230 protein-coding genes, 4 tRNA genes and 1 other annotated feature (1 of these 235 cut by a window edge) are annotated in these 228384 nt (G+C 60.1%); of the genes, 103 read left to right on the top strand and 131 right to left on the bottom strand.

The window, feature by feature from the left end:
• Positions 1 to 1245: the 3' portion of a pyruvate dehydrogenase complex dihydrolipoamide acetyltransferase gene (locus tag ACTIE1_RS02565; RefSeq protein ID WP_439559951.1), read on the top strand. The gene continues 75 nt to the left of window position 1, outside the view; 1245 of the gene's 1320 nt are visible here — the last part of the coding sequence; its start codon lies beyond the left edge, outside the window; it ends in the stop codon at positions 1243 to 1245.
• A gap of 106 nt (positions 1246 to 1351) precedes the next feature.
• On the opposite strand, the gene mltG is transcribed toward ACTIE1_RS02565, so the two are convergent.
• The 4 genes from mltG to fabG all read right to left on the bottom strand — a co-directional run bounded on the left by mltG (position 1352) and on the right by fabG (position 5144).
• Complete coding sequence (gene mltG / locus ACTIE1_RS02560; protein WP_439559952.1) at positions 1352 to 2515, bottom strand: endolytic transglycosylase MltG; 1164 nt, start codon at positions 2513 to 2515, stop codon at positions 1352 to 1354.
• Positions 2515 to 3777, bottom strand: a complete 1263-nt coding sequence (gene fabF / locus ACTIE1_RS02555) for a beta-ketoacyl-ACP synthase II (RefSeq protein WP_439559953.1) — start codon at positions 3775 to 3777, stop codon at positions 2515 to 2517. The genes mltG and fabF overlap by 1 nt, the downstream gene beginning before the upstream one ends.
• 193 nt (positions 3778 to 3970) lie before the next feature.
• A complete protein-coding gene (locus ACTIE1_RS02550) occupies positions 3971 to 4204 on the bottom strand; it encodes an acyl carrier protein (RefSeq protein ID WP_274353283.1) in 234 nt (77 codons plus the stop codon).
• A gap of 202 nt (positions 4205 to 4406) precedes the next feature.
• On the bottom strand, positions 4407 to 5144 hold the full coding sequence (gene fabG, locus ACTIE1_RS02545; protein WP_439559954.1) for a 3-oxoacyl-[acyl-carrier-protein] reductase: 738 nt from the start codon (positions 5142 to 5144) through the stop codon (positions 4407 to 4409).
• Between the two features lie 138 nt (positions 5145 to 5282).
• On the opposite strand from fabG, the gene ACTIE1_RS02540 reads away from it, so the two are divergent.
• The 9 genes from ACTIE1_RS02540 to ACTIE1_RS02500 all read left to right on the top strand — a co-directional run bounded on the left by ACTIE1_RS02540 (position 5283) and on the right by ACTIE1_RS02500 (position 14339).
• Positions 5283 to 6533, top strand: coding sequence for a glycerate kinase type-2 family protein (locus ACTIE1_RS02540; protein WP_439563241.1), 1251 nt, complete (start codon positions 5283 to 5285; stop codon positions 6531 to 6533).
• 52 nt (positions 6534 to 6585) lie between these two features.
• Positions 6586 to 8148 carry a glutamine-hydrolyzing GMP synthase gene (guaA, locus tag ACTIE1_RS02535; RefSeq protein WP_439559956.1) on the top strand — a complete coding sequence of 521 codons (1563 nt, stop codon included), beginning with the start codon at positions 6586 to 6588 and terminating at the stop codon, positions 8146 to 8148.
• Entirely contained in the window at positions 8148 to 8423 is a 276-nt protein-coding gene (locus ACTIE1_RS02530; protein ID WP_439559957.1) for a putative quinol monooxygenase, read from the top strand. Before guaA ends, ACTIE1_RS02530 begins: the two co-directional genes overlap by 1 nt.
• A 145-nt stretch (positions 8424 to 8568) precedes the next feature.
• Positions 8569 to 9750, top strand: coding sequence for an ABC transporter substrate-binding protein (locus ACTIE1_RS02525; RefSeq protein ID WP_439563240.1), 1182 nt, complete (start codon positions 8569 to 8571; stop codon positions 9748 to 9750).
• A 107-nt stretch (positions 9751 to 9857) separates the two neighbouring features.
• Positions 9858 to 10649 carry an ABC transporter ATP-binding protein gene (locus tag ACTIE1_RS02520; RefSeq protein ID WP_439560548.1) on the top strand — a complete coding sequence of 264 codons (792 nt, stop codon included), beginning with the start codon at positions 9858 to 9860 and terminating at the stop codon, positions 10647 to 10649.
• Positions 10650 to 10712: 63 nt separating this feature from the next.
• Positions 10713 to 11423 (top strand): ABC transporter ATP-binding protein, encoded by a 711-nt coding sequence (locus ACTIE1_RS02515; protein WP_439559959.1) that lies wholly within the window; start codon positions 10713 to 10715, stop codon positions 11421 to 11423.
• Between the two features lie 5 nt (positions 11424 to 11428).
• On the top strand, positions 11429 to 12439 hold the full coding sequence (locus ACTIE1_RS02510; protein ID WP_439559960.1) for a branched-chain amino acid ABC transporter permease: 1011 nt from the start codon (positions 11429 to 11431) through the stop codon (positions 12437 to 12439).
• Complete coding sequence (locus tag ACTIE1_RS02505) at positions 12436 to 13740, top strand: branched-chain amino acid ABC transporter permease (RefSeq protein WP_439559961.1); 1305 nt, start codon at positions 12436 to 12438, stop codon at positions 13738 to 13740. The genes ACTIE1_RS02510 and ACTIE1_RS02505 overlap by 4 nt, the downstream gene beginning before the upstream one ends.
• A complete protein-coding gene (locus tag ACTIE1_RS02500) occupies positions 13740 to 14339 on the top strand; it encodes a nucleotidyltransferase family protein (RefSeq protein WP_439559962.1) in 600 nt (199 codons plus the stop codon). The genes ACTIE1_RS02505 and ACTIE1_RS02500 overlap by 1 nt, the downstream gene beginning before the upstream one ends.
• A gap of 14 nt (positions 14340 to 14353) precedes the next feature.
• On the opposite strand, the gene ACTIE1_RS02495 is transcribed toward ACTIE1_RS02500, so the two are convergent.
• From ACTIE1_RS02495 to ACTIE1_RS02470, 6 genes are all read right to left on the bottom strand, one after another.
• The gene (locus ACTIE1_RS02495; protein ID WP_439559963.1) at positions 14354 to 15472 is read right to left on the bottom strand and encodes a gamma-glutamylcyclotransferase; all 1119 of its coding nucleotides are present in this window, start codon (positions 15470 to 15472) and stop codon (positions 14354 to 14356) included.
• A complete protein-coding gene (locus tag ACTIE1_RS02490; protein WP_439559964.1) occupies positions 15469 to 15927 on the bottom strand; it encodes a TrgA family protein in 459 nt (152 codons plus the stop codon). Before ACTIE1_RS02490 ends, ACTIE1_RS02495 begins: the two co-directional genes overlap by 4 nt.
• Before the next feature lie 78 nt (positions 15928 to 16005).
• Complete coding sequence (locus ACTIE1_RS02485; RefSeq protein ID WP_439559965.1) at positions 16006 to 17259, bottom strand: class I SAM-dependent methyltransferase; 1254 nt, start codon at positions 17257 to 17259, stop codon at positions 16006 to 16008.
• Positions 17260 to 17290: 31 nt separating this feature from the next.
• Positions 17291 to 18709 (bottom strand): cryptochrome/photolyase family protein, encoded by a 1419-nt coding sequence (locus ACTIE1_RS02480; RefSeq protein WP_439559966.1) that lies wholly within the window; start codon positions 18707 to 18709, stop codon positions 17291 to 17293.
• Positions 18710 to 18784: 75 nt separating this feature from the next.
• The gene (locus tag ACTIE1_RS02475) at positions 18785 to 20023 is read right to left on the bottom strand and encodes an aminotransferase class V-fold PLP-dependent enzyme (protein WP_439559967.1); all 1239 of its coding nucleotides are present in this window, start codon (positions 20021 to 20023) and stop codon (positions 18785 to 18787) included.
• Positions 20024 to 20090: 67 nt separating this feature from the next.
• Positions 20091 to 20708 (bottom strand): lytic transglycosylase domain-containing protein, encoded by a 618-nt coding sequence (locus ACTIE1_RS02470; protein WP_439559968.1) that lies wholly within the window; start codon positions 20706 to 20708, stop codon positions 20091 to 20093.
• Positions 20709 to 20895: 187 nt separating this feature from the next.
• Between ACTIE1_RS02470 and ssb the strand changes: the two genes are divergently transcribed.
• From ssb to ACTIE1_RS02445, 5 genes are all read left to right on the top strand, one after another.
• Positions 20896 to 21393, top strand: coding sequence for a single-stranded DNA-binding protein (ssb, locus tag ACTIE1_RS02465; protein ID WP_439559969.1), 498 nt, complete (start codon positions 20896 to 20898; stop codon positions 21391 to 21393).
• A gap of 45 nt (positions 21394 to 21438) precedes the next feature.
• Positions 21439 to 21512 (top strand) — tRNA-Gly (locus ACTIE1_RS02460).
• A 43-nt stretch (positions 21513 to 21555) separates the two neighbouring features.
• Positions 21556 to 22203: a pyrimidine 5'-nucleotidase gene (locus tag ACTIE1_RS02455; protein ID WP_439559970.1), complete on the top strand. Its 648-nt coding sequence runs from the start codon at positions 21556 to 21558 to the stop codon at positions 22201 to 22203.
• A gap of 74 nt (positions 22204 to 22277) precedes the next feature.
• Positions 22278 to 22478, top strand: coding sequence for a hypothetical protein (locus ACTIE1_RS02450; RefSeq protein WP_439559971.1), 201 nt, complete (start codon positions 22278 to 22280; stop codon positions 22476 to 22478).
• Between the two features lie 100 nt (positions 22479 to 22578).
• On the top strand, positions 22579 to 23769 hold the full coding sequence (locus tag ACTIE1_RS02445; protein WP_439559972.1) for a UbiH/UbiF family hydroxylase: 1191 nt from the start codon (positions 22579 to 22581) through the stop codon (positions 23767 to 23769).
• A gap of 261 nt (positions 23770 to 24030) precedes the next feature.
• On the opposite strand, the gene ACTIE1_RS02440 is transcribed toward ACTIE1_RS02445, so the two are convergent.
• Entirely contained in the window at positions 24031 to 24336 is a 306-nt protein-coding gene (locus ACTIE1_RS02440) for a hypothetical protein (protein ID WP_439559973.1), read from the bottom strand.
• A 166-nt stretch (positions 24337 to 24502) separates the two neighbouring features.
• On the opposite strand from ACTIE1_RS02440, the gene ACTIE1_RS02435 reads away from it, so the two are divergent.
• The 3 genes from ACTIE1_RS02435 to ACTIE1_RS02425 are packed head-to-tail and all read left to right on the top strand — an operon-like array spanning position 24503 to position 26618.
• A complete protein-coding gene (locus ACTIE1_RS02435; RefSeq protein ID WP_439559974.1) occupies positions 24503 to 24871 on the top strand; it encodes a YigZ family protein in 369 nt (122 codons plus the stop codon).
• A 35-nt stretch (positions 24872 to 24906) separates the two neighbouring features.
• Positions 24907 to 26046, top strand: a complete 1140-nt coding sequence (locus tag ACTIE1_RS02430) for an aminodeoxychorismate synthase component I (protein ID WP_439559975.1) — start codon at positions 24907 to 24909, stop codon at positions 26044 to 26046.
• Positions 26004 to 26618: an aminotransferase class IV family protein gene (locus tag ACTIE1_RS02425; RefSeq protein WP_439559976.1), complete on the top strand. Its 615-nt coding sequence runs from the start codon at positions 26004 to 26006 to the stop codon at positions 26616 to 26618. Before ACTIE1_RS02430 ends, ACTIE1_RS02425 begins: the two co-directional genes overlap by 43 nt.
• Positions 26619 to 26693: 75 nt before the next feature.
• On the opposite strand, the gene ACTIE1_RS02420 is transcribed toward ACTIE1_RS02425, so the two are convergent.
• From ACTIE1_RS02420 to pdxH, 4 genes are all read right to left on the bottom strand, one after another.
• Positions 26694 to 26770 (bottom strand) — tRNA-Pro (locus ACTIE1_RS02420).
• A gap of 81 nt (positions 26771 to 26851) precedes the next feature.
• The gene (locus ACTIE1_RS02415) at positions 26852 to 27334 is read right to left on the bottom strand and encodes a DUF192 domain-containing protein (RefSeq protein ID WP_439559977.1); all 483 of its coding nucleotides are present in this window, start codon (positions 27332 to 27334) and stop codon (positions 26852 to 26854) included.
• Positions 27334 to 27891, bottom strand: coding sequence for a cold-shock protein (locus ACTIE1_RS02410; RefSeq protein WP_439559978.1), 558 nt, complete (start codon positions 27889 to 27891; stop codon positions 27334 to 27336). Before ACTIE1_RS02410 ends, ACTIE1_RS02415 begins: the two co-directional genes overlap by 1 nt.
• A gap of 98 nt (positions 27892 to 27989) precedes the next feature.
• Positions 27990 to 28610 (bottom strand): pyridoxamine 5'-phosphate oxidase, encoded by a 621-nt coding sequence (gene pdxH / locus ACTIE1_RS02405; RefSeq protein WP_439563239.1) that lies wholly within the window; start codon positions 28608 to 28610, stop codon positions 27990 to 27992.
• A 252-nt stretch (positions 28611 to 28862) separates the two neighbouring features.
• Here pdxH and fabI point away from each other — a divergent pair, with 252 nt between their 5' ends.
• On the top strand, positions 28863 to 29684 hold the full coding sequence (gene fabI, locus ACTIE1_RS02400) for an enoyl-ACP reductase FabI (protein WP_439559980.1): 822 nt from the start codon (positions 28863 to 28865) through the stop codon (positions 29682 to 29684).
• Position 29685: 1 nt separating this feature from the next.
• On the top strand, positions 29686 to 30186 hold the full coding sequence (gpt, locus tag ACTIE1_RS02395) for a xanthine phosphoribosyltransferase (protein WP_439559981.1): 501 nt from the start codon (positions 29686 to 29688) through the stop codon (positions 30184 to 30186).
• Between the two features lie 176 nt (positions 30187 to 30362).
• Here the strand turns inward: gpt and scpB are convergent, their stop codons facing one another.
• From scpB to ACTIE1_RS02380, 3 genes are read right to left on the bottom strand one after another with little or no spacing between them, the layout of a single operon-like run.
• On the bottom strand, positions 30363 to 31022 hold the full coding sequence (gene scpB, locus ACTIE1_RS02390) for an SMC-Scp complex subunit ScpB (RefSeq protein WP_439559982.1): 660 nt from the start codon (positions 31020 to 31022) through the stop codon (positions 30363 to 30365).
• 9 nt (positions 31023 to 31031) lie between these two features.
• Positions 31032 to 31811, bottom strand: coding sequence for a segregation and condensation protein A (locus tag ACTIE1_RS02385; RefSeq protein WP_439559983.1), 780 nt, complete (start codon positions 31809 to 31811; stop codon positions 31032 to 31034).
• Positions 31812 to 31820: 9 nt separating this feature from the next.
• The gene (locus ACTIE1_RS02380; protein WP_439559984.1) at positions 31821 to 32435 is read right to left on the bottom strand and encodes a riboflavin synthase; all 615 of its coding nucleotides are present in this window, start codon (positions 32433 to 32435) and stop codon (positions 31821 to 31823) included.
• Between the two features lie 188 nt (positions 32436 to 32623).
• Here ACTIE1_RS02380 and ACTIE1_RS02375 point away from each other — a divergent pair, with 188 nt between their 5' ends.
• The 9 genes from ACTIE1_RS02375 (at position 32624) to ACTIE1_RS02335 (ending at position 43676) form a co-directional block, all read left to right on the top strand.
• The gene (locus ACTIE1_RS02375) at positions 32624 to 33913 is read left to right on the top strand and encodes a capsule biosynthesis protein (RefSeq protein ID WP_439559985.1); all 1290 of its coding nucleotides are present in this window, start codon (positions 32624 to 32626) and stop codon (positions 33911 to 33913) included.
• Positions 33914 to 34105: 192 nt separating this feature from the next.
• Entirely contained in the window at positions 34106 to 35146 is a 1041-nt protein-coding gene (locus ACTIE1_RS02370) for a polysaccharide biosynthesis/export family protein (protein ID WP_439563238.1), read from the top strand.
• Between the two features lie 4 nt (positions 35147 to 35150).
• Entirely contained in the window at positions 35151 to 37154 is a 2004-nt protein-coding gene (locus ACTIE1_RS02365; protein ID WP_439559986.1) for a capsular polysaccharide biosynthesis protein, read from the top strand.
• Positions 37126 to 38124: a DMT family transporter gene (locus tag ACTIE1_RS02360; RefSeq protein ID WP_439559987.1), complete on the top strand. Its 999-nt coding sequence runs from the start codon at positions 37126 to 37128 to the stop codon at positions 38122 to 38124. Before ACTIE1_RS02365 ends, ACTIE1_RS02360 begins: the two co-directional genes overlap by 29 nt.
• Positions 38125 to 38292: 168 nt before the next feature.
• Positions 38293 to 39402, top strand: a complete 1110-nt coding sequence (locus ACTIE1_RS02355) for a TRAP transporter substrate-binding protein (protein ID WP_439559988.1) — start codon at positions 38293 to 38295, stop codon at positions 39400 to 39402.
• 98 nt (positions 39403 to 39500) lie between these two features.
• Entirely contained in the window at positions 39501 to 40058 is a 558-nt protein-coding gene (locus tag ACTIE1_RS02350) for a TRAP transporter small permease subunit (RefSeq protein ID WP_439559989.1), read from the top strand.
• A gap of 1 nt (position 40059) precedes the next feature.
• Positions 40060 to 41448, top strand: coding sequence for a TRAP transporter large permease (locus tag ACTIE1_RS02345; RefSeq protein ID WP_439559990.1), 1389 nt, complete (start codon positions 40060 to 40062; stop codon positions 41446 to 41448).
• Between the two features lie 114 nt (positions 41449 to 41562).
• Positions 41563 to 42867, top strand: a complete 1305-nt coding sequence (locus ACTIE1_RS02340) for a 3-deoxy-D-manno-octulosonic acid transferase (protein WP_439559991.1) — start codon at positions 41563 to 41565, stop codon at positions 42865 to 42867.
• Between the two features lie 107 nt (positions 42868 to 42974).
• Complete coding sequence (locus ACTIE1_RS02335; RefSeq protein ID WP_439559992.1) at positions 42975 to 43676, top strand: hypothetical protein; 702 nt, start codon at positions 42975 to 42977, stop codon at positions 43674 to 43676.
• A 60-nt stretch (positions 43677 to 43736) separates the two neighbouring features.
• On the opposite strand, the gene ACTIE1_RS02330 is transcribed toward ACTIE1_RS02335, so the two are convergent.
• The 5 genes from ACTIE1_RS02330 to ACTIE1_RS02310 all read right to left on the bottom strand — a co-directional run bounded on the left by ACTIE1_RS02330 (position 43737) and on the right by ACTIE1_RS02310 (position 48080).
• Positions 43737 to 44105 (bottom strand): hypothetical protein, encoded by a 369-nt coding sequence (locus ACTIE1_RS02330; protein ID WP_439559993.1) that lies wholly within the window; start codon positions 44103 to 44105, stop codon positions 43737 to 43739.
• A gap of 177 nt (positions 44106 to 44282) precedes the next feature.
• Complete coding sequence (gene ggpS / locus ACTIE1_RS02325) at positions 44283 to 45809, bottom strand: glucosylglycerol-phosphate synthase (protein ID WP_439559994.1); 1527 nt, start codon at positions 45807 to 45809, stop codon at positions 44283 to 44285.
• Positions 45806 to 46543, bottom strand: coding sequence for an HAD family hydrolase (locus ACTIE1_RS02320; RefSeq protein WP_439559995.1), 738 nt, complete (start codon positions 46541 to 46543; stop codon positions 45806 to 45808). The genes ggpS and ACTIE1_RS02320 overlap by 4 nt, the downstream gene beginning before the upstream one ends.
• Before the next feature lie 184 nt (positions 46544 to 46727).
• Positions 46728 to 46934 carry a cold-shock protein gene (locus ACTIE1_RS02315; RefSeq protein ID WP_277803547.1) on the bottom strand — a complete coding sequence of 69 codons (207 nt, stop codon included), beginning with the start codon at positions 46932 to 46934 and terminating at the stop codon, positions 46728 to 46730.
• 165 nt (positions 46935 to 47099) lie between these two features.
• Entirely contained in the window at positions 47100 to 48080 is a 981-nt protein-coding gene (locus ACTIE1_RS02310) for a type I glyceraldehyde-3-phosphate dehydrogenase (protein WP_439559996.1), read from the bottom strand.
• 217 nt (positions 48081 to 48297) lie between these two features.
• On the opposite strand from ACTIE1_RS02310, the gene hemP reads away from it, so the two are divergent.
• Positions 48298 to 48459 carry a hemin uptake protein HemP gene (gene hemP, locus ACTIE1_RS02305; RefSeq protein WP_439559997.1) on the top strand — a complete coding sequence of 54 codons (162 nt, stop codon included), beginning with the start codon at positions 48298 to 48300 and terminating at the stop codon, positions 48457 to 48459.
• 44 nt (positions 48460 to 48503) lie between these two features.
• On the opposite strand, the gene ACTIE1_RS02300 is transcribed toward hemP, so the two are convergent.
• The 8 genes from ACTIE1_RS02300 to sciP all read right to left on the bottom strand — a co-directional run bounded on the left by ACTIE1_RS02300 (position 48504) and on the right by sciP (position 59129).
• Positions 48504 to 49307 carry an amino acid ABC transporter ATP-binding protein gene (locus ACTIE1_RS02300; RefSeq protein WP_439559998.1) on the bottom strand — a complete coding sequence of 268 codons (804 nt, stop codon included), beginning with the start codon at positions 49305 to 49307 and terminating at the stop codon, positions 48504 to 48506.
• 12 nt (positions 49308 to 49319) lie between these two features.
• Positions 49320 to 50618 carry an amino acid ABC transporter permease gene (locus ACTIE1_RS02295; RefSeq protein ID WP_439559999.1) on the bottom strand — a complete coding sequence of 433 codons (1299 nt, stop codon included), beginning with the start codon at positions 50616 to 50618 and terminating at the stop codon, positions 49320 to 49322.
• Positions 50619 to 50620: 2 nt separating this feature from the next.
• On the bottom strand, positions 50621 to 51874 hold the full coding sequence (locus ACTIE1_RS02290; RefSeq protein WP_439560550.1) for an amino acid ABC transporter permease: 1254 nt from the start codon (positions 51872 to 51874) through the stop codon (positions 50621 to 50623).
• Positions 51875 to 52005: 131 nt separating this feature from the next.
• A complete protein-coding gene (locus ACTIE1_RS02285; protein WP_439560000.1) occupies positions 52006 to 53025 on the bottom strand; it encodes an amino acid ABC transporter substrate-binding protein in 1020 nt (339 codons plus the stop codon).
• Between the two features lie 694 nt (positions 53026 to 53719).
• Complete coding sequence (gene recG / locus ACTIE1_RS02280) at positions 53720 to 55810, bottom strand: ATP-dependent DNA helicase RecG (protein ID WP_439560551.1); 2091 nt, start codon at positions 55808 to 55810, stop codon at positions 53720 to 53722.
• 1 nt (position 55811) lies between these two features.
• The gene (gene ligA, locus ACTIE1_RS02275) at positions 55812 to 57932 is read right to left on the bottom strand and encodes an NAD-dependent DNA ligase LigA (RefSeq protein ID WP_439560552.1); all 2121 of its coding nucleotides are present in this window, start codon (positions 57930 to 57932) and stop codon (positions 55812 to 55814) included.
• A gap of 115 nt (positions 57933 to 58047) precedes the next feature.
• Positions 58048 to 58764: a response regulator transcription factor CtrA gene (ctrA, locus tag ACTIE1_RS02270; RefSeq protein WP_439560001.1), complete on the bottom strand. Its 717-nt coding sequence runs from the start codon at positions 58762 to 58764 to the stop codon at positions 58048 to 58050.
• Between the two features lie 86 nt (positions 58765 to 58850).
• Positions 58851 to 59129 carry a CtrA inhibitor SciP gene (gene sciP, locus ACTIE1_RS02265; RefSeq protein WP_439560002.1) on the bottom strand — a complete coding sequence of 93 codons (279 nt, stop codon included), beginning with the start codon at positions 59127 to 59129 and terminating at the stop codon, positions 58851 to 58853.
• 139 nt (positions 59130 to 59268) lie between these two features.
• On the opposite strand from sciP, the gene mnmA reads away from it, so the two are divergent.
• From mnmA to rsmA, 3 genes are all read left to right on the top strand, one after another.
• Complete coding sequence (gene mnmA / locus ACTIE1_RS02260) at positions 59269 to 60408, top strand: tRNA 2-thiouridine(34) synthase MnmA (protein WP_439560003.1); 1140 nt, start codon at positions 59269 to 59271, stop codon at positions 60406 to 60408.
• Positions 60409 to 60491: 83 nt separating this feature from the next.
• Positions 60492 to 61457 (top strand): 4-hydroxythreonine-4-phosphate dehydrogenase PdxA, encoded by a 966-nt coding sequence (pdxA, locus tag ACTIE1_RS02255; protein WP_439560004.1) that lies wholly within the window; start codon positions 60492 to 60494, stop codon positions 61455 to 61457.
• Positions 61454 to 62302: a 16S rRNA (adenine(1518)-N(6)/adenine(1519)-N(6))-dimethyltransferase RsmA gene (rsmA, locus tag ACTIE1_RS02250; RefSeq protein ID WP_439560005.1), complete on the top strand. Its 849-nt coding sequence runs from the start codon at positions 61454 to 61456 to the stop codon at positions 62300 to 62302. Before pdxA ends, rsmA begins: the two co-directional genes overlap by 4 nt.
• A gap of 41 nt (positions 62303 to 62343) precedes the next feature.
• Here rsmA and ACTIE1_RS02245 read toward each other — a convergent pair whose 3' ends face one another.
• Positions 62344 to 63366, bottom strand: coding sequence for a hypothetical protein (locus tag ACTIE1_RS02245; RefSeq protein WP_439560006.1), 1023 nt, complete (start codon positions 63364 to 63366; stop codon positions 62344 to 62346).
• 472 nt (positions 63367 to 63838) lie between these two features.
• On the opposite strand from ACTIE1_RS02245, the gene ACTIE1_RS02240 reads away from it, so the two are divergent.
• From ACTIE1_RS02240 to ftsH, 12 genes are all read left to right on the top strand, one after another.
• On the top strand, positions 63839 to 64843 hold the full coding sequence (locus ACTIE1_RS02240) for a phosphoadenosine phosphosulfate reductase (protein WP_439560007.1): 1005 nt from the start codon (positions 63839 to 63841) through the stop codon (positions 64841 to 64843).
• A gap of 94 nt (positions 64844 to 64937) precedes the next feature.
• Positions 64938 to 65987, top strand: coding sequence for a dihydroorotase (gene pyrC, locus ACTIE1_RS02235; protein WP_439560008.1), 1050 nt, complete (start codon positions 64938 to 64940; stop codon positions 65985 to 65987).
• A gap of 75 nt (positions 65988 to 66062) precedes the next feature.
• A complete protein-coding gene (locus ACTIE1_RS02230; protein WP_439560009.1) occupies positions 66063 to 66731 on the top strand; it encodes an orotate phosphoribosyltransferase in 669 nt (222 codons plus the stop codon).
• Between the two features lie 17 nt (positions 66732 to 66748).
• Positions 66749 to 67153 (top strand): tol-pal system-associated acyl-CoA thioesterase, encoded by a 405-nt coding sequence (gene ybgC / locus ACTIE1_RS02225; RefSeq protein ID WP_439560010.1) that lies wholly within the window; start codon positions 66749 to 66751, stop codon positions 67151 to 67153.
• 103 nt (positions 67154 to 67256) lie between these two features.
• Positions 67257 to 67955: a protein TolQ gene (gene tolQ, locus ACTIE1_RS02220; RefSeq protein ID WP_439560011.1), complete on the top strand. Its 699-nt coding sequence runs from the start codon at positions 67257 to 67259 to the stop codon at positions 67953 to 67955.
• A gap of 3 nt (positions 67956 to 67958) precedes the next feature.
• Positions 67959 to 68429 carry a protein TolR gene (tolR, locus tag ACTIE1_RS02215; protein WP_439560012.1) on the top strand — a complete coding sequence of 157 codons (471 nt, stop codon included), beginning with the start codon at positions 67959 to 67961 and terminating at the stop codon, positions 68427 to 68429.
• A 22-nt stretch (positions 68430 to 68451) separates the two neighbouring features.
• The gene (locus ACTIE1_RS02210) at positions 68452 to 69648 is read left to right on the top strand and encodes a cell envelope biogenesis protein TolA (protein ID WP_439560013.1); all 1197 of its coding nucleotides are present in this window, start codon (positions 68452 to 68454) and stop codon (positions 69646 to 69648) included.
• Positions 69645 to 70970, top strand: a complete 1326-nt coding sequence (gene tolB, locus ACTIE1_RS02205) for a Tol-Pal system beta propeller repeat protein TolB (protein ID WP_439560014.1) — start codon at positions 69645 to 69647, stop codon at positions 70968 to 70970. Before ACTIE1_RS02210 ends, tolB begins: the two co-directional genes overlap by 4 nt.
• A gap of 51 nt (positions 70971 to 71021) precedes the next feature.
• Entirely contained in the window at positions 71022 to 71561 is a 540-nt protein-coding gene (gene pal / locus ACTIE1_RS02200) for a peptidoglycan-associated lipoprotein Pal (RefSeq protein WP_439560015.1), read from the top strand.
• Positions 71562 to 71565: 4 nt separating this feature from the next.
• A complete protein-coding gene (locus tag ACTIE1_RS02195; protein WP_439560016.1) occupies positions 71566 to 72411 on the top strand; it encodes a tetratricopeptide repeat protein in 846 nt (281 codons plus the stop codon).
• Positions 72402 to 73676: a tRNA lysidine(34) synthetase TilS gene (gene tilS / locus ACTIE1_RS02190; protein ID WP_439560017.1), complete on the top strand. Its 1275-nt coding sequence runs from the start codon at positions 72402 to 72404 to the stop codon at positions 73674 to 73676. Before ACTIE1_RS02195 ends, tilS begins: the two co-directional genes overlap by 10 nt.
• A gap of 151 nt (positions 73677 to 73827) precedes the next feature.
• Positions 73828 to 75750 (top strand): ATP-dependent zinc metalloprotease FtsH, encoded by a 1923-nt coding sequence (gene ftsH, locus ACTIE1_RS02185; RefSeq protein WP_439560018.1) that lies wholly within the window; start codon positions 73828 to 73830, stop codon positions 75748 to 75750.
• A gap of 182 nt (positions 75751 to 75932) precedes the next feature.
• On the opposite strand, the gene ACTIE1_RS02180 is transcribed toward ftsH, so the two are convergent.
• Entirely contained in the window at positions 75933 to 76598 is a 666-nt protein-coding gene (locus ACTIE1_RS02180; RefSeq protein ID WP_439560019.1) for a GntR family transcriptional regulator, read from the bottom strand.
• A gap of 154 nt (positions 76599 to 76752) precedes the next feature.
• On the opposite strand from ACTIE1_RS02180, the gene ACTIE1_RS02175 reads away from it, so the two are divergent.
• From ACTIE1_RS02175 to ACTIE1_RS02150, 6 genes are all read left to right on the top strand, one after another.
• The gene (locus ACTIE1_RS02175) at positions 76753 to 77286 is read left to right on the top strand and encodes a CoxG family protein (protein ID WP_439563237.1); all 534 of its coding nucleotides are present in this window, start codon (positions 76753 to 76755) and stop codon (positions 77284 to 77286) included.
• 77 nt (positions 77287 to 77363) lie between these two features.
• A complete protein-coding gene (locus ACTIE1_RS02170; protein WP_439560021.1) occupies positions 77364 to 78533 on the top strand; it encodes an alpha-hydroxy acid oxidase in 1170 nt (389 codons plus the stop codon).
• Between the two features lie 159 nt (positions 78534 to 78692).
• A complete protein-coding gene (locus ACTIE1_RS02165; protein ID WP_439560022.1) occupies positions 78693 to 79316 on the top strand; it encodes a 50S ribosomal protein L25/general stress protein Ctc in 624 nt (207 codons plus the stop codon).
• A gap of 214 nt (positions 79317 to 79530) precedes the next feature.
• Positions 79531 to 80253 (top strand): aminoacyl-tRNA hydrolase, encoded by a 723-nt coding sequence (pth, locus tag ACTIE1_RS02160; RefSeq protein ID WP_439560023.1) that lies wholly within the window; start codon positions 79531 to 79533, stop codon positions 80251 to 80253.
• Positions 80250 to 81293 (top strand): DUF2332 domain-containing protein, encoded by a 1044-nt coding sequence (locus ACTIE1_RS02155; RefSeq protein ID WP_439560024.1) that lies wholly within the window; start codon positions 80250 to 80252, stop codon positions 81291 to 81293. The genes pth and ACTIE1_RS02155 overlap by 4 nt, the downstream gene beginning before the upstream one ends.
• Before the next feature lie 69 nt (positions 81294 to 81362).
• Positions 81363 to 81746, top strand: a complete 384-nt coding sequence (locus ACTIE1_RS02150; protein ID WP_439560025.1) for a DUF2237 family protein — start codon at positions 81363 to 81365, stop codon at positions 81744 to 81746.
• Between the two features lie 21 nt (positions 81747 to 81767).
• Here ACTIE1_RS02150 and recR read toward each other — a convergent pair whose 3' ends face one another.
• The 11 genes from recR to ACTIE1_RS02095 form a co-directional block, all read right to left on the bottom strand.
• Positions 81768 to 82370, bottom strand: a complete 603-nt coding sequence (recR, locus tag ACTIE1_RS02145; RefSeq protein ID WP_439560026.1) for a recombination mediator RecR — start codon at positions 82368 to 82370, stop codon at positions 81768 to 81770.
• Positions 82371 to 82382: 12 nt separating this feature from the next.
• Positions 82383 to 82727, bottom strand: a complete 345-nt coding sequence (locus ACTIE1_RS02140; protein ID WP_439560027.1) for a YbaB/EbfC family nucleoid-associated protein — start codon at positions 82725 to 82727, stop codon at positions 82383 to 82385.
• A gap of 15 nt (positions 82728 to 82742) precedes the next feature.
• Positions 82743 to 84509 carry a DNA polymerase III subunit gamma/tau gene (locus tag ACTIE1_RS02135; protein WP_439560028.1) on the bottom strand — a complete coding sequence of 589 codons (1767 nt, stop codon included), beginning with the start codon at positions 84507 to 84509 and terminating at the stop codon, positions 82743 to 82745.
• Between the two features lie 127 nt (positions 84510 to 84636).
• Positions 84637 to 85431 (bottom strand): 3-oxoadipate enol-lactonase, encoded by a 795-nt coding sequence (gene pcaD / locus ACTIE1_RS02130; protein WP_439560029.1) that lies wholly within the window; start codon positions 85429 to 85431, stop codon positions 84637 to 84639.
• Positions 85428 to 86381, bottom strand: a complete 954-nt coding sequence (locus ACTIE1_RS02125) for a threonine ammonia-lyase (protein ID WP_439560553.1) — start codon at positions 86379 to 86381, stop codon at positions 85428 to 85430. The genes pcaD and ACTIE1_RS02125 overlap by 4 nt, the downstream gene beginning before the upstream one ends.
• A 23-nt stretch (positions 86382 to 86404) precedes the next feature.
• Positions 86405 to 87226: an alpha/beta fold hydrolase gene (locus ACTIE1_RS02120; protein WP_439560030.1), complete on the bottom strand. Its 822-nt coding sequence runs from the start codon at positions 87224 to 87226 to the stop codon at positions 86405 to 86407.
• Entirely contained in the window at positions 87227 to 87913 is a 687-nt protein-coding gene (locus tag ACTIE1_RS02115) for a haloacid dehalogenase type II (RefSeq protein WP_439560031.1), read from the bottom strand.
• 108 nt (positions 87914 to 88021) lie between these two features.
• Entirely contained in the window at positions 88022 to 89323 is a 1302-nt protein-coding gene (gene hisD, locus ACTIE1_RS02110; RefSeq protein WP_439560032.1) for a histidinol dehydrogenase, read from the bottom strand.
• Entirely contained in the window at positions 89323 to 89808 is a 486-nt protein-coding gene (locus ACTIE1_RS02105) for a DUF2948 family protein (protein WP_439560033.1), read from the bottom strand. Before ACTIE1_RS02105 ends, hisD begins: the two co-directional genes overlap by 1 nt.
• Positions 89805 to 91073 (bottom strand): UDP-N-acetylglucosamine 1-carboxyvinyltransferase, encoded by a 1269-nt coding sequence (murA, locus tag ACTIE1_RS02100; RefSeq protein ID WP_439560034.1) that lies wholly within the window; start codon positions 91071 to 91073, stop codon positions 89805 to 89807. The genes ACTIE1_RS02105 and murA overlap by 4 nt, the downstream gene beginning before the upstream one ends.
• 11 nt (positions 91074 to 91084) lie before the next feature.
• On the bottom strand, positions 91085 to 91267 hold the full coding sequence (locus ACTIE1_RS02095) for a hypothetical protein (RefSeq protein ID WP_439560035.1): 183 nt from the start codon (positions 91265 to 91267) through the stop codon (positions 91085 to 91087).
• 96 nt (positions 91268 to 91363) lie between these two features.
• Here ACTIE1_RS02095 and ACTIE1_RS02090 point away from each other — a divergent pair.
• Together ACTIE1_RS02090 and alr are read left to right on the top strand one after the other, a co-directional pair.
• Positions 91364 to 91438 (top strand) — tRNA-Thr (locus ACTIE1_RS02090).
• A 60-nt stretch (positions 91439 to 91498) separates the two neighbouring features.
• Positions 91499 to 92536, top strand: a complete 1038-nt coding sequence (gene alr, locus ACTIE1_RS02085) for an alanine racemase (RefSeq protein WP_439560036.1) — start codon at positions 91499 to 91501, stop codon at positions 92534 to 92536.
• 23 nt (positions 92537 to 92559) lie between these two features.
• On the opposite strand, the gene ACTIE1_RS02080 is transcribed toward alr, so the two are convergent.
• The 5 genes from ACTIE1_RS02080 to ACTIE1_RS02060 form a co-directional block, all read right to left on the bottom strand.
• The gene (locus ACTIE1_RS02080; RefSeq protein WP_439560037.1) at positions 92560 to 93204 is read right to left on the bottom strand and encodes a 5'-methylthioadenosine/S-adenosylhomocysteine nucleosidase; all 645 of its coding nucleotides are present in this window, start codon (positions 93202 to 93204) and stop codon (positions 92560 to 92562) included.
• The gene (locus tag ACTIE1_RS02075; protein ID WP_439560038.1) at positions 93201 to 93614 is read right to left on the bottom strand and encodes a universal stress protein; all 414 of its coding nucleotides are present in this window, start codon (positions 93612 to 93614) and stop codon (positions 93201 to 93203) included. Before ACTIE1_RS02075 ends, ACTIE1_RS02080 begins: the two co-directional genes overlap by 4 nt.
• Before the next feature lie 115 nt (positions 93615 to 93729).
• Complete coding sequence (rpsI, locus tag ACTIE1_RS02070; RefSeq protein ID WP_439560039.1) at positions 93730 to 94209, bottom strand: 30S ribosomal protein S9; 480 nt, start codon at positions 94207 to 94209, stop codon at positions 93730 to 93732.
• A gap of 2 nt (positions 94210 to 94211) precedes the next feature.
• The gene (gene rplM / locus ACTIE1_RS02065) at positions 94212 to 94673 is read right to left on the bottom strand and encodes a 50S ribosomal protein L13 (protein ID WP_439560040.1); all 462 of its coding nucleotides are present in this window, start codon (positions 94671 to 94673) and stop codon (positions 94212 to 94214) included.
• 166 nt (positions 94674 to 94839) lie between these two features.
• Positions 94840 to 95628, bottom strand: a complete 789-nt coding sequence (locus ACTIE1_RS02060) for an SseB family protein (protein ID WP_439560041.1) — start codon at positions 95626 to 95628, stop codon at positions 94840 to 94842.
• A 397-nt stretch (positions 95629 to 96025) separates the two neighbouring features.
• Here ACTIE1_RS02060 and ACTIE1_RS02055 point away from each other — a divergent pair, with 397 nt between their 5' ends.
• From ACTIE1_RS02055 to ACTIE1_RS02040, 4 genes are all read left to right on the top strand, one after another.
• Complete coding sequence (locus ACTIE1_RS02055) at positions 96026 to 96958, top strand: sulfurtransferase (RefSeq protein WP_439560042.1); 933 nt, start codon at positions 96026 to 96028, stop codon at positions 96956 to 96958.
• A gap of 84 nt (positions 96959 to 97042) precedes the next feature.
• Positions 97043 to 98152 carry a YeeE/YedE thiosulfate transporter family protein gene (locus tag ACTIE1_RS02050; protein ID WP_439560554.1) on the top strand — a complete coding sequence of 370 codons (1110 nt, stop codon included), beginning with the start codon at positions 97043 to 97045 and terminating at the stop codon, positions 98150 to 98152.
• Positions 98149 to 98328, top strand: a complete 180-nt coding sequence (locus ACTIE1_RS02045; protein ID WP_439560043.1) for a hypothetical protein — start codon at positions 98149 to 98151, stop codon at positions 98326 to 98328. Before ACTIE1_RS02050 ends, ACTIE1_RS02045 begins: the two co-directional genes overlap by 4 nt.
• A 141-nt stretch (positions 98329 to 98469) precedes the next feature.
• Positions 98470 to 99048, top strand: a complete 579-nt coding sequence (locus tag ACTIE1_RS02040) for a hypothetical protein (protein WP_439560044.1) — start codon at positions 98470 to 98472, stop codon at positions 99046 to 99048.
• A 164-nt stretch (positions 99049 to 99212) separates the two neighbouring features.
• Here ACTIE1_RS02040 and pgi read toward each other — a convergent pair whose 3' ends face one another.
• From pgi to ACTIE1_RS02010, 6 genes are all read right to left on the bottom strand, one after another.
• Entirely contained in the window at positions 99213 to 100832 is a 1620-nt protein-coding gene (gene pgi / locus ACTIE1_RS02035) for a glucose-6-phosphate isomerase (protein WP_439560045.1), read from the bottom strand.
• A gap of 89 nt (positions 100833 to 100921) precedes the next feature.
• Entirely contained in the window at positions 100922 to 101593 is a 672-nt protein-coding gene (gene pgl / locus ACTIE1_RS02030) for a 6-phosphogluconolactonase (protein WP_439560046.1), read from the bottom strand.
• Entirely contained in the window at positions 101594 to 103039 is a 1446-nt protein-coding gene (zwf, locus tag ACTIE1_RS02025; RefSeq protein WP_439560047.1) for a glucose-6-phosphate dehydrogenase, read from the bottom strand.
• 587 nt (positions 103040 to 103626) lie between these two features.
• A complete protein-coding gene (locus ACTIE1_RS02020; protein WP_439560555.1) occupies positions 103627 to 104136 on the bottom strand; it encodes a MarR family winged helix-turn-helix transcriptional regulator in 510 nt (169 codons plus the stop codon).
• Between the two features lie 62 nt (positions 104137 to 104198).
• A complete protein-coding gene (locus ACTIE1_RS02015) occupies positions 104199 to 104471 on the bottom strand; it encodes a succinate dehydrogenase assembly factor 2 (protein WP_439560048.1) in 273 nt (90 codons plus the stop codon).
• A complete protein-coding gene (locus ACTIE1_RS02010; protein WP_439560049.1) occupies positions 104472 to 104873 on the bottom strand; it encodes a helix-turn-helix domain-containing protein in 402 nt (133 codons plus the stop codon). It abuts the gene before it with no gap.
• Positions 104874 to 104987: 114 nt separating this feature from the next.
• On the opposite strand from ACTIE1_RS02010, the gene ACTIE1_RS02005 reads away from it, so the two are divergent.
• On the top strand, positions 104988 to 106190 hold the full coding sequence (locus tag ACTIE1_RS02005) for a pyridoxal phosphate-dependent aminotransferase (protein WP_439560050.1): 1203 nt from the start codon (positions 104988 to 104990) through the stop codon (positions 106188 to 106190).
• A 1-nt stretch (position 106191) separates the two neighbouring features.
• Positions 106192 to 106575 carry a hypothetical protein gene (locus ACTIE1_RS02000; protein ID WP_439560051.1) on the top strand — a complete coding sequence of 128 codons (384 nt, stop codon included), beginning with the start codon at positions 106192 to 106194 and terminating at the stop codon, positions 106573 to 106575.
• Between the two features lie 212 nt (positions 106576 to 106787).
• On the opposite strand, the gene ACTIE1_RS01995 is transcribed toward ACTIE1_RS02000, so the two are convergent.
• Entirely contained in the window at positions 106788 to 107699 is a 912-nt protein-coding gene (locus tag ACTIE1_RS01995) for a LysR family transcriptional regulator (RefSeq protein WP_439560556.1), read from the bottom strand.
• A gap of 127 nt (positions 107700 to 107826) precedes the next feature.
• Between ACTIE1_RS01995 and ACTIE1_RS01990 the strand changes: the two genes are divergently transcribed.
• From ACTIE1_RS01990 to ACTIE1_RS01960, 7 genes are all read left to right on the top strand, one after another.
• Entirely contained in the window at positions 107827 to 109326 is a 1500-nt protein-coding gene (locus tag ACTIE1_RS01990; RefSeq protein WP_439563236.1) for a CoA-acylating methylmalonate-semialdehyde dehydrogenase, read from the top strand.
• Between the two features lie 138 nt (positions 109327 to 109464).
• Positions 109465 to 110607, top strand: a complete 1143-nt coding sequence (locus tag ACTIE1_RS01985; RefSeq protein ID WP_439560053.1) for an acyl-CoA dehydrogenase family protein — start codon at positions 109465 to 109467, stop codon at positions 110605 to 110607.
• Positions 110607 to 111653, top strand: a complete 1047-nt coding sequence (locus ACTIE1_RS01980) for an enoyl-CoA hydratase/isomerase family protein (protein ID WP_439560054.1) — start codon at positions 110607 to 110609, stop codon at positions 111651 to 111653. The genes ACTIE1_RS01985 and ACTIE1_RS01980 overlap by 1 nt, the downstream gene beginning before the upstream one ends.
• Positions 111654 to 111655: 2 nt before the next feature.
• Entirely contained in the window at positions 111656 to 112528 is an 873-nt protein-coding gene (mmsB, locus tag ACTIE1_RS01975; protein WP_439560055.1) for a 3-hydroxyisobutyrate dehydrogenase, read from the top strand.
• Positions 112525 to 113166: a Crp/Fnr family transcriptional regulator gene (locus ACTIE1_RS01970; RefSeq protein ID WP_439560056.1), complete on the top strand. Its 642-nt coding sequence runs from the start codon at positions 112525 to 112527 to the stop codon at positions 113164 to 113166. The genes mmsB and ACTIE1_RS01970 overlap by 4 nt, the downstream gene beginning before the upstream one ends.
• An 87-nt stretch (positions 113167 to 113253) precedes the next feature.
• The gene (locus ACTIE1_RS01965) at positions 113254 to 113457 is read left to right on the top strand and encodes a YgaP family membrane protein (protein ID WP_439560057.1); all 204 of its coding nucleotides are present in this window, start codon (positions 113254 to 113256) and stop codon (positions 113455 to 113457) included.
• 113 nt (positions 113458 to 113570) lie between these two features.
• A tRNA-Gln gene (locus ACTIE1_RS01960) sits at positions 113571 to 113645 on the top strand.
• A 111-nt stretch (positions 113646 to 113756) separates the two neighbouring features.
• On the opposite strand, the gene ACTIE1_RS01955 is transcribed toward ACTIE1_RS01960, so the two are convergent.
• The 3 genes from ACTIE1_RS01955 to ACTIE1_RS01945 form a co-directional block, all read right to left on the bottom strand.
• Entirely contained in the window at positions 113757 to 114896 is a 1140-nt protein-coding gene (locus tag ACTIE1_RS01955; protein ID WP_439560058.1) for an alkane 1-monooxygenase, read from the bottom strand.
• Between the two features lie 106 nt (positions 114897 to 115002).
• Positions 115003 to 115503, bottom strand: a complete 501-nt coding sequence (gloA, locus tag ACTIE1_RS01950; RefSeq protein WP_439560059.1) for a lactoylglutathione lyase — start codon at positions 115501 to 115503, stop codon at positions 115003 to 115005.
• A gap of 16 nt (positions 115504 to 115519) precedes the next feature.
• Entirely contained in the window at positions 115520 to 116566 is a 1047-nt protein-coding gene (locus ACTIE1_RS01945) for an A/G-specific adenine glycosylase (protein ID WP_439560060.1), read from the bottom strand.
• A gap of 99 nt (positions 116567 to 116665) precedes the next feature.
• On the opposite strand from ACTIE1_RS01945, the gene ACTIE1_RS01940 reads away from it, so the two are divergent.
• Genes ACTIE1_RS01940 through ACTIE1_RS01930 form a run of 3 tightly spaced genes read left to right on the top strand, consistent with a single transcriptional unit; the run spans position 116666 to position 118999 of the window.
• On the top strand, positions 116666 to 117220 hold the full coding sequence (locus ACTIE1_RS01940; RefSeq protein ID WP_439560061.1) for a DUF721 domain-containing protein: 555 nt from the start codon (positions 116666 to 116668) through the stop codon (positions 117218 to 117220).
• Positions 117220 to 117876, top strand: coding sequence for a DsbA family protein (locus tag ACTIE1_RS01935; RefSeq protein ID WP_439560062.1), 657 nt, complete (start codon positions 117220 to 117222; stop codon positions 117874 to 117876). Before ACTIE1_RS01940 ends, ACTIE1_RS01935 begins: the two co-directional genes overlap by 1 nt.
• Positions 117877 to 117880: 4 nt before the next feature.
• On the top strand, positions 117881 to 118999 hold the full coding sequence (locus ACTIE1_RS01930; RefSeq protein WP_439560063.1) for a CaiB/BaiF CoA transferase family protein: 1119 nt from the start codon (positions 117881 to 117883) through the stop codon (positions 118997 to 118999).
• Positions 119000 to 119107: 108 nt separating this feature from the next.
• Here the strand turns inward: ACTIE1_RS01930 and ACTIE1_RS01925 are convergent, their stop codons facing one another.
• The 9 genes from ACTIE1_RS01925 to fliF all read right to left on the bottom strand — a co-directional run bounded on the left by ACTIE1_RS01925 (position 119108) and on the right by fliF (position 130336).
• Positions 119108 to 121321: a TRAP transporter permease gene (locus tag ACTIE1_RS01925; RefSeq protein ID WP_439560064.1), complete on the bottom strand. Its 2214-nt coding sequence runs from the start codon at positions 121319 to 121321 to the stop codon at positions 119108 to 119110.
• 155 nt (positions 121322 to 121476) lie between these two features.
• Positions 121477 to 122451, bottom strand: a complete 975-nt coding sequence (locus ACTIE1_RS01920; protein ID WP_439560065.1) for a TAXI family TRAP transporter solute-binding subunit — start codon at positions 122449 to 122451, stop codon at positions 121477 to 121479.
• Between the two features lie 195 nt (positions 122452 to 122646).
• Positions 122647 to 124023, bottom strand: coding sequence for a sigma-54-dependent transcriptional regulator (locus ACTIE1_RS01915; RefSeq protein ID WP_439560066.1), 1377 nt, complete (start codon positions 124021 to 124023; stop codon positions 122647 to 122649).
• Positions 124020 to 125867 (bottom strand): sensor histidine kinase, encoded by a 1848-nt coding sequence (locus ACTIE1_RS01910; RefSeq protein ID WP_439560067.1) that lies wholly within the window; start codon positions 125865 to 125867, stop codon positions 124020 to 124022. Before ACTIE1_RS01910 ends, ACTIE1_RS01915 begins: the two co-directional genes overlap by 4 nt.
• Positions 125868 to 125936: 69 nt before the next feature.
• A complete protein-coding gene (gene ychF, locus ACTIE1_RS01905) occupies positions 125937 to 127034 on the bottom strand; it encodes a redox-regulated ATPase YchF (RefSeq protein WP_439560068.1) in 1098 nt (365 codons plus the stop codon).
• Positions 127035 to 127120: 86 nt separating this feature from the next.
• Positions 127121 to 127858, bottom strand: coding sequence for a flagellar type III secretion system pore protein FliP (gene fliP / locus ACTIE1_RS01900; RefSeq protein ID WP_439560069.1), 738 nt, complete (start codon positions 127856 to 127858; stop codon positions 127121 to 127123).
• A gap of 4 nt (positions 127859 to 127862) precedes the next feature.
• Positions 127863 to 128135, bottom strand: coding sequence for a FliM/FliN family flagellar motor switch protein (locus tag ACTIE1_RS01895; protein ID WP_439560070.1), 273 nt, complete (start codon positions 128133 to 128135; stop codon positions 127863 to 127865).
• 2 nt (positions 128136 to 128137) lie between these two features.
• Entirely contained in the window at positions 128138 to 128728 is a 591-nt protein-coding gene (locus tag ACTIE1_RS01890) for a hypothetical protein (RefSeq protein ID WP_439560071.1), read from the bottom strand.
• Entirely contained in the window at positions 128729 to 130336 is a 1608-nt protein-coding gene (gene fliF / locus ACTIE1_RS01885; protein ID WP_439560072.1) for a flagellar basal-body MS-ring/collar protein FliF, read from the bottom strand.
• Positions 130337 to 130526: 190 nt separating this feature from the next.
• Here fliF and ACTIE1_RS01880 point away from each other — a divergent pair, with 190 nt between their 5' ends.
• From ACTIE1_RS01880 to ACTIE1_RS01850, 7 genes are all read left to right on the top strand, one after another.
• The gene (locus ACTIE1_RS01880) at positions 130527 to 130943 is read left to right on the top strand and encodes a flagellar basal body-associated FliL family protein (RefSeq protein ID WP_439560073.1); all 417 of its coding nucleotides are present in this window, start codon (positions 130527 to 130529) and stop codon (positions 130941 to 130943) included.
• 9 nt (positions 130944 to 130952) lie between these two features.
• Positions 130953 to 131372: a hypothetical protein gene (locus ACTIE1_RS01875; protein WP_439560074.1), complete on the top strand. Its 420-nt coding sequence runs from the start codon at positions 130953 to 130955 to the stop codon at positions 131370 to 131372.
• Positions 131369 to 131959: a MotE family protein gene (locus tag ACTIE1_RS01870; protein WP_439560075.1), complete on the top strand. Its 591-nt coding sequence runs from the start codon at positions 131369 to 131371 to the stop codon at positions 131957 to 131959. The genes ACTIE1_RS01875 and ACTIE1_RS01870 overlap by 4 nt, the downstream gene beginning before the upstream one ends.
• Positions 131960 to 132043: 84 nt before the next feature.
• On the top strand, positions 132044 to 132913 hold the full coding sequence (gene motA, locus ACTIE1_RS01865; RefSeq protein WP_439560076.1) for a flagellar motor stator protein MotA: 870 nt from the start codon (positions 132044 to 132046) through the stop codon (positions 132911 to 132913).
• A gap of 518 nt (positions 132914 to 133431) precedes the next feature.
• Positions 133432 to 135150, top strand: a complete 1719-nt coding sequence (locus tag ACTIE1_RS01860) for a hypothetical protein (protein ID WP_439560077.1) — start codon at positions 133432 to 133434, stop codon at positions 135148 to 135150.
• A gap of 180 nt (positions 135151 to 135330) precedes the next feature.
• The gene (locus tag ACTIE1_RS01855; RefSeq protein ID WP_439560078.1) at positions 135331 to 136014 is read left to right on the top strand and encodes a class I SAM-dependent methyltransferase; all 684 of its coding nucleotides are present in this window, start codon (positions 135331 to 135333) and stop codon (positions 136012 to 136014) included.
• A gap of 104 nt (positions 136015 to 136118) precedes the next feature.
• Positions 136119 to 136718, top strand: coding sequence for a methyltransferase domain-containing protein (locus tag ACTIE1_RS01850; RefSeq protein WP_439560079.1), 600 nt, complete (start codon positions 136119 to 136121; stop codon positions 136716 to 136718).
• 112 nt (positions 136719 to 136830) lie between these two features.
• Here the strand turns inward: ACTIE1_RS01850 and ACTIE1_RS01845 are convergent, their stop codons facing one another.
• The 3 genes from ACTIE1_RS01845 to ACTIE1_RS01835 form a co-directional block, all read right to left on the bottom strand.
• On the bottom strand, positions 136831 to 137694 hold the full coding sequence (locus ACTIE1_RS01845) for a universal stress protein (protein ID WP_439560080.1): 864 nt from the start codon (positions 137692 to 137694) through the stop codon (positions 136831 to 136833).
• Positions 137695 to 137707: 13 nt separating this feature from the next.
• Positions 137708 to 139198, bottom strand: coding sequence for a SulP family inorganic anion transporter (locus tag ACTIE1_RS01840; RefSeq protein ID WP_439560081.1), 1491 nt, complete (start codon positions 139196 to 139198; stop codon positions 137708 to 137710).
• Positions 139199 to 139261: 63 nt separating this feature from the next.
• Positions 139262 to 139317, bottom strand: a sequence feature (sul1 is cis-regulatory element that is thought to sense ions involved in sulfur or methionine metabolism; They are found in Alphaproteobacteria).
• Positions 139318 to 139482: 165 nt separating this feature from the next.
• Positions 139483 to 140067 carry an HNH endonuclease gene (locus ACTIE1_RS01835; RefSeq protein WP_439560082.1) on the bottom strand — a complete coding sequence of 195 codons (585 nt, stop codon included), beginning with the start codon at positions 140065 to 140067 and terminating at the stop codon, positions 139483 to 139485.
• A 324-nt stretch (positions 140068 to 140391) separates the two neighbouring features.
• Between ACTIE1_RS01835 and ACTIE1_RS01830 the strand changes: the two genes are divergently transcribed.
• Together ACTIE1_RS01830 and ACTIE1_RS01825 are read left to right on the top strand one after the other, a co-directional pair.
• Positions 140392 to 141135, top strand: coding sequence for a ZIP family metal transporter (locus ACTIE1_RS01830; protein WP_439560083.1), 744 nt, complete (start codon positions 140392 to 140394; stop codon positions 141133 to 141135).
• 38 nt (positions 141136 to 141173) lie between these two features.
• Positions 141174 to 141866, top strand: coding sequence for a M48 family metallopeptidase (locus ACTIE1_RS01825; RefSeq protein WP_439560084.1), 693 nt, complete (start codon positions 141174 to 141176; stop codon positions 141864 to 141866).
• A gap of 16 nt (positions 141867 to 141882) precedes the next feature.
• Here the strand turns inward: ACTIE1_RS01825 and edd are convergent, their stop codons facing one another.
• Positions 141883 to 143688, bottom strand: a complete 1806-nt coding sequence (edd, locus tag ACTIE1_RS01820; RefSeq protein WP_439560085.1) for a phosphogluconate dehydratase — start codon at positions 143686 to 143688, stop codon at positions 141883 to 141885.
• Positions 143689 to 143891: 203 nt separating this feature from the next.
• Between edd and ACTIE1_RS01815 the strand changes: the two genes are divergently transcribed.
• Positions 143892 to 144068 carry an RSP_7527 family protein gene (locus tag ACTIE1_RS01815; RefSeq protein ID WP_439560086.1) on the top strand — a complete coding sequence of 59 codons (177 nt, stop codon included), beginning with the start codon at positions 143892 to 143894 and terminating at the stop codon, positions 144066 to 144068.
• Between the two features lie 73 nt (positions 144069 to 144141).
• Here the strand turns inward: ACTIE1_RS01815 and ppk2 are convergent, their stop codons facing one another.
• Together ppk2 and ACTIE1_RS01805 are read right to left on the bottom strand one after the other, a co-directional pair.
• Entirely contained in the window at positions 144142 to 145032 is an 891-nt protein-coding gene (gene ppk2, locus ACTIE1_RS01810; RefSeq protein WP_439560557.1) for a polyphosphate kinase 2, read from the bottom strand.
• Positions 145033 to 145347: 315 nt separating this feature from the next.
• The gene (locus tag ACTIE1_RS01805) at positions 145348 to 145803 is read right to left on the bottom strand and encodes a DMT family transporter (protein WP_439560087.1); all 456 of its coding nucleotides are present in this window, start codon (positions 145801 to 145803) and stop codon (positions 145348 to 145350) included.
• A gap of 116 nt (positions 145804 to 145919) precedes the next feature.
• Here ACTIE1_RS01805 and ACTIE1_RS01800 point away from each other — a divergent pair, with 116 nt between their 5' ends.
• On the top strand, positions 145920 to 146771 hold the full coding sequence (locus ACTIE1_RS01800) for an SDR family oxidoreductase (protein ID WP_439560088.1): 852 nt from the start codon (positions 145920 to 145922) through the stop codon (positions 146769 to 146771).
• A gap of 36 nt (positions 146772 to 146807) precedes the next feature.
• Positions 146808 to 147578, top strand: coding sequence for a tRNA pseudouridine(38-40) synthase TruA (gene truA / locus ACTIE1_RS01795; protein WP_439560089.1), 771 nt, complete (start codon positions 146808 to 146810; stop codon positions 147576 to 147578).
• Between the two features lie 111 nt (positions 147579 to 147689).
• Here truA and ACTIE1_RS01790 read toward each other — a convergent pair whose 3' ends face one another.
• From ACTIE1_RS01790 to recA, 3 genes are all read right to left on the bottom strand, one after another.
• Positions 147690 to 147983: a DUF1330 domain-containing protein gene (locus tag ACTIE1_RS01790; protein ID WP_439560090.1), complete on the bottom strand. Its 294-nt coding sequence runs from the start codon at positions 147981 to 147983 to the stop codon at positions 147690 to 147692.
• Positions 147980 to 150640 carry an alanine--tRNA ligase gene (gene alaS / locus ACTIE1_RS01785; protein ID WP_439560091.1) on the bottom strand — a complete coding sequence of 887 codons (2661 nt, stop codon included), beginning with the start codon at positions 150638 to 150640 and terminating at the stop codon, positions 147980 to 147982. Before alaS ends, ACTIE1_RS01790 begins: the two co-directional genes overlap by 4 nt.
• A gap of 235 nt (positions 150641 to 150875) precedes the next feature.
• Positions 150876 to 151943: a recombinase RecA gene (gene recA / locus ACTIE1_RS01780; RefSeq protein ID WP_439560092.1), complete on the bottom strand. Its 1068-nt coding sequence runs from the start codon at positions 151941 to 151943 to the stop codon at positions 150876 to 150878.
• A gap of 264 nt (positions 151944 to 152207) precedes the next feature.
• Between recA and ACTIE1_RS01775 the strand changes: the two genes are divergently transcribed.
• Positions 152208 to 152414 (top strand): hypothetical protein, encoded by a 207-nt coding sequence (locus tag ACTIE1_RS01775; RefSeq protein ID WP_439560093.1) that lies wholly within the window; start codon positions 152208 to 152210, stop codon positions 152412 to 152414.
• A gap of 12 nt (positions 152415 to 152426) precedes the next feature.
• On the opposite strand, the gene ACTIE1_RS01770 is transcribed toward ACTIE1_RS01775, so the two are convergent.
• Entirely contained in the window at positions 152427 to 152990 is a 564-nt protein-coding gene (locus ACTIE1_RS01770) for a hypothetical protein (protein WP_439560094.1), read from the bottom strand.
• Positions 152991 to 153424: 434 nt separating this feature from the next.
• On the opposite strand from ACTIE1_RS01770, the gene ACTIE1_RS01765 reads away from it, so the two are divergent.
• On the top strand, positions 153425 to 154120 hold the full coding sequence (locus ACTIE1_RS01765; RefSeq protein ID WP_439560095.1) for a DUF502 domain-containing protein: 696 nt from the start codon (positions 153425 to 153427) through the stop codon (positions 154118 to 154120).
• Positions 154121 to 154329: 209 nt separating this feature from the next.
• Here the strand turns inward: ACTIE1_RS01765 and ACTIE1_RS01760 are convergent, their stop codons facing one another.
• Both ACTIE1_RS01760 and ACTIE1_RS01755 read right to left on the bottom strand, forming a co-directional pair.
• On the bottom strand, positions 154330 to 155364 hold the full coding sequence (locus ACTIE1_RS01760) for a patatin-like phospholipase family protein (protein WP_439560096.1): 1035 nt from the start codon (positions 155362 to 155364) through the stop codon (positions 154330 to 154332).
• A gap of 183 nt (positions 155365 to 155547) precedes the next feature.
• Complete coding sequence (locus ACTIE1_RS01755; protein WP_439560097.1) at positions 155548 to 156321, bottom strand: 3-hydroxybutyrate dehydrogenase; 774 nt, start codon at positions 156319 to 156321, stop codon at positions 155548 to 155550.
• A 404-nt stretch (positions 156322 to 156725) separates the two neighbouring features.
• Here ACTIE1_RS01755 and ACTIE1_RS01750 point away from each other — a divergent pair, with 404 nt between their 5' ends.
• The gene (locus ACTIE1_RS01750) at positions 156726 to 158441 is read left to right on the top strand and encodes an extracellular solute-binding protein (RefSeq protein WP_439560098.1); all 1716 of its coding nucleotides are present in this window, start codon (positions 156726 to 156728) and stop codon (positions 158439 to 158441) included.
• 146 nt (positions 158442 to 158587) lie between these two features.
• Complete coding sequence (locus tag ACTIE1_RS01745) at positions 158588 to 159028, top strand: hypothetical protein (RefSeq protein ID WP_439560099.1); 441 nt, start codon at positions 158588 to 158590, stop codon at positions 159026 to 159028.
• Between the two features lie 24 nt (positions 159029 to 159052).
• On the opposite strand, the gene ACTIE1_RS01740 is transcribed toward ACTIE1_RS01745, so the two are convergent.
• The 4 genes from ACTIE1_RS01740 to argS all read right to left on the bottom strand — a co-directional run bounded on the left by ACTIE1_RS01740 (position 159053) and on the right by argS (position 164244).
• Positions 159053 to 159949, bottom strand: coding sequence for a LysR family transcriptional regulator (locus tag ACTIE1_RS01740; protein WP_439560100.1), 897 nt, complete (start codon positions 159947 to 159949; stop codon positions 159053 to 159055).
• A 66-nt stretch (positions 159950 to 160015) separates the two neighbouring features.
• The gene (gene nagZ / locus ACTIE1_RS01735; RefSeq protein ID WP_439560101.1) at positions 160016 to 161017 is read right to left on the bottom strand and encodes a beta-N-acetylhexosaminidase; all 1002 of its coding nucleotides are present in this window, start codon (positions 161015 to 161017) and stop codon (positions 160016 to 160018) included.
• A complete protein-coding gene (locus ACTIE1_RS01730) occupies positions 161014 to 162321 on the bottom strand; it encodes an SPOR domain-containing protein (RefSeq protein WP_439560102.1) in 1308 nt (435 codons plus the stop codon). Before ACTIE1_RS01730 ends, nagZ begins: the two co-directional genes overlap by 4 nt.
• Positions 162322 to 162498: 177 nt before the next feature.
• Positions 162499 to 164244 (bottom strand): arginine--tRNA ligase, encoded by a 1746-nt coding sequence (gene argS, locus ACTIE1_RS01725; RefSeq protein ID WP_439560103.1) that lies wholly within the window; start codon positions 164242 to 164244, stop codon positions 162499 to 162501.
• A 128-nt stretch (positions 164245 to 164372) separates the two neighbouring features.
• On the opposite strand from argS, the gene ACTIE1_RS01720 reads away from it, so the two are divergent.
• Positions 164373 to 165326 carry a Gfo/Idh/MocA family protein gene (locus ACTIE1_RS01720; RefSeq protein WP_439560104.1) on the top strand — a complete coding sequence of 318 codons (954 nt, stop codon included), beginning with the start codon at positions 164373 to 164375 and terminating at the stop codon, positions 165324 to 165326.
• Positions 165327 to 165500: 174 nt separating this feature from the next.
• On the opposite strand, the gene ACTIE1_RS01715 is transcribed toward ACTIE1_RS01720, so the two are convergent.
• From ACTIE1_RS01715 to dusB, 14 genes are all read right to left on the bottom strand, one after another.
• Positions 165501 to 166394, bottom strand: a complete 894-nt coding sequence (locus ACTIE1_RS01715; RefSeq protein WP_439560105.1) for an ATP-binding protein — start codon at positions 166392 to 166394, stop codon at positions 165501 to 165503.
• Positions 166391 to 167269: a twin-arginine translocase subunit TatC gene (gene tatC, locus ACTIE1_RS01710; RefSeq protein ID WP_439560106.1), complete on the bottom strand. Its 879-nt coding sequence runs from the start codon at positions 167267 to 167269 to the stop codon at positions 166391 to 166393. Before tatC ends, ACTIE1_RS01715 begins: the two co-directional genes overlap by 4 nt.
• Before the next feature lie 23 nt (positions 167270 to 167292).
• Positions 167293 to 167790, bottom strand: a complete 498-nt coding sequence (gene tatB, locus ACTIE1_RS01705; protein WP_439560107.1) for a Sec-independent protein translocase protein TatB — start codon at positions 167788 to 167790, stop codon at positions 167293 to 167295.
• 79 nt (positions 167791 to 167869) lie between these two features.
• On the bottom strand, positions 167870 to 168100 hold the full coding sequence (locus ACTIE1_RS01700; protein ID WP_439560108.1) for a twin-arginine translocase TatA/TatE family subunit: 231 nt from the start codon (positions 168098 to 168100) through the stop codon (positions 167870 to 167872).
• 262 nt (positions 168101 to 168362) lie between these two features.
• The gene (locus ACTIE1_RS01695; protein ID WP_439560109.1) at positions 168363 to 169229 is read right to left on the bottom strand and encodes a GGDEF domain-containing protein; all 867 of its coding nucleotides are present in this window, start codon (positions 169227 to 169229) and stop codon (positions 168363 to 168365) included.
• Positions 169230 to 169431: 202 nt separating this feature from the next.
• Positions 169432 to 170700 (bottom strand): GTPase HflX, encoded by a 1269-nt coding sequence (hflX, locus tag ACTIE1_RS01690; RefSeq protein WP_439560110.1) that lies wholly within the window; start codon positions 170698 to 170700, stop codon positions 169432 to 169434.
• A gap of 47 nt (positions 170701 to 170747) precedes the next feature.
• Positions 170748 to 170981 carry an RNA chaperone Hfq gene (hfq, locus tag ACTIE1_RS01685; RefSeq protein ID WP_277806643.1) on the bottom strand — a complete coding sequence of 78 codons (234 nt, stop codon included), beginning with the start codon at positions 170979 to 170981 and terminating at the stop codon, positions 170748 to 170750.
• A 175-nt stretch (positions 170982 to 171156) separates the two neighbouring features.
• The gene (locus ACTIE1_RS01680) at positions 171157 to 172677 is read right to left on the bottom strand and encodes a potassium transporter TrkG (protein ID WP_439560111.1); all 1521 of its coding nucleotides are present in this window, start codon (positions 172675 to 172677) and stop codon (positions 171157 to 171159) included.
• Between the two features lie 67 nt (positions 172678 to 172744).
• Positions 172745 to 174121, bottom strand: a complete 1377-nt coding sequence (gene trkA / locus ACTIE1_RS01675; protein WP_439560112.1) for a Trk system potassium transporter TrkA — start codon at positions 174119 to 174121, stop codon at positions 172745 to 172747.
• A 118-nt stretch (positions 174122 to 174239) separates the two neighbouring features.
• On the bottom strand, positions 174240 to 175622 hold the full coding sequence (gene ntrX, locus ACTIE1_RS01670) for a nitrogen assimilation response regulator NtrX (protein ID WP_439560113.1): 1383 nt from the start codon (positions 175620 to 175622) through the stop codon (positions 174240 to 174242).
• Positions 175619 to 177898, bottom strand: a complete 2280-nt coding sequence (locus ACTIE1_RS01665) for an ATP-binding protein (RefSeq protein WP_439560558.1) — start codon at positions 177896 to 177898, stop codon at positions 175619 to 175621. Before ACTIE1_RS01665 ends, ntrX begins: the two co-directional genes overlap by 4 nt.
• Positions 177899 to 178072: 174 nt before the next feature.
• Positions 178073 to 179467, bottom strand: a complete 1395-nt coding sequence (locus ACTIE1_RS01660; protein ID WP_439560114.1) for a response regulator — start codon at positions 179465 to 179467, stop codon at positions 178073 to 178075.
• Positions 179467 to 180570: a two-component system sensor histidine kinase NtrB gene (locus ACTIE1_RS01655; protein WP_439560115.1), complete on the bottom strand. Its 1104-nt coding sequence runs from the start codon at positions 180568 to 180570 to the stop codon at positions 179467 to 179469. The genes ACTIE1_RS01660 and ACTIE1_RS01655 overlap by 1 nt, the downstream gene beginning before the upstream one ends.
• Positions 180567 to 181598 carry a tRNA dihydrouridine synthase DusB gene (gene dusB, locus ACTIE1_RS01650; RefSeq protein ID WP_439560116.1) on the bottom strand — a complete coding sequence of 344 codons (1032 nt, stop codon included), beginning with the start codon at positions 181596 to 181598 and terminating at the stop codon, positions 180567 to 180569. The genes ACTIE1_RS01655 and dusB overlap by 4 nt, the downstream gene beginning before the upstream one ends.
• 188 nt (positions 181599 to 181786) lie before the next feature.
• Between dusB and ACTIE1_RS01645 the strand changes: the two genes are divergently transcribed.
• The 3 genes from ACTIE1_RS01645 to ACTIE1_RS01635 all read left to right on the top strand — a co-directional run bounded on the left by ACTIE1_RS01645 (position 181787) and on the right by ACTIE1_RS01635 (position 184037).
• Positions 181787 to 182956, top strand: a complete 1170-nt coding sequence (locus tag ACTIE1_RS01645; protein ID WP_439560117.1) for a bifunctional 2-C-methyl-D-erythritol 4-phosphate cytidylyltransferase/2-C-methyl-D-erythritol 2,4-cyclodiphosphate synthase — start codon at positions 181787 to 181789, stop codon at positions 182954 to 182956.
• A gap of 104 nt (positions 182957 to 183060) precedes the next feature.
• Positions 183061 to 183558, top strand: coding sequence for a phosphatidylglycerophosphatase A family protein (locus ACTIE1_RS01640; protein WP_439560118.1), 498 nt, complete (start codon positions 183061 to 183063; stop codon positions 183556 to 183558).
• Entirely contained in the window at positions 183555 to 184037 is a 483-nt protein-coding gene (locus ACTIE1_RS01635) for a CinA family protein (protein WP_439560119.1), read from the top strand. The genes ACTIE1_RS01640 and ACTIE1_RS01635 overlap by 4 nt, the downstream gene beginning before the upstream one ends.
• Here the strand turns inward: ACTIE1_RS01635 and ACTIE1_RS01630 are convergent.
• A complete protein-coding gene (locus ACTIE1_RS01630) occupies positions 184028 to 184474 on the bottom strand; it encodes a type II toxin-antitoxin system RatA family toxin (protein WP_439560120.1) in 447 nt (148 codons plus the stop codon). The genes ACTIE1_RS01635 and ACTIE1_RS01630 overlap by 10 nt on opposite strands.
• Before the next feature lie 64 nt (positions 184475 to 184538).
• Here ACTIE1_RS01630 and hpt point away from each other — a divergent pair, with 64 nt between their 5' ends.
• From hpt to ACTIE1_RS01610, 4 genes are all read left to right on the top strand, one after another.
• Entirely contained in the window at positions 184539 to 185075 is a 537-nt protein-coding gene (gene hpt, locus ACTIE1_RS01625) for a hypoxanthine phosphoribosyltransferase (protein WP_439560121.1), read from the top strand.
• 86 nt (positions 185076 to 185161) lie between these two features.
• On the top strand, positions 185162 to 185620 hold the full coding sequence (locus ACTIE1_RS01620; RefSeq protein ID WP_439560122.1) for a c-type cytochrome: 459 nt from the start codon (positions 185162 to 185164) through the stop codon (positions 185618 to 185620).
• Positions 185621 to 185716: 96 nt separating this feature from the next.
• Entirely contained in the window at positions 185717 to 186628 is a 912-nt protein-coding gene (locus ACTIE1_RS01615) for a c-type cytochrome (RefSeq protein ID WP_439560123.1), read from the top strand.
• 192 nt (positions 186629 to 186820) lie between these two features.
• The gene (locus tag ACTIE1_RS01610) at positions 186821 to 187912 is read left to right on the top strand and encodes an AI-2E family transporter (RefSeq protein ID WP_439560559.1); all 1092 of its coding nucleotides are present in this window, start codon (positions 186821 to 186823) and stop codon (positions 187910 to 187912) included.
• Between the two features lie 55 nt (positions 187913 to 187967).
• Here ACTIE1_RS01610 and ACTIE1_RS01605 read toward each other — a convergent pair whose 3' ends face one another.
• From ACTIE1_RS01605 to ACTIE1_RS01590, 4 genes are all read right to left on the bottom strand, one after another.
• Positions 187968 to 188561, bottom strand: coding sequence for a 5-formyltetrahydrofolate cyclo-ligase (locus ACTIE1_RS01605; protein WP_439560124.1), 594 nt, complete (start codon positions 188559 to 188561; stop codon positions 187968 to 187970).
• 179 nt (positions 188562 to 188740) lie between these two features.
• Positions 188741 to 188938, bottom strand: coding sequence for a hypothetical protein (locus ACTIE1_RS01600; protein ID WP_439560125.1), 198 nt, complete (start codon positions 188936 to 188938; stop codon positions 188741 to 188743).
• A gap of 161 nt (positions 188939 to 189099) precedes the next feature.
• Positions 189100 to 189741, bottom strand: a complete 642-nt coding sequence (gene gmk / locus ACTIE1_RS01595; RefSeq protein ID WP_439560126.1) for a guanylate kinase — start codon at positions 189739 to 189741, stop codon at positions 189100 to 189102.
• 5 nt (positions 189742 to 189746) lie between these two features.
• A complete protein-coding gene (locus ACTIE1_RS01590; protein ID WP_439560127.1) occupies positions 189747 to 190649 on the bottom strand; it encodes a YicC/YloC family endoribonuclease in 903 nt (300 codons plus the stop codon).
• Positions 190650 to 190869: 220 nt separating this feature from the next.
• Between ACTIE1_RS01590 and ACTIE1_RS01585 the strand changes: the two genes are divergently transcribed.
• Entirely contained in the window at positions 190870 to 191466 is a 597-nt protein-coding gene (locus ACTIE1_RS01585; RefSeq protein ID WP_439560128.1) for a PAS domain-containing protein, read from the top strand.
• A gap of 114 nt (positions 191467 to 191580) precedes the next feature.
• Here the strand turns inward: ACTIE1_RS01585 and ACTIE1_RS01580 are convergent, their stop codons facing one another.
• On the bottom strand, positions 191581 to 192948 hold the full coding sequence (locus ACTIE1_RS01580) for a class II 3-deoxy-7-phosphoheptulonate synthase (protein ID WP_439560129.1): 1368 nt from the start codon (positions 192946 to 192948) through the stop codon (positions 191581 to 191583).
• Between the two features lie 160 nt (positions 192949 to 193108).
• Between ACTIE1_RS01580 and ACTIE1_RS01575 the strand changes: the two genes are divergently transcribed.
• Positions 193109 to 194140: a GlxA family transcriptional regulator gene (locus ACTIE1_RS01575; protein WP_439560130.1), complete on the top strand. Its 1032-nt coding sequence runs from the start codon at positions 193109 to 193111 to the stop codon at positions 194138 to 194140.
• A gap of 97 nt (positions 194141 to 194237) precedes the next feature.
• Here the strand turns inward: ACTIE1_RS01575 and ACTIE1_RS01570 are convergent, their stop codons facing one another.
• The 5 genes from ACTIE1_RS01570 to ACTIE1_RS01550 form a co-directional block, all read right to left on the bottom strand.
• A complete protein-coding gene (locus tag ACTIE1_RS01570; protein ID WP_439560131.1) occupies positions 194238 to 195476 on the bottom strand; it encodes a peptidylprolyl isomerase in 1239 nt (412 codons plus the stop codon).
• A 152-nt stretch (positions 195477 to 195628) separates the two neighbouring features.
• Entirely contained in the window at positions 195629 to 197815 is a 2187-nt protein-coding gene (locus ACTIE1_RS01565) for an LPS-assembly protein LptD (protein WP_439560132.1), read from the bottom strand.
• Positions 197815 to 198972, bottom strand: coding sequence for an LPS export ABC transporter permease LptG (gene lptG, locus ACTIE1_RS01560; RefSeq protein ID WP_439560133.1), 1158 nt, complete (start codon positions 198970 to 198972; stop codon positions 197815 to 197817). Before lptG ends, ACTIE1_RS01565 begins: the two co-directional genes overlap by 1 nt.
• Positions 198906 to 200039, bottom strand: coding sequence for an LptF/LptG family permease (locus tag ACTIE1_RS01555; RefSeq protein ID WP_439560134.1), 1134 nt, complete (start codon positions 200037 to 200039; stop codon positions 198906 to 198908). Before ACTIE1_RS01555 ends, lptG begins: the two co-directional genes overlap by 67 nt.
• 193 nt (positions 200040 to 200232) lie before the next feature.
• Positions 200233 to 200955 carry a DUF1223 domain-containing protein gene (locus ACTIE1_RS01550; protein ID WP_439560135.1) on the bottom strand — a complete coding sequence of 241 codons (723 nt, stop codon included), beginning with the start codon at positions 200953 to 200955 and terminating at the stop codon, positions 200233 to 200235.
• Between the two features lie 239 nt (positions 200956 to 201194).
• On the opposite strand from ACTIE1_RS01550, the gene acnA reads away from it, so the two are divergent.
• Entirely contained in the window at positions 201195 to 203945 is a 2751-nt protein-coding gene (gene acnA, locus ACTIE1_RS01545; protein WP_439560136.1) for an aconitate hydratase AcnA, read from the top strand.
• A 139-nt stretch (positions 203946 to 204084) separates the two neighbouring features.
• Positions 204085 to 204480, top strand: coding sequence for a hypothetical protein (locus tag ACTIE1_RS01540; protein ID WP_439560137.1), 396 nt, complete (start codon positions 204085 to 204087; stop codon positions 204478 to 204480).
• A gap of 125 nt (positions 204481 to 204605) precedes the next feature.
• On the opposite strand, the gene ACTIE1_RS01535 is transcribed toward ACTIE1_RS01540, so the two are convergent.
• From ACTIE1_RS01535 to ACTIE1_RS01460, 16 genes are all read right to left on the bottom strand, one after another.
• The gene (locus ACTIE1_RS01535; RefSeq protein ID WP_439560138.1) at positions 204606 to 205007 is read right to left on the bottom strand and encodes a GNAT family N-acetyltransferase; all 402 of its coding nucleotides are present in this window, start codon (positions 205005 to 205007) and stop codon (positions 204606 to 204608) included.
• Positions 205004 to 205540, bottom strand: coding sequence for a DsbE family thiol:disulfide interchange protein (locus ACTIE1_RS01530; RefSeq protein WP_439560139.1), 537 nt, complete (start codon positions 205538 to 205540; stop codon positions 205004 to 205006). Before ACTIE1_RS01530 ends, ACTIE1_RS01535 begins: the two co-directional genes overlap by 4 nt.
• Positions 205533 to 205688, bottom strand: coding sequence for a heme exporter protein CcmD (locus ACTIE1_RS01525; protein WP_439560140.1), 156 nt, complete (start codon positions 205686 to 205688; stop codon positions 205533 to 205535). The genes ACTIE1_RS01530 and ACTIE1_RS01525 overlap by 8 nt, the downstream gene beginning before the upstream one ends.
• The gene (locus ACTIE1_RS01520) at positions 205688 to 206419 is read right to left on the bottom strand and encodes a heme ABC transporter permease (RefSeq protein ID WP_439560141.1); all 732 of its coding nucleotides are present in this window, start codon (positions 206417 to 206419) and stop codon (positions 205688 to 205690) included. Before ACTIE1_RS01520 ends, ACTIE1_RS01525 begins: the two co-directional genes overlap by 1 nt.
• A 52-nt stretch (positions 206420 to 206471) precedes the next feature.
• Positions 206472 to 207128, bottom strand: a complete 657-nt coding sequence (gene ccmB, locus ACTIE1_RS01515) for a heme exporter protein CcmB (protein WP_439560142.1) — start codon at positions 207126 to 207128, stop codon at positions 206472 to 206474.
• Entirely contained in the window at positions 207125 to 207748 is a 624-nt protein-coding gene (gene ccmA, locus ACTIE1_RS01510; protein ID WP_439560143.1) for a heme ABC exporter ATP-binding protein CcmA, read from the bottom strand. The genes ccmB and ccmA overlap by 4 nt, the downstream gene beginning before the upstream one ends.
• Before the next feature lie 66 nt (positions 207749 to 207814).
• A complete protein-coding gene (locus tag ACTIE1_RS01505) occupies positions 207815 to 208171 on the bottom strand; it encodes an Mth938-like domain-containing protein (protein ID WP_439560144.1) in 357 nt (118 codons plus the stop codon).
• A gap of 1 nt (position 208172) precedes the next feature.
• Positions 208173 to 209144: a protein translocase subunit SecF gene (gene secF / locus ACTIE1_RS01500; RefSeq protein WP_439560145.1), complete on the bottom strand. Its 972-nt coding sequence runs from the start codon at positions 209142 to 209144 to the stop codon at positions 208173 to 208175.
• A gap of 14 nt (positions 209145 to 209158) precedes the next feature.
• Positions 209159 to 210826, bottom strand: coding sequence for a protein translocase subunit SecD (gene secD, locus ACTIE1_RS01495; RefSeq protein WP_439560146.1), 1668 nt, complete (start codon positions 210824 to 210826; stop codon positions 209159 to 209161).
• Positions 210827 to 210992: 166 nt separating this feature from the next.
• The gene (gene yajC / locus ACTIE1_RS01490; RefSeq protein ID WP_439560147.1) at positions 210993 to 211316 is read right to left on the bottom strand and encodes a preprotein translocase subunit YajC; all 324 of its coding nucleotides are present in this window, start codon (positions 211314 to 211316) and stop codon (positions 210993 to 210995) included.
• Between the two features lie 182 nt (positions 211317 to 211498).
• Positions 211499 to 212269 carry a squalene/phytoene synthase family protein gene (locus ACTIE1_RS01485; RefSeq protein ID WP_439560148.1) on the bottom strand — a complete coding sequence of 257 codons (771 nt, stop codon included), beginning with the start codon at positions 212267 to 212269 and terminating at the stop codon, positions 211499 to 211501.
• Complete coding sequence (locus ACTIE1_RS01480; protein WP_439560149.1) at positions 212262 to 212993, bottom strand: class I SAM-dependent methyltransferase; 732 nt, start codon at positions 212991 to 212993, stop codon at positions 212262 to 212264. The genes ACTIE1_RS01485 and ACTIE1_RS01480 overlap by 8 nt, the downstream gene beginning before the upstream one ends.
• A complete protein-coding gene (gene cimA / locus ACTIE1_RS01475) occupies positions 212981 to 214609 on the bottom strand; it encodes a citramalate synthase (protein ID WP_439563235.1) in 1629 nt (542 codons plus the stop codon). The genes ACTIE1_RS01480 and cimA overlap by 13 nt, the downstream gene beginning before the upstream one ends.
• 160 nt (positions 214610 to 214769) lie before the next feature.
• The gene (cysS, locus tag ACTIE1_RS01470) at positions 214770 to 216323 is read right to left on the bottom strand and encodes a cysteine--tRNA ligase (protein ID WP_439563234.1); all 1554 of its coding nucleotides are present in this window, start codon (positions 216321 to 216323) and stop codon (positions 214770 to 214772) included.
• A 268-nt stretch (positions 216324 to 216591) separates the two neighbouring features.
• A complete protein-coding gene (locus ACTIE1_RS01465; protein WP_439560152.1) occupies positions 216592 to 216948 on the bottom strand; it encodes a DUF5368 domain-containing protein in 357 nt (118 codons plus the stop codon).
• Positions 216949 to 217030: 82 nt separating this feature from the next.
• Positions 217031 to 218350 carry an NAD(P)/FAD-dependent oxidoreductase gene (locus ACTIE1_RS01460; RefSeq protein WP_439560153.1) on the bottom strand — a complete coding sequence of 440 codons (1320 nt, stop codon included), beginning with the start codon at positions 218348 to 218350 and terminating at the stop codon, positions 217031 to 217033.
• Between the two features lie 190 nt (positions 218351 to 218540).
• Between ACTIE1_RS01460 and ACTIE1_RS01455 the strand changes: the two genes are divergently transcribed.
• The gene (locus tag ACTIE1_RS01455) at positions 218541 to 219314 is read left to right on the top strand and encodes a DUF4394 domain-containing protein (protein WP_439560154.1); all 774 of its coding nucleotides are present in this window, start codon (positions 218541 to 218543) and stop codon (positions 219312 to 219314) included.
• 273 nt (positions 219315 to 219587) lie between these two features.
• Positions 219588 to 220103: an RrF2 family transcriptional regulator gene (locus ACTIE1_RS01450; protein WP_439560155.1), complete on the top strand. Its 516-nt coding sequence runs from the start codon at positions 219588 to 219590 to the stop codon at positions 220101 to 220103.
• A gap of 57 nt (positions 220104 to 220160) precedes the next feature.
• Here ACTIE1_RS01450 and ACTIE1_RS01445 read toward each other — a convergent pair whose 3' ends face one another.
• The 3 genes from ACTIE1_RS01445 to ihfB are packed head-to-tail and all read right to left on the bottom strand — an operon-like array spanning position 220161 to position 221470.
• Positions 220161 to 220820: a phosphoribosylanthranilate isomerase gene (locus ACTIE1_RS01445; protein ID WP_439560156.1), complete on the bottom strand. Its 660-nt coding sequence runs from the start codon at positions 220818 to 220820 to the stop codon at positions 220161 to 220163.
• Between the two features lie 6 nt (positions 220821 to 220826).
• On the bottom strand, positions 220827 to 221180 hold the full coding sequence (locus tag ACTIE1_RS01440) for a lipopolysaccharide assembly protein LapA domain-containing protein (RefSeq protein WP_439560157.1): 354 nt from the start codon (positions 221178 to 221180) through the stop codon (positions 220827 to 220829).
• A 2-nt stretch (positions 221181 to 221182) separates the two neighbouring features.
• On the bottom strand, positions 221183 to 221470 hold the full coding sequence (gene ihfB / locus ACTIE1_RS01435; protein WP_439560158.1) for an integration host factor subunit beta: 288 nt from the start codon (positions 221468 to 221470) through the stop codon (positions 221183 to 221185).
• A 262-nt stretch (positions 221471 to 221732) separates the two neighbouring features.
• On the opposite strand from ihfB, the gene ACTIE1_RS01430 reads away from it, so the two are divergent.
• The 4 genes from ACTIE1_RS01430 (at position 221733) to clpX (ending at position 225634) form a co-directional block, all read left to right on the top strand.
• Complete coding sequence (locus ACTIE1_RS01430) at positions 221733 to 222923, top strand: RSP_2647 family RNA methyltransferase (RefSeq protein WP_439560159.1); 1191 nt, start codon at positions 221733 to 221735, stop codon at positions 222921 to 222923.
• Positions 222923 to 223462 carry an RSP_2648 family PIN domain-containing protein gene (locus ACTIE1_RS01425; protein WP_439560160.1) on the top strand — a complete coding sequence of 180 codons (540 nt, stop codon included), beginning with the start codon at positions 222923 to 222925 and terminating at the stop codon, positions 223460 to 223462. The genes ACTIE1_RS01430 and ACTIE1_RS01425 overlap by 1 nt, the downstream gene beginning before the upstream one ends.
• A gap of 126 nt (positions 223463 to 223588) precedes the next feature.
• Positions 223589 to 224212: an ATP-dependent Clp endopeptidase proteolytic subunit ClpP gene (clpP, locus tag ACTIE1_RS01420; protein ID WP_439560161.1), complete on the top strand. Its 624-nt coding sequence runs from the start codon at positions 223589 to 223591 to the stop codon at positions 224210 to 224212.
• Between the two features lie 159 nt (positions 224213 to 224371).
• Complete coding sequence (clpX, locus tag ACTIE1_RS01415) at positions 224372 to 225634, top strand: ATP-dependent Clp protease ATP-binding subunit ClpX (protein WP_439560162.1); 1263 nt, start codon at positions 224372 to 224374, stop codon at positions 225632 to 225634.
• Positions 225635 to 225853: 219 nt separating this feature from the next.
• On the opposite strand, the gene ACTIE1_RS01410 is transcribed toward clpX, so the two are convergent.
• Genes ACTIE1_RS01410 through ACTIE1_RS01400 form a run of 3 tightly spaced genes read right to left on the bottom strand, consistent with a single transcriptional unit; the run spans position 225854 to position 228132 of the window.
• Positions 225854 to 226843: a methyltetrahydrofolate cobalamin methyltransferase gene (locus tag ACTIE1_RS01410; protein WP_439560163.1), complete on the bottom strand. Its 990-nt coding sequence runs from the start codon at positions 226841 to 226843 to the stop codon at positions 225854 to 225856.
• Positions 226844 to 226867: 24 nt separating this feature from the next.
• On the bottom strand, positions 226868 to 227821 hold the full coding sequence (locus ACTIE1_RS01405) for a methylenetetrahydrofolate reductase (protein ID WP_439560164.1): 954 nt from the start codon (positions 227819 to 227821) through the stop codon (positions 226868 to 226870).
• A 5-nt stretch (positions 227822 to 227826) separates the two neighbouring features.
• Positions 227827 to 228132, bottom strand: coding sequence for a virulence factor (locus ACTIE1_RS01400; RefSeq protein WP_439560165.1), 306 nt, complete (start codon positions 228130 to 228132; stop codon positions 227827 to 227829).
• Positions 228133 to 228384 lie beyond the last annotated feature (252 nt).

Below are 228384 nucleotides of genomic sequence, written 5' to 3'. Positions count from 1 at the left end.
GAAGGTGACACCGTCGCATCCGGTGACATTCTGGCCGAGATTGAAACCGACAAGGCCACGATGGAATTCGAGGCCGTGGACGAAGGGGTCATCGGCAAAATCCTGATCGACGCCGGATCCGAAGGGGTGAAGGTCAACACCCCAATCGCGGTTCTGCTGGAAGATGGTGAAAGCGCGGATGACATCAAGGCCAGCAGCACCAGTGCAGCCGACGCACCAGCAGCAACGGACGCACCTGCGCAGGCGGCACCCGCCGGGAACACAACGCCTGCGCCTGCAGCGCCCGCCGCGCCGGTTCAGGATGGGCAGCGCATATTTGCCTCGCCGCTTGCGCGGCGTCTTGCGGCGGATAAGGGACTGGACCTGACGCAGATCAGCGGGACCGGTCCACATGGCCGTATCGTGAAGGCCGATGTCGAAAGCGCGACCACCGCCACTGCGGCAAAACCGGCGGCAGCCGCGTCTGACACTGCCGCAAGCGCAACGTCGAAACCAACAGCAGCCCCTGCAACCGGCCCAAGTGCCGATCAGGTTGCGCGCATGTATGAAGGCCGCGACTACGCCGAAGTCAAACTGGACGGCATGCGTAAAACAGTTGCAAGCCGCCTGACCGAAGCCAAGCAGACCATTCCGCATTTCTATCTGCGCCGCGATGTCCAGCTTGACGCGCTGATGGCGTTCCGCGCTGATCTGAACAAGCAGCTGGAAGCACGCGGTGTCAAACTGTCGGTCAATGATTTCATCATCAAGGCCTGCGCAATGGCACTGCAAGCGGTCCCTGACTGCAATGCGGTCTGGGCGAATGACCGGATTTTCCGCCTGAAACCGTCAGATGTGGCAGTCGCTGTCGCGATCGAAGGCGGGCTGTTTACGCCGGTTCTGAAAGATGCGCATCTGAAGTCACTATCTGCCCTGTCGGCCGAGATGAAAGATCTGGCCGGACGCGCCCGCAACAAGAAGCTGGCCCCGCATGAATATGTCGGTGGTGCGATGGCAATTTCCAACCTTGGCATGTTCGGGATCGAGAATTTTGATGCCGTGATCAACCCGCCACACGGGTCTATTCTGGCGGTTGGCGCCGGTCTGAAAAAACCTGTTGTCGGCGCTGACGGGGAATTGAAAGTGGCCACAGTCATGTCAATGACGCTGTCCGTGGATCACCGTGTCATCGATGGGGCATTGGGTGCGGAATTCCTGAAAGAGGTTGTCACCTATCTGGAAAACCCCGTCACGATGCTGGCGTAAATGCGTTAACGAACAGCTGCAAAGCATTGGAAAAGGGGCGCAAAGGCGCCCCTTTTTTTATCATTTACGGCCATGTTCAACACGTCCCTTGATGACGCCCAACAGGTCAATCCGCCTGTTGTTGCTGGCGCATCTCCGCCTCGATCTCGCGCCAGCGGGCAACGGCGCGGTTATGATCCGCCAGATTGGTGCTGAATGTATGCCCGCCAGTACCATCGGCCACGAAATACAGATAAGGCGTGTCATCGGGGTCCAATGCCGCCGCGATTGCCGCGCGTCCGGGATTGGCGATTGGCGTTGGTGGCAAACCGTCAATCCGGTAGGTATTATAGGGGGTTACAGCGTCCAGTTCGGACCGCCGCAAACCACGCCCCAATGTTCCACGCCCTTCGGTTATGCCGTAAATCACCGTCGGGTCGGTTTGCAGCCGCATCGGCATACGCAGACGGTTGACAAACACGCTGGCAACCTGACGCCGTTCATCAGCAACACCGGTTTCCTTTTCAACGATCGATGCCATGATCAATGCATCCTGCGGGCTGTCATAGGGCAGATCATCCGCGCGGTTTTCCCAGAACTGCGCCAGAATCGCCTCCTGACGCGATTGCATTTCAGCCAGAAGCGCCTCTCGGCTTGCGCCGCGTGCCACGGAATAACTGTCAGGTGCCAGCATCCCTTCGGGCGGCACATCGCCAATCTCCCCTTCCAGAAACTCGGCCAGCCGCAGGCCTTCCCAGATTTGCCAGCTGGTCGCCCCTTCGGCAATCGTGATGCGATACTGCATGTCCGATTGTGACGCGAAGCGCGCATAGTCTTCTGGCGGCTCCTCTCCGGCGGCGAACTGAACCATGGTCTCGAAGCGCTGCGTGGTGGGGTCCAGTTCGCGCACAAGCGTATCGATACGCGTCACCCCGATACGAAACTGGATTTCGCTGCCACAGGTCGACGCACCGCCGCGTGTCAGAATATCCAGAATTTCATCCATCGATGCAGCTTCAGGTATCAGATACGACCCGAAGCGCAATTGATCGGCCCGTTCGCTATACTGCGCCCCGATGCGAAAGACCTGTTCGGATGCAATGGCGCCTTGTTCGGCAAGCCCCCGCGACACGACCCGCAAGGAAGATCCCGGCTCTACGCGGAAACACGCTGCCTCGCTCAATGGGCCGGGGCCGGAAAACTGGCGTTTGCCCGCGGAAATAATGATTGCCACCCCCACAAGGCCGACAATCATCAATGTCAGGGCATTGGCTACGATATGGCGCACCATCAGTTGTCAATCTTTCCAAGGATCAGGCTGGCATTGGTCCCGCCAAAGCCAAAACTATTGGACAGGGCCAGCCGGATGTCGCGTTTCCGCGCCGCTTTCGCAGCCAGATCCAGCGGCGTTTCAACAGCGGGATTGTCCAGATTCAGTGTCGGGGGCGCAATCTGGTCGCGGATGGCCAGAATGCAGAAAATCGCCTCGACCGCGCCCGCAGCCCCCAACAAATGCCCGATGGCCGATTTGGTCGATGACATGGTGGCGGTGGCGGCGCTGTCCCCCAGCAGCCGTTCCACCGCTGCCAGTTCAATAACATCGGCCATTGTGGATGTGCCATGCGCGTTTATGTAGTCCAGTTCCGACGGGTCAATCCCCGCGCGCGCCACGGCGGCTTTCATTGATCGCAACGCGCCATCGCCATCCTCGGACGGGGCGGTGATATGATAGGCATCGCCCGACATGCCATAGCCCAACACCTCGGCATAGATTTTCGCGCCGCGCGCTTTGGCATGTTCATATTCTTCCAGCACCACCACACCAGCGCCTTCCCCCATGACAAAACCATCGCGGTCGGCATCATAGGGGCGGCTGGCAGCGGTCGGGGTGTCGGCGCGTTTGGTGGACAGCGCCTTGCAGGCATTGAACCCCGCGATACCGATTTCGGAAATCGGGCTTTCAGCCCCGCCTGCGACCATGACATCGGCATCGCCAAACGCAATCAGGCGGGCCGCATCCCCTATGGCATGCGCGCCGGTTGAACACGCCGTGACCACCGCGTGATTCGGCCCCTTGAAGCCGTAGCGGATGCTGACATGGCCGGACACCAGATTGATCAGCGCGCCGGGAATAAAGAAGGGCGACACCCGGCGCGGCCCGCGTTCCTTGATCAGAACGGCGGTTTCCGCGATACTGGACAGCCCCCCTATGCCCGATCCGATCATCACACCTGTGCGGCAGCGGCTGTCTTCGTCCTGCGGCACCCAGCCGGAATCGCGCACGGCCTGATCTGCGGCGGCGACCCCGTACAGGATGAACTCATCGACCTTGCGGGCCTCTTTGGGTTCCATCCAGTCATCAGGGTTGAATGTTCCGTCGCTACCATCACCGCGCGGGACTTCGCATGCATATGTGGTGGTCAGATGGCTGGCATCAAAGCGTGTGATCGGTCCGGCACCGGATTGGCCCGCGATAAGGCGCGACCATGTTTCCTCGACGCCGCAAGCCAGCGGTGTGACCATTCCAAGCCCTGTGACGACAACCCTGCGCATGTGCCCTCTCTTTTTGTCTGTCAACGCATATTATCGTTCTGATAGCGGGATTTGGGCCGCAGGGAAAGGGTAGAGCATGCTGTGATTGCTCACAAAGCGGCAAGCTGCGGGAACCTGCCGATTGATGCAGGCCCCATAATGAAAAACGCCACCCGGCGGGGTGGCGTTTCAAATTCTGAAAACAGACAGGGTATCAGGCAGCTTCCGTGATGAATTTCACTGCGTCACCAAAGGTCTGGATGTTCTCTGCGGCGTCATCGGGAATTTCGATACCGAATTCTTCCTCGAATGCCATAACCAGTTCAACCGTATCAAGGCTGTCTGCGCCCAGATCGTCGATGAAGGACGCGCCTTCGGTGATCTTGCCTTCTTCGACGCCAAGATGCTCGACAACGATTTTCTTCACACGATCCGCGATATCGCTCATGTTCTTCCTCTCGGTTATTTTGCCGGAACCCGGCCTGAAATGTCCCTAATCCGCCAGTTTCAAGCGGCGTCTTGCGCGCCCAATAGGGCCTTCATGCCCGCAGGTCAAGAGTGTTGCGGCCTTGAAATTGTAGTCTCACTTTCATACCACAGCGCCACGCTTCCGCAAGCGTGCAGCGCATATGGTGACAACAGACCATAGGTCAAACCATTGCCATGCCGCCATTGACGTGCAAAACCGCGCCCGTCACATAGCCCGCATCCTGACTGGCCAGATACAGCACCGCCGCAGCAATGTCGGCAGGGCTGCCCATACGTCCCGCAGGGATACGGCCGTTGATCGCCGCCTTCTGGTCATCAGTCAGCACGTCGGTCATGGGGGTTTCGATGAAGCCGGGGGCCACGCAATTCACCGTAATGCCGCGCGACGCCACTTCTTGCGCCAGCGCCTTCGACATGCCGACCAGTCCGGCCTTCGCGGCCACATAATTCGTCTGGCCGGGATTGCCGGTTGCCCCCACAACCGAACTGATATTCACAATCCGGCCCCAGCGCGCCTTCATCATGCCCCGCAAGCTGCCGCGCATCAGGCGCATGGCGGCTGTCAGGTTCACATCCAGCACTTTTTGCCACTGCTCGTCACTCATGCGCATCAACAGGTTATCCTGTGTGATACCGGCGTTGTTCACCAGAATATCCAGCCCGCCCATTGCGTCAATCGCGCGCTTTGGCAATGCCTCGACCGCATCCGGATCTGACAGGTTGCATGCCAGCACATGTGCGCGCGCACCCAGTTCCTGCGCCAGATCCTGCAACGGCCCTTCGCGCGTTCCCGATACCGCAACCGTTGCACCCGCATTGTGAAGCACACGCGCGATTTCCGCGCCGATACCACCCGAAGCGCCGGTAACCAGCGCTGTTTTTCCTGCAAGATCGAACATGATAACTCCCTTAATCCGGTCGGATTATGCTGCGTTTCCGCCCCCTATAGCAAGCCCTTCACTGCGCTGCCAATGATAAGCGGCTTGTGCCGGGGCCTGTTGCAATGGCACAAGTCTGCAATCGCAGATAGCGCTATCATGGATAAGGAGTTGGGCAACATGCTGACCCGCGCGCAGATGATCGGGCTTTTCAGGACAGGCGTTGACGCGGCCGACCCGCGCGCAGCGGTGCACGATGCCCTGACCGCCACACCCTTGCATGTGCCACAAGGCGGGCGGGTCTACGCGCTGGCCATCGGAAAAGCCGCCCATGCCATGATGGCGGCCGCGCTGCCACTTCTGCCCAAACCCGAGGCCGCAATCGTCGTCACCAACTACGAGAACGCCGCGCCGATGGACGGCGCACGCGTCATGGCAGCGGGCCATCCGGTTCCCGATGAAAACGGACTACAGGCAGGGCTGGCCATTCAGAAGATTCTGGCACGCACCCGCAAGAATGACGTTGTGCTTGTATTGGTATCCGGCGGTGGTTCGGCGCTGGTGCCTGCGCCTGTGACCGGTCTGTCACTGTCGGACAAGGCGCAGGTCAATGATCTGTTGCTGGGTGCGGGTCTGGATATCGGGGCAATGAACGCCATTCGCCAGCATCTGTCACGGATGAAAGGGGGCGGACTGTTGCGCATGGCGGCCCCCGCAACCGTGCAGGCGCTTATCCTGTCGGATGTGATCGGCGATGACCTGCGCGCCATCGCATCCGGCCCGACTGTTGCGCCCATTGCCACCCGCGACGAGGTTCGCGCCCTGCTGGCCAGTTCGGGCCTATGGGAACGCCTGCCACCGGCGGCGCGCGACGCCCTGAACCGAAAGGGGGACACCACCCCCCTGCCCGACGCACAGAACCGGCTGATCGGGTCGAATCGGATATCGCTGGCGGCAATGGCGCGTGCATGCGAAGGGGCCGAAATCGCCTCGGACAAACTGATCGGGGATGTCAGTGCGGCCGCAGCGCAAATCGTGGAGACGGTGCGCCAAGGCGGCGGCCCGCGTATTGCGCTGTTCGGTGGGGAAACGACTGTGCGGCTGGCCGGCACGGGCCGTGGCGGGCGCAATCAGGAACTGGCGCTGCGCGTTGCGTGCGATCTGGACGGCCTTGCGGGTTGGCGGTTCCTGTCTGGCGGCACAGACGGGCGCGACGGACCAACGGACGCGGCAGGCGCTGTGGTCGATGGCGACACGCTAGGGCGCATCCGTGCGGCGGGCGGTGATCCGGCGGCACTGCTGGCCAACAACGACAGCTATCATGCGCTGCAACTGGCCGGTGATCTGCTGGTGACTGGCGCGACCGGCACGAATGTCGCCGATCTGCAAATCCTGTGCATTGACGCGTGATACCCGTTTTAGGGCCTTGCAGGGCGCGCGGGCTTGACTTAATCGGGGCGGCATGACCCAGCATCAACGCCTTCTGATCATCGATTTCGGTTCTCAGGTCACGCAGCTTATCGCGCGCAGGCTTCGGGAACTGAGTGTGTATTGCGAAATTCATCCCTATCAGCAGGTGGATGACGCATTTCTTGCCGAATTCGCGCCCAAGGCAATCATCCTGTCAGGCGGCCCCGATTCGGTCACGCGCGACGGATCCCCCCGCCCGCCGAAATCGGTATTCGCGCTGGGTGTGCCGGTCCTTGGCATTTGCTATGGCCAACAGGTCATGATGCAGGAATTGGGCGGATTGGTGGAAACGGGACATGGCACTGCCGAATTCGGACGCGCCTTCGTAACCCCCACTGCCGACCGCCTGCCCCTGCTGGAGGGGTGGTTCAACGGGGTCGATGGCCGTGAACAGGTCTGGATGAGCCACGGCGACCATGTCAGCCGTATTGCCCCAGGATTTCAGGTATTCGGCACATCGCCGGGCGCGCCCTTCGCCATTACCGCCGATCCGTCGCGCAATTTCTTCGCCGTGCAATTCCACCCCGAAGTGCACCATACCCCGAATGGCGCGAAACTTTATGAAAACTTCATCCGGCTGGCAGGGTTCACTGGCGACTGGACGATGGCATCCTACAAGGATGAAGCGATTGCGCGCATCCGCGAACAGGTGGGTGACAGGCAGGTGATCTGCGGCTTGTCAGGCGGCGTTGACAGTTCTGTGGCGGCTGTGCTGATTCACGAAGCTATTGGCGACCAGTTGACCTGCGTATTCGTGGATCACGGATTGCTGCGCCTGAACGAGGCCGAAGAAGTCGTCACCATGTTCCGTGACAATTACAACATTCCGCTGATTCACGCGGATGAGGCTGATTTGTTTCTGGGTGAACTGGACGGCGTTTCCGATCCGGAAACAAAGCGCAAGATTATCGGGCGGTTGTTTATTGATGTGTTCCAGAAATACGCCAGCCAGATTGATGGCGCGGAATTTCTGGCCCAGGGCACGCTGTATCCCGATGTCATCGAATCGGTCAGTTTCTCCGGCGGGCCGTCCGTAACCATCAAAAGCCACCATAATGTCGGCGGCCTGCCTGAAAAGATGGGCCTGAAGCTGGTGGAACCGCTGCGCGAGCTGTTCAAGGACGAAGTGCGCGCGCTGGGGCGTGAACTGGGGCTGCCTGACAAATTCATCGGCCGCCACCCCTTCCCCGGTCCGGGCCTTGCCATTCGCTGCCCCGGTGAAATCACCCGCGAGAAGCTGGAAATCCTGCGCCGTGCCGATGCGGTCTATATTGACCAGATCCGCCGCCATGGGCTGTATGACGACATCTGGCAGGCTTTTGCTGCAATTCTGCCCATGCGCACTGTGGGCGTGATGGGGGACGGGCGCACCTATGATTTCGCGCTGGCCCTGCGTGCGGTCACTTCCGTGGATGGCATGACGGCGGATTACTATCCTTTCACGCATGAGTTTCTGGGCGAGACATCGACGCGGATCATCAACGAAGTGCGCGGAATCAACCGTGTGTTCTATGATTGCACATCAAAACCGCCCGGAACAATCGAACTGGAATAATGCCGGTCACGCTTCAAGGAACATTGCGCTGCGCGAATGCGGCCCAGGCAGAACTGGTGTTACGCCACCTGCCAGAGCATATTCTGCTGTCGCGGGCCGAAGCGGGCTGCCTTCAGTTCGATGTGACACGCAGCGCAGACCCGCTTGTCTGGATCGTGTCCGAGCGTTTCACCACGCGCGCCGCATTTGACGCCCACCAAGCGCGCGTGAAGTGCAGCGTCTGGGGACGGGCAACGGCGGATATCGCGCGCAGCTACAGCGTGACCGACATTTGACCGCATGACCTTGCGCACGGAATGTCAAAACGTCTTTTCTGGGACAAATCGCCATGCTAGGCATAATGTAAGGCAGTCAAAGCTGCCGGTTCCGTGCCGCACGGGCACAACAGAAGAACGATAACAAACCCTATGGGAGATACCTATGAAAAAGCTGCTTCTTGCCAGCACCGCGCTGGCCTTCTCGGCAGGCGTTGCATTCGCGGATGAGGTGAAGATGGGCGTGTTGCTTAGCTTCACCGGCCCGATTGAATCGTTGACCCCCATCATGGCCGATAGCGCTGAACTCGCATGGAATGAAGTCAGTGAAAGTGGCCTTTTCCTTGGCGGGAAAACCATTACGTCGGTTCGTGGTGACGCGACATGCTCAGATTCTTCCGTTGCGCAAGCCTCTGGCGAGAGGATGATTTCCTCCGATGGCGTTGTTGCGATCATGGGGTCGGATTGTTCCGGTGCGACAATCGCTGTTCTTCAGAACGTCGCAATGTCTGCAGGTGTCCCAATGATTTCACCTGCGAGCACATCACCCGCTCTTACAACACTTGATTCCAACGGGCTTTTCTTCAGGACTGCACCTTCTGATGCCCGTCAAGGAGAGGTGCTTGCCGGCATTGTATACGAGCGTGGATTTACGAATGTTGCACTGACTTATGTTAATGTTGACTACGGCGCGGGCTTTTCTGATTCCTTCGCCCGCGCATTTGAGAGCTTGGGGGGAACGATTACAAGCAGAGTTCCACATGAGGACGCGCGCGGCGACTATACCGCAGAAGTTGCCCAACTAGCATCGGCCGGTGGTGATGCCCTGGTAATTCTTGGATATGTCGATGGTGGCGGTTCCATGATGCGGGCGGCTTACGAACTTGGCGCGTTTGACCAATTTTTCATGGGCGACGGCATGTTCGGCGACGCACTGATTGACGCCGTCGGCGAGGCATTGGAAGGCACCGTCGGCACAATCCCTTGGGCTGCAGGCGATGGGACTGAAGCGTTCAACGCACTTGCTGAAGCAGCAGGCGTACAGGCCGGATCCAGCTTCACGCGCGAAAGCTATGACGCGGCAGCCCTTCTGGCACTGGCCGCACAAGCTGCGGGCGAGGCAACGCCTGAAGGAATCGCGGCGAATATCCTGAATGTGGCAAACGCACCAGGCGAAGAAATCCTGCCGGGTGATCTGGCGCGCGGTCTGCAAATTCTGGCCGATGGCGGCGAGATCAACTATGTCGGCGCAACGAATGTCGAACTGGTTGGCCCAGGCGAAGCTGCAGGCTTCTACCGTGAATATGTCGTCGAAGGCGGCGAATACGTTACGGTTCAATTCCACTAACCACAAAAAGGGTCCAACAGGATCCAGCGGCCCGAGGACACCCTCGGGCCGTTTTCCGATACCACCGGAAAACAGGTGTGCCGGACAGGGAGAACACACACATGGCCATGATCAAGGTCGAGAACCTGCACAAGCATTTTGGCGGGTTCCATGCCGTGGACGGCGCATCGCTTGAAATTGAAAAAGGGTCAATCACCGGATTGATCGGTCCGAATGGTGCGGGCAAGACAACGCTTTTCAATGTGATTGCAGGCGTTCTGCCGGCCACTTCAGGCCGCGTTCTGATGGAAGGTGATGATATCACCGGCCTGCCCCCGCACGAGTTGTTTGCCAAGGGATTGCTGCGCACCTTCCAGATTGCGCATGAATTCCATTCCATGACCGTGCGCGAAAACCTGATGATGGTCCCGCCCGGCCAGTCCGGTGAAAACCTGTGGTCGGCCTGGTTCAAAAGCGCGCGCGTGCGCGAGGAAGAACGCCGCATCCGTGCGCGCGCCGATGAAGTGCTGGAATTCCTGACCATCGACCATATTGCCGATGAAAAGGCGGGCCAGATTTCGGGCGGTCAGAAAAAACTGCTGGAACTGGGCCGCACCATGATGACCGATGCCCGAATCGTGTTTCTGGATGAAGTCGGTGCAGGCGTGAACCGCACCCTGCTGAACACCATTGCGGATGCAATCGTGCGCCTGAACAAGGAACAGGGCTATACATTCGTTGTCATCGAACATGACATGGATTTTATCGGGCGCATCTGTGATCCCGTGATCTGCATGGCCGAGGGCAAGGTTCTGGCACAAGGCACGCTGGACGAGATCAAATCGAACGAACAGGTTATCGAGGCCTATCTGGGAACTGGCCTGAAAAACAAGGTCAAAGCCGAGGAGGGCGCGCTGTGAAGGAACGCTGCGCCAGCAGAATGAGTATTTGGGGCAAGATGAAACACGCAAAGGGTTCGGCCAATGGATAAGCCGGTTCTGATAGGCGATGCCATGACCGGCGGATATGGTGGCGCGGATATTTTGCATGACTGCACGATCGCAGTCGAGAAGGGCCAGATCGCCGTCATTGTGGGGCCAAATGGTGCGGGTAAATCCACAGCCATGAAGGCGGTGTTCGGGATGCTGAAACTGCGCAAGGGCGCCGTGCACCTGAATGGCGAGAATATTACCGCGCTGACACCCCAGGCGCGGGTGGCCAAAGGCATGGGCTTTGTGCCCCAGACCAGCAACATCTTTCCATCGATGAGCGTCGAGGAAAATCTGGAGATGGGCGCGTTTATTCGCCGCGACGATTTTCGTGACACGATCGGGCAGGTCTATGAGCTGTTCCCGATCCTGCGCGACAAGCGCAGGCAGGCGGCCGGTGAATTGTCGGGCGGACAGCGCCAGCAGGTTGCGGTCGGGCGGGCATTGATGACCAGGCCCAGCGTTCTGATGCTGGACGAGCCCACCGCCGGGGTAAGCCCGATTGTCATGGACGAGTTGTTTGACCGGATTATCGAAATTGCGCGCACGGGGATTTCCATTCTGATGGTGGAACAGAACGCAAGGCAGGCACTGGAGATAGCAGACAAAGGCTATGTTCTGGTTCAGGGCGCCAACCGCTACACCGATACCGGCAGCGCGCTGCTGGCCGATCCGGATGTGCGCAAAAGCTTTTTGGGGGGCTGAGCAGAATGGAACCGTTAAACGCGCTTGTGAGCGTGACAAACTTCATGCTGATCCCTGCCCTTGCCTATGGCAGCCAGTTGGCGCTTGGCGCTTTGGGGATTACGCTGATCTATTCAATCCTGCGCTTTGCCCATTTTGCGCATGGCGATACCATGGCGATTGGAACCGCCGCAGTGATCGGGGGCACGTTCTTCTTGCAGGCGCAAGGTGTCAGCATTCACCCCCTGCCAACCGCACTTCTGGCAATCCCCTTCGGGATGCTGGTGCTTATCGGCTATCTGCTGGTCACCGACAGGCTGGTGTATCGCTACTATCGCCGCGTCAAGGCAAAGCCCATGATCTTCGTGATGGCGTCGCTTGGGGTCATGTTTGTGACCAACGGGATTACACGCCTGTTCATGGGGGTTGGCGAAACCCGCTTCGAGGACGGGGAGAGATTCATCTTCTCGGTGCGTGATTTCCGCGAGTTTACCGGACTGGCCGAAGGCATGGCGCTGCGCAGTTCGCAGGCCCTTACGATTGTGACGGCACTGGTCGTGATGGTCGTGTTGTTCTGGTTCCTGAACCGCACACGCGCGGGTAAATCCATGCGCGCCTATTCGGATAACGAGGATCTGGCGCTGCTCTCGGGCATTAACCCCGAACGGGTGGTGATCATCACCTGGGTCATCACCGCCATGCTGCTGGTGACGGCAGGTACATTATACGGTCTGGACAAGGGTTTCCGCCCCTTCAACTATTTCCAGTTGCTGCTGCCCATGTTTGCGGCGGCCATTCTGGGGGGGCTTGGTTCGCCTGTGGGCGCAATCGTGGGCGCGTATATCGTGGCCTTCGCGGAAATGGGCGTCACATATGCATGGCGGCGCGTGTTCACCTATCTGATGCCCGACGGGCTGGAGCCGACATCGATGATGCAGCTATTGCCGGTGGATTATAAGTTTGCGGTCACATTCGCTATTCTTGTCATTGTGCTGCTGTTCCGTCCAACAGGTATTTTCAAGGGGAAAGTCCTATGAGCCTGACTGCGCGCGATCTGGGCCTGTTTGCGCTGATGGGGGCCGTTCTGGCAATGGTCGGAATGTTCCAAAGCCCGCAACTTGCAATCACCATCCTGAACATGAGTCTGATTTCCGCAATCATGGCTTTGGGTGTGAACATGCAATGGGGCTATGCGGGGCTGTTCAATGTGGGCATCATGGGGTTCACGGCTGTGGGCGGTCTGGCCGTGGTGCTTATTGCACAGCCGCCCGTACCAGAGGCATGGGCCGCAGGCGGGCTTGGCATATTGCTGGGTCTGATGCTGGGGGTGGCAACCATTCTGGCGGCAGTCGTCGTCTATAAATCCATGACACCGGGTAAATTGCGCGGGGCCGCAATATTTGTTGTTCTCGCCATCGGCTACCTACTGACAAGCTATGTCTTTGGCCCCGCCAAAAGTGCCGTGCAGGCCGTCAACCCCGCCTCCGAAGGGTATCTGGGCGGGATGAACCTGCCCGTCATTCTGGCATGGCCGGTTGGTGCCGTTTTTGCGGCAGGTGTGGCCTGGCTGGTGGGGAAAATCAGTCTGGGGTTACGGTCCGACTATCTGGCCATTGCGACATTGGGCATATCCGAGATTGTGATCGCGGTTCTGAAACATGAACGCTGGCTGGCGCGGGGTGTCAATAACGTGACCGGCATTGACCGGCCGGTTGCCCGCCCCGTGGATCTGCAACCGCTGCCATGGGTTCAGTCGCTGGCAGATACCATGGGCTGGAGTGTCGGGCAGACGGCGTCAGTCGTGTCTGGTCTGGGATATGCCGGTTTGTTCGTCATTGTGCTGGCCTTGCTGATCTGGCTGGCTGAACGCGCGCTGAACTCGCCCTGGGGGCGGATGATGCGCGCAATACGCGACAACGAGGTTTCAGCCCGCGCGATGGGCAAAAACGTGACCAAACGCCACCTGCACATATTTGTATTGGGGTCTGCTGTCTGTGGGCTGGCAGGGGCGATGATGGTGTCAATGGACGGCCAGTTGACCCCCGGCAGCTATGAACCGTTGCGGTTTACCTTCCTGATCTGGGTGATGGTGATTGTTGGCGGGTCCGGCAATAACTGGGGCGCGGTATTGGGGGCCTTCGTGATCTGGTTCCTTTGGGTTCAGGTGGAACCGGCCGGACGCTGGTTCATGGAACTTGTAACATCGGGCATGGCGGACGGGTCGGACCTGAAGCAACACTTGCTGGGGTCTGCGGCCTATATGCGGCTTCTGACCATGGGGGTGGCGCTGTTGCTGATGCTACGCTTCGCCCCCCGTGGCCTGATACCGGAACGCTGATGCCCCTGCCCGCATGCGCCATAGTGCTGCCAGCGGCAGGGTTGGCACGGCGCATGCGCGGCGGAGACAAGTTGCTTGAGCAGGTGGACGGCGTGCCCTTGTTGCGCCGTGTTGCCGCGCAAGCGTTGCAAGCCAGTGACGATGTTGCCGTCACCCTGCGACCTGATGCAAGCACACGCCTGTCGGTAATCGCAGATTTGCCATTGCACATATTAACCCTGACAGATGCCGACGAAGGCATGGCCACAAGCCTGCGGGCCGGTGCAGCATGGGCCGCGAAAATGCCCGTAAACGCGCTGATGATCGCCCTGCCCGACATGCCCGACATCAACGCAGAGGATTTTCGCGAGCTGATTGTGGCGCAGGCGCAAAACCCCGATCACTGTTTGCGCGCGGCCAGTGCCGCAGGCGAAGCAGGCCATCCCGTGATCCTGCCAAGGGCATTTTTTTCCGCACTTCAGGACTTAAGGGGCGATTTGGGCGCGCGCGACATATTGCGCGCCCACCCCCCGCATTTGCACCCGCTGTCCGGCCAGCGCGCAATCACCGATCTGGACACGCCCGAAGACTGGGCCGCATGGCGCGAAGGTCGGGGCTAAAGCGCATTCAACACTTAAACTGTCTGCAACCGCGCCCTGTTCAGGGCCAGCCAGTACGCGGTTTGTATCAATGGCCCATTGCGCACCTCGGCGCTGTCGATCAGCGCCATCAGCCTGTCGAACGGTATGACATGGCTGCGGATATTCTCGGCCTCGCTCGCAAGGCCGGACACCCCCTCATCCTCGTGCGAAAGATCACATAACCCGATGAAGGAATACAGATATTCCGATATCGCACCGGGTGAGGGGTAGGACGCCCCCACAGGCACAAGCGCAGCTTTCGTCAACCCAAGCTGCGCTTCTTCCTGTGCTTCGCGCAGCGCGCAATCCTCAGCGCTTTCGCCGGGGTCGATCCGTCCGGCAATAGGTTCCAGCGACCAGCAATTCGCATCCCCCCTGATATAAGGACCATAGCGGAACTGCTCGATCACCATCACAAGATCAAGCTTCGGGTCATAGGGAAGCAGCGTAACCGCATCACTCATGACGAATGCTGCGCGGCGGACAACCTCGCTCTCGCTGCCATCAAAGCGCCGGAAGCTCAGGTCATCGACCTGAACCCCGAAGAAATACGCATAGGGTTGCATGCGTTGGCGCGACACCACATCACCCCGCCCCCAAGATCCGCGCAGCGTCGCGGGCTGCGCGGACTGCCCCGCGCGGATCTGTGACGCCGCATGCGCCAGCAGCATCGGATAGCGGATTTTCAAGACCTCCGGCGCATAGATGGCCGACAGGGCGAAAACCTCTTGCGTGGCAATCATCGCGCTGTCGCCATGGCGGTCACACCAGTCATCAAGGGACCAATATTGTTCCAGATCTGGCGGGGCCTGCTTGGGTCGGTACACCTGCGCCTGAACGGGATCGCCATCGCAGAAAACAACGATCTGTTCGCGCTGATACTCGAAAAGGGATTCGTAAAAATCCAGTCTGGCAAGGCTTGCGGCATCCAGTGTGACAAGCCCGCCGTCAGCCTGCCCCCCGTTTTGTGGCAGAAGAACCGGATATCCCGCACAATTAAACTGTGCAAAATCCGGTAGCACAGCGGCGCGCATCGGGGTCTGTCCGCCCAGAACAATCGCCCTTAGGGCGTCATGGCGCAAGGTGCCAAACAGGAATATGTCGTTTCTCATCGATCAAACCGCCGCGTTTCAGCCCAGCGGTAAAAAATCGTCAGCACGATTCCGGCCCCGACAATCATTCCCGCGATCAGCAGCAGGAAATCCAGATCCCACATCCGCATCAGGTGTTCGACGAACACCCCGACAAAGCCCAGAAACGCATCTTCCAGACCGGAATAACGCATCTGATAGCCGCGCCAGAAAACAGTGTAACTGCCTATAATTACAAGCGACAATAACACTGTCAGAATAACACCCTGAAGTGTCTGGAATATGGATTGCACAAGGCGTCCATCCACATGCCTGCCGACAAAACGCCAGCCCACAAGCGCAGCAACAGCCACCAGAACCAAAGTGCCGTTGCCTGAACGCGGCGGATACTCATAAAGGGTTTTGTAGGTTTCACCCGCGTAAAGCGCGAGTCCCGCAAAAATGATGGCCGCAGCCAGTCTGGTCAATGTCGGCATCAAATCTTACCCAGTGTCGTCCTGCGGGAGTTTACGCTGTGTTCCACACCTTAACAACCGCGCCTGTCGCGGCAGGCGTCAGCTTTTGGAAGGGCGTTGCAAAACCAGTTGCGTGACATCACAACTGCCCGACCGGAATGCCCCGGCGCAGGACGTCAGATAGAATTCCCACATGCGCCGGAAACGCGCGTCATACCCAAGCGCCGCGATTTCAGGCCATTTTTCTGTAAAACTCTGGTTCCAGCGCCGCAGCGTTTCAGAATAGCTGGCACCGAAATCATGGGTGTTCACATATACCAGACCGTTGGCCTCTGCGATCTGCCGCACTGGGCCCGGCGCGCCAAGCATTCCGCCCGGGAATATATATTTTTGAATAAAATCAACGTGCTTTCGATAACTCTTAAACCTCTCATCTGGCACCATGATAATCTGGATCACGGCATTCGCGCCCGGCTTCAACAGGTCATGGACGGATTTGAAATAGGCGGGCCAATAGGCCTCGCCAACGGCCTCGAACATTTCGATCGATGCGATGGCGTCAAACTGTCCGCGCGTGTCACGATAGTCCTGCATACGAATTTCAACGCGATCCTGCACGCCCGCCGCATGCATGCGTGCCACAGCATAATCATGTTGTGCCTGCGAAATCGTCAGGCCCGTCACCTTCAGGCCACGCTTCAGCGCGGCATATTCGGCAAACCCGCCCCAGCCACAGCCAATTTCAAGCACGCTGTCACCGGCGCTGACGCCCATCCTGTCCACCATCGCAGCGTATTTTGCCTCTTGCGCGGCTTCCAGCGTTTCCTGTCCACTCTCGAAAATCGCCGAGGAATAGGTCATGCTGTCATCCAGCCACAACTTGTAGAAATCATTCCCCAAATCATAGTGATACGCGATGTTCTTGCGTGCCTGGGTCTTGGAATTGCTGCGCAGCCAGTGCCGGACCCTCTCGACGGCGCGCACCAGTTTCATGGGCAGCACCTCGTCATATAATGACGGGTTGTCGTCGTTGATAAGATCCATGAACGCTTGCAGGTCCGGCGTGCTCCAGCCGCCTTCCATGTAGCTTTCAGAAAACCCCACATCGCCCTCGCGTATCAGGCGCGCAAACAGGTCAGGGTCATGGACGGTGATTGCCGCAACATGACCGGCCTGCTTGCCCTGAAACCGGAACACACGCCCGTCAGGCAAGGTGACATCCAGCCGCCCCTTGTTCAAACGCGACGCCATTGCATGCGCCGCCCCGAAATAACGGGGCAGGTTTTCCTGATTCTCAAGTGTTGTCAAAACCTGTGACATCATGCTCTCGCATGATATTGTATCATCGCGCATTGGCAATATCGTCCTTGTCCCTGTCGCATCATCAAGATTTGTTTTTGTTTTCATACGCGGCCAGCGCCCGCTTGCGTCCATCTGCCAGCGCTACAACGGGTGCGGGGCGCCCGTCTTGCGGGCGCAGGCCCCAACTGCGCGGACAGGCATCAAAAAATAACATCGCGGATTGCGGCGGGCTGTCACTCAGTTCTGCGAGCCAGGCCTTGCGATACTGCGCGGCAGGGTCGAATTTTTGCGCCTGCGTGTCTGGGTTGAAAATCCGGAAATATGGTGCCGCATCAGGGCCGGACCCTGCCACCCATTGCCAGCCCATGGCGTTTGCCGCAGGGTCCCAATCCACCAGACATTCGGCAAACCAGTCCTGTCCGACCCGCCAATGCGTCAGCATGTGTTTGGTCAGATAGGATGCCACCAGCATGCGCGCACGGTTATGCATGCGCCCGGTGACATACATTTCACGCATCGCGGCATCGACGACATCAATTCCCGTGCGTCCCTGTTTCCAGCGCAAAACATCTCCGCCCTCATCCCGCCATGCAAAACTGTCCCACCCCTCGCGCCAGTTGCGGGAAGTGATATGCGGTGTGTGATAGACCAGATGATAGGCAAATTCGCGCCAGACAAGTTCTTTCAGAAAATGCTCGGCCCCCGGCCTGCCAGCATCCAGCGCATGCTGGCCGGCATGCCACAGCGCAACGGGGCTGATTTCGCCGTAAGTCAGGTTTTCCGACAAGCCGGAACACACATCCTTGTGCAGAAAATCGCGCTGGTCCTTGTATTGGCCTACGTTACACTCAATGAACCGCGCAAGGCGGTCATGCGCGGCACCCTCGCCGATATGCAGATGGGGGTAAACCACATCTGCCCCGCGATCCATGCCGCGCCCCAAACTCCAATCGGCCAGTCTGTCACTCTCGGGCCAATGATCGGGTTTGCGCAGGCTTTTGGGCGCAGGCAGCCGTGCAGCGACATCCCTATCCTTCACCGCGCGCCAGAACGGCGAATACACCTGATAGAACTTCCCCTGCCCTGTCTGCACCTGCCACGGCTCAAACAGCAGATGGCCCGCATAGCTTCTGGCGTCACAGCCCAAATCGCCCAACGCCGCCTTGACGGCCTTGTCGCGCGCCACCTGATCAGGGTCATATTGCCGTCCCCACCAGATCGCGGTTGCCCCTGTCTGCGCAACCAATGTGCGCAGGACATCCAACGCCGCCCCTTTTCGGAAAACCAGCCGTGATCCGATATCTTCAAGGCGTTTCGCAAACGCCTCCAGCCCCAGCCCCAGCCGCCATTTCGGGGCCGCGCCCAAACTCTCGACAACATTATCGCAGATGAACACGGCAATCACCGGACGACCAGACGAGACAGCCGCATGCAGAACCGGATTGTCAGCCAGCCGCAAGTCGCGCCGGACCCACCAGATAACAGGGGAATTTTGTGTCACGTTACGTCCGGCTTCATCTTGCAAAAAATACTCATTCTTGCCCCTGCACGATCATTTCCGTCCGTCCAGAAGGCGTCACAGGACTTGATCTAGCGCCAAAATCAATGCGTCAAGATCCTCAGCACTCGTATAATGCACAAAAGACAACCGCAGCACACCATGCGCAGGATCAACCCCGACACCGCCAAGCGCGCGATTGGCATAGAAACTGCCGCCCCCCGCCATGATGCCGCGCAACGCAAGCGCCTGCGCAAGTGCCAGCCCCGAACGCGCATGTTCCAGCGCAACTGTCGGCGCACGCCCCTTCGCCTGATCCGGCCCGATAAGGCGCACATCGTTGCGCCCCTTCACATACTCCAGCAATGGTTGCAGCAGACGCGTTTCATGCGCCCGCATCAGATCATGCACCTGCACCATACGCGACGCCGCATCCTGCCCCGCGCCATCCTTGAAATGGTGGGCATGCAGCGCATCAAAGTAATCTGCCATCCCTGCACAGGCGGCAATCTGGGCATGGTCGGGGCCCGCGGGGGTGAACCGTTTATACAAGGTATCGGCGTTAAAGTAATGCGCCTGATTGGGCAGTTCTGCCCCAAGGTCGCGCCGGATCACCATCAGGCCCTGATGCGGCCCATATGTTTTATAGGCCGAAAACAGGTAGATATCCGCCCCCAATGCCGCCACATCCGGCAGGCCATGCGGCGCATAGGACACCCCGTCGACGCAGGACCGGATACCCGCCTGCCGCAAGCCCTGACAAATCTGCGCCACCGGATTGATTTCCCCCACAATATTCGAGCAATGCGGGAAACAGACCAGCCGCACCTTGTCATCGATCAGCCGCCACAGCGCTTCGGGGTCCAGATGGCCGCTTGTCGGGTCGATCTGCCACTCTCGAATAGTGATGCCTTGTGCCTGCAACCGCCGCCAGGGGCCTGAATTCGCCTCGTGATCCTGATTTGTCACGACAATCGCATCGCCCGGCGACAGCATCTCGCCAAAGGCCTGCGCCAGAACATAGGTGTTGGCGCTGCTTGAGGGGCCGAAACTCAATTCGTCACTTTCCACGCCCATCATCGCAGCAAGGCGGTTGCGTGCCTCGTCCATCTCGGCACCGGCGGCCTGTGATGCGGCGTAAGCCCCATAGGGCTGGACCTTGCGTTCATGGTAGTAGCGAAACAGCCGGTCAATGACTGGCTTGCATGTATACGACCCGCCAGCATTCTCGAAAAAGCGCTGGCCCTCCAAAGCTGGCTGCTGAAATGCGGGAAACATGGAACGGACGAAGCGGGTATCAAGCATAGTGTCGGTCATGGCGGGGGTTTCCTTGAACAGTCCTCGCCGACAATCTGCGCTGCCACTGGCCCGGATACAACCCGACTTATCCGGCGCCCAGTATCACCCGAACATATTGCTGTGTTTCCGCAAAGGGTGGAATTCCGCCATGCGCCTCGACCGCGCCCGGACCGGCGTTATAGGCCGCAAGCGCCAGCCGCCAGTCACCGAATTTGTCATACATCATCCGCAGATAGCGCGCCCCGCCGTCCAGATTCTGCTGGGGGTCATGGGGATCGACGCGCAACATCTGTGCTGTGCCGGGCATCAGCTGCGCCAGACCGATCGCGCCTTTATGTGACACCGCAGCCGCGTTCCATCCGCTTTCCTGATGCACAAGGCGCAGGAACAGATCCTCTGGAATGTTGTGCCTGCGCGCAGCGCCGCGGGCAAGCTCGGAAAATGCCCCCATATCCGGCCCTGAATAGCGCGGGATTGCGGTATCCTCACGCGTCTTGTCCGGCGCGTTGGGCAACAGACGCACAGACGCTGAATATTGCTGGGACAAACGCCCGTCTATGACGCGGGCGGCGCGCGTGACCACATCAGCCTGCCGCCCGCCGTCATTGCCACCGCGCGACAGGTTAAGCCCTTGCGCGACCACAACAGACGGCACGGGAACAAGGGCCATTGCAAGGCCGATAATGGCAATCACAGCACGCATAGCACAGTTTATTACCGCAATTCGGCCAACAGGGCTATACGCAAAATACGCAGGTTTTCCTGCACAATCCCTGATTTTTTCAGGACCACCGACCGCGTGACTGCATTCCCTGCTTTACCCTGCTGGGCCAATGATGGAAAACAACCCCTAATCCAAACGCAGATTCGATGAAACGCAGGGGGCAAATATGGCTGGATCAGTGAACAAGGTAATTTTGATTGGCAATCTGGGCCGTGATCCGGAAGTGCGCACCTTTCCTGATGGCGGAAAGATCTGCAACCTGCGCATTGCCACATCCGAACGCTGGCGCGACCGCGCGTCAGGCGAACAGCGCGAGCGTACAGAATGGCACAATGTTGTGCTGCGCGGCGAAGGGCTGGTGCGTGTGGCGGAACAATATCTGCGCAAAGGGTCCAAGGTATATGTGGAAGGCACATTGCAAACCCGCAAATGGCAGGACCAAAGCGGTCAGGACAAATATTCCACAGATGTTGTTGTCGCGGGTATGGGCGGCACGTTGACAATGCTGGATGGTCGCGGTGACGGCGGTGGTAGCGGCGGCGGCAGTGGTTCAACAGGTGGCGGCGGATATGACCGCGATCAGGGCTATGGTGCCAGCTACGGCAGTTCCGGCAGCTCCGCACCTTCCGGCCCGTCCGACATGGATGATGAAATTCCGTTCTAAGCCCCGCTTGACGGGTCCGGCGTCGCAGGATAATGAGGCGCCAATGCGGGTGTAGCTCAATGGTAGAGCGAGAGCTTCCCAAGCTCCAGACGAGGGTTCGATTCCCTTCACCCGCTCCATGACATATTGTCCGTGCCCATATGGCCAGACAAAGGAACCGTTATGGTCGCCTCTTCATTCTCTCATGTGCGCGGATGGGTCTTTGACCTTGATAACACGTTGTATCCGCCCGAAATCCGGTTGTTTGACCAGATTGAACAGCGCATGACCGCATTTGTCATGCAGGAATTGAATGTCGACCAGACAATCGCGAATCAGATGCGGCAGGACTATTGGGCGACCTTTGGAACAACGCTGGCCGGATTGATGCAGCGCCATGACATTGATCCGGTCCCGTATCTGGATGATGTGCATGACATTGATTTTTCCGTCATTGCGCCTGACCCCGACCTGCGCCACAGGATTTCGGACCTGCCCGGTCGCAAGATCGTCTACACAAACGGATCACGCACCTACGCACACAGAGTTCTTCAGGCCCGCGGGCTGTCTGGCGTTTTCGATGCGGTTTACGGGGTCGAGAACGCGAATTACCGCCCCAAGCCGGAACGCGCGGCATTCGAGCATGTCTTTGCGCAAGATGGTCTGGACATAGCCACAGCCGCAATGTTCGAAGATGACCCCCGCAATCTGGCGGCACCCCATGCTATGGGAATGCGCACAGTGCATGTCGCGCCGCAGCCGAATGAACAGCCCTTCATTGACCACCACACGAACGATCTGACAGCGTTCCTGACGCTTCTGTCCAGATAGCGGCATCATGTCACGCTGCATTGCAGCGCAGGATAAATTACATCCGGCCTAAACAAATACCGGAGAGTTCTGATATGACCATGACCGCAACCCAACCCGCGCAAACACCATCCTTCCTGCGCAACGAGCCTTGGGGCATCTGGGCCGCCGTGCTGTTTGTCATCGCCACACTGGTCACCGCTGTCGTGACCATGGGGCTTCCGGGACTGGTGCTTGTTATGGTGCCTGCGGCCTTGGGCATGCTGCTTTTGCTGTGCTTCGTGGTTTTCGGCTGACGGCGCATAGACGCAGCAATCTACAGATTGCTGCGTTTGGCCGCATTGCACTTGCGCGCCATAACGCTAATGTCCGGACCAGATTGAACAGGGGTCAGACATGCGCGAAAACTTCGATATTGTGGTTTCAGGCGGCGGCATCGCGGGCCTGACTGCGGCGGCGGCGTTCGGCGCGCAAGGCTATTCGGTTTTATGTGTCGACCCGACCCCCCCCGTCATTGCCGAGGCAGACCCGAGTTCGGATTTGCGCACCACGGCATTCCTGCAACCTTCGGTCAGGGTTTTGGAACTCGCGGGGCTTTGGCATCGGTTTTCATCCCATGCGACCCCTTTGCAGGTCATGCGTATTGTCGATGCGGGCGGGGAAACGCATGAACCGCGTGTCAGCCATGATTTCAACGCCGCCGACATATCCGACCAGCCCTTCGGGTGGAACCTGCCGAACTGGTTGTTGCGGCGCGAATGCTTGGCACGCTTGCAGGAATTGCCCAATGTCACGTTTCGCGCGGGCATAGGCACGAAAACACTGCTGACGCGCGAAACAGCGGCCCTGATCGGGTTAAGTGACGGCAGTTCGGTTTCAGCAAAATTGCTGGTGGCCGCAGACGGGCGCAATTCGCCCATGCGCACAGCCCTTGGGATAGATGTCAGAACCACCCGTTTCGGCCAGAAGGCCCTTGCATTCGCGGTGACGCACCCTGTGCCGCATGACAATGTGTCCACCGAAATTCACCGCTCTGGCGGCCCGTTTACATTCGTGCCCCTGCCCGACCGCGATGGCAAACCCTGTTCCGCCATTGTCTGGATGGAAACGGGGCCGGAAGCAGCCCGCCTTGCCGCCCTGCCCGTCCCCGAATTCGAGGAACAGATGAACCTTCGGTCTTGCGGGTTGTTCGGGGAATTGCATCTGGCAACGCGAAGAACAGTCTGGCCAATCATCAGCCAGATCGCCACACAGTTCTATGGCGAACGCACGGCATTGATGGCCGAGGCCGCACATGTTGTCCCCCCGATCGGCGCGCAGGGGCTGAATATGTCCCTTGCGGATCTGACAGCCCTGGTGGATCTGGCAACGCCGGAAGGCCTTGGAACTGTGCAAATGCTGCGCGCCTATAATCGCCGTCGTTATCGGGATGTGGCGTTGCGTGTGTCCGGTGTTGGCATGTTGAACCGCGCCTCGATGATTGAGGCACAGCCCTTGCGGGACATGCGCGCCAGATTGCTGGATACAATGTATTCCACATCCCCCATCCGTCACAGCCTTATGAAAATGGGAATCGGTGTCAGCTAGGGCAGGACCGGCCCGCGTGTCCGACCGGAACCGCAATTCCGGCCCCGCGTCGAAACTAGTCCTTGAACTGCGTTCAGGCGCTGCTTATCTTCCCTGATGGCAGGTGCTGCTCTTCTTGTGTGTGGCCCTTTTCCAGTGGCCGATAAGCATCTCCGAGGGAGCTGGCTCTGACATGGTCCTGGCCTTGTTATCTGGCGCCCACCTGAACATTCAGGCTCTCGGGAAATTCACGCCACCACGGTCGCTGCGGGCCTGCCACCCTTAGGATTTAGCAGATATTCTTATCGGCACAGGGTCGGAATGGGGCACCCCATGCCCGCCATGGTGGTCGTCATCGTCATCATCTTCAAACCCCATGCGCATGATGCGAATGGCAAATTGAACACCCGCAAAAACCAGCCCGTTGAAAAAGAAGATCAGAAACAACCCCAAAAGCCCGTCACTGGACCCGAAGACAAGGCGCTGAAGATTGGCCACGTTGAAATAGATCAGGATGGCCGTGAACACTGCCGAAAGCGCAAAGCCGATCGCCACCTGCTGGATGTAGACTTTGATAAGCTTCGGCATATCGCGCCCCTAATCGTGTATCATGCACCTATGATAAGACCGCACCATGTAAAAACAAGGCGCATGGCATGTTGCAGACCAAATGTCGCGGATCACCGCCAACCATGGCACCTGCGCGCGGTGCATACCACTTGCCCCGCCCCGCGTTCCAACCTATCCACGACCCATGCGCATTTTCCACAATATCATTACGGATCGCGGGTCCAGATATGCGGTATCGGGCGGGCCATGCAGCACCGGCACCGCTGCCCGCGACTTCGTGCTTCAGTTGAAACAGGACCGGAAATTCGCCAAGGCTACACATAACAGCTGGGGCCTGATCTGCGCAGAAGGTCCCTTGAAAAACGATGATGGCGAGGCGGGCGCGGGCATGACAATCCTGCGCATGCTGGAACGCGAAGGACTGCATGATCATATTGTTGTCGTCACGCGCTGGTATGGCGGAAAACACCTTGGCGGTGACCGATTTAGGCATGTGCAATCGGCCGTGCGGCATTATATGGCGCAGTTACAGCCCGACCCTACGGGCGAATAACAAGACGAACAACAGCAAGACAAGGCGTCCCGCCCGTGATCGTGATTGAACATGGCCCTTTGGGCAAACCCGTAGTTTTTGACACACCCCGACAGGTGTTGGTGGCATGGCAGGCCGAGGATGTGTTGCCAATGCTGGCGCAGGCAGAAGCAGCGCGCGCGCAGGGGGCTTGGGTCGCGGGATATCTGACCTATGAGGCGGGCCATGTCTTTGAACCGCGCCTGCACGCATCGCTTAAGCGTGATGCGACTGCGCCACTGGCCGTGCTGGGTGTGTTTGATCCACCGAAAGACGCAGGCGCGGCCCTCACCAAAGCGCAGGAAAACGCCCCGCAAGCACGCCTTGCGCCGTTGCAGCCGGTGATCGAACGTGCCGAATATGATGACGCCTTCGCGAAATTGCAGAACTATATCGCTGCGGGCGATTGTTACCAGATCAACCTGACATTCCCACTTGCCAGCAGATTGCTGTCAGGCACAGCGCTGGGATTATATGGCGCATTGCGCGCAGGACAACACGTAGGCTTCGGGGCGTTCATTGATATGGGCGTGGGGCCGGTCATCATATCGCGCAGCCCGGAGTTGTTCTTTCAGGTCCGCGACGGCCTTATCGAAAGCCGCCCGATGAAGGGCACGGCGCCGCGCAGTGCCGATGCGATACAGGATGCGGCGCTGTTGCAGGAGTTGCGTGACAGCGAAAAATCACAGGCCGAGAATCTGATGATCGTTGATTTGTTGCGCAACGATATCGCGCGCATATCGGAAATCGGGTCTGTGAAGGTGCCGGAACTTTTCGCCATCGACAGTTTCGCAACAGTCCACCAAATGAGCAGCCGCATTCAGGGCCGCCTGCAACACGGGGCCGACCTGCCGGGACTTATGGCCGCGCTGTTTCCATGCGGGTCCATCACCGGCGCGCCCAAAATTCGCGCCATGCAAATCATTGCAGAACTGGAACCCCACCCGCGCGGCGTGTATTGCGGGGCAATCGGCTGGGCCGCACCGTCAGGGGATCAATGCTGGTCGGTCGGCATCCGGACCTTGCGCCTGTCGCCTGACGGTCAGATATTGGCAAATGTCGGCGGCGGCGTGGTGCAAGACAGCACCGCCACAGGCGAGTGGGAGGAAGCATTGTGGAAAGCACGCTATATGCAGGCGCTGATCAGCCAGGGCTGAAGCTGATTGAAACCATGTATTGGGACGGGCGCAACGCGCGCAACTGGCCGCTGCATCTGGCGCGGTTGCAAGCGGGCGCGGCAGCGCTTGGCTGGACGTGCCCGCACCCTGTCATTCACGGCCCCGACCACCCCGCCCGCCTGCGCCTGACGCTGGATGCCCGGGGCACCCTGTCAGTGGACCCCCTGCCCCTGCCCCCCTCTGCCACGTCATGGCGCATAGGGCTTGCGCGGGATCGCCTGAAATCATCAGACCCTTGGTTGCGGATAAAATCCACCCGCCGCGAAACCTATGACCGGGCGCGCACGTCGCTGCCGCCCACGCTGGATGAACTGATTTTTCTGAACGAACGCGATGAAGTCTGTGATGGGACAATCACAACCGTTTTCTTCGATCGCGGCCACGGCATGCGCACCCCGCCCCTGTCGTCCGGTCTGCTGCCAGGGGTGCTGCGCGCGTCCCTGAACTGTCCCGAAGAACGCCTGCTCGTGGATGAGCTGCCCAAGGTGCGTTTATGGGTCGGCAATGCCTTGCGCGGGCTGATGGATGCACGTTTCGTGGAGGATGCGTAAACCGTCATGCCATAGCGGCAAACGCCGTCAAGAAATCTGTTTCCGCGACGCAATGTGATTTCTGATCAAGCTGAATGGTCGGGGCGATAGGATTCGAACCTACGACCTACGGTACCCAAAACCGTCGCGCTACCAAGCTGCGCCACGCCCCGACTGAGCGCTATGTAACGGGGTTGTTCGGCCAAGAAAAGGGGCAATCTTACCTTTGGCAGAATAAACCGCATTGCACCGCGTTACGGCGAACAGCCCCACAGGGCAATGTCATCATCAAGGCGCGGATGGCGCAACTGCGAGCCGACATCGATACCCATCGCCTCTGACAGGCCGCCATTGATTTCCAGCACCATCAACACGTTATCACCACCGGGAATGGGCGTTGTGTCATGTGGTACCGCGTTTTGATGGATATGTGTCACCGCACCTGTCGGGTCGACAAAAATCATGTCCAGCGGAATCAGCGTGTTGCGCATCCAGAAAGAGGGGCTGGTTGGCGCCTCGAAAATGAACAACATGCCCGCAGACCGCGCCAGATTCTCGCGGTTCATAAGTCCTTGCGCGCGCAGGGCATCGGTATCGGCAATTTCGACACGGAAGCGCGCTTGTCCCCAATCACCGCGCAGATCCACGCGCTCCTCGCTGCATGCTGCCTGAACCGGCCCGCCAGCGGCCAGAAGTCCCACCGCGAAAAACGCGGCTATGACAGCACGCCGCAACATCACCTGTCCCCCGTGCCATCAGCGCCCTGTGCCGGACTGGCCATGCCCGCCTCCCACGGCTCGATCGAAACGGCCATGCGCCCGCGTTCACCTTCTGACACACGCATGGCCAGCGCTTCACCGGGTTGCAATTCGGCAAGGCCAGCGCGGCGCAATGTCTCCATATGAACGAACACGTCTTCGGGTTTGCCGAAAACATTGGCGAATCCGAACCCCTTGACCTTGTCGAACCATTTGACGCGCGCCGGTTCCAACGGGATGGACATGTCGACAGGTGCGCCCCCCTCCAGACCCTCCACCGCCGAGGCCTGCTCGCCCTCCGGCGGCAGCACTTCAAGCACCTCTACGGTCTGAAACCCGCGTGTCGTCTTTTGGGCCAGAATCGTAATTCGCGCCCCGTCACACACCGAATTCAGGCCGAAATTTCGCAATGCATTCGCATGAAGCAAAATGTCCGAACCGGCATCAGCGGCAATGATGAACCCAAACCCCTTGCTGGGGTCAAACCATTTGACGACACCGGAATATTTCTCTGTCGTCTCGTCAGGCGAAGTCATGTCTGTTGTTCCACATCTTTTATTTTTGTCGCTTTCAGCATGCCCATCCACGCACTTCGCAAGATCACGCGCACATCATAGCGCCGCGCGCCCTCGGTTCAAGGCGAGAGTCGCGTTACACTCCATGCGTCGGAAAGTGTCGTGCGGTGCCACCGGAAACGGTCATGCAACCGGAAATCTCCATCCGCCCAGAACTCGATTTCAAGGGGCGTTATCCTGTAGCCCCCCCAGAATGGCGGGCGCGGCGGATTGGTCCCGTGACGCATGGTCTGGCGCGCAACTTCTGCCATCAGGTCGCTGCGTGCCCCCAATGGCCGGGACTGGCGCGACGCCCATGCGCCAAGCCGGCTTTTCAGCGACCGCGACGCAAAATAGGTATCGGCCTCCTCCCCCTCTACGCGTGCGGTCACCCCGCGCACACGAATCTGGCGGCGCAGGGATTTCCAGTGCAGAACGAACGCAGCCTTGCCCGCCGCATCAATCTCCTGCGCCTTCACACTGCCATAATTGGTGTAGAAAACGAAGGCATCGTCCAGAATGTCCTTCAGAAGTACCATCCTGACATTGGGCAAGCCATCTGCATCAACCGTCGACAACGCAATCGCATTGGGGTCATTCGGTTCAGTTTCCTGCGCCTGTGCCAACCAGGATCTCGCTAGGGCGAACGGGTCTTCACCTGCAAAAATTCCGCTGCGCGTGCTCACATGTCCTCCGCTCATAATCCGAAGGGAACCAGCATGCATCACGGTTGTGTTGCGACGATATCCCCTCGAATTATGACAAACTGAAAATTCTGACTTTGGTATTAATGATGCGCCCGGTTTACGCAACCCCTGACACGCGGTTTGCGCCGGTTCTGTTTCTGTGCGGGATCAAATTTGTGCAGACCCGCGCGAACAGGTTGACTTGCGCGGCCCCTGCGCTTGGCCTAAAGCAGATTTAACACCATTCCAGCAAGGAGCGACGGGACAATGGCACAATTGATGAGCGGCAAACGCGGCCTTATCATGGGGCTTGCAAATGACAAGTCCATTGCGTGGGGAATTGCGCGTGCGCTTGCCGAACATGGTGCCGAACTGGCCTTTGCCTATCAGGGCGATGCCTTGAAGAAACGCGTGCTACCGCTGGCCGAAAGCCTTGGCACGCCGCATTTGTTCGAATGCGATGTCACTGATATGGCCTCGGTGGACGCGGTGTTTAACGGGTTGGAGGAACTTTGGGGAACGATTGATTTCGTGGTCCATGCCATCGGTTTCTCGGACAAAAGCGAATTGCGCGGGCGCTATGTCGACACCAGCCGCGACAATTTCGCAATGACCATGGATATCTCGGTCTATTCCTTCACGGCAGTTTGCCAGCGCGCGGCAAAACTTATGCGTGACGGCGGCAGCCTGCTGACCATGACCTATTACGGTGCAGAACAGGTCATGCCGCATTACAATGTCATGGGCGTGGCCAAGGCCGCGCTGGAGGCGTCGGTAAAATATATTGCCGAGGATCTAGGCAAGGACGGAATCCGCTGCAACGCCATCAGCGCAGGCCCGATCAAGACGCTGGCCGCCAGCGGCATTGGCGATTTCCGCTATATCATGAAATGGAACGAACTGAATTCCCCCCTGCGCCGCAATGTAACGCAAGAAGAAGTTGGCAAGGCCGCGCTTTACCTGCTGTCCGACCTCGGGTCTGGCACCACGGGCGAGAATTTGCATGTCGACGCAGGTTACCATGTTGTCGGCATGAAAGCCGTGGACGCCCCCGATATCGACGTGGTCACCGGCAAGAAGGACGCCTGACATGACCGACCGCCTGCCCCACGAAAAAGGCTTCCACATCAGCTGGGACCAGATCCACCGCGACAGCCGCGCACTCGCATGGCGGCTGGACAAACAAGGCCCCGATGGCGGGCAATGGCGCGCTGTCGTGGCCATCACCCGCGGGGGGCTTGCGCCCGCCATGATCATCTCGCGCGAGCTGGATATTCGCGTGGTCGATACGATCAGCGTCAAATCCTATGACCATCAGTCACGCGACGCCGCAAAAGTGCTGAAATCACCGCAAGCCGACATGATGGGCGACGGCGAAGGTATCTTGATCATTGACGATCTGGTCGACACCGGCAAAACACTTGAACTGGTCCGCCAGCTATACCCGAAGGCACATTTTGCCACTGTCTATGCCAAACCCCAAGGGCGCGACATGGTCGATACCTTCATCACCGAAGTCAGTCAGGACACATGGATATTCTTCCCATGGGACATGGCGCTGCAATATGTGGAACCCTATCGCGGCACCTGACTGCACAGCTTTGCCCGTGAAACACAATCCGGTTTCATTCTGGCCCAAATATCCATACGATACGGGTTTCTTAAGGGGGGCCTGCCCCCCTTAAGGCAGGGGGTTTGGGGGGCGGCAGCCCTCCAAGGCCCCCTTCTGAATGCCACGCACCAAGCCGCAGCGCCAGACCGCGCGCTCTAATCCTCGAACAATTCGGATTGTCCGGTTTCCGCCTCGTCCCCCTCATCATCGTCATCGGCCAGCGCGTCACGGCCAGGCATCGGGCGACTGTCCAGCAGCCCCGCTTCGCGCAATTCCCGAAGTCCGGGCAAATCGCGAGAGGATTCAAGGCCAAAATGGTCCAGAAACTCTGTCGTCACGACGAAGGTCACCGGCCTGCCCGGCGTCATGCGCCGCCGTCCCAGCCGGATCCATTCCAGTTCCAGCAGCTGGTCGATTGTGCCCCGTGACAAGGCAACACCCCTGATCTCCTCGATCTCGGCGCGGGTGACGGGCTGGTGATAGGCAATGATCGCCAGGGTTTCGATTGCCGCGCGCGACAATTTGCGGATCTCGACACGTTCGGACTGCATCAGATAGGCCAGATCGGGCGCGGTGCGCAGGGTATATCCATCCCCCACCCGAACAAGATTCACGCCCCGCCCCTGATAACGCGTGCGCAGATGCGCCAGCGCTTCGGCCGCATCGCAGCCATGCGGCAGGCGCGCGGCAATCGCGGCCTGCGACAGGGGTTCGGTGCTTGCAAACAGGATCGCCTCGATCATGCGCTCCTGCTCGGGCATGGGCGGCGCGGGGAACAGGGTCTTGTCGGTGCTGTCTGCGGGTGGCTGGCTCATGATATGGTCTTAATGCCCTGCCCGTCTGCGCAGATGCAAGGGGGCAAAGGTGTCGGACTGGCGCAATTCGATCTGGCCCTGCTTGGCCAGTTCCAGCGTCGCCGCGAATGTGGAGGCCATGGCCGATCTTTTGCGCGCGGGCGCACCGCGCCACCCTTCGGGCAGATAGGCTTGCAGGCTTGTCCAGTCCGCCGCCCCCGGCACCATGCGCGACAACCGTTCCAATGCGGCTTCCAGCGGGTAAATGTCGGTTCGGTCAAACGCATAGGGGCGGAATTCGTCGCGGGTGCGCAGGCGCGCATAGGCCCGCATCAGGTCCAGCAGGCTGGCATCAAACACGGTCTTTCGGCTCACAGCCAGCGGTTGCGGCTGTCCGCGCGCGAAAAAATCGCGCCCTTTCTGGTCACGCCCCATCAACCGTGCCGCCGCTTCGCGCATGGCTTGCAACCGTTCCAGCTGGAATGCCAGATGCGCGGCAAGTTCCTCGCCGGACGGACCTTCCTCGGTCGGGTCGGGTGGCAGCAGCAGGCGCGATTTCAGATAGGCCAGCCATGCCGCCATGACCAGATAATCAGCGGCCAGCTCGATGCGCAATTCCCGCGCTTTCTCAACGAAGACCAGATATTGTTCTGCCAGTTGCAACACCGAAATGCGCCGCAGGTCCACCTTCTGGGTGCGCGACAGCATCAGCAGCAGATCCAGCGGCCCCTCAAACCCGTCGACATCGACAATCAGCGCCTCTGCGGCGCGGCGTTCGGAGATACTGTCTTGCACCCAGTCATCTGTCATAAGCGCAGTCTAGGACGCCTTGGACGACCTGTCCATCCTGTCCCAGTCGCGCAGGCGGGCGACATAACGCGCCATGGTATCAACCTCCAGATTGATACTGTCCCCAAGCGCCACATCCCCCCAGGTCGTGACCTGTTTGGTATGCGGTATCAGGTTGATCCCGAATTCGGCGCCGTCAACCTCGTTCACTGTCAGGGATGTGCCGTTCAGCGTTACCGATCCTTTGGGGGCAATGAAACCGGCCAGATGATCGGGCGCGCGCAGGCGCAAACGTGTGCTGTCGCCATCGGCGTCCAGCCCCACGACATGCGCCAGCCCATCGACATGGCCGGACACGATATGCCCGCCCAGTTCGTCGCCCACCTTCAGCGCACGTTCCAGATTGACGCGTCGGCCGTTTTTCCACGCACCCAGATTTGTTTTGGCCACTGTTTCCGCAGAAACCTGCACTTCATACCAGTCCGGCCCCAGTGCCACCACCGTCAGGCAAACCCCGTCCGAGGCAATGGACGCCCCCAGATCGATGCTGTCTGTATCATAGGATGTGCGAATGCGCGCGCGCAGATCGCCTTCCTGCACGATATCCGAAACAATGCCGATATCGGTAATGATGCCCGTAAACATGATCTGCTACCTCTTGTTTGCGCAGCTTGTGACCTAGACCGCACCACGCCCGAGTGCAAGCCCGCCATAGTGATGCCGCTTTTGTTTACTATGTTGCTGACAGCAAGCGTCAAGGCGTCTAATGCTGCGCAGACAGGGCGTTTTCAGTAACCAGGTAAGCAAGTAAACAACTACAGGCACGATGTAACATGCGTATAAGTGGCGAGGGCCGGTGCTTCCTGCTGTTACAGGGACCACATGGACCATTTTTCAACAGATTGGGCAGAATGCTGCGGCAAACCGGCGCACAGGTCTGGCGCGTTGGCTTCAATCAGGGCGATGCTGCATTCTGGCGTGACAAGGCACATTACCTGCCCTTTACGGATACGCCTGAAAACTGGCCCGACAGGTTCCGCGCCATTCTTGCCAGCCATCAGGTGACCGATATCGTCCTGTATGGCGATGTGCGGCCCATCCATGCACAAGCCATCGACATTGCAAAAGCCGCCGGTGTCACAATCCATGTCTTTGAAGAAGGGTATTTGCGCCCCTACTGGATCACCTATGAACGCAACGGCTCCAACGGGAATTCGGCGCTGATGGACATGTCGATCCGGTCCATGCGCCGCGCCCTGCGCAAAAGCGAGTTGGAACTGCCCGACCCGCCCGCCCATTGGGGGGATATGCGCCATCATATTTTCTATGGGGCGCTGTATCATTTCTGCGTGCTTGCACTGAACCAGCGTTACCGCCATTTCCGGCCCCACCGCGCGCTTGGGGTGGCGCAGGAATTCGCGCTGTATCTGAAACGGCTTTGGGCCATGCCGCTGACATCATTGCAGCGGCGCATTGCATCATGGCGCATTCGCAACGGCGGGTTTCCCTATCATCTGGTCTTGCTGCAACTGGAACATGACAGCAGCTTTCAGGCGCATAGCCCGTTCAGCACCATAACCGAATTTCTGGAACTTGTGTTCGAGGGCTTCGCAAAAGGCGCGCCGCGCCACCACCACCTTGTCATCAAGGCCCACCCTATGGAAGACGGGCGCGCACCGCTTTGGGCCTCTATCACTGCATTGATACAGGCGCACGGGCTGAAGGGGCGCGTGCATTTTGTGCGCGGCGGCAAACTGGCCGCCCTTCTGAACCACGCGCGATCTGCGGTGACAGTGAATTCTACGGCTGCGCAGCAGGTTTTGTGGCGCGGCATGCCGCTGAAAATCTTTGGCCGCGCAGTCTATGACAAGCCCGAATTCGTGTCCGATCAGGACATAGAGGCATTTTTCGCACACCCTGCCCGCCCCGATGCGCGTGCCTATCGCGATTATCGCCGCTTTTTGCTGGAAACCTCTCAGGTTCCGGGCGGATACTATTCTTTGCGGGGACGTCGGCAGTTGATGCGACATGTGGTAGATCTGATGCTTGTCCCTGATGATCCCTACACCGCGCTTATGCGCGGTGACGCGACACCAAGGCAACAGGTGCGCAAGGCGAAGTAGCTGCCAAACCATTAAAGCCCTTGGCGAAAACGTCCCAAGCCTGTATGAATGTAGAATAATTACCAGAGGCATGTCCTTTTCAAAGGAGCCCGAGCAGTGTTTGCTTTGTCTTTTAAATGGGGTCATTCAGTGGCCCTGATGACAGCTTTGGCTGTCGTATCGTCATGTGCCGTCTCGCGCGATGGCCCCACCATGAACGAAATATTTGCCGGATCGGTCATGCGGTCGGGCGATGCGCATATCATTGCGGTATCGCGGCAGGTTGCACAGGTCGCAAACCGTCCCGCAGCACTTGGGTTCAGCCACGGGTTGCGGTCTGGTGCATTGCTGGGCGGCGACACAATCCGCCCCGGTGATACAATCCGCCTGAATGTCTATGAAAACGTCCCCGAAGGCCTGCTGGCGCCCGAAACGGCCAATAACGCCATTATCGAGGAATTGCAGGTCGATGACGCGGGCTTCATTTTTGTGCCCTATGCGGGGCGTGTGCGTGCCGCAGGCCATTCACCGGATGCATTGCGCCGTATCCTGACAAATGCGCTGGACGAACAAACCCCCGAACCGCAGGTCGTTGTGTCCCGAGAGGCGGGCGACGGTGCCAGCGTGTCCGTATCCGGCGGGGTCAACGCGCAGGGCGTCTATCCCATCACACGCGCCACAAACCGCCTGAGTGCGATGGTGGCGCAGGCGGGTGGTATCAATGTTCCGCTGGAAACCGCGCAGGTTCTGGTGACACGCGGAAACCGGCAGGACAGCGCATGGCTTCAGGATATCTTTTCAAACCCGTCGCTTGATATTGCATTGCGCGGGGGTGACCGTGTGCTGATCAAGGAAGACCAGCGTGCATTCTCGGTTCTGGGGGCGACGGGCGCTTCAAGCCGTATGGTGTTTGACACCCAGTCCATCTCGGCCATTGATGCGCTGGCCATGGTGGGCGGTCTGGACCCGCTGCGTGCAGACCCCAAAGGCGTGTTCATCTTCCGCGATGAAGTGCCGGAAGTGGCCAGTGCCATTCTGGGGCATCAGAACATCGTGACCGACCAGCGCTTTGTCTATGTGCTGGACCTGACGGCCCCCACTGGCATGTTCGAGGCCCGCGATTTCAAAATCCGCGATGGCGACACCATTTTCGTCACCGAAGCTAACTCCGTCCTGTGGGCGCGCCAGATCTCGGCGTTGACAGGGTCGCTGACGGCCGCATCGGTCGCACGCAGCGCTGCGTCCGGCGACTGACGGAATGCGTGCCCTTGGGCCGCAAGACATTCATGTCTATAGCGGGGGCTTCCTTGGCCCCCGCCCCACTGCGCGCCGCATTCGCAGGATCATGGGGCTTGCGGGCCTGCGCGTCCGCTTCGGCTGGCCGGACCGCACCGGAACTGTGGCCGTCTGGGGGCACGCCCCGCGCGCCACCCGTGGCGAGGGGGTGGCCAGACGCACCGGCGCATCCCTTATCCGGATCGAGGATGCTTTCTTACGCTCGCTCTTTCCCGGTCGCATGGGGGAGCCGCCGCTTGGCCTGCTGATTGACCGCAGCGGGGTTCATTACGACCCGTCACGCCCCAGCGATCTGGAAACCCTGCTGGCCACACACCCCTTTGATGATCACAGTTTGATTGAACGCGCGCGCCTTGGCATGGCGCGGATGAAAGCGCTTGGCCTAAGCAAATACGCAGCCCATGACCCGGACGCGGAAATTCCGCCGCCGGGCTATGTCTTGGTTGTGGATCAGGTGCAGGATGATGCAGCGCTGCGCCATGGCGGCCTGTCGGGGCCAGTGCAGGCCCATGTGTTCCGCGAAATGCTGCTTCAGGCGCAACTGGACCACCCGGGCGCGCGCATCATCATCAAGACACATCCTGAAACCGCGCGCGGGTTGCGGCGCGGTTATTTCGGCGCGCAAGACTGCACATTCCCCAATATCACATTGTTAGACAAGGCAGTTTCAAGCTGGGCACTGCTGGACGGCGCGATTGCCGTCTATACAGTATCGTCACAACTTGGGTTTGAAGCGATATTCGCGGGCCACAAGCCCCATGTGTTCGGCCTGCCCTTCTATGCCGGATGGGGGCTGACACAGGACCAGACGCCCCACCCCCGCCGCCGCCGCAGATTGACGCGCGCACAACTTTTTGCAGGCGCGATGCTGCTTTACCCCACATGGTATGATCCCTGCCGCGACCGCTTGTGCCAGTTCGAGGATGTGGCCGACCATATGGACGCCTTGATCCGCGCATGGCGCGAGGATCATCGCGGATATGTCGCGCTGAACATGCGGCTTTGGAAACGCCCGCATCTTCAGAAATTTTTCGGCCGTTGGACAAGGCTGCGCTTTGCCAGACAAAAAGGAAACACCGAACGGCGCGTGATGGTCTGGGGCGCAGCACCCGCGCCTGATGGGCCTGTCACCCGCGTCGAGGACGGGTTTCTGCGGTCGCGCGGGTTAGGGGCGGAGCTGACGCCGCCCCTGTCGCTGATTGCCGATGACATGGGCCTGTATTATGACCCGCGCACGCCATCGCGGCTGGAACACCTGCTGGCGCATCCGCTGCCTGCCGGTGGCGAAGATCGTGCGCTCAGGTTGGCGGCGGCCATCCGCAAGGCCGCATTAAGCAAGTATAACCTGAAAGGCACAATGCCGGATCTGCCACAAGGACACAGGATTCTTGTGCCCGGTCAGGTCGAGGATGACGCCTCGATCCGGTTTGGCGCAGGGCGGATCGACACCAATCTGGCATTGCTGCACGAGGTGCGCGCCCATAATCCTGGCGCCGTGATCATATACAAACCCCATCCCGATGTCGAAGCGGGCCTGCGCCCCGGCGCCCTGCCCGCCCGAACGGCACTGCAATTTGCCGATCTGGTGCTGGAGAATGCAGACCCCGTCTGGTTGCTGGATCAGGTGCAGGAAGTCTGGACCATGACTTCCACACTCGGGTTCGAGGCGCTGTTGCGCGGCATCCCCGTCACCACAACAGGCGCCCCCTTCTATGCGGGCTGGGGGCTGACGCGCGATCTGGGCGACATACCCGACCGCAGGCGCGCGCGCCCCACACTGGCGGCCTTCGTGCATGCGACACTGATTGATTATCCGCGCTATATCGACCCGCTGACGGGCCTGCCTTGCCCACCGGAACTGGCCGTCGACAGGCTGCAAGCCGGCCCCCTGCCCAAAGCCCCCGCCCTGCGCGTGCTGGCCAAGTTGCAAGGGGTTTTTGCCAGCCGCGCGCATCTTTGGCGTTGACCCTGCCACTTGGTGGCTTACACCTGCGCAACGCGCCAACAACCCCGAGGCACAGGTGACCCAAGCGCCCAACCACCCCATCAAGGCCGCATTCTGGATGTGCGGCGCCATCGCGTCCTTTATCGCAATGGCGGTGTCTGGCCGTGCCATCCAGACCGTGCTGGATTCCTTTGAGCTGATGTTCTGGCGGTCGCTTATCGGCTTTGCGATTGTCTGCGTGGTGGTGGTGGTTTCCACCCGCGCCCTTGCTGCGGTTGGCCCCGTCATCCGCCCGACCCGCCCCGGATTGCACCTGACGCGCAATATTTTCCATTTTGCAGGGCAGAACCTGTGGTTTTACGGGCTGATGGTGATTCCGTTATCCCAGCTGGTGGCGCTGGAATTCACCATGCCGATCTGGGTGGCGCTGCTGGCCCCGCTGGTGCTGGGCGAGTTGTTCACCCGCAAGCGGCTGACCGTGGCCTGTCTGGGGTTTGTGGGCGTATTGATTGTCGCGCAACCCGGTGTCCAGCCGTTGAATTCAGGGCATCTGGCCGCGATACTGGCGGCAATCGGTTTTGCCATGAACCTGCTGCTGACAAAACGCATCATGCGCCATGACGGGGTGTTATGCGTGCTGTTCTGGATGACGCTGTTGCAAACCCTGTTCGGGCTGGCACTGGCGCAGATTGGCGGGTTCACATGGCCCCCTGCGGCAATCTGGCCCTGGCTGGCCATCATTGGCATAACCGGATTAAGCGCGCATTATTCCCTGACGACCGCCCTTAGCCTTGCGCCCGCGTCAACTGTGGCACCCATGGAATTCCTGCGCCTGCCCCTGATCGCGCTTGTGGGGGTCTGGCTGTATGCAGAAGCCCTTGATCCGCTGGTATTTGCGGGCGCTGCGATTATCGTGCTGGCAAACTGGATCAACATAAGGCCCGCACGGCACCCTGCCCGCGCAGATCGCAGCACCCTGCCGCCGGTTTGATACGGAAAGCGCTGGCAATACCGGACAAACCGGAATGCATGACAAAAAACGCAGTGTTTATCAGCCGATCAAAAAAAATTGTTCAATCCGGCCGCGCATTATGGTCTACAGGAAAAACCCGCCGCAACTGGCGTGTGAATGATAAAAAAAACACCATGGGAGGAAATCATGGATCGTCGTTCCTTTTTGAAAACCTCGGCACTGGGGGGCAGTGCTGCTGCCGCAACGTCGCTGGCCGCGCCTGCGGTTGCACAGGGCCGCATTACATGGCGCATGGTCACCACATGGGCGCGCAATTTCCCCGGTCTGGGAACCGGCGCGCAGCGTGTGGCCGACCGCATTACCGCCGCATCCGATGGCGCGCTGACTGTTGAAGTGTTTGCCGCTGGCGAAATGGTGCCCGCACTGCAATCGCTGGATGCCGTGATCGACGGCTCTGCCGAGATGAGCCACGGGGCCGCCTATTACTGGCAGAACAAATCTGTGGGCCTGTCCTTCTTTACCGGCGTGCCCTTCGGCATGACCTCGCGCGAGTTGGCGGCATGGATGCGCATTCTGGGCGGTCAGGAACTTTGGGACGAAGTTTATGACCAGTTCGGGCTGCAAGGTTTCATGTCAGGCGATACCGGCACGCAGGCAGGTGGCTGGTTCCAGAACGAGTTGACAGGCATTGACGACATTCAGGGCATGCGCTTCCGCACCCCCGGTCTGGGCGGTCAGGTCTGGCAGAAAATGGGCGCAAGCGTGACCAACCTTGCGGGCGGCGAGATTTTTGCAGCCCTGCAATCCGGTGCACTGGATGCGGCAGAATTCGTTGGCCCCTATAATGACCGTGCGCTTGGCTTCCATCAGGTGCGCAAGCATTACTACACATCGTCCTTCATCGAGCCTGGACTTGCGACAGAACTGGTTGTCGACAAAGCCAAGTATCAGGAACTGCCCGCGAACTTGCAGGCCATCATCCGCGATGCCTGTCAGGCGGAATATGACGAAGTGCCGTCTGAATTCTATGCCAACGACCCGATTGCACTGGCCGACATGGTCGACAATCACGGCGTGATTGTGCACCGGGAATGGCCCGAGAGCATTCTGGAATCCGGCGCGGCTGCGTCGCGCGAATTGCTGGAGGAGATTCTGGACAGTGCCGACCCGCTCAGCAAGCGCGTCGCAGAAAGCTATGTCCAGAACCTGAACCTGTTGCGGACGCGTTCGGAAAACACCGACCTGACATTCGCACTGGCACGCCAGAAATATTTCGATATTTCCGATCTGGGCTAAGGTCGGGCTTGTCAGCCGATAGTTGAAATGACAAATGGTCCCGATCTGTTTCGGGGCCATTTTTCCAAAATTGCCGCCCTTTCCCCACGGAGGATGACGTGACAGCGCTTGCGTATCTTATGCGCCTGATCAACCTGATCAACAGGGTGCTTGGCAATGTTTTCATGTGGCTTGCCACAGCAATTGTCATTGTCTGTTTCTGGGTCGTCGTCGAACGCTATCTGTTCTCTACCACACGGCTGTGGATGCAGGATTTATATCCGTGGATGAACGGGGTCATGTTCACCGCTGTGGCGGGCTATGCGCTGTATCGCAATGACCATGTGCGGGTCGATATTTTCTACAGACCGGCCTCGACGCTGCGCAAGGCATGGCTTGACCTGTTGGGCGTGTGCATTTTCCTGCTGCCCTTCGCGTGGGTTGTCTGGTCCTATTGCTATACATTTGTCATGCGCTCCATCGGTTTGCTGGAGGCATCCTCGAACCCTGGTGGCATGCAGGGGTTGTTCGTGCTGAAAAGTTTTATTCTGGTGTTTGCGGTCACCATCGGCCTGCAAGGCATCGCAATGGGTCTCCGGTCCATCCTGATCATCGCGCGGCGCGAGGATCTGGTGCCCGACGATTACCGTTACCAATACGATACGGAGCAAGCCTGACATGGATCCTGTGCTGATCGGTGAAATCCTTGCAGGATTGATGTTTTTCGGGGTGATCGGTTTTTTGCTGCTGGGCTTTCCGGTGGCCTTCACGCTGGCGGGCACCTCCATCCTGTTTGCCTATATGGGTCTCTATTTCGGCGTGTTCGACATGTCGAACCTGCGCGCGCTGGCGGGCCGCTACACAGGCTACATGATCAACGAGGTTCTGGTGGCCGTGCCGTTGTTCATTTTCATGGGGGTCATGCTGGAACGCAGCAATATTGCCGAACAGTTGCTGTCCACCATGGGGCGGCTGTTTGGCAATATCCGCGGGGGTCTGGGCATTTCGGTCATTCTTGTGGGGGCGCTGCTGGCGGCATCTACCGGCGTGGTCGGGGCAACGGTTGTCACCATGGGGCTGATATCGCTGCCCGCCATGATGCGCGCGGGCTATGACCCCAAACTGGCCTGCGGGTCAATCTGCGCGTCGGGCACATTGGGCCAGATCATCCCGCCCTCGACTGTGCTGATCTTCATGGGCGATATGATCGCGGGCATGAACTCTCAGGTGCAGATGAGCCTTGGAAACTTTGCCCCCAAGACAGTGTCGGTGGGCGATCTGTTTGCGGGTGCCATGATTCCGGGTCTGCTGCTGGTGGCGCTGTATATCAGCTATATCATATTCAAGGCCATCACCGACCCGCAATCCTGCCCCGCCACCCCTGTCCCCCCCGAGGAGAAGGCAGGTCTTTGGAAGGAAATCCTGTTCGCACTGGTTCCGCCCTTGTTGCTGATCGGCGCGGTTCTGGGGTCCATCCTTGGCGGCATTGCCACCCCGACCGAGGCCGCATCCGTGGGCGCGGTGGGGGCCACGCTGCTGGCGGCGCTGCGCTGGCGGTTGTCGTTCAAGGTCTTTGCCGAGGTCGCGCGGCGCACGGCGGTCGTGACATCGATGATCTTTGTCATTCTGTTTGGTGCCTCGGTCTTTGCAATCGTCTTTCGCCAGATGGGCGGCGACAATCTGGTGCGCGAATTCCTGACCACCATGCCGGGCGGCGCGATGGGCGCGATGATTACAGTCATGATCATCATGTTCGTGCTGGGCTTCATTCTGGACACATTCGAGATTATCTTCATAGTGCTGCCCATCACCGCCCCGACCCTGTTGCTGCTGGGCGTTGATCCGGTCTGGCTGGGGGTGATGATCGGGGTGAACCTGCAAACGTCCTTCCTGACACCACCATTCGGGTTTTCGCTGTTCTATCTGCGCGGCGTGGCGCCGAATTCCGTCAGCACCGGCATGATCTACAAGGGCGCGATTCCGTTTGTGATGTTGCAAATTCTGGCGATTGCGCTGCTGTTCATCTTCCCCGGTCTGGTTCTGTGGTTGCCGTCCATTCTGTTTTGACGTCCCGTTCGCACCACGACCACCGGCTTGAATGCCGCAACCCGCCAATCGTGGCTTGCAGCATTCTACCGGATACGTCACTTAGGCGGCGTAATGGTATTGTTGGACACAAAAATGCGTAAACCGGCCCTGATTTCGCTTTATATGGCACTGTCGCGCGTGTCCCCGCCGCTATGGTCGCTGGTGCTGCATGCGCGCGCGCGGCGCGGCAAGGAAGATCGCGCGCGTCTGGCCGAAAAATGGGGTCATGCCAGCCAACCGCGCCCGCGCGGACCGCTGATCTGGATGCATGGCGTCAGCGTGGGCGAATCCGTGGCCCTGTTGACACTGATTGCCCGATTGCGCGCGGAACGCCCCGACACAACGATCCTGCTAACGACAATCACGCAGGCCTCTGCGCAGGCATTGTCCAAACGCGCGCTGCCCGATGGCGTCATCCATCAATACATGCCCGTTGACACACCCGCCGCCGTGCGCCGCTTCATGGCCCATTGGCGCCCCGATGTCACCGCCATTGCCGAGGCGGACCTGTGGCCGCGCATTCTTCTGGCAGCCAAAGCACGGGGCTGTCCGATGATCCTGCTGAACACGCATGTCACGCCGCGCCGCTATCGCCGCAGGCGACGCGCCCCCGCGGCCAATGGCTGGTTGATGAACCTGTTTGACGAAATCCATGTGCAGGATTCAAGGTCATACGAGCTGTTTCGCGAACTTGGTGCCCCGATGGACAAGTTACAGGTCACAGGCGTGTTGAAAGCGGCATCGGACGCCTTGCCTGATGATGTGGCAGAACGCGAAAAACTTCAGGCCGCCATAGGCACGCGCCCGCGCTGGCTGGCCGCATCGACCCGCGCTGTTGAAGAAGACCAGCTATTTGACGCCCACGCCTTGGCCTGTGAGCGTATGACTGACATGCTGATGATTATTGCCCCGCGCCAGATGCGCGATGCCGACAAGACCGAAGCGCTTGCGCAGGACCGCTTTGGCCGCGATCATGTTGCCCGCCGGTCGCGCGGCGACACAATAACCCCTGACATATCCGTCTATATTGCCGACAGCATTGGCGAGATGGGGCTGTGGTATCGTCTGGCACCTGTTGCCTATACCGGCCAGTCCCTGCCATTGCCCGACAGAATACTGGGCGGCAAAAACCCGTTCGAGGCCGTGGCCCTGAACTGCATGATCCTGCACGGCCCCACAGTCGCCAATTTCCGCGAAGCCTATGACAGGCTGCATGCCGAAGGGGGCGCATTGGAAGTGGCAAATTCCGCAGAGATGGCACGGGCCGTATGCGACGCCCAATCGCCAAAGTTCCGCGCGCCGTTTATTGCAGGTGCGAACAGGGTTCAGCACCAGAATATGATGCCACTGGACAAGGCACTGTCTGCGACCCTTGCGATGCTGCCTGCACCGTCCTGACCCCGGACCTGCGGCCCCCACCCGCGCAAGCCGTTTTTGGGTTTCACCCCATGGGTGAAATTGTTACATACAAACTGATGCGCGCACATGTAAAAGGATTATGATCCATGGATAAACTTCGCGTCTATATTGGCTGGGACTCGAGAGAGGATATTGCCTATCAGGTGGCAAAACAATCGCTTGAAAAGCATGCCACCATCCCGGTCGAGGTGATCCCGATCAAATTGCAGGATCTGGTGGATCAGGGGCTGTATACCCGCGATATCGACCCGCTGGCATCCACCGAATTCACCTATTCGCGTTTCCTTGTCCCACATCTGGCCGGATATGACGGCTGGGCGATCTTTGTTGATTGCGATTTTCTGTTCTTTGGCGATGTCGCGGAATTGCAGCAATACATGGACCCGAAATATGCGGTCCTGTGCGTCCAGCATGACTACACGCCAAAAGAAACCACCAAGATGGACGGCGTGCCGCAATCGGCCTATCCGCGCAAGAACTGGTCATCCTTCATGCTGATGAACTGCGCGCACCCCTCCACCAAACAGCTGACACCGGAACTGGTGAACCGCGAAAGCGGGGCCTATCTGCACCGGATGCAATGGGCGCAGGACGATGAAATCGGGTCCTTGCCCACTGGCTGGAACTGGCTGGAAGGTTGGTATGACAAACCCGCCGAAGGGTTCCCGCAAGCGGTGCACCATACCCGTGGCGGGCCATGGTTCAAGGAATGGCAGAATGTCGACTATGCCGCCGAATGGCTGGCCGAAGCCGCCGAATACGAGGCGAAAGCCGACAAAACCGCCTGACCGGCTGCGACATCATAAATCCATGCGCCCTTTGGCGCATGGGTTGGGCGCATGGATTGCTCAGGATGACGACGCATACCAGAAGGCGCATAAATCTGCAGCGGTGGCATGGGGCTGGTTTAACCTTTGGGCGGCATAAACTTGCGCGCCAATAAGCGCAGCAATGCCCCACGCCTGTTCTACGCGCCCCGCAGACACGCCCTGAACCTGATACATGCGTTCAATGGCATCACAGGCCGATGAAATTGCCAGCACCATTTCAAGCGCGGGCGCAGTGGGCCAGCGACGCGCCAGCAGCGCAGGCAGCGCGTCCAGCGCCTGATCTGCGTCCATGATCGCCGCCGCAGCGGCGTCTGTCATATGCGTCAGCGAACTTTCCGACATTTCCAAAGGCACGTCCGGCAGCAAGAAACCATTCGCCCCGATCATGGGGCCGCATGCGCTATATCATGTTCCGTCATATCTGTTTGCAGAAATATTAACTTTTTAGTGCATGTTGCTCAAAAGTGGGAACCGGTTTTGAGCGCCTCGAACATGCAAAGCCAATAGGTTAGAGCATATCGCGTGAATGCGAATGAACGCGACATGCTCTAACGCAAACTCGTGTCAGGCGGCGCTTGGGGTATCAAGGACCGGCGGTGCATTCCGCCGTTCCAGCCGCAGGCTTTGGAAATGCGCGATCTCGCGTTGGGTCCAGGCGGCAATATCCCATGATTGCGCGGAACTGCGCAGGGCTTGCATGCGCGCGCGCGCTTCTTCCTCGGTCATGGCAAGGGCCTGTTCCAGACCGCTGTCCATTGACCCCGCAGAAAAGGGGTTTACCGGCACAGCACCATCCAGCAACACCGCGCAGCCCGCAAATTCCGACAGCACCAGTGACGCAAATTCCCGCCCTTTGCGGGCCGCGCAGAATTCGGACGCTACAAGGTTCAGCCCATCCGCCAAGGGTGTTATCGATGCCACATCAGCCGCAGCATAATACGCCACAAGCTGCGCCAACGGAATTGCACGCGAAATCAGGGACACAGGCTGCCAGTCAAAACTGCCATAGGTGCCGTTAATGCGCCCTGTAAGCGCCTCGATCTGCTCCTGCACCTCGGCATAGGCGGTCATGTTCCGGTTCGCGCCAACCGATACCAGCATCAGCCGGACCTTGCCATGCAGGTCACGACGGCGCTGCAACAATCGCTCGAACGCTTCTAGTTGTTCGATATTGCCCTTGGTGTAATCGGTGCGCGACACGGACAAGACCAGCTTGCACCCGTTCAACTCGGCGCGAATCTCGTCCACGCGGTTCTGGACTTCCGGCTTCGCGGCAAGGGTCTGAATATGGTCGAAATTCACGCCGACAGGGTTGGTATGAATGCGCGTGCGCTTGCCGTCCACGTCCAGTTCAAGCGGGGTCAGCCGGTCATTCAATGCCCCCCCAGTGGCCAGCATACGCGGCGGCGTCTGCACTTCGTCCACCAGTCGCGCGGCCTTCAGACTGCGCACCACGGCTGCGAAATTCTGCGCATAGCGCGGAATGTGAAAACCGACCGAGTCGCAAGCCAGCAGACTGTCGATAATTTCCGCCCGCCACGGCAGGACATTGAACATATCAGGCCCCGGAAACGGCGTATGATGAAAAAAGCAGATCGTGGCATTTGGCTTCAGCTGGCGCAGATATCCGGGCACCAACCACAGATTATAATCGTGAATCCAGATCACCGCATCGTCGGTGGCCTGTTCGGCTGCTGCCTCGGCAAAGGCCCAGTTGACCGACCGGAATGTCGGCCAATCAACAGGATCATAGTTATAGCGTTCCTTGAACCCGTGCAGGATGGGCCAGAATGCTTCTTTTGACGTCACATGATAAAAGCTGCTGACCTGTTCTTTGGTCAGGGGCAGACGGCTGACAGTATAGGTCCCGAAACTGTCCGAGATTTCGATGACGGGTTCGAATCCCGGGTTTGATGTGTCAGTGCATTCTTTCCATGCGACCCATGCGCCGTGCTGCGCCGTCCCGAAAAACCCCTTCAGGGTCGGAACAATGCCGTTCGGGCTGGAATTTTCGCGGTATACAGTCTTTCCGCCCTCGATCACTTCTTCATAAGGCTGACGATGATAGACAATGACAAGATCGGATTTCATAAGCTCACCTTTGGTGGGTTTGGGTGCAGGTTGAATGCGCCGATAGCTTCAATTATTCCGCCGGCCCCCGCTTCGGCGCAATGCAATGCACGGTTCAGCCCGCCTGTCGCAGCAAGCAGTTCTGCCTCTGCCCCGCCCACAACGGCACCGTGCAGCCCCGTCTGAAACATGGACAGGTCATTCAGCGTGTCCCCTGCCACAAGGACCCGTTCGGCAGGCAAACCCAGATGGGCAATCAGCCGCAGCAGCGATGGGCCCTTGCTGATCCCTTTGGGCAGAATATCCACAAAACAGCCATGCGAAACCAGCACATCCACATCCAGCCCTTGCAGGACGGCCAGACTGTCAGGGTCAAACCCCGCGTCATATTCGTAGGATAGCCGGTAGCGAAACGGCGCGCTTTGCAGCTTCAGGCCGGATATGCCGTGCAGCCTTTCCCGCACAACGGTTCCATGATCGCGCCAGATCTGCGCAATCGGGGCTTCCAGTTCAGCGATCGGGTGCACGCGCCCGTCTGTGAACCGCCCGATGGTGGTGCCCACATCACCAATAACAAATTCGGGGGCCGGCACATCGCCATTCGCGCATAGTGCCGAAATGAAATCAGGATCACGGCCGGTTACGAAAATCAGGCGGGTTTTGGGGGCTTGGGCGCGCAGCCAGTCATACAGGATTTTGCGTGTCGGCGCGGCACCGCCCAAAAATGTTCCGTCCAGATCGGTGGCAAGCACCATATCGCAATTTTCTGCAGTTGCTCTGCATATCGGGTTATGTAGCATGTGTATAAAGATGTGGGGTTGCGGGTGTGTTTTCCACAAAGCCACGGTATTCAGTGTCTACTTCACCGCAAAAAACAAAAACCGCCCAATAAATGGGCGGTTTTCCAGACTATCCTGCCATAAATCAGGCAGATATGGCTTATGCCAGCGCCAGATTCGAGGCCGATTCACGACCGTCGCGGCTTTTTTCCAGATCAAAAGTCACTTTCTGACCATCTTCCAGACCGCGCAGACCTGCACGCTCAACTGCGGAAATATGAACAAAAATGTCTTTTGCTCCGCCTTCGGGCTGGATGAAACCATAACCTTTGGTGGCGTTGAACCATTTCACTGTGCCATTGGCCATAGTGATGTCTCCTAGTAGTTACGCTGCCCACGTTATGCGGCAGCCCGGCTCAGTCAGTGCAAGATCGAAGTGACTGTGGCCGAGGTCGGAGAACAGTGGTCGATAGTGGTAACGTCGCGCAAACAATCTGCTGCATCACACCCCGAAATGCAACAAAAATCGATGTTACATCGGGAATATCCGCTGTGCCATATCCAGCATCCGGCATGAAAACCCCCATTCGTTGTCATACCAGCCAAAGACACGCAGCATACCGCCATTGGTGACGCGGGTTTCGGGCAAGGCCATGACAATGCTCTCGGATCGGGCGCGCAGGTCACTTGAAACCAGCGGGCGGTCAGTCCAACCGATGACCCCGCCCGCGCTGCGCAATGCGTCATTCACCTGATCTGCTGTTGCACTGCGCGACAATGTTACCGACAGGTCCACCGCCGATACCGACGCGGTCGGAACACGCACCGCCGCCCCCAGCAAGCGCCCCTTCAGTGCAGGCAGGACATGTTCCACCAAATGCTGCGCGCTGGTGGTTGTTGGCACCATGGACAACGCCGCAGCCCGCGAACGCGCCGGATCACCGCGCGGGGCGTCGGTGGTGGGCTGGCTGCCGGTATAGCAATGAATGGTGGTCATGAAGCCGGTTTCAACGCCCCAACGGTCATTCAGCAACCTTGCAAGTGGTGCAAGCGCGTTGGTGGTACAGGAAGCGTTGGAAATCAGGTCGTGCTCGGGCCTGATGGCGCCCTCATTCGCGCCCAGAACGACCGTCACCTGTGCCGCATCAGATGGGCCGGAAATCAGGACACGGCGCGCGCCTGCCCGCAGCCCCCGGCTTGCAATATCACGGGTGTTCGCCTGACCGGTGCATTCCATGATCAGGTCAACATCGCGCAGGTCAACCTGCGACAGATCGGCGGCATGGGTCAGCCGCAGCCGGTGTCCGGCAACACACATTTCCCCGTCGCGCAACTCGACACTGCCCTGAAAGGGACCAAATACAGAATCATACTCGAACAAATAGGCGCAGTCTGCCGCACTGGCGATGTCATTAAGTGCAACGATCCGGACGTCCGGCCACCCCCCTTGCAGCCACGCACGCAGGACAGTCCGGCCAATACGCCCGAACCCGTTTATCGCCACTGTGACCATCAACGCCCCCTAGCTGCCGCAATACCGCCTTTGCGCACTTGTTCTGAAATTCAGACCAGTTGCAAGGGCAAGCCAGAGGCATATGTGCGTGCAAAATATTTCCGACTTTATTAATCGGGATTTGACAATGGTGAGTGTTTTTGTCATCTATTACATCAACAGCCAGCCCAAAGGTCAGCAAACGTGCCGAATCCAACAGTTTTGAAAGGCCCTGCGCATGAATGCGATAACCCGCTTTGAACCGCACCCGACCCACACGCCCCCTGTCCATGACGTGTATTCCCTGACGCGTGGCGGCACGCTTGCCCAAATAATGCTGGACGGAAAAACCTATCAGCTGCGCATCACACGCGCCGGAAAACTGATCCTGACCAAATGAAAAGGGGGCCGAACCGGCCCCCAATCCTGCAAGTCTGTGTCGGGTCAATGTCCCAGAATCTGGCTAAGAAACAGTTTCGTCCGTTCTGATTGCGGGTTGTTGAAAAACTCTCTCGGTTCGTTTTGCTCGACGATCTGCCCCTGATCCATGAAGATCACGCGATTTGCCACAGCCTGTGCAAATCCCATTTCATGGGTGACGCAAATCATGGTCATGCCTTCCTCTGCAAGCGCGATCATGGTGTCCAGCACTTCCTTGATCATTTCAGGGTCCAGCGCCGATGTCGGTTCGTCAAACAGCATAATCCGCGGGCGCATGCACAAGGACCGCGCAATCGCGACACGCTGCTGCTGGCCGCCCGACAGCTGGCCGGGGTATTTCAGCGCCTGTTCCGGAATCTTGACCTTCTCCAGAAAATGCATCGCAATTTCTTCGGCTTCCTTCTTTGGGACTTTTCGCACCCAGATCGGGGCAAGGGTGCAGTTTTCCAGAATTGTCAGATGCGGGAACAGATTGAAATGCTGGAACACCATGCCCACCTCGGACCGGACCTTGTCGATATTCTTCAGGTCCCCTGTCAGTTCCGTCCCATCAACAATGATCTGTCCGGCCTGATGTTCTTCCAGACGGTTGATGCAGCGGATCAGGGTGGATTTGCCTGACCCTGACGGCCCGCAAACCACGATCCGCTCGCCCCGATGCACGACCATATTGATGTCGCGCAGCACATGGAATGACCCGTACCATTTGTTCATGCCGGTGATCTGGATCGCAATTTCGTCAGAAACCTGCATCTTGCTGGCGTCGATTTCCCGATCAACGGGTATTTCAAGTGTCGTTTCGGCCATGATGCGACCCCCTTACTTATGGTCCGTTTTCAGCTTGCGCTCCAGATACATGGAATAGCGCGACATGCCGAAACAGAAGATGAAGAACAACGCCCCGATAAAGATGAACAATTCCCAATAGATGCCGTTCCAGTCGGTATCTGCACGGATCGCATTTGACAGGCCAATCGGGTCCAGAAGGCCGATAAAGACAACCAGTGTGGTATCCTTGAACAGACCGATAAACGTGTTCACAATGCCGGGGATGGATATTTTCAGCGCTTGCGGCATGATAATCAGCCGCTGCGCCTTCCAGTAATCAAGACCAAGTGCGTCTGCGGCCTCATACTGGCCCTTGGGCAATGCGGCAAGCCCGCCACGGATCACTTCGGCCATATAGGCAGATGCGAACAGCGTCACCATGATGATCACGCGCAAGATCAGGTCGAACGTGGTGCCCGGTGGCAGAAAATAGTTCAGCAACAAGGATGCCGTGAACAGAAGCGTGATCAGCGGCACACCGCGAATAAACTCGATCACCATCACGCAGACCGACTTGACGAACACCATGTCCGACTGCCGCCCAAGCGCAAGCAGAATTCCAATGGGCAGCGACAACGAAATCCCTGTCACACCAATGACCAGCGAAATCAGGAACCCGCCAAACCTGTCGGAACGCACAAATTCAAGGCCGATCGGTGCAATGGACGTCATCGCAGATGTGAAGCCAGCGGCGAACAATATCCACCAAAGCACGGGAACCAGAATTGCGCCGGCAATCGCGATCAGGGGCGCAAACCGGTGTAGAACGCGAAAGGCTACATAGCCCAGCACGAAACCCAGAATAACCGAAACCGGCAACCAGACCGACCCGCCCCACAGCAGATGATAGGCAACAAACGGATACAGCGCCGAAAAGCCCAGCAATTTGCGCGGCAACTGGCTAAACAGCACCGGTGCAAGCGCCACGAACAGCAACACCAGCGACAGAACCGGACGCCAGTAATGCTGCGGCGGGTAGAACCCGAAAAGCAACTGGTGCCAGCGATCCTTGATAACCGCAAAGCACGCGCCGCTTGCCCCGTCCAGAACCTCGCGGCATTCGCGCAGCGACTGCGCGTTCCACACAGTGTTCAGCAACCATGGCCCGATAGCGGCCAGGGCATACCAGATGGTCAATAGCGACAGCAGCGTCAGTATGGTGTTCAGCCAACCGGAAAACAGATTCTCGCGCAGCCATTTAATTGCGCCTTTTTCGGCAATGGGCGGGGCCTGTTCCGGCAGCATACTTTCACGAACATAGGCAACGGTCTGTGCGTGTGTATCGCTCATCTCTACCGCTCCTTCAGTTTGACGCGGGCATTATAGACATTCATCACCCCTGATATTGTCAGACTGATCAGCAGATAGATCAGCATCATCAACAGCATGCCTTCAAGCTCTCGTCCGGTCTGGTTGATCGTGATCCCGCCCAAGGTGGACCGCAGGTCCATATAGCCCACGGCCAGACCAAGCGAGGTATTCTTGGTGATGTTCAGGTATTGCGAGATCAGCGGCGGAATGATGACCCGCAACGCCTGCGGCAGGATAACAAGGCGCATGGTCTTGCCCGGTTGCAGGCCAAGGGCAAAGGCGGCTTCGGTCTGCCCTTTGGAAATAGCCAGAATGCCCGCGCGCACGTTTTCGGCCACAAACGCGCCAGTATAGATGCCAAGCCCCAGCCACATCGCAATCAGCGAGTTCCGCAAATGCGTCCCGCCCGCGAAATTGAACCCGCGCAATTCGGGGTAATCCAGATGCGCCCCAAGGCCTATGAAAATGACGACAACAGGGCCAAGCAGAACCAGAATGGATTTCCACCATGTTTTCGGGCGGATGCCCGTGGCATTCTGCACGGCGGTCGCATGATCAATCAGGCGCTTATTGGCAAAAATACCTGCAATAATGACTGCGAAAATCAGCAACCATGTCAATGATGGCGCAACCGGTCCCAGCCGCACATCACCCAGATCGCGCATGAACTCGATGGACGGAACATAGACGCCGCGATTTGTTATCGCCACCGCATCATTGAACAGCATGCTTGCGGCGGGGTCATCGCCGCGGAATGCACTTGGCGCTGGCATGGCTTCGGTCATGATCGCGCCGAAGATCAGTATCCACAGAAGCGTCGGGATGTTGCGGAACACCTCGATATAGACCGTCATCAACCGGCCCACGATCCAGTTATTCGACAGACGCAACACGCCCGCGATAACCCCGAGGACCGTCGCCAGAATACAGGCCATAACCGCAAGAATGATCGTATTCAGGAAGCCCACCAGCGCTGCACGGCCATGGGTCATCTGGCTGTGATATTCAATCGGGCGCTGGTTGATATCATACCCAGCGGGTGCATTCAGAAACGCGAAGCTGAAATCGCGCCCCAATGCGCGCAGGTTGTTGACCGTATTGTCAATCAACCACGCCGCACCCAGCATCAGCATGAACAGGAAAAACACCTGAATTGTAATCGAACGATAGCGCTGATCATAAAGCAGCATGCTGAAACGGAAGGACCGTTTCGGGGCCGATGCCGCAACGCGCAAATCATCAGAGGTGGACATAATACACTCCTGTCAGTGGCTGCGCGATTAGGCGTAGCCAAAGCATGCTGATATCATAGTTCGGACTGTTGCAGAAAAAACGCGCGCCACATGGGCGCGCGTTTTCAGTTCTGTTAACGGAACGGCGGCGCGTAAAGCAGGCCACCCTGGGTCCATTGTGCGTTCAGACCACGCGCCAGACCGATGGGCGTCTGCTCGCCAATCGTGGCCGAGAAAATCTCGCCGTAGTTGCCAGCTGCCGCGATTGCCCGCACAGCCCATTCGCTGTCCAGACCGAACATTGACCCCAGATCGCCTTCGCTGCCAAGCATACGGTTGATTTCCGGATTGTCGGTTCCGGCCTTCATCTCGTCAATATTGGCGGATGTGACGCCCAGTTCTTCTGCTGCGATCAGGGCAAACAGCGTCCATTGAACAATATCGCCCCACTGGTCGTCACCATGACGCACTGCCGGGCCAAGCGGTTCTTTGGAAATGACTTCCGGCAGAATCACATGGTCGGACGGGCTGGCAAAGGATGCGCGCGTGGCGGCCAGACCGGAAACGTCAGTGGTGTAGACGTCGCAGGCACCCGCCAGATACTGCTGTTGCGCTTCTGCGTTGGTTTCAATCGGCACCGGCTCGTAGGCCATGCCATTGACGCGGAAATAGTCAGCAAGGTTCAACTCGGTCGTGGTGCCGGTCTGGATGCACACGGTCGCACCGTCCAGTTCCAACGCGGAACTGACACCCAGATCACGCGTCACCATGAAGCCCTGACCGTCATAGTAGTTGGTCCCGACGAAGGTGAAGTTCAGATCGACATCGCGCGAGAACGTCCAGGTGGTGTTGCGTGCAAGGACGTCCACTTCGCCGGACGCAAGCGCCGAGAAGCGCGTCTGCCCTGTTGTCGGAACAAAGTTCACCGCCATCGGGTCTTGCAGGACCGCTGCGGCAACGGCACGGCAGAATGCCACGTCGAACCCTTGCCAGACGCCATTCCCGTCAGGGGCAGAAAAACCGGCCAGACCGGTGGAAACGCCGCAGTTCAACTCTCCACGGGATTGCACGGTTTCCAGCGTGGACTGTGCCTGAGCAAGCCCTGCCACAAGTGACGTCGCGGCGAAAGCGCCGAGAAATACTGATTTCTTCATGTTTACCTCTCTGTTGTCGCCGCCTTGGCGGCGGTCTGCCCCACGTTTGTTCGGGGGTATAGTGGATAAGCCATTTCTGACCCTCACTATCGGCAAGTTTGCGCCGATAATCGCAAATCGGTCAAGCCTGTAAATGTCTAATGGATCGCAATTCAGATCAACTGCCTGAAAACCGGCCAGTTTGCAGGCCAATGTATGGACTGGCGCGCCGGTTCGCACAGTTTTGTATCTTGGGGGAAAAACAACGCCTTGGTGCATCGACTGTGCGGGACAGGCGCATAGGCACCCCAAATGCCAAACGCGGTCCACACAGCATAAAAAAACGCCGCGCATGGGCATTCCATCGCGGCGCAAGTGGGGTCAGGGGGAATTCGGCACGGGACGGTGCGCGAACACCTTGGCAAAGTGACCCGTAGGCAGTTCAGGCAAAAAGCGGCAGGTGAAGCATGGCAAGAACCAGCACTGCAAGCGCGATCCCGCCAGCCAGATCCTGCCAGAATGCGGGACGGTCAAATTTAGATTGAAAGTAGAACATCACACCCTCCATCCTATAAGTTAACCATTTGTTCGCATTTGTTCCGCAACACGTCAAGAACAAATGCGAACAAAATGGGTTCAAGGAACGTCGATTATCTGATGTCGGTTTTTGGGATATGCCGGCGGGGGTGGGCAATGCGCTGCCGCGGAACATGCCCTAGCCGACAGAAAGGTATTTGACCGCCTTGTCCTGTTCCATCAGCCAAAGCGCAATTCTTACTGCCTGCCCGCGCGGACTGCGCAGGTCGGGGTCATCCGACAGCAGTTTGCGGACATCGGTTTGCGCCACAGCCATTAACGCGGATTGTCTTTCCATATCCGCAACACGAAACCGTGGCAGCCCCGATTGCGCCGTGCCGATAAGATCACCCGCCCCGCGAATGGCCATGTCTTCCTCGGCGATTCGGAACCCGTCTTCCGTGTCGCGCAACAGTTTCAGGCGGCGCGACGCCGTTTCGCCCAGCGGCGCCTCGTATATCAACAGACAGGTAGATGCGGCGCTTCCGCGACCAACGCGCCCGCGCAACTGATGCAACTGCGCCAGACCGAAGCTCTCGGCGCGCTCGATCACCATGATTGTGGCATTGGGCACATTCACGCCCACCTCGATCACGGTTGTTGCGACCAGTAATTTGGTGCGGCCCGCAACAAAATCCTGCATCGCCGCATCCTTGTCATGCGGCGCAAGCTGGCCATGGACCAGCCCGACCACCCCCTCCCCCAAGGCGGCGCGCAGATGCTCGAACCGCGACTGCGCCGCCGTCAGGTTCACCAGCTCCGATTCCTCGACCAGCGGGCACACCCAATAGGCCTGACGCCCCGCATCTATGGCCTGCCGCAGATGCTCGACCACCTCATCCATACGCGCGGTGGAGACAAGCGCGGTCTGAACCGGCTTGCGCCCCGGTGGCTTTTCATCCAGCACAGACACATCCATGTCGCCATATTGCGCCAGCGCCAATGATCGCGGAATGGGCGTTGCAGTCATCACCAGAACATCAGCCCCCACCCCCTTGGCGGCAAGGGCCGCACGCTGCGCCACGCCAAACCGGTGCTGTTCATCGACAACGGCAAGGCGAAGGTCGGCAAACTCGACCCCTTTCTGGAACACCGCATGGGTGCCAACCAGAATCTGTATCTGCCCACTGGCCAGCGCCGCCAGTTTGCGCGCACGCTCGGACGACTTGTCGCGCCCGGTCAGAAGCGCAAGCGACACGCCCGCAAGATCCGCTAGCGGCTGCAAACTTTCCAGATGCTGGCGGGCAAGAATTTCGGTGGGCGCCATCATCACGCCCTGCCCGCCCGCCTCGACCGCGACCAGCAGCGCCATCAGCGCCACCAGCGTCTTGCCCGCGCCCACATCGCCCTGCAACAGGCGGTTCATGCGCTGCGGGGCCGCCATGTCGGCGGCAATTTCGTCAATTGCGCGGCGCTGTGCCCCCGTGGGCGCATAGTCCAGACCGGCCAGAACGCGGTTTTGCAACCTGCCATAGCCACGGCTGGGCCGGCCGGGCTTGCGCCTCTGGCGCTGCCGCGCCAGCGCCAGCGTCATCTGGTGGGCGAAAAACTCGTCATAGGCCAATCGCACCCGTGCTGGCGCCGTGGGGTGCACATCATTTATGGTCGCGGGCGCATGTGCTGCGTGAATTGCGCTGTGCCAGTCAGGCCAGCCTTCGCGGGCAACAAGGGCAGGGTCAATCCATTCGGGCAAATGCGGCACCCGCGCCAGCGCCGCGCCAACCGCCTTGCCCATCAGCTTCTGGCTGACACCGGCGCATAGCGCGTAAACGGGTTCCGCCGCTGGCAGGCTGTCGGCCTCGTCAGGGTGCAGAACATGGTCCGGATGCACCATTTGCGCCATGCCGTCGAACAATTCCAGCTTGCCCGAAACCACCCGCTTCTGTCCCGCCGGAAGCAGCTTTTGCAGATACTCCCCACGCGCATGGAAAAACACCAGCTGGAATTCAAGCGCCGCATCGCGCACACTGATCCTGTGCGGGCGGCCACGGGTCCGTGGTGGCATATGCGCCAGCACTGTCACCTCGACAGTGGCAATGCCGGGAAACTCCATGCCCTGAATGGATTCGCGGCGCGTGCGGTCCACCAGCGCATGCGGCAGGTGAAACGCCAGATCACGCGGTGTCGCAATGTTCAGCGCCTCGAAATTGCGGGCTGTTTTCGGGCCGATCCCGTCCAGAACGTCAAGCGCGGCAAAAAGCGGGAACAGGATTTCGGGACGGGCCGCCATGTCAAAGCGCGCCAATCATCGCCAGCCATGCGTCCTCATCCACGACCTCAACACCCAGATCCGCAGCTTTTCGCGCCTTCGATCCGGCCCCCGGCCCCGCAACCAGAATATCGGTCTTGGCCGACACCGACCCCGCAACTTTTGCCCCAAGGGTTTCGGCGCGCGCCTTGGCCTCGGCGCGGGTCATTTTTTCCAATGTTCCCGTGAATACGATGGTTTTTCCCGCGATGGCACTGTCACTTGCGCGGGCCTGCGCGGGGGCAATGGTCAGTTCCGCGGCAAGGGCGTCAATCGCGGAAATCTCGGCAAGGAAGCCTGTTATCAACGACTCGGCCAACACCTCGCCCACGCCATCAATGGACAACAAGTCCTTGCGGGCGGCACTTTCGGGATCGCGCGCCTGTTGCAGCGCTGTGCGCAGCGCATCCCATGTGCCAAAATGGCTGGCAAGCATTGCAGCGGTCACTTCGCCGACATGCCGGATGCCAAGTGCAAAAATGAACCGCGCCAAGGGTATGGATCGTTTTTCATCAATTGCGGCAAACAGGTTGCTTGCGGATTTCTCGCCCCAGCCTTCACGGTTTTTCAACTGCCTTGGCTGGCCCGGACCAAAACGGTCCTTCAGGGTGAAAATATCCTTCGGTGACGCGATCCAGCCGTCGCGCCAGAAACTCTCGACCTGCTTGGCGCCCAGCCCTTCGATGTCGAAAGCCGCGCGGCTGACAAAATGCTTCAACCGCTCGACCGCCTGTGCGGGGCAGACCATGCCCCCCGTGCAGCGGCGCACGGAATCACCGGGTTCGCGCAGCGCTGGACTGCCGCATTCGGGGCAGGTCTGCGGAAAGTCAAAAGGCCGTGCCGTTTCCGGCCGCCTGCCCAAATCGACATCGCGGATCTTGGGGATCACATCACCGGCGCGGTACACTTCCACCCAGTCGCCAACACGGATATCGCGGCCGTCCCGAATGACCGTGCCGCGCGAATCGCGGCCCGAAATGTAGTCTTCGTTGTGCAATGTGGCATTCGACACGACAACGCCCCCGACAGTCACCGGTGCCAGCCGCGCAACGGGGGACAGGGCGCCCGTGCGCCCGACCTGAATTTCAATCGCTTCCAGCTGTGTCCAGGCCCGTTCTGCGGGGAATTTATGCGCAATTGCCCAGCGCGGTGTCGTCGAACGCAATCCCATCCGGTCCTGCAAGGCCAGATCGTTCAGCTTGTAGACAATCCCGTCAATATCATACCCCAAACGCGCGCGCTGTGCCTCGATCGCCGCATAAACGTCCAGCATGTCCTGAACCGAATGGCACAAACGGGTTTGCGGGTTGGTGCTGAACCCCAGTTGTGCCAGACGCGCGATTGCAGCGGACTGGGTTGGTGCCAGACGCTCGGACACCTCGCCCCATGAATAGGCGAAAAAACGCAACGGGCGGGCGCGTGTTATGGCGGCATCAAGCTGGCGCAAGGACCCTGCGGCAGCATTGCGCGGATTGGCAAAAACCTTGCCGCCTGTTTCCTGCTGGCGGGCATTCAGCGCGGCAAATTCATCATGCGCCATATACACTTCGCCGCGGATTTCCAGTATATCCGGTGCCCCCGTCAGTTGAACCGGAATATCGCCGATTGTGCGCGCGTTCGCGGTCACATCCTCGCCGGTGGTGCCGTCACCGCGTGTGGCGGCATAGACAAGCGCGCCCTGTTCATAGCGCAGGGACAATGACAAACCGTCGATCTTGGGTTCCGCCGTGAATTCAAGCGAAGCGTCTGCAGGCAAGCCAAGAAAGCGGCGGATACCTGATACAAAATCCTCGACATCCTCCCTCGAGAAGGCATTGGACAGCGACAGCATGCGTTTTGCATGTTGTATTTTGCCGAATCCCACAGCCGGTTCCGCACCAATACCGGAGGCCGGACTGTCGGGCCGCACCAGCGTCGGAAATGCGGCTTCGATCTGCGTGTTTCGCAAGCGTAGCGCGTCAAACTCCGCGTCCGACATGACGGGCGTGTCATCACGATGATACGCAATGTTCGCGCGGTTCAGAAGTTTCGCCAATCGGGCCAGTTCCTGACGCGCCTGTTCCTGAGTCAGATCGGCCACGGGAACACCCCGCAATTCGCCCATGTCTGAAGTGTCCGACACTGCCTTTTCCTTTGCGCTTTGGCCATCACGGTTCCAAGGCGATTGATAGGCGGCGCAGACACTCAGGTCCAGCCCGAAGACGCAGACAAGCCGGACGCTAGGCGCTTAGAACACGGACCGGCGCAGGCGCGGCACCTACGGCCGGATCGCGCAGGACATAGCCCCTGCCCCAGACAGTTTCGATATAATTTTCGCCATCCGTCGCCTCTGCGAGTTTTTTGCGCAATTTACAGATAAAGACGTCGATTATTTTCAATTCAGGTTCATCCATACCGCCATATAGATGATTGAGGAACATTTCCTTGGTAAGCGTTGTGCCCTTGCGCAGGCTTAACAGCTCGATCATCTGGTATTCCTTGCCGGTAAGATGGACAATCTTGTTGCCAACCTCGACCGTTTTGGCATCCAGATTCACCGAAACCTTGCCCGTATGAATAACCGATTGCGCATGTCCCTGACTGCGGCGCACAATCGCATGAATGCGCGCGACAAGTTCTTCGCGGTGGAACGGCTTGGTCAGGTAGTCATCGGCCCCGCCGCCGAAGCCGCGCAGTTTGGTATCCGTATCTGTTTCGCCCGTCAGGATAAGGATCGGCGTGTCAACCCGCGACAGACGGATCTGGCGCAAAACATCCAGCCCCCCAAGATCGGGCAGGTTCAGATCCAGCAAAATCAGATCGTAATCGTAAATCTTGCTGAGTTCGATCGCTTCTTCGCCCATGTCAGTGCAATATACATTGAAATTTGAATGGGTTAGCATTAATTCAATACTTCTGGATGTGGTTGGATCGTCTTCAACGAGCAAAACGCGCATGAGGTTCTCCTTTGTCGCTGCTTTCACCACCTTCAATGAAATTCGTTAATTCTCTGTTACCAATACTGAAAACCTATACCAACAACCTATGGTTGTCGATATTTTTGCAGGCTTGTCACCTTCAACGCGTCTATCCCGTGCTGGGATACGGCCGTTTCCCACAGCGTGAATTCTTCATCGCTCAGGTCATAGCGTTCCTGCGCCGCTTTGCGGTTCAGCAACCCGTATTGAACTGCCATCACGACAAGCGCTTTTCGACTGGCAACCCATCGACGCGTGTTTGCGGGGGGCAGGTCGGCCAATGTCAGCACGCGCCCGTCCGGCAGGGTCACCGCGCGCGGCCCCTCGACCTTCTTGATATACATTTCGGCCCCTTCTCAGCTTCGTTTCCGCCAGATAATCGCGCGTCAGACTTAATGGCAGGTTGACGAAACTGCGGATGCCCCCTTGAGAATACGTAGCATTTTCCTATATTTTGCGCGCAACCTTGCCGGAGTTCTTTCAATGCCCTTTGACCCGCCCTTGAATTCATTGGGCTTTTCCAAACCGCCTGCGCAAACGCGGGTCGTCGTTGCCATGTCGGGCGGGGTCGACAGTTCGGTCGTCGCGGCGGAACTGGCGGCTGAAGGGTATGACGTTGTCGGCGTAACCTTGCAATTATATGACCATGGCGCAGCCCTTGCGAAGAAGGGGGCGTGTTGCGCGGGGCGGGATATTCATGACGCGCGGCGCGTGGCCGAATCGATGGGGTTCCCGCATTACGTTCTGGATTATGAATCCAAGTTCCGCGATTCAGTCATTGACGAATTTGCCGATGCCTATCTGGCGGGGGCGACACCTGTGCCCTGCATCCGTTGTAATGAGCGGGTGAAGTTCCGCGACCTGCTGGAAACGGCCCGCGATCTGGGGGCCGACTGCATGGCAACGGGGCATTATATCCAGCGTTTCGCAGGCGATCACGGGCCGGAACTGCACCGCGCCGCCGACCCTGTGCGCGACCAGAGCTATTTTTTGTTTTCGACAACGCGTGAACAGCTGGAATATTTGCGTTTTCCCCTGGGGCATCTGCGCACCAAGGCCGAAACCCGCGCCCTTGCCGTCCGGCACGGGCTTGACGTGGCCGACAAGCCCGACAGTCAGGACATTTGTTTTGTTCCCGACGGGAATTATGCCGCGGTTATTGAAAAACTGCGCCCCGGTGCGGCCGACCCCGGCGAGATTGTGGACATGCAAGGCCATGTTCTGGGCCAGCATGATGGCGTTATCCACTATACCATCGGGCAGCGGCGCGGGCTGGGTATCGGCGGGCTGGCAGATCCGCTGTATGTGGTCAAGCTGGACCCCGATGCGCGGCGGGTAATTGTGGGGCCAAAAGCGGCGCTGGCCACAAGAACCGTGCCCGTGCGCGAAATCAACTGGTTGGGCGACAAGCCCTTCACGGCGCAGGCAGAATGGGAAATGTCGGTCAAGCTGCGTTCCACCCGCCCGCCGGCACCCGCGATATTGCGGCCAATCTCGGACACCGAGGCAGAGGTGGAACTGCTAACCCCCGAAGAAGGCGTCAGCCCCGGTCAGGCTTGTGTATTCTACGCCCCCGAAGGCAGCCGCGTCATGGGCGGCGGCTGGATATGGAAGGGCCGTTAAGCGGCGCTTACGCGTGTTGGCCTTGCCCTTGAACCCCGCTAGGGGATAGGGAAGGCAGGCAATAGCAAAGAGCAGGCACCCATATGGCGTTGGCACCACTGGTCATGAGTTGCGGCGACCCGTCCGGCGTGGGTCCCGAGATTGCCGTCAAGGCATGGCACGCCACAGGGGCAAGCTGTCCGTTCATATGGCTGGGCGATCCGCGACATTTGCCCGAAGGCACCGAATTTGAACTTGTGTCCCTGCCCCGCCAGATAACAGGCGACAGGTTTCCGGTCCTGCAGGTTGATTTCGCGGCGGATGCCAGCCCCGGCCAGCCCGATCCCGCCAATGCGCAAGGCGTGATTGATGCCATCCGCCGCGGCGTGGCGCTGGTGCAATCGGGCGCGGCCAGCGGGCTTGTCACCTGCCCCATCAACAAGGCCGCGCTGAAAACCGGCGCTGGGTTTGCCTTTCCCGGCCATACAGAATTTCTGGCCGATCTGGCGGGCGGTGCGGATGTGGTCATGATGCTGGCCTGCGATGCGCTGCGGGTGGTTCCCGTCACCATCCATATTCCGCTGACAGACGTTCCCGCCACGCTGACGCAAGACCTGCTGGAACGCTGCATACGCGTGACACATGCTGCCCTCATGCGTGATTTCGGTTTGCACGCGCCGCGTCTGGCGGTTGCCGGACTGAACCCCCATGCGGGCGAAAGCGGCACCATGGGCGCGGAGGAGATGACCGTGATTACCCCTGTTCTGGACCGGCTGCGCAAGGAAGGGATGGCGCTGTCCGGCCCGCTTTCGGCCGACACGATGTTCCACGCCGGCGCGCGCGCGACCTATGATGCGGCAATTGCCATGTATCACGATCAGGCGCTGATCCCCATCAAGACGATTGATTTCGCGGGCGGCGTGAATGTGACATTGGGCCTGCCTTTCATCCGCACATCGCCCGAACATGGCACCGCCTATGATATTGCCGGCCAGAACAAGGCCGACCCCACATCGCTGATTGCGGCGCTGCGCATGGCGCGCCGCATGGCCGAAAGGCGCGCGGCATGATCGACGCCCTGCCCCCGTTGCGCGATGTGATCCGCACCCATGATTTGCGCGCCAAGAAAAGCTTTGGCCAGAACTTCCTGCTGGACCTGAACCTGACTGCGCGGATCGCGCGTGCGGCAGGCGATCTGCACGGCGCAGATATTCTGGAGGTTGGCCCCGGTCCAGGCGGGTTGACGCGCGGGCTACTGGCCGAAGGGGCGCGCAAGGTTCTGGCCATTGAGAAAGACCCCCGCTGCCTGCCCGCGCTGGCGGAAATCGCGGATGCCTATCCGGACCGGTTGCAGGTCATCGAAGGGGATGCGCTGGCGGTGGACCCGCTGGCCCACCTGTCCCCGCCGGTCAAGGTGGTGGCCAACCTGCCCTATAATGTGGGCACCGAATTGCTGATCCGCTGGATGACACCTGCACAATGGCCACCCTTCTGGGACAGTCTGACGCTGATGTTCCAGCGCGAAGTGGCCGAGCGCATTGTCGCGCGCCCCGGGTCCAAGGCCTATGGGCGGCTGGCGCTGATGGTGCAATGGCGCGCTGATGCCCGCGTGGTGCTGCATCTGCCACCCGAAGCGTTCACCCCCCCGCCCAAGGTCAGTTCCGCCGTGGTGCATATCACGCGGCTGGCGGAACCGCGTTTCCCCGCAGATGCGCGCGTGCTGGAAACGGTGGTTGCCGCCGCGTTCAACCAGCGCCGCAAAATGCTGCGCGCGGCCCTGCGCGGGCTGCACCCGCAGATCGAGGATTTGCTGCAACAGGTGGGCATTGCGCCCACCGCCCGCGCCGAAGAAATTGGCCTTGAAGGGTTCTGCGCCCTTGCCCGCGCCCTTGCAGCCGCCCGCCAACAGACCTAGCGTTTCATCACACCGCGCACATCTGCATTGACACCATGCGTTTACTGGGTCGACAAGGGCACAGTCGGCAACGAATACGCATACCGGCCATATTCGCCGCGCAACCAGTCCGCAGCACAGGCGCTTACCTCGCTCAGGCGCGCAAGATCCGTTTCGCGCATACGCGCCGAACGGGTCAGCATGATACGGCGCGCCAGACTGGCACGGCCCCGCGGGGAGTTGTAGAACCCCTCGGACGAAATCAACACGGAAACCGGACTACCCAGCATCGCCAGCGCCGGATAACTGCCCAGCCCCTTGTATAATGCAAACGCGCAATCCGACACATTCGCACCGCATTGCGCATCACAAACCTGCCGCAGCGGCGCGGCAAGATCGGACCGCTCCAGCCAGCGTTGCAGATCCGCATCCTCGATATGCATTCCTCGCATATATTGCTGCGGATCACCGCGATCATTCCCCTGCCCTTCGCCAGATGATGCGGGCCAGTCCGCCACCAGATACGACAATGTCGCTGGATACCAGTCATACGCAATCACGTCGCGCGGAAAGCCGCTTTGTTGACGGCTGGCAAGGGTCAACAAGGTTTCGCGGACCGCGCGCGTGTCGCCCATGGCCGCGAAATCCTGTGCAATATCCAGACCGCCGTCCAGACGCCACAATCTGTTCCATAATTGCGCATAGGCGCTGTCTGGCGCGGCAATCGTCATCCAGTTGCGCCCCGACAACCCGCCCTGCGCGCGCAGGGCAGAAATACGGTCCTCGCGGGACAAGGCGGTCACCCAAGGCCCCTGAAGGGCAGATGTCTTGTCGATCACGCCCAACAGAATGCGCGCGGCAGTATTTTCATTATGCGCCAGTTGCGCAAGCTCCGGCACGGCCTGTTTTTCGTCATCGGCCAGCCAGTCTTCAAATGCGCTCAGAAATTCCGGGTCATCGCTGCCCGGCACATTCTGCGCAGATGCAACAGCCCCTAATCCGGTCCACCCCGCAACCAACACGACAAACAAATACTGTCCGATCACATGGCGCAAGACGCGCCAAGGCATATCTTGTTGCCTCATCCAACCTCCCGTTTCTGTTTGTTCTGCACGATCCCTGGTCATCATGCAGCCCGGTGCGACCTCCGACACGACTGCCGGAACAATGCTATTGTTCCTGCCAGCCGGTGCAGCAAGCCGTATTTCATAAAAGCATACAACAGAAACTCACCCAAATCCGGCACGACCTTGTGTGACGACCGACCACAGAAAGACAAAGACGCGGGCTTCCAACCAACACGCGCACACCCTATTGGCGGAAAGCCGAAGCTGCAATCCGGTTCATGGGGAAAAATATCCCCTCACTCACACTGAATGCTGTTTCCGGCACTGGCGCAATGCGCGCCAGCCAACCGGATTGTTCCCCGAAATGGCAATATACTGCCTTTGGTCTGCATTGGCGTTGTGGAAATCAGGTGTCAGGGCTTTTGCAGGTCCGGCGTTTCGCCTATCGTAGGGGCAGCGCGACAGACACTTAATTTGCGGGATAGGCACGATGTCCAAAAGGGATCAGGACGATCTTCAACTTCTTGACAGCCCCGCGTCAGGCCCTGCACCGCAGCCCTGTATCGCACAGGATATCGACCTGACACGCGCCCCCAACGAGGCCGAGTGGCTGGCCCGCCTTGATGAAATCGGCGACGAACTGGACCCGCTGGCGGGCGGGTTTACCGCCCTTGGGAAACACCATGCCGCACTTTACAGTGACGGCAACGACACGCTGCTGGTCACATTTGAAAATATTGCCACCATCCGCACACGCGAAGCTGACCACCGCCCCTTGGGGTTCACGCATGCACAAAGGCGCGGCTGGTCCAGCCTGACCATCATGGCCAGACAGTCGCGCTGGTTCCGTGACCCCGAAATTTCCGACTATTTCGACGCCCAGATCGACGCGGGCTTTTTCGACGGGTTCCGCCGCGTGCTGTTTTACGGCGAAGGCATGTGCGGATACGCCGCCTGCGCCTTCAGTCTGGCGGCGCCCGGTGCCACAGTGCTGGCCATTGCCCCGCAGGCCACGCTTGACCCCGAAATCGCGGGCTGGGACCGCCGGTTCATGGCGGCACGGCGGCTGGATTTCCGCAGCAGGTTCGGGTTTGCGCCCGCCATGCTGGACGGGGGGCGGGGCGCGTTTATTGTCCATGACCCTGCGCGCAAACTGGACCTGATGCACGCGACCCTGTTCCGCCGCCCGTTCGTCACGCTGCTGCGCACACCCGATCTGGGCAAGGACACTGGTGCCGCGCTTGCGCGTCTGGGCGTGCTTGCCCCCATGATCGACGCAGCAGCGCAGGGCAAAATTACGCATGAGCTGTTTTACACGCTGATGCGCGCAAGGCGCACTGACGCCAGCTATCTGGAACGCCTGACCAGACGCTGCGCCAAACTGGGCCGCCATCCCGCGCTGACGCTGGCGGCCGCACGCTTTGCGCTGGCACAATCCGACAGCCGCAAATTGCGCAAATGCCTGCGCAAGGCCGAAAAGCGGCTTTCGCCATAAACGGCAGCAGGTCAGGGACGCCGCGCTGCACAATCCCGCACCGGCCTGTGCATTCGGACTGGAACTGCTTGCGGGATTTGGCTAGGGAACATGCATGCAAAAGACCCTGACCATACCCCGCCCTGATGACTGGCACCTGCATTTGCGCGATGGCGCGATGTTGCAGGCCGTGGCCCCCGAAACCGCCCGCCATTTCGCGCGCGCCATTATCATGCCCAATCTGGTGCCGCCGGTGGTCACGGGCGCACAGGCTGACGCCTACCGGACGCGCATCAATGCCGTGACCGGCAGCGGCTTCACGCCCCTGATGACGCTGTATCTGACCGAAGACACCGATCCCGATGATGTGGTCGCCGCCCATGCCGCAGGCATCATTACGGCGGTCAAGCTGTATCCGGCAGGGGCCACCACGAATTCGGCATCCGGCGTGCAGAATTTCGACCGCGTGCGTCCTGTGCTGGACGCAATGGCGCAGGCCGGAATTCCCCTGCTGACCCATGGCGAGGTGACAGACCCCGCCATCGACATTTTCGACCGCGAAGCCGTGTTCATCGACCGCGTGCTGGACCCGATCCGCCGCGCAACGCCGGAACTGCGCGTTGTGATGGAACATATCACCACCGCCGATGCAGTCGCCTATGTCCAAAGCCAGTCGGAAAATCTGGGCGCGACGATCACGACCCATCATCTGGTCATCAACCGCAACCATATTCTGGTGGGCGGGATCAAGCCGCATTACTATTGCCTGCCTGTCGCCAAACGCGAAAGCCACCGTGTGGCACTGGTGGGGGCCGCAACATCCGGTGATGCACGGTTTTTCCTTGGCACCGACAGCGCGCCGCATACCGATGACGCCAAGGAATCCGCCTGCGGCTGCGCGGGGTGTTTCACCGCGACGAACACAATGTCCATTCTGGCGCATGTGTTTGAAGATGCGGGCGCGCTGGACAAGCTGGAAGGGTTTGCCTCGCGCAATGGTCCGGCCTTCTACCGCCTGCCCGTAAATGACGACACATTGACGCTGGAACGCAGCGACACCCCAGTCCCCTATCCCGCCAGAATCGACACCGGCAGCGGCCCTGTCACGGTCTTTGATCCGGGCTTCCCGCTTTATTGGCAGGTGGCACAGGACGCGCCGCAGTAACGCACACGGTTTCATCTTGCCAAAAATACTCATTTCCACCCCCGCGCCACGGGCCAGACGCCTGAGAGGACAGCCATGATCCCCGCCACCTATCCCGACCGCCAGACTGTTGCCCGCCTGACCGCACGCATGTTGCTGGACATCAAGGCCGTGCATTTCAACGCGCGCGAGCCGTTCACCTTCGCCAGCGGGTTGCAGGCACCCACCTATATCGACTGCCGCAAGCTGATCAGCTTTGCGCGCATTCGCAGCACCTTGATGGATTTTTTGACCTGCCGCGTGCTGGAGGATGCAGGGTTTGAAGCGTTTGACAATATCGCGGGCGGCGAGACAGCGGGCATTCCCTTCGCAGCGCTTGTGGCCGAACGTATGGCCCTGCCCATGACCTATGTGCGCAAGAAGCCCAAGGGCTACGGGCGCAATGCCCGCATTGAGGGCGCCATGTCCGAAGGCCAGCGCGTGCTGCTGGTCGAAGACCTGACAACCGATGGCGGGTCAAAGCTCAGTTTCGTGGACGCCATCCGCGACACTGGCGCGGAATGCGGGCATACGGCGGTGATCTTCTATTACGGCATATTCCCCGAAACCGAACCGCGGCTGGCCGAGCATGGCGTCAAGCTGCATTACCTGTGCACATGGTGGGACGTTCTGGCCGAAGCGCGGCGCGGCGGCGATTTCGACACCGAAACCCTTGATGCGGTCGAGGGGTTCTTGCGTGCCCCCCGCGACTGGACAGCAGGCTGACGGGCACGGACCGGAGCATGCCGCATTCATTCCGCCTTCGCGTCTATTATGAAGACACTGACCTTGCGGGCATTGTCTATTACGCGAATTACCTGAAATTCATCGAACGCGCGCGGTCAGAATGGGTGCGGGATCTGGGCATTGATCAGGCGCAACTGAAGGCAGATGGCGGCGGCGTCTTTGCCGTGCGCCGTGTGGTTGCAGATTACCGCGCCCCTGCGCGTTTCGATGATATGCTGGATGTCACGACCGACTATCTGTCCCATTCCGGCGCGCGGCTGGAATTGCGCCAATGCGTGCTGCGCAAGGCGACAGTGCTGTTTGAAGCGCAGGCCACGCTGGTGTGTCTGGCGGACACAGGCCGCCCGCAGCCGCTTCCTGCGCGGTTGCTTGCCGCTTTGCGCGAAAATATTACAAATTAAACCCAAGGTATAACGCGCTTGTGTTGGTAAGGCGCTTTTATTCCTGTATGCTTTGCGTCAAAGCAAGCCGCCCGAGAAGCGGCGCATTTTGAGTGAGCAGAGCATGGACCCACAAACTCTAAGCGTGACGCAAGAGATCGATTTCTCGCTGGTTGCGCTATTCGCCCGCGCCACCCTGACCGTGCAATTGGTGATGATCAGCCTGATCCTTGCCTCTTTCTGGTCATGGGGCATCATCGTGCAAAAGCATATCCGCTACCGGCGTGCCCGCGCCGAGGCCGAGGAGTTCGAGGCCGCATTCTGGTCAGGCGAACCGCTGGACGAATTGTATGACCAGATCGGCCCTGCACCCGCCACGTCGCCGCAGCGCGTGTTTGCATCCGGCATGACCGAATGGCGCCGTTCGCACCGCGCCGACGGGGCACTTATTCCCGGTGCTGTGGCGCGGATTGACCGTTCCATGGATGTGGCCATCAGCAAGGAATCGCGCGAACTGACCAAGGGGCTGACCTTTCTGGCCTCGGTCGGGTCCGCATCGCCCTTTATCGGGTTGTTTGGCACGGTCTGGGGGATCAAGCACGCCTTCGAAGAAATCGCGCTGGCGCAATCCACCAATCTGGCCGTTGTTGCCCCCGGCATTGCCGAAGCGCTGCTGGCCACGGGCCTGGGCCTTCTGGCCGCCATTCCCGCGACGATCTTCTATAACAAGCTGACCGATGATTCAGACGAGATCATTTCGGGGTACGAAGCCTTCGCGGATGAATTCAACACCATCCTGTCGCGCCAACTGGACGCAGCCTGATCCATGGGCGCGCAGTTTCTGAAAAAAGGCGGCGGAACGGGACGGCGCAGACGCCGCGGCGGGGCCGCGCGCATGTCCGAAATCAACGTCACACCCTTTGTTGATGTCATGCTGGTGTTGCTGATCATCTTCATGGTTGCAGCGCCCATGCTGACCGTTGGCGTGCCGGTGGAATTGCCGCGCACATCGGCCGGGGCCTTGCCTGCCGAACAGGAAGAACCGCTTTCCGTGACGCTGGGCAATGACGGGTCGGTGATGATCATGTCGTCCGAAGTCAGCCTGAATGACCTGATCCCGCAACTGCGCGCGATTGCCGCCGAACGGCGTGACAACCGCGTCTATCTGCGCGCCGACGGGGCCATTCCCTATGAACGGGTTGTTCAGGTCATGGGCGCGCTGAATTCGGGGGGGTTCAACAATATTGGTCTGGTGACAGAACAGGGCGGCCCGCGCTTCGACGGGCAGCCAAACTGATGTGAGAGAGCCGGTCAGGCACATGGCAGTCGCAACAGACATCATATCACGGTTGGACACGGGGCAGAAAGTCTCGGGCGTGGCGCATATTGCGTTGATCGCATGGGTTATGCTGTTTGATCTGTTTCAGGCACCCGACCGTGCGCCCAGCATTCCTGTGACCGATGTTGCGCTGATCTCCTCGGAAGAATTCGCCGCCCTGTCCGCGCCTGCCAGCGCGCCGCCCCCGCCTGCGCCTGCAGCCGAACCCCAACCGGATCCGGAACCCGCGCCAGCCATTACACCGCCCCCCCCACTTGCGCCCGCGCCGGAACCTGAACCGGAACCCGCACCGCCACCGCCTGTGCCAACGCCGGACCCCGCGCCGCAACCCCAGCCGGAACCGGAACCTGCCGCCCCGTCGACCGGCGTGATATTCTCACCGCAAACCACACCGGGGGCCAGCCAGCGCCCGCGCCCGCGCCCTGTGGACCGCGTGGCCCCTGTGCCGACCGAAGCCCCGCCCGAAGACGCCCAGACCGATCTGGCCGCGCAACCGGCGACAACACCCGATCCGGGTGACGAGCAATCTGCGCCGCTGGAAGAGCAACCCGAGACTGCGCCGCCCGAAGCCACGACCGAAATCGTGACCGAAGCGACCGAAACCGACGACAGTTCAACCGAACGCGCCGCTGCGGCGCCCAATATCAGCCAGCGCCCGCGCCCGCGTCCGGACCGTCCGGCCCCTGCGCCCGAACCCGAACCTGAACCCGCCCAGACAGCGGCAGCGCCTGACCCCACACCACCTGCGCCCACGCCGACACCGGACCCCGAACCGGCCGCGCCGCCAGCCGATGCGATCAATGATGCGCTGGCCGCAGCATTGGCCGAAAGCGCGGCCCCCGGTCCCGTCAGCACAGGGCTGTCCGCCAGTCAGGCCGATGCGCTGCGGCTGGCAATCCAGCAATGCTGGAATATCGTGTCGCTGTCGACCGAAGCGTTGCAGGTCACTGTCACGGTGGGCTTTTCCATGACCCCGTCGGCCATGCCCGAACAGGGCACAATCCGCGTTGTGGGCGCATCCGGCGGGTCGGAAGCGGCGATAAATCAAGCGTTTGAAGTGGCGCGGCGCGCAATCATCCGCTGTGCAGGCGATGGTTATGGCCTTCCCCCCGAGCAATATGACGCGTGGCGTGATATAGAGATTACATTCAACCCTGAAGGCATGAGACTCAGATGACACGGATTTTCCAGATTCTGCCCCTGCTTGCCCTGACATGCATGACAATGTTCGCGGCCCCGTCCCCTGCGCAAGCCCAGCCCTTGCGACTTCAGATCACCGAAGGCGTCATTGACCCGATGCCGATTGCCGTGCCCGCCTTCGTGGCCGAAGATAGCGGCGGCGCGCGCTATACGGATGCATTGGCGCGCGTGGTGGTCGCCAACCTGACCGGCACGGGGCTGTTCCGGGAGGTGCCACAACAGGCCCATATCGCGCGGATCAGCAGCTTTGACGCGGGCATCAGCTTCCCGGACTGGCGCGCGGTCAATGTGCAGGCGCTGATTACCGGCGCTGTGTCCGTCTCTGGCAACCGGATGAATGTGAAATTCCGTGTCTATGACGTGGTATCCGGCCAGCAACTGGGTCAGGGGCTGCAATTCGCAGGCACAGCCGATGACTGGCGCCGGATGGGACATAAAGTGTCCGATGCCGTCTACAGCCGCATCACCGGCGAGGATGGCTATTTCGACAGCCGCGTGGTGTTCGTGTCCGAATCAGGCGCGCGCGACAACCGGACCAAGCGTCTGGCGATCATGGATCAGGACGGCGAAAACGTCGAGTTCCTGTCTGACGGGCGGTCCCTTGTGATTGCGCCGCGCATGTCCCCCACTGGCGACAGGGTGGTTTACACAAGCTACGAATCGGGCAGTCCGCGGATCACACTTCTGAACCTGTCAAACCGGCAACGCCAGATGGTCGGTGACCAGCCCGGGGCCATGACCTTCTCGCCGCGGTTTGCGCCGGACGGGCAGTCGCTGGTCTATTCGCTGGCGCGCGGCGGCAATACCGACCTGTACCGGATGGACCTGCGAAACGGCCAGCAAACGCAGTTGACCAATTCGCCATCCATTGCCACCGCGCCCAGCTTTTCGCCGGACGGGCGGTTCATCACATTCGAATCCGACCGGTCAGGCACCAGCCAGATCTATGTCATGCCCGCAAGTGGCGGAGAGGCGCGGCGCATCAGTTTCGGACAAGGGCGGTATTCAACACCGGTATGGTCACCGCGCGGCGATTTGATTGCGTTCACCAAATCCAATGCAGGCCGGTTCCATATCGGGGTCATGCGCACCGACGGGTCGGAAGAACGGCTGCTGACAGCGTCCTTCCTTGACGAAGGGCCGACATGGGCACCCAATGGCCGCGTGGTTATGTTCACCCGCGAAGCACAAGGCGGTGACCCGTCCATATATTCGGTTGATATCACAGGACGAAATCTGCGACGGGTGACCACACAAGGCCCCGCATCAGACCCAGCCTGGGGACCATTGCGCCCCTGACAACAAAAAACCGGAAACCCGTACTTCACACCCAAGTTCAAGGAATAGACCATGACACTGACTACAAAAGCACTTCTTTTGCTGGGCGCGCTGGCGCTGGCGGCTTGTAACAACCCGCGCGCTGGCGGCACTTTCGGCGGGGGCGGCGCTGACGGGTTCGGCGGCGATAACGGTTTTGGCGGCGGCATCAGCACCGGCCAGCTGGGCGACCCGAATGACCCCCGCTCGATCGCACATTTCAACCAGCGCATCGGCGACCGCGTTTTCTTCACGGTTGACAGTTCCAGCCTGACACCCGAAGGGCGCGAAACCCTGAACGGGCAGGCCCGCTGGCTGAACTCGAACACGCAATATGCGATCGTCATCGAAGGCCACGCAGATGAACGCGGCACGCGGGAATATAACGTGGCCCTTGGCGAACGCCGTGCAAATGCCGTAATGCAATATCTGGTCAGCCAGGGTGTCAGCGCCGGACGCATGCGCACCGTCAGCTATGGCAAGGAACGCCCGGTCGAGGCCTGTGCTGCACAGCGTTGCTGGGATATCAACCGCCGCTCGGTTACGGTAATTTCGGGCGGCCTTTCGGGGTAAGATCATGCGCTTGTTGCGGATTACAACCATCGCCATCGCAATGCTGGGACCGGTTTCGGTCCCGGCATTCGCACAAGACACGCCGCCAGCCGCGCAACAGGGTGACAGCCTTGCCCAGTTGCGCAGCGAGATCAGTGCGCTTAGCGCATTGGTCGCGGAACTGGCGGCCAACCTGTCCTCTGGTGCGGGCAGTACGGCACAAACGCAGGGCTTCGATGGCAGTATGATCGACCAGGTGGAACGTATCCGCGAAGAACTGGCCGCCTTGACAGCACGGGCCGAAGCGCTGGAATTCCGTATCAGGCGTGTTGTCGATGATGCGTCAAACCGCATTGGCGATATGGAATTCCGCCTGACCGAACTGGAAGGCGGGGACACATCGTCCTTGCCGCCCACGCCCCCGCTGGGCGGTGAAACCGGCGCGACCAGTGGCGGGGTCAGTGACCCCGCACAGGCGCCGCAGCTTGCAGCGGGCGAACAATCCGCCTTCGACGCGGCCCGCGCACTACTGGATGAGGGCGACACGGACGCGGCAAAATCCGCGTTGTCGGTCTTTCTGGAAACCTATCCGGGCAGTCCGCTGGGCGCGCAGGCAAGCGCGCTTCTGGCACAGGCGCAGCGTGACAGTGGCGCTGATGCGGATGCAGCGCGCACATGGCTGAACCTGTATCTGGCCAACCCCGAAGGACCGGACGCCCCCCATGCGCTGCTGGAACTGGGCAACAGCCTGGCACAACTGGGCCAAACAGCCGAAGCCTGCGTCATGTTCGAGGAACTGTTCACCCGCTTCCCCGATGCACCCCAAGCGCAACAGGGCCGCGATGCCCATAGCCGCCAAGAATGCCCCTGAACGCAGGCGATACGGAAACCCGCGCCTTGCAGACCGGTTTCGCCAAGCAGATGCGTGCAATCTGCGCAAATGACCCGATTTCACGGCTTGGGGTGGCCGTTTCGGGGGGCGGCGATTCGATGGCATTGCTGCGTCTGGCGCATAACTGGGCGCAGCAACACGACAAAACGCTGATGGTGGCAACTGTCGATCACGGGCTGCGCGCCGCCTCTGCGCGTGAGGCCGCAATGGTCGCCCGATGCGCCGCGCGCCTTGGTCTGCGCCATGACACGCTACAATGGCACGGATGGGACGGGCGCGGCAATCTGCAAGACAATGCAAGACAGGCCCGCAAACACCTTTTGTCACACTGGGCGCGCACGCATGCGCTGGACGCTGTGGCCCTTGGGCATACGCGCGACGATCAGGCAGAAACCTTCCTGATGCGCCTTGCGCGCGGATCAGGGGTCGAAGGGTTGTCGGGCATGGCCGCGCGCGACGCCTCGTATGGCACCATCTGGCTGCGCCCCCTTCTTGCGACCGGACGCGCTGCCTTGCGCGAGTATCTGCGCGCAATCGCGCAGGACTGGATCGAGGACCCCTCGAATCTGGATACGCGTTTTGACCGGATCAAGGCGCGGGCCGCGCTGGACCATCTGGCCGCGTTGGGGCTGGATGCGCAGCAACTGGCGCAAACAGCCCAAAGACTGCGCGCGGCACGCGATAGTCTGGATTTTCTGGCCAATGCGCAGGCCACACGCATTCTGACACTGGATCACGGTGATTTCATGTTTGACGCGGACGCGTTGAACGCCTTGCCGCAGGATACGCGCACACGGCTTCTGGCGCGCGCCCTTCAGGCGATCAGCGCCAACCCCTACCGTCCGCGTCTGGACGCGTTGCAAGCCGCCCTGAACACCGGAACGCGGGCCACATTGCACGGTTGCCTGCTGACCCGCAGCAAGACCCATATCCGGATCACGCGCGAATATAACGCGGTCGCGCGGACCCGCGCCCCGCTTGGGAATGCCTGGGACAGCCGCTGGCATATTTCCCCGACCGGCGCGCCGCCTGAACATGCCCAGGATCTGCACATTGCCGCACTGGGACCGGCGGGGGCAGATCAGTGCCGCCCCCGCGACATCTGGCGCCTGCCCTATGCGTCCCTGATCGCCAGCCCCGCAATCTGGCGCGGAACCACCCTGATTGCGGCGCCTTTGGCCATGCCTGATTGCGGCTGGCAGGCGGAAACACACCATAATTGGCCCAAGCCGCGCATTTCTTGACCCCTGCTGATTGATTGCAGAACTCTGATCGCTATGTAACAAGGGTAAGAACCGCGCGTCTGGGCGCGACAACACCACGAACGGTGCACAGGTATCTGCCTTCGGGCTGCATCATACCGCAGGCACATGATCGAAACCAAAGGAGACGCCCGTGGGCAACGCACGGAATTTCGCTTTCTGGATCGTGCTGTTTTTGTTGATGATCATGCTTTTCAACATGTTCAGCAACAATCAGGGCACATCATCAGCGCGCAGCGTGAATTATTCTGATTTCGTCCAGCGGGTCGATTCGGGCACTGTCAGCAGGGTTACCATTGATGGCGAACGCATTGTGTTCGTGGGCAGTGACGGCCAGCAATATTCGACCGTGCGACCAGATGACACAGGTTTGACCCAGCGTTTGCTGGATGCCGGCATCCCGGTGGAGGCACGCCCGCAACAGCAATCGGGTTTCCTGTCCACGCTTATGCTGTGGCTGCCCTTCCTGCTGCTGATCGGGGTGTGGATCTATTTCATGAACCGCATGCAAGGTGGCGGGCGCGGCGGGGCCATGGGTTTCGGCAAATCCAAGGCGAAACTGCTGACCGAGAAAAGCGGCCGCGTCACCTTTGATGACGTCGCAGGAATTGACGAGGCCAAGGACGAGCTGGAGGAGATTGTCGAGTTTCTGCGCAATCCCCAGAAATTCAGCCGTCTTGGTGGCAAAATCCCCAAAGGCGCACTTCTGGTCGGCCCTCCGGGCACAGGTAAAACGCTGCTGGCACGCGCCATCGCGGGCGAAGCGGGCGTGCCCTTCTTTACCATCTCGGGGTCTGATTTCGTCGAAATGTTTGTGGGTGTCGGTGCCAGCCGTGTGCGCGACATGTTCGAGCAGGCCAAGAAAAACGCGCCCTGCATCGTGTTTATTGACGAAATCGACGCTGTGGGCCGGTCGCGTGGCGTAGGCTATGGTGGCGGCAATGATGAACGCGAACAGACGCTGAACCAGTTGCTGGTTGAAATGGACGGGTTTGAAGCCAATGAAGGCATCATCATCGTGGCAGCCACAAACCGCCCCGATGTGCTGGACCCAGCCCTGCTGCGCCCCGGTCGCTTTGACCGTCAGGTGCAGGTGCCAAACCCCGACATCAAGGGCCGCGAGCGTATCTTGGGCGTGCATGCGCGCAAGGTGCCACTGGGTCCGAATGTCGACCTTCGCATCATCGCGCGCGGCACACCGGGCTTTTCGGGCGCTGATCTGGCGAACCTTGTCAATGAAGCCGCATTGATGGCCGCACGGTCAAACCGCCGTTTCGTGACAATGGAAGATTTTGAATCGGCCAAGGACAAGGTCATGATGGGGGCTGAACGCCGCTCTATGGTCATGTCCGAGGATGAGAAGAAACTGACCGCCTATCACGAAGCCGGTCACGCAGTCGTGGGCTTGCATGTGCCCGAACACGACCCGATCCACAAGGCAACCATTATTCCGCGCGGTCGCGCGCTGGGTCTGGTGCTGTCATTGCCCGAACGCGACCAGTTGTCGGTCAGCTATCGCAAATACAAATCCAAGATTGCCATGGCAATGGGCGGGCGCGTGGCCGAGGAACTGACCTTTGGCGAAGATGCGGTCACATCGGGGGCGGCAAGCGACATCCAGCAAGTCACCAAGATTGCCCGCGCCATGGTCACGCAATTCGGCTTTGACCCCGAACTGGGCTATGTCGATTATGCCAATGAACAGCAAAGCTACCTTGGCAGCTATGGCGGCGGGTCCAACCATTCCAGCATGACCCAGAAGATGATTGACGACAAAGTGCGCCAGTTGGTTCAGGAAGGCTATGATACGGCGAAACGTATCCTGACCGAGCATGCGGATGATCTGGAAAATCTGGCACAGGGCCTGTTGGAATATGAGACGCTGACAGGGCCGGAAATCAAACGTGTCATGCGCGGCGAGCCGTTGAACCGTGACGATGATGATGCCGACACACCCAGCAGCGGCACGCCTTCAGTGGCCGCAATCCCCAAGACGCGCGGTCGCAAACGTGGCGACGAAAGCGGCGATGGCATGGAACCGGAACCTTCGGCATAAGTGCTGGCGATACGACAAAGAGCCCCGGTCCTGCACCGGGGCTTTTTTGATGCGCGCTGTGACGCGGTAGGGGCAAAGATCGGGATGGCTGAAACCGGACGGTTGCGGGCATTCGCGCTTGGATAAAGCCCGCACCTTGGGGCAAGGCTCAAAACGCCCCCAGGCCCGAAAACACGCCGTAATCACCCCTGAAGGTGCCGCAGCCCCTGCGTGACATCTGTGCGCAGCGCAAGGCGCAGCGCAGCATCATCGCCTGCGCGCAACGCCTCCAGGATCAGGCGGTGATGGGGCGGTGCGGTGGTGCGCCGCAAGCGCGTGTAAAGTGCGCGCATGGTCGGGCCAAGCTGCAACCACACGGTTTCCAGCAACCCCAGCATGGCGGGACTTTGGGCGCGCAAATACAAGGTGCGGTGAAATTCCAGATTGGTGCGGATATACTCCACAGGGTCTTGCAAATTGACAGCGCGCGCATTGGCGGCATTGATAATATCCATCCGGTCAATCAACGCCAGATGCGCCCGCCGCAACGCGCGGCTGCCAAGTTCCGGTTCCAGAAGCGCCCGGATCGAGGCCAGTTCTTCGATGCGTTCATTGCTAAGTTCCGGTGTCGTCACCCGCCCCGAGGCCGACAAGGTCAGTGCCCCTTCTGCCGACAGGCGACGCACAGACTCGCGGGCCGGCGTCATGCTGACCCCGAAGGACTTGCCAATTCCGCGCAAGGTCAGGGAATGTCCCGGCGGCAATTCCCCATGCATGATTTGCTGGCGCAACCCCCGATACACCCTGTCATGTGCAGACAGCGGCGCAACTTCGGCAGAAACAGACGGACGCAAAACTGATCTTGGCATGTCAAAACGTGATCACAAAACGCAAACCGCGTCAATCCATCCCGCATACCGCCCCCCATGATGATACCAAAGTCGCTACGACGAAAGCCTGATTTCATATTCCGCGCATTTTCCGTAACCTGCGCATCAGCCCACAGGACACAGGAACACCCCGATGAAAATGAACGACACCCGCCAGATCGCCGCCCCGCCGCAACAGGTCTGGACAGCCCTGTTCGACCCAGAGGTTCTGAAAGCCTGCGTGCCGGGGTGTCAGGACCTGTCAGGCAACCCCGAGGACGGCTATGAAGCTGTTGTCGTCCAGAAGGTCGGCCCTGTGAAAGCGACATTCAAGGGCATGGTCACCATGGCCGATGTCGTTGACGGGCAAAGCTGCACATTGATCGGAGAGGGCAAGGGCGGCGCTGCCGGTTTTGCAAAAGGTCACGCACAGATCCGGCTGGAGGCGGCAGACGATGGCGGTACGGTGTTGCATTATGACGTCGACGCCAGTGTCGGCGGCAAACTTGCGCAGCTTGGCAGCCGTATCGTGGACGGATTTGCGCGCCGCATGGCTGGCGAATTCTTCACCCGTTTTCAGGACCAGATCGAAGGGCCGGACATATCCGATGCGCAAACCCCGCCCCCCGCAGCCCCGGACGACACCGCCGAACCGCGCAAGGGCTGGGTCAAACGCATTCTGGGCTGACCCCCTTCCCCTTGCGTGCATCTTGCGCGCCCCCTGCCCTTAAGGTAATAAATTCTTACCAATTTCAGGGGGACGCTATGCCGGTCATTACAAATATCGAGGATTTGCGCCGTATCTACGAAAAACGCACCCCGCGCATGTTCTACGATTATGCAGAATCCGGCAGTTGGACAGAACAGACATTCCGCGAGAATATTAGCGATTTCCGCCATATCCGGTTAAAGCAACGCGTGGCCGTTGACATGTCGGGCCGCAGCACCGCGTCGCGCATGATCGGGCAGGATGTGGCCATGCCTGTGGCCCTTGCGCCCGTCGGCCTGACCGGCATGCAATCAGCCGATGGTGAAATCAAGGCCGCCCGCGCTGCCGAAGCCTTCGGCGTGCCGTTTACCCTGTCGACGATGTCAATCTGCTCGATCGAGGATGTTGCCGAACACACGACCAAACCCTTCTGGTTTCAGGTCTATACCCTGAAAGATGATGATTTCATGCGCCGCCTGATTGAACGCGCCCGTGCCGCGCAGTGTTCGGCCATTGTCGTGACAGTGGATTTGCAGGTGCTGGGCCAGCGCCACAAGGATTTGAAAAACGGCCTGTCCGCCCCGCCGAAACTGACCCCCAGATCCATTGCCAATATGATGACGAAAATACCGTGGGGCCTTGAAATGCTGGGCACCAAGCGGCGTTTCTTTGGCAATATCGTGGGCCATGCCAAGGGGGTGACGGACCCGTCGTCGCTGTCGACATGGACGGCAGAAGCGTTTGACGTGGCGCTGGACTGGAAACGCATCGCGCAATTCAAGGAATGGTGGGGCGGCAAACTGATCGTCAAGGGGATCATGGAGCCCGAGGATGCCCGCCGCGCGGTTGAAATTGGCGCAGATGCGATCATCGTGTCCAACCATGGCGGGCGGCAACTGGACGGGGCTGTCAGTTCCATCCGGATGCTGCCTGCGATCATGGATGCGGTGGGCGACAAGGTGGAAGTGCATCTTGATAGCGGCATTCGTTCCGGTCAGGATGTGCTGAAAGCGCTGGCGCTGGGGGCAACGGGCACTTATATCGGGCGCGCGTTTACCTACGGATTGGGGGCAATGGGTCAGGCCGGTGTCACCAAGGCGCTGGAAATCATCCATAAGGAACTGGATGTCACAATGGCCCTTTGTGGCGAAACCGATCTGCGCAAACTGGGGCCGCACAACCTGTATGTGCCGCAGGGCTTCGGTGACCCGACTGTGCTGCTGTAGCGGGGCCTCGGTCCGGCCCGACGCAAAAGGGCAAGGGTTTGTGACGGCACACTGCCGGTTTTCCCTTTTCAAGCGCCCGAATCTGCCCTATAGCCCCCTGACTTATTGCCCGCACCCTTGGAGGCGGGCATTTCAACTTGTAACATATGGAGAATTCCAATGGCTGGTGAGATCCCGGATCTTTTGGCCGAGGTACGGACGGGGACAGGCAAGGGGGCCGCTCGTCAAGCTCGTCGTGAGCATAAAGTACCCGGTATCGTTTACGGTGGTGGCGCAGACCCGCTGCCCGTGAACTTCAACTACCACTACCTGATCAAACAGTTGAAGGCAGGCCGTTTCCTGTCAACACTGTTCAACCTGAAGGTTGAAGGTCAGGAAGATGTGCGCGTCATCTGCCGCGGCATTCAGCGCCATGTCGTGAATGGCCTGCCCGAACATGTCGACCTGATGCGCCTGCGTCGCACCAGCCGCATCAACCTGTTTATTCCGGTCGAATTCATCAACCATGAAAAATGTGTTGGTCTGAAGCGTGGTGGCATGCTGGCCGTTGTCCGCCCCGAGGTGGAACTGAACGTGCTGGCAGGCGAGATTCCTGAAAAGCTGGTCTTTGATCTGGATGGCCTGAAAATTGGCGATACGATCACCATTTCGGCAATCGACCTGCCCGCAGGAACCAAGCCCACGATCGACCGTGATTTCGTGATCGCGAACATCTCTGCGCCGCGCGCACTGGTTGCGTCCGACAACGAAGAGGGCGCTGAGGAAGAAGCCGCCGAAGAATAAGGCGTGTCAAACAGCAATGCGAAGTATTCACGGGGCACCCAGACAGGTGCCCCGTTTTCTGTCTGCGGTTGGCTGATACGGCAAGGCCTGTGCGGTTTCAAGCGCGCCGCGCATCACGGCCAATTCAGGGCGGTTGGAACAGAATTCGCGGACTCAGCGCTTTTCACCCAAGCGCCGCGCCTTTATGCTGCACTGCATATAGGGGATATGTCATATGAAACTATTCGTTGGTCTGGGGAACCCCGGATCGAAATATGCGGCCAACAGGCATAATATCGGGTTCATGGCCATGGACCGTATTGCCGATGCGCACGGGTTTGCACCATGGCGCAGCAAATTTCAGGGTGACATCTCCGAAGGCCGGATCGGGCAGGAAAAGCTGGTCCTGCTGAAACCGGCGACATTCATGAATCTGTCAGGGCAATCCGTTGGCGAAGCCATGCGATTTTACAAGCTGGCGCTGGGGGATCTGGTGGTGTTCCATGACGAACTGGACCTTGCACCCGGCAAAATGCGCCTGAAACAGGGTGGCGGGCATGCGGGCCATAACGGTTTGCGGTCCATCCATGCCCATGCAGGGCCGGATTATGCGCGGGTGCGCCTTGGCATCGGGCATCCGGGCCACAAGGACCGCGTTTCGGCCTATGTCCTGTCCGATTTCGCAAAATCCGATCACGACTGGCTGGAGGCGTTGCTGCAAGGCATTGCAGATGGCGCGGGCGCATTGGCCACAGGGGATGGCGCAGGGTTTTCCAACAAGGTTGCGCAGCACACGACCCCGCAGCGCAAGGGACCATCGCCCAAGCCAGCCGCCGACACAGCCCGCAAGCCGAAGCCGAAGCCGGACCCCGCCACAGCAAAGCCCGCCCCCCCGCAGCAGGAGACGCCCGCAGACGCACGATCGCCACTGCAACGGCTGATGGACAGGTTCAAATGACATTTCGGGATCATGCGCGCGCACAGGCCGCGGCCTGTGCCGCGCTGGGATCACCATTAACGGCGCGGGTTCTGGGTCTGCTGGCAGACCGGCTGACACCGGGGCGCGCGGTGGCCGACAGGGTGCTGTACTGGCCCGAACACCGGCTGAAACCCGATGCTGTCGCGCTGCGCCTTGCGGGGGCGCTGCATCATCTGGTGCTGTGCGGACAGGCCCCCATTCTGAAGCGGCTGTATGATGCGCATGCCACTGTTCCCGACATCCAGCTTTGGCGCGCGATCGAGGCCCTGTTGCGCCTGCATGAAAACGCCATCCTTGCAACACTGGATCATGCCCCGCAGACGAATGAACTGCGCAGAGCCGCCGTCATAATAGCGGTTGCCCATTGGTTGACCGCCACGTTCAACCGCCCGCTGGTCTTGTCGGAACTGGGCAGTAGCGCGGGGCTGAACCTGATCTGGGATCATTACGCCTTGCAGGCAGGCGGGCAGGTCTACGGGCCGGACGATCCCGCATTGACACTGGCACCCGACTGGCACGGCACGCCCCCACCGCTGGCACCGCCCGTCATTCGGGCGCGCGCAGGTGTCGACCTGAACCCGCTGGACCCTGTCGCCGACAGGCAGCGCTTGCTAAGCTATATCTGGGCGGACCAGCATGAACGGCTGTCACGCACCGCGCAGGCCCTTGACCTTGCCGCGACACTGCGGCCCGAAATCACGCGCGGTTGTGCGATCGACTGGCTGGAGCGCCGCTTGTCACGCCCGTTGCCGCAGGCGCTGCATTTTGTCTATCATACGATTGTCTGGCAATATCTTGATCCGGACTTGCAGGAACGTGGAACTGCCGCACTGGCACGCGCAGGCGCCAGATTGCGCCATGACGAACCGATGGCACATCTGGCCATGGAAGATGACGGGGAAGGACCGGGGGCGCGGCTGACCCTGACACTATGGCCTGCCGGGGATTGTATTGATCTGGGCCGCGCCGATTTTCATGGCGCATGGGTGGACTGGCGCGCCCCCATGCCACCGGCCTGAACAACACTGAACAACACCACGCCGCATATCTGTCACGCGCCCCGAATGCCCGCAAAACAGGAGAGCAACATGACAATCAGGATGGAGCCATCGTTGAACGTGCTGGGTGGCACGTTGGAAAGCTGTTCACACGCACCAATGACAGGGTTTTTCCGCAACGGGTCTTGCGATACCTGCGATCAGGATCAGGGCAGGCACACGGTATGTGCGATCATGACCGCCGAATTTCTGGCCTATTCAAAATATCTGGGCAATGATCTGTCGACCCCGCGTCCTGAACATGCCTTTCCGGGGTTGAAACCGGGGGATCAATGGTGCCTGTGTGCGGCACGTTTCTTGCAAGCCCATCAGGAAAATGTGGCCCCACAAGTCCGGCTGACGGCAACCCATCAAAAGACGCTGGAAATTGTGCCGCTTATCGTATTGCAAACCTATGCGATTGATCCGCAATAGGCACTGGACAAGGCCGGAAGATCAGAATGATTTGCGCGCCCGAAGCGCCGCGCCGATTGTGCCGTCATCCAGAAAATCCAGTTCTCCGCCCATGGGGACGCCTTGGGCCAGTGCCGTGATCGTCACGCCGGTCGGGGCTAGCGCATCGGCAATGTAATGCGCGGTTGTCTGGCCATCGACGGTGGCCCCCAAGGCAAGGATCACTTCGCGCGCGCCCATCTCGTTGATCCGCGCCACAAGTTCGGGAATGCGCAGATCATCCGGCCCGATAGCATCCAGCGCCGACAGCGTGCCGCCCAGAACATGGTACTGCCCCTGAAATACGCCCCCGCGTTCCATGGCCCATAGATCGGCGACATCTTCGACCACGCAGATTTCACCACGCGCGCGGCGGGCGTCATCAGTGCAGATCGCGCAGACCGGCGCGGTCGAGATGTTGCCGCATTGCGCGCAGGGCTGCGCTGTCTGCGTCACGCGCTCCAGCGCCGCCAGAAGCGGGCGCAGGCTTTGGTCGCGGCGCTGGATAAGATGCAGGACCAGACGCCGCGCCGACCGCGGCCCAAGACCGGGCAAGCGCGCCATCTGTGCGATCAGCGCCTCTATATCATTGGGGGCACGGTCCATATGCGGCCGGGTCTAGAACGGCAGGTTCATGTCGCGCGGCAATCCAAGGCTTTCGGCCATACGGCCCATTTCTTCCTTGGAACGCGCTTCGGCCTTGGCCTGTGCATCCTTGATGGCCGCAAGAATCAAATCCTCGACCACTTCCTTCTCATCGACATTGAAAATCGACGGATCAATATCCAGCCCCGTCAATTCCCCTTTCGCCGTGGCCGTGGCCTTGACCAGCCCCGCACCGGATTCGCCGGTCACCATGATGGATTTCAGGTCTTCCTGAAGCTGCGCCATCTTGCCCTGCATTTCCTGCGCGGTTTTCATCATCTTGGCCATATCGCCAAGTCCACCCATACCTTTGAACATGTCCGTGTCCTTTCGTCATGTGTCGTCAAACGGGTCCCAATCGGGGTCCAATTCATCCTCGACGGGGGCAAGTGCTTCGCTTTCGATCTGCGCATCCGGCGGGGTCAGGTCCCGAATATCGGCAATCCGCGCCTGTGGAAATGCCTGAATCACGGCAGCCACCAATGAATTCTCCATGGCTTCGGCTTCCTGCGCGCTGCGTTCGCGCGCGCGAATCTCGGCCAGGGTGGGCGCACCGCCTGTCGATGTGACCGACACCCCCCAACGCGCGCCGGTCCATGTCTGCAAGCGCCCCGCAAGCCGCGAGGCCAGATCAGGCGCGGCATCTGCCGTCGGTTCAAATTCGATCCGGCCGGGGCTGTAGCGCACAAGGCGCAAACAGGTTTCCACCTCGACCAGCAGGGCCATGTCGCGCTTGTCGCGAATCAATGACACGACATCGTCAAATTGCGGATAATAGGCCAGCGCGGGGGCCGCCCCTGCCAGCGCCGCCTGTGGTGCACCCGCGCCCGCATGCCCGCCCGATGGTCCCGCACCGGCCCCGCCGCTGCGCGCCATAGCCCCCGCCCCCGCCGGGGCCCGCACACTGCCCCCACCGCCAGCGGGCGGGGATGGCGGGGTCTGGTCATGCCATTTGCGCAACAGCTCTTCGGGGCTGGGCAGGTCGGCCACATGGGTCAGGCGAATGATCGCCATTTCGGCGGCCATCATCGCATTGGGGGCAGCGGCCACTTCTTCCAGCGCTTTCAGCAGCATTTGCCACGCCCGCGTCAACACCCGCATCGGCAGGGCCTGCGCCATGGCTGCACCCCGGTCGCGTTCATCAGGGCTGATGGTGGGGTCATTGCCCGCATCAGGGGTCACTTTGGTCACGCTAAGCCAATGTGTAATCTCGGCCAGATCGCGCAGCACGGCCATCGGGTCCGCCCCGTCGGCATATTGCGCGGACAGTTCCGCCAGCGCCGCGCCCGCATCACCGCGCATGATCTGGTCAAACAGGTCCAGAACCCGCGCACGGTCCGCAAGCCCCAACATGGCGCGCACCTGATCGGCGCTGGTTTCGCCGGCGCCATGGCTTATGGCCTGATCCAGCAGCGACATGGCATCGCGCACCGACCCTTCGGCCGCGCGGGTGATAAGCGCCAGCGCATCATCTGCGACCTGCCCGCCTTCGGCCTGTGCGACGCGGGCCAGATGCGCGATCATCACTTCCGGTTCGACACGGCGCAGATCGAACCGCTGGCAGCGCGACAGCACCGTAACGGGCACTTTGCGGATTTCGGTTGTGGCAAAGATGAATTTCACATGCGCAGGCGGTTCTTCCAGCGTTTTCAACAGCGCGTTGAAGGCCGAATTCGACAGCATGTGCACTTCGTCGATGATATAGATCTTGTAGCGCGCAGATGCCGCGCGATAGGCCACACTGTCGATGATTTCGCGAATGTCGCCCACACCTGTCCGCGAGGCCGCGTCCATTTCCATGACATCGACATGGCGGCCATCGGTAATGGCGCGGCAATGTTCGCACTGCCCGCAAGGTTCCGTTGTCGGCCCGCCCTGCCCGTCCACACCAATACAGTTCAACCCCTTGGCGATGATTCGCGCCGTGGTCGTCTTGCCGGTGCCACGAATGCCGGTCATCACAAACGCATGGTGAATACGGTCTGCCGCGAAAGCATTGCGCAGGGTGCGCACCATCGCGTCCTGCCCGATAAGATCGGCAAAACTCTCGGGGCGGTATTTGCGCGCCAGAACCTGATAGGGGGTTTGGCTGTCAGTCATGGGGTCAAGCCTTGGTTATGGTGCCCATACCCTAGCGCGCCGCGGGCACGATGGGAAACGGGTTTTCACTGCGAACGGGGTGCGCAGCATGCAGGCGCGGTATTTGAGTATTCTTTGCAAGATGAAATCAACACGGTCGCTGCGCAAGCCTGTCATTGTCCCGCAAAAAGCCGGTCACATGCAGCGCGAAGGCTTCCGGCTGCTCGATCTGGGGCAAATGGCCTGCGCGGCGGATGATCGCGAATTGCGCGCCCGTGACCAGTTGCGTGGTTTCACGCACCAGATCGGGCGGGGTCAGGCCATCGCGGTCGCCCGCCAGCCCCAGCACAGGCAGGTGCAAGGCGGCTGTGGTCGTATAGAAATCACTGCCTGCAATGGCCTGTGCACAGCCCGCCCAGCCATGGGGCGGACAATCATGAAGCATGTCCCGCCATTGCACTGCCGCAGGGCTGCGCAAGAACGCAGGCGTAAACCACCCTTTCAACACCTGCGCAGACAGTGCCGATATGCCCCGCGCCTGCACAAGGGCGGCCCGCGCAGTCCAGATCGCGCCCGTTTCCAACCGTGCGCCTGTGCCCGACAAGACCAGTGCGCGCAGCAGATCGGGGCGTTTGGTGGCCAGCCCCTGCGCGATCAGCCCGCCCAGGCCCTGCCCCAGAAAAACACAATTCCCCACGCCCAGCTCATCCAGCAGGGTTTCGGTGTCGCGCACAAGCTGGCCCATGGAGTAAGGCCCTTGCGGCGCAAGTGATTTCCCATGCCCGCGATGGTCATAGCAGATGACCTGCACACCCTTGGGCAAATGCGGCAAAAGCGGTGCCCAGACGCGCAGATCACAGCCCAGACTTGATGACAGCACCAGCGCCGGACCGTCAGGCGGGCCGGAAATCCGGTAATGCAGGCCACCTGCCGAGATCGTCATGCGGGCGCGGCATCCAGTGCCCGCTGGAACACGTCGCGGTCCACATTGCCGCCGGAGACGGTCACGATCACGCTGTCACCTTCGATCTGATCGGGCAGGAACAGCGCCGCCGCCAGCGCCACCGCCCCGCCCGGTTCCACGACGATTTTCAGCCGCTCATGCGCCAGCGCCATGGCCGCCAGAACCTGCGCGTCACTGACCACCAGCCCCGGCCCGCACAGGCGTTGCAATAGCGGCCATGTCAGCTGCCCCGGCGCGGGCGTTACAATCGCATCGCACAGGCCGGTGCGCAGCGGGTGGGTGACCACCTGCCCTTGCGCCAGCGATTTGGCAACATCGTCAAACCCTTCGGGTTCAACGGTGCGCACCAGCATGTCGGGGGCATGGCGCTCCAACGCCAGCGCGATCCCTGATGTCAGCCCGCCGCCACCGCAACACACCAGCACCTGTGCAGATGTGACCCCGTGTTCTGCGGCCTGTTCGGCAATCTCCAGCCCTGTTGTGCCCTGCCCCGCGATCACCTGCGGGTGGTCAAAGGGCTGGATCAGGCTTAACCCGCGTTCGGCAGCAAGTTTCGCCCCCAGCGCGTCGCGATCCTCGGACGCGCGGTCATACAGCACGACTTCGGCGCCCAATGCGCGGGTATTGGCAATCTTGATGGCGGGCGCATCGCGCGGCATGATGATGACCGCCGGCAATCCGCGCAGCTGTGCGGCATAGGCCACGCCCTGCGCATGATTGCCCGATGAAAAGGCAATGACGCCGCGCACATCATCTGGCAGAGCCGTCACCGCAGACCACGCACCGCGAAACTTGAAACTGCCGGTATGTTGCAGGCATTCGGCCTTGACCAGCACCTTGCGCCCCGCAATCCTGTCCAGAAAGGGGGACGACAGCAACGGCGTGCGCCGCGCATGGCCTTGCAAGCGCAGGCTTGCAGCCGCGATCATATCAATATTCACAGATGTGTTGTTCACAGGCACATTCCCAACCATTGATGAATCGCACGCAGCGATTCCGCCTCGTCCAGAAACGGGATATGACCGCGCCCTGGCACTTCCTCAAGAATCATGTCAGGGCGACGCTCCTGCATCTGCTGCACTGTCGCCGCGCTCAGCAGGTTGGAATTGCACCCGCGAATGACCGCCAGCGGCAAACCGGCGCAGGCCTCGAACAGCGGCCATAGATCACCGCCCCCCCCCTCCATCGCGGCGAGATAGGCATCGCGCAGCGCGGGATCATAATTCAGGTCAAGCCCCTGATCGGTCTGGATGAAATGCTTGCGCGCCTCTTGCGCCCACCGGCCTGCCGGAACATCGTGGAATTCCGGATGCGCGCGCGCAAGGGCCATCGCGGCCTCGGCATGGCTGCGCGCTGCAGGGGTGCGCCCGATATAGTCGGAAATGCGCTTCAGCCCGTCCATATCAACCACCGGCCCCACATCATTCAGGCAGATCCCGCGCAACCTGTCATGGGCCACCGCAGCCAGATACATGGCAATGATCCCGCCGCGCGATGTGCCCAGAACTGCCGCTTGTTCCAGCCCCAGATGATCCAGCAATTCCAGCGCATCCGTCCCTTCGCGCGGCACGGTGTAGCTGTCCGCGCCTGTCCATTCCGACTGCCCCCGCCCTCGGTAATCCAGCCGCACCATGCGCAGCGGCGGCAGATGCGGCGCCAGATAGTCGAAATCGGCTCCATTGCGCGTCAGCCCCGACAGGCACAGAAGCGCGCGCCCATGTCCTGTATCCGAGTAGTGCAACTGCGCCCCGTCGGACGCGGTGAAAAACGGCATCTAGAGCCCCCCCATTTGCGCCAGCAGGCCATGCAAGTCGCGGGCAGTCGCATCAGGCCGCCCGAACAACCGGTCCGGGGGCGCGCCCGCACGGTTGACCCACAGCGTGCGGAACCCGTAGGCCGCGCCTGCGCAAATGTCCCAGCCATTGGACGAAATGAATAGAACCTCTTGCGGGGCAACCCCGAAGCGCGCGCCCACCATGTCGTAAACTGCGGTGGCAGGTTTGAACACGCCCACATCCTCGACTGACAAAACCGCCTGAAACACACCCTCCAGCCCTGCTGCGCGCACCGCAGATGCCAGCATGTCCGGCGTTCCATTGGACAGAATGGCCAGCTCCTTGCCGTTGTCAGCCAGCGCACGCAATGTGTCCGGCACTTCCGCGAAGACAGGCAGTTCCTGATACAGCGCCAGAAGCCGCGCGCGCAGGCCTGCCCCCTCAAGCCCCGCATCTTCCAGCGCCCAATCCAGCGCGTCCGCCGTCACCTGTGCAAAATCGGTATGATGGCCGGCAGCGGCGCGCAGCCATGTATATTCCAGTTGCTTGCGCCGCCAGCTGGCCGAGACCTGCGCCCAGCTATCCGCCAATGCCTGACCGCCCGGCTCGCGCGCAGCCGCGCGCGCAGCCCCGTCCACATCAAACAGCGTGCCATAGGCATCGAACACACACAGGCGGATGGTCATGCGCGTCTCCTTATCTTTCAAACGCAACCTGCAAAACTGTTTCAGCCCCTTGCCGGTTTCATCTTGCCAAAAATACTCAACCGCACAACGCCAGTGTTGCAGCCCGCATCAGCCGTTCAGCCGGTCCAGCCTTGCGCGCACGCTCAGGCCATGCGCCTCCAGGCTTTCCGATTGCGCCAGTTGTTCCGCCGCCGGTCCGATCGCGGCCAGCGCCGCAGGGGTCATGCGTGCCAATGTCGTGCGCTTCATGAAATCCAGCACCGACAGACCCGATGAGAACCGCGCAGACCGCGCCGTGGGCAGCACATGGTTCGGCCCTCCGATGTAATCGCCAATTGCCTCGGGCGTCCAATGTCCCAGAAACACCGCGCCTGCATGGCTGATCTGGCCCAGAAGGGCCTCGGAGTCGGCCACGCAAAGTTCCAGATGCTCGGGCGCGATCCGGTCGGACAGGGCCGCCGCCTCGGACAGGTCGCGCACTGTAATGATCGCACCGAAATCGCGCCAGCTTGCCCCCGCAATCGCGCGCCGTTCCAGCGTTTCAAGGCGCTTGTCCACGGCTTGCGCCACGGCCTTGCCAAATGCGGCATCGGTGGTGATCAGGATGGATTGCGCGCTTTCGTCATGTTCGGCCTGTGACAACAGGTCCAGCGCAATCCAGTCGGGGTCCGACTGGCCATCCGCAATGACCAGAATTTCGGACGGGCCTGCAATCATGTCTATGCCCACACGCCCGAAAACGCGGCGCTTGGCGGCCGCAACGAAGGCATTGCCCGGCCCTGTGATCTTGTCCACAGGGGCAATCGACTCTGTCCCGTAAGCCATGGCGGCAATCGCCTGTGCGCCACCGATCCTGTACACGGTTTCCACGCCGGACAATCTGGCGGCCAGCAACACCAGCGGGTTGACCTTGCCCCCCGGTGTGGGCGCGCACATGACCAGACGCTGCACCCCCGCGACCTGCGCGGGAATCGCATTCATCAGCACCGAGGACGGATAACTGGCCAGCCCCCCCGGCACATACAGACCCGCCGCCGCGACAGCGCCCCAGCGCCAGCCCAGTTCCGCGCCGCTGTCATCCGTCCAGCGCATATCGTCAGGGCGCTGGCGGTCGTGATAGGCGCGAATGCGCGCCGCCGCCAGTTCAAGTGCCGCGCGTTCCGGCGCGGGCACGCGGGCGCATTCGGCATCGATTTCATCGCTGGAAAAGGCCAGCGTGTCGGGCGTCAGCGCCAGCTTGTCGAATTTCAACGTCAGATCGATCACCGCCGCGTCGCCGCGCGTGCGCACATCGGAAATAATCGCGGCAACAGTGTCATCCACATCGACGGCATCCTCGCGCTTGGCACTCAGCACATCGCGAAAGGCTGCTTCAAATCCCGCATCGCGGCTGTCAAGAAAAACAGGCATCAGCTATCCTTGTCTAACGGGTGGTGCGGCACCTTGCCCGAGGGCGCGCGGTAGGGCCGCGTCACGTCAGATAGCGCGACATCCAGACATTCAACCGCCAGCCGGATTTCACCATCCCCCGCCAGAATGACAGACACATGCCCGCTGCCATCTTCGCCCGCCTCAAACCCGATCGACAGGATCGACAGCACCAGATCAGTGTCATGGCGTGAAAACCCCTGACTGGCCACGCCCATGACATCAGCAACGACCAACAGGGACTGGACACGCTCATGGTCCCCCGCAATGTCGGCGCGCGCGTGATCTTCCCAGCGAAAGCGGTTCAGCAACATGGCAAAGCGGCGCTTCTTGCGGTCCCATGCCATTTCCGACACTGGCAACACGGCATCCTGCACCAGTGCCGACAGGATTTTCAGATCATCCGTATCAAGGGCCTGCACCCGCAGCGGTTTATCCGCGCCATCCTCGAAGCGTGCGTCACTCATGGCGCGCTGACCCGTTCGATTTTCGCGCCGCACGCACCCAGCTTTTCCTCGACCCGTTCATAACCGCGATCAAGGTGATACACACGGCTGACCACCGTTTCCCCTTCTGCCGCCAGCCCCGCAAGGATCAACGACACGGACGCGCGCAGATCCGTGGCCATGACCGGCGCGCCGCGCAACCGTTCCACACCCGTTACCCGCGCCGTGCCGCCATGGACGTCGATCCGCGCCCCCATCCGCGCAAGTTCGGGCGCATGCATGAAGCGGTTTTCAAAAATATGCTCTTCCAGCACCGACTCACCATCTGCCGTGCACATTGCGGCCATGAACTGCGCCTGCAAATCGGTCGGGAAACCGGGGAACGGCTCGGTCGACACATTGACCGCGCGCAGACGGTCGGTTTTGCGAGTGACGCGCAACCCGCGGGCGGTTTCCTCGACCTCGACGCCCGCGTCGTTCAACTTGTCGACGAAGGCCTGCACCAGATCCAGCCGCCCGCCAAGGCATTCCACCGACCCGCCCGCAATCGCAGGGGCCAGCATATAGGTTCCCAGCTCGATCCTGTCGGTGACGACCGGATGCGTGGCCGCGCCCAGTGTGGCCACGCCCTGAATGGTGATGGTGCTTGTGCCCTCGCCTTCGATCTGCGCGCCCATGCGTCGCAAACATTGCGCCAGATCCACAATCTCGGGCTCGCGCGCGGCATTCTCCAGAATGGTCGTGCCCTTGGCCAGCGTGGCCGCCATAAGCGCGTTTTCCGTGGCCCCGACCGACACGATGGGAAATTCGAATCGCGCGCCTCGCAACCCGCCCACGGCCTTTGCGTGGACATAGCCGTCGCGCAGGTCCAGCTCGGCCCCCAGCGCCTCTAGGGCGCGCAGGTGCAAATCCACAGGCCGTGCCCCGATGGCACAGCCACCGGGCAGCGACACAACCGCATGCCCGTCACGCGCCAGCATCGGCCCCAGCACCAGAATCGACGCGCGCATCTTGCGCACGATGTCATAATCGGCGCGGTGGCTGCTCAGGTCATGGCTGGACAGCGCCAGCACCTGACCGTCTTGCAGGCTGGCCACTTCAGCGCCCAGTGATTCCAGCAATTCCGTCATTGTGCGGATATCCGACAGACGCGGTGCGTTGGTCAGCGTCAGCGGCTGGTCCGTCAACAGCGTGGCGGGCATCAGCGTAAGACACGCATTCTTGGCCCCTGCAATGGGGATAACCCCGTTCAGGGGACCATTGCCGGTAATGACGATCGAATCCATACTGCGTGCCCTTATTCGTTATGATGCGTTGTATCCTGCGCGGCATGATCACTGGACATGTCCTGCCCGTCACGCGCGCGCGCCTGCGCCTTGCGTCTGGCGATATTCGCTTTCAGCGCCGCTTTCAACCGTGCAGCGCGCGGGTCTGGCGGGGTTTTCGGGCTGCGTGTGGGGTTCGGTTTTTGCTGGGTCATGCGCCCTTGGTATCCGAAGTTTGAAAAAGCGTCCAGATTGGGGGTTGCGTGTGCAAAATTTTCAGACTACCTAGCCGCCCATCGCCACCGCGTTACGCTGCTGTAGCTCAGGGGCAGAGCACTCCCTTGGTAAGGGAGAGGTCGAGAGTTCAAATCTCTCCAGCAGCACCATTCCATGCCCGTTCATTTTCTGTCTTGACCTTGACGCGGGCTTGGCGCAATCGCGGCACCATGGGACAAGCACAGCTTCACATCGATCTTTCCGCCCTTCAGGCAAACTGGACAGGGCTGGACAACAAATCCGCCGCAAGTGTTGAAACAGCGGCGACGGTCAAGGCCAACGGCTATGGGTTGGGCGCGGGACAGGTCGCGAACGCACTGGCACAGGCGGGCACGCGGCGGTTCTTCGTGGCTGTTGCCGAAGAAGGGGCGGCCTTGCGCGCCGCACTTGGCCCCAACCTGCCCATTCACGTCTATGGCGGGCATATGCAGGGCGATGCGGCCCTGATTTCGGGCGCCAACCTGATTCCCATGCTGAACGCCCCCGAACAGGTGCAGCGCCACCGTGCGGCCCTGCCCGACCACCCCTATGGCGTGCAGCTTGATACCGGCATGAACCGGCTGGGCATGGAAGCACAGGACTGGGCAGCACTTGCGCCCGATCTGCTGGCCGGTCCCTGCGCGCTGGTCATGTCGCATCTGGCCTGCGCGGATGATCCCGACCACCCGATGAATGCGCAGCAACTGGCAGAATTCCGGCGCATGACCGACGGGACCGGCGTTGCGCGGTCCCTGTCGGCCACGGGCGGTGTCTTGCTGGGGCCGGACTATCATTTCGACCTGACACGTCCGGGAATCGGCCTGTATGGCGGGCAGCCCTATGGCGATGCGCGTGCCGTCGTGCGCCTGTCCATTCCGGTCATCCAGACACGCATTGTCACCAAAGGGGAAACGGTGGGCTATGGCAACAGTTACACGGCCCCCCGTGACATGCGCGTGGCCACGATTGCCGCAGGATACGCCGACGGGATACACCGTGCCTTGTCGGGCAAAGCCATCTTGTGGCACGACACCACGCCTTGCCCGCTTCTGGGCCGTGTCTCGATGGATTTGCTGACGATTGATGTCAGCGCGTTGACACAGCCGCCGGAAACGCTGGACCTGCTATGCCCGCAACAAGGTGTGGATGACATCGCAGATATGATTGGCACAATCGGGTATGAGATACTGACATCTTTGGGTCAACGATATAATATGGTTTATTTATAATATCAGTAATTTAGAAATGTATCTTAATGTTTTGAATTAAGATTGACAGCCCTTGTGTCAAGCGCAGTCGCCAGCTTGTCCACGGCCTGCGCCAGCCCTTCGTCAATTATGTGCAAATACGCGGTCCAGTCGTGCAACCCGTCCAGCGGCGCCGCACCATCTGAAATGCCGCGCAACACGATCAAGGGGAGCTCAACACGCTGGCAGGCACGCAGCACGGCATAACTTTCCATATCGACCATATCCTGCGCAATGGCGCGATACATATCCCCCGATATCACCGCCCCACCTGTGGACAGGCTGGCACTTGGAATATCGGGTATCCTGTGTGACAGCGCAATCTGGGCGGGTTGGTCCAGAAACGGCGTGACACCCCGTTCAAACCCCAGCGGCGACGCATCCATATCGCGATAGGCCAGCACGCTTGCCTGATACACGCCACAATGCTGCAGGCGTGCCGATCCCGCCGACCCGAGAGAGACGACCAGATCGGGCAGCCCCCCGTCAGCTTGCATGGCCGTCAGTGTGGCCGATGCGACCACGCCCGCCTCGACCGGTCCCACACCGGTCACAACCGGTGAAAACCGCGCGCGCAAATGCGGGCCATATTCCGCTTGGGCGGCCATCAGGAACAACACCCGATAGCCGCCCATATGTGCAAGCGTCATGCGCGCCGCACCACATGGACGGCGCATTGGGCGCGCGATACCACCTTGCTGGCCGTAGACCCCAGAAACAGCCCCTGCGTGCCTGGCCGGTGCGACGCGATGACAATGCAATCCACAGATTGTAACTGTGCGACATCAAGGATCTGCTGCGCGGCGTCCCCTTCACTGACATGCACGGCGGTATTTTCCCAACCCTGCGCCAGCTGGCCCAGATCAGCCTCGATCGCGTTGCGCATCTCATCGCGCCAGCCGTCAGGCAGGTAACTCAGGGCGAAACTGGGCGGCGGGTCCATTACATGGATCAAACTGATCTGCGCCCCGTCATCTGCCAGCTTGCGCGCCACCTGCAAGGACGGACCGGCATCATGGCCCTCATCATATGCGACAGTCACCAGAATATGCTTATACATCAGACGCTCCTTTGGTTCGCACCCAGTTAATCAAGCCTGAATGCAAAGGGAAAGGGCAAAAGCAAACCGCCCGGACGCAATGCCGGGCGGTTCGTAATCATCAAGATGAAACAGATTAACGCTTCGAGAACTGGAAGCTGCGGCGGGCCTTCGGCTTGCCGTATTTCTTGCGTTCCACCACGCGGCTGTCGCGGGTCAGGAAGCCTGCTGCCTTCAAGGATGCGCGCAAGCTGGGGTCGAACAGTTGCAATGCCTTGGAAATGCCGTGCTTGACCGCACCGGCCTGACCGGACAGGCCGCCACCGGCAACTGTTGCCATCACGTCGAACTGGTCAACAACACCGGCAACCTGAAACGGCTGGCGCAGAATCATTTGCAGCACGGGACGTGCGAAATAGACATTCATTTCCTTGCCATTCACCACGACCTTGCCCGAACCGGGTTTGATCCAGACGCGGGCAACCGCATCCTTGCGCTTGCCGGTCGCATAGGCGCGGCCCAACTCGTCGCGTACGGGTTCACGCACCGGTGCCGCCTCGGCTTCGGGGGTGATGGCGGATTTCAGATCGTCCAGGGTTTTCAGATCTTCAGACATGATCATGCACTCCGCGTGTTCTTGGTGTTCATCGCGCGCACGTCCAGCACTTCGGGCTGTTGTGCTTCATGCGGATGCTCGGCACCGGCATAAACGCGCAGATTGGTCATTTGCTGACGCGACAGCGGGCCGCCGGGCAGCATGCGCTTGACAGCTTGCATCACGACACGCTCGGGGAAGCGGCCTTCCAGAATCTGGCCGGTGGTGCGCGACTTGATCCCGCCGGGATAGCCGGTATGCCAGTAGTTGGGCTTGTTGCGCTTGTTGCCAGTCAACTGCACCTTGTCGGCGTTGATGACGATAACATTGTCACCCATATCCATATGCGGGGTGAATGTTGCCTTGTGCTTGCCGCGCAAGCGCATTGCGATGATCGAAGCAAGACGGCCCAGAACGATGCCTTCTGCATCAATCAGGATCCATTTCTTTTCGATCTCCGCCGGTTTGGCTGTGTAGGTTTTCATGATGAGACCTTGCAGAGAGATTGAACATTGCCGCATGCGGAATGCACGCGGGATGGCTGCGTTTTAGGGATTTCCACAGTCAGGTCAAGGGCCATCCATCAAGGAAAATTATTATATTTCAATTCCTTATAATTTAGGTATAATAATACCCCACAAACTCGCAATGTTATCGCAGTTTCGGCGGTGCGTCGGGGTCCATTCCGGGCGGTTTGGGCGCTGCCGCCTGCTGCGGGCGGGGCAAATCAAACCGCAGCCCGACGCGGGCGAATTCGGCGGCACGCCCGTCAGATGCGGATATGAAGGTCACATCCAGCATGCCCGCCTCAACCCCGGAAAAGTTAAGCGCGCCATGCACCGCGCGCGCAAGCGCTGTTTCGGCCCCCTCCAGCGCGTCCACGAATGCCAGCATATGCCCGCGCCTGCCCCCCTCGTATTCGGCGGCCACCAGATAGGCCATCTGGGCCAGCCCCTCCATCCGCGCAAGGCGCTGGTCAAGGGCCGTCAACAAGGCATCCGGCAACCCCTTGGGCGGCAACAATGCCTGCGCACGGGCGTCAAGCTCCTCGGGGCGTTCGGACAGGGTCTGCGCCAGCCAAGCCATGATTTCGGGCGGCAGCAGGCGCGCGGACGGGGCCACACCCAGATTCAACCCCAACCCCAATGGTGGCGTGCTGCCTGCCAGCATTTCCACCAATGCACGTCCCGAAACTGCGGCATAGGGGGCCGGCATGCCGGTAAATTCGGACAGGCGCTGTTCAAGGTCGAACGCCACGACAATCGGCCCGTCTTCCAACTCGAACACTTTGGGGGTGATCGCATCGGCCACCGCGTCGCTTTCCAGCAGCAGATATAATTCGCCCTCGACCAGTCGCGAATAGAACCGCAGCCTTGCAGCGACATCATCAGGCGCGGCCTCTGATGCGGCATAGGCCTGATCCAGCAATGTCTGTGCCATGGCGGGTGCTCCTTCTTATACCGCGAACCAGCTAGACCGCCCCAGAAGCGATGACAAGCCCATCCGCGCGGCCCCGTGGGGGAATTGTTCAGCCCCGAGTCGCCGCAACAGCGAACAAACCGCCACCCGCTGCCGGATTTCGGCAAAATCGGCCCCTGTTCCCATGATGCTGAAAATTAGGACAAAGCTGTAGCTGGCACGCCCCGCAATCGGACAAAATTCCCGACCGGCGCGACAGATCCGGACCTTGTTCCGGTTTTCCACCAGATAGGCGAATATCCGCCAGCGCTGCTGCGCGCGATACAGCCCCCTGCCCCTTGCCCAGCACCCTGCCAGCCCCTAGCTGGGGCGCATGCAGGATGGACAACCATCCCCAATTCTTCACAGGAGCCCGCACATGCTGCGCCAAACCGCACTGACTTTGACCCTTGCCGCGCTGCCAACGCTTGCTTTTGCCGCCCCGCAAGGCTGGTCGCCATTGCTGGAACCCGCCCAGCTTGCGGCCTATCTTGACAGCAACGAAGATATTCGCGTGATCCATGTCACTGGCGATTTCGATCAGGGGCACATCCCCGGCGCTGCGTTTTCGCCCTATGCCGAATGGCGCGGCGGCCCGAACAATCCCGGCGCGTTGCGTGCCGAACTGGACTACGAAATGGAAGCGACCCGTGTGGGCATCACCGCCGACATTCCCACAGTGATCGTGCATGCAGGCACAAACCCGTCCGATATGGGGTCTGCGGCGCGCGTTTACTGGACGTTGAAATCCCTTGGCGTGCAGGATCTGGCGCTGCTGAATGGCGGTTTTGCCGCATGGGCGGAAGCGGGTTTGCCGGTCTCCACGCAGGCGGTTGAACCGGCGGTGTCGGACTTCACCGGCGAATGGTCGGATGCCTGGTATATCTCCACCGCCGAAGTGGCCGAACTGGTCGACAGCGGCGATGCGCGACTGGTCGACAGCCGCCCCGAGGGGTTCTTTCAGGGGCTGACATGGTCCATCGCACGCCCCGGAACAGTGCGCGGCGCCGAGAACCTTGAATTCTCGGATTTCTTTGAGGGGAACCGGATGGTTGACGCCGGACGCGCCCGTGAAATCGCGGCGCAACAAGGTCTGGATGACGCCCCGATCACCGTGTCCTTTTGCAACACAGGTCACTGGGCTGCGCTGAACTGGTTCGCCCTGAGCGAGTTGGCAGGTGTGGAAAATACCCGCCTTTACGCTGAAAGCATGGCCGAATATGCTGCAAGCGGGAATTCGCTGGATAACGAGCCAAGCCGCATCGCCTATCTGTGGATGTCCACCAAGCGGTGGGTAGACGGGCTGTTCTAAGGCGCTACCGCGAGACTGATCAATATCGACGCGCGCGGACCCTGCGCGCGTCAGCCGTTTTCAGAAAGGTTCATCCAGATGTTCATGCGCCGGTTTTCCGTGATCTTGCTGTTGCTTGGTCTGACGGGGTTCACCTTTGTCATGGCGGGGCCGCGCGCGGGGCTTCTGGTCATGATCGGGCTGGGGTTCGGGCTGGTGCTGGAAGGGTTGCGCTTCGGGTTCGCAGGGCCGTGGCGCATGATCGTGACCGACCGCGACGGGCGCGGATTGATCGCACAATTCATTGCCATTGCCCTTGTCGCCGCCGTGGCCTTTCCGCTGATGGCCGCAAACCCGCAGGAACTGAACGGGGCGCATGCCCCTGTTGGTCTGGCCATGATACTGGGCGCGTTCGTGTTTGGCGCGGCCATGCAACTTGTCATGGGCTGCGGGTCGGGAACCCTGATCAATGCGGGCAGTGGCAATCTGGTGGGCCTGATCGCACTTGCGGGTTTCATCATCGGCAGTTTCGCGGGCACGGTGCATCTGGGCTGGTGGACCGGCCTTGCAACGCTGCCGGTCCTGTCGCTTCAGGGAATGCTGGGCGCACAGGGCGGGCTGGTCGTGACCCTGGCGGGGCTGGCCGCGCTGGCCGTTATTACGGCCCTGCGCGCCGCCCCCGGCAAGCGCCTGCCACCTGCCCGCCTGTGGTGGGCCGCCGCCCTGATTGCCGCGCTGGCGCTGGCCAATCTGGTGGTCGCAGGCCAGCCTTGGGGCATTGTCTACGGGCTGGGCTTGTGGGGCGCGAAACTGGCGCAGGCGGGTGGCGCTGATCTGGGCGGCATTGCGTTCTGGGCCGCCAGTGGCAACGCCGAAAGGCTGGATGCCTCGATCCTGACCGATGTGACATCGCTGACCAATATCGGGCTGCTGGTCGGGGCTTTTGCCGTGATGCGCTGGCGCAGCAACCCCGGCGCACCGGCGCAGGCGCTGACCTTTGGCACCTATGGCTGGGTGCTGCTGGCGGGCGTGGTGTTGGGGTATTCGGCGCGGCTGGCCTTCGGGTGTAATGTGGGTGCGTTTTTCAGCGGCATTTCCACCGGCTCGCTGCATGGCTGGGTCTGGATGGTCGCGGCCTTCGCGGGGTCGCTTCTGGGTATCCGGATGCGCCCCTTCATTCTGCGCCCTGCATTGGGCAGCGGGGTGGCGGCATGAACGGGTTTCGCACGATGTCGCGCCCTGCTGTGGGCTGGCTGGCCCTTGGCCTTGTGCTGGGCATTCTGGCGCTGGACCTGTCACGCAGCGGCGCACCCGACCTGTTTGCGGCCCCCGCGCCCTTCGCATTGGGCTCGGGCGAGGCGCCGACAGGCGCGCATTGCACAGGCGGCTAGGGTACGCCGCCACTCGGGCACCACCTATACGGCACGGGTCACACCGTGCCGTTTTTGCGCAAGGGTGCAGTTTGATCTGGCCCAAAGCGGTAATTTCTGGTTTGCTGCGCACACAGATCACCACATCAACAAGGACATGCCATGCGCAAAATTCTGTTTACCCTGCCCGCCGCCCTGGCCCTGTCCGCCTGCATAGAGGTGGATTTGTCCCTTGAAATTCTGGACGAGGACACGGCCCGCATGACAGGGTTCATGCAAATGCAGCGTCAGTTTTATGACATGAGTGGTGGCGACGATTCCTTCTGCTCGGAAGAAGACGGCGGCACATTGACGCTGACCGACACCCATGCGCGCTGCGATTTCGACCAGACCGGCACATATGACGAAATCATGCGCCCTGACGGGGTCGATGCGCCCGCTGATGAAATGCAAGGTTCCATCACCTATCTGGGCGATAACCGCACGCAGGTACTGCTGCCCCTAAGCACCATTGCGCAGGATCTTGCAGGCGAAGAGGCAGACCCCGCCATGATGGCCATGATGCGCCAGATGCTGGCAGGCATGTCGATCAACCTGTCCGTCACCGGCGCGCGCATCGAGAGTTCCAGCGGCGTTATTTCCGATGACGGCACACGCGCAACCATCACACTGGATGTCGACAGCTATTTCGCACCCGCAGCCGAAGCGCCGGATGATTTCGACACGATTGTCGGGTTCTGATACCGGCGCGCGCCGCATCTAGTGCCTGTCGCGTTCATTCGCATTCACGCGACAGGCTGTAGTTTATTGTTTCCGCATGCTTTCATGCGCCAAACCGGTTCCCACTTTTGCGCAACGCACGCTCTATTGCGCAAGGCGGGTCCGTCACCTTGCGCAATAACCGCCTATTCCGCCTGACGGGCGCGCATATAGTCCAGCAATCCCCGCGTTGACGGATCTTTTGACGCGGCCGCCCCGCTGTCCCCGTCCAGCAGGGGCGCCAATGCCACTGCCAGTTCCTTGCCCAGTTCGACCCCCCACTGATCGAAGGAATTGATCCCCAGAACAACCCCCTCGACAAAGACGCGGTGTTCATAAAGCGCGATGATCTGCCCCAGCACGAACGGGGTCAATTGCGGATACACCAATGTTGTGGACGGGCGGTTTCCGGGGAACACACGGTGACGGGCCTGTCGCTCCAGCTCTGCGCCCTCAAGGCCCTTATCCGCCATGACCGCGCGCGCCTCGTTCAATGTGCGGCCACGCAAAAGCGCCTCGGACTGGGCCAGACAATTCGCCACAAGCAGTTTGTGCTGATGGGCCAGATGCGGCTCATGCCCGCGCGCCGCCACCAGAAACTCGCACGGGACAATGCGTGTGCCCTGATGGATCAGCTGATAAAACGCGTGCTGGCCGTTCGTTCCCGGCTCGCCCCAGACAACCGGTCCCGACTGGCGGTCCAGATCGCGGCCGTCCATATCCACACGCTTGCCGTTCGATTCCATTTCCAACTGCTGCAAATAGGCCGGCAACCGCGCCAGCCGTTGGTCATAGGGCAGCACCGCGCGGGTTGCATGGCCACAGATCTGGTTGTGCCACAGCCCGACCAGCGCCAGCAAAACCGGCATATTCGCACCCAGCGGCGCATCACAAAAATGCTGGTCCATATCGCGCGCACCGGCCAGCATGGCGTCAAATTCCTGCGCCCCGATGGCCAGCATCAACCCCAGCCCGATTGGTCCCCACATGGAATAGCGCCCGCCAACCCAATCTTCAAAACCGAACACACGTTCAGGCGCAATCCCGAACGCCGCCGTCTTGTCCTGCGCGGTGGACACGGCTGCAAATTGCGCCGCAGGGTCGGCAACGCGCGCGGCCATCCAGTCCCGCGCCGTGCGCGCATTGGTCATGGTCTCGATGGTGGTAAATGTCTTGGACGCAACGATCACAAGCGTTGTTTCAGGGTTCAGCCCCTTCAATGTGTCGGCAATATGCGCCCCGTCGACATTGGACACATAATGCACCCGCGGCCCGTCATGCCATGGGGCCAGCGCCAATGTGGCCATTGCCGGCCCAAGGTCAGACCCGCCAATGCCGATATTGACCACATCGGTAATCGCGCCACCCTGCCCCGTAAACCGGCCCTGCCTTACATCCTCGGCGAAGGCGCAGGCGCGCGCGCGGATCTCGCGCAACTGCGGCATGACATCGGCGCCATCCACGGATATTACCGCATCATCCCCTGCGCGCTGGGCCACATGCAAAACGGCACGCCCTTCGGTCTCGTTGATCCGCTCACCGCCGAACATCGCGCTACGGCGTTCCTCGACCCCGCGCTCCTGTGCAAGTTGCACCAGCAAATCACACGCGCCCCTGTCGATATTGGTTTTGGCATAATCCAGCACCATGTCGCCCGAACGCACACTGAAATCACTGGCGCGGGCATCATCGGCGGAAAACAGATCCAGAATATGCCGTCCTTCTGCAAATCGCTGGTTCTTTGCCAAGTCGCCCCAGATACTCATCGCCTGCCCTTTTTATGCTACCGCCGGAAATTCCGGCATTCATCTTGCCAAAAATACTCAAAAAAACGGGGCGCTGGCCCTGTTGCACGTCATTGCGCCCAATGCACCTGCGCCTGGTCCAGTATACAGGCGATCGGGGCATCTTGCGGGCTCAGCTTTGCGGCTTTTTCCAGTGCCGCGCGCTTGGTGTCGCCCGTAATCAGGACATGCACCCGCAAGGCGGCTTTCAGCACCGGTGCGGTCAGGGTGATGCGCGGCTCTCCTGCCGCTGGCGCGCGCATGGCCATCAGGGGGGGCGCGTCATTGCGCAATGCAGGCGCCAGATTATCCGCGCCGGGAAACAGGCTTGCGGTGTGCATATCCTCGCCCATGCCCAGCAACAACACTGAAATCGGCAAATGTGCGGACACCGCGTCCGTCAGGTCCGCCAGCGCATCTTCGGGCGCGGGGGCATCGGCATACAGGGGCACCAATGTCGCCGCTGCCGCCCGCCCCGTCAGCAACCGTTCCCGCAACAGGCGCGTGTTCGAGCGGGGACTGTCCTCATTCACCCAGCGTTCATCATTCAGCAGGACCGCCACATTCGCCCAGTCCAGTTCCGCGCCAGACAAGATGTCGAAGACCGGCGCGGGGGTCGAACCGCCGGGCACCGACAGGCTTGCACGCCCGCTGGAACGCAGCGTTTCCCCCAGTTCCGACGCAATCCGTTGCGCCACGCGCAGCATCATCATCTCACGGTCGGGATAGGTATGAAATTCCATTTATCTGATCTCCCGCCAGCGGCGTCCATCCTTGTGCATCAGCATCAATGCCCCTTCTGGTCCGGTCGATCCGGGGTCATAGGGTTCGGGCTGATCGCCACGCTTTTCCCATGCGCCGATGACCGGATCAACCCATGCCCATGCGGCCTCCACCTCGTCCCCGCGCATGAACAGGGTCTGGTTGCCGCGGATCACATCCATGATCAACCGCTCATAGGCATCGGGAATATCCAGATCACTGCCCAGCGCTTCTGCAAAACTCATATCCAGCGCCACATCCTTCAGGCGCATCCCGCCCGGCCCCGGTTCCTTGATCATCACGCGCAAATCCATGCCTTCATCAGGTTGCAACCTGATGACAAGAACATTTTCGCGCCACTGGTTCGATTCCCCGAATATGGAATGCGGCGGTTCCTTGAAGCTGACGGCAATTTCCGACGCGCGCGATTTCAGGCGTTTGCCCGTGCGCAGGTAAAACGGCGTGCCCTTCCAGCGCCAGTTGGAGACATGCAGCTTCAATGCAATGAAACTTTCTGTCCGTGATGCAGGATCACCGCATTCGGTCAGGTAATCATCATTTCCCTTGCCCCTGTACTGGCCGCGCACAATTTCGGCCGGGGTCACAGGGTCAAGCGCGCGAATAACTTTCAGCTTCTCGTCGCGCATGGCGTCGGGTTCGAAATAATGCGGCGGCTCCATCGCGATCAGGCACAGCAGTTGCATCAGGTGGTTTTGCACCATGTCGCGCATGGCACCGGATTTGTCATAATATTCGCCGCGCCCGCCAACGCCCACCGTCTCGGCGACTGTGATCTGGACATGGTCGATGAATTGCGCATTCCAAAGCGGTTCAAACAGGATATTGGCAAAACGCACCGCCATCAGGTTCTGGACAGTTTCCTTGCCCAGATAATGGTCAATCCGGTAGATCTGGTCCTCGTTGAAATACTCGGCCAGGATCTGGTTCAGGGCGCGCGCACTGGCCAGATCGTTGCCAAAGGGTTTTTCAACCACGATTCGTGACTGCCGGTGCGCGATCCCGCGCGCATGCAGGCGTTGTGCCAGATCCCCGAACAGCGCCGGCGCGACCGAGAAATAGAACGCGCGCACGACATCCGTGCGCATTTTTCCTGCCAGATCGTCCCACCCCCCCGTGCCGCGGGCATCGATGGCCACATAGTCCAGCAGATCCAGAAATCCGCGGACCGTCTCTGGCGGCAACTCGGATGCGGGCAAAAATTCGGTCAGGGCATCTTGCACCAGTGTGCGAAACTCATCGCGCGACAACTCGCTGCGGGCCGCGCCCACAATTGACGAACCGTCGGGAATTTGCCCTTCTTTCCAGCGGCGGAACAACCCCGGCAGGATCTTGCGCCGTGCCAGATCACCGGTCGCGCCAAAAATGACCAGATCAAAACACTCTACCGGAATGACCCGAGCGACCATGATACCCTCCTGATGCTGCGGCGAGACTGTGCCGCGTTAGCGCTATCATGCGCTGTTTACCTTGCATGGCGCGCCCTGTCCAGAGAAGGTTACGCGTTCAAAATCGTGACGCGCGAAGCCGCGCGCCTGTGGTGCATGCGCTGCCAGACCAAGGCAGGTTACGCTTACTTATAGTTGCGTGCCCCACTCTGACCTTTTGTGTCCGCGCGGTATTTTGCACACACCCGCGAAAGGGTCTTGCCCAACGCACTCTAATGCCCGTTTTGTAGAATTTGCATGACAATGCCCGACTTGGCCAGCCCGTTATGCGTCCGGACAGGCGCAGGCCAATGCCATCTGCCATGACATAGGCGCTGCATCGAGCATATGCGCGTTGCGCAAGCAGTCCCGAATCCGTCAGGATGCGGCTGCCCCCGTGGCCTGCCTGCACCGCGACGCCCCTAGCCCGCAGCAGAACAGCGCCAGCCGTCCGGCAGCGGCGTGAAAGCCGTGCCCACACCACATGATGCGCCTGTACCGCCAGAGACGGCGCGAAAACAGGTATTCGTCGGTTCGACGCATTTCGGCAAATCGCCGGGACGCCCCATTCAGTAAATGTAACGGATTTGTTCCCCCCAGAACCGCTCCACCCGCCGCAAACTGCGGGCGACACCGTCCAGCGCGTCAAAATTGACCATGCCTTCGGCCTGCAATTCCTGGGCGTGACGTTCGAACAAGGCGGCGACACGGTCCCGCACGGCAACCCCCTTCGCTGTCAGGCGCACACGCACGGCACGGCGGTCAACAGGGCAGCGCTGGTGGTGCATATAGCCCTGTTCGACCAGCTTCTTCAGGTTATAGGACACGTTCGAGCCTTGATAATACCCGCGCGATTTCAATTCGCCTGCTGTCACTTCATTTTCGCCGATATTGAACAGCAGCAATGCCTGCACGGGGTTGATATTCACCAGACCAAGGCGTTCGAATTCATCCTTGATCAGGTCAAGCATCAACCTGTGCAAGCGTTCCAGTAATGCCAGATTTTCCAGATAGCGGCGCATATATTCCGATCGCGCCGCGGTTCCAAGATTTTGCTGCACACTCACCGTATTCTCCATCATCGTGGGGCAAAGGCAAGATTGACAGCAATACACAAAGATTAGGTTAATCCGGCGTCACGCTATGCGTTTTTTGCAACGCCCGCCGCCTGCGCGATCCGTTCCAGCATCGGCGTCAATTCCGCGGGCGGCGTTTGCGCCCCTGTCACCCACAGATACAGGTCCTGATCATTTTCGGACAGAAGCGTGTCATACTCATCCAGTTCGGGCGCGGTCAGACGGTCCAGATTGGCATCGGCAAACGGGCCAAGGATCAGGTCCATTTCTTTCATTCCGCGCCGCCATGACCGCATACGCAGCATCTTCAGACGGGCCTGTTCAGGGGTAAGGGTCATTCAGATCGTCTCTTTCAGGATCATGCGCAGCCGTTTTTCCGCTTTTCCCATCCGGTTTGCAAGGCGCATCGTTTCAGCCCGCATGGCGCGCAGATCTTTCAGCAGCGTCTGTGCGTCTTCCGCCAGGTCTTCCGGGCTTACAGGATCGGCCAGACCTTCGCCTTCGCCGGTCAGCAACCAGCCCATGGACACGTTCAGCAGCCCTGCAACCATCTGCAACTTGTTCGCGCGCGGTTCCGAGCGATCGTTTTCCCAGCCCTGCAACGTCTGCAACTTGATCCCCAACCGGCCCGACAGTTGCGATTGCGTCAACCCCTGCGCCTCTCGGGCGGCGGTCAGCCGGTCCCCGAAAGTGGCCTGATCCGGTGCATACCAGTCATTTGCCTGCGTCTGTTCGGTCATATCTTTTCCTTCCGGATCTGAATGGTCTTGATTAGCGCTTGAACGGGTGTCGCGGGCAACTTATGACATGCACGCCCGAGATACAAATTTCTGACCTGTAACGGAGTATGCCTCATGGCCTTCCTGTCCGACACTCTCTCCCGCGTGAAACCCTCGCCGACCATCGCGGTGACAACCAAAGCGGCGGAGTTGAAAGCCGCAGGCAAGGACGTCATCGGACTGGGCGCAGGTGAGCCTGACTTTGACACGCCCGCCAACATCAAGGACGCGGCAAAAGCGGCCATTGATGCAGGAAAAACGAAATACACTGCCGTTGATGGCATTCCGGAATTGAAAAAGGCCATCTGCGAAAAATTCAAGCGCGATAACGGTCTGGACTATACGCCCGCGCAAGTGACCGTTGGCACGGGCGGCAAGCAAGTGCTGTATAATGCACTGATGGCCACGCTGAATGCAGGCGACGAAGTGGTAATCCCCGCGCCCTATTGGGTCAGCTACCCCGATATGGTGCTGCTGGCGGGCGGCGAGCCGGTGATTGCCGAAGCCACCGCAGAAACCGCCTATAAGCTGACGCCCGCAGCCCTGGAGGCGGCGATCACGCCGAGAACAAAATGGCTGATCTTCAATTCCCCGTCCAACCCCACCGGCGCGGGGTACACCTGGGATGAATTGAAGGCGCTGACAGACGTGCTGTTGCGCCACCCCCATGTGTGGGTCATGTCCGATGACATGTATGAACACCTTGTCTATGATGATTTCACCTTCTGCACACCTGCCGAAGTTGAACCCAAGCTGTATGACCGCACCCTGACCGTAAACGGCGTGTCCAAGGCCTATGCCATGACCGGCTGGCGCATTGGCTATGCGGCGGGACCGATGGACCTGATCAAGGCCATGGGCAAGATCCAGTCGCAATCCACATCGAACCCCTGTTCGGTCAGCCAATGGGCCGCGGTCGAGGCGCTTACCGGCCCGCAGGATTACATTGCCGAGAACAACAAGGTGTTCCAGCGCCGCCGTGACATGGTGGTTGAAATGCTGAACGCCGCCGAAGGGATTGACTGCCCCGTGCCCGAAGGCGCGTTTTATGTCTATCCCAGCGTTGCGGGGTGCATTGGCAAGACATCAGCGGGTGGCGCGTCTATTGTCGATGATGAAGCGTTTGCAACCGCGCTGCTGGAAGAAACCGGCGTTGCCGTGGTGTTCGGCGCGGCCTTTGGCACATCGCCCTGCTTCCGCGTCAGCTATGCGACATCGGATGACGCGCTGCGCGAGGCTTGCACACGCATCCAGACCTTCTGCGCAGGGTTGAAGTGATATGACACAGGGCGCGCGCGGATATTACTTTCGCCCGCGCCCCAATGGCGCGATGCTGCTGCAAATCCGCCATGATCCGCGCTTGCGGCGCACGGAAATGCACCGCATTGCCGGAATCGAGGCCGCGACGGGCGAAATACGCGTGGCCCGAAACCACAGCCTGACCGATGAGGAACGCGCGCTGATCGCAGACTGGCTGGAACGCGGCAACGGGCTGGACGGGCGCGCCGCGCGCGCCGTGTCCGAGATTGGACATATCGCCCATTGGGCACAGTTTCGCGCAACCCCAGAAGAGCTGGACGCAGCAACGCAAGACTTGCTTTTGGCCATGCAGGACCTGCGCGAGGTTCTGGTGCGCAAACTGGCGCAGCGCAGCACCGACTAGAGCGTGCCTTTTGAATGCCAGCGACTGTGACATGCCTTGGCGGGCGGGAACATGCGGCTGCGGGCCGTTTGTGTGTGGCCTGAAAGGGCATTTGCACCTGGATAAAGCCCGCGCCATCGGCGGGCCACCTGCGGCCTTGTTCCGCACTGGGGCCTCTCTCCCAACACCCCCTTTCGGACCGGACGCACTGCCCGCGTGATCACCAACGCCCGTCAAACCTTCTCGGCGCGCTCCACCTGCGCTTGCAGGCGGGCCACTTCCTGCCGCAACCCGCGCACCAATGCATCGGCAAACCGGTTCAGCCGCGCAACCCGCCGGTCATCCAGATGCCGGATCAGAAAGAAGCTGCGCGACAGGCGAAACGTATCGGGCAGAACCCGCCGGATGTCGGCCCCCGCAGGAATTGCGAAATCATGCACAACCGCCACCCCTGCGCCGCTGCGCACCCAATTGAATTGCACTGCGACCGAATTCGATGTCAGCGCCACCTGTTCCAGCCCCAGCTGCGCCAGATAGTCCAGTTCGCGGTCGAAAATCATGTCCGGAATATAGCCGATGACGCGATGCGCCCGCAAATCCTGCAAATCCCTGATCGGCGGATGGGCCGCCAGATAGCGCTTTGATGCCGCAAGGTGCAATTCGTAATCCGTGATTTTCTGCACCGACAAGCGCCCCGCTTCGGGGGCCGACACGCCAATCGCCATATCAGCTTCGCGCCGCGACAGATTGAACACACGCGGCAGCGCGATGATCTGCACCTCCAACGCGGGGTTTTCCGCGCAGATCGCCGCCACCACCTGCGGCAGCAGGTAATTCGCGCACCCGTCAGGTGCCCCGATACGGATCTGGCCCGACAGGCCGGTGCCGCCTGTGGCCTGCGCGGCATCGGTGGCGGCAATCAAGGCTGTCTCGGCCTCGATCGCGTGGGGCAGCAGGCGCGCGCCGTCCTCTGTCAGCGCATAGCCCTGATGCGAGCGCGTGAACAAACGCCGCCCCAGCCCGTCTTCCAGCCGCGTGATGCGACGGCCCACGGTTGCGGGGTCCAGACGCAGCAACTGGCCCGCCCGCCCAAGGCTTTCGCCGCGCGCAAGCGCCAGAAACACACGCATGTCATCCCAGTCCATCATTCAGCCACCCAACGACAGCCATTGCAATAATGCAAGGCCATTCTGGATTATTCCCTGTTCCCAACGCGAAAATGCAAGACTATGCTGCCCCCAATCACAGGAAACCACAGGTCAGGAGGATCGCATGAGAGAGCTTTCACATTGGATCGACGGGCAGCATGTTGCAGGCACATCAGGGCGTTTCGCCGATGTGTTCAACCCCGCCACCGGCGAGGTGCAGGCCCGCGTGCCGCTGGCGTCCAAGGAAGAACTGGATGACGCGGTCGCGCGCGCTGCTGCCGCACAGGTCAAATGGGGCGCGACCAACCCCCAACGGCGCGCCCGCGTCATGATGGCGGCGGTCCAGCTGATCAACCGCGACATGGACAAACTGGCCGAAAAACTGTCGTCCGAGCATGGCAAGACATTCCCCGATGCCAAGGGCGATATCCAGCGCGGGCTGGAAGTCATTGAATACTGCATCGGTGCGCCGCAACTGCTGAAAGGCGAATTCACCGACAGCGCAGGCCCGGGCATTGACATGTATTCCATGCGCCAGCCGCTGGGTGTGGTGGCAGGTATCACGCCGTTCAACTTTCCGGCGATGATCCCGCTGTGGAAAATGGGGCCTGCCCTGGCCAGCGGCAACGCGATGATCCTGAAACCGTCCGAACGTGACCCGTCCGTGCCGCTGATGCTGGCCGAGATTTTCAAGGAAGCGGGCCTGCCGGACGGGGTGCTGCAAGTCGTCAATGGCGACAAGGAATCGGTCGATGCGATTCTGGACAATGAGGTTGTTCAGGCCGTGGGGTTTGTGGGCTCCACACCGATTGCGCATTACATCTATTCGCGCGGCTGCGCAGCGGGCAAGCGCGTGCAGTGTTTCGGCGGCGCGAAAAACCACATGATCATCATGCCCGATGCCGATATGGATCTGGCCGCCGATGCGCTGGTGGGTGCAGGCTATGGCGCGGCAGGCGAGCGCTGCATGGCAATTTCAGTCGCCGTGCCGGTGGGCGAAGGCACCGCAGACGCCCTGCGCGAACGCCTGATCCCCAAGATCGAAGCACTGAAAGTCGGCCCATGGACGGCAGGCGATGATGTGGATTATGGCCCTGTTGTCACCGCTGCCGCCAAGGAAAATATCCTGCGGCTGGTGGAAACCGGCGTTGAACAAGGGGCCGAGCTGGTGGTCGATGGGCGCGGCTTCAGCCTGCAAGGCTATGAGAACGGCTTCTTCGTAGGCCCCCATCTGTTTGACCATGTCACCCCCGATATGGACATCTACCGCAAGGAAATTTTCGGCCCTGTCCTGTCGATGGTGCGTGCGGCCAGCTATGAAGAAGCCATCGGGCTGGCGATGGACCATGAGTATGGCAACGGCACCGCGATCTTCACCCGCGACGGCGATGCAGCGCGCGATTTTGCGCACCGGATCAATATCGGGATGGTGGGTATCAATGTGCCGATCCCCGTGCCGCTGGCCTATCATACCTTCGGGGGCTGGAAGAAGTCGGGCTTCGGCGACCTGAACCAGCACGGGCCGGATGCGTTCAAATTCTACACCCGCACCAAAACCGTGACCTCGCGCTGGCCCAGCGGGATCAAGGAAGGCGCTGCGTTCAACTTCAAGGCGATGGACTGACGACCATCAGGGGGGCTTCGCGCCCCCCTCTTGGCGCTGGCGCGCCAATTCACCCCCTGCGGAGTATTTTGCAGCAAGATGAAATAATGCTGAAAGAATCCCGAAGTATCGGGGTTCCGGACCTATTGGGAGGAAGCCATGGATTTCAGTTTGACCGAGGAATCAGACGCGATTTTTGATATGGCGCGTGCGTTCGGGCAGGAGCATATCGCGCCCTTTGCCCGCGACTGGGAAGCGCAAGGCACCATCCCGAAAGACTTGTGGGGCAAGCTGTCGGAGCTGGGTTTCGGGGGGCTGTATGTCCGCGAGGGGAGTGGCGGGGCGGGATTGTCGCGGCTGGATGCAACGCTGATATTTGAAGCGCTGTCCATGTCCTGCCCATCGGTAGCGGCATTTTTGTCCATTCACAACATGTGCGCGGCGATGATTGACAAATTCGGGTCCGAGCAGATGCGCACCGAGTTGTTGCCGCGTGTGGTCGGGCTGGAGTGTTTCATGTCCTACTGCCTGACCGAACCGGGGTCGGGATCAGACGCGGCGGCGCTGAAAACGCGCGCGCAACGCGACAATGAGGGTTATATTCTGAACGGCACCAAGGCGTTCATTTCGGGTGCGGGCTATTCTGACGGCTATATTGTGATGGCGCGCACAGGCGCGGACGGGCCGCGCGGTATATCTGCGCTGGTGGTCATGGACGGCACGCGCGGGTTAAGTTTCGGCGGGTTGGAGGACAAGATGGGCTGGCGGTCGCAGCCCACCCGTCAGGTGCAGTTCGATGATTGCCATGTGGGGGCGGACGCCCTGCTGGGCGAGGAAGGGCACGGGTTCCGCTATGCGATGGCGGGGCTGGACGGGGGGCGGCTGAATATCGCGGCCTGTTCGCTGGGCGGCGCGCAGGCCGCGCTGGATGCAACGCTGGCCTATATGGGCGAGCGCCGCGCCTTTGGCCAAAGCATCGACCAGTTTCAGGCGTTGCAGTTCCGGCTGGCCGATATGGAGATCGAGTTGCAGGCCGCGCGCGTGTTCCTGCGTCAGGCCGCGTGGAAACTGGACCACGGCGCGCCGGACGCCACGAAATACTGCGCGATGGCCAAGAAATTCGTAACCGAGGCCGGCAGCCGCGTGGCCGACCAATGCCTGCAATTGCATGGCGGCTACGGCTACTTGGGCGATTACGGGATAGAGAAGCTGGTGCGCGATCTGCGGGTTCACCAGATCCTTGAAGGGACAAATGAAATCATGCGCCTGATTGTTGCGCGCCAGATGCTGGCGGCGCGCTGATGGGGGATATTCATATCCGCCGCGAGGGGCACGCAGGCCGTATTTCCCTGACCCGTGCAAAAGCCCTGAATGCCCTGAGCCATGACATGTGTCTGGCGATTGATGCAGCCTTGCTGGACTGGGCCGACGACGACAGTGTCGCAGTGATTGTCATTGATGCCGAGGGCGAGAAGGCATTTTGCGCCGGTGGCGATATCGCGCACATGTATGACACCGGACGCGCGGGCGATTTCAGCTATGGCCGGAGGTTCTGGGCCGATGAATACCGGATGAATGCGCGGCTGGCCGAGTATGAAAAGCCCGTTGTCAGCTTCTTGCAGGGGTTTGTCATGGGCGGCGGTGTGGGCGTGGGTTGCCATGTCAGTCACCGTGTGGTGTGCGAAAACACCCAAGTGGCGATGCCCGAATGCGGCATCGGCCTGATCCCCGATGTGGGCGGGACATATTTGCTGGCCAATGCCCCCGGCCGGTCGGGCACATATCTGGGCCTGACCGGCGCGCGTATGGGACCGGCAGACGCAATTCATGCGGGGTTTGCGGATATGTTCCTGCCGCAGGCTGACTGGGAGGATGCGAAGGCCGCGCTGGTCGCCACCGGCGATACAAGTGCATTGCGCCCTGCCACGCCGCCCGCGCAGGCATTGCTGGCGGAGCATCGCGCGGAAATCGATGCGGCCTTCGGCTGCCCTACGCTTGCCGGCATCATGGAATCGCTTGAACAATCGGGGTCGGATTTCGCGAAACGCACCGCCAGCACATTGGCGCGCAATTCGCCCTTGGCAATGGGCTGCACTTTGGCAATGTTGCGCGCCCTTGGGCCTGACGCCACCATACGCGACGCATTGATGCAGGAATTCCGCTTCACATGGCGGTCAATGGAGCAGTCGGATTTTCTGGAAGGCATTCGCGCGGCCATCATCGACAAGGACCGCAGCCCGCGCTGGCGCCATGCGCGCATTGAGGATGTGGCAGATGCCGATATCGCGGCCATGCTGGCGCCACTGGGACGGGATGAGCTGACATTTTCCACAAGCGGAAAGGATTGAGCATGAAAATAGGTTTTATCGGATTGGGCAATATGGGCGGGCCAATGGCCGCCAATCTGGCCGCTGCGGGGCATGATGTCACGGGGTTCGACCTTGTGGCCCCTTGCCCGCAAGGGGTGGCACGCGCAGCCAGCGCAACGGATGCCGCAACAGACGCGGATGTGGTCATCACCATGCTGCCCAATGGCGCGATCCTGCGCGATGTCGCGGCATCGGTCATTCCCGCAATGCGCAAGGGCGCGGTGTTATGCGACTGTTCAACCGTGGACGTGGACAGCGCGCGCGCGGTCGCCCAGCAGGCCGTTGACGCGGGGCTTGGCGCGCTGGATGCGCCGGTATCGGGCGGGGTTGGCGGGGCCAGCGCGGGCACGCTGACCTTCATGGCGGGCGGGTCTGACGACGCCTTTGCGACTGTCCTGCCGCTCTTTGACATTATGGGCCAGAAGGCCGTGCATTGCGGGGCCTCCGGCGCAGGTCAGGCGGCAAAAATCTGCAACAACATGATCCTTGGTGCCACAATGGCCGTCACCTGCGAGGCCTTCGCCCTGGCTGACAAGCTGGGACTGGACCGCGCGCGCATGTTCGATGTTGTGTCCACATCATCAGGCTATAGCTGGTCGATGAATGCCTATTGCCCTGCCCCCGGTATTGGCCCCCAAAGCCCGGCGGACAATGACTACAAACCGGGATTTGCGGCGGAACTGATGCTGAAGGACCTGCGCCTGTCCCAACAGGCCGCGCAAAGCGTGGACGCCCCCACCCCGATCGGGGCACGCGCAACGGAACTCTATGCCAGTTTCGTAGAAGACGGTGACGGCAAGGGGCGCGATTTCTCGGCGTTGCTGCCGCATTTCGCGGCACTTGGCCGGACGTGACGGACTGGGCCGCGCAAGCCCTGCCGGGGCTGAAGCCGCGCACCCTTGCGCGGCTTGACGCCCTGCCCTGCCAGACCATACCCGCGCAGATGCCGCTGTTTCATGCAGGTGATCGCGCCGCGGGGTTCGCGATGGTGCTGGACGGCCGCATAGACGTGTACCTGAGCGGCGCCTCGGGGCGCGAGATATTGCTGTATGCGATCGAGCCGGGGGAAAGCTGTATCCAGACAACGCTGGGCCTGATGGGGGACGCGCCCTATAGCGGCACGGCAATCACGGCCACGGCATGCAGGCTGGTGATGATTCCGGCGCCGGTGTTCCATGACCTGATTGCCACAGCGCCGGTATTTCGCAATTTCGTATTCCGCGCATTCGCAGCACGCATGAACGAGGTGACACACCTGCTGGAACAGGTTGCCTTCATCCGCATCGAATCACGGCTTGCGCGCATGTTGCTGGACATGGAACGCGGGAATGAAATCACAACCACCCATGCTGAACTTGCGGCAAGAATCGGCACTGCGCGCGAAGTCATATCGCGCCAGTTGGAACGATGGACAGCAGCGGGTGTATTGCAAACCGGACGCGGCCATATCCGGATATGCGACAAGGCGCGGCTGCAAGCATTATCGGCGTGACGGCCATCATGTGTGACCTTGTCACAGACAGACGGTCTGGATTGCAGTATCCAGCATTCTGGCAATTCACAGCGAAGGAGTAGTGTGATGTTGGCACAGAATGTTGGCGGTATTGACCGTATTTTGCGAATTGTGGTCGGACTGGCGCTGATTGCAGGTTTTTTCCTGAATGCAGAAGCCAGTATGCGGTGGTTGTATCTGATCGGCATAATCCCGTTGGCAACGGGCCTGATGCAAACCTGCCCCCTGTATTCCCTGATCGGCGTGAACACCTGTCGGGTGAAAAAATAAGTCACAGGCGGGCGCGATCCGGTGGTACGCATCTGTGCCACCATTTCTTGCATTTTTTTCGTCAGAAGGGTCTTGCAGCCCAGCCCCGCCTTGGCTAAACAGCGCTTCACAGTTGGGGTGTAGCCAAGTGGTAAGGCATCGGTTTTTGGTACCGTGTATCGTAGGTTCGAATCCTACCACCCCAGCCAGTATTTACTAAGTTATTGATATACAACGTGGAACGCGGCCTGATTCCCAGTGCCCCCCTGTTTTCGGGGCAACTGCGACACAAGACCGAGAGAGCGCCCAGCGTTATAGTGTCACGATGCCCCGCGCGGGGCGGGGGTTGCGTGGTTGTCATAATCTGACCAATCCACAATATCAGGATAGAACTGCCGCCGCCATGCACGCACTTTCGGGTTCATGAAGCGCCGCCACAGCGGCGGGATCATGGCCAGTGTCGTCAGCGCGGGATAGCCGTAAGGCAGTTGCGGGGCCTGATCGGTGCCATAGGTTTGCAACAGCGGAAAGCGCCTGTCGGGCTTGTAATGATGGTCGGAATGGCGTTGCAGGTTGATCATCAGCCAGTTTGACGCCCGATGCGAGGCGTTCCAGCTGTGATGCGGGCGCACGGGTTCATATTTCCCGTCCCCCAGATACCGCCGTGTCAGGCCGTAATGTTCGATGTAATTTGTCAGTTCCAACTGCCAGATGGCAATCAATGCCTGCCACAGGAACAACACCAGCCCCCATGCGCCCCCGATGCCGAAGGCCAGCGCCAGCATTGCGCCTTGCAGCGCCGCGTAGCGCCAGAACGGGTTGCTGCGGTGCCATACCGGCAGCCCCTTGCGCGCCAGCATCGCAGCCTCGGCACGCCATGCCGATGGCGGGCAATCGCGCAGCACACGCAGGAAATATGCCTGAAACCCCTCGCCCATGCGGGCGGTCACAGGGTCGCGCGGGGTTCCCACATAGCGGTGGTGAACCTGCAAATGCTCGGACCGGAAATGTGAGTAAAGCACTGATGCCAGCAGTAAGTCACCCAACCACCGTTCCAGCGCGGTTTTCTGGTGCAACAACTCATGGCTGTAGACAATGCCGATCACGCCTGACATGACGCCCACCCCGAACATAAGCGCCAGTTCTTCCAGCCAGTGCAGATGCGTGGTTGTGGCAACCCACCACAGCGCACCGAAGATGACGACGAATTGCACCGGACACCAGACCAGCGTGATCAGCCGGTACCAGAACAGGTCCGTCAGCGGGGTTTCAGTGTCGGGGTTGTCGGTATACAGGCCGGTGATGAAATCCATCACCGTAAACGCCACCCAGCCATAAAGCGGCATCAGCGCCAGCCACCACCCGCCCCAAAGCGCGGCCATGATCACCAAGGGCACAAAGCCCAGTGACGCCCAGAAAGGAAGCGCTGCGGACAGGCGGCGGAACTGCTGTGGTGTCACGTCACTGGCCTTTCACGACTATGGGCCTTTCACTTAGGCACATTCCCTTCGTGCTGAATGATACCAAAAACCGCGCCATATCAAAGCCCTGCCGCATGCGACAGATTCACACTTTATGCTGCGCCAGCAACCCGTCCATCAGGTCCGGTTGCACGATTTCGATCCAGTAGCCGTCCGGATCACGGATGAAGGCGATTTCCTTCATCCCCCCCTCGCCCAGACGCTTCTGGAATGTCACGCCCATGGCCTCGAACCTTGCGCAGGCGGCGGCAATATCGGGCACCGCAACGCAGATATGCCCGAAGCCCTTGGGGTCGGAATTGCCCGAATGCATGGCGCTGTCGTCAGTTTCAGTGCCCCAGTTATGCGTCAGTTCCAGCAGCCCCATTGCGCTGAACGCCTGTTCCAGTGACCCGTCGGACTGGTCGGAATGGCCGCGCGGTTGCAGGAAATACAGCGAAAAGCGCGCGTCCTCAAAATCCAGCCGTGTGACAAGGCGGAACCCCAGCACTTGCTCATAGAATTCCAGCGCGCGCGCAGGTTCCTTGATACGCAGCATCGTATGGGTCAGTTTATACTGTGCTGTTTGGGCAAGATCGTTTGTCATTGTGCCTGTGTCCTTGTCATGGTCGGGTGAAATAGGGGGCTGCCAGCGCATGCGCCTTGCGCATGACAGTGGGCAGCGCGGTCGGGGTGAAATCCTGCGCGGGCACAAACAGCCCCTGCGTGGTCATGGGCAAATGGGCCACTTCCAGCGCCAGACGCAGGTGAAAATGCGTGAAAGTGTGGCGCACTTCCCCGCTTAGGGGCTGCCAGTCGGCGGCCACAGGCGGCGCGGATGCGGGCGGCATTTCTGTCCACGCACTTCCGGGCCAGCCCAGCATGCCGCCCAGCAGGCCCGACTCGGGGCGGCGTTCCAGCAGCCAGGCCCCATCCTCGCGCTGTCCCAGATAGGCAACGCCCAGCCGCACCGGCTTCGGCGCCTTGCGCGTTTTTGCGGGCAGCATGGCCGCCGTGCCCGCTGCACGCGCCGCGCAATCCTCCATCAGCGGGCAAATACCGCAGGCGGGGTTGCGCGGGGTGCATATTGTGGCCCCAAGATCCATGATCGCCTGCGCATAATCGCCCGCGCGGCGTGCAGGGGTCAGGTTTGCCGCCAGCGCTGTCAGCACCGGTTTGGCCGCAGGCAGGGGCGTGTGCTCATTAAACAACCGCGCCATGACGCGTTCCACATTGCCATCCACCACGGTTTCGGGGTGGTCGAAGGCAATTGCCGCAATCGCCGCAGATGTATAGGGGCCAATACCGGGCAAGGCCTGCAACCCGTCGCGCGTGTCCGGAAAACCGCCCCGCGCCGCCACCGCACGCGCGCATTTCAGCAAGTTGCGCGCGCGGGCATAATACCCAAGCCCCGCCCACTGCGCCATCACATCGGCATCATCGGCGGCGGCCAGTGCCTGCACATCGGGCCAGCGGGTGGTGAAGCGGTGAAAATACGCCTTTACCGCCGCAACAGTGGTTTGTTGCAACATCACTTCCGACAGCCAGATGCGGTAAGGGTCCGGCCGCGCGCCGGAATGCGGCGGTATGCGCCACGGCAAATCACGCGCATGACGGTCATACCAGTCCAGCAACCGCGATGGGATCGTCGTGGTTGCAGTGTCGCGCATTGGAAGGTCCCTTCTTGTCAAATTCGCGTGCGCCCTCTGGCCCTCGGCGTCATAAAGGGTAAACTGCGCATTACAACCCGCAAGAGTATAACTGGCATTATGGCAAAAAAACCGGCTTCCACAGCGAACACCCCCGCTGCGCCCCAACGGCGCAGGCGCGGGTTTGAGGCCGCGTCGGGGCTGCTGAACACGCAGATTCGCAAGGTGGGCGAGGCGCGCGGTTTTGCCGTCAGCCGCCTGTTGACGCATTGGCCGGAAATTGCGGGGGCCGAACTGGCTGCATGTTGCCGCCCTGTCAAGGTCAGCTACGGGCGCGGCGGGCTTGGTGCGACACTGACACTTCTGACCACCGGCGCGGCAGGCCCAATGCTGCAAATGCGCCTGCCCGCCCTGCGCGAGAAGGTGAATGCCTGTTATGGCTATAACGCCATCGCGCGTATTGCGCTGACGCAAACAGCACCGACCGGATTTGCCGAAGGACAAGCCGAATTCACCCCTGCCCCCAAACCCGCGCCCAAGGCACCCGATCCGCATGTCATGCATCAGGCCAAGGCCGTTGCGGATGGTGTGCATGATGACGGGCTGCGCGCAGCCCTTGAACGACTGGCCGGAAATGTGCTTTCCAAGGCCGCGAACAACAAAGGACATCACTGATGAACAAAACGCTTCTTCCCGCACTTGCCGTTGTTGCTGCATTGGGCGGCGGTGGCTGGTGGTACATGTCGCAAGGCCAGACGCCTGCGACAGTCGCAAGCGCGCAGACACAGGGCAATCTGCACCAGATCCATGAACTGGACATGCCGCTGGGCAATCCTGATGCGCCTGTGGTGGTGGTCGAGTATTCATCACTGACATGCCCGCATTGCGCGACCTTCAATCAGGGCCCGTTTCAACAGATCAAGGAAGAGTTCATCGAGACAGACCAGATTCTGTATCTGAAGCGCGAAGTCTATTTTGACCGCTATGGCCTGTGGGCGGCCATGGTCGCGCGCTGCGGTGGCGAACAGCGCTATCACGGAATGCTGGAACTGATCTATGAACAACAGCGCGTCTGGGCAGGATCGAACGACCCGATGGAGGTTGCCAACAACCTGCGGCGGCTGGGCCGTCAGGCCGGCATGAACGACGCCGAACTGAACGCCTGTCTGGAAGACGCCGACAAGGCGCTGGAACTGACGGAATTCTATCAGGCCAATGCCGAGGCGGACAATATCCGCTCGACCCCCACATTCATGATCAACGGGCAGCAATATTCCAATATGCCGCTGGCGGAATTCCAGCGCGTGCTGAACGAACATCTGGGCGGCTGATCCGATGGCCGGACCATTGCAGGGCGTGCGCGTCATTGAACTGGCGCGCATTCTGGCTGGCCCATGGGCGGGCCAGACGCTGGCCGATCTGGGCGCCGAGGTTATCAAGGTGGAATCCCCGCAAGGCGACGACACGCGCCGCTGGGGTCCCCCCTTCGTTGACCGCGACGGCACCCTTGACGCGGCCTATTTCCACGCCACCAACCGCGGCAAGAAATCCGTGACCGCCGATTTTGCCACGCAATCAGGGCGCGACAAGGTGCGCGCCCTGATTGCGGATGCAGATATCGTGATCGAGAATTTCAAGTTGGGCGGCTTGCAAAAATACGGGCTGGATTATGCCAGCCTGTCGGCAGAATTTCCGCGCCTGATCTACTGCTCGATCACGGGGTTCGGGCAAACCGGCCCCTATGCCAGCCGCGCAGGCTATGACTACATCATTCAAGGCATGTCGGGGCTGATGTCGGTCACCGGCCCTGCGGACGGGCAACCCCATAAGGTGGGCGTGGCCGTCACCGATATTTTCACCGGCATCTATGCCAGCACGGCCATTCTGGCCGCCCTTCATGCACGCGCCAGCACCGGCAAGGGGCAGCATATCGACATGTCCCTGATGGATTGCGCCGTGTCCATCATGGCCAATCAGGCGATGAACTATCTGGCGACCGGCACCGCACCGGGGCGGTTGGGCAATTTCCATCCCAATCTGGCCCCCTATCAGGTTGTGCCCTGTGCGGACGGGCATATCATCATTGCGACCGGCAATGACGCGCAATACCAGCGCCTGTGTTCGGTTCTGGGGCTGGACGGGCTGGCGCAGCACCCCGATTATGCCACGAATGCGATGCGGGTGCGCCATCGTGACGCGCTGTCCGCCCTGATCTGCGCGCAGACGGAAAACTGGGCCAAGGCAGATCTACTCTCTGCCTGCGAGGGGCGCGGCGTACCGGCCGGTCCGATCAATACCATGGACGAGGTGTTTGCCGACCCGCAGGTCATTGCGCGCGGGCTGCAACTGGATATGGACGGGCTGCGCGGCGTGCGCTCTCCCTTCACGTTTTCCGGGTATGATCTGGATTTCAGCCGCCCTGCGCCAGCATTGGGGCAGGATGATCCTGATTAGCGCAGGTTGCCCAAAAGCGGGCGCCGGTTTCAAGCAACATAGGCCAGCCATGAAAAGGACCGCATCACATTCGTGACGCGGTCCTTCGCACCTTACCCCCTGTCAGGGTCAGTCGTGACCTTCGGCCACAGTATTGGGTGTGGCGGTTTTGCGCTGGATGAAAAACACCAGCGCCGCCACACCAAGCCCGATCGCATCAGAAATCCAGCCGCCCGAAATCATCGCAATCGCGGCAGCGCCGACGATCAGCCGCAAGGGCCAGCCAATGACACCGAACAGCCAGCCCTGCACCGCAGATGCCAGCAAATAGATGCCCAGCAGCGCGGTAAAGAACACATGGATAATATTGAACCAGTCCCCCTGCATCAGCAGACCGTCATTGAAGAAGAAGATGAAGGGCACGATGAAGGCCGCAAGCCCGATCTTGAAACTTTCCACGCTGGTCTTCATCGGGTCTGACTGCGCAATGGCCGCACCCGCATAGGCCGCAAGCGCCACAGGCGGCGTGATCGCCGACATGACCGCGTAGTAGAAGATGAAGAAATGCGCCGTCAGCGGTTCAATCCCCATACGGATCAACCCCGGCGCAATGACCGCTGCCGCCACGGCATAGGCCGCTGTGGTGGGCATGCCCATGCCAAGGATAATCGCCACCAGCATCGCAAAGACCAGCGCCAGCAACTGGCTTTGCCCCGCAAGGCCCAGCAACATGGACGAAAACCGTGTGCCAACCCCTGTCAGCGCAATGACACCGACGATAATGCCGGCCGCCGCACAGACCGCGACCAGTTGCAGCGACATGCGCGCTGCAATTTCAAAAGCATACAGGATTTCGCGCACCAGCATCTTATGCGGCGTAAACCAGCTGACCACTGCCGCCGACGCCATGGCCAGCGTGCCCGCGCGGATGACCGAATAGCCCATGAACAGCGCGCCGATCAGGATAAAGATGGGAATGAACAGGAACGCGCGCCGCGCCAGTACATCGAAACGCGGCAGCATGTCGCGCGGCAAGCCCTTCATGCCCTTCTTCAACGCTTCCTTGTCGACCATGAAATAGACAGATGTGAAATACAGGATCGCGGGAATGATCGCGGCAATCACGATATCGCGGTAGGCAATGCCCGTAATCTCGGCCATGATAAACGCGCCCGCGCCCATGATGGGCGGCAGGATCTGGCCACCGGAACTGGCCGCTGCCTCGACCGAGGCGGATGTTTGCGGCTTGTAGCCCACCTTCTTCATCAGCGGAATGGTCAGCGACCCTGTCGACACCACATTCCCTGCCGATGTGCCGTTGATCATGCCCATCAGACCACTGGCAAACACCGCCACCTTGGCCGGACCGCCGCGCGTGCCGCCCGCAGCCGCAAACGCGAAATTCACAAAATACTCGCCCACGCGGCTGGCTTGCAAGAAGGCCGCGAAAGTGATGAACAAGATGATATAGGTGGACGAAATCGCCGTGGTTGGCCCAAGAATGCCGTTATCGGTATAGATGAACCCGAAAAAGCGCGCAGGCGCATAGCCGCGATGGTTCAGCACACCCGGCAACCATGGCCCGATGAAACCATAGGCCAGAAAGATCCCCACAATAATAACCAGCGCCAGACCGGCCAGACGGCGCGTCAACTCCAGTATCAGGATAATTCCCGCGATGGACGCCCACATGTCGTTGGGGTGCGGAAACACCTGTGCGCGCGTTCGCAGGAAATCGGCATGGCCAATAATATATGTCCCCACCACGATGGCCGCGACCGCCAGAAGCGTGTCGGCCAGTGACAGGTTCGTGCGGTTGCGGACAGGTTGTATCCAGCTTGCGACCAGCACCAGAACCGTGCCCCCGATCAGCGGATAGCCGAATGTCATGACATGCTTGCCCGCCGGTGCGCCGGTGGTAATCCGGTCGCCGGTCAGCAACATGACCGACACCTGCCCCAATGCCAGCACAATCAGCGCGCCACCAACTGCCAACAACCCCTTCTCCAGCATGGAAAGTGGCGCATCATGTTCGTCATCATGCAGGGCACGCGCAGAAAACAGGATGAACCCCAATGCCAGACCACCGGCAACATGGATCAGGCGATACCGCCATGGTTCAGTCAGATCGATCGAGGGAAGGCCCAGAAAATCGGTAAGCCGGTCATGCAGGCCATTCATCGCGCCCACATGAAACACCGTATAGGCAATGCACAGCGTGGTTACGACAAGCCCCACCACCCCCGCAAAGACGCGTTGATTGCCCGTGACAATTTCATTGTCGACGCCCTTGGCAATATTGTCGGCTTCTGTTTGCGCGACCTGCGCTGCAGTCTGAGACATGGTTCCCCCAAATCTGGAATTGCGGCGATGACTGGGCCATCAACGGGTGCAGGCGCGCACCGGATACAACTTGTCCGCGCATCGGCACGGCCTATGACAACAGGGTCAGAGCGCGGCAACGCTCTGACCCGATATTCAGACGGGCGAAATGGCCATCACCCTTTCAGGTCGTCAGGGATCTCGATCCCGATTTCCTCGAAATAGCGCACCGCACCGGGGTGGAATGGCAGGAACGAGTTGTTGCCCACATTCTCTGGCAGGGTGGCGGCGGCGGCAGCATGGATTTGCAGCATACGCTCGTTGTTTTCCATCACCAGCTTGGTGATTTCATAGGCCAGACTTTCAGGCATATCGGCATGCGCAATCGCGAAGTTCCACATGGCGACCGAAAGCTGGTCTTCGTCCTGTGCGGTATAGGTGCCGGCAGGAATGTTGAATTGCGACACTTCAGGATGACCTTCCATGATGGTCGCAAGCTCGTCTTCCGTGAAGCCGAACATCACAACATCCGCTTCGGCGGCCAGCTGCGAGAACGCGCCGATGGGCAGGCCAGCCGCGAAGACGAACGCATCAACCAGACCGTCCTTCAACTGTCCGGCAGTGTCGGCCGCGCCTGCATTCGACACCGTGACATTCAGGCCCAGCGTATCAAAGAAGCGGGGCCAATAGGTGCCCGGCGTGCCGCCTGCGGGGCCTACGCCCACGCGCTTGCCTTCAAAATCACTGACCGAGGTGATTCCGGAACCGCTTAGCGCGACACCCTGAAACGGGGTTTCATACATCGGGAACAGCGCGCGGATCTCGCTATGCTCCAGCCCCGGTGCAAGTTCGGACACGCCGGTCCATGCCTCGAATGCCGGACCCATGGTGACCAGACCGATATCATGGTCGCCCATTTGAACCAGTGTGACGTTCTGGACCGGACCACCGGTCACTTCGCCAGATGCGTTCAGGCCCAGTTCTTCGCCCAGAAAGCCTGCCAGACCATTGCCATACACGAAGTACACACCACCCTGACTTGCTGTACCGACCGTCAGGTCAGATGGCCAGCCGTCACGGTCCTGCGCATTCGCCATGGATACAGACATAACAGCAGCAGCGGCCATAGCCGCGAAATTGGTATAACGCATTGGGAACCTCCCCTTTGGTTTTGCGTATTTGCACGGGCTTGCACCCCCCTCTTCTTGCGGTGCAAGCACTGCGGTGACAGCAAACGGTTCCGCAGTCGAATTCAAGCGCGCAGACAGGGCCATGCCGGTTTTTTCGGGGCAATCGCTGCGCGTGGGTAGCAAACTACACATGTGCGCGGGGTGATGTGTGGATTCCTACACATCACCCTGTGACGGCGCGGCAACGTCCGGACCAGCAGGCAGGAAGTTTCCCTTGTCGATGCCATGGCGCACCAGCTTGTCATACAGCGCCTTGCGCGACAGCCCAAGGGATTCATAAACCGGACGCAATGCGCCCTGATGCCGGATCAGCGCATCCACCAGCAGTTTGCGTTCATGTGCGGCCATCATATCGGCAAGTTTTCCCGACGGCGCGGCAGAATCCGGTGCTGTGTCGCTTAACTGCACGCCAAGGGCAAATCGTTCGGCAGCATTGCGCAATTCACGCACATTTCCCGGCCAATCACTGCGCGACAATTCCGCCAGAAAGGCCGGACTGGCCGTGCGCGCGGGCAGTCTGTGGCGCAAGCAGGCTTCGGTCAGTAACCGCGTAAACAGTTGCGGCACATCTTCAAGGCGTTCGGACAGCGGCGGCACGCGCAAGCTGACCACATTCAGCCGGTACAACAGATCTGCCCGAAAGCGGCCTGCCGCAACCTCTGCCTCCAGCGCGACGCGACTGGTGGCAATGAACCGCGCATCAAGCTGGTGCTGGGCATTGGACCCAAGCGGGGTGATCACACGGTCCTCGATCACGCGCAGCAGCTTGCCCTGTACATCCAGCGGCATGGCGCCAATATCATCCAGCAAGATCGTGCCGCCGCGTGCATGGTCGAACTTGCCCATCCGCGCACGAATGGCACCGGGAAAAGCGCCCGCCTCATGCCCGAAAAGCTCAGATTCAATCAGCGTGTCGGGAAGTGCGCTGCAGGTGATGGCGATAAACGGGCGCGCAGCCCGTGGCGACAGGTCATGCAAGGCACGCGCCACGATTTCCTTGCCCGTGCCCGTATCCCCCACGATCAGCACATCGGCGTCAGACGGGCCAATCGTGCGGATCTGGCGGCGCAGCGCAATCATCCGGTCGGACCGCCCGACAAGCCGCGCCTCCAGATCGTCCGCCTGCCCCGCCACGGCGCGCAAGCGGCGGTTTTCAAGAACAAGCTGCCGGAATTCCAGCGCACGCGCCGCAATCGACGCCAGTTGCGCCCCTGAAAACGGTTTTTCAATGAAATCATGCGCCCCTTCGCGCATGGCCCGCACCGCCAGCGGCACATCACCATGCCCCGTAATCAGGATAACGGGCACATCACGGTCAATTTCATGTATGCGGTTCATCAGCGTCAAGCCATCCAGACCGGGCATGCGGATATCGCTGATGATTACACCGCCAAACCCTGCGGTAATCCGGTCCAGAACAGGTTCGGCACGCGCAAACCCGTCCACCTGAAGGCCCGCCAGATCCAGCGCCTGCGTGGTAGAGCTGCGCAAATCTTCATCATCATCAACAAGCAGGACAACCGGCAGTGTCATTCCGCAGCCTCGGCGGTCAGGGGGTGCGCAGCATGCAGGTGCAAGGTAAACTCCGCGCCGCCATCAGGATGGTTGCGCGCGGTAATCCGGCCATCAAAATCGCGAATAATATTGAACGAGATGGACAGTCCCAGCCCCAGCCCCTTGCCCACCTCCTTGGTCGAAAAGAACGGGTCGAAAATGCGCGGCTTGACCGCATCGACAATGCCCGGCCCGTTGTCGCGCACGCGAAGTTCAATCATGTCCCCCATCCGGCACGCGACAAGGCTGATCTGCTTGTGCTCCTGCCCCTCGACGGCATCAATCGCATTGGCCAGCAGATTGACCAACACCTGCTGCAACCGCACGGCCCCCGCCGTCACAACAAGCGGGCGCGGCCCCAGATCGACATCCAGCGCAACATTCGATCGGTCCAGTTGCCAGCCCAGAAGCTCGCGCGCATCGGCCACCACCTCGGCCAGATTAACGGGGCGCAGTTGCTGATGCGGCTTGCGGGCAAAATTGCGCAAATGGCGGCTGATACGGCCCATGCGGTCAATCATGCCCAGAATACGCCCGATATTGTCATGCGCATCCGCATTGCGCCCGCGATCCAGCAACACTTGCGCGTTTTCCGCATAATTGCGCGCTGCCGCCAGGGGCTGGTTGAATTCATGGCTCAGCGCGGCAGACATCTGGCCCAATGCGGCCAGTTTACCTGCCTGCACCAGTTCCGATTGCGTCTGGCGCAAGCGGTCTTCGGTTGCGCGGCGTTCGCCCACCTCATCGCGCAGGGCGTCATTGACCGCGGCAAGCTGAGAGGTGCGCTGGACAACACGGGCTTCCAACTCATCGCGCGCGGCCTGCTGCACCGCCAGCCGTTCGGCCAGCTGGCGCCGTCTTTGCCACAGGATAAAGCCGCTTAGCCCCAGCACCCCCAGCCCGAACCCCGCAAGCGCCACAGCGCTGGCGGCCTGAACGCGCGCGGGGCGCGTGTTCAACAGCACCTGCACCGTCCATTCCGCCTCGGCCATCGGGGCCTGCGCAACCAGATACTCCAGTTTCGCGCCATCATCGGCACCCGTTCGCAACAAATCAAAGCCGCTGGAATCCGTTTCGCGGGCATAGTCGATCTGTCCGATATCGGCATTGGCATAGCGCCGCGTCTGCACCGTGCGCGCCAACCTGTCGGGCGTCAACGGGCCAAACGACCGGAACAGCCAATCCGGACGGTTTGACAGGAACACGATATTTTCCGGGTCGGTCACAATGATGCGCAACTCGTCCGATGCCCAGGTCTGCTCAATCTCGTCCACGTCGATCTTGATGACCATCACGCCATGGCGCTGGCCTGCAACATCAATGGGCGCACCGAAATAATACCCGCGCTTGTTCGATGTTGTGCCCAGCGCATAAAACCGCCCCGCCCCTTTGGGGCCAAGCGCGTCAAAGAAATAGGGGCGGAACGCGAAGTTTCCGCCGACAAAGCTGTGGGGTTGGTCGAAATTGCTGGCCGCCAGCGTCACCCCGTCACGATACATGACATAAATATCGGACGCGCCCAGCATTTCGGCCGTGTCGCGCAAATACAGATTTGCCGCAACCACCAGATCAGGGTCGCGCGGGGCCAGCACCAGCGACCGGATCACGCGCTGTTCCGCCAGCAAATGGGGCAGCCGTTCAAAACGCGACAACTGCCCGCGCAAGGACGCCTCGGCCAGATTAAGCGTGTTCTGCCCGCGGTCGTGCAACTGCGTGAAATACAGAACGGTCGCACGGTTCCACGCGAACCAGCCCAGCGCGACCACAACACCCAATGCCGCAATTGCGCCAAGCGCGACGTGGAACAGACGGCTGCGTTGCATTGGTGGACCTGTCAGCAAAAACCTGCACCCCAAAGAACCCCAACCCTGCCCCGATGTCAAATCTGCCGGTCAGGCATTGAACAGGAAATGCAGCACGTCGCCGTCCTTCACCTCGTAGGATTTGCCTTCAACGCGGAATTTACCGGCATCCTTGGCCCCTGCTTCACCGGAATAGGTGATGTAATCGTCATAGGCGACAGTTTCGGCGCGAATGAAACCGCGCTCGAAATCACCGTGAATGACACCGGCCGCCTGTGGCGCAAGCGTGCCAACAGGGATCGTCCATGCGCGCGCTTCCTTGGGGCCGACAGTGAAATAGGTGTGCAGCCCAAGCAACTGGTAGCCCGCGCGAATAAGCCGGTCCAGCCCCGCCTCCTCCAGCCCCATTTCCGACAGGAACATCGCGGCCTCATCGGTATCAAGCTGGCTGATCTCTTCCTCGATGCGGGCGGAAATGACGACATGGGCCGCGCCCTGTGCTTCGGCCATCGCGGCAACCCTTGCAGACAGGCTGTTTCCCGTCCCCGCCGAGGATTCCTCGACATTGCAGACAAAAAGAACCGGCTTGGATGTCAGCAACTGCAACATCCGCCAGCTTTTGCTTTCCTCCGCGCTGATTTCGACTGTGCGGGCGGGTTTGCCCGCTTCCAGCGCCGCCAGCGCACGGCGCAACAGCGCATCCTGTTCCACCGCTTCCTTGTCACCGCCGCGCAGCTTGCGCGACAGGTTGGCAAGCCGCCGCTCGATGGAATCCATATCCGCAATCATCAATTCGGTCTCGATGGTTTCCGCATCGGCCACCGGATCAATCTTGCCCTCGACATGGGTGACATCATCATCCTCGAAGCAGCGCAGCACATGGGCAATGGCATCCACTTCACGGATATTTGCCAGAAACTGGTTTCCCAGCCCCTCCCCCTTGGAAGCGCCACGCACCAGACCGGCAATATCGACAAAGGTCATCCGTGTTGGGATCACCTCTTTGGATTTGGCGATATCGGCCAGTTTTTGCAGCCGCGCATCCGGCACGGCCACATCACCGACATTCGGTTCAATCGTGCAAAACGGGAAATTGGCAGCTTGCGCAGCGGCCGTTTTCGTCAATGCATTAAACAATGTCGACTTGCCCACATTCGGCAAACCCACAATTCCCATTTTGAAACCCATCACCATTCCCCTGACTGGCATTCGCAAGGGCCGCTTTTAGGGTTTGACCGCAGATGTGGCAAGGGCATCAGGCGGAAATGCCCCGATTACATGTAACTTCGCACCAGCGCCTCGGATATCAACCGCCAGCCATCGGCAACAACAAAGAAGGACAGCTTGAACGGCAAGGACACAATGGCGGGCGGCACCATCATCATGCCCATCGACATCAGCACCGCAGCAACCACCAGATCGATAATCAGAAACGGCAGGAACACCAGAAACCCTATCTGAAACGCGCGCGCAACCTCGCTTAGCATGAAAGACGGAACCAGCACGGAAAGGGGCGCATCGGGGGACAGATCCGGCACCGGTGTCGGGCGCAACCCCGCCAAACTTTCATAGGTTGCCGTATCCACACGCGCCGCCATGAACTGGCGAAACGGGTCCGCGACACGCAAAAACGCATCCTCAAGGCTGATATCGCCATCATTCAGCGGCACAATTCCCCCCTGCCATGCGGCAACAAAGACCGGTTCCATGACGAAATAGGTCAGGAAAAGCGCCAGCGATACAATCAGCATATTCGGCGGTGACTGCATCAGGCCCAGCGCCTGACGCAAGATCGCCAGAACCGTCACGATGAACGGAAAACAGGTCACCATAACCAGAATACCGGGCACCAGACTAAGCAGCGTCAGCACCACGATAAGCTGCACGCTGCGCACGGCCAGCGACCCGTCCTCTCCGAAGCTGAAAGTCACCTCCTGGGCGATGGCGGCTGTGCCCGACAGCATTGCACACGCGGCAATAATACCCGAAACAATGGCAAACCTGAATGACATGGCGCTACAACACCGCTTTCAGGTCAATAATCTCGGTCAGGCGCACACCCAGATAGCCGGCATTGTCGCCCTCCATCTCCTCCAGCACGCCGCGGGCAATCAGCTTTTCACCGATGAACAGTTCAACCGGATCATCAATGCGGCGGTCCAGCGGCAGGACCGACTCCCGCCCCAGCCGCATCAACTCGCGCACCATGGGCCGCGCGCGTCCCACCGAAACGGCAATCTCAACCGGCACCTGCTCCAGGATGGCAGTGTTCAGTTCACTCTCTTGCATTCTCAGGCCTCTCTCATGTTCTTAAGTGCCACCTGCTGCGCAAACGCGTCCCGAAGCTGCGTGATCACAGCATCAAGATCGATCGTTTTCTGGTGGTCATCCACACGCAATGCCACCTGCGCTTCGGTGTAGCTTGCTTCCTCCAGAAGCTGGATTTCGATCCCCGGCACGGCGGCAACCACATGTTCCAATGCCGGACGTGCCAAAGGCGCACAATACAGGGTCAGCGGACTGCGTGCCGGTCGTGCCGCCGCCTGTTGCAACCCTTCCAGCACCAGCCCCGGCAGGGAAAGGCGCATAATCTCCGGGACAAGTTTCTCGATCAATGTCTCTGTCAGCGACAGGAAGGACGCTTCCAGCGCAGCGTGGGCCTCGTTGTAAGTGAAACTTATCGCCTGAAGCGCCTCAAGTGCGGCCCCCTCGCGCAGCGCATCCTCGTCGCGCATTTGTTGCAACGCATCCTGCCAGCCCGCGCCGTAGCCCTGCTCATACGACTGCACGCGCAGCGCTTCGGCAGCTTCTGCATCAAGCAGCGGCTCTTCATCAGGCATGGCGGTTTCAAACACCTCCAGCTTCAGCATCGCCTTCCTCATCTAGTTTCCTTTCGGGGTGGTATTGCCTTCATCCATCCAGTGACGAAGCACTTCGACAGATTCCTGCTGGCGTTCGGCGATCAGTTCACGCAGGCGCGACACCGGATCATCGGCGTTGCCAAACGCGTCCCCCCCGCCGCCCATTGCCGGAAAATCCAGTGCAAGGGCTGTGTTCATTTCCGGAAAGCCCCCGCCGCCGGATAATGCAGGCGGGTCATTTGGTTCGAATCTGTCAAACCCCTGTTCAGGCGACGCTTGGGTGGCGGCACGCAGGATCGGGCGCAAAACGAACACGGCCAGAACCACCAATGCCACCAGCGCAAAAACCCATTTCAGCAATGTCATAAGATCAAGACTAGACGTGGAAAACAGCGATGAACTTGCTTCTGTTCCCAATGCGGCGATGGGTTCAAACGCCATGGATCGCAGCGTAATGACATCCCCGCGCGCCTCGTCATACCCTACGGCCGACGCCACAAGATCCCGCAACCCCTCCAGCTCCTCTGCATTGCGGGGTCGCCATGACACAACGCCCTCCGCATCCGTTTCCGTGATCCCGTCAATCAGCACAGCAACGCTTAATCGCCGTATCGCGCCAGGCAGGCGTTCAATTTCACGGCGGGTCTCGGACATATCGAAATTCGTGCGCTGGCGTGTCTGGGTTTCCCGGTTCTGGGCGCTTCCATCGGTTCCGGCCGCCGCATCGCCATCCGGCAGGTTCCCCGCCACAGTGACCCCCTGCGCACGCGAATCGGTGCTGTTCACCTCGCTTTCTTCGGTATCGGTACTGATTGCGACACGGGTATCTGGATCGACCAGCCGTTCCTGAATCGTCTCGCGGTCGGTCACAGTGTCTACGCTCAACTCGACGACCGCGCGCCCGTGGCCGACATGGGCCTCCAGCAGGCGTTCAACCCTGCGGCGCATGTCGGCTTCGCGGTCACTGGCATTTCCATTGGCCAATGCCTCGGTTTCCGGTCCATAGACCAGCCCGCCAGCCCCATCGATGACCGACACATCCTCGGGCTGCATACCGGCAATGGCCGAGGCAACCAGAAACCGGATAGCCCGCGCCTGCGCCGGGTTCAGCATGCCCGAAACAGTCGTCACTGTCACCGATGCGCTGGGGGCGATTTCGCGCCGGAAGGCCGAGTTTGCCCCTTGCGAGATATGCACGCGCGCCGAGCGGATATGCGGGCTGGCCGTTATGGTGCGTGCCAGTTCCCCTTCGCGCGCGCGCCAGTACGCGGCGTCGAACATCTGGGATGTGGTGCCGAACCCCGAGAGCGAATCAAGCAATTCGTACCCGGCATGGGAATTCGCCGGCAACCCCGCCGCAGCCAGCATCAGCCGTGTTTCATCACGCTGCGCGGAGGGCACGAAAATCGCATCCCCCCGGACATCATAGCGGATACCGCGTGTATCCAGCATTTGAATCACTTCGCCAGACGCCGCATCTTCCAGTCCTGCATACAGAAGTGACATGCCGGGACTAGAAGCCAGACGCGCCAAACCCGTGACCGCAACGAACATCAAGACTGCGACCCCGATGATCAGAATGCGCTTCGTATTGTCCAGCGCGGACCAGAGCGACTGAAACTTCTGCACTGCGATTCTCCTTGTGTGGGCTTCTGCCCTTGATCTGATCGCAGTTTCGCCGCTCTCGCTTAACAATCGGTTAGTGACCTTGTGGCATATCTAAGAAAATTTCGTTTCCGGGAATTGCCAGATGACAGCAGCCACAGACACAGCCCCCAGCTCAGACGCCCCACCAGCGAAAAAATCAGGTTTGATCCCTTTGATTATTGGGGTTCTCGGGGCGCTTATCCTTGGTGGCGGGGGGTTTTTCGCGGTGTATTCAGGCCTGATTCTGGCCCCCGCACCTGCGGGCGAGAAACCTGCTGCAATCGCGCAGGACTTTGCTTTTGTTCCCATTGAGCGAATCACAATCAGCCTTGCCCCCGGGTCGACATCCCGGCATCTGCAATTTGCCGGCCAGATCGAGGTTGAGAGTGCGTCGCGCGCGGAAATCGAACGACTGCAGCCGCGTTTCATCGATGTCATCAATATGTATCTGCGTGCCGTGGACCCGCGTGACCTGGCCGAACCGGCCTCTTTGATACGGCTGCGCGCGCAAATCCTGCGGCGGCTGCAGACTGTCGCCGGACAGGGGCATATCCGCGACTTCCTGATCACTGAATTTGTACTTAGCTAGGGGTTTCTCATGGCATTTCTGATAGATATCGCGGTTGCGCTTGGCGCGTTCCTCGCTGCGGCGTATTGCATGCTGCTGTCGCGCAGGTTGCGCGCATTGACGCGGCTTGATGGCGATGTCGGTTCTGCCATCGCTATATTGTCACAACAAGTGGACGCGCTGACTACGGCCCTGAATCTGGCCGCGCAATCCAGCACAAAAGCGGAATCCGACCTGAACCTGACGATCGCGCGTGCGGAAACGGCCACGCGGAACCTTGAGCTTCTGCTGGCCGCTGCAAAACCGCGTTCGCGCGCAGCATCCGGACTGGCGGGGGCAGACCATACCGACAGGCTGGACAAGGACGCGGATTTCGCGCCCGGTCTTGGCGACCGGGCCAAGAAAACGCGGGTCCTGCGGCAACGCGAAACAGCGGGTCGTCGTCAATGAAACACCGAAGCACTGCAAACGCGGCACGAAAACGCGGCGCATCCTCTGCGCTGATGGTATTGACCGCATTGTTTTTCGTCGCGGGCCTGTCACGTTTGGGTCTTGGCGTTGCAGAAGTTATTGCCGCCGAAAGCGCGAATACCCCCGCAAATGCCCCCGCGCCCGAAGGGACTGCGCAAGCAGATCCCGGCGATTTGTTCCAGAGCTTGCGCGCGAGAGAAGCGCGCCTGCAGCAGATGGAGGAACGGCAGGAACAGCGCGCGCAGGAATTGCGGCAGGCAGAAGCAGATATCCGCGCCCAACTGGCAGAACTCGCCCAGGCAGAGGAAAGATTGCTCCAGACGATCGCATTGACCCAATCTGCCGCCGAAGATGACGTGGCGCGGCTGACGGCGGTTTATGAGCATATGAAACCACAGCAAGCGGCAGAGCTGTTTACCCAGATGGATGTCCAGTTCGCAGCAGGCTTCTTCGCGCGTCTGCGTCCGGATTTTGCCGGGTCCGTGATGGCCGCGCTCGACCCGGTGACGGCCTATGCCATCAGCGCCGTTCTGGCAGGCCGCAATGCAAATACACCGCGGGACTGAACTTTTCACGCGTAGCCGAAGCCCTTTGTTAACGAAACTGCACCAAGATCGAAACCAGGTTCACACCACAGATAGAGGCACATTGTGATAGCAATCGTTGGCATCGTTGTCGTTTTCGTAATGGTTTTCGGCGGATATCTCGCAGCAGGCGGGACGATGGGAATCATCCTGAAGGCGCTTCCGTTCGAAATGGTAATGATCGGCGGAGCGGCAGCAGGTGCGTTCATACTTGGAAACAACATTGCGACAATCAAAGGTGCCGGTCGCGATATTGCGCGCGTTTTCAAGGGGCCGAAATGGTCGCCGGACGACTACCGTGATCTGTTATGCCTGCTGTTTGAACTCATCTGGCTCTCCCGACAAAATCCGGTGGCCATAGAAGAACAGATCGAGGCGCCGAATGACTCGGCCATTTTTAGCAAGTATCCGAAAATACAGGCAGATCATGACGTCGTGGACCTGATTTGCGATACCTTGCGCGCGGCCTCGATGAATTACGACGATCCGCATCAGGTCGAAGAGGTCATCGACAAACGCCTCGAAGCCCAGAAACATCATGCGCTGCATACCAGCCATGCCGTTCAGGTCGTGGCGGACGCCCTGCCCGCGCTTGGCATTGTTGCAGCCGTGCTGGGTATCATCAAGACTATGGGCGCGATTGCCGAACCGCCCGAAATTCTGGGCAAAATGATCGGTGGTGCACTGACAGGGACATTTTTGGGGGTCTTTCTTGCCTATGGGTTTGTAGGTCCGATTGCAGGGCGCATGCGCGATATTGTCGAGGAAGATGATCATTTTTTCCAGCTTGTCCGTGAAGTGCTTATCGCCAACCTTCATGCCCATCCGGCCAATATCTGTATCGAGGTTGGCCGCCAGAATACACCACATCATCAACGCCCGGATTTCAGCGAACTTGAAACTGCCATGCGGGACCTCAAGAAGAATGCTGCCTGACAATGTGGGTATTTCGTTCAATCCCAGTGTTTCTGTGTCTTATCTACAGCAGTGTCTCTGCCGTAGCCCAGACAACAACAGTTCCTGTGCGGGCGGGTGAACATTCCGATTTCACGCGGCTTTCCATACAGTTGCCAGAGTCTAACGACTGGCAGATCACCCAAGATGGCCGTCTGGCAGAGTTGACAATTTCCGGCCCCGCACTTGATTTTGACTTGTCGCAAACCTTTGCAAGGATCCCGAGGACAAGACTCGGGTCTGTTGCACAAACACAAACAGGTCTGGAAATTCGCCTAAATTGTGACTGCCTCTTGCGCGCGTCCGAGGATTTGCCCAGATACCTTGTCATGGATGTCACGGAAATTGCTGTAGGGGCAAGGATGCCTGCCGCAACGACACCGCGGCCCCAAGCGCGTCCGGAACAGGCCATACTGCGTCCCGCAGAAACGTCCGCACCGGTGCACGGGCCCGCACTGGCTGCGGGCCAGTCCCTGGCAAGCGCATTGACAGGACGTTCATTGGCACCACAGCAACGTCAGTCGCTGTTGCTAGAACAGATCGTCGGCACCCCTGCTGCCGATGATGTAATGGCAACGGGTGCGCCGCCATCCCCCGCGCGATCCGACGTGATCGCGCAGGGAATGACGCATGACCTTGGGCGCGCCCTGTCCGAAGCGGTCGGGCTTGGACTGCTCTCGCCCAATCAGGAAATCGCGACCACAGCCCCGCCCCGTTTGTCAACCACGGATGATCCGCCTTCCCGACACGTCGACAGGCAGGGTATACCCCCGCACGGCCAGATGACCATCACAGACAGTGTGGCGGCCGCGCGCGGTGCCGCGCCACGCAGCCTGCAAAATGATATTTTTGCCATTTGTCCGCCCGACGACACGATTGATCCGTCATTGTGGCAAACTCAAGCCTCGTCGCAGCTCACGCCTGTTGGGACAGCGGCGCTGTTCAATGAAGCAGATACGCTCGACCCCGGGGCAACACGGAATCTTGTGCGACAATATCTTTATCTGGGCTTCGGAGCGGAGGCCCGTCTGACCCTTTCCCTGCTCAACGCGCCGCAACCGCAGGACCGGTTTCTGGAAATGGCCAGCCATCTGGTCGACCTGACCCCCCTTCCAACGGATTTCGCGCAGCTGGACATCAGTCCATGCGGCGGGATGGCAACGCTTTGGCAGGCCTTAGCCATCCTGCCGGACGACCTGCCCGACGATTACCCGATCGCCGGTCTGGTACAGGCCATTCAGGCACTACCCGCACATCTGCGCCTGCATCTTGGGCCGCATATTGTGCGCCATCTTGCCGCGCAAGGATTCGTGTCTGACGCGCACAGCATTCGGGACAGTCTGGATCGTATTTCCGAAACCAGTTCGGACCCGCTTCGCCTAGCGCGGGCGACGCTCGACCTTCCGCGCGCATCAGGTCAGGACACAAGGCGCTATGAGCAGGACCTATTGGCGGACCCGACCATAGAGGCCGTAACCTTCCTGATGCAACGCCAGCAGGATCTGGACCTGCCCATCTCGCCCGAACTTGCGGAAGAAGCACACTCATTGCTGCGCGCCCTGCGCGGGTCAGATGAAGGGCACATACTGGCCAAACTTCTGGCACGCGGATTGTCGCGAACAGGACAATTTGCAGAAGCCCTGTCACTGGTGCGACTGAATGATGCGGATATTCCCCCACAGGAGAATGTTATGCTGTTGCGCGATCTGCTTCTTGATCTGACTGGCAATGCCGACGACACAACATTCGTCACCCAAATGTTCGAACATACCCCATGGAATTCCGCCTTGCCGGATGAAGCGCGGGCCATCCTGGCAAGCAGGTTGGGTTCGCTGGGGTTTGACGAGCAAGCTGACCTGATGAGGGGGGTGCCCCTGCCACTCTCCCGGAGGCGCGATGATCAGGACAGCAATGACACCACCTTCGCGCGGCAGGATCTGCGACCACTTCCCGAGACAGCTACGATAACGTCCCAGGCCGCTGCCGTGGGGAACACTTTGGACATGCCGCCTACGGAAGGTGATCGCGCCGAGGATCAGGATGCGGCACCGGCCGAAAGCAATGATACGGCCGATCTGGAGTTTGCGCAAAGTTCGGTTCCGGCTGCGCCAACCGGTCTTGAGCTGTCGGCAGGCTTGCTAAGTGCCGGTCAAAACACAATCCAGGATAGCACCAGACTGCGCGAGCGGCTGAACAATGTGCTGCAATCCGGCCCATAACACGGACGATACGGCAAGGGGGGGGCGGATAACCCGCTATCCCGGCCTGATCGCGGCCTGGGGTGGTGTTGTAACGCCGCGATCCTTCGTGACATCGTAAACGCTGTTGCGTTTTTTGTTGCGCTAAAGGAAAGTCATGGCAGGCTATTTCAGTCTTGCGCAGCGATACGGGGTCGCGAATTGGCACATGTCGAACCTGCTTTGCACGCATCACCACTGCCCGAAATCTGCCCTGTGTGCCACGCGCCGGACCCGCAGTTTTTTCAATGTGTCGCCTCAAAGGAATATTTCCACTGCACCGCGTGCGAAGTACGCTTTTTACCAGCACAATACTGGCTGCCTGACAGTGCGGAATATGCGCATTACCTGACCCACGAAAACCAATGCGATGATCCCGGCTATCGGCGGTTTTTGTCGAAACTGGCCACCCCCCTGCTGAAGCGGCTGCCGCCCGCGTCGAAAGGACTTGATTTCGGCTGTGGCCCAGGTCCGGCACTGGCCAAAGTGTTGCGCGATGGCGGTCATGACATGGCAGTTTACGATCCCTATTTCGCGCCGGACCCTGCCCCCCTGTCATCAAGATACGATTTTGTAACCTGCACCGAAACGGTCGAGCATTTTCACAACCCGCATTCCGAATTTACCCGCCTGCGCGCGCTTGTCCGCCCCGGCGGTTGGCTGGGCCTGATGACGTGTTTTCAAACTGATGATGCGCGCTTTGCGGCGTGGCGGTACCGCATGGACCCCACGCATGTCGTTTTCTACCGCGAAGCGACCTTTCGGTTTCTGGCACAGCGTTGGAATTGGAAATGTCATGTGCCAGAAAAAGATGTGGTCTTGATGCAACGCCCTGTTTCACTGTAGCGCTTGGCCATGATCCGCGCCAGCGACCCCACCTGCAATATATGTCCCGCAATTGAACGGTTGCCCCCGCGCGTGCTTGGCCTGCGCCGGGTATGGGGGCAGGCATGACCAGCTGGATGCATGAAGAACGCCTGAACGCTGCATTTGCAGTGGTCGAGAGGTCAGGGGCGCGCAGTGTGCTTGATCTGGGGTGCGGGGATGGTGATCTGTTCGTGCGCCTTGCGCACGCGCCTGCCGTAACACGGCTGGTGGGGGTCGATATCTGCGCAACATCCCTTGCGCGCCTGCGCCACAGATTGTCCGTCATACCGGCCAGCGCGGCCCGGATCGAGTTGCGCAACGGGTCCATGACCCAGGCACATCCGGCGCTTTCGGGTTTCGACTGCGCCATGCTGATCGAGACGATTGAGCATATCGACCCGTCGCAGTTGGCACAGCTGGAATGCGCCGTTTTCGGAAAAATGCAGCCGCGCAGCGTCGTCATTACCACGCCCAATGCGGAATTCAACACACTGCTGGGGGTGCCTGCCCACAGGTTCCGCCATCCGGGCCACCGGTTCGAGTGGCGGCGGGCACAGTTTCGCAAATGGGGCGACCGCGTTGGCACCAGTTTTGGCTATGATGTCATGTACTCCGACATCGCCGGGTGTCACCCGGACCTTGGCGGGGCCAGCCAGATGGCCGTGTTTGAACAGGTCCGGTAGCACCTGCCGCAGATTGTCAGAAGCAGACATCAGGGCAGTCCGCAGCAGGTGTCTGTCAAACAAAAAGCCGCCCGTGTCCAAGGCGGCTTTCGTCAGGCCCGACCCCGATGCGTCAGCGAATAAGCACCACAGGCACCTTGCACGACCGGATCATCGCCGTGGTGGTGGACCCGATGATCAGGCTGCGGATGCGCGAATGGCCATAGGCGCCCATGACCAGCATATCGCAGCCTGCCTCGTCCACAAGTTTGCCAAGTACGGTTTCCGGCTGGCCCGCAATGACAGAGGTTTCGACCTCGATTCCGGCGGCTTTCAGCACTGCTTTTGCGTCTGCCAGCCCCTTCTGGACCGCTGGCGTGTCGGTGCCTACAGTGACCACATGGACAGACAATTCCCGAAACAGCGGGCTGCGGGCAATATGGTCCACGGCCTTCTTGGCCGACGTGCCACCATCATAGGCCACCAGCACCCGCTGAATGGGCTTGAACGCCCGAGAGGCGACGAAGACCGGTTTGGTGCTGGCACGAATAATTCGTTCAAGGTTCGACCCCAGATGGCCCTTGGCAAAATCCGCCGCTTCGCCGCGTTTGCCGACCATGACAACGCGGGCGCCCTGCTCGACTTCGCTGACCGTTTCGACCACATCGCCCTGACGCAGGCGTGTGGTTATTTCGCTGACACCGGCCTTGTCCAGAATGGCGCGGGCATCTTCCAGTATGGCGCGGCCGCGCTGGCTGACAAGTTTCGCGCGTTGTGCGTCCAGTTCCGCCAGTTCCGCCAGCAAGGCCGAGCGCGCGCCCAGCTTGATAGAACCGGAGAGGTCTGCCTTCTCGGGCGCGTCGCGGCGGCCCAGCACATGCAGCAATTCCACCGGCGCCCCTGTGCGCTGTGAGATCCATGCCGCATGTTCGCACACGCTGGCCGAATAGATCGACCCATCGACAAGGGCCACGATTTTCTGTGGTTCGTCCGTCATGTCATGTTCCCTTTCAATGCGAGATCAGCTTGTCCATCGCGCCCGGCTTGTCATGGATGGCAAGTTTGTCAACGATGGTTTCCGTGGCTTCATTCATGCCGATCACCTCGACTTCGGCCCCGTCGCGGCGGAATTTCAGGATTGCCATGTCCAGCGCCTGAACGGAAGATATGTCCCAGATATGCGCGCGGCTGACATCGATGGTGACCCGCTCCAGCGTTTCGCGGAAGTCGAACGCGTTCATGAAATCCTCGACCGAGCCGTAGAACAACTGCCCTTCGACACTGTAGGTCCGGTGGCTGCCATCATTCGAGATGGTGCTGCGCATGGTGAACAACTGCGCAATCTTGCCGGCAAAGAAGATACCCGACAACAACACACCCACCAGAACCCCGATCGCAAGGTTATGCGTGTAAACCACCGTCACCACAGTGGCGATCATGACAATGGAACTGGACCGCGGATGCACACGCAGCGCCTTGACCGACGACCACGAGAATGTGCCGATGGAGACCATGATCATCACAGCCACCAGCGCAGCCATGGGAATCTGTTTCACCAGATCACCCAGCACAAGGATCAGGAACAACAGATAGACCCCCGCCGCGAAACATGACAAGCGCCCGCGCCCGCCGGATTTGACGTTGATGATTGACTGCCCGATCATCGCGCACCCCGCCATACCGCCGATGAAACCGGTTGCGGTGTTGGAAATGCCCTGTCCGATACATTCCTGATTGCGGTCCGAGCGTGTGTCGGTCAGGTCATCGACGATATTCTGTGTCATCAGGCTTTCCAGCAGGCCCACGACCGCGATGGCCATAGAATAGGGCAGGATGATCATAAGCGTTTCGAATGTCAGCGGAATATCGGGGATCAGGAATACCGGCAGCGTGTCGGGCAATTCGCCCATATCGCCCACTGTGCGCACATCCAGCCCCAGCACCATGGCCACAATCGTCAGCACCACAATCGTGACCAGTGGCGACGGGATCGCCTTGGTCAGCATGGGCAGACCATAGATGATGCCAAGCCCTGCGGCGACCAGAACATAGGTGATCCACGGCACCTGTCGCGGGTCCAGTTCCGGCAGTTGTGCCAGAAAGATCAGGATGGCAAGCGCGTTGACGAAGCCGGTCATAACCGATTTCGACACATATCGCATGACAAAGCCCAGCTTCAGAATGCCCGCGCCAATCTGCAACACCCCCGCCAGCACTGTGGCCGCCAGCAGGTATTCCAGCCCGTAATCGCGCACCAGCGTGACCATCAGCACCGCCGTGGCAGCAGTGGCCGCAGAAATCATGCCCGGTCTGCCGCCGGTAAAGGCAATCAGCACAGCAATGGAAAAGCTGGCATACAGCCCCACCCTTGGGTCAACGCCCGCGATGATCGAAAAGGCAATCGCTTCGGGGATCAGCGCCAGCGCGACAACCAGCCCGGCAATCAGATCGCCGCGCACATTGCCAAACCACTGCGCGCGGTAAGCATCTAGTGAAATCATGTCATAGGTTCCTGTCCGGCAATGGCTGACGTACAGCATGCCGGTTTTCATGGTGTGTGTTCAGGTTATCCGGCGGATCAGCGGCCGGAAGAGCCACCCGGACTTGCACCGGGTCCATGCGATTTGCGTTGGAACTAGCCGAAAAGATACATCTTGCGCAACCCGAAAGGAAAACCGCCTTGTGGCGATGCGGCGCATCCGCACCAGTATGCAGCATTTATGTGCAATTGCGCATAGGGTTGCTGCGAAACCGGCTGGGGGCCGTCACGGGGGGCTGGTGGGGCTCATGCCTCCAGTTCGGTATCCCAATACAGGTAGTCCAGCCAGCTTTCATGCAGGTGGTTGGGCGGAAACCGCCGGCCCAAATTGCGCAATGTTTCTGCATCGGGGCGATAGGGGGTCTGGCGCAGTTTCAGGCCGGATGCGCGCAATGTCTTGGACCCTTTTGCCAGATTGCACGGTGCACAGGCGGCGACCACATTTTCCCAGCTGGTCACACCACCCAGCTTGCGCGGGACGACATGATCAAAGGTCAGATCATTGCGCGCACCGCAATACTGGCAGGAAAATTCGTCGCGCAAAAACAGGTTGAACCGCGTGAAGGCAACACGCTTGCGCGGCCGGACATAATCGCGCAGCACAACCACAGACGGCACACGGATTTCCATGCGCTGGCTGCGCACAACCTGTTCATATTCAGCCAGAATATCCACCCGATCCAGAAACACCGCTTTTACAGCATCCTGCCACGGCCATAGTGACAAGGGATAATAGGATAACGGCCTGTAATCCGCGTTCAGCACCAATGCAGGAAAATTCCGCAGGGACACCGGTTCACGCACAAAATCAGTTCTAAAGTCACCATCCATAGGTGCCGCCTCCGTATTGGCAGCCCTTGGGGGAACGCACCCCGCAGGGGCTGTGGTGCCGGACAATCATCCGGACCATGAACTGGACTATATATAGGGCAAACCATCTGGCAAGACTTTATGATGCACCAGATGTCGCAGGACGGCATTTAGCGCATCCAGACAACATTGATGTGACAATTCATGTGCATCTATGGACCGCGCCCGCAAGCGACACCATCGCAACTACAGGACCAATACGTGTTTATGTTGATCAGCCCGTCACCGCTTGACGACAGCCCAGAAAGCACCATAGATTAGAATAATTCTAACCTATGGTGCCATATGTCCGACCCGACCGCCCTTCTGGTAGTTCTTGCGGCAAGTATCACGGCACTTGCCACCGGGCTGGGGGCATTGCCGCTTGCTGCGATGCGCAATGTCACGCCGCGCGCACTGGCCTATGGCAATGCCATCGCGGCGGGGCTTATGCTGGCCGCCACATTCAGCCTGATCGCGGAAGGGTTTGAATTTTCCGGCTTTCGCACCCTTGTCGGGCTGGTTCTGGGGCTGGCCGGCATATGGCTGGCCAAGCAGGCGCTGGACGCACGCACCAATGTCAGCATTGCCAATGTGCAAGGCGCGGACGGGCTGAAAATCCTGCTGATCATGGGTGTGATGACCGTGCATTCCGCCGCCGAAGGTGTGGGCGTGGGTGTGGCCTATGGCAGCGGGCGTGATCTGGGGGATTTCATCACGATTGCCATTGCCTTGCATAATGTGCCCGAAGGGCTGGCCATCGCGCTGATCATGGTCCCGCGCGGCGCAAGTATTGGCAAGGCGGCGTGGTGGGCGATCCTGTCATCTGTTCCCCAACCGCTGCTGGCAGTGCCTGCATTCCTGTTCGTGCTGAGTTTTGCGCCATTCCTGCCAGTGGGCCTTGGGCTGGCCGCAGGTGCCATGCTGTGGATGATCTTCTCGGAATTGTTGCCGGAGGCCAGTGACGGCGTGGCACCGGCAACGACTGGCGTGATTGTCACCGCATCTTTTGCGGTGATGATGGGCCTGACACTGGTTCTGGGCGGATAGGCATTGCCTATGCCCCATGCACGCCCCATATTCTGCCTATGTTGAAACTTGCCCCTATTGTGATCCTGCTGGCCTATGGTCTGGTGATGTACTGGTTTTCAAGCTGGCGCACCAAGCAGGAACTGGATTCAAAATCCTCACCGCTGGCGGATGCACGGCTGAAACGGCTGACGGATCGCTTCGCGCAGGCTGTGGGCGTGGACCATATCAAGGTGCATATCTACGAAATCGAGCCGGTGAACGGGCTGGCAGCACCGGACGGGCGCATTTTCATCACGCGCGGGTTTTACAACAAATACCGGCAGGGCGAGGTTTCGGCAGAAGAAATGGCCAGCGTGATCGCGCATGAACTGGGACATGTGGCGCTGGGGCATTCGCGCAAACGCATGATCGATTTTTCAGGAACAAACGCTGTGCGCATGGCCCTTGCCACGGTGTTCAACCGTTTCCTGCCCGGCTTGGGGGTGATTATCGCAAATTTTCTGGTGTCGGTTCTGGCCGCGAAACTTAGCCGCAATGACGAATATGAGGCCGATGCCTATGCCTCCGCGCTGCTGGTCAAGGCCGATATCGGAACAGGCCCGCAAAAAGACCTGTTCCGGAAGCTGGAATCCCTGACGGGTATGGGCGGCGGCATGCCCGCGTGGCTGATGAGTCACCCGAAAACCGCAGACCGCATTCGCGCGATCGAGGAAAACGAGGCCCGCTGGCGCATCGCGCCAGAGGGGTAGACGCGCGGAAACGCTGTCAGACGACGACAGCGGCCCCTTCGGTGGAATCCCCTACCGCACGCCGGAGGGCCGCGAACATTTCCCGCCCCAGACCGAATTCATTTGCCGACAGGTCCGCAACAACCGGCGTGCGCGCCTCGAACCCCGTTTCCAGCACATCCAGACGCCCCGCAACCGCATCAAGGCGCAGCATATCGCCATCCTGCACCCGCGCCAGCGGCCCGCCCTTGGCCGCTTCGGGCGCAACATGGATCGCGGCGGGAACCTTGCCGCTGGCACCCGACATACGCCCGTCGGTCACCAGTGCCACCTTCAGCCCGCGATCCTGCAACACCGCCAGAATGGGCGTCAGGGAATGCAATTCCGGCATGCCATTGGCGGCAGGCCCCTGAAACCGCACGACGACAATGGTATCTTCAGTGAATTCGCCAGCCTGAAACGCCGCCTTGACCGCGCCCTGATCGTGGAAAACCCGCGCGCGCGCCTCAATGACATGGCGCGACGGGTCCACAGCCGAGGTCTTGATCACCCCCTGCCCCAGATTGCCCGACAGCTGTTTCAACCCGCCCGATTTCTGGAATGCATCCGCAGCCGGACGCAGAATACGGTCATTCAGGCTGTGCCCTGCCCCGTTTTCCCAAACAAGCTGCCCGTCGCGCAATTTGGGTTCCTGCGCATAGCGGGCCAGCCCGTCACCGGCAATGGTGCTGACATCATCATGCAGCAACCCCGCATCCAGCAATTCCCCGATCATGAAGCCCAGCCCGCCAGCGGCATGAAAATGGTTCACATCGGCCAGCCCGTTGGGATAGACCTTGGCCATCAGGGGCACCATGTCGGAAATATCGGCGAAATCCTGCAAGGTCAGTTCAATCCCCGCCGCGCGCGCCATGGCAGGCAGGTGCAGCACCAGATTGGTGGACCCGCCAGTTGCCATCAGCCCCACAATGCCATTCACAAAAGCGCGTTCGTCCAGAACCTGCCCCGCGGGCCGGTAATCATTGCCAAGCGCGGTAATGGCCAGTGCGCGTTCGGTTGCAGCCACCGTCAGCGCATCGCGCAAGGGCGTATTCGGGTTGATGAAACTTGTGCCGGGCAAATGCAGGCCCATGAATTCCATCAGCATCTGGTTGGTATTGGCCGTGCCATAGAAGGTGCAGGTGCCCGGCCCGTGATAGCTGGCCATTTCGGCCTTCATCAACTCATCACGGCCAATTTCGCCCTGGGCAAATTTCTGGCGGACTTTTGCCTTCTCGTCATTGGGCAGTCCGCTGGTCATGGGACCGGCTGGAATAAACACCGATGGCACATGTCCGAACGTCGCGGCCGCAATGATAAGGCCGGGAACAATCTTGTCACAGACGCCCAGCCAGACAGCCGCATCAAAACAGTTATGCGACATTGCCACCCCTGCCGACAGGGCGATCACATCGCGTGAAAACAGCGACAATTCCATACCCGGCTGGCCTTGGGTCACGCCGTCACACATGGCAGGCACGCCGCCCGCCACCTGCGCGGTTCCACCGGCTGCGCGCGCGGCATTGCGGATGATGTCGGGATAGGCCTGAAACGGCTGATGCGCCGACAGCATGTCGTTATAAGCTGTCACAATGCCCAGATTGGGTGCGCGCCCTGCGGCAAGGCTTTCCTTGTCCCCTTCCATCGCGGCATAGGCATGGGCCTGATTGCCACAGGACAGATGCGCGCGCACGGGTCCGGCATCGGCGGCGGCGCGCATCCGGTCCAGATATTGCGCCCTGCGCGCGGCAGAACGTGCGCGGATTCTGTCCGTGACGGCTTCAATCCCGGAATTGAGTGGCATGATCCCTCCGATAGGCTGGCGCAAGACGCGCGGGCAAGTATTCATTCCATGCCAGCATATAGACAGTTAGCGCTAACGTGGCAAGTGAGCTGACGAGGATTGCACCTGCTGCATAGCGGAGTTTCGGAATTGTCCCTCGCAATGCTGCGTTGCAGCGACTACTTTCGGATGCAACAGAACACCACCATATCAAGGCACATGACATGACACCACTTTATGACCAGAACCCCGACATTGTGGATATCACAAGACTGGAACAAGATGCGCGCCGCCTGCGTGCGGCCTATCTTCAGGCAGGCATCCGCAAGGGCTGGGCGCGTCTGGCAACACTATTCCAGCCTGCACCACATGCGCAGAATGACGGCACAAGCAAGGCTTGAACGCCATCCGGACAATTAGACGAAAAGGCGGGCCATTTGCCCGCCTTTTGTTTTTCCAACGCTGCCGGCAGGACTATCCGGCGGATGCGCCCATCACATGGCTAAGCTCCGCGCCGGACAAAACCACATGACGCGCCCGACCAACAATCAGCGGGTCCGGTTTTCGCGCGATTTCCGGATCTTTGTCAGGATATTCCAGCGTTGACAGGAAATGCCGCATACATTCCAGCCGCGCGCGTTTCTTGTCCTTGGATTTTATGACTGTCCATGGCGCATCGGCGGTGTCGGTATAAAAGAACATCGCTTCCTTGGCTTGGGTATATTCTTCCCATTTGCCAAGGCTTGCCTTGTCGATCGGTGACAACTTCCACCGCTTCAGGGGATCGGTTTCGCGCGCGGTGAAGCGGCGCAACTGTTCTTCGGGCGTGACCGAGAACCAGAATTTGTGCAACCGGATGCCCGAACGGACCAGCATGCGTTCAAATTCAGGGGCCTGTCGCATGAATTCCAGATATTCGGTGGGGCTGCAAAACCCCATCACGCGTTCAACACCCGCACGATTATACCATGACCGGTCATAGAACACCATTTCCCCCGCCGTGGGCAGGTGTTCGACATAGCGCTGGAAATACCATTGCCCCGCCTCCCGCTCGGACGGTTTGTTCAGGGCGACCACACGCGCGAAACGCGGGTTCAGGTGTTCATTGAAGCGTTTGATGGTGCCGCCCTTGCCCGCCGCATCGCGCCCCTCAAACAGGAAGACGAACCTCTCTCCGGTTTCGATGGCCCATTTCTGAACCTTCAGCAATTCGGCCTGTAGCCGGGCCTTTTGCTGTTCATAGCTTTGGCGGGGCATCTTGTAGCGGTATGGGTAGCGGTCAGATTCAAAGAATGTCCTGATTTCCTCGGTCGTCAGTTCGGCAGGATCGGGCACCCATTTGTAAGTTTTGGGCGCGGTCTTCATTTTCTGCGCACCATCCGCGCCCGGCAAGGGCGCAGTCACATCCTGCCCTGCCTCACCACCCTGCGCATCAGTTTGTGCCGCGACTTCCGCACCCAAGGTGGCTGGCATCTCGGGTCTGGCGGGGTGATCGGCCTGCTGTGGCGCTGATGCGGATGGGGATGGCGCGGCGTCTTTCATGGCGGTCTCCTGAACTGGACTTTTTGCAAAATATCGACGCCAGATAGTGCCACACAGCGCAAAACCTGTCTTTGATACTGATCAAACCAGTGAAAGGTCGCGCCTGCATGTTTGACAGGGCCTGCGCCCCCAAACCCGTCAGGATGGCGGGCGCTGCGCCAGAACGACCCCCACCGCCATCAGTATAATGCCCACCAATCGCGGCAGATCCAGGGGGCGCAACCGCGCCCCGAACAGGCCGAACTGGTCAATCACGCAAATCGCGACAATCTGGCCCAGCAACACAAACATGACCGCGTTCCCGACACCGAAACGCGGCGCGACCCATGAAATCGACAGCAGGTAGAAGGCAATCAAGATGCCCGCAAGAAACAGATGGCGCGGTTGCGCGGGTAGCGCGGTCAATGTGCGCGCCTGCCCCAGCGAAGTGGCCACCAGCATCGCAACAACTGCCGCGATCACAAACATCATCGCGCCCGCCACTGCAGGCGATCCGAGGCGCGCGCCAAGCTGGGCATTCAGCGCGGCAAGAACCGGCACGCCGATTCCCGCCGCCAGCATGATCAACGCGTATTTTGCTGTCTCTGGGGTCATTCATCACACCTGCATAAGTTTTCACCACCCTGCCAGCACACGCGCCGCACCGCCAGTGCGAAAACACCGCGCCGCCCCCTTGCAGTGCCGCGCGCCATGGATCAATACTTGACGATATGACAGGAACACTTCTTTCACTCGGGCATGGATACAGCGCGCAGGCGCTGGAGGCGCTGTTGCTGCCACGCGGCTGGACCATATTCGGCACGACACGCAACCCCGACAAGGCCCGCGCCATGGCTGAACGCAGGGTCACCCCGATACTCTGGCCCGGTGCAGAATTGCCGCTGGAACGGGCGACCCACCTTCTGACATCAGTATCGCCCGGACAGGCAGATCCGGTTCTGGCCGCGCACGGTGACCAGATTTCCCGCGCGCGTCACCTGCGCTGGGTGGGCTACCTGTCCACAGTCGGGGTTTATGGCGACCAGCAAGGGGGCTGGGTTGACGAGGACACCCCACCCAATGCCGCATCCGCCCGCGCACAGGCGCGCATCAAGGCAGAAGCCGCGTGGCAGGACATTTGCGACCGCGCAGGCGTCCGGCTGCATATCTTCCGGCTGGCAGGTATATACGGACCGGGTCGCGGGCCAATCGCAAAACTGCGCGAGGGGCGAGCGCAGCGTGTGGTGAAACCCGGACAGTATTTCTCGCGCATCCATCAGGCGGATATCGGACAGGCGCTGGACCTTGCGATACGCTCGGACATTGGCAGTCGCATTTACAATCTGTGCGATGACATGCCAGCCCCCCCGCAAGATGTCCTTGCCTGCGCCGCGCGCCTTGCCGGGCTGCCCGTGCCGCCGGAAGTCCCGTTCGAGGATGCGGATCTGTCGCCAATGGCGCGCAGTTTTTATGCCGACAGCAAACGGGTTCGCAATGACCGCATAAAGCGCGAACTGGGGCTGGACCTGCACTATCCCGATTATGAAAGCGGGCTGCGCAACATTCTGGCCGAAGAAGGCTGATTGCCAAAACCATGCGCCCGCGCTAATTGCCCATCCATGCCACGCTATGCCCTGAAAATAGAATATGATGGACGGCCCTTTTGCGGCTGGCAACGTCAGGCGGACCACCCGTCCGTACAAGGCGCGATTGAAGCCGCGCTTGCCAAGCTGGAACGGGGACTGCCCGCGATTGGCGCAGCAGGGCGCACGGATACGGGCGTGCATGCCACCGGACAGGTGGCGCATTGCGACATGAGCCGCGACTGGCCGCCCTTTCGACTGATGGAGGCGCTGAACCACCACCTGCGCCCTGCGCCCGTGGCGATACTGGCCTGCGCAAAGGTGGATGAGGGGTTTCACGCGCGCTTTTCCGCGACCGAGCGGCGCTACCTGTTCCGCCTGCTGGCCCGCCGCGCGCCCCCGACATTCGAGGCGGGCCGCATCTGGCACATCCGGCACGCGCTGGCACTGGCGCCCATGCAAGACGCTGCACGGCATTTGCTGGGGCAGCATGATTTCACCACATTCCGCGCAAGCCAATGTCAGGCGGCGTCCCCCGTCAAGACGCTGGATGAACTGGATATTACCTGTGTGGATGTGCCCGAAGGACAGGAATTTCGCTTCACGTTGCGGGCGCGGTCATTTCTGCACAATCAGGTGCGCAGCATTGTCGGAACCCTTGAACGGGTCGGCGCTGGCGCATGGACCCCGCAAGATGTGAAAACAGCGCTTGATGCGTGCGACCGCGCCGCCTGCGGACCCGTAAGCCCGCCGGACGGGCTATACCTGACCGGCGTGGAATACCCGAACGATCCGTTTTCCGCGTAATCTGCATTTAGAGCATGTCGCGTTCATTCGCGTTCACGCGACATGCTCTAATTTATTGGTTTTGCATGTTCGAGAAGCTCAAAACCGGTTCCCAACTTTGCGCAACATGCACTAGGCCGGGCTGACCTCCTCGACGATCACCAGATCACGCTCGGCCGCGCCCTTGGCAAACTCCAGCGCTTCCTGATAGGCGGGTGAGTTATAGCAGGCCACCGCATCCTCCACTGACGGGAAACGCGCGACGACATTGCGCGCCCGATCGCGCCCTTCCAGCTGGACATAGCGGCCAGCCCGCGCGATGAACACGCCGCCATGCGCAGCAATCGCGCCGGTTGCCCGTTTGGCATATTCCCCATAGGCGTCGGGGTCTGTCACCTCGACATGTGCGATCCAAAGCGCGCTCATGCTTTCTCCTTCTCGATCAGGGCCAAGGCCGCAGCAAGCGCGCCATCGGCGTTTGAAATATCGGCACCGCCGCCCTGCGCCATATCGGGGCGGCCACCACCGCCCTTGCCGCCAAGGCCCGCCACAACTTCGCGCAGCAAATCAACCGCAGAAAACCGGCCGGTCAGATCGGGTGTCACGCCTGCCGCCACCGCAGGCTTGGCGCCTGTATCGGCGATCAGGATAACAACCCCCGACCCGAGTTTCTCCTTCATCGCGTCAATCAGCGGGGGCAAGTCCTTGCCGGACACGCCTTCCATCACCTTGGCAATCACCTTGATGCCCGCAACCTCTTGCAGGTCATCCCCGCCAGTGCCGCTGCCGCCCATAGCCAGTTCGCGCTTCAATTGTGCGATTTCATTTTGCAGCGCGCGGCGTTCGTCCATAAGGGCGCGGACGCGGTCGCCCACATCCTGCACGGGCGCTTTCAGCAAACCCGCCACATCCGAAAGGCGGGTGTCCTGTGTGCGCAAATACGCAAGCGCGGCCTGCCCTGTCAGCCCCTCGACCCGACGCACCCCGGCCGAGGATGCCCCCTCGCCCAGCAGGACAAACGCGCCGATATCGCCGGTGCGCGCGACATGGGTGCCCCCGCAGAGTTCCAGCGAATAGGTGTTGCCGTCCTGCCCCTTGCCCGACCCTGCCAAGGTGCCCATCGACACAACGCGTACCTCATCACCGTATTTTTCCCCGAACAGCGCCTGCGCGCCAAGCGCGCGGGCGTCATCGGGTGTCATCAGGCGCGTCTCGACTGGGGTGTTCTGGCGAATGAAGGCGTTCACCTCTGCCTCTATCTGCGCAAGCTGCTCTGCCCCGATCGCGGCCCCGTGGCTGAAATCGAAACGCAACCGCTCTGCCGCATTTAGCGACCCCTTTTGCGCGACATGCTCGCCCAAGGCGCGGCGCAGCGCCTCATGCAGCAAATGCGTGGCGGAATGATTGGCGCGAATGGCGCTGCGGCGGGTATGCGCCACCTCCAGCTTGACGGGCTGTCCGGTCTTGATCTCGCCCTCGGTCACTTTGGCGAAATGAATGATAAGGCCGGCCGTTTTGCGGGTATCCGTCACTTCTGCCATGCCCGTCGGGGACCGGATAAAACCCGTATCGCCCACCTGCCCGCCGGATTCCGCATAGAACGGGGTCTGGTTGGTGATGATCTGGACATCTGCACCGGCAGATTTGACCTCTGCCCCGTCAACAACAAGCGCCATGAGCTGCGCCTCAGCGGTTTCCATGTCATAGCCCAGAAATTCGCTGGCCCCCAGACGGTCCGCAAGGTCGAACCAGATCGTGGCGTCAGCCGCATCGCCGGAACCGGACCAACTGGCACGCGCGCGCGCCTTCTGTTCGGCCATCGCGGCGTCAAACCCCGCCACATCGACCGCACGACCGCGTTCCCGCAAGGCGTCCTGCGTCAGGTCAAGCGGAAACCCGAATGTATCATATAGTTTGAACGCCGCAGCGCCCGGCAATGTTGCCCCTTCGGCCAGCCCCTCCAGTTCTGTATCAAGCAGCTTCAGGCCGCGATCAAGTGTCTGGCGGAAACGGGTTTCTTCGGCACGCAGGGTTTCGGTGATCAGGGCCTGTGCGTCGCGCAGTTCGGTGTAATGGCTTCCCATCGCGCCAACCAGCGCAGGAACAAGCCGGTGCATGACCGGGTCCTGCGCGCCCAGCATATGCGCATGGCGCATCGCGCGGCGCATGATGCGGCGCAGCACATAGCCGCGCCCGTCATTGCTGGGCATCACCCCGTCCGCGATCAGGAAGGAGACGGCGCGCAGATGGTCGGCAATAACACGGTGATGCGTTTTGCCCGGCCCATCCGGATCAGAGCTTGTCGCATGGCAGGAGGCCTCGATCAGGCCGCGCATCAGATCCGTATCATAATTGTCATGCTTGCCTTGCAGCAGCGCCCCGATACGTTCCAACCCCATGCCGGTATCGATGGACTGGCGCGGCAGTTCGGTCAGGCGGCCATCCTCGTGCTGTTCATTCTGCATGAACACAAGGTTCCAGATCTCGATGAAACGGTCGCCATCTTCCTCTGGGCTGCCGGGGGGGCCGCCCCAAATACCCTGCCCGTGGTCAAAGAAAATCTCGGTACAGGGACCACAGGGACCGGTCGGCCCCATGCGCCAGAAATTGTCATCGGTGGGAATGCGGATAATGCGGTCATCGGGCAGACCGGCCACTTTCTTCCAGATTTCTGCCGCTTCGTCATCGGTGTGATAGACAGTGACCAGCAGCCGGTCTTTGGGGATATCGAAATCCTTGGTCAGCAATTCCCACGCAAAGGGGATCGCATCGGTTTTGAAATAATCCCCGAAGCTGAAATTCCCCAGCATCTCGAAGAATGTGTGGTGGCGCGCGGTGTAGCCCACATTGTCCAGATCATTATGCTTGCCACCGGCGCGCACACATTTTTGCGATGTGGTGGCGCGGTTGTAATCGCGGTGTTCCAGTCCGGTGAAAACATTCTTGAACTGGACCATGCCGGAATTGGTAAACATCAGCGTCGGGTCATTGCGCGGCACCAAGGGCGAGCTGTCGACCACGGCGTGACCGTTTCGGGCGAAGTAATCAAGGAAAGTCGTGCGTATGTCGTTCAGGCTAGGCATTTTTCACTCCGGCGCGAAAGCGGGACGGGACAAGTTCCAGTTCCGTTTAGCCGCGCAGACAAGGCCTGTCCACACCTGAGCGGAGAACAGCTATCCCCTGCGCCCTGCAACATACCGCAAATATACGGATCAACGCCGGTTTTCATGTCAGAACAAATTGATAGACCCGCAACGATACCGCGCGGGTCACGCATTTTCGGGCACCGGCCACTGCGTCGATGCCCGAATATATGGTTCAATCCTCGGTCAGGGATGTGTCGCCATCAGCCATGGGGAAATCAAGCCCGTGGGCCGCGCGGATCTTGTCTTCAATCTCCATGGCGCGCTGGGGATTTTCCTTAAGGAAGGTTTTTGCATTCTCGCGCCCCTGCCCGATACGCTCATCCCCGTAGGAATACCATGCGCCCGATTTCTCGACCACGCCCGCCTTCACGCCCAGATCAAGCAATTCACCTGTCTTGGAAATCCCTTCCCCATACATGATGTCGAATTCCACCTGCTTGAAAGGCGGCGCCACCTTGTTCTTGACCACCTTGACGCGGGTCTGGTTGCCCACCACTTCGTCACGGTCCTTGATCGCGCCGATGCGGCGAATGTCCAGACGCACAGAGGCGTAGAATTTCAGTGCATTCCCGCCTGTCGTGGTTTCGGGGCTGCCGAACATGACGCCAATTTTCATGCGAATCTGGTTGATGAAAATAACCATACAATTCGAGCGTGAAATCGACCCTGTCAATTTACGCATGGCCTGACTCATCAGTCGCGCATGCACGCCGACATTCGAATCGCCCATATCGCCTTCAAGTTCGGATTTCGGCGTCAATGCGGCAACCGAATCGACAACCACCATCGACACCGCCCCCGACCGCACCAGTGTATCAACGATTTCAAGCGCCTGTTCACCAGTATCGGGCTGCGAGATCAGCAATTCATCCAGATTGACGCCCAGTTTGCGCGCATATTGCGGGTCCAGCGCATGTTCGGCGTCAACAAAGGCGCAAATGCCGCCTTTTTTCTGTTCTTCGGCCACGGCATGCAGCGTCAGCGTGGTTTTCCCCGAACTTTCAGGGCCGTAAATTTCAATAATGCGCCCTTTGGGCAGACCCCCAATCCCAAGCGCGATATCCAGACCCAGCGATCCGGTGGAGGTGGCTTCGATTTCGGTTACAGGACTGTTCGCCCCCAACCGCATAATCGACCCCTTGCCAAATTGCCGTTCAATCTGGGCAAGCGCTGAATCGAGCGCTTTTGTCTTTTCTGCCGTCCGCTTGTCAGTCATTGTCAGCAAATCCGCTACAGCCATTGTTTCGCCCCTTATTCCACAGCGCGCCGCGCACGGCAATCGCAGGTTTGTTCCTTTAATGTTCTTAACCTATATTTTAGCACAAAGCGAGAACTTTTCTGGTTTCCCGTATTCGATTTCTATTGGAAACTGGTTAACAATCCGTTGATTTTCTTGCGTTGCGCTTGGCGCAAGGCGGGTTTGCCCTGCCTGCACTGGTAAAGTCAGACGTTCTGACCTAATTCTTGTGCAAGGGGGGAAACACTTACCAAAAGGGTTTCCGAAATGGCAGATATTACGACGAACACAACAATAAACCGTGGTGAATTCGGCAAGCGGCTTCTGGCCTTTGTCACACATCTGGCCGAGATGTCACCAACCTATCAAAAGATCAGCTATTACAACAGTAAATCAGACGCGGAACTGGCTGAAATGGGGTTAACCCGCAAGGATATCCCTGCAAAAGTGATTGGCCCGCGCATGTATCTGTGACGTGTCGCGCCATCAAGCACCTGGCACACCGGCCCGCGCCATCATGGCCTGTGTCTGCACATGATCGCCATGCAACAGATTGAAGGCACCATGGGGCAGACCAGCTGTTTGCGCAATGCAGGCCAAATGGGTCGCAAATAGCGCGTCCTGTGGCTGCGGACAGTAAACAACGCCATGGGCAATCGCCTTGCCCAGCGCCTGGCCAAATCTGGCCGGACCCTGCCTCACCGGCACCAGCAGGCAGGATGGCTGACCGGCCATGGCGGTCTGTCGGGCGACATTCACGGACAAGTCCCGGATGTGGTCGCCAGTGAATGCACCGCCTTGCAATGACAGCGCCTGTGCCAGTTCATCAGCGGCCTGTTGTATCAAGGTCGAAAACCGCGCAATCGCAGCCGCGTCCGCGCCACACATTTGCTTGCACACCCGCGCCACATCCTGCGCTTCGGTGGCAATCACCTGCCCCGCCAACCGCCCGTCCTGCAAAACAACAGGAAGCGCACGTGTCCCATATGGCACGCGCCACACACCCGCGATGAAATGGGTGAAAAGCCGCTCTGAAAAATCATCGAACATGCGGAACTGCTTAGCAGACCGGAACACGCGCCGCCAGTTCGTGCATTGCGCGCTGCCACCAGAATGTCGCGCCCCGCCTTCTTCTGGCGCAGGTGCCGCGTTCCAAACCCGCCAGCAAATACGGCTTGCCCCGACCGTCAAGCTGCTAGGGCATGTCGCGTTCATTCGCATTCACGCGACATGCTCTAACTCGTTGGTTTTGCATGTTCGAGAACCTCAAAACCGGTTCCCAATTTTTAGCAGCATGCACGGGAATCCGGCAAAGCGCCTTGCATAGCCGCCACGGCTGGCACATCTATGCAAGGGTGGCGGCGGGGACACAGGTCGCAGCCATTGCGCGGGCACCCAAGCTGTGATGAATAGATATGCATGTCAAACCCACGAATGCAGGTTATGTCCGCTTTTGTGAGCATGCTTTGGAATGGAAGTGACGGATGAGCCAAGACCCAACCAAACGCGGGCTGATCGCGTCAATTCGCGGCAATTTCATTGCGGGGCTTGCGGTTATTGCGCCAGGTGTGCTGACACTCTGGCTGGTGTGGAATGTCATCACATGGATTGACGGGTTGGTCCTGCCCCTGATCCCGCGCGGTTTTCACCCGCAAGCGATGGTCGGGCTGGATGTGCCCGGTGTGGGCGTGATTGTGTTTGTGATCTTCACGCTGGTGATGGGGTATTTCACCAAAGGGTTGATCGGGCGCACATTGGTTGGCTGGGGCGAACGCATTGTCGAGGCGATGCCGATTATCCGGTCCATCTATAACGCTGTCAAACAGATCGCCGACACGATTCTGGCGCGCACCGCCCCCACATTCGACCGCGCCTGTCTGGTCCAATACCCCCGCCCTGGAATATGGGCGATGGCCTTCATTTCGACCACCACACGCGGGGAAATCGGGGACCACCTGTCCGGCAAGGGTGACATGGTGTCCATTTTCCTGCCGACCACGCCCAACCCGACATCCGGATTTCTGCTGTTTGTCCCGCGCGAGGATGTGATCGAACTGGACATGTCCATTGAAGACGCGGCCAAACTGGTGATTTCAGCGGGGCTGGTCTATCCTGACACACGCAAGGGCAAGGCACGCAACATGGGCGGGACACAAGGCGCCAGCATTCCCAAGCTGTGATCGGGCAAGAGCATTTCATCAGGCATCATCGGGGCACTGGTTCGAAGGGGGCCTTCATCCTCGCATGAAGTCCGCGCCATCGGGGGGCGTCCCGCGCGTTGGCGCACTCCCTGCATCCCCTTGACACCAGGGTCCGCAGCACCCCCTGCCGGATATACAGCCCACAAGCCCTGCCCGCGCCCGCAGCCTGTCATGCAGCAAAACCGCGTTCAGGTGAACATCATGTCCAGATCAAGTGTCGCACGCGTATTCAGATCCTGCTTATGCTGTTCCAGAAAACGCTGGCAGGACGCGCGCCCCGCCTCTTTCAGCGAATGCAGCAAATATGGCGTGGGTGTCACCTTGCTGGTTACTGACAGCGTATTCATCAGGTCATCATCGGCAACCATGTGCAACAGCACATCCTTCATCTTGCCGCGCTCCATCCGCCCTTCGGAAATCAGCCGCTTCACAAACCCTATGGCGCGCAATTCCCGCAGAAGCGAGGAATTGAAGCTGATCTCATTGATCCGGTTCTGGATATCCTGCGGCGTGCGCGGCACCGCATCGCGCACCAGCGGGTTGATATTCACAACCAGAATATCGTCAGGCAAATGCGGCTCGAATAGCGGGAAAAGCGCGGGATTGCCGGTATAGCCCCCGTCCCAGAATGCCTCTTTCTGGCCTGTTTTCGGGTCCACAAACTCCACAGCCTGAAACAGGGTCGGCAAACAGGCCGAGGCAAGGATCACATCGCAGCACAGTTCCTCCCCCGAAAACACCCTGATCTTGCCGCTGCGCACATTGGTTGCCGCAATATACAGCTCTGGCCCGTCCTTGCTGCACACCTGATCAAACCGCAGGGACCGCACGACAGGTTCCAACGGGTTCCGATACAGCGCGCCATACTGATACGGGCTGGTCACCAGCGCGGCCATATCCATGGGGGACACAGGCATAAGCTGTTCCATCCATGAATTGATCACGCCAATCGGCGGCAATGCCTGCGCGATCCAGCCCGTCAGGCGCAAATCATGCACCGCGCCCACCTGATGCCAGATCTGGTCCAGAAGCGCGCGCGCCCCCGCACGCCCGCCCGCAGCCATGCCTGCCTTCAGGGCCGCCGCATTCAGCGCGCCTGCCGATGTTCCCGATATCGCTGCAATTTCGATACTGTCATCTTGCAACAAACGGTCAAGGACGCCCCATGTAAACGCCCCATGCGCGCCCCCGCCCTGCAATGCCAGATTGATGCGCTTTTGCATAATGCCCCCTTTTCAACGTCATAAGCTGCCGTCATGTGCCGAAATGACAACAGGACAGGCGCGACACTCCTCACCACATCCTTGCAAAACCCGCGCGGCGGCCTAATGTTCGCCGGACACACGAAACCCTGCTTTCATCTTGCTGAAAATACTCAATCCAGCGCCCTGATACCGCGTGCGCGCTCAAAGGGCGGTCCAGCCCCCGTCAACCGAAATCGTGGTGCCGGTAATCTGTGCCGCGGCATCCGAACACAAGAACACTGTCGTGCCCCCGATCTGTTCGACAGTGGCAAATTCACCCGATGGCTGGCGCGACAGCATGATTTCCTTGATCACGGTTTCGCGGTCCATATTGTGGGTTTTCATCTGGTCGGGGATCTGCTTTTCGACGATTGGCGTCAGCACATAGCCCGGACATATGGCATTGCAGGTCACCCCCTTGCCCGCAGCTTCCAGCGCAGTGGTCTTGCTTAGGCCGACAACCCCGTGTTTGGCAGCAATATAGGCCGATTTGTAGGGGCTGGCCGTCAAGCCGTGTGCAGATGCAATATTGACCACACGCCCCCAGCCGCGCGCATACATACCGGGCAGTGCGGCCGCGCTTGTGTGAAATGCGGATGACAGGTTGATCGCAATGATCGCATCCCATTTTTCCGCCGGAAATTCCTCAATGCGCGCGACGTGCTGAATACCTGCGTTATTGACCAGAATATCGCAGCCGCCTGCCTTTTCGATCAGGGCGCGGCATTGATCCGCATCGGACATGTCTGCCTGAATATAGGTGACTTTGGCCCCTGTTTCCTTCGCCATATCCGCCGCGATCTGGTGATCCTCGGCAGTGTCGGAAAATGAATTTATCACAACCTCGGCGCCGGCGCGGGCCAGTTCGCGCGCAACCCCAAGACCAATTCCCGAATTCGATCCGGTAACAATCGCGCGTTTTCCTGCAAGCTGCATGTTCAACCCTCTTACATATTTCTCTGCTTTGCAGCATAGACGCAAAATATGAAAAGCCAACGGGCAGCCGGTGCACCATTTCCAGACCGTTTCCAGAAGGACCGCTGCGCAAAAAAAACGCCCGCACAAGGCGGGCGTCAGTAATTGAGGCAGGTTTCATACAGGCAAGAAACCTATCGAGCAGTAACCCATATATAGACCTTGTGACCGCGCGTTCCAAGCTAAAAGTTTGAAAACTCTATCATCGGACTGTAGCGTATGGGGAAACTATGCCCCGAACCCATCCCGCCGGAGTCACCTGAATGTTATCAGAAATCTATCGAAATACGACCACATCCGCGCTTTTGGCCCTTGTATGTTTGGTTGCTTCGCCTGCATTCGGACAGGCCAGCCATGGCATAGCTATGTATGGTGACCCCGCCCTACCACCAGATTTTGAGCATCTGCCCCATGTGAACCCCGATGCGCCCAAAGGCGGGCGGATTGTTCAGGGGGAAGTCGGCGGTTTCGATTCGCTGAACCCGCATATCCTGAAAGGGCGCAGCCCGTGGCAGTTGCAATATCTGGCATATGAAAGCCTTATGGGCCGGAGTTGGGACGAGCCCTTCACACTTTACGGACTTCTGGCCGAATCGGTTGAAACCGATGACGACCGTTCCTGGGTCGAATTCACCTTGCGCCCGGAAGCGGCGTTTTCCGATGGCAGCCCCGTCACGGTAGAGGATGTGCTGTGGTCCTATGAAACGCTGGGCACGCTGGGCCACCCCCGCTATCACGGAACATGGGCGCGGGTGGAACGTGCCGAAATCACTGGCGCGCGGTCCATCCGCTTTACCTTCACCGAACCGGACCGCGAATTGCCGCTGATCATGGGCATGCGTCCGATCCTGCAAAAGGCACAATGGGACGGGCTGGATTTCGCCGAATCCGGCACATCGGTCATTCCCATCACCACGGCCCCCTATGTTATCGACCGGTTCGAGGCGGGGCGCTATGTCTACCTGAAGCGCAACCCCGACTATTGGGGCAATGATTTGCCCTTCATGCGCGGACAGGCCAATCTTGATGAAATCCGCATGGAGTTTTTTGGCGATGGCACCGCCATGTTCGAGGCTTTCACCTCTGGTATGCTGAACACCATGCGCGAAACCAATGCTGCATCGTGGAACACGCGCTATGATTTCCCTGCCGTCCAGTCGGGCGAGGTGGTGAAATCGGAAATCCCGCACGCGCGCCCCTCGGGGATTGCGGGGTTTGTGATGAACAGCCGCAATCCGCTGTTTTCCGATTGGCGCGTGCGCGAAGCGATGATTCACGCGTTTAATTTCGAGTATATAAATCAGGTCATCAACGGGTCCGAAGATCCGCGAATCACATCCTATTTCTCGAATTCGGTTCTGGGCATGCATGATGGTCCGGCCGAAGGCCGCGTGGCAGAGTTTCTGGCCCCCTTTGAAGCCGATCTGCTGCCCGGCACCATGGAAGGGTATGTCTTGCCGGTATCGGATGGCAGTGTCACAAACCGCGCCAATATGCGTGCGGCCACACGCCTGCTGGCCGATGCGGGCTGGCAAGCAGACGATGCGGGCGTGTTGCGCAATGCCAGTGGCGACCCGTTCCGTTTCACCATTCTGCTGCGCCAAGGCTCCAGCGAGGTTCTGGCAATATCCGAAATCTATTCCGAAGCGCTGTCGCGTCTGGGTATGAATGTCAGCGTCACCCAGATTGATTCCGCACAATACACCGAACGCACCAACGGCTTCGATTTCGACATGACCTATTATATTCGCGGCCTGTCACTCTCTCCGGGGACGGAACAGCGGTTGTATTGGGGGTCGGACGCGGCGAATGCAGAAGGGTCGCGCAACTGGATGGGCGTGCAAAGCCCCGCCATTGACGCCCTGATCGAACGCCTGCTGACATCATCAGACGAAGATGATTTCATCGCCAGCGCCCGCGCATTGGACCGTGTTCTGACGGCAGGGCGCCATGTCGTGCCCTTCTGGTTCAATGACCGCGCACGCATCGCGCACGCACGGGAATTGCGTTTCCCCGAACAGCTGCCGATCTATGGCGACTGGATCGGCTTTCAGCCTGATGTGTGGTGGTGGCAGGACTAGAAAGAACCACATGATATCCGGCGCATACCCCGCATCGGGGCACGGACAATGTCGCATGCGTCATATCGTCATGTATGAATTCAACAATATATCTGCAAGCCTTAAGGGTGTTCCAAACACCCAGACAATTCCGAAAGGCATTCCATATGACGATGATCCGCAATACCCTTCTTGGGGCCACCCTGTGCAGCGCCCTTGCTACAACCGCTTTTGCCGATGACGCCAGCAAACTGGTCACTGTTGTCACATCCGACAACGCACAAACCCAACTGATGGCCATGGTGCTGACCACTCAAGCGGTGGCGCAAGGCGCGCAGGCGCATATTCTGCTATGTGGTCCGGGTGGCGATCTGGCCCTGATCGACGCCCCCGAAAGCGCGACATCAGGGCAGCCCCCGCGCGATGCAAGCCCGCAGGGCATGCTGCAAAGCCTGATGGAAAACGGTACCACAGTCGAGGTATGCGCCATCTATTTGCCGGGGCTGGGTGCGGATGACACTGTCCTTCTGGACGGGGTGGGCGTCGCGCAGCCCCCGGCCATGGCGGGTGCCATGATGGACATGACCGCGCGCGTCTGGTCGTTCTGACGCCGTTTCGGAAAACGCCCGAACCTAACCCGCAGGGAATGTGGCGGCGGGCATCATGCCTGCCGCCAGAACCTGCTTTATTGCAGCAGTTGCCGCCTGCACCTTCGCGCTGCGGTGCAGGTCCACATGCGTCACCAGCCAGATCGGTGCGGCCCATTCTGGTTGCGGTTCCACCACTTGCACCAGATCCTTCGGGGCAAGCGCCGGTGTCAGAAAACCCAGCCCCATCCCGCTGGTGGTTGCATCCGCGCGCACTGTGGTGCTGTTGCTGCGCAATGCGACCTTATACCCTGCCTGCCGCAGCCATATGTCGAAGGGCGCACGCACATTGACGGCATCGGCGGCAATGAACATATGCCCGCCCAGATCATCCAGCCCTGCGGGGGTGCCGTGCCGGTCCAGATAGCTTTTGGCACCATACAGCCCGAACGGCAGTTCCCCCAGCGACTGCACCACATTATCAGGTTCCTGCGGGCGCGCGCCTGCACGAATGGCAAGATGCGCCTCGCCATATTCAAGTTGTAGAACGCGCTCTTCCGTGCGCAGGCACGGGTTCAGGGCCGGATGCTCCGCCATCAATGCCTGAAGGGCAGGCAACAGCAACCGGCACAGTTCCGGCACCGTGGTGATGACCAGATCCCCGCCGATCCCGTCTTGCAAGCCGTGCAATCGTGCCGCCAGCGCGTCGAAATTCTGTTCGGCCCCGCCCGCCACTTCTGCAAGGGCCTGTCCGGCCTCGGTCGGGGAATACCCCTTGGCATGGCGCTGAAACAGCTTCACGCCAAGGCGGTCTTCCAGGGCATCGATATGCCGGATCACCGTTGCATGATGCACGCGCAATGCATTGGCCGCGCCACTTACGGTGCCTGCGCGCGCGACATGCAATGCCGTGCGCAATTCATCCCATGGGGCAAGGCTCATGCCAGATAACTCCGTCCAAGTTGTAAGTCCACGATGGGCCTTCGGCCAATCCGGTGTCAAGGCGTGTTACACCACGCCAACCAGCCTGTCATATTCGACCTGCAAGGCGTGCGGGTCCGCGCTGTCGGGATCATGGCGCAACGACAGGGCGTGTTCCGCGCGCGACACCGCCGCAGGTGTCATCACCGGACAGGCAGCGGCCAGATGCTGCATTTCGGTCAGGTTGCCATTGCAATGCAGCACAATATCGCACCCTGCCCCCAAGGCCGCGCCCGCGCGCTCAGCGACCGTGCCGCGCAGCGCCTGCATCGAGATGTCATCACTCATCAACAGGCCGGAAAACCCGATATCACGCCGGATCAGGTCAATCATACGCGGCGATATGGTCGCCGGTGCGGCAGGGTCAATGTCGGAATAGACCAGATGCGCACTCATCCCCATGGGTAGATCTGCCAAGGCGCGAAAGGCCGCGAAATCCGTATTTTCCAGTGTCTGGCGAGGCGTATCGACAACGGGCAGGTCCAGATGGCTGTCCAGATCCGCGCGGCCATGACCGGGAATGTGTTTCAACACTGGCAAAACACCCCCCGCCAGCAGCCCGTCCACCATTGCCCGCGCGCAGGCGACAACTGTGGCCGCATCCGGCCCGTAGCACCGGTTGCGCAACACGGCATGCGTCTGTGCATAGGCGATGTCGGCCAGCGGTGCGCAATTCACATCAATGCCGACAGCGCGCAATTCCGCTGCAATCAGGCGACCGCGCAGATACATCGCGCGCGCGGGGTCCGCACTGCGCAGTGTCTGGTCAAGCGCGGGCATCCACTCTCGCCAGTGGGGGGGGCGCATACGCTGCACGCGCCCGCCTTCCTGATCGATCAGAATAGGGGTGTCGCGCCCCAAAACATCGCGCCAGTCAGCGCATAACGCGGCCAGTTGGGCGGGCGTTTCAATATTGCGGGCAAACAATATTGCCCCCCAAGGGCGGGCATCGGCAAGGAATTGTCGTTCCTGCGGACCAAGGCGCAATCCTTCGCAGCCGAAAATGACGGCGCGGGGCGGCTGGCTCATCGCACCAGAACCGGAATGCAATCTATGTTCTGCGCCACAAGTGCCGAACAAAAGCGCCGTGCATCGCGTTCATCGTCAAACCCGTGTGCGCGCAGGCGGTAGAACACGGACCCGCCGCTATGGGCGGCCTCGATGACGCGGCCACGGTCATCCAGCAACGGCGAGAAGCGGCGCGACAACTGGTCCCATGCGGCACGCGCTGCCGCAGCGTCATCATAGGCCCCAAGTTGCACCAGACGCGTCCCCGGCCCGATGCTGGCAGGATCGACATCCCCGCCACGGGTCGAGGACAGACCCGCGGCAACGGAACTGGCCACTGACGCGGCAATCGCGTCAGCATCGGAACTGGACGACACGGACGCAGCAACAGCTTGCGCGGGCGGCGCGGCGCGAGCAACCTGAACACCCTGCCCGCGCGCCGGTGGCCGCGGCGAGCGTGTTACAGCAAACCTGTTCGGTGTCACGAAGCCCAAAGGCGGGCCACTGAATTCCGGCGTATCGGTTTGCAGCGAAACCGCGACCGCGTCCGACCCGTCAGTGTAATCGGAGCCGGGTGGCAAAATCTGGTCGGCATGACGGGGCTGCATATCCGTTGCGCCCAGTCCGGTCGGCGGGGGCGCAAGCATTATGGCCCCGCTTCCGTCATCTTCTGATGCGCCCGCCAGTTCATTGATCGCAAGCCCCTGAAACGCGGCCTGACGCCCGCCGGGATCTTCCGGCGCAACGCGCGACGGCCCTTCAAGGGCACGCACCACCGGCACGCCCGACACATCACGCTGCATCATCTGCCATGTCCACACACCGGCGGCCACAACCAGCGCCAGCGACAGCACAGCCCCGAACGCATGCATAATTGCATTGGGCCGCATTGTTAGCGGCGGTGGTGTCCCACCTGCGGACATATACGCGGGCGGCGGCATCGCGGCACTGCCGCGCGATGCGCCGGCAGTGTGTGCACCGGACACAGGCCCATAGCCATGCGCGTCATATCCGTAATGCGGTTGCGGATTGAATGCAGGTTCAGGCGCATAATGACCATGATGGCCCGCATATCCGCGCCCCGCACCATAGGCGGGGTCATGCATTGGCGCATACCCGGCAGCGGGGGGCGGCGCAGACTGCTGCGCGAGGTGTGGAACATGACGCGCAGACGGATAGGGGGTATGCGGGAGGTCTTGCGCATAGGCCGCGCCATCATCATACCCGTGGCGGGGGTGCCCGCCATGATGCATATCGCCAGTCCTGCCCGTCACCGGCACATGGCCGTGGGCATTATCTGCGGGGAAATACCTGCTCTCACCCATTACTGCCTCTCTCACATGCGAGGCACAGATGGACTGCGCCCGCACATATGTTTTTCGACGTCTGGCAAGATGCCTGCTCGACATTGCCGTTTTTGGTGCGCTTTTTGCGCTTTTTCATTTTTCTGCCGGACAGCACGATATACGCCCTGCCCGTTTTTCTGGTCACATACGCGCCATTCAGCGCATTTCAGTGACCGGAGTGACACCTAGGATAGCAAGCCCCGCGGAAATAACAACGCCTGTCCCGCGCGCCAGTGCAATTTTGGCGGCGGTTGTGGCAACTTCGCCCTCTTGCACGAAACGCAATGCAGGCGTGTCATTGCCACGGTTCCACAATCCGTGGAATTCCGCAGCAAGTTCAGAAAGATAGGCCGCAATCCTGTGGGGTTCTTGTGTCCGCGCCGCCAGTTCGACAATGCGCGGCCATTCGGCCAGTTTGCGCATCAATGCCAATTCGGCAGGATCATTCAGCAGGTCCAGTTGCGCCGCCGCAAGGGCCGCGTCACCGGTCACCACGCCCATATCAGCCGCCTTGCGCAGAACAGAACAGATCCGCGCATGGGCGTATTGCACATAGAAAACCGGATTGTCGCGCGATTGTTCCAGCACCTTGTCGAAGTCGAAATCCAGCGTCGCGTCATTCTTGCGCGTCAACATGACGAAGCGGGTGACATCCGCGCCCACTTCATCGACCACATCGCGCAAGGTTACAAATGTGCCTGCGCGCTTGGACATCTTGAACGGTTCACCATTCTTGAACAGCTTCACCAGCTGGATCAGCTTGATATCCAGCGGAACCCTGCCCGCCGACAAGGCCGAGACCGCCGCCTTCATGCGCTTCACATACCCGCCATGATCCGCGCCGAAAATGTCGATCAGAAGATCAAAACCACGGTCTATCTTGTTGGAATGATAGGCGATGTCTGGCGCAAAATATGTCCAGCTTCCGTCCGATTTCATGATCGGACGGTCCACATCATCGCCATGCGCGGTGGACCGGAACAGGGTTTGTTCGCGTGGTTCCCAGTCTTCGGGTGTCTTGCCTTTTGGCGGTTCCAGCGTGCCGGTGTAAATCAGGCCCTGCGCCTTCAGCTTTTCAATGGCGGTTTCAATCTGGCCCGTGCCATACAACGCCTTCTCAGAAGAATACACATCCATACTGACCCCAAGCGCGGCCAGATCCGCACGGATCATGCCCATCATCCGGTCAGTGGCAAAATTGCGCACAGTGTCCAGCCAGACGGATTCCGGCTGGTCAAGGAACCTGTCGCCGAATTCCTCTTTCAGCGCCTCGCCCACCTCGATCAGGTATTCGCCGGGATACAGCCCTTCGGCAATTTCAGGCGACAGGCCATGCGCCTCGCGGTAGCGTTCAAACGCGGAACGCGCCAGAACATCGACCTGCGCGCCGCCATCGTTGATGTAATATTCGCGCGTCACATCATAGCCCGCGAAGGCCAGCAGGTTGCACAACGCATCGCCCACAACTGCGCCGCGTGTATGGCCCACATGCATGGGGCCGGTGGGGTTGGCCGATACGAATTCGACATTCACCCGAACCCCCTGCCCCATATCCGAGCGTCCGAACGCCAGCCCGTCACCCAGCGCCGTGCCGACAACACCCTGCCACACCGCAGGCGACAGACGCAGGTTCAAAAAGCCCGGTCCCGCGACATCAGCGCTGTCGATGCGCGCATCTGCCATCAGCGCGTCCGAAAGCGCTTGTGCAATATCGCGCGGTTTCAGTCCGGCGGGTTTGGCCAGCACCATTGCGGCATTGGTTGCCATATCCCCATGCGCGGGGTCGCGCGGCGGCTCGACTGCGACATTGCTGAAATCAAGCCCTTGCGGCAACACACTGTCAGCGACCATGGCCTGCAAACAGTCCAGCACCAGCGCACGAATATCGGAAAACAGGTTCATCTTGTCCGTCCTTGTTGCTGTCCCTGCCCTACGCCGCAGGCGCGCGGGCGTCAATGCCCGCGAAGCCCTTGTGTCGCGGGGTTTCGGCTGTATGGTCGCGCTAACACATACAGGATAAGGATCGAACCATGCGCTGGGGAATTCTGGGGGCGGCCAAGATCGCCCGAACTGATGTCGCGCCTGCCATCCAACTGGCGAAGGGCGCGGAACTGGTGGCCGTGGCCACGCGCGACACCGCCCGCGCCGCACCGTTTCAGGCATTGGCACCGGGGTTGCGGGTTCACAACAGCTATGACGCACTACTGGCGGACCCGAATGTCGATGCTGTGTATATTCCGCTGCCCAATCACCTGCATGTCGAATGGTCGCTAAGGGCCGCGCAGGCAGGCAAACATGTCCTGTGTGAAAAGCCCATTGCCCTGCATGCGCGCGACATTGACCAGTTGATCGCGGCACGCGATTCCACTGGCAAGCTGATCGCCGAAGCCTTCATGGTGGCCCACCACCCCCAATGGGCGCTGGCGCGTGATCTGATGGCGCAAGGGGCCATCGGCAAGCTGGAACATGTCGAGGGGTGTTTCACCTATACCAACCGCGATTTGGGCAATATCCGCCACAATGCCGATATGGGCGGCGGGGGTATACGGGATGTAGGGGTTTACCCCTGCATCGCAACGCGCATGACAACCGGCATGGAACCGGACCGGCTGCGCGCCGATATCCGCACCCAGAACGGTGTCGATATTTTTGCGCGTGTCTGGGCTGATTTTGCGGATTTCACCATGTCGTTTTATTGCGGCATGATGCAGGCGCGGCGCCAGCAGATGGTGTTCCACGGCCAAGATGGCTGGATCGCGCTGAACGCGCCGTTCAACGGGCCGAATTACGGGGATTGCCGTGTTGATTTCTGCGATGCTGACGGGCGTATCACAACGCAGCATTTCAACGCGGTGAATCAATATGCGCTGATGATCGAAGCCTTTGAAGCATCCGCGCAGACGGGCGCGACCTTTGCCTGTCCGCTGGAAATGTCGCGCGGCAATCAGGTGATGATCGACAGGATATTTGACGCCGCCGCATAGGGCATGCTGTGTCTCTCGGGGGGCAGAGCAAAGTCCACAAGTCCGCTGCGACATAAGCGGGCCGTCCCGCGGCCCACCGTTGGCGCAGACCTTGTGAACTGCCCGATGTATCGCAACAGTCGGAACGGTCCTATGTTTCCCGGTCCTGCACACCAAATCGGGGGCTAAATCCCGTCAGATGCGCACACCTTCGCGCCCTGCAAGGTCGGTGAAGAACTGCCACGCCACGCGGCCAGACCGGCTGCCGCGCGTGGCCTGCCATTCAATGGCTTCTGCGCGCAGGCGCGCGGGGTCGATGTGAACCCCGTAAGCGGTGCAATAGCCCTGTATCATTGCCAGATATTCGTCCTGATCGCAGGGATGGAACCCCAGCCACAGGCCGAACCGGTCGGACAGGGACACTTTTTCCTCAACCGCTTCCGACGGGGAAATCGCCGAGGAGCGTTCATTCTCGATCATGTCACGCGGCATCAGGTGGCGGCGGTTCGATGTCGCATACAGCACCACATTGTCCGGCCGCCCTTCGACCCCGCCATCCAGAACGGCCTTCAGGGACTTGTAATGCTGGTCATCATGGCTGAAGGACAGATCATCGCAAAACAGGATGAAGCGCGCATCCGCCTTGCGCAGATGGGCCATCAACCGCCCGATCGACGGCAGATCCTCGCGCTGGATTTCCACAAGTTTCAGCGCGCAGTCGGGCACCTGTTCCAGCACAGCGGCATGCACCGCCTTGACCAGCGACGACTTGCCCATGCCGCGCGCGCCCCATAACAGCGCGTTATTCGCAGGCAGGCCACGCGCAAACTGCACTGTATTGGCCAGCAAGGTATCGCGCGAACGCCCGATCCCCACCAACAAATCCAGCGCCACGCGGTTTACCCGCGCGACCGGCTGAACATGGTCGGGGCCGACATGCCAGACAAAGGCATCTGCCGCGCCGAAATCGGGCTGCGCATCCGCGACAGGCGAAAGCCGTTCCAGCGCTTCGGCGATACGGCGCAGATCAGAGGCAGGTTCTTCGGAAATCTTGGCCTCTGACGGCAGGACAAATGGCGGAAGCGTCATTTCTCCTCCTCGACCTCATCGGCGAATATTTCGTCATCCTCGTCCAGCAGACCTTCGCGGCGCAGTTGCTCGTTGCGCTTGCGCTCCACGCGGGCGACCAGAAAGATGGAAATTTCATACAAGCCGTAGACGACTGCAAACAGGATAATCTGGGTAATCACATCCGGCGGGGTGACCAGTGCGGCCAGTGTCAGAATGCCGACCATCGCCCATTTGCGGCCGGACCGAAGCCCCGCCTCGGACACCAGCCCCGCCTTGCCCATAAGTGTCAGCAGCACAGGCAATTGGAAACACAAGCCGAAGGCCACAATAAACTTGATCGTAAGGTTCAGATACTCTTGTGCGGAGCCCTGAAAAACCACCGACAAGGGCGCGGCGGCCTGCCCCCCATCCAGCGCCTCGCCAGTGGCGCCAAACTGTTGGAAGCCAAGGAAGAAATTATAGGCCAGCGGCGTGACAACATAGAATGCGAATGACGCCCCCAGCAGGAACATGAACGGGGACGCGACCAGAAACGGCAAAAACGCGCCCTTCTCGGAGCGATACAGGCCCGGCGCCACGAAGCGCCACATTTGCGTGGCGATCACTGGAAACGCCACCATGAAGCCCCCCAGAAGGGACACCTTGATCGCGACAAAGAACCCTTCCTGCGGACTTATGAAAATCAGGTCACAATTCTGGCCGCGATCTGCAAGGGCGGAACACAGCGGCGCGGTCAGGAAATTGAAGATCGGCGTTGCAACGGTGAAACAGGCCAGCATCGCAACCACAAATGCCAGCACGGATTTTATCAGCCGTGACCGCAACTCCGCCAGATGCTCAATCAGTGGCGCGCCTTGATCGTCGATATCATCCTTGGCAGGGGATTTTGTCATGTCATGCTCTCAAGCGGCGTCCCTTAGGCTTTGGGTGCCGGATCTGTGGTTGGGGCTGTGGCCGGGGCGCTGGTATCCGCGTCTGTGCCGGCAGGTTGCGCAGCTGCGGCATCCGGCTTCGGGGCACGTTCGCGGCGCACCTCTTCCATCTCTTGCGCGATCTGGTCCAATGCGGCCTCGTCCTCATCCTTATTGCGGCTGGCATCTGCGGCAGGGGTGCGGCCTGTTTTGCCCTTTGCGGGGCTGTCGGGTTTCATCGGGTCCCAGTTCTTCAGCTTGTCCAGCTCATCCATGCCCATTTTCTTGGGGTCGGTCATCCCGCGCAGGTCGCGCGCGACATCCTTGACGCCACTTTCATCCGCGGCCTCATCCATGGCGCGCTGAAACTCGCGTGCCATGTTGCGGGCCTTGGCCGTGAACTGGCCAAGGGTCCGGAACATTTTTGGCAAGTCTTTCGGACCGACAACGATCAGCGCGACAACGCCAATCACCAACAGTTCTGTCCAGCCTATATCCAGCATCAAACACCCCCTGCACGCCCTGCACACAGGCGCGACCGGCCCCTGTACGTTACGTCATTGCGCTGCTGCGCTTGCGTGGTCAGGCCTTGTCTTTTTCGTGTTCGGCGTCAGGTGTGACGTCGCGCGCTGTGTGTTGCGCGTCACCGGATTTGTCGTCCAGTTCCTCGGAACCGTCTTTCAGCCCCTTCTTGAAGGACGTGATCCCCTTGCCAACCTCGCCCATAAGGGCGCTGACCTTGCCGCGCCCGAACAGGACCAGAACAACAACTGCGATGATGATAAAGCCCGCCGGGCCAATATTATTGAGCATGATTTTCTCCCTCCGGCCATGCTAACAGCATGACAGCGCGTGTCTACACATTCCATTTATGGATTAGCAGCAGGCAATCAAAGCCCCAAATTAGAAAACCTTGAAAATTCCTGTCACAATACCGGAATAGGGACGCTGCGCGGACCTGTCAGAGGCGATTCTGGCTGGCGCGCGGCGCGCAGTGCCGGATTTTCCATCGGGAATGGCCCGTTTGCGCCCTGCCCCGGCCTATAAGGTGCCCCACCGACAAGATGGCGGGCTATCAGTTGATATGCAGCACGCGGCTGAAGGCTTTGGTGCCGCGCACCGTGTTGCGCCCTGCCGCCTTGGCTGCATAAAGGCGCGAATCTGCCTGTGCCATCAGCGCCTCAACGGTGTCACACTCCATATCACACGCGGCGACACCCAGACTTGCCGTGAAAGTGACATGCGGGCATTCCGGTGCAACCGCTTTTTCAATCGCCGTGCGCACGCGCTCTGCAATTTCAAGGGCGGTATCTGCATCTGCCGCGATCAGGACGCCAAATTCCTCGCCGCCCAGACGGCCGAAACGATCCTCATGGCGCAGTTCTGCCTGAACGGCGGCCCCTACGGCGCGCAGCACCGCATCGCCTGCGGCATGACCATAGCGGTCATTGACCGCCTTGAAGTTATCAAGGTCAAACATGATCAGGCTGTATTGCGCGCCATTGCGGCGGGATTCGGAAACGGCACGCGACACATCATCCGTGAAGGCGCGGCGCGTCATCGCGCCACTCAGCGCATCACGATGCGCCTGTGTCCACAACATGGCGTGATCCACGACCAATGCGGCAAAACTGTCCAGCAATGGCTGGGCCGTTGGCGCGAAGCTGGCCGCGAAGGCGCGCAGGGTGCCGATGCGTTGCGCATTCTGAAGAAGCGGCGCTTCCAGACAGGCATGACCGGCAGGCACAGGTTGCGGCGCATCGCCGTTGAATTGGGCAAAAACATGCGTTGCGCCTGTTGTCTGACGGATCAGGGTAAACAGGGTTTCAAACCGTGTATCAGAAGGGCCACCCACGGCCATGGCGGGTGCCTGAAAAACCGATCCCGCATCTGCGGCGTCGGAGATTTTGGTTTCTGCGATGATATGGCGATGGAAACTCATAACGGCACCTTGCAACACTTCATGCTGCAGGTATCGCTGTTAACTATGGTCAGGCTTGGGTGCAAACATGGCAGAAACGGGATGAATATTGACGAAAAATTAACCAAATATGGCAGAGCTGCCACAATTGGTTAACCATGCCTTAATCCGGACACAATGACACACCCGCAGGTTGCAATTCATTGAAATCCGTCAACTTTTGCTAATCCCTTAGCAAATCGCGGAAATTTCGCTTCTGACGGTCGGTCCACAAGACCTGAAGGTTGATTCCCTTATCGGTCTGCACTTCACTCTCGACCACACCCTGCTGGAACAACCACGCCCGTTCGCGGCCTTGTTCAAACCCGAGTGTCAGCGTTTCCAAATGGCGCACATCGTCCAGTATGACCGTGATCGCGTCAAAAAACGCATCAAGGCCCTGCCCCGTAACCGAAGACGCCAGAAAAACGGCGTCCGTGCGCGTGGCGCGGTTTTTGACGGCCTCGGCCTGCTCGCCCTCCAGCAGATCGGACTTGTTCCACAATTCGACCAGCGGCGTTTCCTTGCGCACCCCCAGATCGGCCAGAATCGAGCGCACATTCTGCGCCTGCGATTCGGTCTCGGAATGTGCGATATCGCGGACATGCACGATCAGATCGGCCTCCAGCACTTCTTCCAATGTCGCGCGGAAGGCTGCGACAAGCTGTGTGGGCAGGTCCGATATGAAGCCCACCGTGTCTGACACAATCACCTGTTTGCCGGTGGGCAATGTGACCGCGCGCATGGTCGGGTCCAGCGTGGCGAAAAGCATGTCTTTTGCCAGCACATCCGCGCCGGTCAGACGGTTGAACAGGGTGGATTTGCCCGCATTGGTGTAGCCCACAAGTGCGACCACCGGAAAGGGCACCTTGCGGCGCGCAGCGCGGTGCAGGTCGCGGGTTTTGGCCACTTTTGACAACTGGCGGCGCAGACGCACCATCTGTTCGTCAATGGCGCGGCGGTCCGCCTCGATCTGGGTTTCCCCCGGACCACCGACGAAGCCAAGTCCCCCACGCTGGCGTTCAAGGTGGGTCCATGCCCGCACCAGCCGCGTCCGCTGATAGCTGAGCGCGGCCAGTTCCACCTGCAACACCCCTTCGCGGGTGCGCGCGCGGTCGGCGAAAATTTCCAAGATCAGGCCCGTGCGGTCCAGCAGTTTGACATCCCACGCACGTTCAAGGTTGCGCTGCTGCACGGGGCTTACCGGCCCGTCAATCAGCACCAGATCGACATCAAGATCCCCCATTCTGGTGCCAAGCTCGTCAACCTTGCCAGTGCCGAATAACAAACCCGGATGCGCCTTGGGCAGGCGCACCACTTCTGATCCGACAACATCCAGCCCCGGCAGCGCATAGGCCAGCGCTTCGGCTTCGCCCAATGCGTATTCGGGCAGCCGACCGCGGTCTACTGTCCGGATATCGGGATGCAGCACATAAGCGCGGGTGGGACGCATGCCCCCCTCGCCACCAAGTTCAGACACATCAACCGGCGCGCGTGCGATCAGCTTTCACCTTCATAAAGGGAAATCGGCTGGCCCGGCATGATTGTTGAAATCGCGTGCTTGTAGACCAGCTGGCTTTGACCGTCGCGGCGCAAAAGCACACAAAAATTGTCGAACCAGGTGATAACGCCCTGTAGCTTTACACCGTTAATCAAAAATACAGTCACAGGAACCTTGTTCTTCCGAACATGGTTCAAAAATGCATCTTGCAAGTTCTGTTTGTCATTGGCCATGCGTCTGCCTTTTTGTCTGGGCTTGTTGCTTTACGCAGAGAGCCGCGTCTCCCCATGGCCAACAGTATGAAACGCCAGACAGAAAACTTCCAGACCCGTTGAACCACAAATAAGGGTTTCAAGTGATTTTCTTGGGCCTGACAGGCATTGCAGTGTTTGCAAAATCGAAAAAACACTAGGATCTGGGCCAGAGCACAGACAGCAGCAGCAGGAATTCCAGCCTGCCGAGCACCATTCCCACCCCCAGAACCGCCCTATGCGCATCCCCCAGTTCGGCCCATGTCAGCACCATTGGCCCCGCAATCTGGACCAGCGGGCCGGTCGTTGTCAGCGCCGCCACTGCATAGATCAGCGCATCTTCCATGGATTTGCCCAATATCGTCAGCGCCGCCATAACCCCGCCAAGCGCCAGAATGAAAATCAGCAGGAACAACCACGCTGAAAAGGCGCCTTCGGTGCGCAATCCGCGCATATGTGCCCCGTCCCCGCCAACGGCTGCGGGGTGGACCAGATGCTCCAACTCGTATCTGGCCTGCCACATCAGCGCAAAAACGCGCATCAGCTTCAGCCCGCCTGCCGTTGTCGCAACCCCGCCCCCGATCAGCGCAAGCCCCAACAGCACAATACCCGCAGGCCCTGCGAAAAACCCGTCGCGCAAGTCGGTGCCGCTGCCGATAAAGCCCGTTGTTGTCAGAAATGACAGGCCGTTGAACGCAACACTCCAGAATTCGCGCGCGAATATCGCAGCCCCGCCCCCGTCAGCGCGCAAGGCATATGTCAGGACAAACAGCGCGCATAACCCCGCAAGCAACACCGCCGCAAAGGCAATTTCCAGCTGCCGCATGTTCAGCCTTGCGCCATGCTCTCGTGCGCCGGCCAGCCAGAATGTGCGGCTTAGGCCCAGCAAAAGGAACAATGCCAGCATACCTTCGGTCAGTCCCGACAGGGGCGCGACCTGCCAACCCGCACCGGGCACGATGCCGGATGTGGACAAGGTGGACATGGCAAGGATCAGGGCCACCAGCGGCGGGTTCCCCGCCATCGACAGCCCGACCCATAGCAGAAGCGTAAACCCCGCATACAGCGGCGCAATCAACCCGATCTGCAACCGCAACCTTTGCAATGTATCATCGCGGATCGTGCTGTTGGCAGCCCCGTCCATAAGCGGTTTGCTAAGCACCGGCCCCTCCATGCGCCGTTCATTGCGCACCGCCAACACCTCGAACCCGCCCATATTCATGGGGGCCAATATGGCAATCACATACACAAGGACGAACAGCCCCCCCAACCAGCCGACAACCGCACGCCATAAATGCACACTGCGCGGCACGGCACCGTCCAGCACACTGGCCCCTGTTGTGGTGAAACTTGACAGCATTTCAAACCATGCATCGGCAAAACCAAGTCCGGGCACTGCCTCGGTCAGGGGAATGGCCATCAAAAGCGGCAGGATCACATAAGCGGCCGATAGCACAAAAAACGGATGCGAAATCAGCCGGTCCCTTGACCTGCGCGACCTGTTCGCCAGAAATATCAATGCGGTAAAGCTGGCCAGCAGAAATGCGGAATACAGGAAGGCACGCGCACTTTCATGTTCGCGCAAGGTGAACCCCACAGCAGCAGGCACGATCATGGCCGCGGCGGTTACGGCCACCAGCACCAACAAAATCACGGTCCCACGCGAGCCATGCGCCATGCGCGCCCCCTAGATATGCCGATATCGCCTTAAGAAACCGATACAAGGCATTGATTATATGTCACAATCAGAAAAATTCGACCGCGACCTGTAGCAATTCATCCACCTTTGGCACATCTTCTGACAGGGCAAAAATCACCACAAGATCGGCCTCTCGCAGGATCATGCTGCCGGTGGGTTTCAGGAATTCCCCCTTGCGCAGCACCCCGATCAGCAACGCCCCTTCCGGAAAGGGAATATCGCGCACCGCACGATCCGCAAGCTGCGATGTGCCCAGAACCTGCGCCTCGATCACTTCGGCCTCTCGGTCGCCAACCATATAGATCGACCGCACCCGCCCGTGCCGGACATGGCGCAATATGGAACTGACAGTCAGCGCGCGCGGATTGATATAGGCATCAACCCCCAACGCATCGGCCAGCGGCACCAGACTGGGATCATTGATCAGCGAAATAGACATCTTGCCGCCCAGCGATTGCGCGCGCACGGCCGCCAGCAGGTTTGTCTTGTCATCATCGGTCAGGACCAGAACCGCGTCCGTCTTGGTGATGCCCGCCTCGTTCAGCAAATCCGCGTCCAGCCCGTCGCCATGCAACACAATCGAACGCTCCAGCATATCGGCGGCCTTCTCGGCGCGTGCCCTATCACGCTCGATCACCTTGACGCGCACGCGTTCAGGCTGGGATTCCAGCATGCTGGCCACACTCAGCCCCACATTGCCGCCCCCGATGACCAGAACCCGTTCCTGCCGCGTCTGGGTTTTGCCAAACACCTCGAAACAGCGGCTGACATCTCGCGCGTCCGTCAGGACATAGATCTGGTCCCCCTCGAACAGTTGGTCCTCGGGTTCGGGGGCAAACAGGCGCTTGCCACGGCGCACGCCGGCGACCATTACCCGCAATGTCGGAAACAGGTCCGACAACTGCCGCAAGGGCGTGTTCAGAACCGAGCATTCCACATGCAGCGTCATGCCCATCAACAGCGCCTTGCCGTCAAAATATTCATGCACATCGAACGCCCCGGGATAGGCCACCCGCTTCAGCGCCGCCAGCGACACCTCGCGCTCGGGGCTGATGATAACATCAATCGGCATATGTTCGCGCCGGAACAGGCCCGCATACTGGCGTTCAAGATATGTTTGCTGGCGCAGCCGCGCGATTTTGCGGGTGACACCGAACACGGAATGCGCCACCTGACAGGTGACCATGTTGACCTCATCCGAATAGGTCGCGGCGATGACCATATCGGCATCCGCAGCCCCTGCCCTGTCCAGAACCTCGGGATGGCTGGCAAAACCCAGCACCCCCTGCACGTCCAGCGTGTCGGTTGCGCGCTGCACAAGGGCGGGATTGTTGTCGACGATGGTGACGTCATTCTTCTCGCGCGACAAATGGCGGGCAATTTGCCACCCCACCTGTCCGGCACCACAGACAATAACTTTCATGGCGCGCATGCTCCTTCGCAGCTTGGCCAGAGGATGTGGCCGCATACAGCATCTTCTGTCAGCCTTGCTGCGCGCATGCAAGCAATGTCATCGCAGGCCCGCACCCCGCATCCCCGCCCTAACCTGCGTTTTTAGAAGTGTTGACACCAAGGGATTTCAGTTTCCGGTGCAAGGCAGACCGCTCCATCCCCACAAAATTGGCTGTACGACTGATATTGCCGCCAAAGCGGTGGATTTGTGACAGCAGGTATTCACGTTCAAACAACTCTCGCGCTTCACGCAACGGCAGCGCCGTCAATGCGCCCGACAGAATGACCTTGGCCGTGTCATCATGGTCTGCTGACGGGGTACGGCTGTCGTTTTGCAAATCCGCAAGCCCGATCGGCGCAGATGCCTCGCCCAGAATCAACGCACGCTCGATGACATTTCGCAACTGGCGAATATTGCCGGGCCAGCGCATGGTCTGCAAATGGGCCTGCGCCGCGTCTTCAAGGCTGCGGCGCGGCAATCCTTGGGTTTTATGCAACAAATCAATGAAATGCGTGGCCAGAAGGGGAATATCCTCGCGGCGTTCCTCCAGACCCGGAACGCGCACGGGCACCACACTTAGCCGGTCCAGCAATTCCTGACGGAACTGCCCTTCGCGGATCAATGCGGTCAGGTCATGGGTTGTCGCACTCATCACCCGCATATCGACGCGGACCTTATCGGCACCGCCCACACGGGTGAATTGCTGGTCCACCAGAACCCGCAAAATCTTGGACTGGGTGCCCAACGGCATGTCGGCCACTTCGTCGAAGAACACAACGCCCCCATGCGCCTGCTCCAGCAGTCCCGGTTCCACACCGCGATCACCGCTTTCACGCCCGAACAGCACTTCTTCCATACGTTCAGGTTCCACCGCAGCAGAGGACACACAGACAAACGGACCGGATGCGCGGTCCGAATTCTCATGCACAAAACGCGCCGCCGCTTCCTTGCCACTGCCGGCCGGTCCGGTGAACATGATGCGCGCGTTGGAATATGTCACCTTTTCCAGCTGCGTGCACAGGTTGCGGAACGCGTGACTTTCGCCAATCAGTTCGGATGAATGCGTATCGCGGCGGCGCAGGTCCTGATTTTCCCGCCGCAGACGCGATGCTTCCATCGCGCGGTTTATCACCACCATCAGTTTGTCAATATTGAAGGGCTTTTCAATGAAGTCATAGGCGCCCTGCTTGATCGCCGCGACCGCAATTTCGACATTGCCATGACCGGAAATGATGACGATGGGAATGTCGGGGTTGGACCGCTTGACCTTCATCAGAATGTCAATCCCGTCCATCTTGCTGTCTTTCAGCCAGATATCCAGAACCATAAGTGCGGGCGCATTCGCGTTCACCTCGGCCATGGCCTGATCGGAATTCGCAGCAAGGCGCGTCGAATACCCTTCATCCTTCAGAATGTCCGATATCAATTCGCGGATGTCGCGTTCGTCATCGACAATCAGGATGTCACTCATGCCCCAACTTCCTTGTAAACTGTTTCACTAACTGTGCCGTCCTGTCCTGCACTTGACAGAAGCGGCAGGTTTATCACTGCCATGGCCCCGCGATGGTCGCAGCCGTCAAACACCGGCGCGTCGTCCAGCCGCAATGTGCCGCCATGTTCTTCGATAATCTTGCGCACGATCGACAGGCCAAGACCGGTCCCCTCGGCGCGGGTTGTCACATACGGCTCGAACAGGCGGGCGCGGTCTTCGGGCAGCCCGATCCCGTTGTCGCAAATCGTGATCTGCACGCCCGCATCCAGTTGCGCCAATGCAACGCGGATTTCCGGCACATAGCCTGCGGTCGCTGACGCATCGCGCTTGGCCTGCGTCGCCTCGCCTGCATTTTTTATCAGGTTCGTCAGGGCCTGCGCCATCATGGTGTCATCCACGTCCAGCACCAAAGGGGCGTCCGGCAGGTCCGCCGTGAACCGCACATCGGGCTGGCCACTTTCCTGTAACACCACACTGTCACGCAAGATCGCCACAATATCATGCGGGCGGCGGTCCGGTTCAGGCATCCGCGCAAAGCGCGAAAATTCATCAACAATGCGCCGCAAGTCATTGGTTTGCCGCACAATAACAGATGTAAGCTGCGACAGGCTTTCGGCGTTTTCCGTGTCCAGCTTGCGCGCGAATTTCCGTTCGATGCGTTCGGCCGACAACTGGATCGGTGTCAGCGGGTTCTTGATCTCATGGGCGATACGACGGGCCACATCGCCCCAGGCGGCCATGCGCTGCGCACTGACCAGATCGCTGACATCATCGAATGCGACAACATACCCTTCCAGCCGCCCGTCACTGCGCCGCCGTTCCGCCACGCGCACCAGCAGGGTTTCCAGTCGCCCCGAACGGGACAGCCGAACTTCTTCCTGCACGCGCCCAAGGGCGACAGGACCCCCTTGCAGGCGTTCCAGCAACGGGGCGAATTCGGGCACCACATCCGCCAGCGCGCAATCATGCGCGCGGTCTGCGTCCGCCTCGATCAGGGCTTCACCAGCCTTGTTAATGAAATCCAGCCGCCCCTGCGCGTCCAGCCCGATAACCCCTGCGGTCACGGACCCCAACACGGAATCAAACAGCCGGCGTCGCGCTTCGATCTGGCGGTTGTTTTCAACAAGCGCTTCATGCTGGCCTTTCAACTGGGTGGTCATCTGGTTGAACACCCGCCCCAGCAGCGTAATTTCATCATCACCGCGCGCCAGCCTGACCTGCACATTGAAATCACCGCCGCCCACGCGCTGCGCCGCTTCTGCCAGCCGCCCGACCGGACGCGCCAAGCGTTCGGCAAAGGACAGGCCCAACCACACAGCCGCCAGAATCAGGATCAGCGCAAAACCCAGATACAGGGCCGCGAACTGAAACAGCAGCTGCCCGCGTTCCTGTTCAAGCTGTTGATACAGCGCCACAGTTTCGCGTGTTTCATCCAGAAGTGACAGGATTTCGCCGTCAACCTCCCGGGCGACATAAAGGTAGCGGTCGACAAAGTTGTTCAGCGCATAAAGGGCACGAAACTCGTTGTTTTGCCAGTCTTTTATGACGACGATATCGTCGCGCGATGCAACAATCGCATCGGCCTCCGGTGGGGTGAAATTGAACCTGTAGGATCGCTCGCCGCGCGACCGCAACTCGCCCGTGCCATCAACGACGAACGCCACCCGCAAGCCCCGTTGAATACCCGCCTGCCCTTCGGACAACAGATTGCGCAAATCCCCTTCATCCATGAAGGGAAAAACACGCCGCGCCGTGTCCAGATATTCCGCCAGTTCACGCGTATCGACGCGCAGGTCGCGTTCCTGTTCAAACTGATACGCCTCGGCTGCGGCAAGAGATGCGCCGACAACGCGCTGCACACGGTCGGAAAACCACCCTTCCAGACCGACATTCACCGTCAATGCCGCAAAAACCGCAACTGTGATGGTTGGCACCAAGGCAATCGCCGCGAACAATGTTGACAGGCGCAAATGCAGCTTGGAGCCAGCGGAGTCGGACCGGCGCGCGGCAATCAGCCGCGCGACACGAACCGCCACCAGCCCCGCCGCAATCAGGATATAGACCAGATCCGCCAGCAGTATCAGAAACAGGCCACTGGATTCGATGCTTTCACTTAGCGGGCCAAGCGCAAGCAACGTCAACAAGACCAGGGCAGGCCCAAGCAAGATGAGCAATGCAGTCGCAACTGCTGAAAACCGCTGATCCCAAAGGCGTGCGAAGCGCCCCGAAGCCCCTGTTTCTTGCGTCACATCCAGTCCCGACAAGGCACCTTACCACCAATTCTGTGGTCGAATTAACACCGACCTGACATTCAGCTTAACGCTGTTGCGGCCAGAATGACACATCAACTGTGGTAATTCTACATCAAAGAACCGAATGGCACATAAAGTCGGACAGCACAGGCCAGCGTCCTGCGCAGCGCGCAGTCGTCATGTCAATTTGCGCCTGCGCGACACTTCTATTTCCAGTTCGGTGATCTTCTTGCGCAGGGTGTTGCGGTTAATTCCCAACAGATCGGCGCAGCGCGCCTGATTGCCGCCTGTCGCATCCAGCGCGATTTCAATCAGCGGTGTTTCGATCTCGCGCAGAATACGCGCATGCAGGCCCGGCGGGGGCAGATCCTGACCATGCAGGTCAAAGTACCGCCGCAAATGCCGCGCGACGGCCTCGGACAGGGTTTCGCCGCTGAAATTCGCGCCAATCGCTGCGGCGCTGGGTTGGCTTTTCAGGGCCGCTTCCATTTCGCCGCGCGAAATCAACGATTCCACCCCCGTCAATGTCAGCCGGCGCAAGGTATTTTGCAACTGGCGGACATTGCCGGGCCAAGAATAGGCACGCACAAGTTCCAGCGCATCAGGCGATAGTTTGCGCTGGATCGCGCCATCTTCGGCAGCCTGCCCCAGAAAATGCTGCGCCAGCGGTTCCAGATCATCAATACGTTCGCGCAGGGCTGGCACATTCAACGTGACCCCGCCAAGGCGGTAATACAGATCTTCGCGCAGTTTTCCTTCGGCCAGCGCTTTGGCAAGGTTGGATTGCGCCGTGGCCATAATGCGCGGGCCGTCATCCTGCACCATGTCCAGAACGCGCGCGGCGCGCAACTGCGCCTCGTCGTCATAACTGCCCAGCTCATCAAACAGCAATGTGCCGCCACGCACCCGTGACAGCAATGTTTGCGCCCCGTCGGGGGACCGGAAATCTTCGGATGTGGCGCTGATGAAGGGCTGGCCGCGACGGTCGGACAAATCATGCAAGGTGCGCGCAATCAGGGATTTTCCCGTGCCGGATTCACCCGTTATCAATACGGGCATGGCCGAATTGATGACCCGCGCAATCAGCCGGTACAATTCCTGCATGACAGGTGTGCGCCCGACAAGCGGCAGGCCGTCCATACTCAGGACATCGCCGCGGGGCGGGGCGGATGCAGGGCGGTTCACAACTTCGGTCGATGACATAAGCCTGCGATTCTTCATCGCCGCCCCTGCCCGTTTCAGCAGCTCCGGCAGGTCGAAGGGTTTGGGCAGGTAATCATGCGCGTCCACCTCATTGGCCTGAATGGCGGTCATGATGGTGTTTTGCGCGGAAATCACGATCACCGGCAGGTCGGGGCGTTCCTGACTGATTTTCGGGATCATCTCGATGCCGTTTCCGTCCGGCATCATGACATCGGTGATGACCAGATCACCGCGCCCTTCCTCGACCCAGCGCAGAAGCGTAGTCAGGCTGGAAGTCGCGTGCACCTTGCAGCCGGCGCGCGTCAGCGCCTGCGTCAGCACGGTTCGGATTGTGCGGTCATCATCAGCGACAAGGACTGTTCCGTCCATCAGGCATACTCCGTTGGGTTGGGCGGTTGCGGCGCTTGCGGCGCGCGCGGTAGTGAAATCCGGAACACGGTCCGGCCGGGTTTGCTGTCAACGCTGATCCAGCCGGTATGCGCCGATATGATCTTGGACACGAGCGCCAGCCCCAAGCCTGTGCCATTCTCGCGCCCTGACACGAACGGGTCGAACACATCACCGGCAATGTCGTCCGGCAGGCCCGGCCCGTCATCTATAATCTCGATATGAATGGGCAGGGCCACATCCTCGCCATGGCCACCGCGCACGCGCAACGATTGCTCGAAATAGGTCTTTATCCGGATGCGCCCGCCTTTGGGCTGCGCCTGTGCCGCGTTTTTCAGCAGGTTCAGGAACACTTGCAGCAACTGGTCCGGATCGGCCCAGACAGGCGGCAATGACGGGTCATAGCTGTCGGTGATGCGCATATGCGCGGCAAAACCCACGGCGGCGGACCGGCGCGCGCGCTCCAGCACATCATGGATATTGACCGGCCCGCAATCGGGGGGCCGCTGGTTGCCGAACTGTTCCACCTGATTGAGGAGTTTGACAATACGCTGGGTTTCCTCAACGATCAGGTCGGTCAGTTCGCGATCCTCGGCGCGCAGGTTCATGGACAAAAGCTGTGCCGCCCCTGCAATTCCTGCCAGCGGGTTCTTGATTTCATGCGCCAGCATCTGTGACATGCCGATGACTGAACGCGCGGATTGGCGTATGCCTTCGGCCTGCCCCAGCTTGCCCGCGATTTCGCGCGGGTTTATCAGCATCAGGACCAGATCAGGCCTGTCGCCGATAAGCGCCAGCTGCAAGGCGCACTGGACCGGCGTGCGGGTGCCGATGGTCAGATGCACATCATTGATGAACACCGGCGCACGATTGTCGCGGCAGCGTTCAAGCGCCACATCCAGCGCGGCATCCATCTGCATGATCTGCGTCAGCGCACGGTCCAGAACCCCGCGCCGCGACAGGCCCAGAAACTGCTCGGCCGAGGGGTTGCAGTCTACGATGGTTTCCTGCCCCTTGACCAACCCGATCATCATGGCAGGCAGGGGAAGCGCGGACCAGATTGCGCCGGTGACGGGTGGTGTCATGCCGCCTGCCCCATATCCGCAACCGGAACCAATGCGTCCGGCAGCAACCCCAAAACCTGCGCAGGATCGTGCGAGGTCTGGATCATGCGACGGATCTGCGCACATCCCTGCGCCTGCTGGGTATACCAGCCCAGATGCTTGCGCGCGACCTTCATGCCCAGCGCAATGCCGTAGAATGCCAGCATATCCTCATAATGTGCGGCAACCAGATCGACCAACGCGCGACCTGTCGGCACAACAGGGTGCGGCTGCCCGAACAGATCTGCGGCAATCTGCGCCAGAACCCATGGCTGCCCCTGCGCACCGCGCCCGACCATGACCCCCGCCGCACCCGATTGCGACAAGGCCATGCGCGCCGTATCCGCACAAATAATGTCGCCATTGGCGATAACCGGAATACCGGCGGCGCGCACCACATCGCCAATCGCGCGCCAGTTGGCCCGTCCCTTGTAGAACTGGCAACGGGTGCGTCCGTGAATGGTGACCATACGCACACCCGAGGCAGCAGCGCGCCCCACCAGTTGCGCGGCATTCAGGCAATCATCATCCCAGCCCAGACGGGTTTTCAGCGTGACCGGAATGGACACAGCCCCCACAACCGCGTCAACCAGACGCAAGGCGTGGTCCGGTTCGCGCATCAGCGCCGATCCGGACATACCGCCCACAACTTTCTTCGCGGGGCAGCCCATATTGATATCAATCACCTCGGCCCCGCCATCCTCGACCATGCGGGCGGCCTGCGCCATCCAGTGCGGATCACGGCCCGCGATCTGCACCGCTGTGCGCGCCTCTCCCAGCCCCAGCTCGCTGCGCGCACGCGCGCGCATCGACGGTTTGGCCTGCACCATTTCCTGACTGGCAACCATTTCGGACACCACCAGTCCCGCACCGAACCGCGCCACCACGCGGCGGAATGGCAGATCCGTAATTCCCGCCAGCGGCGCCAATAAAACAGGCGGTGTTATGTCCACGCCTGTGCCAGCGCCTGCCAGCGTGATCTTGTCAAATGGTGTGTCGGTTGCTGTCATGCGCCCTGTCCAGAGTTTCTACAGCCGCCATACACCCAATGGACCACGAAGCGCAAACGAACTGGCCCACCCCGTGACGCGAATTTCAGCATGCGCACAATATTTAGGCACACACAATCCGCCAACGCGCGGATTGTCAGCACCCCCTGCTTCAGCCTATAGCTGAGCACCAACCAAGAGGCCCGCTGATGACCGACGCTATTGCCGCCATTATTGTCGCCGCCGGACGGGGCACCCGCGCAGGTGGCGGGCTGCCGAAACAATGGCACCTGCTTTCGGGCCGTCCCGTACTGGCCCACACGCTGGATGCGCTGCGCAACAGCGGGCTGGCGCGGCTGGTTCTGGTGCTGCACCCTGATGATCTTGACCGCGCCAACGCGCTGGACCTGCGCGGCGTCCAGATTGTGGCGGGTGGTGCAACGCGCATCCAGTCCGTCCGCGCGGCACTGGACGCCCTGACACCGGACCCGCCCGACAAGGTTCTGATCCATGACGGCGCACGCCCCCTCATATCTGGCGCTGTCATCAACGGCGTTCTTGCCGCCCTTGAAACCGCAACCGCAGCGGCCCCTGCGCTGCCTGTCAGTGATGCCTTGTGGCAAGGGTCGGACGGGCGTGTTGGCGGGACCGTGGCGCGTGACGGGCTGTACCGCGCCCAGACGCCCCAGGGGTTCAATTTTGCGGCGATCCATTCCGCGCATCGCACCCATACCGGCCCTGCCGATGACGACGTTGCGATTGCACGTCTGGCAGGCCATGACGTTGTCATAACCCAAGGTTGCGAAGACAATTTCAAACTGACATATCCTGCGGACCTTGAGCGTGCGGATTTTATTTTGCGCAACAGGACAGCTTCAGGCGAAGGGACAGGACGCGCGATGGATGTCAGGCTTGGAAACGGATTTGACGTGCACCGTTTTGGTGCGGGGAATGGCTGCTGGCTGTGCGGTGTGCTGGTCCCCCATGATCGCGGCTTGCAGGGCCATTCGGATGCCGATGTCGGCATGCATGCGCTGAGTGATGCCATATACGGGGCCTTGGGGGACGGGGATATCGGCCAGCACTTCCCGCCAAGCGACCCGCAATGGAAAGGCGCCGCAAGCCATATTTTCCTGCGCCATGCGGTGGAACTTGCGCGCGCGCGGGGCTTCGGCATTGGAAATTGCGATGTCACCCTGATTTGCGAATACCCCAAGATCGGCCCGCATGCCCAAGCCATGCGCCACGCGCTGGCAGATATCATGGGCGTTGATGCAGCACGCATCAGCGTGAAGGCAACCACGTCGGAAAAGCTGGGCTTCACCGGCCGCGCGGAAGGCATTGCAGCGCTTGCGACCGCGTGCCTGATTGCACAGTGAGGTTGCACAATGGCAAGGTTCGTGAAGGGGCATTCTGCCCCCTCTGGGCCTGCGGCCCATTCACCCCCTGAGAGTATTGGGGGCAAGATGAAAAGGAGTGCGGGATGCGCATGACACGTCTGATCGCAACATTCTTCGGGGCGGGCCTGCTGCGGCCCGCACCCGGGACATGGGGCACACTGGCCGCGCTGCCGGTGGCATGGGGGCTGCATGTGCTGGGCGGGTTCTGGCTGCTGGCACTGGCCACGGTGCTGGCCTTCCTTTTGGGGTGGTGGGTGACCATTCAGGAAACCCGCGGCATGGCCGACCCCGACCCGTCCGAGATTGTCATCGATGAAGTGGCGGGCATGTGGCTGGCGTTGTGGCCCGTGTCCATCGGGGCAATGATGCAGGGCGTCGCAGTCACAGCCCTGTGGCCGGGCTGGGTGGTGGCATTTGTGGCATTCCGGGCATTCGACATTCTGAAACCCGGCCCTGTGGGTTGGGCCGACCGGCTGCATACGCCATTGGGCGTTATGCTGGATGATGTGATCGCAGGGGCCTTTGCGGCGGTGGTCGTGATTGCGCTGGCCGCACTTGCGCATGGGGTGTTGATGATATGACCACGGCCGAAGATGTGTTGCGCGCGGCCCGCGCGCGCAAGGTCATGATTGCCACCGCCGAAAGCTGCACGGGTGGGATGATCATTGCCGCGCTGACTGATGTTGCGGGGTCGTCGGATGTGGTGGATCGCGGCTTTGTCACCTATTCAAACGCGGCGAAGATGCAGATGCTGGGCGTGCAGCCCGCAACACTGGACGCGTTCGGGGCCGTATCCGAGCAGGTGGCACGCGAAATGGCGCAAGGGGCACTTGCGCGGTCCGCGGCGGGCGTGGCCGTGGCGGTGACCGGCATTGCCGGACCCGGCGGGTCGGACCACAAGCCCGAAGGGCGGGTTTGTTTTGCGTTGGCCGATGCCAAGGGCACCCATGTGGAAACGGTCGAGTTTGGGCCAACAGGCAGGGCAAATGTCCGGCAGGCCACGGTTGCGCACGCATTCGGCCTGCTGGTGCAGGCCCTGCGCGCCCAAGATCAGCCGTAAAGGGCCTTCGCCCGCGCCTCGAACGCGCCCACGATGCGGCGCATGGCCTGATCGAACACGACGCCGATCAGCCTTTGCAGGACGGGGTTGCGGAATTCGAAATCGACATGGAAATCCACCACGCAGCCGCCCGCAGGATTGTCCTGCACCTGCCAGCGCGACAGCATGTATTTGAACGGGCCGTCAATATAGGCAGTGTCGATTTCCCCCTTTTCGGGGAACAGCTTGACGCGACTGCCAAAGCGTTCACGGAATACCTTGAAGGAAATGACCAGATCTGCCTCCATCTCCTCCCCGCCCTCGATGGGTTTGCGCGACCGGATGCGTGCGGCGGCAGTCCATGGCAGAAATTCAGGATAGCGCGCAACATCAGCCACCAGATCGAAAATCTGCTGCGCGGTATAGGGCATATTGCGGTGTTCATGATGCTGGGGCATGTGTTCGCTCTTTTCTGTGTTGTGCACATGTCCTAAAGTCGGCCCGAAAAATCAAGAGGCCGAAATGACGCAAAAACCCTATGTCATAGACCAGATGATCAGCGCCAAACAAATCGCGGCGCGTGTCGAGGAGCTGGCAAGCGAAATCACCCGCGATTTTGCGGGAACCGAAAAGCTGGTTGTGGTGGGATTGCTGCGCGGGTCATTCGTGTTCATCGCGGATCTGGTGCGCGAAATCGACCTGCCGGTCGAGGTCGATTTTCTGGAAGCGTCCAGCTATGGCAGCTCCACCCAGTCATCGCGCGAAGTGCGCATTCTGAAAGACCTTAGCGGCAAGATTGCGGGTCGTGATGTGCTGGTGGTCGAGGATATCGTGGATACTGGCTACACACTTAGCCATGTGTTGCAAATGCTGCTGGCGCGCAGCCCTGCGCGGCTGGAAGTCTGCGCGCTGCTGGACAAGCCGTCACGGCGTGAAATGGACATTCGCGCCCGATGGACCGGATTCGAGATCCCGGATGAATTTGTGGTGGGCTACGGAATCGACTATGCCCAACGAAACCGCAACCTGCCCTATATTGGCAAGGTGCGCTTCACCTGAGGGGCGCATCACGCGCCCGTGTGTTGATCTTCGCTGTCGGCCCCGTAAGGTGACACAGGTAGTGTCAACCAGTCCGAGGGATATTCATGAAGCCACGTTCCGTATTTGGCGCAAGCCTGATTTGCAGCTTTCTTGCCATGCCCGCCCTGGCACAGGAAAATCCCGAAATCGGGCAGCGGCAGGGCCAGTTCAACCTGATCGTCCATAATTTTGCCGTTCTGGGCGGCATGGCGCAGGGACGGGTCGATTATGATGCCGATCTAGCGCAAACCGCCGCCGACAACCTGTTTCATATCACACGCCATGACCAAAGCCGTCTGTGGCCGGAAGGCACGGATTCCGACAGTGTCGAGGGCACACGCGCCCTGCCCGCCATCTGGGAGAATCTTGACGATTTTGTCTCGAAATTTGGTGCCTTGCAGGATGCCGCCGAGGCGGTGCAAGCCGTCGCAGGCGACGGGCTGGACGCGCTGCGTCCGGCAGTGGGCGCGCTTGGCGGGGCGTGTCAGGCCTGCCACCAGACCTATCGCGCGGAAGCCGGCTGACGCGGCCCCGCTTGAGTATCCGGACCGATATACCCGCGTGGCTGTGTCGCGCGGGGTCTGGCGTGGAATTGAAACAGACCCGAATGCATTGCCATTATGACCGCATCTGACCCCAAACCCCGAAGCAGGAAACCGGTTCTGGCCGTGTTGGCCATTGGCGGGCTGGCTGCCGCTGCGGCCCTGTGGTGGGTTTCCGCGCCCGCACCCGTTTCGGCCGCGCGGCTGGCTGGTCTGACAGGCGACGCAGAAAACGGAGAGGCCGTTTTCCACGCGGCAGGCTGCGCATCCTGCCATACCGCGCCCGGACCGGATGCCGACCCCCTGGTCCTGGCAGGCGGGCGGGAATTCCTGTCCGATTTCGGGACATTCTATGCCCCGAATATCAGCACTGACCCCACGCATGGCATAGGCACGTGGTCGCAAGATGACTTCGTCAATGCCGTCATGGCGGGTGTGTCACCGGATGGGCAACATTATTATCCGGCCTTCCCCTATACCGCGTATATAAAGGCAGACCCGCAGGATATTGTCGATTTATACGCGTTCATGGCCACCCTGCCCACTGACGCCACGCCGTCACGCGCGCATGATCTGGCGTTTCCGTTCAACATAAGGCGCAGTGTCGGGCTGTGGAAAACGCTGTTTCTGGACGATGGCTGGACAATCACCGGCGACCTGACCGAGGTGGAGGCGCGCGGGCGCTACCTGTCGGAAGCGCTGGCGCATTGCGCAGAATGCCACACGCCGCGCAACGCCCTTGGTGCACTTGATACCAGCCAATGGATGCTGGGCGCCCCCAACCCGTCCGGTCAGGGGCGCATTCCGGCAATCGCGGGGCCGGATTTTGACTGGACGCATTTCGATATAAGCGCCTATCTTGAAAGCGGCTTCACGCCGGATTTTGATGTCGTCGGCGGGTCAATGGCGGCGGTGGTCCACAGCCTTCAACAACTGGAGAAGGCGGAACTGGACGCGATCGCCGCCTATATCCTGCGCACGACCCCGTAAGCCGCAGGTATTTTGCAACGGCACGGCATGCGCGCGGGGTTGTGCGTTGCCACATTCAGGCCCATAGTTACAGATAATCGTGCCGCACCGTCAGATATTCAGGACCAGATGCCAGACCAACCGCAAAACTCTCGCGTATCGACCGTCAGCCGCCTGACATTCGGCGAAAAATTCAGGCTGCAAACATGGTTGATGGGCATTATTGCCTTTGCGGTGATCCTGTTCCTGCTGGTGCAGGCGAAGTTCATTCTGATTGCACTGGCGATTGCAATCATCCTGTTTTCATTGACGTCGGATGCCATTAATTCAATCTCGCGTCTGCGGTTGGGCAATTTCCGGATCACCAACTGGCTTGCCTCGGTCGCGGCAGTGTTCCTGATCGCGTCCGGATTGCTGACGCTGGCGGGGCTGGTGATTTCGCAGATCAACACGGTGCTGACCACAACATTGTCCTATACCGATGACGCACAAAGCGCGATTGCGCAGATGTTTTCATGGATGGGCGAGGATGTGGAGCAATCCGTCCTGCAAACCATGCGCAGTATCGAAATCTCGGGCTATTTGCGGTCTGCCGCCGGTCAGGCCGGCACAATCCTAAGCCAGTCTGTGCTGATTATCCTGTTTGTCGGGTTCATGTTTGCCGAACGGGTCTGGTTCGACACCAAGCTGGAAAACCTGATGACCCATAAGGCACAGGCGCAGCGCGTGAATGCGATCATCGGGTCGATCATCCGGCGGGTGAACCGCTATCTTCTGGTAAAGACGCTGATCAGCAGTGTGACCGGCGTTGTGGTCTTCCTGATTATGAAGGTCTTTGACCTTCAATTCGCGGCCGCAATGGGGTTGTTGACCTTTGTGCTGAATTTCATTCCTTCTGTAGGCTCCATCATTGCGACACTTATTGTTACGCTGGTGGCCTATATTCAGGTGACAGAACCCTCTACGGCTATTTTGATTTTTGTTTTGGCGGGTATGGCGCAGTTTCTGCTGGGCAATGTCATTGACCCCATGCTGATGGGCAAAACGCTGCGCCTGTCATCCTTCGGGATCATCATTTCACTGGCATTCTGGGGCGCTGTCTGGGGCATACCCGGCATGTTTCTGGCGGTGCCGTTCATGGTTGTGGTCATGATCGTGTGTTCGCACATACCCGCGGCGCGCCCCGTCGCGGTGCTGCTGTCCCGCGAAGGGCTGCCCGAGGAAGAATTTCCACTGACGCCCGTAACGCCGGACGATCTGGATGATGACGAGAAGGCCTTTCAGCGCGTTGTCGGCGCGGAATAAGGGCCGCGACGGGCCAAGAAGCCAGCTGTTCGCCACCCCCGCCCCCTCGCTGGCATTACTGCGACTTTGACCACACAACGCCGCTGCCGGTGACCACGGCGTCAAGCTGTTGGTCAGTTTCCTCCAGCGGCAGATCCGTGCAAAATTGCGCATCGAATGCCAGCCCGACGGCCAGCACGGGACCGGCCTTGCGCAATTTTTCCAATGTGCGGTCATAGAAACCGCCGCCATACCCCAATCTGTAGCCGTTGCTGTCATAGGCCAGTAGCGGCACGATCAGCGCGGCAGGCGTCAAGGGGTCACGTTGCGCAGGGATAAGCGCCTTGAAGGTTCCTTCCACCATCGGCATGTCCACAGTCCATCTGTGAAACTCCAGCGGCTGGCCGCGCCCCTTGATGACCGGCACGCATACAGGACCAGAATGCCCCTGCATAATAGATAAGGGGCTAATTTCAGACCGCATCGGCATATATCCGGCCAACACGATTTCTGGCAATCCGGCGCCGAACCGTGCCTCCAGAAGCTGACGAAACGCAGTTGTTGCAGCGGCGACATCGCGCCCTGACTGGTCGGACAGGAACGCGGCGTTTCTGCGCATACCCGCCTGAGAACGCGCCAGCGCCTTGCGGGTCGTAATGTCACTTTGCATGATGGCCTGCCTTGGTCAGATGTTTGCTGTAGTATGCAGCACGACATCACCAAATGCAAAACGGTCAAGGGCGGTTTCAACTGCCACTGACAGACCGGATAAATATTGAAACCGACAATGCGCTGCGTGTCCGTTTCAACACAACACCGGCAGCGCAGATCGGCGCTTCTGGAACCGCGTCAGATCGCGCCGCCGTGTGAACCATTGCAGCGCTGCCCGTCAACGCCGGCAACCATCAGGGACGCCAGCAACAAGCTGACACTGCCTATCACGCTATAGCCGATAAAGGCCCAGACCACACCATACCCGGCCAGCAGCACAAATACAGCGCCACAAAAAGCCGTCACGACTGCAACCACCAATGGAAAAATCAGCATCTTGAAAACCTACGTTTGCCCAATACGCACACTAGCCCAAAGATGATAACCAATCGTAAACAGATCGCGGCAATTTAATTTACATTTTCACCCCACGCTTTGCGTAATTTCTCACCGCTGGCATGAAATCCACACAGGGCGGCGCGGGCAGATGCGCAATCTCAGGGTTTGCGGGCCTCGAATTCGGTGTTCAGGGTGCGCACAAATTCGTTCAGCCACGGCTGGCGGTCGCGGCGCTGACGCTCGGCCTCGATGATACGGCACAGGGCTTGTTCTGTCTGATCAAGGTCGTCATTGACCAGAACGTAATCATATTCGGCCCAGTGGCTGATTTCATCGCGCGATTTTTGCATGCGCCCGGCGATCACGTCATCACTGTCCTGCGCACGGCCACGAAGGCGCGATTCAAGTTCCGCAATCGATGGCGGCAGCACAAAGATCGAAATGACATCCTTGCCCAAGGACGAATTGCGCACTTGCTGCCCGCCCTGCCAGTCAATATCGAACAGGGTGTCGCGCCCCTCACTCATGGCCTGTTCGACGGGGCCCTTGGGCGATCCGTAGTAATTTCCGAACACTTCAGCATGTTCCAGCATGTCCCCGCTGGCAATCATCGCGGTGAATTCCTCGCGCGAGCGGAAGTAATACTCTCTCCCGTCCACTTCGCCCGGTCGGGGGGCGCGCGTGGTGGCAGATACCGAAAACCGGATGGACGGGTCCCAAAGCATCAATCGCTTGGCCAAAGTTGATTTCCCTGCACCTGAAGGAGAGGACAGGATGATCAGCAGGCCGCGTCGTGACATTGTGGTTACTCCAGGTTTTGAACTTGCTCGCGCATCTGATCGATCACGGCTTTTAGTTCAAGTCCAATCCTGCTGAGTCCGATATGCTGGGCTTTGGAACACAGGGTATTGGCCTCGCGGTTGAATTCCTGCGTCAGAAAATCAAGCCTGCGTCCGACACCCCCGTCTTTTTGCAGCAATTCCCTTGCTGCGGCGCAATGCGCATCAAGCCGGTCAAGTTCTTCGGTGACATCGGCCTTGATCGCAATCAGCGCCAGTTCCTGTTCCAGCCGCACGCCATCCGGACGCATGGCGTCGTGCACATGCGCGGCGGCTTTTTGCAGCGATTCTGCCAGTGCCAGCCTGCGTTCGGGCAAGATGTCGCGCGCGGCAGTGGTCAGGGCGGCAATCTGGTCAAGCATTCTGTCAATGACCTGGCCAAGTTTCTGCCCTTCATCATGGCGCATAAGATTGAAGTCCTGCAACAGCGCCTCGAAGTCTTGCGCCACAATCCGGCCCAGATTCGCCTGATCAAATGCGGCAAAATCATGTCCGGCAGGTAGCACCGCGCGCCATCCCAACACGTCCAGCGCCGTTGGTGCCGACAGTTGCACCCCGATCGACTGCGCCTTGGCAGTGACAGCCGTCAACCCCGAGAGCACGGAATCCAGCACGGCATGGTCGATCATTCCAATGGCCGCCGCCCCGCGGAAACCTGCCTTCAATGTGACCGACACATTGCCCCGCACCACGGATTCAGCCAGCCGGTCGCGCAGTTTTTTCTCAATAAAGCCAATACCTTCTGGAACACGCACGCGTATGTCCAGCCCCCGCCCGTTTACCGAACGGATATCCCATTCAAGGTTAAGGTCAAATCCGTCAACGGACACTGAAGTTGTTTTGCCGGCAAAACCAGTCATCGAATACATGGGTTGTTCCTTGCAAATAATGCCTGTGCAGCCCTTAGAAATGTTTGCCTGCGGCACGCGCGTTAACCATCTAGGCAAATTGTGGCAGAAATTGGGAAAAATCTGCGCTATTCATGCCTTATTAAGACATGTAGCCAGAATATGAAATCCGCAGAAGCAGGAAATTCTGGCCCCGCCCCACGCTGCACAACGAAGTTCCGCCGATCTGAAAGGTAGACCGATGACCGAATCTGCATTCACACCAACACATGCCACGCCTTCGGGCGCGACACAGGACCAAGCGCGTTTTCCGATGATCAGCCGCGTTTGCGCCTATTGGGCGTCCCTGCCCAAAACAGGACAGGCCCCCGACCGCATACTGGTTGATGCGCGCGCGCTGTCAGACGTTCTGTCACATGTGTTTCTGGCTGAACTGGTCACGCCACGGGTTGCACGCCTGCGCATCATCGGCCACCACATAGAGGACATGACCGGACTGGACATGCGCGGCATGCCCCTGACAACCCTGTTTTCCGGCCCAGCCCGCGAAGAAATCATGTTGGCCTGCGAACAAGTCAGCCGCGGCGCGCGCGTCACCCTGTCCCTGCAGGGCGAAACAGGACTGGGCAGGCCCGCGCTGGATGGCATGCTGGCGATGATGCCCCTATGCGACAGCAAAGGCCAGATTTGCCGCATTCTGGGCGTTATAGGGCATGAAGGCGACATTGGCCGCACACCGCGCCGGTTTGGTCTGGCCGCCCCGGAAGTTCAGCCCGAACCGGACATGTCCCTGACAAAAGCCCCCTTCCTGCGCGTGATCAAGGGCGGCAAGGCGTAACCGCGGTCACGGCTGCGGCCAGTAAAATAAAGGCGCTGGAACACAAGGTTCAGCGCCTTTATTCATGTCAAAACGGGATGCGCAGAACCTGAAGGCGATTTTGCGCAACGCAATCTAGATTGCTGCGGCCAGCTTGTTCCGCCGCCCGACCAGTTCTTCTGCCACCAGAAACGCCAGTTCCAGCGACTGGCTGGCATTCAGGCGCGGGTCGCAGGCGGTGTGATAGCGCTGCGACAGGTCTTCGTCGGACACAGCGCGCAGGCCGCCGGTGCATTCCGTCACATCCTTGCCGGTCATTTCAAAATGGACGCCGCCGGGAATGGTGCCTTCTGCGTTATGCACCGCGAAAAACTCGCACACTTCGCGCAAAACCGAATCAAACGGCCGTGTCTTGTATCCGGTTGAGGACTTGATGGTGTTCCCGTGCATCGGATCGCAGGTCCAAAGCACATTCGCCCCTTCTTCCTGAACCGCCTTGATCAGGCGCGGCAGATGGTCGCCAACAGTTCCCGCACCGAACCGCGCAATCAATGTCAGGCGTCCCGCCTCGTTTTCGGGGTTCAGCTTCGCGATAAGCGCCTTCAGGTCGTCCGCTGTCAGGGACGGCCCGCATTTCAGGCCGATCGGGTTCTGAACCCCTGTGCAGAATTCGACATGTGCCCCATCCGGCTGGCGGGTGCGGTCCCCGATCCAGATCAGATGCCCGGACCCCGCCACCGGCATACCCGAGGTGGAATCGATGCGGCACAGCGCTTCTTCATATTCCAGCAACAGCGCTTCATGGCTGGTGAAGAAATCCACCTCGGCCAGATCCTTGTTCGTGTCCGATGTGATGCCCGCAGCCGTCAGAAAGTCCAGCGTGTCGGAAATACGGGTGGTCATTTCGCGGTAGCGTTCTGCCTTGTCGCCACTGGCAAAGCCCAGCGTCCAGTTATGGACGCGGTGCATATCGGCATACCCCCCCTTGGAGAAGGCGCGCAACAGGTTCAGGCTGGCTGCCGCCTGTGTATAGGCTTGCAACATGCGGTTCGGGTCGGGGATGCGGGCTTCGGCGGTAAAATCAAACCCGTTGATGATGTCACCGCGATAGCTGGGCAGTTCCACCCCGCCCACAGTTTCCATAGGCGCAGAGCGTGGTTTGGCGAACTGGCCCGCCATGCGCCCGACCTTGACCACCGGCACTTTTGCCCCGTAGGTCAGCACGATGGCCATCTGCAACAACACCTTGAATGTGTCGCGGATGCTGTCGGCGGTAAATTCGGAAAAACTCTCGGCGCAATCGCCACCTTGCAGCAAAAAGGCCTCGCCTTTGGCGGCGGCGCCCAGCTTGCGCTTCAATGCGCGCACTTCGCCCGCGAATACCAGCGGCGGGTATTTCGACAGCTGCCCTTCGACAGCGGCCAGCGCCTGCTGATCCGGATAATCGGGCATCTGGATCCGGGGCTTGTTGCGCCAGGTTGATTTCGTCCAGCCATTGGTCATGGCACCCTCCGGTTTTTCTTGATCCGATGTGTTAGCGGTCGCACCGCAGGTGCATCTATACGAAGGCAGGGCCAGGTATGCAAACACGATTGGACTTGTCACACTGAATGAAAGCTGATTGTGTCCTGCGATATCCATCACGAATGATACAGCACCCAAGATGGCGAACCCTACGAAAACACATTCCCCTGCATCAGGTATTCCATCGGAAAAAGCCAAACCATCCGATATGACACCGCGCCATTTTGCTTTCCTGCTTCTGGACAGGTTCACGCTGATCGCATTCGCCGCCGCGATTGAACCGTTGCGGCTGGCAAACAGGGTTGCAGGGCGCACCTTATACACATGGCAGTTGATCAGCGAGAACGGCCAACCCGTGACCTGTTCCAACGGAACGCAGGTCACGGTGCAAACCGGCATGGAAAACCTGCACAAGGAATCTGTCGTCATTGTGTGCGGCGGGGTCGATGCAAAACGCGCGACCACACCCGCGATTCTGGCATGGCTGCGCAAAAGGGCACGTTATGGCAATATTATCGGCGGCATCTGCACCGGCGGCTGGGCCTTGGCCAAAGCGGGCTTGCTGGACAACCGGCGCGCGACCATCCATTGGGAAAACCACACCGGCTTTGCCGAGGATTTTCCGGAAATCGACCTGACAAAGTCCGTTTTTGTGATTGACGGGACGCGCGTGACATCTGCGGGGGGTATGGCAGCGCTGGACATGCTGCTGACGATGATCGCCAATGAACACGGCAGCCCCTTGGCCAATTCAGTGGCCGACCAGCTGATTTATTCATCCATCCGGACGAATCGCGATACGCAGCGCTTGTCGATCCCCGCACGCATTGGCGTGCGCCACCCGAAGCTGGCGCGCGTCATCGAAATCATGGAAAGCCATATCGAGGACCCGATCAGCCCCGCCGATCTGGCCGAGGAGGTGGACATGTCCACCCGCCAGCTGGAACGCCTGTTTCGCAGGTATCTGAACCGAAGCCCGAAACGGTATTACACGGAACTGCGTCTGGAACGCGCCCGCAACCTGCTGATGCAAACAGATATGAGTGTGATTAACGTGGCGCTGGCCTCGGGGTTCACCTCGCCCTCGCATTTTTCAAAATGCTACCGTGCGCATTATAACACGACCCCCTACCGCGAACGCGGTGCGCGTTCATCCGAGGAGGAGACATAAAACAAGGGCCGCATGACAACATGCGGCCCTTGTTTTTATGCGTCCAGCCCCCGGTTCGCGACCCTTGCAAAGCACCGGGCGGGAACCGGACGTGATATCAATATTCGCGGATATCCGCGTCAGCGACCAGTTCCTGCAATTTCACATCAGCCATGCGGCCAATGCGCTGGTCAAACAATATGTCGTTCAGGCGGCTGTCGCTTGGGCGGTCTTCAAATTGAAGTTCGCGTGCGCACAGCATCAGCACGACCAGATTGTTCCCCTCGACCGTGTTGGCTGACACTTCGTTGCGATCAAGACGCGCAAGCTCTACTGCGTCGGATTGCGGGATGTTGCGTTGCAGGTCGGTAACCTCGCTCAGCGCTTCATCCCTCAGATCTCTGGCAAAGCCGCCCAGTTCAGGGCAGCTGCGCACCCCCGCACTGATACGCGCCACGCGGTCAAGGTTGGACTGGCTGCGCCCGCCCGGCAACAACAGCCGCTTATAGGTCAGCTCGATCTGATCGGCGGGAATATCGCGGGTGCTGTCACTTGCGCGAAGCTGGAAATAGGCGAATGCACCGCTGAGTTCCAACGGGCCGATAATCTGGCCGGGGCTGGCGACAGAAAGCGGCGCGGCAATATTACCCGGCAGGTTTTCCAATGGCATCCAGTCCAGACGCCCGCCCTGATCGCGCGTCCCCGCAAGCGAGAATTCCCGCGCAAGGGCCGAAAATTCCTCGGCTGTGCGCGCGGCCTCGATCATTTCCATGATCTGGCTTACGGCATCGGCGAATTCCGGATCGCTGGGCAGGAATATCTCGGAGACCAGAACCCGCGTTGTGCCGCGAATGGCGGCCACATCGCGTGCGCGCGCCACATCACTGTCGGTCACGGAAACAACACCGGGGAATTCACGTTCGGCTACCTTGCGCCATAACAGGCCAACGGTCACGAATTGGCGGAATGTCTCGGCATCGACACCGCTTTCGCGCATTACGTCCAGAACCTCCTCCACGCTCAGCTCCACGCGGGCGGCGAATTCTGCCATCCCCTCGGCCACCTCGTCGCTGGTTACACGAATGCCCTGACGGCGCGCATACTCCTGTTGCACCGCTTCTTCGGTCAGCCGTGTCAACGCTTCCTCGCGCATATCGGCAGCGCCTGTATTCAGCAATTCAAGAAACGCCACGCGTTGGGCGACGTCATAATTCGTGATGATCCGGTCATTGACCTTGCGGGCCGGTGAAAACATGCCTTGTGCCTGGGCAGTGGACGCCACCCACAGCATGCCCCCGACACACAGCATCATCACAATGCCAAGCCGCGAAACGATGGAAGATTTGATAAAACGCATCAGGTCAGGTCCGTTCGGTTGGTCTGTAAATTTTATTGTCGCTTAGGTGTTGGCATACATGACAACCAAGGGTTTGTCATCCATGTGCTGCGATAGGCTTTCGGGGAATATTGCGGCCTGTTCGCAGTGCGGTCTGGTCCCCTTGATGGTGGTCATCCCCCTGAACATGTGCGCCGCGCCCGAGAAGGGTTCCCGCCAACACCCAAAACATCGATACTTAACCCGAAGCTTGTCGTATCGCTGGACGATGTCGCAGAGGCGAATCTGCGTTCCACTTCCATTTCCATACGCAAGCATTCGTTTTCATAGCTTAGCCCTGCCCCAAGACGCGCCGCGCGGTTGCGCGCGATGTCGTAGCGCCAGTTCACGCTGGCGGTCCAGAACTCATCAAGGGCGCGCGACCCGTCCAGTGACCATTCGGCAGCTTTGGCAGGGCGGTTTTCGGCAGGATCGGCGCGGATATGCATATACGTCGTGGAAATGGAATAGTCCTGCGTGCTCCAGTCCAGTTCAAGGGCATTGCGCGACAGCCGAAGGTCGGAATTGAACAGTGCACGGTTGCTTAGCGTCAGGCCCTGATCGGTATCAAGTGAACTGACAAGCAACCAGTCCGAACGCCGCCCCGCCAGTGGCGAGTCGGGCGAGAGCTGGCCAAGGTCGCGCTGCCGCCAGACACGCCCCAGCATCAGGGTGCTGGACCAGCCTTGCGGGTCGTGCCGTGTCCAGCTTACGCCCAGATTGGCGCGCAGCCCCATTTCGCGCCGGTCCCGCGCGGCAAACCGGCTATGGGTGAACAGGTTGCCTTCGTCCAGTTCCGGCATGCTGCTGATATCGGCGGGCAGCGCGTCAATACGGTCCTGCCCCCAAATGACCTGTGCAACCGGTTCTATGACATGGCTTGCCCCGCCGCCGGTGGCCCGCACCAGTGGCCAGCGCAACTCTGCCATGGCGGTTGGCACAGCGCGCGTGGTGGATCGCGCAAAACCCGCGGCGGCGGGCGATATCTCGAAATGGTCCAGACCCAGATTGAAGCCCACAGCCCCCAGAACACCGCCCGGAAGCACCGCATCGCGCCGCCAGTCCAGATCGGCGCTGAACCGTGCCACCGATTTCACATCCGGTGCCAGCGGCCTGCGGCGTTCATGGCCATGCACCTCGAATCGCACGCCCCCGACGCCCCCAAGGCCCGGCATGTCGAAGCGGCGTTCATAAACGCCCTGCCCGACCTGATTGGGCAACTGGCTGTTGGTATCGACAAGACGAAGCGACCGGAAATGCAAGGCCTGAAGCCGGATGTATTCATCGCGGCGCACACGTTCCAGCGTTATGTCGGATGTCAGTTGCGATTCGGACCTGTCATAATCGCCCAGTAGCGGCCGGTCCGACACCTTGATCAGGTTGAAGGACAATTCATACCCGCGCCCAACGGAAAACTGACCCCGCGTGTAGCCCATGGCGCGGGTGGACCCGCGGCGAATGGAATCGCGCGCGACCAAGCCGCCCAGTTCCAGCATGCCGGTTGCGAAAGCCTGCCGGTATCGCAATTCCAGCGCGCGCGTGCCCTTCGTGCCCAGAAATGGCGTGACGGTCAGGTCTTTATCTTGCGAAATCGCAATGAAATATGGGGCGCGCAGCCCCAGCCCGTGGCCGGTATCCACCACGAATTCGGGGCTAAGCCACCCTGTCGCCCGTTCCAGCGTCGGATCGGGAATGCGCAGACGCGGCAAATAGGCGACCGGCAGGCCGAACAGGCGAAACTGGGCATTCTCGAAATAGATCTGCTTTTCTTCCTGATCGTGGATCACGCGTGTCGCGCGCACTTCCCAAAGCGGGGTCTGGGTTTCGGCACATATTTCACAGGCCGAGGCAACGACCGTTTCCATCTGCGTGAAACGCTCATCCACACGTTCGACCTGAGTGGCGGCGATTTGCAGTTGCTGGTCCAGCACCACCCGTGCCGAACGGATCAACCCGCGGCGAAACCCGTCCTGCATTTCAGCCGCATCGGCCAGCACCAGAACGCTGTCCCCATCGGTCAGGGTCAGCGGCCCTTCGATGTGCAGCCCGCCTGTCTGGCGGTCATAGATGACACGCCTTGCCCGCAAGCGCGTCTGGCCCGACAGGGCCTCGACATTGCCTTCGGCAATCAGCCGGTTCGGCCCGTCCAGATACAGCCTGTCGGCAACAAGGGTGGCAAACCCATCTTCCGGCCCTTGGGATTGCGCGATCCCCGGTTGCGGCGATGCAAGAAGCAGGCCGCCAGCGACCATCAGCGCAGCAAGCCACGACCGTGCGCAAGCACGCGGTTTCCGGGCAAGGTGCGGGCACGCCCAAGGCATCAGCCTTCCTCCAGATTCAGCAGCAGTCCCACTGCAAGCAGTAATGTCGCAACAGGCGGCCCCCACGCGGCCAGCATGACAGGCACCTGTCCGGTTTCCCCCAAAACCTGTGCAAAGTTACGCAGAAAGAACAGGGTGAATCCAGCCAGAATCGTTATCAGGGCCCGAATTCCTGCCCCGCCCGCGCGGGCATGATGAATACACATCCCCATGGCCAACAGCATCATCCCTGTCATCAGAACCGGCAGGGCCAGTTCCATATTCAACCGCATCCGGTGTTCCAGTGCCGCAAATCCCGCCCGTTCAAGGGCAGCGATGAAGCGCGGCAACTGCATCAGGGGCACAGTGCGCACCTGCGCGAAACTGTCCCGAATCTGCTCTGGTGTCAGGTCGGTGGGCACCTGAAGCTGCGCCGAAAGCGTGGCTTGTTGTTCTGGGTTTATATCTGACAGGTTCCATTGCTTGACCTGATACAGCGACCACGCCCCGCGCTGCAATTCTGCCCGCACGGCACGCAATCTTTGCGACAGACCGTCATCGGCATCAAAGATCAGGAAAGTCGCATCATGCAGCACCGTGCCGGTATCTTCGGCGCGGGGCGAGTATATGACCGTCTGGCCCAGTGTATCGGCCTGCCGCAACCACACTTCCTGCCCGCTGATGATGACCGCACTGCCGGAGTCGCCTTGCAACTGGGCCTGCGCGCGCGAATATTCGCGCGTGGTGCTGGCCACCAGCGGGTTCATCACGGCAACAAACGCAATGCTTAATGCAAAAAACACGATTGCCGGAACAAGGATCAACCTTGGCACTGACCGCCCCGCGGACCGTATCACCACAAATTCGGAACTGCGCGACCATGCCAGCGACACCCACATCGCAGCCAGCATCAGAACCAGGGGGGCAATTTCATACAACGCTTCGGGCGTATTCAGCGCGGACAGGCGCAAGATCTGCGCGATCCCTGCGGACTCGCCACTGAACCTGCGCATCTGCTCGACCATATCCAGCAGCAACAGCATGCCGACGAACACACCCAATACCATGATCCACGCGGCCAGCAGCCGCCGGATAAGATACATGTCCAGCGTCATGCCGCGCCCCCTGCCTGCGCCCGCGCGGTCCAGCCACGCCCCCGCGCCCGACTGGCCCACCACAGCATAACCCCCACCACAGCGCCGCCCAGCCCCACTGGCAAGAAGGCAAGCCATGCCAGCGCGGCATTGCGCAACGCAAATCCGGACGCTGCATTGCTGGCCAGCTGGATCAGGGCCAGCACAATAATCGCGCCGACAACCTGACGCCACGCGCCCAGCCTGCTGAATTGCCCAAGACAGATCGCAATAAAGCCGATCAGCGACGTCATGACCGCCAGCAGGGGCTGGGCAAAACGGCTGGCAAGTTCGAAACGCACTTCGGAAATCGAAATCCGAAGCTCGGCCAATGCCTCCGGATCGGGGGACAGCAAGTCTGCCGTGGGCAGTTCACGCACATCCGCGCGCCGCCCCGCCGGACCGACCAAGCCGCCAATATCGAATGTCAGTTCATCAAAACTAAGCGTGCCCAACCGGTCCGCCCCTTCACGATAGATAAGCGCCACACCGTCCAGCAATACCAGTGTCGGCCCCTGCACCCCCGGCACCAGCAACGCAGAGCTGGCATTATATTCAACCCGCGTGCCCGCTGTGCGCGCATCCGACAAGAAGACATCAAGCAGCTTCCCTTCCGGCGTGATATCGCGCACGAACACCACGATATCATCGGCGGGTTGCAAAAACTCGCCAGCGCGCAACAGCCGAGAGGTGATATTCTCGGCGATTTGCACCTGCCGTTCGGCCAGTTGCATCCGTGACAGCGGCATAAGCACATGCATCAGGAACGCCAGCATCACGGCTGCCACCAGCCCGAAGACCGCCACGGGCCACAGCATCCGAACAAAAGACAGCCCCGTTCCCTGCAAGACCACCAGTTCATTATCGCGCGTCATGCGCATGGCAACATACACAGCCGCCGCAAATGCCGACAGTGGCAGCACCACACGAATGACATTCGGCAATGTCAGCGCGGAAAGTTCCAGAAATATCCAGAAACTCTGGCCATCGCCGACAATGGCATCGAACAGGCGCGCGGCGCGATTCACCCAATAGACAGAAATCAGCACAAGCGAGAAGAAGGCAAAGACTGTCAGCAGCTGCACCAGAAGATATCGGTCGATACTGCGCACCTGTGCCTTACTCCTGAACCGTAAACTGCAGGTGACACTATGCCCGCAGGCACATAATTAAAAGCGATTCGCGTTGTGGCATCCGCGCAGATGTTGCGCAAATACCCGCATTCCGCCCTGTGGCACTACCAGATTTGCGACAACACCATTCATCAAGGGGCCTGCATGACAGGCTATTCCCTGCGCTGCGCGCTCAACGCTGGCGTGCAGCCGCCAGAATTGGCCCCTGCCCGCGTTCCTGCACCAGAACCACCACCGGACCGGAGCCGTCCAGTGCCACATCCTGTTTGAACGGTTCCAATCCGTCCCATTGCCCGATCACATCCCAATGCGTGACAATGTTATGATAGGTGATCTGGCGGCCCTCATTCTCGCCGCCTGTAATCTCGACATCAGCGGTATTGCGATAACGCACAAGCTGGATATCTGCGGGGGGCTTCAACGGAAAGGGCGATTGCGCGTCAATACGCACCTGCCCGTTCCCGGCAGGCGTAATGGACACTGTGATTTGCTGCCCTGCGGCCATTTCTGCCAGATGGTCCTGAATAAGCCCCATCACCTTCATAGAGGCGGAGCCTTTCACCTCGTCCCGGCCGCCGATAATCATTTGGGGGGTATAGACAGATGCGCGACCGTTCTTGCGCGCATAGGTTTGCTGGCGCGAACTGAACGCAGCCTGGCCAAAGCTGTCGGCCCATCCGATATAGTCCCAGTAATCCACATGCAGCCCCAGCGCGATAACATCGTCGCGCCCGGCAAGCTGTTGAAGGACAACATCGGCAGGCGGACATGCGGCACAACCCTGCGATGTGTAAAGCTCTACGACAACGGGGTTGGTCTGCGCATTGGCAATGGAAACAGATCCCATGACCACCCCGACCAGTGCAAAAGCGGCTTCCCTCGGACGCGGCGCCATTCGCATATTCTTCCCTTCCGGTTTCACAAGCAGGGCTGATCTAACCATGTCCGGAAGATCGCGCCAATCAAGGTTTTGAGAGGAACTGGAAACATGACCTAAAGGCGACACTCCCTCAAGGAAAACATATTTTGTGCACAATGGTATACAAAAACGCGTATTCACCCTTGAACGAAAGCCTGTGATAGGGCAAATGCATAGTCAGCAAAACCCTTCAACCCCTAGAGGGAGGCCACCTCATGACCATAATCGTTGGACAAGACAGCGCGAAGGCGCGCAAAACCCTAAGCGCGGGCGGCAAGACCATTGCCTATTATTCGATCCCTGCCGCCGAAGCAGCGGGTTTGGGCGAATTCTCGAAACTGCCCGCCAGCCTGAAAGTCGTTTTGGAAAACATGCTGCGATTCGAGGATGGCAAGACTGTGTCGCTGGACGACATCAGGGCGTTTTCGGACTGGGGCAAGAATGGCGGCAAGAACCCGCGTGAAATCGCCTATCGTCCGGCCCGCGTGCTGATGCAGGACTTTACCGGCGTTCCTGCGGTGGTGGACCTTGCGGCCATGCGCGACGGGATCAAGGCACTGGGCGGCGACGCGCAGAAAATCAACCCGCTGAACCCCGTCGATCTGGTGATCGACCATTCGGTCATGATTGACGAATTCGGCAACCCGCGTGCGTTCCAGATGAATGTGGACCGCGAATATGAACGCAATATCGAACGCTACACCTTCCTGAAATGGGGACAAAAGGCGTTCAACAACTTCCGCGTTGTGCCACCGGGCACCGGTATTTGCCATCAGGTGAACCTTGAATATCTGGCCCAGACCGTCTGGACCGATGAGGACCAGAACGGCGAGACCGTGGCCTACCCTGATACGCTGGTGGGCACGGACAGCCACACCACCATGGTCAATGGTCTGGCCGTGCTGGGCTGGGGTGTCGGCGGGATCGAGGCAGAGGCCGCGATGCTGGGGCAGCCTGTCTCCATGCTGATCCCCGAAGTGATCGGTTTCAAACTGACCGGCGCGATGGTCGAAGGCACGACCGCAACCGATCTGGTGCTGAAAGTCGTGCAGATGCTGCGCGCCAAGGGCGTGGTCGGAAAATTCGTCGAATTCTATGGCGAAGGGCTGGACCACCTGCCGCTGGCCGACCGTGCGACCATTGCCAACATGGCCCCCGAATACGGCGCAACCTGCGGCTTCTTCCCCATCGATCAGGAAACGCTGCGCTATCTTGAACAGACCGGCCGCGACAAGGACCGCGTGGCGCTTGTCGAAGCCTATGCCAAGGAAAACGGCTTCTGGCGCGGGGCGGATTACGCGCCCGTCTATACCGACACGCTGGAACTGGATATGGGCACGGTTGTTCCCGCCATTTCCGGCCCCAAGCGTCCGCAGGACCACACGGCACTGGATCAGGCTGCGCAGAAATTCCTTGATGTCGTGTCCGAATATCGCGGCACCGCAACAAATGCAGAAGCCGCCGAAATGGCAGACGAAGGCCCTGCCCCCACCGCACCGGCAGACCCGCGCAAAACCGCCAAGGTGGACGGCGAGGATTACACGCTGCGCGACGGCTCGGTGGTGATTGCCTCCATCACGTCATGCACCAACACATCGAACCCCTATGTGATGATCGGGGCCGGTCTGGTGGCACGCAAGGCGCGTGCGCTGGGTCTGACCCGCAAGCCCTGGGTGAAAACCTCGCTCGCGCCCGGCTCTCAGGTCGTGTCGGCCTATCTGGAAGCGGCAGAGCTGCAAGAGGATCTGGACGCCATCGGCTTCAACCTTGTGGGCTATGGTTGCACCACCTGTATCGGCAATTCCGGCCCCCTTCAGGAAGAAATCTCCAAGGCGATCAACGATAACGACCTGATCGCAACCTCGGTCCTGTCGGGCAACCGCAACTTTGAAGGGCGCATCAGCCCGGATGTGCGCGCGAACTATCTGGCCAGCCCGCCGCTGGTGGTGGCCTATGCGCTGGCCGGTGACATGAATATCGACATCACCAAAGACCCGATCGCGCAGACCCCCGACGGCAAGGATGTCTACCTGAAAGACATCTGGCCCACCCAGAAGGAAGTTGCCGAACTGGTCGAACGCACCGTGACGCGCGATGCCTTCATGTCGAAATACGCCGATGTCTTCAAAGGTGACGAAAAATGGCAGTCTGTGCAGACCCCGGATTCGGAAACCTATGACTGGCCAGCGTCTTCGACCTATATCCAGAACCCGCCCTATTTCCGCGACATGGGGGCCGAAGCAGGCACCATTTCCGACCTGAAAGGGGCGCGTATTCTGGCCATTCTGGGCGACATGATCACCACGGACCACATCAGCCCGGCAGGCAGCTTCAAGGCCGAAACACCGGCTGGCAAATACCTGACCGAACGTCAGGTGCCCGTGCGTGAATTCAATTCCTACGGGTCGCGCCGTGGCAACCACGAAGTGATGATGCGCGGCACATTCGCCAATATCCGCATCAAGAACGAAATGCTCGAAGGGGTCGAAGGCGGCTACTCCAAGGGGCCGGACGGGCAGCAGACGTCCATCTATGACGCGTCCATGGCGTATCAGGAACAAGGCACGCCACTGGTTGTGATCGGCGGTGTGGAATATGGCGCAGGTTCCAGCCGTGACTGGGCCGCCAAGGGCACCAACCTGTTGGGTGTCAAGGCTGTGATCGCGCAGTCCTTTGAACGGATCCACCGCTCCAACCTTGTGGGTATGGGCGTCATTCCGTTTGAGTTCACTGGCGATGACAACCGGAAAACCCTTGGCTTGACCGGTCAGGAAACGATTTCCATCAGCGGGTTGGAAGGCGATCTTAAACCATTGTCCGAAGTGCCCTGCACCATCACCTATGAAGATGGCACCGAGAAGGTCATCACCCTGAAATGCCGTATCGATACCGGCATTGAAAAGGAATATGTCGAACATGGCGGCGTGCTGCATTATGTGCTGCGCGATCTGGCAAAATCCGCCTGACCCCACCTTTCCGGTGAAACAAGACATCCAAGCCCCCGGCCCGTGCGGTCGGGGGCTTTTTGTCACAATGCTGTCGGTTGACGTCATGGCGAGGGCGGATTAGTCAGCAGCATCATCCCACGCAAAAGAGATGCCCACCATGTCCACCCGCGTCATTGCCCTGTCCATTCTGGCACTTGTGCTGGGGTTCATTGTACTTATGGCGTCGGTCACCTTCTTCGTGCGCGACCCGTTACCGATTGTGGGGGCGAACCAGACGCTGTTGCTGCACACGGTCGAGATACAGCCGCAAATCCGCACCGCTGTGGCCATTGATGGCGGGTATCGCGTCGACGTGACAGTCGAGCATGCGGAAACACAGGACCCGCACGCACAACTGCGCCCCACCGGCGGATCAGAAATTACGCTGGACACAGGTACGGACAGCACAGGCGCGTGGTCAGGGTCAGGTCAGATGACACGACCGGGCCGCTGGGAACTGGTCCTGACAGTCGGCCCCACCCGAGAGGTGATCCCCTTCATCGTGCGGGAATGATCACACCATCCGTCTTTATCAAGCGCGTATGGTGTTCGCGCAAGAAAGCGCGCGACATGCTCAAACTTGTTTGTTTTGAATGTTCCATAAGCTCAAAACCGGTTCCCACTTTTGCGCAACATGCACTAGCCCCGCTGCGCAAAAACGAATGCCCCCTCATGCCGGCGAAAGCCCGCAGCCTCGTAAAAACTGACGGCACCGGGCGCGGAAAGCAGCAGACAGGTTTTGACAGCGGGGGCCGCGTCGGCGGTCTGCGCCAGCAACGCCTTGCCAATGCCCCTGCCCTGATAGGCACTGTCCACGCACAGATCAGAACAATACAGGCAATAGGCCCAGTCCGTGATGGACCGCGCCACGCCCACTAGCCGCCCTTCATCGCGGGCCGTGACGATGATCTGCGCACCGCGCAGCATGGCATCCAGCCGCGCCATGTCAGACGGACGCCGCGGCGCCAGTCCGGACGCCTGCAGGGCATGCGCGAATTCATCCACACCCAGATCAGGTTCCAGCCCGTAGGTTATGGTCATTGCGCCGCCGCCCGTTCCATTGCGGGGCGAATACGGTTCGCCACGACATCGCGCGTAATCGGTCCGGCGAAGCGCAGAATAATCGTTCCGTCACCGGCAACGACATAGGTTTCAGGCACACCATACAGGCCCCAATCCAGCGCCATACGCCCCGATGCATCCTGCCCGCTGGCCGCAAAAGGATTGCCCAGCTCATCCAGAAAATCCAATGCACGATCAGCCTGATCACGGTAGTTTATGCCATAGACGGGCACTTCCTCGGCCAGTTCTTCCAGCAGCGGGTGTTCCGCACGGCACGGCGCACACCATGACGCCCAGTAATTGACCAGCTTGACCTCTCCGTCGCGCAGCGTGCCATCGTCGAATAACGGCAATTCGCCCAGTTGGGTCAACATCACCCCCGGGGCTTCCTGCCCCTCTCGCGCGGAAGGCAGGGCTTCGCGGTCATCGCGCATATTTCCGAACCAGAACAATGCCGCCAGCGCCACAAACAGCAGCGGTGGCAAAAACATCAATGGTCTAAATTTACCCATTTCCGACCTTTCGGCTTTCAACCTCATTCAGTTGCTGGCGCACTGCGCGCCCGCGCAACCAATACCACAACGCCAGCCCCCCAATCAGCCCGAGAGAGGCCAGATAGGCCAGCGACACTTCCATCACATAGCGTCCCAGATCAGGCATCAAACCATCCTTTCACGCGCAACAAGCGCCTTCATGCGGCGTGCACGGATTTCAGTGCGTGTACCGGCCAGAACAAGCGCCACGAATATCAAACCAAAGCCCGCCATACTGACATAAAGCGGCGCCTTGTATGCCCAATCCATCCGCGTTCCGGGCGCAACCGACAGGGACGCCCCCTGATGAAGTCCCTGATTCCAGAACAACGCCGCATAGCGCGACAAAACAGCAAACACCGACCCCACAAGGCACAGCACCGCTGTCAGGTCCGCGCCTGTATCAGGGTCGTCAATCGCGGACCACAATGCGATATATCCCAGATAGAACAAAAACAGGATCAGGAAAGATGTAAGCCGCGGGTCCCACGCCCACCATGTCCCCCACATGGGCTGGCCCCAGACCGCACCGGTCAGCAACCCGATGAAGGTCATGGTCAGGCCAATGGGGGCCGCAGCCTTGGCCGCAAGCGCGCTGACATGGTGCCTGCGGATCAGCCAGACCAGCGACGCCACAAGCATCATGACCCATGCATTGATGGCCATCATCGCGGCAGGCACATGAAGAAACACAATCTTGACTGTGGACCCCTGCCGGAAATCATCGGGCGTAAAGAAAAACCCCCATATCAAGCCTGTCGCGGTTGTCACCACAGCCGCAATCGCCACAACCGGCAACAGCCAGTCCGTGGTGCGCATGAATTTCAGCGGGTTCGCATATTCCCAAAGCGATGCCATAACGCTCACCTATCCTCAGTTGGGGTCGCTCTCAAGACTGTCGCGCAGCCCTTCACCGAAGGTTTATCCGGATCACAAGGGCAGATGCAAAGGGCAATAATGCCACAGCCCCCGCCGTGATGCCCGCCAACAGCGCCACTGGTGTGCCGACGTCCAGCCCCTGCGCACCGCGCGCCACAACTTCGGCGCCAAAAACCAGTGTCGGAATATACAGCGGCAGGATCAGCAGCGACAACAACAGCCCGCCACGCTTCAGCCCCACAGTCAGTGCCGCCCCGAATGTGCCAATCACCGACAGGGCCGGTGTGCCAAGGGCCAGTGACAGCACCAGCCACCCATAGGCCTGGGGCGGCAGATACAGCAGCAGCCCCAGCACCGGCGACACCAGCACCAGCGGCAGGCCCGTCGTCAGCCAATGCGCCAGCGCCTTGATGGACACAACCCCTTCCAGCGGCACAGGGGCCGTTGCCAGCAAATCCAGCGATCCATCCTCATAATCCAGCGCGAATATGCGGTCCAGCGACAGCAGGCACGCCAGCAGCGCGCCCACCCACAGAATTCCCGGGGCAATCCGCGCCAGAATATCCGGCTCTGGCCCCACCCCCAGCGGGACAAGAACCGCTATGATCAAAAAGAACGCTAGCCCCAGCCCGAAGCCCCCGCCTGCACGAAAGGCAAGGCGCAAGTCACGGATCAACAATGCTGTCACAAAAATGCCTCGTCAAAATGGCCACTGCCGGTTTGGTGCAAATCCGCCTTGAACGGCGTCAGGTCAAGGATCTCTGCCTCTGGCAGGCCCAGATCAATATGGGTGGCCATAAGCGCCATGCCCCCCTTGCCCAGATGCGCCCGCACAACACCCGCGAACAACGCAACGGACGCGGCATCCAGCGACACTGTCGGCTCGTCCAGCACCCAGACGGGCCGCCCTGTGACGATCAGCCGCGCCAGCCCCAGACGCCGCTTCTGCCCTGCGGACAAATTCTGCGCCGCACGGCCCGCAAGCGCGCGCAGGTTCATCTGCTCAAGTGCGGCATCAATGCCACGCGTCCCGTAAATCGCTGCCCAGAAAGTCAGGTTCTCGGCCACACTCAGCGTTGTTTTCAACCCGTCTGCATGTGCCGCATACGCGATGGAGTCGGGCGCAGATGTGATCTCGCCCGCAATCGGCGGCTGCAACCCCGCCACAGTGCGCAGCAATGTGGTCTTGCCGCAGCCATTGGGACCGCGCAACACCAGCGCCTGACCGGCCGACAGTGAAAACCCCACCCCTTCCAGCAGGGGCAGCCCGCCACGGGCACATGCAACACCAGAAACACTTAGCCCCAATATGCGTCCCCTTTTTGCCAAGTACTGCGGCGGCGCTTCATCTTGCCAAAAATACTCAAATTTCGCCTAGCCGACTGGCAGCAACGCAACCGCAACCCGCCGCTGCTCGGACAGCAGCACGTTATAGGTGCGGCATGCGGCCGGGCTGTCCATGATATCAACGCCGATCTCTGCCGCTTCAAGCCGCTCTCGCAATGCGGGCGGGATATGCGCGATCGCGCCGCCTGTACCGATAAACAGCACATCCACCTGACCGGCCAGTTGCAGCAACGCATCATGGTCGTCATACCCGCCCCAAGGCAGTACCTGTCCGGACACCAGCAAAAGCGGCGCGGCATGCGCCACACCGCCAATGCGGAAGAAATCCTTCCCATACCCGTCAACTGGCTGTTCTGTCCCGAACTGGACTTCGGACAGGCGCATCCTACCCCTCCTTGACGCCGAATTGGGTGCCAGCGGAATCGCCCGAATTCTTCGACCAGTCGCGTTTGACGCCCAAACGCAGCAATACCGCCGATGCAACGAATACCGATGAATAGGTGCCGACAATCACGCCCCAGATCATCGCAAAGACGAAGCCCCGGATCACATCGCCGCCCAGCACAAACAACGAGATCAGCGCCAGCAAGGTTGTCACCGATGTCATCACTGTGCGCGACAGGGTATCGTTGATGGACAGGTTCAGAACCTCTTTCATCGGGCGTTTCTTGAACTTGATCAGGTTCTCGCGCACGCGGTCGAAGACAACCACCGTGTCATTCAGCGAATACCCCACGATAGTCAGCAGCGCTGCAATAATGGCCAGATCGAACCGTATCTGCAAAACGCTGAACACACCGATGGTCAGCACCACATCATGCACAAGCGCCGCGACCGCCCCGACCGAGAATTGCCATTCAAACCGCAGCCAGATGTAGAACAGCACCGCCGCCAGCGCGAGCACCACCGAGATGACAGCAGACTGGATCAATTCCCCCGACACTTTCGGGCCGACAGAATCCACCGCAGCAAAGGTCAGGCTGGGGTCCACGGCCTGCAATGCGTCGCGCACCGCGCCAATCTGTTCGGGGGTGATCGCCTCGACCCCTTCTTGGGCCTGAATGCGCACCATGGCGACATTGCGGTCAGATGCGAATGCAGGGTCAAAGACTTCGGTGATGGCCACATCCCCGAACCCCAGATCCGCAATCGCGCCGCGATAGGCGGCAATATCAACAGGGGCCTGCGCTTCGGTCCGGATGGACGTGCCCCCCCGGAAATCGATCCCGAAATTCAACCCCATCACCAGAAAGGCCGCAATGGACAGCACCATCGCCACCGCAGATGCACCGAACGTGACCTTCCAGTGGCGGAAGAACTCGATATTTGTGTCCTGTGGAACAAGTTTCAATCGCATATGCTTGTGTTCCTTCAGATGGCCAGGGTTTTCGGGCGGCGGCGTTCAAAATAGATGACCATCATCAAGCGGGTCACCATAAGTGCGGTAAAGACCGATGTCAGAATGCCCAGCCCCAATGTCACAGCGAACCCGCGCACAGGGCCTGACCCCATTGCAAACAGGATAAGCGCCGTGATGAATGTCGTGATATTGGCGTCCAGAATGGCCGAGAGTGCCTTCTCATAGCCCAGCTCAATCGCGCGTGCAGGGCCTTTGGCAGTGCGCATTTCCTCTCGGATGCGTTCAAAAATCAGCACTGTTGCATCAACGGCCATCCCGATGGTCAGCACAATGCCCGCGATCCCCGGCAATGTCAGTGTGGCCCCGATCAGCGACAGCAGCGCGAAGATCATCGACACGTTCAGCACCAGCGCAATATTCGCGATGATCCCGAATATCCCATAGCTGGCCAGCATGAAGCCCAGCACCGCAATCATGGCGACAATGGCCGCGATTTTGCCCGCATCAATGCTGTCCTGCCCCAGTTCCGGCCCGACAGTGCGTTCTTCCAGAAAGTCCATTTCCGCAGGCAACGCACCAGATCGCAGCAGCACGGCAAGGCGGCTTGTCTCCTCGACGGTGAAGCGTCCGGTAATTATGCCCGACCCGCCCGCGATATGGCTTTGGATCACCGGCGCGGACACGACTTCACTATCCAGCACAATCGCGAACGGATTGCCGATATTTTCAGCCGTATACAGGCCAAAGGCGCGACCACCAGCCGGATTGAACCGGAAATTCACCGCGGGGCGGTTGTTCTGGTCCATGCCCGGTTGCGCATCGACCAACTGGTCGCCAGTCACAACAGGGGTCTGATCGACAATATAGTACGTTCCGGGCTCGTCCATGGACGGGTAGATCACGTTGCGCGGGCCAGGCACTTCGTCAGGGTCGGATGTGACACGCACAACCGAATGGAAGGTCAGGCGCGCCGTTGTGCCGATAAGGGCTTTCAGTTCCTCGGCCGATCCGATGCCGGGCACCTGAATCAGAATGCGGTCTGCCCCCTGACGCTGGATAGTGGGTTCGCGTGTGCCTGCCTCATCGACGCGGCGGCGGATAATTTCCAGCGACAGCCGCATCGTGCGTTCATCAGTGGCCGCGCGTTCAGCCTCGGACAGGGTGACGACGATATCCTCTCCGTCAATGCGGACATCCAGATCGCGGGCCGCGCCGAACCCGCCAAGGGATTCAGTGGGTTGCGCAAGTTCGCGCACATAGCCGGCAGCCTGTTCAATGGCCCCCGCATTGGCCACACGCACGCGCAACTCACCCGCATCATCGGATGGCATACGCCGCACCGCGCCGACAGTTCCACGTTCGGACGCCAGCCTGTCGCGCACAGCGGGCCACATTCCGTCAATCCGGTCCGCATACACATCGGACACGCGCACCTCGGCCAGAAGATGCGCGCCGCCGCGCAGATCAAGACCAAGATTGACCAGAAACCCCGGCAAAAATCCGGGCCATGCCGCCCTGTCCGCTTCCAATGCGGCACCGCTTTGGCCCGTGTCCAGCGCGACGACAGCATCATTATGCCGTTCCACCCGATCATAAAACAGGTTCGGCATGGCAAACAGAAGCGCAAGCGCGCAGGTTGACCAGATCAGGATGCGTTTCCACATCGGTATTTGCAACATTGGCGCGTGGTCCCCGTGGTATCAGTATGTTCAGGGCATCTTTGTATCCTGATGCGGCATTTCAATGCCCTGACACAGTGTTATCTTCAAATGCGGCGAAAAGCGCCGCCCCATTCGCCAGCCAAACGGACAAACGGACGGGCCGGCGCATCATCGAAAGGCAGCTTCAGTCCTTGGTGGCCGGTTCGGTCTTGGACATGACGGTCGCAATGGTCTGTTTGACCACACGCACCTTCACGCCTTCGGCAATCTCGACTTCCAGTTCGCCATCTTCCTTGACCTTGGTCACCTTGCCGATCAACCCGCCTTGCGTCACAACCTGATCGCCACGGCGCAGCGCATCAACCATGGACCGGTGTTCCTTCATCTTCTTTTGTTGTGGACGGATCAGCAGGAAATACATGATCACGAAAATCAGAACAAACGGGATGATCGAAATCAAACCACCGGCGGCACCGGCATCTTGCGCATAGGCGGGGGTGACGAACATGGAAGCTCCTTAAGGCTGTGGCGCCCGACAGGCGGGCATATTGGCCGCCCGCGCAACATATGTGCAGGGGCGGAATTGGCGCGCACCCTACTGGCAGGGCGGGGCCTTGGCAAGGCAGCGCAAGGCGCAATCGAACCCGCATTCGCGCCATATGGCGCAGATCACGATAAAAATTCCGGCAGCTACCAACGGCCCGACAGCGCGCGCAGCATCAACACCCCGCGCCGCCGGAATTCCGAGCGCAGCAAACCACCTTGCGCCACAAGTTCGGGGCGCTGTGCTGCGCGCTGCAAAATGGCACCGGCCTGCCAGCCCGTCAGCATAACCGGCAGGATGGGGGCGGGCACCGCGCGACGCTGCGCGCGCGCGCGTGCAAGTTGCGCCAGCCCGTCGCGTGCCAGCCCCGCAACGGCACTGTCGCGCCCGTCCACAAGCGGGATGCGCCCTGCCGCCTGAAGCTGCGGGATTGCCACCATCCAGTTCGCCAGTCCGGACGCGAAGGCCATGGCGCGCACGGGGCCCTCGGAGTGCGGCGGGGCACCAAGCGCCAGCGCCGCCAGCCACATCAGATTGCCCGACGTCGCGTCAAGATGCGCGCGAAACGCCGCATCATCCGCGAAGGGCGCGCGGTAGATGTCCCATTGCCGCGCCGCGACAAGCCCCTGCCCCAGCGCAACCGGCAAATCCGCAGCGCGCCAAAGCTGCGCCAGCGGCGCGGCGACATGATGGGCGCGCGCGGGTTTGCCTGCCGCGATATCGTCCAGCACATCGGTCCAGAACTGCAGGCGCATTTCGGCAATCAGCGGTTCCTGCGTCACCCACGGGGCGCGCGCAACTTCAAGATTGAACGCATATAGCGGCCACAGCCGCGCGCGCGCGCTGTCAGATGCGGCGATGGTCGCGGCATAGCGGTCAGGATCGCCTTGCTGCACAAGGGCTGCAAGTTCATCCATCAATCGGGGCCACGACCATCAACGCATAGGCAATTTCAGAAGGCGCGGCCTTCCAGCGGGCAATTTCCTGTTCCGCCTCGTCCAGTGCCTCGGCCAGAACGCCTGTTGCACTCGGGCGCAAGCTGGCAATGCGTTTGGACATCGGGGTATAATAGGCTTCCCATGCGGCGCCAATTTGCATCTGTTCGCCCAGCACACGGAACCCCGCCGCCGCGACGCGCGCACGAATGCCCGCGACATCGGTGATCTGCGGATATTCCGCCCAGAACGCGCGCGCTGCCGCAGACGGGCGTGGCAGCAGGCAGGGTTCGGAAAACGCCACCGCGCCCCCCGGCGCCAGCGCGCCGCGCCACAGGCGCAACGCTTCCGTGATGCCCAGGAAATACACCGCGCCCGCGCACCAGATCAAATCATAGGGGCCGGTCAGTTTCGCCATATCGCCCTGACGCACCTGCACGCGGTCCCCGAAAGGGGCCGTGCGTTTCTGCGCCGCCGCCACGAATTGCGCAATCTGGTCCACGGCCTCGATCCGCGCGCGGGGGCGTTCCTTGGCCAGCGTCACGGTATCGGCCCCCGACCCGCAGCCCGCGTCACAAATGCGCGCCTCTGCGGGGGTCGCGGCCACCGACAGCGCCCAACCCAGATCGGCCGCCGCCCCCGGCCCTTCGCGCGCCAGATCGCTATATAGGGTCAGAAAGGCATCATCCGGTGTCAGGTCTTGCATGGTTCCACCCCGTCGCGCAGGAATTTCCAGATCACAGCATCCAGCAGCGCCTCGAAGCTGGCGTCGACTATGTTGGGCGACACGCCCACAGTTGACCAGCGCCGCCCCTGCCCGTCCTCGCTGTCAATGATAACGCGGGTCACGGCCTCGGTCCCGCCTTGGGTGATGCGCACCTTGAAATCGACCAGCTTCATATCGTCAATCGCATCCTGATAGGGGCCAAGATCCTTGGCCAGTGCCTTGGACAGCGCATTGACCGGCCCGCGATCATGCCCTTCGCTGTCCATCGATTCCGACACGGACAGTTTCTTTTCATCCCCGATTTTCACGACAACCACAGCCTCGGACAGGGTGACGATCTGGTTATACTTGTTCTTGCGCCGTTCCACCGTGACGCGGTAGCGCTTGACCTCGAAGAAATCGGGCACCTGCCCCAACGCACGCCGCGCCAGCAATTCGAAACTGGCCTGTGCGCTGTCATAGGCATAGCCCTGATCCTCGCGCACCTTGATCTGGTCCAGAATGGCCCCCAGCCGCGCATCGCCCTTGTCCACATTCACGCCCATATCGGCCAGCCGCAGGCGCAGGTTCGACTGCCCCGCCTGATTGGACATGGGCACAATGCGGGCATTGCCCACCTGCGCGGGGTCGATATGTTCATAGGTTGTGGGGTCTTTCAAAATCGCGCTGGCATGCAACCCCGCCTTGTGCGCGAAGGCCGACGCCCCCACATAGGGCAGGCTGCGCAGCGGCACGCGGTTCAGAATATCATCCAGCTTGCGCGAAATACGCAACACCCCCTTCAGCGCGTCCTTGCTGACACCTGTTTCAAACCGGTCTGCATAGGCAGGTTTCAGCAGCAATGTCGGGATCAGCGTAATCAGGTTGGCATTCCCGCAGCGTTCCCCCAACCCGTTAAGGGTGCCCTGTATCTGGCGCGCGCCCGCATCCACCGCCGCCAGCGAACAGGCCACCGCCTGCCCTGTGTCATCATGGCAATGAATGCCAAGCCGCGCGCCGTCGATGCCGCTGTCGATGACCGCACGGGTGATGGTGCCAATCTCTGGCGGCAGGGTGCCCCCGTTTGTGTCGCACAGCACCACCCAGCGCGCGCCCGCGTCATAGGCGGCATGCAGGCATTTCAGCGCGTAATCGGGATTGGCCTTGTAGCCGTCGAAGAAATGCTCGGCGTCGAAATGCGCCTCGCGCGCCTGCGCGACACAATGCGCGATAGAGGCGCGGATATTGTCCAGATTGTCGTCAAGGCTGATGCCCAGCGCCGTGGTGACGTGGAAATCATGCGACTTGCCCACAAGACACACCGCATCGGTGCCCGCATTCAGCACCGCCGCCAGCACATCATCATTTTCGGCAGACCGCCCTGCGCGTTTGGTCATGCCAAAGGCCGTGAAGACGGCGTTGGTTTGCGGCTTGTCGGCAAAAAACTCGCTATCCGTGGGGTTCGCGCCGGGCCAGCCGCCCTCGATATAGTCAATGCCAAGGCTGTCGAGCATGGCCGCGATCTGGTGCTTTTCCGGCGTGGAGAACTGCACGCCCTGCGTCTGCTGGCCATCGCGCAGGGTAGTGTCATAGAGGGTGAGGCGTTCGCGGGTCATGTGTGTGCCTCGCCTTGTTTTTCGTGTGGTTGAATGCGCAGCACTTCACAGTAGCCCAAGCCTGCGCAAAGCGCAGGCAGCGCCCGTCCCGCCCCCCCACGGGGCGGGCGCTTCGCTTCCTTCCCGTGCCAGACGGGCGCGGCAGTGACGAGATGATAGGTCATTTCAAGACTTCCAGTTCGAGTAAAAGCTGCGAGGCGACGACCCCGACATATCTGTCAATCAAACTGTCCACACTAATGCTGCCGTCAGATTTGTAGAGATCACCAAAAATCTCGCGACGCTTAAGTTCGCCAAGACTGTTCATGTAGTCGTCAGCAAAATCTAACGATGTTGTCGGCTGGACTTTTCCATCTGGCATGTCTTTGATTGCGATCCCACGTTCTTTGAGCTCATCGCGAATCCAATCGGCTCGTGCATAGTCCTTTTGCTCTTTTGCAAGCTGCCGAAGTCGAAGCAATTGTCTGAGATTGTCGTTTGACGCGTCGCGCAGCTTTCGTCTGAAATACCATGCTCCCTGCCCTTCTTCTAAAAGACCCAGTAGGCGCGCATTGAAAAGAAGCGCCCTAGGTTGAACTTCTAGCTTGCGGAGTGCAGCCAGCGCGCCGGGAGTGTTCAAGTCATTCGCAATTTCGTCAAGCACTTCGTCCTGCGCAACATTGGCCGCAAGCACTCCTTCGGTGAGCGTGCGCCATTTAAAGAGTGTTTGGGCAGCTTCTTCCGCCTTATCCGCGGTCCAATCCATCGGACTTCGATAATGTGTCATCAGCATGACATAGCGAATAACTTCGCCTGGAATCCCTTTCTCCAACAAATCCCGCACCGTGAAGAAATTGCCCAAGGACTTGGACATTTTCTTGCCCTCCACCTGCACCATTTCATTATGCAGCCAGTAATTCGCAAACCCCGCATCAGGATACGCGCAGCAGCTTTGCGCGATCTCGTTCTCGTGGTGGGGAAATTGCAGGTCGATCCCGCCACCGTGAATGTCGAAACTGGCCCCTAACAACTCATGTCTCATGGCGCAACAATCAATATGCCAGCCCGGACTACCCAGTCCCCATGGGCTGTCCCAACCGGGCAGGCCCGCACCGGACGGTTTCCACAACACAAAATCCATCGGGTCACGCTTATAGGGGGCCACTTCCACCCGCGCGCCCGCAATCATGTCATCCACAGACCGCCCCGACAGCCGCCCGTATTCGGGGTAGGACCGCACATCAAACAGCACATGCCCCGACACCTCATAGGCGTGGCCCTTGGCGATCAGCCCGTCAATCATGGCAATCATCTGGGTGATGAACTGCGTCGCGCGCGGCTCCGCAGCAGGAGAGATCACGCCCTTCACAGAAGGGCGCAACGCGCCCAGCGCGTCCATATCGGCGTGATACCAGTCAATGGTTTCATCCGTCAGCGCCTGCACAATCGCATTCAGCGGGCGCGCATCGCCGTCTGCCTGCATCTGTGCGGCGCGCGCGTTGATCTTGTCATCCACATCAGTGAAATTGCGCACATAGGTGACATGCCCCTCGCCATAGACATGGCGCAGCAACCGGTACAGCACATCAAACACCACGACAGGGCGCGCATTGCCCAGATGGGCGCGGTCATAGACCGTGGGGCCACAGACATACATCCGCACATTGTCACGGTCCAGCGGGGTGAAATCTTCCCGCTTGCGGGTGCGCGAATTGTGCAACCGTATCTTGGTCATGTCCTCTCCTCTCGGGCCAGTCTGGCGCGCGGGCGGGGGATCACTCGATCAGGGAAATGAAAACAAGACCACCCGCCGGAAACTCAGCGGCAAATGCAGCAGCAAATCATGCAGGTCAAGCGGTTCATGGCGCGACCATACGCGCGCCCCCCACGGCTGCCAAGCCCAAAAACGCGAAAGCCCGCGCCTTTGGGAGGAAGGGCGCGGGCCAGAGGACCTGTATCATGCAGGAGGACACGCACAGGCAGTGCCTTGGTGTTGCAATGGCTCAGATGTCAGCTTCCTTGCCACGCATCAACGACTGGACCACATAAACCAGAATTGCGAAACCCACAGCGCCCGCGACAAAAACGCCCAGCAGCACAATCCAGTCGATCGGGCCACCAATGTCACGAAAACCCGAATTCGTCATCATCATCACAAAGGCCACGGCAGCAGCGCCGCCGAAGGGCATGGACAATTGCGCCAGCAGGAACTTGCGCATCGACATCGCGCGATCGCGCACCAGAACATAGACATAGCCAAGGGTCACGATCACAGCGACCGCGACCATAGCCCAGAACAAGCCGCGCCCGAACATTTCCTCGAACACGGCCAGCAGCGTCATCAGGCTGAACTCTTCCATCTTTTCATCCTTTCATGCGGGCCGTTTCATCTTGCCCGAAATACTCGCAGGGGTTCGGGGGCAGCCGCCCCCGAGGGCAGGATCAGGCGCGACCGCGCAGCATTGCGTTATAGGTGGCTTTCAGCGCGACTTCCTTCATCAGCCAGCTGATCCACAACTCCTCCAGCGGGGCAATCACACCGGGGAAGGACGGGGTCAGGTTGTCCTGATAATCGAACTCCACCAGCATGGCGCGGCCAATGCGGGTGATCAGCGGACAGGACGTGTAGCCATCATAGCGGCGTGTGCCTTCGCGCCCCGCAATCTCGCTGACAATCTGGTCCTCGACCACAGGAATATGGAATTTCACCGATGCCGCGGTCTTGCCCTTGGGCACACCGTTAATGTCGCCAATGCCGAAAATATTGGCATAGCGTGCGTGGCGCAGCGTGTGCATGTCCACCTCGATCCAGCCCTGATCGACCCAGCGCTCGGCCCATGACAGGCCCGACTCGCGAATGACTTGCGGTGCGCGCTGCGGCGGGATGACATTGATGAAGTCCCATTTATCCGTCACCTCGCCATCGGGCGTGGTATATGTGGCGGTCTTGGCGCCCAGATCGATGCCTTTCAGCACATGCTGATAGCGGTAGGTGATATCGCGTTCATCCATGATCTGGCGGACGCGGTGGTGAATGACCGGCACGCCGAACAGGTTGGTGGCTTGCGCGTTGTAAATGAAGTCGCATTTGCTGCGGTTGCCCTTGGTGGTGGCAATATCTTCGCCCAGAAAACACAGTTTCACGGGCGCGCCTGCGCATTTCATCTCGGTCGCGGGGCGGCCGAACATGCCGATGCCCCCCTCATCGGTGAACTTGTCCAGCGCCTGCCAGCTAAGTTCCGCATGCTCAGGGCTGGCATAATGGGCCGCGATGCCGTTTTGCGGGCCAGCCATGCTCAGATCAAACCCTTCAATGGCATCCCAGTCCAGCACCAGCCCGGTTGCGACGATCAGGTAATCATACTCGATACGCTGCCCGCCGGTGGTGGTGACGCGGTTTGCGTCGGGGTCCAGTTCGGCCGCATATTCGTTGACATATGTCACACCGCGCGGCAGCCATTGTTCGGTTGACGAAATCGCATAATCCGCCTTGCGCAGCCCCGATGCAATCAATGTGAACCCAGGCTGGTACCAATGCTGCGGGCGGCCATCCAGCACCGTGATCTGTGCACCATCCAGACGCTCGGCCAGACGGTTCGCAATCGCCGCGCCCCCTGCCCCTGCACCCATGATCAGAATGCGTGCATTGGTGCGTTGCGCCTTTGCGGTGGTTCCCGCCGCCCCAAGCGCAAGCGCGGCACTGCCCCCCGCTGCAAGGCCCATGAACCCACGCCGGCTGGTGGCAAGTTTTTGCAGATCCATCTCCGAATCCCCCCATTACATCAAAAAACATAAACACCACATCATATATATATTTACGAATATATGATCCAGATCAAAAACGCATCCTTGCCATTCAGTCCTCACGCGTCTGTGAGAATATTTCTGAAACTATCTGCGGTTGTGGCCGTTCCAGTGTCGTTAACCAACAAAATCTGAAATGGAGATTTTTATGCTCAAGCTAACAACACCCACCGTTCTGGCCGTATTGATGACCACCGGCGCGTCCGCCAGCACCGCGATCGGACTTGCAGGCGACCGCACCCTTGTGTCGATCGATCTGGAGACTGCACAAGTCACCGGCATGCAGGATGTTGACTATGACGGGCGTATTCTTGGTATCGATTTCCGTCCCGCAACGGGCGAGGTGATCGCGGTTACCGACGGGTTTGTCGTTGTGAATGTTGATCCCGCAACCGGCGAATGGTCCGAGGTTGTCACCATGGACACGCCGCTGGAACATGGCGCGGATGATGTCGTGATCGTTGACATCAACCCCGTCCCCGATGCGCTGCGCTTCATGTCGGGCACAACCAACCACCGCGTAAACCTGACCAGCGGTGCTGTCATGATCGATGGCAGCCTGACGTTCACGGACGGGACCGATGGCACACCAATGGTCGGTGGGACGGCCTATGCCAATTCCTTCGGCCAACCCGAAAGCACGATGATGTTCAACATCGACACTGCACTTGCCTCATTGCTGCAACAAACCGCCCCGAATGACGGCGACAACGTGGTGATCGGCGAAACGGGTGCCACATTCGATGGCCCGATCGCTTTCGATATCGCAACAACCGCTGACGGTGAAAACACCGCATGGCTGGTTGCAAATGGCGCATTCCACACAATCGACCTGTCCAGCGGCATGGTCACCGAAAGCTGGGAGATTGAGGCACTTGATGTGGTTCTGCGCGATGTGACGGTGTTCCACGCACAGGATTGATCATCGACAGGTTGCCGGCCCGATGTGTTGGTAACAAGTAATAATTGATCGGGCCATCAGGCGCAGGGCATGCGATGTCCTGCGCCTTTTTGGTTGCCCCCCCTCTCAGCGCGCAACCACCAAACATAGTCTGGCAGCGATCCGCCATTCCAACAGGTTTGATCTTGATCAAAGACACCCTGCGGGGACCGCGATAACACATACCCAAATGTCATGATTTCTTATGCAAGCACATTGCCTGTATGTCGTGCTGAATAGATGGGAGAGTTTTGAATGCGCCTGACAACCCGCACCAATCTGGCACTGCGCACATTGATGTTCTGCGCGGTCAATCATGACACGCTGGTTCGCAAACAGGACGCGGCACAAGCGATCAATGCATCTGAAAACCATCTTGCACAGGTGATCAACAAACTGGGTCAGGACGGGTTCATCACCACCTTGCGCGGTCGTCATGGCGGGTTTCATCTGGCGCGCGATCCGTCCTGCATCAGCGTGGGCGAGGTGTTTCGCGCCTTTGAACAGGGTTTGCCGTTCATGGAGTGTTTTTCGGACACGAACACCTGCCCGCTCAAGGAACATTGCGTCATGCGCCCGCACCTGTCGCGCGCGGTCGAATCCTTCTACAGCGCCCTTGATGATCTGTATCTGTCCGAACTGGTGCACTGCAATTCCGGTCTGGAAGCAATCCTGTCCGTCGAAGGGCCGCGCGTGCCAAAACGCTGCGCGCCGATGCCGCAACCGGACATGGGTGCGGCGGCAGTCATAGCCCCCGAAGCTGTCGCATAGCGCGCGTGCAGGGCGGCAACAGGCGAATGAATGGCCGCTGCACCCGACAGGACGGGGCTAGGTCGGGGCAAGGGCTGATTGCGCTGCCTGAATGAAGGCAGATATGCGTGATGCGTCCTTCACACCGGGACGGGTTTCCACCCCTGAAGAAACATCGATCTGGCGCGCGCCGGTTAGCTGAATGGCCTGCGCGACATTGCTGGCATCAAGACCGCCCGCCAGCATCCAGGGACAGGCCCAGCGCCGACCCGCGATCAGCCGCCAGTCAAAACTCAAGCCGTTGCCGCCGGGCAAATCGGCATCCGGCGACGGTTTGGCATCGACCAGCAACTGGTCGGCAACCTTGCCGTAAATATCCAGATCCTTCAGGTCATCCGGTCCGGCCACGCCCACGGCCTTCATCACCGGCAGCTTGAAGGCCTGGCGCACGGCGCTGACCCGTGCGGGCGTTTCATGGCCATGAAGCTGCAACATATCCAGCGGCACGTCATCAACCAGCGCACGCAGCTGCGCGTCATCGGCGTCAACCGTCAGCGCGACCTTGGCCACGCCTTCGGGCACGGCAAGTGCCAGCGCGCGGGCCTGCGCAAGGGACACATGACGCGGCGATTTGGGGAAAAAGACAAACCCCACATACCGCGCGCCCGCATCAACGGCGGCGCGCACTGTATCGACATCGCTCAGCCCGCAGATTTTTACATGAACCGCGTCTGACATGCGCCCTCAGCGCGCCTCAAGAACCGCAAGCACATCGTCCTTGCGTGTTTGCGGTGCAATGGTCTCAACGCGTTGCAGATCGGCGCGCAAGGCTTGCGCCTCGCGGCGGGCGCGTGCCGCCTCGCTGCGGTAGCCGTGCTCGCGCACCCATTCCCACACAAACCCCAACAGCAGCCCGAAACCGATTGCCAGACCAAGGATGATAAACAGTGGCAGCGTGACGGACAGGTTGAACCCTGTCACCCCGGCCAGCGTATCAGGCAAAAGCTGCACCGTCACAACGGTGCGGTTGGCCAGCGCGATTGTCAGCAGCACCAGTGCGATGATGGTCAATATTGCATAGCGCAAATAGGTCAGCATGGTTATTCCTCAATCCCGTTCAGCCGGTCGCGCAGCAACTTGCCGGTCTTGAAAAACGGCACGGCCTTTTCTTCAACCCTCACACTCTCGCCGGTCCGCGGGTTGCGTCCGATACGCGCATCGCGTTTCTTGACCGAGAACGCGCCAAACCCGCGCAGTTCCACACGCTCGCCGCGCGCAAGCGCTTCTGTGATCTCCTCGAAGATCGTGTTCACAATTCGCTCGACATCGCGCTGGAACAGATGCGGGTTTTCATCAGCTATTATCTGGATCAGTTCCGAACGAATCATTTATGTCACCCCCGTTAACAGGCGCAGCACGTCCCCGCGCTGTCGCGGTGGCAGATGCGCGCTTACGCATTTTTCCAGTGACTATAGGATGAAACTCCATGCGAAGGAATAACCAATAGCCATTGAAACCATGTGCTTTTGCAGCTTTTCGCCCCCGATTGGCAACATTCAGCCACTTGACTGCCTGTTCAGGGCACAGCCGCCCTTCCCTCTTGCCGGTTGCTGGCGTAGGGCTGACGCTGAATGCGAAAAGGTGCGCAACATGTCAAAACACTCCGTCATCCGCCTGAAACCCAAAGCGGAAGCCCGCGCAATCCGCCACGGCTTCCCTTGGGTCTTTGCCAATGAACTGGTCACCGACAGGCGCACCCGCGCCCTGCCCGCGGGCAGCTTCGCAAGGCTGGAGGATGCTGACGGGCGGGCCTTGGGGCTGGTGACCGTCAATCCCGCCTCGAAGATCATTGCACGCATGATGGACCGTGACCCCGACGCGGAAATCACCTGCGACTGGCTTGCCGCGCGCATTTCCCGCGCGCTGGAGCTGCGCACCCGTCTGTATGACGCGCCCTTCTACCGGCTGGCCCATGCCGAGGCTGACGGCCTGCCCGGTGTGGTGATTGACCGCTTTGGCGACGCGGCGGTCATCCAGCCCAATGCCGCATGGGCAGACGCACAGTTTGCGCTTCTGGCGCAAGCGCTTCAGCAGGTGACCGGCGTGTCCATCATCGTCAAGAATGCCAGCGGCCGGTCGCGCGCGCTGGAAGGGCTGGACGAAGAAACCGGCCTGTATTGCGGCGCGCTGAACGGGGCCGTGCCTGTGCAGATGAATGGCGCCACCTATATGGCCGATTTGCTGGGCGGGCAGAAAACGGGGCTGTTTTTCGACCAGCGCGACAACCACGCCTTTGCCGCAAGGCTGGCGGGGGGTGCGCGGGTTCTGGACGTGTTTTCACATGTCGGCGGGTTTGCCCTGGCCGCACTGGCGCAAGGTGCCGCATCCGCGCTAGCGGTGGACAGTTCTGCGCCCGCGCTGGAACTGGCCCAGCAAGGGGCCAGCTTCAGCGGGCTGGATGACCGCTTCCAGACCCGTCAGGGCGATGCCTTCGGCGTGATGGAAGCGCTGGCTGCTGAAGGGGCGCAATTCGATCTGGTGGTCTGCGACCCGCCCGCATTTGCGCCCAGCAAACCGGCACTGGACAAGGGGCTGCGCGCCTATGAACGTGTTGCGCGTCTGGCAGCGCCGCTGGTGGCACCGGGGGGCTATCTGGGGCTGTGTTCGTGTTCACACGCGGCGGACCTGAACAGTTTTCGCAATGCCAGCGCACGCGGGATCGGGCGCGCAGGGCGGCGCGGGCAGCTGATTCACACAGGCTTTGGCGGGGCAGATCACCCGCAACTGCCGCAACTGGCCGAAAGCGGTTACCTGAAGGCTGTTTTCTTCCGGCTGGATTGATGCGCGCGGTTCTGGATGCCTGCGTGCTGTATCCCACAGTTTTGCGCGAAATCCTTGTCGGTGTGGCCGCGCGCGGCGGCTACGCCCCGCTTTGGTCGGCGCGCATTCTTGCGGAATGGCAGCACGCGGCGGCACGGCTGGGACCGGCGGGCGCAACAATCGCCGCAGGCGAAATAGCCCAGCTGCGCAGCCTGTGGCCCATGGCCGAAATTCCCGCCGATCCGGACCTGGAAGCCCGCCTTGACCTGCCCGACGCGGCGGACAAACATGTGCTGGCAACCGCCGTCACCACCAACGCTGATTGCATCATTACACTGAACTTGCGCGATTTTCCTGCACGCGCGCTGCATGTTCACGGGGTCGTGGCCCAAAGCCCCGATACGTTCCTGATGGAACTGTGGCTGGACCGCCCCGCCATTGTCGAACAGGCCGTCCACGCCGCCCGCACCGCGACCGAGGCCGCATCAGGACGCGCGCAGCCGCTGCGCCCGCTGCTGAAACGGGCCAGACTGCCGCGCCTTGGCAAGGCACTGGCGTAAGCTGGCACGCCACGCCGCAGACAAATTCCCGCCTGCCCCTTGCGGCCCCCCAAGCGCAGGACTAAGATTCATGCAACCTATTTATGGTATCCATGACCCGAACAGGTCCACACAAAGGCAGGCGTAATGCAAGATCCGATCGAAACATACATGAACCTTGTCCCCATGGTCGTCGAACAGACCAGCCGCGGGGAACGGGCCTATGACATTTTTTCAAGGCTGCTGAAGGAACGCATCATCTTCGTCACCGGCCCTGTGCATGATGGCATGGCCAGCCTGATTGTCGCGCAGTTGCTGCATCTGGAAGCGGAAAACCCGTCCAAGGAAATCAGCATGTATATCAACAGCCCCGGCGGTGTCGTCACCTCGGGCCTGTCGATTTATGACACGATGCAATACATCAAGCCCAAAGTATCGACCCTTGTTGTCGGGCAAGCGGCAAGCATGGGGTCACTCTTGCTGGCAGCGGGCGAGAAGGGCATGCGATTCTCCTTGCCGAATTCGCGTATCATGGTGCACCAGCCCTCTGGCGGGTTTCAGGGGCAGGCAACGGATATTTCCATCCATGCCCGCGAAATTCTGGAACTGAAGGAACGCCTGAACAAGATTTATGTCCGCCATACCGGCCAGACCCTGAAAAAGGTCGAGGACGCGCTGGAACGCGACAATTTCATGACCGCCGAAATGGCCAAGGACTGGGGTTTGATTGACGAAATCGTGACATCGCGCGCGGATACCGCCAGCGCATGACACGAATTCGGGATCAGGCAGGATTTTTGTAAGGCTTTTTTCAGTTTTGCATTGTTCCTGCCCCCCGACTGACCTACCCTTGAACCACAAGACGGCGAATGCGACAGGTCGAATACGGTCAAAAGGCCCCTGCCGCAGTCAAGACCACAGAGGTATGTGATGGCAACATCGGAAAAAGACAGCAAGAACACCCTATATTGTTCCTTCTGTGGCAAAAGCCAGCACGAAGTGCGCAAACTGATTGCAGGGCCGACAGTGTTCATCTGCGATGAATGTGTCGAGCTGTGCATGGATATCATCCGCGAGGAAACCAAGACCGGCGGCCTGAAAACCACCGACGGGGTGCCCAGCCCGCGCGAGATCTGTAATGTGCTGGATGATTATGTCATCGGGCAGGAACAGGCCAAGCGCGTTCTGTCCGTGGCGGTTCACAACCACTACAAACGCCTGAACCACTCTGGCAAATCCGGTGAAGTGGAATTGTCGAAATCCAATATTCTGCTGATCGGCCCCACAGGCTGCGGCAAGACATTGCTGGCACAGACACTGGCGCGCATTCTGGACGTGCCCTTCACCATGGCAGATGCGACCACATTGACCGAAGCGGGCTATGTCGGCGAGGATGTGGAAAACATTATCCTGAAGCTGCTGCAATCCAGCGAATACAATGTCGAACGCGCGCAGCGCGGCATCGTCTATATTGACGAGGTCGACAAGATCACCCGCAAGTCGGACAACCCGTCCATCACGCGCGATGTATCGGGTGAAGGGGTGCAGCAGGCGTTGCTGAAACTGATGGAAGGCACTGTCGCCAGCGTTCCGCCGCAGGGCGGACGCAAGCACCCGCAGCAGGAATTCCTGCAAGTGGATACGACCAACATCCTGTTCATTTGTGGCGGGGCCTTCGCAGGGCTTGACCGGATTATCGCACAACGCGGCAAGGGGTCGGCCATCGGTTTCGGCGCGGACGTCAAGGACGAAAGCGCGCGCACCATCGGTGAATCCCTGAAGGCGCTGGAACCCGAAGACCTGCTGAAATTCGGCCTGATCCCCGAATTTGTAGGCCGTTTGCCAGTGATCGCCACATTGATGGATCTGGACGAAGATGCGCTTGTCACCATCCTGACAGAACCCAAGAACGCGCTGGTCAAGCAGTATCAGAAACTGTTCGACATTGAAGGCGTGGACCTGAGCTTCACGGACGAGGCCCTGCGCGCGATCGCAAAACGCGCGATTGCCCGCAAGACAGGGGCGCGGGGCTTGCGGTCAATCATGGAAGATATCTTGCTTGATACCATGTTCGAACTGCCAAGTCTGGAAAACGTCAGCGAAGTGGTCGTGAACGAAGAAGCCGTAAATTCCGACGCCGCGCCGCTGGTCATCTATGCCGACACCAAAAAAGGCACGGCCAGCGCCGGCTAACACGCGCGCGCGCACCCCCAACAGCAACACATAAAAACCCGCCAATCTGGCGGGTTTTTTTTATGTCTGGCCTACGCGAACACGCGAACTTCATCTGCTAGAGCATGTTGCTCAAAAGTGGGAACCGGTTTTGAGCTTCGCGAACATGCAAAACCAATAAGTTAGGGCATGTCTTGTGACCGCGAATGAACGCGACATGCTCTAACAAGGTGAAGCGGTCTACCCGCGCGACCTGCGCCCGCCACGCCGCCCGCCTGTGCGCGCACCCGCATCCATTGCGGCGCGGGACGCTTCCGCAAAACTGACCCCATCCTTGACCGCGTCCAGCACCTTGGACAGGCCGATCCACGCGCCACCATTGGGGTCGTGGTTCATCAGCATGTTGGCCGCGCGAATGGCCTCCATCTCGACCGAGCGGACGGGGTTCATGATGGCACTGGTCATGCCTGCACCGATCGCCATAGGCAGGAAGGCCGCGTTGATGCCGTGCCTGTTGGGCAGGCCGAAGCTGATATTGGACGCCCCGCAAGTGGTATTCACGCCCAACTCCTCGCGCAGGCGGCGCACCAGCGCGAAAACCTGCCGGCCGGCGCTGGCCATGGCCCCGATGGGCATGACCAGCGGGTCCACAACAATATCATGCGCGGGAATGCCGAAATCTGCGGCGCGTTCCACGATCTTCTTGGCCACGGCAAAACGCACTTCGGGGTCTTCCGAAATGCCGGTATCATCGTTGGAAATCGCAACCACAGGCACATTGTATTTCTTGACCAGCGGCAGCACCAGTTCCAGACGCTCCTCCTCGCCGGTGACGGAATTCAGCAGCGGGCGGCCATTGGCCGCTTGCAAGCCCTGCTCCAACGCGCCGGGAACCGAACTGTCAATGCAAAGCGGCACATCGACAACCGCCTGAACACGCTCGATCAGGGCTTTCATCAAGGGCGGCTCGACGAAATTATTGTCGGCATAGCGCGGATCATCGGCCATTCTATTGGTGAACACAGCGCCCGAATTCACATCCAGCACCATCGCGCCACAGGCCACCTGTTCCAGCGCATCGCGTTCGACGGTGGTGAAGTCATCCAGTTCCAGCTCGGCGGCCAGTTTTTTACGACCAGTCGGGTTGATGCGTTCACCGATCACGCAAAACGGCTCGTCAAAGCCTATGACAACGGTTTTGGTTGCGGATTCAAGGACAGTGCGGGTCATGATCTCTCCGGATTGTTGGGTCAGTCAGTGTTGCGCCGGTCGGGCAGCGGCCCCACCATTGGCGATATTCCAGTCGGCATTGGCCTTGATCCCGCCCAGCGGGAAGAAGTGCAAACGCTCCACGGCAAAATCAGGGTTGGCAGCTTTGTGCGCGGCCAGTTCGGCCACCAGTTCGGTCGGTTCAAACGGCAGCAACAGTTTCGACACGTCCTTGGCACGTTTTTGCAGCACACGCAGGGACGGGCCGACACCGCATGCGATGGCAAATTTGATCAGCGTCTGCAATTTCGCAGGACCGGCGATGCCCAGATGCACCGGCAATGTGATGCCCTGCTCGCGCAGCGCACCGGCCCATGCCACAATCGGCTTCGCCTCGAATGCGAATTGGGTGACGATGGCCATTTTCACGCCGGTTGATTGCGCAAAATCCTGCTTCCAGCGCAGCGCCTCCGCGATAATGTCATGCCCGCCATCCGCGCCAATATCGCGGTTGCCTTCGGGGTGGCCCGCGACATGCAGGCGGTCAAACCTGTCAAACAATCCGGTTTCCAGCAATTGCATGGAATTGTCATAGGCCCCCTTGGGCGTGGTGACACCGCCGCCCAGCATCAGCGCCTGCCGCACATCCGCATCCCCTTGATAGCGCGACACCCAATCCGCCAGTTCCCGACGGTCATTGATGATGCGCGCGGGGAAATGGGGCATCGGTTCCATCCCTGCCGCGCGCAGGCGTGCGGCGGTTGCCACCATGTCCGCGATAGGCGTGCCGTCGATATGGGCGATATAGACGCGCGTGCCTGCTGGCAGGATGGCGCGGAAATCGGCAATCTTCTCGGCGGTGCGCGGCATCACCTCGATGGAATAGCCCTGCATCAGGGCCTCGACTTCTTGGGTATTCGCAAGGGTCTGGCCGGTTTGTGCCGCGCGGCGGAAATTCAAAAGCGCCATGATGCTCTCCAATAGACGGGGGCGGGTCATTCGTATCAGACCTTCGCCGCCCAACCATCATTGGCGATCAGCAGCTTCAGCCTGTCTGCGTCATACTGCGCTTCCAACTGGTCTGCGGTGGCTTTCGCGACATCTTCATCACTTCCAGCGACCTCTACGGGGGGGGCTTTGCGCCACTCCGCCAGATAGGCGTCGGCATCGCGCGCCCCCACCTTCATCGCGCAACGGTCGATTGCCTGCTCGAACCGTTCGGAAAGCTGGATCTTATGCGCCTTGCGCCCCTTGCCCGCGATAACCTGTGCCGGAATATCGCGCCAATAAACAATCACAAGCGAAGCCATGTGTTCCCCTTCATGCATCTGGTGCGCCATGCTTGCATTCACGACCGGACAATTCCCGCCCGATTGCGACCAGCGCCCCCGCAGTGCCGACCTGTCAGACCTACAGCGCAAGCGCCGCAAAAGCGAGTGGGCGCTGCCGTCAAATATTTCAACTTCATTATGACTGGCATAACGAATTACCCACCACATGGCCGCGTGCAAACACTTGCTTATTTCAGGTCTGTTGATTACGTTAAATTCAACACGATATTG

The sequence above is a fragment of the Roseinatronobacter sp. genome (genome assembly GCF_051859525.1).
GTDB lineage: Bacteria > Pseudomonadota > Alphaproteobacteria > Rhodobacterales > Rhodobacteraceae > Roseinatronobacter.
This window is presented reverse-complemented; position numbering and strand designations above follow the sequence as displayed.

Coding starts and splice junctions, on each gene's coding strand:
- ACTIE1_RS01745 (WP_439560099.1), top strand. CDS start 158,588: ATGACGATGATCCGCAATACCCTTCTTGGGGCCACCCTGTGCAGCGCC.
- ACTIE1_RS02525 (WP_439563240.1), top strand. CDS start 8,569: ATGAAAAAGCTGCTTCTTGCCAGCACCGCGCTGGCCTTCTCGGCAGGC.
- gloA (WP_439560059.1), bottom strand. CDS start 115,503: ATGACAAACGATCTTGCCCAAACAGCACAGTATAAACTGACCCATACG.
- ACTIE1_RS01750 (WP_439560098.1), top strand. CDS start 156,726: ATGTATGGTGACCCCGCCCTACCACCAGATTTTGAGCATCTGCCCCAT.
- ACTIE1_RS02540 (WP_439563241.1), top strand. CDS start 5,283: ATGGATAAGGAGTTGGGCAACATGCTGACCCGCGCGCAGATGATCGGG.
- ACTIE1_RS01695 (WP_439560109.1), bottom strand. CDS start 169,229: ATGAGTTTCCATCGCCATATCATCGCAGAAACCAAAATCTCCGACGCC.
- ACTIE1_RS02455 (WP_439559970.1), top strand. CDS start 21,556: ATGGTCGCCTCTTCATTCTCTCATGTGCGCGGATGGGTCTTTGACCTT.
- ACTIE1_RS01605 (WP_439560124.1), bottom strand. CDS start 188,561: ATGCAAAGTGACATTACGACCCGCAAGGCGCTGGCGCGTTCTCAGGCG.
- ACTIE1_RS02450 (WP_439559971.1), top strand. CDS start 22,278: ATGACCATGACCGCAACCCAACCCGCGCAAACACCATCCTTCCTGCGC.
- ACTIE1_RS01460 (WP_439560153.1), bottom strand. CDS start 218,350: ATGGATCTGCAAAAACTTGCCACCAGCCGGCGTGGGTTCATGGGCCTT.
- mnmA (WP_439560003.1), top strand. CDS start 59,269: ATGCCCTTTGACCCGCCCTTGAATTCATTGGGCTTTTCCAAACCGCCT.
- ACTIE1_RS02015 (WP_439560048.1), bottom strand. CDS start 104,471: ATGACCCTTACCCCTGAACAGGCCCGTCTGAAGATGCTGCGTATGCGG.
- ACTIE1_RS02365 (WP_439559986.1), top strand. CDS start 35,151: ATGCGTGCCCTTGGGCCGCAAGACATTCATGTCTATAGCGGGGGCTTC.
- ACTIE1_RS01790 (WP_439560090.1), bottom strand. CDS start 147,983: ATGAGCGCGCTTTGGATCGCACATGTCGAGGTGACAGACCCCGACGCC.
- ACTIE1_RS02375 (WP_439559985.1), top strand. CDS start 32,624: ATGCGTATAAGTGGCGAGGGCCGGTGCTTCCTGCTGTTACAGGGACCA.
- ACTIE1_RS01455 (WP_439560154.1), top strand. CDS start 218,541: ATGCTCAAGCTAACAACACCCACCGTTCTGGCCGTATTGATGACCACC.
- ACTIE1_RS01715 (WP_439560105.1), bottom strand. CDS start 166,394: ATGACGCTTCCGCCATTTGTCCTGCCGTCAGAGGCCAAGATTTCCGAA.
- ACTIE1_RS01870 (WP_439560075.1), top strand. CDS start 131,369: ATGAAACACCGAAGCACTGCAAACGCGGCACGAAAACGCGGCGCATCC.
- ctrA (WP_439560001.1), bottom strand. CDS start 58,764: ATGCGCGTTTTGCTCGTTGAAGACGATCCAACCACATCCAGAAGTATT.
- ACTIE1_RS02370 (WP_439563238.1), top strand. CDS start 34,106: ATGAACGAAATATTTGCCGGATCGGTCATGCGGTCGGGCGATGCGCAT.
- fabI (WP_439559980.1), top strand. CDS start 28,863: ATGGCACAATTGATGAGCGGCAAACGCGGCCTTATCATGGGGCTTGCA.
- ACTIE1_RS02080 (WP_439560037.1), bottom strand. CDS start 93,204: ATGACGCTTGCACATATGGGCGGCTATCGGGTGTTGTTCCTGATGGCC.
- mltG (WP_439559952.1), bottom strand. CDS start 2,515: ATGGTGCGCCATATCGTAGCCAATGCCCTGACATTGATGATTGTCGGC.
- clpX (WP_439560162.1), top strand. CDS start 224,372: ATGGCAACATCGGAAAAAGACAGCAAGAACACCCTATATTGTTCCTTC.
- zwf (WP_439560047.1), bottom strand. CDS start 103,039: ATGGTCGCTCGGGTCATTCCGGTAGAGTGTTTTGATCTGGTCATTTTT.
- ACTIE1_RS01680 (WP_439560111.1), bottom strand. CDS start 172,677: ATGGCGCATGGCTCGCGTGGGACCGTGATTTTGTTGGTGCTGGTGGCC.
- ACTIE1_RS01995 (WP_439560556.1), bottom strand. CDS start 107,699: ATGGACTGGGATGACATGCGTGTGTTTCTGGCGCTTGCGCGCGGCGAA.
- ACTIE1_RS02010 (WP_439560049.1), bottom strand. CDS start 104,873: ATGACCGAACAGACGCAGGCAAATGACTGGTATGCACCGGATCAGGCC.
- ACTIE1_RS01615 (WP_439560123.1), top strand. CDS start 185,717: ATGACCGCATCTGACCCCAAACCCCGAAGCAGGAAACCGGTTCTGGCC.
- ACTIE1_RS02345 (WP_439559990.1), top strand. CDS start 40,060: ATGGATCCTGTGCTGATCGGTGAAATCCTTGCAGGATTGATGTTTTTC.
- secD (WP_439560146.1), bottom strand. CDS start 210,826: ATGTTGCAAATACCGATGTGGAAACGCATCCTGATCTGGTCAACCTGC.
- ggpS (WP_439559994.1), bottom strand. CDS start 45,809: ATGAAATCCGATCTTGTCATTGTCTATCATCGTCAGCCTTATGAAGAA.
- cimA (WP_439563235.1), bottom strand. CDS start 214,609: ATGACCCGCGAACGCCTCACCCTCTATGACACTACCCTGCGCGATGGC.
- ACTIE1_RS01480 (WP_439560149.1), bottom strand. CDS start 212,993: ATGCAAGACCTGACACCGGATGATGCCTTTCTGACCCTATATAGCGAT.
- ssb (WP_439559969.1), top strand. CDS start 20,896: ATGGCTGGATCAGTGAACAAGGTAATTTTGATTGGCAATCTGGGCCGT.
- tatC (WP_439560106.1), bottom strand. CDS start 167,269: ATGACAAAATCCCCTGCCAAGGATGATATCGACGATCAAGGCGCGCCA.
- ACTIE1_RS01940 (WP_439560061.1), top strand. CDS start 116,666: ATGGCAAAAAAACCGGCTTCCACAGCGAACACCCCCGCTGCGCCCCAA.
- ACTIE1_RS02040 (WP_439560044.1), top strand. CDS start 98,470: ATGCGCAAAATTCTGTTTACCCTGCCCGCCGCCCTGGCCCTGTCCGCC.
- pdxH (WP_439563239.1), bottom strand. CDS start 28,610: ATGAGCGGAGGACATGTGAGCACGCGCAGCGGAATTTTTGCAGGTGAA.
- ACTIE1_RS02095 (WP_439560035.1), bottom strand. CDS start 91,267: ATGACCCAGCAAAAACCGAACCCCACACGCAGCCCGAAAACCCCGCCA.
- truA (WP_439560089.1), top strand. CDS start 146,808: ATGCCACGCTATGCCCTGAAAATAGAATATGATGGACGGCCCTTTTGC.
- hfq (WP_277806643.1), bottom strand. CDS start 170,981: ATGGCCAATGACAAACAGAACTTGCAAGATGCATTTTTGAACCATGTT.
- ACTIE1_RS01830 (WP_439560083.1), top strand. CDS start 140,392: ATGTCCGACCCGACCGCCCTTCTGGTAGTTCTTGCGGCAAGTATCACG.
- cysS (WP_439563234.1), bottom strand. CDS start 216,323: ATGACCAAGATACGGTTGCACAATTCGCGCACCCGCAAGCGGGAAGAT.
- pgi (WP_439560045.1), bottom strand. CDS start 100,832: ATGAGTATCTGGGGCGACTTGGCAAAGAACCAGCGATTTGCAGAAGGA.
- ACTIE1_RS01655 (WP_439560115.1), bottom strand. CDS start 180,570: ATGACACCACCCGTCACCGGCGCAATCTGGTCCGCGCTTCCCCTGCCT.
- ACTIE1_RS01590 (WP_439560127.1), bottom strand. CDS start 190,649: ATGTATTCGATGACTGGTTTTGCCGGCAAAACAACTTCAGTGTCCGTT.
- ACTIE1_RS01835 (WP_439560082.1), bottom strand. CDS start 140,067: ATGGATGGTGACTTTAGAACTGATTTTGTGCGTGAACCGGTGTCCCTG.
- ACTIE1_RS02240 (WP_439560007.1), top strand. CDS start 63,839: ATGTCCAAAAGGGATCAGGACGATCTTCAACTTCTTGACAGCCCCGCG.
- ACTIE1_RS02120 (WP_439560030.1), bottom strand. CDS start 87,226: ATGCCGTTTTTCACCGCGTCCGACGGGGCGCAGTTGCACTACTCGGAT.
- ACTIE1_RS01800 (WP_439560088.1), top strand. CDS start 145,920: ATGACAGGAACACTTCTTTCACTCGGGCATGGATACAGCGCGCAGGCG.
- ACTIE1_RS02415 (WP_439559977.1), bottom strand. CDS start 27,334: ATGTTGCGGCGTGCTGTCATAGCCGCGTTTTTCGCGGTGGGACTTCTG.
- ACTIE1_RS01610 (WP_439560559.1), top strand. CDS start 186,821: ATGGGCATTATTGCCTTTGCGGTGATCCTGTTCCTGCTGGTGCAGGCG.
- ACTIE1_RS01485 (WP_439560148.1), bottom strand. CDS start 212,269: ATGGATGAACTTGCAGCCCTTGTGCAGCAAGGCGATCCTGACCGCTAT.
- ACTIE1_RS02175 (WP_439563237.1), top strand. CDS start 76,753: ATGAAAATGAACGACACCCGCCAGATCGCCGCCCCGCCGCAACAGGTC.
- ACTIE1_RS01935 (WP_439560062.1), top strand. CDS start 117,220: ATGAACAAAACGCTTCTTCCCGCACTTGCCGTTGTTGCTGCATTGGGC.
- ACTIE1_RS01990 (WP_439563236.1), top strand. CDS start 107,827: ATGAGAGAGCTTTCACATTGGATCGACGGGCAGCATGTTGCAGGCACA.
- ACTIE1_RS02045 (WP_439560043.1), top strand. CDS start 98,149: ATGAACGGGTTTCGCACGATGTCGCGCCCTGCTGTGGGCTGGCTGGCC.
- ACTIE1_RS01895 (WP_439560070.1), bottom strand. CDS start 128,135: ATGCAAGAGAGTGAACTGAACACTGCCATCCTGGAGCAGGTGCCGGTT.
- ACTIE1_RS02180 (WP_439560019.1), bottom strand. CDS start 76,598: ATGCCAAGATCAGTTTTGCGTCCGTCTGTTTCTGCCGAAGTTGCGCCG.
- ACTIE1_RS02475 (WP_439559967.1), bottom strand. CDS start 20,023: ATGACCGACACTATGCTTGATACCCGCTTCGTCCGTTCCATGTTTCCC.
- ACTIE1_RS02500 (WP_439559962.1), top strand. CDS start 13,740: ATGCCCCTGCCCGCATGCGCCATAGTGCTGCCAGCGGCAGGGTTGGCA.
- ACTIE1_RS01765 (WP_439560095.1), top strand. CDS start 153,425: ATGAGCCAAGACCCAACCAAACGCGGGCTGATCGCGTCAATTCGCGGC.
- ACTIE1_RS01580 (WP_439560129.1), bottom strand. CDS start 192,948: ATGACCAATGGCTGGACGAAATCAACCTGGCGCAACAAGCCCCGGATC.
- ACTIE1_RS02230 (WP_439560009.1), top strand. CDS start 66,063: ATGATCCCCGCCACCTATCCCGACCGCCAGACTGTTGCCCGCCTGACC.
- ACTIE1_RS01405 (WP_439560164.1), bottom strand. CDS start 227,821: ATGACCCGCCCCCGTCTATTGGAGAGCATCATGGCGCTTTTGAATTTC.
- ACTIE1_RS02195 (WP_439560016.1), top strand. CDS start 71,566: ATGCGCTTGTTGCGGATTACAACCATCGCCATCGCAATGCTGGGACCG.
- ACTIE1_RS01410 (WP_439560163.1), bottom strand. CDS start 226,843: ATGACCCGCACTGTCCTTGAATCCGCAACCAAAACCGTTGTCATAGGC.
- pth (WP_439560023.1), top strand. CDS start 79,531: ATGAAACTATTCGTTGGTCTGGGGAACCCCGGATCGAAATATGCGGCC.
- ACTIE1_RS02520 (WP_439560548.1), top strand. CDS start 9,858: ATGATCAAGGTCGAGAACCTGCACAAGCATTTTGGCGGGTTCCATGCC.
- ACTIE1_RS01890 (WP_439560071.1), bottom strand. CDS start 128,728: ATGAGGAAGGCGATGCTGAAGCTGGAGGTGTTTGAAACCGCCATGCCT.
- ntrX (WP_439560113.1), bottom strand. CDS start 175,622: ATGAGTGACATCCTGATTGTCGATGACGAACGCGACATCCGCGAATTG.
- rpsI (WP_439560039.1), bottom strand. CDS start 94,209: ATGTCTGAAGATCTGAAAACCCTGGACGATCTGAAATCCGCCATCACC.
- ACTIE1_RS01720 (WP_439560104.1), top strand. CDS start 164,373: ATGCGCTGGGGAATTCTGGGGGCGGCCAAGATCGCCCGAACTGATGTC.
- ACTIE1_RS01440 (WP_439560157.1), bottom strand. CDS start 221,180: ATGCTGACCTATTTGCGCTATGCAATATTGACCATCATCGCACTGGTG.
- ACTIE1_RS01535 (WP_439560138.1), bottom strand. CDS start 205,007: ATGACCATAACCTACGGGCTGGAACCTGATCTGGGTGTGGATGAATTC.
- hpt (WP_439560121.1), top strand. CDS start 184,539: ATGACGCAAAAACCCTATGTCATAGACCAGATGATCAGCGCCAAACAA.
- ACTIE1_RS02505 (WP_439559961.1), top strand. CDS start 12,436: ATGAGCCTGACTGCGCGCGATCTGGGCCTGTTTGCGCTGATGGGGGCC.
- ACTIE1_RS02285 (WP_439560000.1), bottom strand. CDS start 53,025: ATGAAGAAATCAGTATTTCTCGGCGCTTTCGCCGCGACGTCACTTGTG.
- rplM (WP_439560040.1), bottom strand. CDS start 94,673: ATGAAAACCTACACAGCCAAACCGGCGGAGATCGAAAAGAAATGGATC.
- ACTIE1_RS02440 (WP_439559973.1), bottom strand. CDS start 24,336: ATGCCGAAGCTTATCAAAGTCTACATCCAGCAGGTGGCGATCGGCTTT.
- ACTIE1_RS02485 (WP_439559965.1), bottom strand. CDS start 17,259: ATGCGCGATGATACAATATCATGCGAGAGCATGATGTCACAGGTTTTG.
- ACTIE1_RS02355 (WP_439559988.1), top strand. CDS start 38,293: ATGGATCGTCGTTCCTTTTTGAAAACCTCGGCACTGGGGGGCAGTGCT.
- ACTIE1_RS02340 (WP_439559991.1), top strand. CDS start 41,563: ATGCGTAAACCGGCCCTGATTTCGCTTTATATGGCACTGTCGCGCGTG.
- ACTIE1_RS01845 (WP_439560080.1), bottom strand. CDS start 137,694: ATGACGGACGAACCACAGAAAATCGTGGCCCTTGTCGATGGGTCGATC.
- alr (WP_439560036.1), top strand. CDS start 91,499: ATGGGACAAGCACAGCTTCACATCGATCTTTCCGCCCTTCAGGCAAAC.
- recG (WP_439560551.1), bottom strand. CDS start 55,810: ATGGCGGCCCGTCCCGAAATCCTGTTCCCGCTTTTTGCCGCGCTTGAC.
- ACTIE1_RS01575 (WP_439560130.1), top strand. CDS start 193,109: ATGGCGAACCCTACGAAAACACATTCCCCTGCATCAGGTATTCCATCG.
- ACTIE1_RS02335 (WP_439559992.1), top strand. CDS start 42,975: ATGGATAAACTTCGCGTCTATATTGGCTGGGACTCGAGAGAGGATATT.
- ACTIE1_RS01585 (WP_439560128.1), top strand. CDS start 190,870: ATGACCGAATCTGCATTCACACCAACACATGCCACGCCTTCGGGCGCG.
- ACTIE1_RS02055 (WP_439560042.1), top strand. CDS start 96,026: ATGCTGCGCCAAACCGCACTGACTTTGACCCTTGCCGCGCTGCCAACG.
- clpP (WP_439560161.1), top strand. CDS start 223,589: ATGCAAGATCCGATCGAAACATACATGAACCTTGTCCCCATGGTCGTC.
- ACTIE1_RS02490 (WP_439559964.1), bottom strand. CDS start 15,927: ATGCCGACATTGACCAGACTGGCTGCGGCCATCATTTTTGCGGGACTC.
- hemP (WP_439559997.1), top strand. CDS start 48,298: ATGAATGCGATAACCCGCTTTGAACCGCACCCGACCCACACGCCCCCT.
- ychF (WP_439560068.1), bottom strand. CDS start 127,034: ATGGGTTTCAAAATGGGAATTGTGGGTTTGCCGAATGTGGGCAAGTCG.
- guaA (WP_439559956.1), top strand. CDS start 6,586: ATGACCCAGCATCAACGCCTTCTGATCATCGATTTCGGTTCTCAGGTC.
- trkA (WP_439560112.1), bottom strand. CDS start 174,121: ATGAAAGTTATTGTCTGTGGTGCCGGACAGGTGGGGTGGCAAATTGCC.
- ACTIE1_RS02550 (WP_274353283.1), bottom strand. CDS start 4,204: ATGAGCGATATCGCGGATCGTGTGAAGAAAATCGTTGTCGAGCATCTT.
- ACTIE1_RS01730 (WP_439560102.1), bottom strand. CDS start 162,321: ATGGGTGAGAGCAGGTATTTCCCCGCAGATAATGCCCACGGCCATGTG.
- ACTIE1_RS02470 (WP_439559968.1), bottom strand. CDS start 20,708: ATGCGTGCTGTGATTGCCATTATCGGCCTTGCAATGGCCCTTGTTCCC.
- ACTIE1_RS01450 (WP_439560155.1), top strand. CDS start 219,588: ATGCGCCTGACAACCCGCACCAATCTGGCACTGCGCACATTGATGTTC.
- ACTIE1_RS01985 (WP_439560053.1), top strand. CDS start 109,465: ATGGATTTCAGTTTGACCGAGGAATCAGACGCGATTTTTGATATGGCG.
- ACTIE1_RS02140 (WP_439560027.1), bottom strand. CDS start 82,727: ATGTTCAAAGGTATGGGTGGACTTGGCGATATGGCCAAGATGATGAAA.
- ACTIE1_RS01815 (WP_439560086.1), top strand. CDS start 143,892: ATGACACCACTTTATGACCAGAACCCCGACATTGTGGATATCACAAGA.
- tolB (WP_439560014.1), top strand. CDS start 69,645: ATGACACGGATTTTCCAGATTCTGCCCCTGCTTGCCCTGACATGCATG.
- ACTIE1_RS01600 (WP_439560125.1), bottom strand. CDS start 188,938: ATGCTGATTTTTCCATTGGTGGTTGCAGTCGTGACGGCTTTTTGTGGC.
- ACTIE1_RS01740 (WP_439560100.1), bottom strand. CDS start 159,949: ATGAGCCTTGCCCCATGGGATGAATTGCGCACGGCATTGCATGTCGCG.
- ACTIE1_RS02320 (WP_439559995.1), bottom strand. CDS start 46,543: ATGGTGCTTGCCACCGATCTGGACGGAACATTTTTGGGCGGTGCCGCG.
- ybgC (WP_439560010.1), top strand. CDS start 66,749: ATGCCGCATTCATTCCGCCTTCGCGTCTATTATGAAGACACTGACCTT.
- dusB (WP_439560116.1), bottom strand. CDS start 181,598: ATGACAGCAACCGACACACCATTTGACAAGATCACGCTGGCAGGCGCT.
- recA (WP_439560092.1), bottom strand. CDS start 151,943: ATGGCTGTAGCGGATTTGCTGACAATGACTGACAAGCGGACGGCAGAA.
- ACTIE1_RS02075 (WP_439560038.1), bottom strand. CDS start 93,614: ATGTATAAGCATATTCTGGTGACTGTCGCATATGATGAGGGCCATGAT.
- ACTIE1_RS02150 (WP_439560025.1), top strand. CDS start 81,363: ATGACAATCAGGATGGAGCCATCGTTGAACGTGCTGGGTGGCACGTTG.
- ACTIE1_RS02115 (WP_439560031.1), bottom strand. CDS start 87,913: ATGACCATCCGCCTGTGTGTGTTCGATGCCTATGGCACGCTGTTTGAT.
- fabF (WP_439559953.1), bottom strand. CDS start 3,777: ATGCGCAGGGTTGTCGTCACAGGGCTTGGAATGGTCACACCGCTGGCT.
- ACTIE1_RS01525 (WP_439560140.1), bottom strand. CDS start 205,688: ATGCCTGATCTGGGACGCTATGTGATGGAAGTGTCGCTGGCCTATCTG.
- tolR (WP_439560012.1), top strand. CDS start 67,959: ATGGGCGCGCAGTTTCTGAAAAAAGGCGGCGGAACGGGACGGCGCAGA.
- fabG (WP_439559954.1), bottom strand. CDS start 5,144: ATGTTCGATCTTGCAGGAAAAACAGCGCTGGTTACCGGCGCTTCGGGT.
- ACTIE1_RS02165 (WP_439560022.1), top strand. CDS start 78,693: ATGGCTGGTGAGATCCCGGATCTTTTGGCCGAGGTACGGACGGGGACA.
- ACTIE1_RS02515 (WP_439559959.1), top strand. CDS start 10,713: ATGGATAAGCCGGTTCTGATAGGCGATGCCATGACCGGCGGATATGGT.
- pgl (WP_439560046.1), bottom strand. CDS start 101,593: ATGGAATTTCATACCTATCCCGACCGTGAGATGATGATGCTGCGCGTG.
- ACTIE1_RS02510 (WP_439559960.1), top strand. CDS start 11,429: ATGGAACCGTTAAACGCGCTTGTGAGCGTGACAAACTTCATGCTGATC.
- ACTIE1_RS02300 (WP_439559998.1), bottom strand. CDS start 49,307: ATGGCCGAAACGACACTTGAAATACCCGTTGATCGGGAAATCGACGCC.
- pcaD (WP_439560029.1), bottom strand. CDS start 85,431: ATGACGATCTCGGCAGGTGGCCTGCATTACCGGATTTCCGGCCCGCCT.
- ACTIE1_RS01700 (WP_439560108.1), bottom strand. CDS start 168,100: ATGCTCAATAATATTGGCCCGGCGGGCTTTATCATCATCGCAGTTGTT.
- ACTIE1_RS02310 (WP_439559996.1), bottom strand. CDS start 48,080: ATGGTCACAGTGGCGATAAACGGGTTCGGGCGTATTGGCCGGACTGTC.
- argS (WP_439560103.1), bottom strand. CDS start 164,244: ATGAACCTGTTTTCCGATATTCGTGCGCTGGTGCTGGACTGTTTGCAG.
- ACTIE1_RS02410 (WP_439559978.1), bottom strand. CDS start 27,891: ATGACTTCGCCTGACGAGACGACAGAGAAATATTCCGGTGTCGTCAAA.
- ACTIE1_RS02105 (WP_439560033.1), bottom strand. CDS start 89,808: ATGAGTGACGCACGCTTCGAGGATGGCGCGGATAAACCGCTGCGGGTG.
- ACTIE1_RS02155 (WP_439560024.1), top strand. CDS start 80,250: ATGACATTTCGGGATCATGCGCGCGCACAGGCCGCGGCCTGTGCCGCG.
- ACTIE1_RS02005 (WP_439560050.1), top strand. CDS start 104,988: ATGGCCTTCCTGTCCGACACTCTCTCCCGCGTGAAACCCTCGCCGACC.
- ACTIE1_RS01630 (WP_439560120.1), bottom strand. CDS start 184,474: ATGCCCCAGCATCATGAACACCGCAATATGCCCTATACCGCGCAGCAG.
- yajC (WP_439560147.1), bottom strand. CDS start 211,316: ATGTTCGTCACCCCCGCCTATGCGCAAGATGCCGGTGCCGCCGGTGGT.
- ihfB (WP_439560158.1), bottom strand. CDS start 221,470: ATGATTCGTTCGGAACTGATCCAGATAATAGCTGATGAAAACCCGCAT.
- ACTIE1_RS01635 (WP_439560119.1), top strand. CDS start 183,555: ATGACCACGGCCGAAGATGTGTTGCGCGCGGCCCGCGCGCGCAAGGTC.
- ACTIE1_RS02530 (WP_439559957.1), top strand. CDS start 8,148: ATGCCGGTCACGCTTCAAGGAACATTGCGCTGCGCGAATGCGGCCCAG.
- ACTIE1_RS02385 (WP_439559983.1), bottom strand. CDS start 31,811: ATGACAGATGACTGGGTGCAAGACAGTATCTCCGAACGCCGCGCCGCA.
- ACTIE1_RS01620 (WP_439560122.1), top strand. CDS start 185,162: ATGAAGCCACGTTCCGTATTTGGCGCAAGCCTGATTTGCAGCTTTCTT.
- ACTIE1_RS02125 (WP_439560553.1), bottom strand. CDS start 86,381: ATGATCGCGGCTGCAAGCCTGCGCTTGCAAGGCCATGCGCGGCGCACG.
- recR (WP_439560026.1), bottom strand. CDS start 82,370: ATGGACCGTGCCCCCAATGATATAGAGGCGCTGATCGCACAGATGGCG.
- ACTIE1_RS02135 (WP_439560028.1), bottom strand. CDS start 84,509: ATGACTGACAGCCAAACCCCCTATCAGGTTCTGGCGCGCAAATACCGC.
- secF (WP_439560145.1), bottom strand. CDS start 209,144: ATGCGATTGAAACTTGTTCCACAGGACACAAATATCGAGTTCTTCCGC.
- murA (WP_439560034.1), bottom strand. CDS start 91,073: ATGGATTCGATCGTCATTACCGGCAATGGTCCCCTGAACGGGGTTATC.
- ACTIE1_RS01660 (WP_439560114.1), bottom strand. CDS start 179,467: ATGGACGGAACAGTCCTTGTCGCTGATGATGACCGCACAATCCGAACC.
- ACTIE1_RS01915 (WP_439560066.1), bottom strand. CDS start 124,023: ATGACACTGCCGGTTGTCCTGCTTGTTGATGATGATGAAGATTTGCGC.
- rsmA (WP_439560005.1), top strand. CDS start 61,454: ATGATCGACGCCCTGCCCCCGTTGCGCGATGTGATCCGCACCCATGAT.
- ligA (WP_439560552.1), bottom strand. CDS start 57,932: ATGGGCGAATTGCGGGGTGTTCCCGTGGCCGATCTGACTCAGGAACAG.
- ACTIE1_RS01760 (WP_439560096.1), bottom strand. CDS start 155,364: ATGCAAAAGCGCATCAATCTGGCATTGCAGGGCGGGGGCGCGCATGGG.
- ACTIE1_RS01850 (WP_439560079.1), top strand. CDS start 136,119: ATGACCAGCTGGATGCATGAAGAACGCCTGAACGCTGCATTTGCAGTG.
- ACTIE1_RS01640 (WP_439560118.1), top strand. CDS start 183,061: ATGCGCATGACACGTCTGATCGCAACATTCTTCGGGGCGGGCCTGCTG.
- ACTIE1_RS02210 (WP_439560013.1), top strand. CDS start 68,452: ATGGCAGTCGCAACAGACATCATATCACGGTTGGACACGGGGCAGAAA.
- ACTIE1_RS02170 (WP_439560021.1), top strand. CDS start 77,364: ATGCCGGTCATTACAAATATCGAGGATTTGCGCCGTATCTACGAAAAA.
- ACTIE1_RS01430 (WP_439560159.1), top strand. CDS start 221,733: ATGTCAAAACACTCCGTCATCCGCCTGAAACCCAAAGCGGAAGCCCGC.
- gpt (WP_439559981.1), top strand. CDS start 29,686: ATGACCGACCGCCTGCCCCACGAAAAAGGCTTCCACATCAGCTGGGAC.
- scpB (WP_439559982.1), bottom strand. CDS start 31,022: ATGAGCCAGCCACCCGCAGACAGCACCGACAAGACCCTGTTCCCCGCG.
- hisD (WP_439560032.1), bottom strand. CDS start 89,323: ATGCCTGTTTTTCTTGACAGCCGCGATGCGGGATTTGAAGCAGCCTTT.
- hflX (WP_439560110.1), bottom strand. CDS start 170,700: ATGCGTCCCACCCGCGCTTATGTGCTGCATCCCGATATCCGGACAGTA.
- ACTIE1_RS02330 (WP_439559993.1), bottom strand. CDS start 44,105: ATGATCGGGGCGAATGGTTTCTTGCTGCCGGACGTGCCTTTGGAAATG.
- ACTIE1_RS01980 (WP_439560054.1), top strand. CDS start 110,607: ATGGGGGATATTCATATCCGCCGCGAGGGGCACGCAGGCCGTATTTCC.
- ACTIE1_RS01645 (WP_439560117.1), top strand. CDS start 181,787: ATGACCGACGCTATTGCCGCCATTATTGTCGCCGCCGGACGGGGCACC.
- acnA (WP_439560136.1), top strand. CDS start 201,195: ATGACCATAATCGTTGGACAAGACAGCGCGAAGGCGCGCAAAACCCTA.
- ACTIE1_RS01910 (WP_439560067.1), bottom strand. CDS start 125,867: ATGCAACGCAGCCGTCTGTTCCACGTCGCGCTTGGCGCAATTGCGGCA.
- ACTIE1_RS01445 (WP_439560156.1), bottom strand. CDS start 220,820: ATGTCAGACGCGGTTCATGTAAAAATCTGCGGGCTGAGCGATGTCGAT.
- ACTIE1_RS01925 (WP_439560064.1), bottom strand. CDS start 121,321: ATGTCTCAGACTGCAGCGCAGGTCGCGCAAACAGAAGCCGACAATATT.
- ACTIE1_RS01770 (WP_439560094.1), bottom strand. CDS start 152,990: ATGTTCGATGATTTTTCAGAGCGGCTTTTCACCCATTTCATCGCGGGT.
- pdxA (WP_439560004.1), top strand. CDS start 60,492: ATGGCGTTGGCACCACTGGTCATGAGTTGCGGCGACCCGTCCGGCGTG.
- ACTIE1_RS01930 (WP_439560063.1), top strand. CDS start 117,881: ATGGCCGGACCATTGCAGGGCGTGCGCGTCATTGAACTGGCGCGCATT.
- ACTIE1_RS02245 (WP_439560006.1), bottom strand. CDS start 63,366: ATGAGGCAACAAGATATGCCTTGGCGCGTCTTGCGCCATGTGATCGGA.
- tilS (WP_439560017.1), top strand. CDS start 72,402: ATGCCCCTGAACGCAGGCGATACGGAAACCCGCGCCTTGCAGACCGGT.
- pyrC (WP_439560008.1), top strand. CDS start 64,938: ATGCAAAAGACCCTGACCATACCCCGCCCTGATGACTGGCACCTGCAT.
- ACTIE1_RS01550 (WP_439560135.1), bottom strand. CDS start 200,955: ATGGCGCCGCGTCCGAGGGAAGCCGCTTTTGCACTGGTCGGGGTGGTC.
- ACTIE1_RS01520 (WP_439560141.1), bottom strand. CDS start 206,419: ATGGCATCGCTTTGGGAATATGCGAACCCGCTGAAATTCATGCGCACC.
- ACTIE1_RS01755 (WP_439560097.1), bottom strand. CDS start 156,321: ATGCAGCTTGCAGGAAAACGCGCGATTGTTACCGGATCGAATTCGGGA.
- edd (WP_439560085.1), bottom strand. CDS start 143,688: ATGCCACTCAATTCCGGGATTGAAGCCGTCACGGACAGAATCCGCGCA.
- ACTIE1_RS02380 (WP_439559984.1), bottom strand. CDS start 32,435: ATGTTTACGGGCATCATTACCGATATCGGCATTGTTTCGGATATCGTG.
- ACTIE1_RS01540 (WP_439560137.1), top strand. CDS start 204,085: ATGTCCACCCGCGTCATTGCCCTGTCCATTCTGGCACTTGTGCTGGGG.
- ppk2 (WP_439560557.1), bottom strand. CDS start 145,032: ATGAAGACCGCGCCCAAAACTTACAAATGGGTGCCCGATCCTGCCGAA.
- alaS (WP_439560091.1), bottom strand. CDS start 150,640: ATGCCTAGCCTGAACGACATACGCACGACTTTCCTTGATTACTTCGCC.
- tolQ (WP_439560011.1), top strand. CDS start 67,257: ATGGACCCACAAACTCTAAGCGTGACGCAAGAGATCGATTTCTCGCTG.
- ACTIE1_RS01945 (WP_439560060.1), bottom strand. CDS start 116,566: ATGCGCGACACTGCAACCACGACGATCCCATCGCGGTTGCTGGACTGG.
- ACTIE1_RS01530 (WP_439560139.1), bottom strand. CDS start 205,540: ATGGGTAAATTTAGACCATTGATGTTTTTGCCACCGCTGCTGTTTGTG.
- pal (WP_439560015.1), top strand. CDS start 71,022: ATGACACTGACTACAAAAGCACTTCTTTTGCTGGGCGCGCTGGCGCTG.
- ACTIE1_RS01805 (WP_439560087.1), bottom strand. CDS start 145,803: ATGACCCCAGAGACAGCAAAATACGCGTTGATCATGCTGGCGGCGGGA.
- ACTIE1_RS02000 (WP_439560051.1), top strand. CDS start 106,192: ATGACACAGGGCGCGCGCGGATATTACTTTCGCCCGCGCCCCAATGGC.
- ACTIE1_RS02435 (WP_439559974.1), top strand. CDS start 24,503: ATGCGCATTTTCCACAATATCATTACGGATCGCGGGTCCAGATATGCG.
- ACTIE1_RS02060 (WP_439560041.1), bottom strand. CDS start 95,628: ATGGCACAGACATTGCTGGATCAGGCCTATGCCGCATCAGAGGCCGCG.
- ACTIE1_RS01875 (WP_439560074.1), top strand. CDS start 130,953: ATGGCATTTCTGATAGATATCGCGGTTGCGCTTGGCGCGTTCCTCGCT.
- ACTIE1_RS01920 (WP_439560065.1), bottom strand. CDS start 122,451: ATGCGTTATACCAATTTCGCGGCTATGGCCGCTGCTGCTGTTATGTCT.
- ACTIE1_RS02445 (WP_439559972.1), top strand. CDS start 22,579: ATGCGCGAAAACTTCGATATTGTGGTTTCAGGCGGCGGCATCGCGGGC.
- tatB (WP_439560107.1), bottom strand. CDS start 167,790: ATGCTGGATATAGGCTGGACAGAACTGTTGGTGATTGGCGTTGTCGCG.
- fliP (WP_439560069.1), bottom strand. CDS start 127,858: ATGTCATTCAGGTTTGCCATTGTTTCGGGTATTATTGCCGCGTGTGCA.
- ACTIE1_RS01825 (WP_439560084.1), top strand. CDS start 141,174: ATGTTGAAACTTGCCCCTATTGTGATCCTGCTGGCCTATGGTCTGGTG.
- gmk (WP_439560126.1), bottom strand. CDS start 189,741: ATGTCACGACGCGGCCTGCTGATCATCCTGTCCTCTCCTTCAGGTGCA.
- ACTIE1_RS02295 (WP_439559999.1), bottom strand. CDS start 50,618: ATGAGCGATACACACGCACAGACCGTTGCCTATGTTCGTGAAAGTATG.
- nagZ (WP_439560101.1), bottom strand. CDS start 161,017: ATGAGCCAGCCGCCCCGCGCCGTCATTTTCGGCTGCGAAGGATTGCGC.
- ACTIE1_RS02050 (WP_439560554.1), top strand. CDS start 97,043: ATGCGCCGGTTTTCCGTGATCTTGCTGTTGCTTGGTCTGACGGGGTTC.
- ACTIE1_RS01775 (WP_439560093.1), top strand. CDS start 152,208: ATGGCAGATATTACGACGAACACAACAATAAACCGTGGTGAATTCGGC.
- ACTIE1_RS02020 (WP_439560555.1), bottom strand. CDS start 104,136: ATGGAGAATACGGTGAGTGTGCAGCAAAATCTTGGAACCGCGGCGCGA.
- ACTIE1_RS01565 (WP_439560132.1), bottom strand. CDS start 197,815: ATGCCTTGGGCGTGCCCGCACCTTGCCCGGAAACCGCGTGCTTGCGCA.
- ACTIE1_RS02315 (WP_277803547.1), bottom strand. CDS start 46,934: ATGGCCAATGGCACAGTGAAATGGTTCAACGCCACCAAAGGTTATGGT.
- ACTIE1_RS02495 (WP_439559963.1), bottom strand. CDS start 15,472: ATGAGAAACGACATATTCCTGTTTGGCACCTTGCGCCATGACGCCCTA.
- ACTIE1_RS01425 (WP_439560160.1), top strand. CDS start 222,923: ATGCGCGCGGTTCTGGATGCCTGCGTGCTGTATCCCACAGTTTTGCGC.
- ACTIE1_RS01570 (WP_439560131.1), bottom strand. CDS start 195,476: ATGCGTTTTATCAAATCTTCCATCGTTTCGCGGCTTGGCATTGTGATG.
- ACTIE1_RS01400 (WP_439560165.1), bottom strand. CDS start 228,132: ATGGCTTCGCTTGTGATTGTTTATTGGCGCGATATTCCGGCACAGGTT.
- ACTIE1_RS01505 (WP_439560144.1), bottom strand. CDS start 208,171: ATGCGCCTGTCCGAAGTCCAGTTCGGGACAGAACAGCCAGTTGACGGG.
- ACTIE1_RS01965 (WP_439560057.1), top strand. CDS start 113,254: ATGTTGGCACAGAATGTTGGCGGTATTGACCGTATTTTGCGAATTGTG.
- ACTIE1_RS01465 (WP_439560152.1), bottom strand. CDS start 216,948: ATGGAAGAGTTCAGCCTGATGACGCTGCTGGCCGTGTTCGAGGAAATG.
- ACTIE1_RS01840 (WP_439560081.1), bottom strand. CDS start 139,198: ATGATTTCACTAGATGCTTACCGCGCGCAGTGGTTTGGCAATGTGCGC.
- mmsB (WP_439560055.1), top strand. CDS start 111,656: ATGAAAATAGGTTTTATCGGATTGGGCAATATGGGCGGGCCAATGGCC.
- sciP (WP_439560002.1), bottom strand. CDS start 59,129: ATGTATATCAAGAAGGTCGAGGGGCCGCGCGCGGTGACCCTGCCGGAC.